The sequence below is a fragment of the Caenimonas aquaedulcis genome (assembly GCF_015831345.1).
In the GTDB taxonomy this organism is placed as follows: Bacteria; Pseudomonadota; Gammaproteobacteria; order Burkholderiales; family Burkholderiaceae_C; genus Ramlibacter; species Ramlibacter aquaedulcis.
The window spans coordinates 1-228,782 of record NZ_JADWYS010000001.1 but is presented as its reverse complement, the minus strand read 5'-3'; the positions used below and the strand labels follow the sequence as shown (position 1 = coordinate 228,782).

Genomic DNA, 228,782 nt, shown 5'->3' with positions numbered 1-228,782 from the left:
GGAAAAGCGCGGGTCCTCCAGCAGTTCCTTGCGGTCCATCAGCGTGCACAGCTGCGTCCAGAGCTTCTGGTTGTTCGCGCCCATCACGAAGTAGCCGTCGGACGAAGCCATCGCCTGGTAGGGCGCGGTCATCTTGTTGGAGGTGCCCAGCGGCGCGGGCGGCTTGCCGGTGCCCCAGTAGTCGCAGATGTCCCACACGGAAAACGCGAGCGCGGAGTCGAAGAGCGATGCATCGACGTACTGGCCCTCGCCGGAATTCTTCGCGCCGATGTACGCGGACAGCGTCGCGTAGACCGCGAACAGCGCGCAGCCGATGTCGGCCACCGGCACGCCGCACTTCACGGGCGGGCTGTCGGGATAGCCCGTCACGCTCATCACGCCCGACATCGCCTGTGCCATCAGGTCGAAGCCCGGGCGGTCGGCCCAGGGGCCGGTCTGGCCGAAGCCGGAGATGCTGGTGTAGACGAGGCGCGGGTTGACTTCCTTCAGGACTTCATAGCCCAGGCCCAGGCGCTTCATTGCGCCGGGGCGGTAGTTCTCCACCAGGATGTCCGCGTCCTTCGCCAGGCGCAGCAGCAATTCCTTGCCGGCCTTGCTCTTGAGGTTCAGCGTGACGCTGCGCTTGTTGCGGTTCATGTTGAGGAAGCCCATGGAATCGGGCCCCTTCATCTTGAACCCCATGGAGCCGCGCGTCTGGTCGCCCGAGCCCGGGGGCTCGATCTTCACGACATCCGCGCCCAGGTCGGCGAGCAGCATGCAGGCATACGGCCCGGCCATGACCTGGCTGATGTCGAGGACCTTCACGCCCTCGAGGGGAAGCTTTCTTGCGGTCAAGCCTCGCCTTTCACGCCGCCGTCCTTGATGATCTTGGCCCACTTGATCTGTTCGCTGTGCATGAAGTCGCCGAACTTCTCGACCGAGCCGCCGCCGTCCTGCGCGCCGGAAGCCGCGAGCTTCTCCTGCACGTCGGGCAGCAGCATGACCTTGTTGACGTCCTCGTTCATGCGCCTGGCCATCGCGATCGGCATCTTGGCCGGACCGGCGAGGCCGTACCAGGTCGTCGCCTCGAAACCGGGGAAGCCCGACTCGGCCATCGTCGGCACGTTCGGGTAGGCCGGCACGCGCTGCAGGCGCGTCTGCGCGATGGCGACGGCCTTGCCGCTGTTCACGTGGGGCGTGGCCGCCGTCATCGTGTCGAAGCTGTACTGGATCTGCCCGCCGATGAGGTCGGTGAGCATCGGGCCGGAGCCCTTGTAGGGCACGTGGATCGCCTTGACCTTGGCGGCGAGCATGAACATCTCCAGCGCCAGGTGCTGCGCGCTGCCGGTGCCGGCCGAGCCGAAGCTCACGCGGCCGGGGTTGGCGCGGCACAGCTCGACGAGATCCTTCACCGTCTTGGCGGGCTGGTTCTGGTTGCAGATGAGCAGGTTGGGCGTGACGCCGACCAGGACGATGGGCGCAAAGTCCTTCGCGGCGTCGTAGTTGACCTTCTGCAGCGCGGGCGTGATCGCCTGGCTGTTGATGTGCGCCATGAGCAGCGTGTTGCCGTCGCCGGGCTGCTTGGCCACGTAGTCGGCGGCGATGGTGCCCGAGGCGCCCGCGCGGTTCTCGATCAGCACCGTGGTCTTCCACATGTCCGCGAGCTTCTGGCCGATGACACGCGCCAGGATGTCGGTGCCACCGCCGGGCGCGAAGCCCACGATGATGCGCACGGGGCCGCCCGGCAGGGTCTGCGCGCGCAGCGTGGGGACGGCGAGGGTGGCGGCCGCTGCGGCGGTGCCGGTGACGAAGGTTCTGCGTTGCATGCTTGTCTCTCCTTGGGATACTGCTGTGGTGATTCTTACGCGGCTTTTTGCAACGCGACGGGCGCCGGATGCGAGCCGAAATAGTCCATGGCCGCCTGCACGCCCGAGCCCGCGAGCTTCACGCCCGCGATCTTCAGGCCCATCTCGCAGCCCGCGAGCGCGCCCATGAGCGTGAGGTCGTTGCAGTCGCCCAGGTGGCCGATGCGGAACATCCTGCCCTTGACCTTGCCCAGGCCCGTGCCGAGCGAGCAGTCGAAGCGTTCGTAGATGATGCGGCGCACGGCGTCCGCGTCGACACCGTCGACACCGTCGGGCATCATCACGCCCGTCAGCACCGGCGAATACACGGCCGGGTCCGCGCACTGGATCTGCAGGCCCCAGGCCTTGACCGCGGCGCGCACGCCCTCGCCCCAGCGGCGATGACGCGCGAAGGTGCCTTCCAGCCCGCCGTGTTCCGGCGCGAGCAGCATGTCGCAGGCCTCGGCCAGGCCATACAGCAGGTTGGTGTTGGGCGTGTAGGGCCAGTAGCCCGTCTTGTTCATCTCCACGATCTCGTCCCAGGCCCAGAAGGCCTTGGGCAGCTTCGCGGACTTGCTCGCTTCCATCGCCTTGGGCGACAGCGCGTTGAAGCTGATGCCGGGCGGCAGCATGAGGCCCTTCTGCGAGCCGCTGATGGTGACGTCCACGCCCCACTCGTCGTGCCTGTATTCGGCGGAGGCCAGGCCCGAGATGCTGTCGACCAGCAGCAGCGCCGGATGCTTCGCGGCATCGATCGCCTTGCGCACCGCGAGGATGTTGCTCGTGACGCCGGTCGAGGTTTCGTTGTGCACCACGCACACGGCCTTGATGGCGTGCTGCGTGTCGGCCTTCAGCCGCTCTTCGATCATGTCGGCGCGCACGCCGTGGCGCCAGCCTTCGGCGCCGGGCAAGCCGAGGAACTCGGGCTTGAGGCCCAGGCGCACCGCCATCTTGTTCCACAGGCTCGCGAAGTGGCCCGTCTCGTACATGAGCACGGAGTCGCCGGGGCTGAGCACATTGCTCAACGCGGCTTCCCATGCGCCGGTGCCGGACGCGGGATAGATCACCACGGGATGCTTCGTCTGGAAGATCTGCCCGATGCCCTTGAGCACGCGGTGGCCGAGCACGCCGAACTCGGGGCCGCGGTGATCGATGGTCGGCAGGCTCATCGCGCGCAGGATGCGGTCGGGCACCGGGGACGGTCCGGGGATCTGCAGGAAGTGCCGGCCGGTGGGATGGAAATCGAGAGTGAGCATGCGTGGGCCTCTTTGCAACAGGTCACGCATTTTTTGCATACAAAATCCATTTGTCAAGGCGGGTTACACCGGAGTGGGGATTTGACGGGGTAACATTTTGAATACAAAATGCCCCGAATGACAGCCGACATCATCGCCATTCCCCGCGCCAACCTGCACGAGCAGGTGGTGAACCGCCTGCGCCAGATGCTGGTGGAAGGCCGCATCGCCCCGGGCGCCAAGCTGAACGAGCGTGAGCTCGCCGAGGTGCTGGAGGTGTCCCGGACGCCCCTGCGCGAGGCGATCAAGATGCTCGCCTCCGAAGGGCTGGTCGAGCTTCTGCCCAACCGCGGCGCGATCGCGGTGGAGCTCACCGAAGAGGACGTGCGCAACACCTTCGAGGTGATGGCGGGGCTCGAATCGCAGTCGGGGCAGCTCGCCGCGGAGCGCATCACCGATGCCGAACTCGCGGAGATCCGCGCGATGCACTTCGAGATGATGGCGGCCTACACGCGGCGCGACCTGTCCAACTACTACCGGCTGAACGCGATGATCCACCGCGCGATCAACGCCGCCGCCAAGAACCCCGTGCTCAGCGCCACCTACGACCGCGTGAACGCGCGGCTGCAGGCGCTGCGCTTCCGCTCCAACCAGGTCGAGGAAAAGTGGAAGTCGGCCATGAAGGAACACGAACTGATGATCGACGCCCTCGCCGCGCACGACCCCGAAGCGATGAGCAAGGTGCTGGCCTCGCACCTGCGCAACAAGCTGGAGACCGTGCTCGAGCAGCTGCGCAGCGGCACGCTGGAGCAGCGCTCGGGAGCCAAGCGATGAACGCGCCGCTGCCCCTGAACGTGACGCGCGAGGACGAGCCGCGCGCCTACGACACGGTTTCGCGCGCGAGCAACGAAGTCGCCGGCCGCCTCGCGCAGCGCCTGGCCGCGGAGACGCAGGGCGAGGTGCGCTTCTCCCCCGCCGACCGCGGCCGCTATTCGACCGACGCGTCGATCTACCAGGTGATGCCGGTGGGCGTGTTCGTGCCGCGCACGAGCGCGGACGTGAAGCTCGCGCTGGACATCTGCCGCGACCTGAAGGTGCCGATGGTGCCGCGCGGCGGCGGCACGAGCCAGTGCGGCCAGACGGTGGGCGCGGGCCTCGTGATCGACCACTCGAAGCATGTGCGCAGCATCCTGAACTTCGACGCGCAGGCGCGCACCGCCGAGGTCGAGCCGGGCATGGTGCTCGACCACCTGAACCTCGGGCTCAAGAAGGCGGGCCTGTGGTACCCCGTGGACGTGTCCACCAGCGCGCAGGCGACGCTGGGCGGCATGGCAGGCAACAACTCCTGCGGCAGCCGCAGCATCGCCTACGGCAACATGGTGCACAACGTGCTGGCGGCGAAAGCCTGGACGCCCGACGGCGAGCTGCACACCTTCGAGCGTTTCGAGCATTGCACGGGACGCGCCCGCGAGATCGGGCAGCGCGTGCGCGCCCTCGCCGCGCAGCTCGCGCCCGAGATCGAGCGCCGATGGCCGAAGGTGATGCGACGCGTCGGCGGCTACAACCTGGACATCTTCGACAACCAGAACGAGCGCCCTTACACGCACGACGGCTCCGTCAACCTCGCGCACCTGCTGATCGGCAGCGAAGGCACGCTCGCCCTGACCCGGTCGCTCACGCTGCAACTGAGCGAACTGCCGAAGTTCAAGGTGTTGGGCGTCGTGAACTTCCCGACCTTCTACAAGGCCATGGACACGGCGCAGCACATCGTCAAGCTGGGCGCGAACGGCGGGCCCGAATGCATGCTGACGGCCGTCGAACTCGTCGACCGCACGATGATCGACTTGTCGCTGCAGAACCCCGCTTTCGCGCCGGTCGTGCGCACGGCCGTGATCGGCCAGCCCGACGCGGTGCTGCTGGTGGAGTTCGCCGGCAGCGACAAGGCGCAGCTCGTGCGCAAGCTGGACGAACTCGTGGAACTGATGGGCGACCTCGGCCTGCCCGGCTCGGTCGTGCGCATGGAGGACGAGGCGCCGCAGAAGAACCTCTGGGAGGTGCGCAAGGCGGGCCTGAACATCATGATGAGCCTCAAGGGCGACGGCAAGCCGGTGAGCTTCATCGAGGACTGCGCCGTGCCGCTCGCGCACCTGGCCGAATACACCGATGCGCTGACGCAGGTGTTCCGCAAGCACGGCAGCAAGGGCACCTGGTACGCGCACGCGTCGGTGGGCACGCTGCACGTGCGGCCGATCCTGGACATGCGCAGCGACGGCGCTCCCAAGATGCGCATGATCGCGCAGGAAGCCTCCGAGCTCGTGCGCAAGTACAAGGGCGCCTACAGCGGCGAGCACGGCGACGGCCTGTGCCGCGGCGAATGGATCCAGTGGCAGTTCGGACCGGCGATCAACGAGGCCTTTGCGCAGATCAAGACACTGTTCGACCCGACGAACCTCCTGTGCCCGCAGCGCATGATCGACCCGCCGAAGATGGACGACACGCGCCTCATGCGCTTTCCGCCCAGCTACCGCGTGATCCCCTTGAAGACCGCGCTCGACTGGAGCGCGTGGGATGTGCAGAACGACCCGGCCACCGAGCGCACCACGGCCCCCGGCACCGGCGGCGACCCGGCGCAGGGCTTCGCCAAGGCGGTGGAGATGTGCAACAACAACGGCCACTGCCGCAAGTTCGACGCGGGCACGATGTGCCCGAGCTACCGCGTGACGCGCGACGAGCAGCACCTCACGCGCGGACGCGCCAACACGCTGCGCCTCGCGCTCTCCGGCCAGCTCGGCGCGGACGGCCTGGCGAGCGACGAGGTGCGCGAAGCGATGGACCTGTGCGTGAGCTGCAAGGGCTGCAGGCGCGACTGCCCCACCGGCGTCGACATGGCGAAGATGAAGGTGGAATACCTGCACCATCACCATGCGAAACACGGCTGGTCGCTCAGGGACAGGCTGATCGCGAAGCTGCCGGACTATGCGCGCGCCGCGAGCGGCGTGGCCTGGCTGCTCAACCTGCGCAATCGCAGCCCGCTGCTGGCGCGCATGGGCGAGAAGCTGCTGGGCTTTTCCGCGAAGCGCAGCCTGCCCGAGTGGCAGGCGACGCATTTCTTCAACACGCCGCATGGCGCCGCCACCGCGCAGCAGGCGCTCGCGGCGGACAAGGCCGTCGTCCTCTTCGTCGATACCTTCAACGGCTATTTCGAATCGGCCAACGCGCGCGCCGCGCTGAAGGTGCTGCAGGCCGCCGGCTACACCGTGCACGTCGCGAGCAAGCAGGGTTCGGGCAAGCACCTGTGCTGCGGCCGCACCTACCTTGCGAGCGGCATGGTCGAGGAGGCGCGCGGCAAGGCGCGCGAGCTCATCGACACCCTGCTGCCCTTCGCGCAGAAGGGCATCGCGATCGTCGGGCTGGAGCCCTCGTGCCTGCTCACGCTGCGCGACGAAACGCTGGCGATGGGCCTGGGCGAGCCCGCGCAAACCGTGGCATCGCACGCCCTGCTGCTCGAGGAGTTCCTCGCGCGCGAGTTGAAGGCCGGCCGCCTGGACACGCTCAAGACGAAGCTGCGGCCGCTCGACAGGCGGGTGCTGCTGCACGGGCATTGCCACCAGAAGGCCTTCGCGGCGGTCGCACCGATCGTGGACGTGCTCAAGCTCATTCCCGGCGTCGAGCCGGAATTGATCGAGAGCAGCTGCTGCGGCATGGCGGGCAGCTTCGGCTACGAGGCCGGCCACCACGAGGTGTCGATGCAGATGGCGGAGCTCAGCCTGCTGCCGGCGATCCGCAAGTATCCCGGCGCGATCGTGGTGGCAGACGGCACGAGCTGCCGCCACCAGATCCACGACGGCGCGCAGCGCGAGGCGGTTCACGCGGCGGTGCTTCTCGCGGCGCAGCTCTGAGCCGCGCGCCGGCGCGGCTCGCGGCACAATGGAGCCGATGGACACACCGGCCATCCGCTCCGCCCTCCCGGGCGACGAAGCCGCCTGGCGGCAGTTGTGGCGCGGCTACTGCGACTTCTACAACGTCACGCTGCCCCCCCACGTGACCGACCGCACGTGGAAGCGCATCCTCGACCCCGATTCGCAGATCATGTGCGTCGTGGCCGAAGTCGATGGGCAGGTTTACGGCTTCGCGAATTGCGTGGTGCACGAAAACACCTTCGAGACCCAGGCGATCTGCTACCTGGAGGATCTGTTCGTGCTGCCGTCCGCGCGCGGCCATGGGTTGGGCAAGGCCCTGATCGAGTGGCTGCGCAACGCGATGCGCGCGGAGGGCTGGGCTCGCCTCTACTGGATGACGCGCGAGGACAACGCGGACGCACGCAAACTTTATGACCAGTTCGCGGAGGCGGATGGCTTCGTGCGCTACGTGCTCAAGCCGCGCTGAACCCGGGGGTCATTTGGCGGATTTTTTCGCCGCCTTCTTGGCGGGTGCGTAGCTCACGCCGTGCTCCACGAGAAAATCGCGGATCAGGCGGCGCATCACTTGCGAGGGGGTCATGTCCTGCGTATGGCAGAGCTTCTCGAACGCGAGCTTGCGCGCCGGATCGATTAGGACAGTGAGCCGAGCAGTCTTGTTCTCCATGAGCTGAGGGTCCCGATGTTAATCAAATTGTAATTGCTTTCGGGAATCCGGAAGCTCATCGGGGCCGTTTCGAAGGGCAACGCGGCGCAACGCCGCGTTGCTCTTCAGTAGGTTGCGCTATTTGGCGCGGGCGCGCCTCGGTGCGGTGCCATAGGCGACACCGTGTTTTTCCAGGTACTGGCGGATGAGCTGGCGCACCATCTGGGACGAAGTGACGTCCTGCGAGGCGCAAAGCTCTTCGAAGGCCTTCTTCTTGGCCGGGTCGATCAGTACGGTCAGTCGTGCTTTGTTGTCTTCCATCAAATGAAACCACAGGTGAATAACATGATAATACTCTGCGCCTGTCGTGAGCCGGAAATGGTAGTGCAATGGCGGAGGTCGCTTTAGGACGGGGAGCGTGAATTGGAGAGCTTTCGCCTGACGCGTGTCAGCCATTGCAGATGGGCAGGACGAGCCTGCGTTAGCATGCCCCCGTCACCCCCGCAGGAGCCCCCATGACCGCCGAATCCCTCCCCCTCGCCGATGCGCAGCTGCGCGCCCTGCGCGAGGTCTCCACCGGCACCCTCACCACCGTCCTGCTCAAGAAGGGCCTGCGCAACGTCTGGCTGCGCGGCACGCGTCCGCTCGCGCCCGGGCAGCAGCGCGCGGTCGGCCGCGCTTTCACCCTGCGCTTCGTGCCGGCCCGCGAGGACCTCGCGACGCCGGCGTCCTGGGGTTCGCCCATCTCCACCCGCGCCGCGATCGAGGCGATGCCCGCGGGCTGCATCGCGGTGGTCGGGGCCATGGGCGTGACCGACGCAGGCATCTTCGGCGACATCCTGTGCGCGCGGATGGTGCGGCGCGGCGTGTCGGCCCTGGTGACGGACGGCGTCGTGCGCGACGTCTCGGGCGTGCTGTCGACCGGGCTGCCGGTCTGGTGCCAGGGCAACGCCGCACCGCCTTCCGTCGCGGGCCTCACGTTCGTGGGCTGGCAGGAGCCGATCGACTGCGGCGGCGTCGCCGTGTTCCCGAACGACGTGATCGTCGTGGACCAGGACGGCGCCGTGCTGATTCCGGCCGCGCTGGTCGACGACGTGATCGCGGCATCCGTCGAGCAGGAGCACCTGGAGAACTGGATCATGGCGCGCGTCGGCGAAGGCGCGGCCCTGCCGGGCCTCTACCCGCCGAACGAGGAAAACAAGGCGCGCTACGACGCGTGGCGCAAGCAGCAGGGATAGCACCGCGGGCGCTAGGACTTTCCGGCCATCCTCGCTACCATTGGCCTGCCGGGTGCCCGGCAGTGCCGAAGGGGCCGCTTTCCTCCATGCCGTCGATCGACCCGAGCGGATCGTCCTCCGCCAAGCCCACCGCCATCGGCAAATACACTGTCGAGCGCGAGCTCGGGCGCGGCGCGAGCAGCACCGTCTACCTCGGCTTCGACCGCTTCAATTCCCGGCCCGTCGCCATCAAGCAGATCCACGCGCACCTGCTGCAGGACGCGCAGGAAGCCGCCCGCTACCGCCGGCGCCTGCGCAACGAGGCTGCCATGGCGGGCCAGCTCGACCACCCCTGCGTCGTGCGGCTGCTCGACGCCGACGAGGATGCGCAGCCGCCCTACCTCGTGCTCGAATACGTGGACGGCCAGCCGCTCTCCTCCTTCACCGAAGGCGGCAAGCTGCTGCCGATCGCGCAGGTGCTGGACATCGCCTTCAAGTGCTGCAGCGCGCTGGAGCATGCGCACCGCGCCGGGCTCGTGCACCGCGACATGAAGCCCGCCAACGTGATGCTGCAGGACAACGGCGAAGTGAAGGTCACCGACTTCGGCACGGCCCTGTCCACGCGCTCGGACATCACGCAGCTGTCGGGCCTGGTGGGCTCGCCCTCCTACATGTCGCCCGAGCAGGTGAAGGAGCAGGTCTGCACGCACCGCAGCGACATGTTCTCGCTGGGCATCGTGCTCTATGAGCTCCTCACCGGCCGCAATCCTTTCGCGGCCGGCTCCGACTTCACGACGATGTACCGCATCAGCACCGAGGCGATCGAGCCGCCGAGCGTGCTGCGTCCCGAACTGCCGCCGGCCGTGGACCGCGCGATCCTGCGCGCGCTCGCCAAGGAGCCGGCAGAGCGCTATGCGGAGTGGTCGGAATTCGCCGATGCCCTGCTGGACGTGAGCCGCGCCCTGCCGCAGCGGCGCGTGCAGGACAGCCAGGGCGAATATTTCACGCAGATGCGCGGCCTGCCCTTTTTCGGCGAGTTCAGCGATTCGAACCTGTGGGAGACCCTGCGCCTGGGCACGCTGCACCGCTTCGACCGCGGGCAGGAGCTGATGCACGAAGGCACGCAGGGCCACTCCTTCTGCGTGATCATCCAGGGCATGGTCGCGGTGAAGCGCAGCGGCGTCACGCTCAGCATGCTCGGGCCCGGGGTCACGCTCGGGGAGATGAGTTACCTGCAGCCGGAGAACCCGATCCGTACCGCCACCGCCGTTGCCGAACTCGGTGCGCTCGTGCTGGAGATCCAGAACGCTTCGTTGCGCAAGGCTTCCGAGGGATTGCAGTCCTGCTTCGACCGTGCGTTCATCAAGCTGCTGGTGAAGCGGCTGATTGCTACGAACGAGCAGGTGGGGCACTGAAGGTTTGTAGCGCGCGCGGGTCGCGTCAGGCGGTAGGCGCCAGGGGCTCATGCTGCGGCGGTTTTTGCTTCGCAAAAACACCGCTGTTTTCGCCGGTGCGACGACGGCACCGCAACCCTCGCTGCGCTGGCGCTCCGCTCAAACACTTGCGGTGAGTCAGTTCACGAAGCGCGCAAGCGCGCCCGTCGCCGCACCGGCGAAAACAGCTCGCCACAGAAATCGCCCCTGCCGCCCACCGCCTGCCACGACCCGAGCCGTGGCGTGCCTGAATGCTTTGAACTCCCGGGTGCCACTCTCCGGGTCGCGTCAGGCGGTGCCCGGTGGGGGCGATTTCTGCGGCGCCTGGGATTTGCGGGCTGGGGGCGGGCGCGCTTGCGCGCTTCGTGAACTGACTGGCCGCAAGTGTTTGAGCGAGAGCGCAGCGAAGCGAGTTTTTGCGGCCCCGCCCCCAGCCCGCAAATCCCGGGGAAGTTTTGCGAAGCAAAACCGCCGCAGTATGAGCCCCCACCGGGCACCGCCTGACGCGACCCAGCGCGCGATGAAGCCTCAACCGCGCGTCGAGATCACTGCGCAGGCCACGAAGACGGCCTGCCTTCCCCCGGATACACCGGCGCCACCACCACGGGTGCGCGCGGCTCGACCCACACCGGGGACTCCACCGGCGCGGTGGGACGCGGAGGGATGATGGTGTACTGCGGCGCGCTGTTCGAGTACTGCGGCTGCGGCTGATACGGCGGCTGGTATTGCGGCTGGTATTGCGGCTGGTATTGCGGTTGCGGCTGCTGCGGCGGGTACTGCTGGATGATGACCGCGGCCGCACGCGGCGGCGGCTCGATGGGTTGCGGACGAACCGCGACCGCGGGTGGCGGCGGCGAATCGCGCGGGGGCGACGGCGAGAACACGCTGTTCCACCACTCGTTGCCGGACGCGGGCTGTTCCGCCTGCGGCTCGGGCGCCACGGGTGCGACGGGCGGCGCCGGCGGCACGTGCGGCGCGGCGAACTTCGCCTTAGCATCCACGAGCTTCGCCTTCGTCGCCTGCTGGAAGAAATCGCCGACCACGAGCAGTGCGTTGTGCGCGCCCTGCCCCCAGGCATCGCCGGTCATCGTGACGCGGTTGTCGTTGAAGCCGACCCACGCGCCACCCACCAGCTGCGGATGCATCAGGATGAACCAGCCGTCGGTGTTCGATTGGGTGGTGCCCGTCTTGCCCGCGAGGTCGCCGCGCAAGCCGAAGCGGCCGCGCACGCCGGAGCCCGTGCCGCCGTCCACGACGCCGCGCATCACGTCCAGCAGCACCTGCGCGCCGGCTTCCTGCATCGCGCGCTGCGGCAGCTTCGCGGCGAATTCCTCGAGCGCGCGGCCCTCGCGGTCTTCCACGCGCGTCACGAGCACCGGCTCGATGTAGTTTCCGCCGTTGGCGATGCTGCAGAAGGCCGTGACCATCTCCTTGAGCGTCACGGGGCTCGTGCCCAGCGCCAGCGACGGCACCGGATCGAGTTTGCTCTGGCGCACGCCCATGTCGTAGGCGAGCTTCGCCACGCGGTCCGGTCCGATGCGCTGCATCAGCTGGCTGGTGATCGAATTCTTGGATTTGGCGAGGCCGTCGCGCAGCGACATGGGCTGGCCGCTGGAGGCCTCGACGTCGCCCGGCCGCCACACCGTCTTGTCGTCGATGCGGATCTCCGGCATCGCGTCGACGAAGGTCTCGTCGGGGCTGATGCCCTGCTCGAAGGCCGCGCCGTAGACGAAGGGCTTGAAGGTCGAGCCCGGCTGGCGGCGCGCCTGCTGCACGTGGTCGAACTTGTCCTGCTCGAAGCCGCGGCTGCCGACCCAGGCTTTCACATGGCCGTTGGTGGGGTCCATCGCGAGGAAGCCGCTTTGCAGCCGCGTCTTTTCGTCCCACAGGGCCTGCATCAGTTCCGGATCGGCTTCCAGCTTCTTCAGCGCGGCCGCGTCGTCGCTCCCGACACCGCGTTCGGCCTGGTACTGCGCCGTCTCGCGGACGAACGCCTCGGCGATGGCCTTGTGCGCCTTCCAGCCGCCGCGCTTCCACGCGCCGTCGGCCTGCGCCTGCAGCTTGTCGCCCTGCCGCTCGACCGCGTCGGCGGCCATCGCCTGCATCTTCGAGTCGAGCGTGGTGCGCACGACGAGGCCGTCCGCGTAGACGTTGTAGCCCTTGCGGTCGGCCCACTCGATCAGCCAGGAGCGCAGCTGTTGCGCCACGTGCGGCGCGGGCCCGAGGTCTTCGTTCTGGCGCTCGAAGTTCAGCGCGAGCGGCCTCGCCCGGAGCGCGGCGTACTTGGCGGCGTCGAGCTTGCCGGCCTTCACCATCTGCCCCAGAACGGTGTTGCGGCGCAGCGTGGCGCGCTCGGGGTTGAGCACCGGGTTGTAGTAGCTCGTGCCCTTGAGCATGCCGATGAGCGTGGCGCTCTCCAGCTCGTCGAGCTCGCCCGCCGTCTTGTCGAAATAGGTGCGCGCGGCCATCTCGATGCCGTAGGCGTTGTAGAGGAAGGGCACCGTGTTGAGGTAGGACTCGAGGATCTCGTTCTTGCTGTAGACCGACTCGATCTTGATCGCGGTGATCGCCTCCTTCACCTTGCGCGAGAGCGTCGGCGCGCGGCCGATGTCGTCGGGGTAGAGGTTGCGCGCGAGCTGCTGCGTGATGGTCGAGCCGCCCTGCAGGTCGCCGCGGAAGGTGCGCACAGCGGCGCCGAGCGTGCGCCGCACGTCGAAGCCATGGTGGTCGAAAAAGCGCCTGTCCTCGGTGGCGATGAGCGCGGTGAGGACATGCGGGGACACCTCGGAGAGCTTCACGCGCTCGCGATTCGCGCGCTTGAACGTGGCGAGCACCTGCCCGTCCGCGGACAGCACCACGGACGGCTGCGCGGTCTTCGCCTTGCGGATGTCCTCGATGCCGGGGGTGAGCGGGATCATCGCCATCACGTAGACGACGGCGGCGACCGGCGCGATCGACAGCAGGCCGAACGCCGTCCAGAACGGATGGCGCCGGACGCCGGCCCACGCACGGGATGCGCCGCGCGAAGCGGCCGCGAGAAATCGATTCGAACTCACGCGGGGATCATCGCCGCCGCCCTCATGGAAGGGCTGTAGGACGCAAGCGCGACCGTGGCCCATAGAATCGCCCGATGACGATTGCAGAGCTCGCTTCGCTGACCCATCAAGTGCTGTGGGCCGCATTTTTTGTTGCACTTGCGTTCGGCGCGCTGGTGCAGCGGACCGGTTTTTGCACCATGGGCGCGGTGGCCGATGTCGTGACGATGGGCGACTGGACGCGGATGCGGCAATGGGCCCTCGCGGCGGGCGTCGCGACGGTCGGCTTCGCCTTCCTGGCCTGGGCCGGCGCGATCGACCCGTCGAAAACGCTGTACGCCTCCACGCGTTGGATCTGGTTGTCGGCCCTCGTGGGCGGCGCGATCTTCGGCTTCGGCATGGTGCTGGCCTCGGGCTGCGCGAGCAAGGCGCTCGTGCGGGTCGGCGCGGGCAACCTCAAGTCCCTGGTGGTGCTCGTGGTGCTGGGCGTCGCGGCCTTCGCCACGCTCAAGGGCATCACCGCCGTACTGCGCACGCGGACGGTGGACCGGGTCGGCGTGGACTTCGACGTGCAGGCAAGCCTGGGCGCGATCGCCGCCCGGGCGGTGTCCATCGACGTCGCTTCCGCGTCGCTGGTCCTGGGCGTGGCGATCGGCGCGGGGCTGATCGCGTGGGCGCTGAGCGCGCGGGAATCGCGGCAGTTCCCGAATGTGCTCGCAGGCGCCGGCGTCGGCGCCTCGGTGCTGGCGATGTGGTGGGTCAGCGGCCACCTGGGCTTCGTCGCGGAGCATCCGGAAACGCTGCAGGAAACTTTCCTCGCCACCAACTCCACCCGCGCCGAGGCCCTGAGCTTCGTCTCGCCGGTGGCGTACACGCTGGACTGGCTGATGTTCTTCAGCGACAGGAACAAGTTCGTGTCCGTCGGCATCGTGACCGTGCTGGGCGTGATCGCGGGCTCCGCGGCGATGGCCATCACCCAACGCAGCTTCCGCTGGGAAGGCTTCGGCGGCCCGGACGACCTGGCGCACCACCTCGCGGGCGCGGTGCTGATGGGCGTGGGCGGCGTGACGGCGATGGGGTGCAGCATCGGGCAAGGTGTTTCGGGTATCTCGACGCTCAGCCTCACGAGCTTCGTGGCGGTCGCCGCGATGATTGCTGGCGCTGTGCTGGGGGTGAGGTATCAGGGGTGGCGGCTCGAGCGAGCCTCCTGATTTGGTGGCGGGCGGAGGTATTTCCGTGCCAATCCCCCCATATTCCCTTATATTTGCGCTGACTGATAAATAGCGCAGCACGGAGACATCCATGAAAGCATTTGCCCGATTCTTCGCCCTCCTCGCAGCGGCCTTCCTCCTCGCGGGACCCGCCTTGGCCCAGGACAAGGTCGTCTACCACATCGACAACTCCGAGGCGCAGGCCACCAAGGGGCTGCGCAACGTGCGCAACCACCTGGACGTCGCGCCGGACACGAAGATCATCGTCGTCACGCATGCGGAAGGCATCGACTTCCTCATGGAAGGCGCGAAGGACGCGAAGAACCCCAACATCGACTACGCCTCGCTCGTGAGCGCGCTCAAGGCGCGCGGCGTCCGCTTCGAGGTGTGCGAGATCACCCTGCGCAACCGCAACATCGCCAAGGACAAGTTCATCATGGACGCCGACTTCACGCCGTCCGGCGTGGTGCGCATCGGGCAGCTGCAGGTGCGCGAGCACTACGCCTACATCAAGCCCTGACGCGATGCCCAAGCGCTCCGCAGCCGTGCCCAAGGCGCCCGTCGAGACCGACGAGGTCTTCGAGCTCGCGGCCGAGGTCTTTCGCGTCATGTCGGCGCCGATGCGCCTGAAGATCATCTCCAGCCTGTGCAACGGCGAGAAGAATGTGAGCGAGCTGCTGGGGGAGATCGACACCACGCAGCCCAACATGTCGCAGCACCTCAACACGCTCTACCAGGCCGGCGTGCTCGGCAAGCGGCGCGACGGCGTGCAGATCTACTACCGCATCATCAACGATCGGGTCGTCACGCTCTGCCGCGCGGTGTGCACGCAGATCGCCATGGAAACCGACGACGCCCGTGCTTAAGTACCTGCTGGGCCTGTGGCTGGCCTGCATCGCGACCACCGGCGGCGCGCTCCCGGCGGCGGTGAACGTGATTCCCCGCCAGGTCTCCGCTTCGGCCTGGTACGTGCAGGGCGAGTCGGCGCTGGGCAGCACGGCCAACGGCAATTTCGTCTCCAACGCCGGCTTCGTCGTGACGCCCGCCGGCGTCGTCGTGATCGATGCGCTCGGCTCGCCGGCCCTCGCCCGGGAGCTGATCGCGCAGGTCCTTCGCCTCACCGGCAAGCCCGTCACGCACGTCGTCCTCACGCACTACCACGCGGACCACATCTACGGCCTGCAGGAATTCCAGCGCGCGGGCGCGAAGATCATCGCGCACCAGGCCGGGCGCGAATACCTCAACTCCGACACCGCGCAATCCCGCCTCGCCGCCTCGCGCACGGATCTCGCGCCGTGGATCGACGCGAACACGCGGCTCGTGCCCGCCGACGAATGGATCGCCGGGCCGCGCGACCTGGAGATCGGCGGCGTGAAGCTGCTGCTGCGTCCTGTCGGCCCGGCGCACACGCCGGAAGACCTCGTCGTCTTCCTGCCGTCCGAGAAGGTGCTCTTCGCGGGGGACATCGTGTTTCGCGGGCGCATTCCCTACGTCGGCCAGGCGGACAGCCGCAGCTGGATCGCCGCGCTGAACACGGTGCTCGCCTTCGATGCCGCCGTCGTCGTGCCGGGGCACGGCCCCGTGTCGACGTCCGCGCGCGAGGACATCGTGCTCACGCGCGACTACCTCACCTACCTGCGCGAGACCATGGCGCTCGCCGCGCGCAACCTCGACCCCTTCGAGGAGGCGTATGCGAAGGCGGACTGGTCGCGCTTCGAACACCTGCCGCTCTTTCGCGCGGCCAACCGCATGAACGCGTTCAACACCTACCTGCTGATGGAGCGCGAGGCGAAGTAGCGTTCAGGCGTCGAAGACGAATTCCACCGGGACGGCGATGGCGGCAAGCGCATCGCGCAGGCGCGAGTGCAGTGCGTCGTCGTGCCGGCAGGCGATGCGCGCCACGGCGGCAACGCCCGAGCCGCGTTCCTGCGCGGACACCGTCACGGCCGCCTCCGGGCACGCGGCGGCCAGCACCTCGCCCAGCTTCGCCTCGACCGCGCGCATGCGCAGGGCGGGCTTGTAGATCTTGCCGATGGCCGTCACGGGCATCGCCTCGATCACGGTCACGCGCTTGGGGGTCGCGGGCCGCTCGTACACCTGCGGCGCGACCGCGGCGAGGATCTCCCCGGCCGTCGCCTGCGCGCCCGGCCTGAGCGTGACGAAGGCGACCGGCAATTCGCCCGCGTACGCATCCGGCTCGCCCACGACCGCGCACAGCGCCACGGCGGGATGCGCGAGGAAGGCCTCTTCCACCAGCGACGGGTCGATGTTGTGCGAGCCGCGGATGATCACGTCCTTCGCGCGGCCCGTGACGTGGATGCAGCCCTGCGCGTCGATATGCCCCAGGTCGCCGCTCACGAGCCAGCCAGCCTCGAACATGCCGGCATTGCGCGCGGGGTCGCTGTAGCCGGGGCTCACGTGCGGGCCGCGCAGTGCGATCACGCCGGTGTCGCCGGCGGCGCAGGGTTCGTCCAGCAGCGTCCGGCCATCGCGCGACGCGAAGGCACGCACTTCGGTGAACGGCAGGCGCAGGCCCGCGGAGCCGGGAACGCGCGGAGCAGCGAAGGGCTCGATCGACACAAGACCGGCGCACTCCGTCATGCCCAGGATGTTGCGCACGGCGATGCCCGTCTTGCGTTCGAACTGCGCCGCGAGCTCCGGGGGCAAGGGCGACCCGCCCGTGTACGCCACGCGGATGCGCGAGATGTCCGCGTCGACCGGCAGGTTGGCCAGCGTGGCGAGGATCGTCGGCACGCAGGCCAGCGCCGTGACGCCCTCGCGTTCGCAGAACTTCCAGTACCCGCTCGCGAATTGCGCGTTGCGCATGCCCGTCAACGTCGGCAGCACCTGCGTGGCACCGATGGCCAGCAGCGCCAGGCCGTAGACGAAGGCGCCGGCGACGTGGAAGAGCGGAAAGCCGTTGATCTCCACCGTGTGTTCGTCGAAGCCGTAGTAGCGGTGCGCGAACCAGCTCGTGTGCGCCTCGTTGCCGTGCGTGTGCAGCGCGAGCTTGGGGGCGCCCGTGGTGCCGCCGGTGTGGAAGCAGGCGGCGACACGGCCCGGGCCGAGTTGCGGATCGAATTCCAGCGCGTCCTCCTGCGCCGCGAGCGCATCCTGGAAGGGGACCGTCGACAGCGGCATCGCGCCGCCCGCGCGAATCTGCAGCACGGGCAGCGGATGCAGCGCCAGCACCTCGCGCAGCATCGGCTGCAGGTCGAGCTCGTCGTTCGGCCCCAGCGCGACGATCACCCGCGCGTTCGCGGCCTTCAGCAGCGACGCAATGTGCGCGGGTTGCAGCAGGTAGTTGATGGGGCAGGCGCGCGCCGCCAACTGCGCGCCCCAGAGCGCGTAGTGCGTTTCGGGGATGTTGGGCGCGAGGATCGCCACCGCATCTTCGGGGCCCAGGCCCATCGAGTGGAACAGGTTGGCGGCGCGGTGAACCTGCGCCAGCAATTCCGAATACGTCACGCGCCGGGGCGCCGTCCCGAGCGCGCCGTTGGGCAGGTACACGAATGCGCTGCGCGCGCCGTGCAGGGCTGCGGCGCGTGCGATCAATCCGTAGGTGGTGCGCGCCGGAATGGCCGATTCGTAGCGCTCGCGCTCGAGCGCCTCGACATCCGCCAGCGAGCGGAACGGCGCGGCCAAGTCAGGCCCCCAGCCCCAGCAGGCGCATCGCGTTGCCCTTGAGGATGCCGGGCATCACCTCGGGCTTGAAGCCCGCGTCCTCGAAGTCCTTCATCCAGCGCTCCGGGGTGATGAGCGGGTAGTCGCTGCCGAAGAGGACGCGGTCCTTCAGCAGCGTGTTCGCGTACTGGACGAGCTGCTTCGGGAAGTATTTCGGGCTCCAGCCGGAAAGATCGATCCATACGTTGGGCTTGTGCGTCGCGACGGACAGCGCTTCGTCCTGCCACGGGAAGCTCGGGTGCGCCATCACGATCTGCATGTCGGGGAAGTCGATGGCAACGTCGTCCAGGTGCATGGGATTGCTGTATTCCAGCTTGAGCCCGCCGCCGCAGCGCATCCCCGAGCCGATGCCGCTGTGGCCGGTGTGGAAGATGGTGGGCATCTTGTACGCATTGATCACCTCGTAGATCGGCCAGGCCATCCTGTCGTACGGGTGGTAGCCCTGGACGGTCGGGTGGAACTTGAAGCCCTTCACCCCGTGCTCCTTGATGAGGCGTTCGGCTTCGCGCGCGCCCATCCTTCCCTTGTGCGGGTCGATGGAGGCGAAGCACATCATCATGTCGCTGTTCTCTTTCGCGGCCTGCGCGATCTCCTCGTTGGGGATGCGGCGCCGGCCCAGCTGCGATTCGCTGTCGACCGTGAACATGACGAGGCCGACCTTGATCTTGCGGTAATACTCGATGGTCTCCGCGATGGTCGGGCGGCGGCTGTTGCGGAAGTACTTGTCGGCGGCGCGGTCGTATTCCTCGCCGTAGTTGTCGAAGGGGTTCCAGCAGCTGACTTCGGCGTGCGTGTGCACGTCGATCGCGATGAGGTTTTCGTAGTCCATGGTGTCTCCTGCGGGGGCGGCCCACCTAGGGAAAGCCCTAGGCTATGCGGCTTGAATTGGTTATTATTTATAACAATAATCGACCCACTTGGCAAACCTCATGAGCGACAAAGACCTTCACATCGAGATCCAGGACGAGATCGCCATCGTCCGCCTCACCCGGCCCGCCAAGCGCAACGCGCTCTCCGACGGCCTGATCGTGGCCGTGCGCAACGCCTTCGAATCCCTGCCGGACACGGTGCGCGCCGCCGTGCTCGACGGCGAGGGCGAGCACTTCTGCTCCGGGCTGGACCTGTCCGAGCTGAAGGAGCGCGACGCCGGCCAGGGCCTGCACCACTCTCGCATGTGGCACGCCGCTTTGGAAGAGGTGCAATACGGACCCGTTCCCGTCATTGCCGCGCTGCACGGCGCCGTCGTGGGCGGCGGGCTGGAACTGGCCAGCGCCTGCCACATCCGTGTCGCGGACGAAACCACTTTTTACGCCCTGCCCGAAGGCTCGCGCGGCATTTTCGTGGGCGGCGGCGGCGCGGTGCGCATCCCCCGCCTCATCGGCGCCGCGCGCATGACGGACATGATGCTCACCGGCCGCGTCTACAACGCCCAGGACGGCGAGCGCATCGGCTTCGCGCAGTACCTCGTGCCGAAGGGCCAGGCGTTCGAGAAGGCCGTCGAGCTCGCGAAGCGCGTCGCGCAGAACGCGCCGCTCACCAACTACGCCCTCATGCACGCGCTGCCGCGCATCGCGGAACAGCCGGCCGACCAGGGCTTCCTCACCGAAGCGCTGATGGCCGCCATCGCCCAGAGCGCGCCGGAAGCGAAAGACCGCGTGCGCGCCTTCCTCGAGGGCCGCGCCAAGAAGGTGTCGAAAGAGTGACATGAGCACGGCCGCGCCGAAGTACCGACCGATGAAGTTCGGCGTCACGCGCGTGTCGCTGCGCGAGGGCGCGGGCGGCGTGCGCTACATGCGCGCCGAACAGGGCCTGGGCGAACATGCCCGCCGCATGACGGACCGGCTCGTGCACTGGGCGCAGACCGCGCCCGACCGGGTCTTCATGGCGCGCCGCGTCAAGAACCCCGACGGCACGCCGGGCGCATGGCGCGAAATCACCTACCGCGAAGCGCTGGCGAGTGCGCGCAGCATCGGGCAGGCCCTGCTCGATCGCGGCCTGGACGCCGAGCGGCCGGTCGCGATCCTCAGCGAGAACGACCTGGAGCACGCGCTGCTGGCCCTCGGTTGCGTGTACGCCGGCATTCCCCACTGCCCGGTCTCGCCCGCCTATTCCACCGTGAGCCAGGATTACGACAAGCTGCGGCACGTGCTGAAGACGCTCACGCCCGGCCTCGTCTACGCTGCGGACGCGAACCGCTACGGCAAGGCGATCGCGGCCACCGTGGGAAGCGACGTCGAAGTCGTGCTGGGCTCGGGCGCGATGCCCGGCCGGGACACCACGCCATTCGCCGACCTGCTCGCCACGGCGCCCACGCCGGCCGTCGATGCCGCGATGGAGCGCACGGGCCCGCACACCATCACCAAATTCCTCTTCACCTCCGGCTCGACCAAACTGCCCAAGGCCGTGGTCAACACGCACGGCATGTGGTGCGCCAACCAGCAGCAGATGCGCGAGTCCATGCCGGTGCTGGCCGAGGAGCCGCCGGTGCTGGTGGACTGGCTCCCGTGGAACCACACCTTCGGCGGCAACCACAACGTCGGGCTCGTCATCTACAACGGCGGCACGCTGTACATCGACGACGGCAAGCCCGTCCCCGCGCTGATCGGCGAGACCCTGCGCAACCTGCGCGAGATCGCCCCCACGGTCTACTTCAACGTGCCGACGGGTTTCGAAGCCATCGCCAACGCGATGAAGACGGACGACGCGCTGCGGCGCAACTTGCTCTCGCGCGTGAAGATGTTCTTCTACGCGGGTGCCGCGCTGGCCCAGCCCGTATGGGACGCCCTGCATGAAGCACAGGAGCGCGAGATCGGCGAGCGCATCGTGATGGGCACGGGCCTGGGCATGACGGAGTCCTCGCCCTTCGCGATCTTCATCACCAACCCGAACGTGAAGGCCGGCTACCTCGGCGTGCCCACGCCGGGGCTCGAGTTGAAGCTCGTCCCCGCGCAGGGCAAGACCGAGGTGCGCTATAAGGGCCCGAACATCACGCCCGGCTACTGGCGCAACGAGGAAGCGACGAAGGAGTGCTTCGACGAGGAGGGCTTCTTCTGCACCGGCGACGCCGTCCTGTGGATCGACGACGGCGACGTGCACCAGGGACTGAAGTTCGACGGCCGCATCGCGGAGGACTTCAAGCTCGCGACCGGCACTTTCGTGAGCGTCGGGCCGCTGCGCGCGAAGATCATCGCCGCCGGCGCGCCCTACGTGCAGGACGCGGTGATCACGGGCATCAACCTGAACGAGGTCGGCGCGCTGGTCTTCCCGACCCCCGCGGTGCGCAAGCTCGCGGGCCTGCCGGGCGACGCCCCGCTGAAGGACGTGCTGGAGAGCGCGCCGGTGCAGGCGCACTTCCAGAAGGTGCTGGACCAGCTCGCGGCGACCGCCACGGGCAGCGCGAGCCGCGTCGCCCGCCTGCACCTGATGCACGAGCCGCCCTCCATCGACAAGGGCGAAGTCACCGACAAGGGCTCCATCAACCAGCGCGCGGTGCTCGCGCATCGCGCCGCCCTGGTCCAGGCCCTGCACGGCGGCACCCTGCCCTTCACCCTCCAGCCGCAAGGAAAGACACCATGAACATCCAGGGCCAGGCCGCGCTCGTCACCGGCGGCGCATCGGGATTGGGCGAAGCCACGGCGCGCGAACTCGCGCGGCTGGGCGCCAAGGTCGCGGTGCTCGACGTGAACGTCGAGCTCGCGCAGAAGGTGGCGGCCGACATCGGCGGTGTCGCGTGCCAGTGCGACATCACCAACACCGAAAGCCTCACAGCGGCGCTCGCGAAAGCGACGGCCGCGCACGGCAGCGCCCGCATCCTCATGAACATCGCCGGCATCGGCAGCGCCAAACGCGTCGTGCAGAAGGATGGCTCGCCCGCCCCGCTGGAAGACTTCGCGCGCGTCGTCCACATCAACCTGATCGGCAGCTACAACGCCAGCCGCCTCTTCGCGGCCGAGTGCGCGAAGCTCGCGCCGCTGGAAGACGGCGAGCGCGGCGTGATGATGTTCACCGCGTCGGTGGCCGCCTTCGACGGGCAGGTCGGCCAGCAGGCCTACAGCGCGTCCAAGGGCGGCCTCGTCGGCATGACGCTGCCGATGGCGCGCGACCTCGCGCAGCACGGCATCCGGGTGTGCACCGTCGCGCCCGGCCTGTTCGCGACGCCGCTCATGAAGCAGCTGCCGGAGCCGGTGCAGGCGTCGCTCGCCGCCTCCATTCCTTTCCCGCCGCGCCTGGGCAAACCCGAAGAGTTCGCGCAGCTCGCATGCCATATCGTCACGAACACGCACCTGAACGGCGAAGTGATCCGCCTGGACGGCGCATTGCGCATGGCGCCGCGCTGAGCTGCGGCACACTTCCACCCCATCACCCCAACGGAGACAAAGCATGAAACTCGTACGCACCCTCATCGCCGCCGCCGCGACGCTCGCCTTCGCGGGCGCCGCGCTGGCCGACATCAACGTCGGCGTGTCGCTGTCGCTCACCGGACCCGGCTCGGGCCTGGGCATCCCGATGCAGAAGCAGCTCGCGCTCTTCCCCAAGGAGATCGCCGGCCAGAAGATCAACCTCATCATGCTGGACGACGCGAGCGACCCGGGCAAGGGCGTGAGCAACACCAAGCGCCTCGTCACGGAAGACAAGGTCGACGTGATCCTCGGCTCGTGCATCACGCCCGTGTCCGCCGCCATGGCGCCCGTCGCCGCCGAAGCGAAGACGCTGCAGATTTCCGGCGCGCCGGTCGGCGTGCCGCCCGGCCAGGACCACTGGCTCTTCCGCCTGCCGCAGGGCACGGAGGTGATGGCCCACGCGATGTTCGAGCACATGAAGAAGCAGGGCGTGAAGACCATCGGCTTCATCGGATACACCGACGCCTACGGCGAGCTGTGGCTCAAGGCCGCCTCCGACGAAGCCGCGAAGAACGGCATGAAGATCGTGGCCACGGAACGCTTCGCGCGCACCGACACCAGCGTGACGCCGCAGGCGCTCAAGCTCTCCTCCGCCAACCCGGACGCGATGATCATCGTGGCCTCGGGCTCGGGCGCTGCGATGCCGGAGAAGGCCATCGTCGAGCGCGGCTACAAGGGCAAGCTCTACCAGACGCACGCCGCCGCCACGCCGGACCTCGTGCGCATCGGCGGCAAGGACGTCGAAGGCACCTTCGTCGTCTCCGGCCCCGCCGTGGTCGCCGAGCAGCTGCCCGACAGCCATCCGTCCAAGAAGGCCGCGATCGATTTCGTGACCAACTTCGAGAAGGCCAACGGACCGGGTTCGCGCAACCAGTTCGCCGGCCACTCCTACGACTTCGCGATCGTGATGCAGAAAATCGTGCCGGTGGCGCTGAAGGCCGGCAAGCCGGGCACGCCGGAGTTCCGCTCCGCGATGCGCGACGCGATGGAGACGATGGGCCGCACCGTGTTCTCGCATGGCGTGATGAACTGGACCAAGGACGACCACTGGGGTTACACCAACGAAACGGGCGTGATGCTGCAGGTCAAGGACGGCAAGTTCGTCGTCGCCCAATAAGCATCCTGGACCAGGCACCTTGGACTTCTCGATCGCGGGCATCCTCGCGCTGGACGGCCTCACCAACGGCGCGATCTATGCCCTGCTGGCCCTCGCCACGGTGCTGCTCTTCGCCGTCACGCGCGTCATCTTCATCCCCCAGGGCGAATTCGTCGCCTTCGGGGCGCTGACGCTCGCCCTGCTGCAGACCGGCAAGGTGCCGGGCACCGTGTGGTTCCTGCTGGTGCTCGCCGGGCTCGCGGCCATCGCCGACGTCGTCGATGGCGTGCGGCACCGTCACGCACCTTTGCGCGTGGCAAGGCAATTGTTGCGCACGCTCGCGATTCCCGTGGTCGTCTCCGCGGTCGCGATCTGGGCCGCGCCGCGCGGCTGGCCGCTCTTCGCGCAGGCCCTGCTCACGCTCGCGCTCGTGACGCCCTTCGGCAACCTCATCTACCGCCTCGCGTACGAAAAACTCGCGGACGCGTCGGTGCTGGTGCTGCTGATCGTCTCCGTCGGGGTGCACTTCGCGCTGGTCGGGCTGGGCCTGTTCTTCTTCGGCGCGGAGGGCTTTCGCAACCCGAGTTTCTGGGATGAACGCTTCTCCGCCGGCGCGCTCGCGATCACCGGCCAGACGATCATCATCTTCGGCATTTCCGTCGCGCTCATCGTGATGCTGTACCTCTTCTTCGAGCGCACGCTCACCGGCAAGGCGCTGCGCGCCACCGCCGTCAATCGCGCCGGGGCGCGGCTCATGGGCATCTCCTCCAACGGCGCGGGCCGGCTCGCCTTCACCATGGCCGCCTTCATCGGCGCGCTGTCGGGCCTGCTGATCGGCCCGACCACCACCGTGTTCTACGACAGCGGCTTCCTGATCGGCCTCAAGGGCTTCGTCGCCGCGGTGTTCGCCGGGCTCGCGAGCTATCCGCTCGCGCTCGTGGGCGCGCTGGGCGTGGGACTGCTGGAGAGCTTCGGCTCCTTCTGGGCGAGCTCCTTCAAGGAAGTGATCGTGTTCTCCGCGATCCTGCCGGTGCTGCTGTGGCGCTCGCTGCGCGACCCCCACGGGGAGGAGCATTGAACGCGCTGCGCCGTTTCGGCTTTCCCCTTTTTGCCGCGTTCATGCTGGTGTTGCCGGCGCTGCCGGTGCCGGATTTCTGGATTACGCAGAGCGCCTACATCGGCATGTACGCCCTGGTCGCGCTCGGCCTGGTGCTGCTCACCGGCGTGGCCGGGCTCACGTCCTTCGGCCAGGCTGCATTCGTCGGCATCGGCGCTTACACCGCGGCCTTCCTCACCGTGAAGATGGCCGGCTCGCCCTGGGTCGCGCTGCTGCTCGGCGCGGGCATTGCCGTGATCGCGGCGCTGGTGCTGGGCGCAATCACGCTGCGCATGTCGGGGCATTACCTGCCGCTCGCGACCATCTGCTGGGGCCTCGCGCTCAACTACACGATGGCGAACATGGACTTCCTGGGCAAGTACGACGGCCTGTCCGGCGTGCCGACGCTCAAGATCTTCGGCACCGACCTCGGCACCGGCCGCGGGCTGCACGTGCTGATCTGGGTCATCGCGCTCGCGGCGGCGCTGGGTGTCACGCGCCTGCTCGATTCGCGCGCGGGCCGCGCCATCCGCTCCATCAAGTCGGGCGTGACCATGGCCGAGGCGATGGGTATCTCCACCTTCCGCTACAAGCTCGACATCTTCGTCATCGCCGCGGTGCTCGCCTCGGTCTCGGGCTGGCTCTTCGCTTTCTTCCAGCGCACCATCAACCCCACGCCCTTCTCGCTCGGCAAGGGCATCGAGTACCTGTTCATGGCCGTGCTGGGCGGCGTGTCGCACGTGTGGGGCGCGTTCCTGGGCGCAGCCGTCGTCAAGCTGACGGAGGACCAGCTGCAGGTGCTGCTGCCCCGCCTCATCGGCACGAGCGGCAACTTCGAGACCATCGTCTTCGGCATCGTGCTCGTCGTGGTGCTGAAGTACGCGCCCGACGGGTTGTGGACTTTCGCAGGGCGCTTCCTGCCGAAGACGACGCGCAAGCGCGACTGGCAGGATGCGCCCGCCCTGCCCGCCCGCGACAAGCCGGTGCATGGAGAGCCGCTGCTGCAGGTCGATGCGGTGCGCAAGGAATTCGGCGGGCTCGTGGCCGTCAACGACGTGAGCTTCGAGATTCGCGCCGGCGACATCGTGGGCCTCATCGGGCCCAACGGCGCGGGCAAGTCAACGACCTTCAATCTCGTCACCGGCGTGCTGTCGCTCACCTCCGGCGCGGTGCGCTTCCGCGGCGAGACGATCACCGGCCTGCCCTCACGCCAGATCGCGCGGCGCGGCATCTCGCGCACTTTCCAGCACGTGAAGATGATCCCGGACATGACGGTGCTGGAGAACGTCGCGCTCGGCGGCTACCTGCGCGGGCGCAGCGGCGCAGTGCGCGCGATGCTGCGCATGGACCGCGCGGAGGAGCGGCAGCTCTTCGCCGAGGCGGAGCGGCAACTCACGCGCATCGGCATGGCCGACCGCATGCACGAGCTCGCGGGCAACCTTGCGCTCGGCCCGCAGCGCCTCATGGAAATCGCGCGCGCTCTGTGCACCGACCCGTCGCTGCTGCTGCTCGACGAGCCCGCCGCAGGCCTGCGCCACAAGGAAAAGCAGGCGCTCGCCGAAGTGCTGCGCCAGCTCAAGTCCGAGGGCATGAGCCTGCTGCTCGTGGAGCACGACATGGAATTCGTCATGGGCCTCACCGACCGCATCGTCGTGATGGAGTTCGGCACGCGCCTGATGGAAGGCACGCCGGCCGAAGTCCAGGCGAGCCCTGCGGTGCGCGCCGCCTACCTCGGCACGGAGCATTGAGATGGGGAACCCCTTGCTCCACGTCGAAGCGCTGCACGCCGGCTACGGGCGTGCGGAAGTCCTCTCCGGCATCTCGCTCCACCTCGATGCGGGCCAGGTCGTCACCGTCATCGGCCCCAACGGCGCGGGCAAGTCGACCACGCTCAACGCCTTGATGGGCCTCCTGCCCAGCCGCGGTGCGATCCGCTTCGACGGGCAGGACATCGCCGAGCTCAGCCTCGAGGAACGCGTGATGCTCGGCCTCGCGCTGGTGCCCGAGCGACGCGAGCTCTTCGGCACCATGCCCGTGGAGGACAACCTGATCCTCGGCGGCTGGCGCGCCAAGCAGCTGCGCATGCCGAACTGGCGCGGCGAACTGGAGCGTGTGTACGAGCTCTTCCCGCGCTTGAAGGAACGGCGCGCGCAGCTCGCGGGCACCTTGTCCGGCGGCGAGCGGCAGATGCTTGCCGTGGGCCGCGCACTCATGTCCAAGCCCAAGCTCCTGATGCTCGACGAGCCGAGCCTGGGCCTCGCGCCGCTGGTGGTGAAGGAGATCTTCCGCATCATCGAGACGCTGCGCGCGCAGGGCGTGAGCATCCTGCTCGTGGAGCAGAACGCGCGCGCCGCGCTGGAGGTCGCCGACCACGCGTATGTGCTCGAGACGGGCGAGATCCGGCTCGAAGGCCCCGCGCGCGAACTGGCGGGCGATGCGCGCGTGATCGACACCTACCTGGGCGCCGCGCGGGGCGCAACGGCCGGACCCTGATGACGCGACTGCGCACCGCCGCCGCCATGCCGAAGTCCGCGTCCAGCGTGGAGAAGGTGGACACGAGCTACCTCGAGAGCCTGCTCGGCTACAACGCCCGGCGCGCGGCGCTCGCGGTGATCGAGGTGTTCCTGCAGCGCATGGCGCAGTACGACCTGCGGCCGGTCGATTTCTCGGTGCTGTCGCTCGTCACGCACAATCCGGGCATCACCTCGCGCCAGTTGTGCACCACGCTGGGCATCCTGCCGCCCAACCTCGTGGGCATGATCAACGCGCTGGAGAAGCGCGAATTGATCGAGCGCCGGCCGCACCCGCGCGACGGCCGCGCGATGGGCATCCACCTCACGCCGTCCGGCGAGAAGCTGATGCGCGACGCGGAGCGCACCGCGGCGGAACTGGAAGCCGAAGTTGCCTCCCGCCTGACGGCGGCGGAAGGCAGGATCCTAATCCGCCTGCTCAAGAAGGTATACCTCTAGCGCACTTTTCGATGCGGCTGCTATTGTTTGTATAGCGCAACCTGCGTACACTCCACTGCCCCGACAGGCAAAACAATAACGGGCCGAGGAGCCAGCTGCATGAGTTCGAAGGAAAACGCCGCCATCAGCCAGCTGCTGGGGCTGCTGGAGTCGCGCTATGCGATCCGTGTGCTGTGGGCACTGCGCGACGGCCATGCGCAAACCTTCCGCCTCCTGCAAGATAGCGTCGGCGGCATCACTCCCAACACCCTGAACACGCGCATCAAGGAGATGCGCGAGGCCGGCCTGCTCACGCACGGCGCGGACGGCTATGTCGTCACCCCCATGGGCGCGGACCTGCTCAAGCGCCTGAACGAATTGCCTGCGTTCGCGGCCAAGTGGGTTGCGGTCCAGGCGAAGAAGAAGTAATCCCATGAACACTCATCTCGATCCTTCGACGGCACTGCCCATCGATGCCGGCGACGCGCTGCTCGTCGGCCGCGTGCACGTGCCAGACACCGGCGCGGTGCTCGTGCAGGTGACGCCCGAGGGCGTCTTCGATATTTCGCGCGCCGCCGCGACCTGCACCGGCCTGCTCGAACTGCCGGATGCGGCCGCTGCCGTGCGCGGTGCGCGCGGCACCCGCATCGGCGCGACTGCCGACGTGCTCGCCAACAGTGCGACGGATTCGCGCGACGCCGCGAAGCCCTGGCTTCTCGCGCCGTGCGACCTGCAGGCGATCAAGGCGGCGGGCGTGACCTTCGTGTCGTCGATGCTCGAGCGCGTGATCGAGGAGCAGGCGCGCGGCGATGCGTCGCGCGCGGAAGTTGTGCGCAAGGCGGTCGTCGCGATCATCGGCGACGACCTCGCCGCTGTGAAGCCGGGCTCGCCGGAAGCGGCGAAGCTCAAGGAGGTGCTGGTCGCGCAGGGCGTGTGGTCGCAGTACCTCGAGGTCGGCATCGGGCCCGACGCCGAGATCTTCACCAAGTCGCAGCCGATGAGCGCGGTCGGCACCGGCGCCGAGATCGGCATCCATCCGGGCAGCGCGTGGAACAACCCGGAGCCGGAGATCGTGCTGGCCGTGAACAGCCGCGGCGAGACGGTGGGCGCGACGCTCGGCAACGACGTCAACCTCCGGGACTTCGAAGGCCGCAGCGCGCTGCTGCTGGGCAAGGCGAAGGACAACAACGCGAGCTGCGCGATCGGGCCTTTCATACGCCTGTTCGATGCGAAGTTCGGCATCGGCGACGTGCGCCGCTGCGATCTCGCGATGAAGGTCATGGGTCCGGAAGGCTTCACGATGGAAGGGTCGAGCTCGATCTCGAAGATCAGCCGCGACCCGCTCGACCTGGTCTCGCAGGCCATCGGCGCCAACCACCAGTACCCCGACGGTTTCATGCTCTTCCTCGGCACGATGTTCGCGCCCACGCAGGACCGCTTCGGGCCAGGGATGGGCTTCACGCACGCGGTCGGGGATGTCGTCACCATTTCCACGCCGCGTCTGGGTACACTCGTCAATCGTGTCAACACCAGCGACAGGATCGCGCCGTGGACCTACGGGGTCCGCGCCCTCATGCGCGACCTGGCCCGCCGCAACCTAGGAAATCCATGATCACCACCCCCTCCGGCCTCCAGTACGAAGACACCACCGTGGGCAGCGGCGCCGAGGCGACGCGCGGCCAGCACGTGCACGTGCACTACACCGGCTGGCTCTTCAACGACGGCCAGCAAGGCGCGAAGTTCGACTCCAGCCGCGACCGCAACGACCCCTTCGCCTTCTCGCTCGGCGCGGGCATGGTCATCAAGGGCTGGGACGAAGGCGTCGCCGGCATGAAGATCGGTGGCAAGCGCACCCTCGTCATCCCGCCGCAGCTCGGCTACGGCGCGCGCGGCGCGGGCGGCGTGATCCCCCCGAACGCGACGCTGAAGTTCGACGTCGAGCTGCTCGACGCGCACTGAGCCTACATCTGCTGGAACAAGTGCAGATAGCTGCGGCTCACCGTGAGTCGCTCGCTGCGCCCCTTCAGGTGCAGCTCTCCCGAATCGCCCGGCCCATGCGTGAAGTGGCTCACCCGATCCATGCACACGATCGCCGAGCGATGGACCTGCGTGAAGCGTGACGCGTCGAGCTCGTCGGCAAGTTCCCGGATCGTCTTGCGGATGAGCGCCTCGCCGCCGTCCCACACGACCAGCGTGTACTTGTTGTCGGACTTGAGGTAGATCACCTGCTCGACCGGGATCAGCTTCACGGTCGCGCCGACCGACGCCTTGATCCATTTGAGTCCCGGCTTCGGCGCCATACGCTCCCGCAACTGCGCCGCCATCTTCTCCAGCGTCGCTTCCCATTGCGGCGTGTCGCGCCCGGGCGAGGCCACGCGCTCGCGCAGGCGCTGCACCGTTTCGGCCAGCCGCTGCTCGCCGATGGGTTTGACCACGTAGTCGATGGCGCCCTGCTCGAAGGCCTGAACCGCGTACTTGTCGAACGCGGTGACGAACACGAGCTGCGCGCGCCGGCCGATGCAGCGCGCCACCTCGATCCCGTTCATGCCGGGCATGTGCACGTCCAGGAAGGCGACTTCGGGCTGCGCGTCCTCGAACAGCTCGACCGCCTCGCGGCCGTTGCGCGCCTGCGCGACGATCTCGAGTTCGGGCCAGAGGTTGCCGAGCAGCGCGGCCAGGCGCTCGCGCAGCAGAGGCTCGTCGTCGGCGATGAGGGCGGTGGCCATCGCGTCCTTCACGCCCGCATGTGCACGCGGATGTCCGCCCGCACGCCGTGCGGCGCGTGTTCGCTGAGCTCCACCCGCGCGCCCTCGCCGAAGAAGGCCGCCAGCCGCGCGTTGAGGTTGGCGAGGCCCGTGCCCTCCCCCGCCTCGTCGGACAGGCCCACGCCGGTGTCCGACACCCAAAGGTGGACGCTCCCATCGAGTTCACGGCGCGCCCCGACTTCCACGCTGCCGGCTTCGCAGCCCGGGTCGATCCCGTGCCGGATCGCGTTTTCCACGAGCGTGAGCAGGGCCATGGGCGGGAAGTGCATCAGCGCGACTTCGGGGTCGATGTCCACGCGATAGCTCAGGCGGTCGGGCATGCGCATCTGCATGAGGTCGAGGTAGGCGCGCACGAGGCGCTCCTCGTCAGCGAGCGTCGCGTCCTCCTGCGACAGGCGCGGCATCGCGGCGCACAGGTAGTCGATGAGGCTGCGAAAAACCGGCGCGGCGCGCGGCGAGCCGCTTTCCACCAGTTCCTGCACGTTGGCCAGGGTGTTGAAGAGGAAGTGCGGCTGGATCTGCGCCGTCATGAGGTGCAGGCGTGCGTCCGCCGCCTGGCGCTGCAGCGTTTCCTTCTCCAGCGCGAACTGCAGGGCCTGCGCGCGGGCCTGCGCGTCGCGCTCGCTGTAGAGCGCGCCCAGCGCGACCAGCGTGCCGATGATCACCGCGACCGTCATCACGAGTACGTAGCCGCGCACGTGGCCCCTGGAACCGAGGAAGGCGGAGAAGTCGCCGCCGAAGGTGAGCAGCTGCACGATCAGCGGGGAGAGCATCGCGGCGACGGCGATGGCGATGACCTGCACCAGCCAGCGCGGGACGGCGTCCTGGCGCCATTGCCCGGCGGCGTTGAAGGCGAAGAGCAGCATGAGCCCGACGAAGAGTGTCTCGCCGGCGAGCTCGATGTACGGGTTGTGGGCGAACGGCCGCAGCGCGCCCGCCACCAGCAGCGCGACGACCACGACCGTGAGGAGCTGCCGGCGCCGGGGCAGCAGCACGCGGCGCAGCGGCGGCCGCGCCGGCGTCCGGGAACCGGCGCCGAGGGTGGGGAGGGCGAAGGACATCCGGGCACGATACGTGCCCGCGTCGCCCCGGGTCAAGGCCGGGCCGGTCCGGGTGCGACGAAACGCGGTTTCGGAGGGATGGATGGGGCGCGCCCAGCGTGTGGAATCAGGCGTGGGCCCACCGCGCCGCCCACGGCTCCGGCGGCACGCGGGCGGCATTGCAGACGTAGCTGATCGCGCGGTACCAGCCCGCGAGCATCAGGAGTTCCACGAGCTGCGCCGGGGACCATTCGGCCGCGAGTTCTTCCCACAGCGCGTCGCCCACATGGGACGTGACGTGGAGCTCGTCGACGAGGCGCACGAGCAGCCTGTCGCGCGCGCCCAGCACGGCCGGGTCGGCGTGCGGGTCCGCGATCGCGGCGGTCTCCCGCGGCGAAAACCCCGCGGCTTCGGCGAAGGCGGCGACGTGCACCCCCCACTCGTACGCTGCGCCGCACAACGCGCAGACGCGGTCGATCACCACCTCGCGGTCGCGCAGCGTCAACGTGGCCTTGCGGCCGAGCAGGTAGCCGCCCCAGCCCGTGGCACGGGCGGCGAGTTCGGGGTTGTGCGCCATGACGCGGAACAGCGCGAGGATGGAAGGCGCGCCCGGCGGCGTCATGCGCGCGAGGAGCGCGTCGAGTTCCGGCGTGTAGGGCGGCGAGAGGGGTTCGATGCGGGGCGGGTTCATGGTCAAGGCTCGTCGATGCGCTACGCGTTCCGTAGCGAACTCACTGTACCGCTACGCTTTGCGTAGCGTCAGTCGCCCGTGGGACAGGACCGGCCGCTAGAATCGCGCGCCATGAAAGCCTCGCCGCCCCTGCCCGGAAAGCCCGTCCGCGGATCGCGCACGGGCCGCCCGGTGATGGCCCTCCTGGACCTGCTCGGCCGCCGCGGCAGCCTGCGCCTGCTCTGGGAGTTGCGTGACGGGCATCCGCAGAGCTTTCGCGTGCTGCGCGCCGGCGCGGACGACATGTCCCCCTCGGTGCTCAACTCGCGGCTCAAGGAATTGCGGGCCGCGCAGGTCGTTGCGTTGTCCGGGGCGGGATACGCCCTCACCTCCGAGGGCAAGGCGCTCATCCGCGTGCTCAAGCCGCTGCAGCGCTGGGCCGACGGATGGACGGCCCATGCGGCGCACGGGGACGCCGCGAAACTTTCTTAGCTGATCCTTATTTCCCTCCCTTGAAAAGGGCCAAGAGGACCCAAGCTGCTGCGCAGCATTGTTTATCCGCAACCCAGCCACCATGTCCGAACAGAACCCGAACGAGATGCCCGAGACAACTTCCACCCCCCCGACCGAGGGCGACCCGCTCGCCGACATGAGCCCTGAAGAGCGCGAGGCAGCGCAGGCCGCGGACGACGCGGACGCGCTGGCCGCGGCCCAGGCCCAGCTGGCGACGTTGCAAGCCAAGAACGCGGACCTCGCGGAGCAGGTGCTGCGTGCCCATGCGGAAGCCCAGAACACCCGCCGCCGCGCCGACGAGGAAATGGCCAAGGCCCGCAAGTTCGCGGTGGAAAGTTTCGCGGAGAGCCTGCTGGCCGTCGCCGACAGCCTGGAAGCCGGGCTCGCCCACAAGGACGCCACGCCCGAGCAGATCAAGGAAGGCGCGGAAGCCACGTTGCGACAATTGAAGAGCACGCTGGAGCGCAACAAGGTCGTCCAGATCGACCCGGCCGCGGGCACGAAGTTCGACCCGCACCAGCACCAGGCCATTTCCATGGTCCCGCCGCCCCCAGGATCCACACAGGAAGCGAACACCGTGGTGTCCGTCCTGCAGAAGGGCTACCTGATCGCGGACCGTGTGCTGCGCCCCGCGCTGGTGACCGTCACGGCGCCGAAATAGCAGCCCGTCGCGCGCTTGAAACGCCACAGCTTATCCACAAGTAACCCACATCGAATCTGAATTGGCCGCGAGGCCGCGAAAGCAAGGAGAACCACCATGGGAAGAATCATCGGCATCGACCTCGGGACCACGAATTCGTGCGTAGCCGTGATGGAGGGCAACACGCCCAAGGTCATCGAGAACAGCGAAGGCGCGCGCACCACGCCGTCCATCGTCGCCTACCAGGAGGACGGTGAGATCCTCGTCGGCGCCTCCGCCAAGCGCCAGGCCGTCACCAACGCCAAGAACACCCTGTACGCCGTCAAGCGCCTGATCGGCCGCAAGTTCGAGGAAAAGGAAGTCCAGAAGGACATCAACCTCATGCCCTACACCATCGCGAAGGCCGATAACGGCGACGCGTGGGTGGAAGTGCGCGGCAAGAAGATGGCGCCCCCGCAGATCTCCGCGGAAGTGCTGCGCAAGATGAAGAAGACCGCCGAGGACTACCTCGGCGAGCCGGTGACCGAGGCTGTGATCACGGTGCCCGCGTACTTCAACGACAGCCAGCGCCAGGCCACCAAGGACGCCGGCCGCATCGCGGGCCTGGACGTCAAGCGCATCATCAACGAGCCCACCGCCGCGGCCCTCGCCTTCGGCCTGGACAAGCAGGAAAAGGGCGACCGCAAGATCGCCGTGTACGACCTCGGCGGCGGCACCTTCGACGTGTCCATCATCGAGATCGCGGACGTCGACGGCGAGAAGCAGTTCGAAGTGCTCTCCACCAACGGCGACACCTTCCTGGGCGGCGAGGACTTCGACCAGCGCATCATCGACCACATCATCGGTGAGTTCAAGAAGGACCAGGGCGTGGACCTGTCCAAGGACGTCCTCGCGCTGCAGCGCCTGAAGGAAGCCGCGGAGAAGGCCAAGATCGAGCTGTCGAGCAACTCGCAGACCGACATCAACCTGCCCTATATCACGGCCGACGCCAACGGCCCGCGCCACCTGAACATCAAGCTCACGCGCGCCAAGCTGGAAAGCCTGGTCGAGGAGCTGATCGAGCGCACGGTCGCGCCCTGCCGCATGGCCATGAAGGACGCCGGCGTGTCCATTGGCGACATCCATGACGTGATCCTGGTCGGCGGCCAGACCCGCATGCCCAAGGTGCAGGAAAAGGTCAAGGAGCTGTTCGGCAAGGAAGCCCGCAAGGACGTGAATCCCGACGAGGCCGTGGCCGTCGGCGCCGCGATCCAGGGCCAGGTGCTGGGCGGCGACCGCAAGGACGTGCTGCTGCTGGACGTGACGCCCCTGTCGCTCGGCATCGAGACGCTGGGCGGGGTCATGACCAAGATGATCCAGAAGAACACGACCATCCCGACCAAGTTCGCGCAGACCTTCTCCACCGCCGACGACAACCAGCCGGCTGTAACGATCAAGGTCTACCAGGGCGAGCGCGAGATGGCCTCGGGCAACAAGAGCCTGGGCGAGTTCAACCTCGAAGGCATCCCGCCGTCCCCGCGCGGCATGCCGCAGATCGAGGTCACCTTCGACATCGACGCGAACGGCATCCTGCACGTGAGCGCCAAGGACAAGGCGACGGGCAAGGAAAACAAGATCACCATCAAGGCCAACTCGGGCATCTCCGAGGAGGAAATCCAGAAGATGGTGAAGGACGCCGAGCTTAACGCCGCCGAGGACAAGAAGAAGCTCGAGATCGTCCAGGCGAAGAACCAGGGCGAGGCGACGGTCCACTCGGTCAGGAAGAGCCTCACCGAATACGGCGACAAGCTCGAGGCCGGCGAGAAGGAAAAGATCGAGGCCGCGCTGAAGGAAACCGAGGAAGCGCTCAAGGGCGAGGACAAGTCCGCGATCGAGGAAAAGACCAACGCGCTGATGGCCGTGAGCCAGAAGCTCGGCGAGAAGATGTACGCCGACATGCAGGCGCAGCAGGCCGCGCAGGCGGCGGGCGGCGCGCCGGGCGCCGGGGCGGGCCCGGAGGCTTCGGCTTCCAAACCGGCCGACGACAATGTGGTCGACGCCGAAGTCAAGGAAGTGAAGAAAGGTTGATGGCGGACGCGTAGCGCCGCATTGACTCGCCGCGTTCGAGCGATTCCGTCCCGGAATCCTCAACGCGGCGTTTCTGCTTGAAGACACCGCTGTAGCAAACAACATTCATGGCCACCAAAAGAGACTACTACGAAGTCCTCGGCGTTCCCAAGAACGCCAGCGAGGAGGAAATCAAGAAGGCTTATCGCAAGATGGCGATGAAGTTCCACCCTGACCGCAACCAGGGCGAGGACAAGAACGCCGAGGCCAAGTTCAAGGAGGCCAAGGAAGCCTACGAGATGCTGTCCAGCGCCGAGAAGCGCGCCGCGTACGACCAGTACGGGCATGCCGGCGTCGACCCGAACATGCGCGGCGGGCCGGGCGCGGAAGGCTTCGGCGGCTTCGCGGAGGCCTTCGGCGACATCTTCGGGGATATCTTCGGGCAGGGCCGCGCGGGGCCGGGCGGCGCGCGCGGCGGCGGGCGCCAGGTCTACCGCGGCAGCGACCTCTCCTACGCGATGGAAGTGACGCTCGAGGAAGCGGCCAACGGCAAGGAAGCGCAGATCCGCATCCCGTCCTGGGAATCCTGCGAGACCTGCCATGGCAGCGGCGCCAAGCCCGGCACGCAGGCCAAGCAATGTTCCACCTGCCACGGCCAGGGCGTCGTGCAGATGCGCCAGGGCTTCTTCTCGGTACAGCAGACCTGCCCGCATTGCCGGGGCACGGGCAAGATCATTCCCGAGCCCTGCACCACCTGCCACGGGCAGGGCAAGGTGAAGAAGCAGAAGACGCTCGAGGTGAAGATCCCCGCCGGCATCGACGACGGCATGCGCATCCGCAGCGCCGGCAACGGCGAGCCGGGCACCAACGGCGGGCCGCCGGGGGACCTCTACATCGAGATCCGCCTGAAGAAGCACGACATCTTCGAGCGCGAAGGCGACGACCTGCACTGCGTCGTCCCGATCAGCTTCACGCGGGCTGCCCTCGGCGGCGAGATCGAGGTGCCGACGCTCGCGGGCAAGGCCGCGATCGACATCCCCGAAGGCACGCAGGCCGGCAAGCAGTTCCGGCTGCGCGGCAAGGGCATCAAGGGCGTGCGTTCCAGCTACCCCGGCGACCTGTACTGCCACGTGGCGGTGGAGACGCCCGTGAAGCTCACCGAGCACCAGCGCAAGCTGCTCAAGGAACTGGACGAGTCCCTGAAGAAGGGCGGCGCCAAGCACTCGCCCACCGAGGAGAGCTGGGCCGACCGCCTGAAGAACTTCTTCAGCGCGTGATTCGCCAGGGGGAGGATGCGGGCAGAATGCGCGCATGTCCCTCAAGCTGTTCCGGTCCACCGGCTACTCGTCGCTGCTGTCGCCGGGGCGATCGCGCGCCACCCTGCATCCGGGTTGGGTGGTGTTGGGTGCGAGCCTGTGGGCCGGCTTCGCCTGCAACGTCCCGTTGTGGCGCGCGGTCGCCGGGGCGCCCCTCGGCCTCGCGATGCTGCATGCCCTGCTGCTGGGCACGGTGGTCGCATCCGGCTGCGCAGTGGCCCTGAGCCTGTTCGGGTGGTACGCCACGCTCAAGCCCGCGGCAACCCTGATCCTCGTGGTCGCCGCGCTGGCCGCCGTGGCGCGCTGGAACGGCCCCCCATCGCTGGACGCATCGCTCATCGACAGCCATCTCACGCATGGGTTGCTGCCCTCATGGGCCAGCCTGCTGCGCTGGCAGGTGTCCGCGCTGCTCGCGCTGCTCGTGGTCGTGCCGCTGGTGTGGGTCTGGAACGCGCCGGTCAGGCGGCTGCCCGGGCCCCGGCAGCTTCGCTCGAACCTGGTCGGGATGGCGAGCGCGGCGGTGGTCTTCGCAGCCACCGCTTCCGCGCTCTATAACGGCCTCGGCTGAGGCCCCGGGACTTCGGGGCTCCGCCTTCCGTCAGGCGTACGCCAGGCCGTTCTGTTCGAGGCCTGTGAAATTGATGTTCGACAGGTTGTAGCTGATGTCCGCGGCCAGGATGCCGATGGTCGCCGGCGTGTACGTATGGTCGTCCAGCAGCGACACGAAGTGCGCCTTCGTGGCCGCATCCGGCGCCATGCCCGCCACGTTCGTATAGAGCAGGTCCACGATGTCGCCATTGCTCGCGCCGGGGCCCAGGCGGGCGTCGAGCGCGAGTTGCGCGAGCTGGTCGTAGGTCATGCCCTCGTCCGCGTAGTGCAGGCCGATGCCCACGTAGCCCTGGTTCGCCACGAAGGATGCGCCGAAGATCGCGCCGAGCAGCTTGGCCACCTGGCCCGCGTTGCCTTCGAGGTCGATGGCGAGCTTCGCGTCCGCGAATTCGAGGCGCTCCACGTTCTTGAGCGAGTCCGTGCCTTCGCCCGTCGCCGTGCCGTTGACGAGGAAGCCGCCATCCGTTTCCGACAGCGCGTACTGGGCGCGGGTGCCCGTGAAGCCCGCGACGTCCACGCCGGCCGCGCCGTCGATCACGTCGTTGCCGGCCAGGCCGCGCATCACGTTGCCGCCGGCATTGCCGGTCAGCACGTTGTCCAGTGAGTTGCCCGAGCCCGTCAGGTTGGTCGAGCCGGCGAGCTGCAGGTTCTCGACGAAATTGCCCAGCGTGTAGCTGATGCTCGCGATGACCTTGTCGATGCTCGAGCCGATGTCCTGCGTGTGGACCGCGGATTGCGATCCGTTCGCGCGGCTGAAGGAGTCGCCGGCTTCCACCACCACGTCGCCGTTGTCGTCGACGATGTAGGTGTCGTTGCCCGCACCGCCGACCATCGTGTCGGCGCCTTCGCCGCCGTCCAGCACGTCGTCGCCGCCGCCGCCGGCCAGGTCGTCCGAGCCGCCGCCGCCGTAGATCGCGTCGTCGCCGTCGCTACCGGTCAGCGTATCGGCATGTTCCGTACCGCGGACCAGCGTGTAGTCGATGTCGGCGAAGCGCAGGGTCTCGATGTTGCGCAGCGTGTCCGTGCCGTCCGGCCCGACCACCAGGAAGTCGGTGGTGGCCGTGTCGTAGGTGATGGTGTACTGGTCGAACGCCGCGGAGAAGACCGCGACGTCGTTGCCCGCGCCGCCGTCGATGACGTCGTTGCCCAGGCCGCCTTCCAGCGTGTCGTTGCCGCTACCGCCGGTGAGGGTGTCGTTGAAGGCCGAGCCGAGGACCTGCTCGACGGCCTGCAGCGTATCGGTGCCGCCCCAGCCGTCCGAGGCCGTGCCGGCACCGAGGTCGGCGTTCACGCCGGCCGTGGAGCTTGCATAGCTCGCGCGGTCGACACCGCCGAAGCCGTTGATGGTGTCGTTGCCGGCGAGGCCCTCGAAGGATTCGAAGGCGCCGGTGTCGCTGCCGCGCAGGGTGTCGGCAAACGCTGAGCCCTGCACTTCCTCGACGTTGTTCACGATGTCCGAGCCGCCCAAACCATCCTGGATCAGGCCGCTGCTGACGGTGCCGCCCAGGAGCACCTTGACCGCCGACGTGCTCGTCGCATAGCTGACACGGTCGAAGCCCGCGCCGCCGTCGATCGTGTCGGAGCCGCCGGCGCCGACGAAGATGTCGTTGCCCGCGCCGCCCGTCATCACGTCCGCGAAAGCCGATCCGCGGATTTCCTCGAAGCCCGAGATGTGGTCCGTGTTGCCCCACAGGTCCGTCACGATGCCGGTCGAGAGGTTCACCGTCACGCCGAGGCCGGTCTGCGCCGGGCCGCCCGTGACTGCCGCTTCATTGAGGTTCAGGATGTCGTAGCCCGCCCCGCCCGCGAGGGTGTCGTTGCCGCTGCCGCCCCACAGGAGGTCCTTGCCGTCGCCGCCGGTCAGGGAGTCGTTGCCGCCCCGGCCCTCGGCGGTGGCGCCATCGACGCCGTTCGGCAGGACGATCACGTCGTCCTGCGCCGTCCCGATGACGGCTTCGAAATCGAGCACCGTGTCGTTTCCGATGGAAGCGCCCGTCGCCGTCCCGGCGATCAGGTCCACCGTGACGCCCTGGGTCGCGCTGTCGTAGGAGAGCGTGTCCAATCCGCCGCCGGCGTCGACCGTGTCGTTGCCGAGCCCGGGAGCGATCACGTTGGGCCCGTCGTCGCCGGTGATGAGGTCGTTGTGCGGGCTGCCGACGACGTTCTCGATGTTCGAGAGCACGTCCAGGAAGCCCATGCCGTCGTTGGCCGCGCCGCCCGCGAGGTCGATCGTCGTGTCGTTGAAGGATCCCGTGTAGTCGGCGGTGTCGATGCCCGCGCCGCCGTCGATCTTGTCGGCGCCCTTGCCGCCGTACAGGATATCGTTGCCCGTGCCGCCGTCCAGGTCGTCGTCGCCGCCGCCGCCCTGCAGCGTGTCGTTGCCCGCATCGCCCGACAGCTTGTCGTTGTCCGCGCCGGCGTTGATCGAGTCGTTGCCCCCGGCACCGGACAGGACGTCGTTGCCGTCCAGCCCGTTGATGGTGTCGTCCGTCGCGCCGCCCGTCAGCGTGTCGTTGCCGTTAGTCCCCGTGAAGTCCATGATTTGCTCCTGCGTCCCCGGATGCTACCGCCAACAGGCAACAAGAGCCATCCGGCGAAAGCGGAAATACTTCCTTCGCCAGTTGATCCGATTTCGACTACGCTTGGGAAAATTTTTAGGCCACCCACGGCCGGAGGCGGGAATCAATCATGAGACTGTGTCAAATTCGCACCAGCCTGGGCGCCCGCGCGCCCGCGACGCCGCTTCTCGCGCTCGTCGTTGCGCTCTCCGCGGCATTCGGTGCCGCCCGCCCCGCGCAAGCGGCGACCGAGCGCACCGAAGTCGTGTACCTCGTAGGCAAGGGCGAGCGACGCGAGTCGCCCAACGCCGCCTGGGTGCCCGTCGCCGCGAGCGAAAAGCTCGCGCCCGGCGCGATCGTGCGCACTTTGGGCGACAGCCAGATGGCGCTCGTGATGCCCGATCGCTCGCAGGTGCGCCTGAACCAGAACAGCCAGCTCGAGGTCGGCTCGCAGCAGCAGCAATCGGGCCTCGTCGTCTCGGTCCTGCGGCTCGTGAGCGGGCGCATCTGGAGCCTGGCGCGCCCGCCTTCGGTGCGCGGCGAAACCGGCGAACGCATTCGCCTCACGACGCCCACCGCGACCATCGGTATCCGCGGCACCGACTGGGAAGTGGAGATCCAGCCGGACGGCAGCACGCAGCTCGTCGTGCTCTCGGGCGTGGTGGAGATGAGCAACCCGCAGGGCGCCGTCACCGTGGCCAGCGGCGAAGCGGCAGTGTCGCGCGAAGGCAGCGCGCCCGTGAAGTTTGTCCTGGTGAATCCATCCAGCCGCGTGCAGTGGGTCTCCTCGTGGCGTCCGCAGCCGCAGCGCTGGGCCGGCAACGACGCGCAGCGCCTCGCGCCCATCATCCGGCGCATCGACGCCGGGGAGTACTCGGGCGCAGAAGCCGCACTCGCCCCCGCGGCGGGCAGCGATGCGGGCTCCGCGGTCCTGCTGGCCGACCTGATGCTGCAGCGCGGCGATCTCGACGCCGCCCAGCGCGTGCTGACGCCCCACGCCCGCGACGGCAGCGGCGACCCGCGTGCGGTGGCCCTGCTCGCGCAGGTTCTTGCCCGCCAGGACCGCATCGACGCCGCCCAGGCCCTCGTGGCCTCCGGCCTTCGCCAGAACCCGCGCAACGTGGAACTCCAGCTGGCCGAAGGCGACCTCGCCATCCTGCAGGGCGACGCGGCGCGAGCCCGCGCCTCCTACCAGGCGATCCTGCGGGACCAGCCGGACAACGTCGACGCCTGGTATGGCGTCGGCCTCATCGCGTCCGAGCGCGAACAGGTCGGCGCCGCGCGCAGCGCGCTGGGCGAGGCCTTGCGCCGCAGCCCGCAGAACGGCCGCGTGCAGGCCGAACTCGCGGCGACGGAAACCTTCGCGGGCAACCTGCCGCAGGGCCGCCAGCTCCTCGAATCGGTGCTCGCGCGCGAACCCTCCAACTACCAGGCGCTCACGGCCCTGGGCATCAACAAGCTGAAGGCCGGCCAGACCAGCGAAGCGCTGGACGACTTCCTGCGTGCCGGCGCGATCGAGCCACGCTATTCGCGCGCCTGGCTGTATTCGGGCGTCGCGCTCTACCAGCTCGGCGAGCGCAAGCGCGCGATCGAGGCCTTCCACAAGGCCGCCGAGCTCGACGCGAAGGACCCTGTGCCGCACATGTACCTGGGCATGGTGGAGATCGACGCCCTCGACCCGGGCGCCGCGATCGCCGAATCGCGCGCCGCGCAGGAACGCATGCCGTACCTGAAGTCGCTGAACCAGGTCGCCAACAACCAGAAGGGCAGCGCGAACGTCGGCAGCTCGCTCACCGCGTTCGGCCTCGAGGAGTGGGCGGACTTCTACGCGTCGGAGGCCTATTCGCCCTACTGGGGCGGCAGCCACCTGTTCCGCGCTGACCGCTACACCGGCAAGTTCAACAAGAACTCCGAGCTGTTCAAGGGCTACCTCACCGAGCCGACCACCTTCGGCGCGTCCAACCGCGATGCGACGCTGATCCCCTCCCCCGGCCACTACGGGCGCCTGGAGGCGCTCTACGAGCGCACCGACTGGCAGCAAGGCGCGCTGATCGGCACCTTCAACGGCATGACGGCGACGCCGGTGCCGCTGGCCTATTTCATCAGCGGCGATTTCGCGAAGGCGGATGCGCGTCCCGACGACAGCACCGGCCGCTCGCGCAACTTCACGCTGGGCCTCGGCGCCCGACCGACCTACCAGCTGGGCCTCTTCGCGTTCGCCACCGACACGCAGCTGCGCGGCAAGCTGCGCTCCACGCAGCTCCCGAGCGACAACCTGGACCAGGACGAAAAGCGGGTCGACGTCGGCCTGAACTTCAAGATCGACCCTGAAAACCAGTTGTGGCTCAAGGGCGGCAAGGGGAGCCAGGACAACAGCGTGAACGGCAGCCTGTTCTCCCCCGAGATCTCGGCAACGCTGAACACGGCGTTCTCCACCAACATCTTCAAGCCCCTGGGCACGCTGGACAGCTTCTTTTCCACCGTCGACCAGGACGATGTGCAGTTCCGCCATTCGTTCAGCGCGATCGGGCTGCAGTGGAGCTGGGGCGTGGAGCGATCCAACCAGGACCAGAATGGGGGCCTGAGCACGACCTTCGCCCCCGCCCGCCTGGACAACACGCAGCACTTCACCATCCGCGCCACGGACGTCTGGGCTTCCGCCCTGTACAAGACCGCCGCCGGGCACCAGGCGCAAGTCGACGTCTTCGGGCAGAAGTCCGAGCAGCACCGCACCGACGTCGACCAGCTCACGCTCGCGATCCCGGGCATCCAGCCGGCGCTCGTCCCTACTTCCGGTGACCGTGACTACAACGAAGTCAATCCGCGCCTGGGCTTCAAGTGGCAGGTCGCGCCCTCGCAAGCCGTGCGCTTCGCCTGGCAGAAATGGCGCAGGCCCGCGTCGTCTTCGACGCTGAGCCCGGTGGACACGGTCGGCATCCCGGTGAACGACCGCCTCGTCTCGGCGGGCGGCAAATACGAGCGCGGCCGCGTGCAGTACGACGGCGAACTGGGTTCGGGCTTCGTGCGCGCCTATGCCGACCACGAGCGCGTGGACAACGGCCTGGGCGGCCGCCACACCGCGGTCAGCGACTTCCAGGTCACGCAGCTCGAATCGCTGCGCAACCGCCCGGACATCTTCGCGCCGAAGAGCGAGCTCGAAGACACGCCGCAGTTCCAGGAAGGACGCTCGGACTCCGCGGGCATCTCGTACAACCGGCTCTTCAGCCGCACGCACGCGATGGCCTTCCGCTATTCCTGGCACCGCACCGAGCAGACCGGCGCGAACAGCGGGCTGATGATCCCGTTCATCCCGCGTCACTTCGCGCAGATCGACAGCCAGTGGTCCATCCCCGGCCAGTGGCTGCTCGGTGCCAGTGCCACATGGCGCAGCATGCGGTACCGCGACGACCTCAACACGAAGCCGATCAAGGCGGGCTGGTCGCTGGGCGGAACCGCGTACTGGGAGAGCCTGGACAAGCACCACAGCGTTCACCTCGTGCTGGACAACGTGCTGAGCGACAAGGCCGCGGGCAACCGCCCCGACGCGCACTTCAGCGCGAGCTACGCCTACCGCTTCTGACCCTTCCCACAGGCGTCAGAACAGAGCGCCCTGCCCGCCCTGCGCGGGCGGGCGGAATTGCGATTCATCCAGCACCACCCGTTCGCGGTTGAAGCCGATGCGCGTCGCGGCTTTCTGGAAGCGCTGCGCGATCAGCTGCGCCCACGGCCCGACACCCTTCATGCGCGTCGCGAAGTCCGCGTCGTAGTCCTTGCCGCCGCGCATGTCCGCGATGCGCGCCATCACGCGATCGGCCCGCTGCGGGTAGTGCGCCTGCAGCCATTCGCGAAACAGCGGGCTCACCTCCCAGGGCAGGCGAATCACGTGGTAGAAGGCGCTGCGCGCCCCGGCGTCCCAGGCGGCCTCCAGCACCTGCTCCATGTCGTCGGTGAGGAAGGGAATCTGCGGCGCGAGGCTCACGCCGCACGGGATGCCGTTCTCCGCGAGGGTGCGCAGCGTCCGCAGCCGCCGATGCGGCGCCGCGGCGCGTGGTTCCAGCTTGCGCATCAAGTCCGTATCCAGCGTGGTGATCGTCACGTTGATCGCCGTGAGCCCCTTCGCGGCCATCGGCGCGATGAGGTCGATGTCGCGCTCCACGCCGCTCGACTTGGTGACCAGCGAAAACGCGTGGTTCGTTTCGTGCAGCAACTCGATCACCGACCGCGTGAGTTTCAGTTCGCGCTCCAGCGGCTGGTAGCAATCCGTCGAGGTGCCGATCGCGATGAGCTTCGGCTCGTAACGGCGTTTGCCGAGTTCATGCCGCAGCACCTGCGCGACGTTGCGCTTGGCGATGATCTTGGTTTCGAAGTCGAGCCCCGGCGACAGGTTCACGTAGGCATGGTTCGGCCGCGCGTAGCAATAGATGCAGCCGTGTTCGCATCCGCGGTAGGGATTGATCGACCGCTCGAAGTAGACGTCCGGCGATTCGTTGCTGCTGATGACGCTGCGCGCCTCTTCCCAGATCACCTCGGTGCGTACCGGCGCCCTGTCGGCCGCGAGGCCGTCGTCCAGCGTGGACCAGCCGTCGTCGAATGCGGCGCGCTCGTCGCGCTCGAAACGGTGTGCGATGCGGCTTGCCGCTCCGCGGCCCTTCACCGCTTCCACGGGAATGCGGACCTCGCCCAGCGCCCTTCGCTCCGTCATACTGTTCATTCGTACAGTATCGCCGATCCGGCGTGGCGCGGCAAGGCATCCCGCGATCACCGCAGGCGCATTAACACTTTAGGCACAGGCATTTTGCCTAACCCTGCCGAGGCTTTTCCGTAGCCAACGCGGGTGCGCGGATGGTCTCATTGCCCGGTGGCTGCGGCGCGATGCCGGCGGCGACTCCTGAAAGGCAGACGCAGATGGCAAACCGCAAAGCCCCGGCTCCGAAGGCCCGCATCCTGGTGGTGGACGACACGCCCGACAACCTGTTCCTGATGAGCGCGCTGCTGGACGACCGGTACGAAGTCCAGACCGCCGGGAGCGGCGCCGAAGCACTGGCCATCGCGCTTTCCGACGCGCCCCCCGCCCTCATCCTGCTGGACATCATGATGCCGGAGATGGACGGCTACGAGGTGCTGCGCCGCCTGCGCAAGGATGCGGCGACGGCTTCCATCCCCGTCATCTTCCTGACCGCGCTCACCAGCATCGAGGAGGAGCAGTTCGGGCTCGACCTGGGCGCGGTCGACTACATCACGAAGCCCGTCAGCCCGCCCATCGTGCTTGCCCGCGTGCAGTCGCACCTGGAGCGCAGCGCGAGCTCGCAGCGCCTCCAACTGCTCTCCGAGAAGCTGGGCCGCTACCTCGCGCCGCAGGTCTACCAGTCGCTTTTCGACGGATCGCGCGACGCGGAGATCCGCACGCAGCGCAAGCAGCTCACGGTGTTTTTCTCCGACATCAAGGACTTCACCGCGGCCACGGCCACCTGGCAGCCGGACGACGTCACCTACCTGCTCAACAGCTATTTCTCGGAGATGTCCAGGATCGCGCACGAATACGGCGGCACGCTCGACAAGTTCGTCGGCGATGCGATGGTGATCTTCTTCGGCGACCCGGACACGCGCGGCGTGAAGGAAGACGCCCTCCAGTGCGTGAAGATGGCCCTCGCCATGCAGCGGCGCATGGCCGAGCTCGAGGTGATGTGGCGCGAAATGGGTTCGGAAAACAGCTTCCAGGTGCGCATCGGCATCAATACCGGCCTGTGCGACGTGGGCAACTTCGGCAGCGACCTGCGCATGGACTACACCATCATCGGCGCCGAGGTGAACCTCGCCGCGCGGCTGGAGCAAGCGGCCCCGGCCGGCGGCATCCTGATCTCGAAGGAGACGTGGAACCAGGTGAAGGGCGAGATCGCGGCCGACGCGCTGGTGCCGATCCGCGTCAAGGGCTTCGCGCAGCCGGTCGAAGCCTTCGCGGTGCGCGACGACTCGGTGGGCGATCCGGCGGGCCGCAAGGTCTTCCAGTGGGAGCGCCTGGGCCTGCGCGTGCTGGTGGACCTCGACAGGCTGCCGGCCGCCGAGCGCCCCGGCGCGACGGCGCCAGTGCGCGGGATGGCCGACCGGGTGCATTGAGGATGCTGGACATGGACGTCGACATCGACCTGGACCTGCCGGTCCTGCCCGGGTTGCAGGAGGCGCCCGTGGCCGACAACGCGCCGGGAGCGCCGGAGGCGCTGCGCGAGGAACTGCGCATCGCGGGGCGGCAGCTGCAGCGCCTCACGGAGAAACTGGCCGAAGCGCAGGCCACGCAGTCCCTGCTCTTCGCGACGCTCGATGCGACGGACGACGGCGTGTGCGCCCACCTGTTCGGCGAAGGCCGCTTCATCTTCAACCGCTCCTTCGTCACGATGTGGAGCCTGCCGGAGGACAAGCTGTCGGACCTGAGCGCGCAGGAGCTGCTCGCCATGCAGTGCGCGCAGGTCAAGTACCCCGCCGAGCTCACCGAGGACAGCACGCACTTCGATGCCGACGCGGAAAGCTTCAGCGTGGTGGAACTGCACGACGGACGCATCTTCGAGCGCCATGGCCGTCCGCAGATGCTGCAGGGCAGGAGCGTGGGCCGCGTCGTCGCCTACCGCGACGTCACGCAGCGCGTGAACTTCGAGCAGAAGATGATGTTCAACCACATCGTCGTGGAAACCTCCGGGCCCATGGCCTGGGTGGACCGCGAGACGCGGCGCGTGACGTACGCGAACCGCGCCGCGTGCGAGATGCTGGGCCTCGCCGTCGACGAGCTCGTGGGCGAGACGCTATCCGATGTCGATCCCGCCTACGGCGACCATGCGCTCATCCCGCTGGACGCGGAACTGCGCCGCACCGGCAAGCCCGTCGCGTTCCGCACGCAATACCGCCGCAAGGACGGCAGGCTGATCCATGTCGACGCCGCGATCTCGCTGGCCGAGCAGTCGGACCGCGAAATCTACATCCTGAGCTTCAAGGACATCACCGAGCAGAAGCTCGCCTCGCGCGAGAAGCGCCGCCAGCAGGCGCTGCTGCACGCGCTGATCGACTCGATCCCCGACGCGATCTCCTACCGCGACCCGGAGGGTCATTACCTCGGCTGCAACCTGGCCTTCTCGGCGATTCGCGGCAAGACGATGGAAGAAGTCGCCGGCCGCACCTCCGAAGAACTCTTCGAGGAGCCGATGGCCCGCGACGTGCGCGCGCGCGACGAGGAGGCACTGCGAAGCCTCTCCATGGTGACGCTGGAGGAGACGATCGCACTTCCCGGCGGGCACGAGGCCGTCTTCGAGACGGTGCGCAATCCGCTGCGCGACATCGACGGCAGGCTGCTGGGCATCCTCGCCATCAGCCGGGACATCACCGACCGCAAGAAGGCCGAGGAGGAAGTGCGCCGGGCGAAGGAGCTCGCCGAGGACGCGACGCGCATGAAGAGCGACTTCCTCGCGAACATGAGCCACGAGATCCGCACGCCGATGAACGCGATCATCGGCATGTCCCACCTCGCGCTCAAGACGGACCTGAGCCCGCGCCAGCGCGACTACATCGGCAAGGTGCACGCCTCGGGCCAGCACCTGCTGGGGATCATCAACGACATCCTCGACTTCTCCAAGGTCGAGGCCGGCAAGCTCACGATCGAGCAGGCGCAGTTCGGGCTCGACGGGCTGCTCGAGAACGTCTCGAACGTCGTCGGGCACAAGAGCAGCGCCAAGGGCCTCGCGCTCGTGTTCGACGTGGCTGCCGACGTGCCGCGCCACCTGGTGGGCGACTCGCTGCGCATCGGCCAGATCCTCATCAACTACGTCAACAACGCCGTCAAGTACACCGACAAGGGGCAGGTGGTGATCTCGGCGCGCGTGCAGCAGCGCAGCGCCCGCGACGTGCTGCTGCGCTTCGCGGTCGAGGACACCGGCATCGGCCTCACGCCCGAGCAGCAGGGCCGCCTCTTCCAGAGCTTCCAGCAGGCGGACAGCTCCACCACGCGCAAGTACGGCGGCACGGGGCTGGGCCTCGCCATCTCCAAGGACCTCGCGCGGCTGATGGGCGGCGAGGTCGGCGTTCACAGCGCGCTCGGGCACGGCAGCACGTTCTGGTTCACGGTTCGCGTCGGCATCGACGCGCGGGCCGCGGCGCGACCGGCGGCGCCGCTGGAGGCCGCGGCGGCCACGGCGCCCGAAGGCGCGCGCATCCTTCTCGTGGAGGACAACGACATCAACCAGCACGTGGCCTGCGAGATCCTGCGCGACGCCGGTTTCGTGGTGGAAGTCGCGGACAACGGCGCCGTCGCGCTCGAACGCGTGCAGGAGCGCCCCTACGCCCTCGTGCTGATGGACATGCAGATGCCGGTGATGGACGGCGTCACGGCCACGCGCGAGATCCGCAAGCTCGCGCAGTTCGCCGAGATGCCGATCATCGCGATGACCGCCAATGCCATGGACCGCGACCGCCAGCGCTGCCTGGATGCCGGCATGAATGACTTCGTCTCCAAGCCGATCGACCCCGTCGGGCTGGCCGCCGTCGTAACGAGGTGGCTGGAGCGCGCGCGGGCCGCGCCGACGGTGCCTGCGCCACTGGCCGAGCTGCCCGCTCCGGCAACCGCGGACGCCGGCTGCGCCGCGCTCGCGCGCATCCCGGGGCTCAATGTGGCCTTGGGCCTGGGCCGGATGATGAACAAGAAGCCCCTCTACCTGGCGATGCTCAGGCGCTACATGCAAAGCCAGCGCGATTGCCCCATGCAGGTGTGGTCCGCCATCGAACGCGCCGACTGGCAGACGGCAGAGCGTATCGCCCACACCGCCAAGGGACTGGCCGGGAACATCGGCGCCGACGGCCTGGCCGCCTCGGCCCAGGCGCTGGAGACCGCCTTGCGGGAGCAGCGCGGCATCGCGGAGCTGGAGCCGCCGCACCGGGAATTCGCGGGACAGCTCACCGCCCTCACGGACGCGCTGGCACAGGCGCTCCCGGCCTGAAGCCGGGCAGCCATGACCCCGCCGCATTGTTGAGTTTTCAGTAATTCCTGAAAACTCAGGAAATTCCTGCCACAATGCCCGCATGTCCCTGCAAGACCACCTGCCGCCGCTCTCGCGCCAGTTCGTGTCTCACTTCGGCGAGATGGGCAGCCGCTGGGGCATCAACCGCACCGTCGGCCAGATCTACGCGCTGATCTTCATCTCCGCCCGCCCGCTCAACGCGGACGAGATCGCCGAAGCACTCGAGTTCTCCCGCTCCAACGTGAGCATGGGCCTGAAGGAACTGCAATCGTGGCGGCTCGTGCGGCTGCGGCACCAGCCCGGCGACCGGCGCGAGTACTTCGAGGCGCCGTCCGACGTGTGGGAGATCTTCCGCGTGCTCGCCGAGGAGCGCCGCCGCCGCGAGGTGGAGCCCACGCAGTCGATGCTGCGCATGGCCCTGCTCGAGGAACCGACGAACGATGCCGACCGCCACGCGCAGGAGCGCATGCGCGAGATGCACGAGCTCATCGACCGCCTGATGACCTGGTTCGACGACGTGCAGAAGCTCGCGCCGGAAACCGCGATGCAACTCATGGGCATGGGCGCGACCGTCACGCGCGTGCTCGAGCTCAAGGACCGCATGACGGGCAAGGCGCCCGCCAACAGGAAGAACTGACCATGGACACCCTCCTTCTCTCGCGCATCCAGTTCGCGGCGAACATCAGCTTCCACATCCTGTTTCCCACGATCAACATCGCGCTGTGCTGGTTCCTCGTGTACTTCCGCCTGCGGCGCGGCGCCGCGAAGGACAAGGCCGCCGCGCAGGACTGGGAGGAGGCGTACTACCTCTGGACGAAGATATTCGCCCTCACCTTCGCGCTCGGCGTGGTGTCGGGCATCACCATGAGCTTCCAGTTCGGCACCAACTGGCCGGGCTACATGGAAAAGGCCGGCAATATCGCGGGGCCCCTGCTCGGCTACGAGGTACTCACGGCCTTCTTCCTGGAGGCGACCTTCCTGGGCGTGATGCTCTTCGGCCGGGGCCGCGTGTCGGACCGCGTGCACATGGTGGCCACGCTCATGGTCGCCGCGGGCACGACGCTCTCGGCGTTCTGGATCCTGAGCCTCAACTCGTGGATGCAGACGCCGCAGGGCTTCGAGATCATCGACGGCAAGTTCCACGCGACGAGCTGGCTCGAAGTGATCTTCAACCCGTCCTTTCCCTATCGCCTCGCGCACAAGCTGCTCGCCTCCACGCTCACGGCCTCGTTCCTGATCGCTGGGCTGTCGGCCTGGCAGATCCTTCGCGGCGCCGCGAACGGCGGCACCCCGCGCGCGCTGCGAGCCGCGGTGATCGCCGCGGCCATCGCGATCCCGCTGCAGATCGTCGCGGGGGACATGCACGGGCTCAACACCCTGCAACACCAGCCGGCAAAGATCGCCGCGATCGAGGGCATCTGGCACACCGAGAAGAGCGCCCCGCTCACCCTGTTCGGCTGGCCGAACGAGAAGGAAGGCCGTACCGACTACGCGATCCAGGTGCCCAAGCTCGCGAGCCTGATCCTCGCGCACGACATCGACGCCGAACTGAAAGGCCTGGACCAGTTCCCGAATGCGCACCCACCGGTCGCGCCGGTGTTCTGGGCCTTCCGCGTCATGGTCGGCGTGGGCGTCCTGATGCTGCTTGTCTCGTGGTGGTCCGCGTGGCAGCTGCGCAAATCGCGCGCGTCGGGTGAAGTGCCGCGCCGCGTGTTGCACGTGTTGACCGCGATGACGTTCTCGGGCTGGGTTTCCACGCTCGCCGGCTGGTACGTGACGGAGATCGGCCGCCAGCCCTTCCTCGTCTACGGCATGCTGCGCACCTCCGACCTGGTCGCGGACCATCCCAGCGGCATGGTGCTGTCCACGCTCATCGCCTACCTCGCGACCTATGTCTTCCTGCTCGTCTCCTACATCCTGGTGCTGATGTACATGACGGGCCATCCCGCGCAACCCACGGCCCAGACGCCGCAAAGCCCCAAGGCCGCCACGCCCGTTCGCGGCCCGGCCTGAACCGGAAGGAGCACAGCATGAACCTCACTTGGGACAACACCCTGCCGCTCTTCTTCATGGCGGTGATGGGCCTCGCGCTGCTCGCCTATGTCGTGCTCGACGGCTACGACCTCGGGGTCGGCATCCTGCTGCCCTTCGCGAGCGACGAGGAAAAAGACGTGATGGTGTCGAGCATCGGCCCGTTCTGGGACGCCAACGAAACCTGGCTCGTGCTGGGCATCGGCGTGCTGCTCATCGCCTTCCCATTGGCGCACGGCATCGTGCTCTCGGCGCTCTACCTGCCCGTCGCGATCATGCTGCTCGGCCTGACGCTGCGCGGCGTGTCCTTCGACTTCCGCGTGAAGGCGCGCGCCGCGCGCAAGGACATGTGGAACCGCCTGTTCTCGCTCGGCTCGGTCGTCACCGCCATGGCGCAGGGCTGGATGCTTGGGAGCTACCTGACGGGTTTCGGCTTCGATGCGATCTCGCTGGCCTTCAGCGCCGGCATCGCGCTGACGCTGCCCACCGCCTACGCCATGCTCGGCGCGGGCTGGCTGATCATGAAGACGGGCGACACGCTGCAGCTGAAGGCCGTGCATTGGGCGCGGCGCGTGCTGTGGCCGATGGGCATCACGCTGGTGGGCATCTCGCTCGCGACGCCGCTCGTGAGCCACACGGTATTCGAGCGCTGGTTCGCGATGCCGCAGTTCCTGGGCCTGCTGCCGATCCCGGTGGCCTGCGCCGTGGCCTTCTTCGCGGCCTTCCAGGTGATCACCAAGCCGAAGATCGTGGCGGCGGGGTATGGATGGATCGTCTTCGCCAGCACGGTGCTGATCTTCGTGCTCGCCTTCATCGGCCTCGCGTACAGCCTCTATCCCTATATCGTGATCGACCGCCTGACGGTGTGGCAGGCCGCGAGCGCGACGAAGTCGCTGATCTTCATCTTCGTGGGCGTGGCGATCACGCTCCCGGCGATCATCGTCTACACGGTCTTCATGTACCGGGTGTTCTGGGGGCGGGCGAGTGCGTTGACTTATGGGCCGGGGGGATAGGCGTTCGAGGGATCTTTTTGGACGCAGAATTCGCAGAAGTTACGCAGAAGAAGCCCAGAAAAATTCAAGATTTCTTTGGTCTTTTTCTTGTCTTCATTCTGCGTAACTTCTGCGAATTCTGCGTCCAAAAAATGAAGCCCACAACGCAATCTCTACTCGTACACGATCTGCGCGAGCCCCTGGTCCGCCTGCGCCATCCAGCTCGCCAGTGCCGCATCGCTCGGGAAGAACTTCGCATCCTCCCCGAGTTGCAATTCCGCCGTCGCCGCATCGCGCCGCAATGAGAGGCGTACCGGCAGCCCGCGCACCAGCTCGCCCTGCTCCGACATCTCCCGCTTGGGCGGGAACTCCCGCACCAGGCGCTTGATGTCCGGCGCCTTGCCGTTCACGGCGACGCGCAGGAACTTGCCGAAGCGGCAGCGCGCCGTCGCCAAGTCCCACACCTGGTTCACGCTCAGGCGGTAACCGCCCGTGAAGCGGTCCGGCTGCAGCTTCGCCATCACGATGACCAGTTCGTCGTCCTTGAGCAGGTTGCGCGCGGCGTTGATCACGCCTTCGTCGGCCGTGGCTTCGATGACACCGGTCTTGTCGTCGAGCTTGAAGATCGCGAGCTTGCCGCGCTGGCCGTTGATCACGCGGAAGTCGCCCACGATGCCCGCGAGCAGCTGCGGCTCGCGGCTGTCGATCAGCTCCTCGATCTCCCGCTTGACGAAGCGGCGCACTTCGGTGGCCGTCTCATCGAACATGTGGCCCGAGAGGTAGAAGCCGATGGCGGCCTTCTCGTGCGTCAGGCGCTCCTTCACGCCCCAGGGCATAGCGTCCACCAGCGGCGGCTCCTGCGTGCTGGCCGCATGGGAATCGCCCATGTCGAACAGGCCGCCCTGGTTCGCGTTGGCCTCCGCCGCGCTGGCAAAGTCGAAGGCGCGGTCCACCGACGCCAGCAGGGACGCGCGATTGAGCTGCAGGTTGTCGAAGGCGCCGGCCTTGATCAGCGCTTCCACCGTGCGCTTGTTGATGCGCGTGCGGTCCACCCGAACGCAGAAGTCGTACAGGCTGGTGAAGGGGCCGGACACATCACCCGACGGACCGCCGCCCCGGCCTTCCCGCGCGGCGACGATGGCATCGATCGCTTGCTGCCCCGTGCCCTTCACGGCACCCAGGCCGTAGCGCACGACCTTGTCCGAAACGGGCTCGAAGCGGTACACGCCGCGATTGACGTCCGGCGGCTCGAAGGTGATGTTGAAGTGCTTCTTCGCGTCCTCGAACAAGGCCTTGAGCTTGTCCGTGTCGTCCATTTCCACCGTCATGTTGGCGCAGTAGAACTCCGCCGTGTAGTGGACCTTCAGCCAGCCCGTCTGGTAGGCGAGCAGCGAGTAGGCGGCGGCATGCGACTTGTTGAAGCCGTAGCCCGCGAACTTCTCCATCAGGTCGAAGATCTCGTCGGCCTTCTGTTCGCCGATGTTCTGCTTCGCGGCGCCGGCGCGGAAGATCTGCCGGTGCTCGGCCATCTCCTCGGCCTTCTTCTTGCCCATCGCGCGGCGCAGCAGGTCGGCGCCGCCGAGCGAATAGCCGCCCAGGAGCTGCGCGGCCTGCATCACCTGCTCCTGGTAGACCATGATGCCGTAGGTCTCCGACAGCACCTGCTCCAGCAGCGGGTGCGGATACAGCACCTCTTCCCGCCCGTTCTTGCGCGCGCAGAAGCTGGGGATGTTCTCCATCGGGCCCGGCCGGAACATCGCGTTCAGCGCGATCAGGTCTTCCAGGCGCGAGGGCTTGGCGTCGCGCAGCATGCCCTGCATGCCGCGGCTTTCGAACTGGAACACGGCCTCGGTCTTGCCGTCGGCGAACAGGCGATAGGTGTGCGGGTCGTTCAGCGGGATCGTCTCGAAGACGAAGTTTTCCTGGCCCTGGTGGCGCGCACGGATGAAGTCCTTCGCGATCTCCAGGATCGTGAGCGTGGCGAGGCCCAGGAAGTCGAACTTCACGAGGCCCGCGGCCTCCACGTCGTCCTTGTCGTACTGGCTTACCGCCGATTCGCTGCCCGGCTGCTGGTAGAGCGGCGTGAAGTCGGTAAGCTTGCCCGGCGCGATCAGCACGCCGCCGGCATGCATGCCGACGTTGCGCGTGAGGCCTTCGAGCTTCTGCGCGAGGCCCAGCAGCGTCCTGACTTCGTCCTCCCGCTCCAGCCGCTCGGCCAGCAGCGGCTCCTGCTTGATCGCGTCGTCGATGGTGACGTGCGTGCCGGGCTTGTTGGGGATGAGCTTGCTGATGCCGTCGCAGAACGTGTAGCTCATGTCGAGCACGCGGCCGACGTCGCGGATGGCGGCGCGCGCGGCCATCGTGCCGAAGGTCGCGATCTGGCTCACCGCGTTCTTGCCGTACTTGTCCTTGACGTAGTCGATGACGCGGTCGCGGTTGCTCTGGCAGAAGTCGATGTCGAAGTCGGGCATCGACACGCGCTCGGGATTCAGGAAACGCTCGAACAGCAGGTTGTATTCCAGCGGGTCGAGGTCGGTGATCTTGAGCGAATACGCGACGAGCGACCCGGCGCCCGAGCCGCGTCCCGGGCCCACCGGGCAGCCGTTGTTCTTCGCCCAGTTGATGAAGTCGCCCACGATGAGGAAGTAGCCGGGAAAGCCCATCTTGAGGATGGTCCCGATCTCGAATTCGAGGCGCTCCACGTAGCGCGGCATCTCCTGCTCGCGCCGCGCGGCATCGGGGTAGAGCTGCAGCATGCGCTCCTTCAGGCCCTCATGCGACAGGTAGCGGAAGTACTCCTCGATCGGCATGCCGTTGGGCGTGGGGTAGTCCGGCAGGCGCGGCTTGCCGAGCTCCAGCACGAGGTTGCAGCGCTTGGCGATCTCCAGCGTGTTGGCGACGGCGGACGGCAGGTCGGCGAAGAGCGCTTCCATCTGCGCCTGCGACTTGAAGTACTGCCCATGCGTGAACTTGCGCACACGGCGCTGGTTGCCCAGGATCTCGCCTTCGGAGATGCACACGCGCGCCTCGTGCGCTTCGTAGTCGTCCTCGCGCGTGAACTGCACCGGATGCGTCGCGACCACCGGCAGGTTCAGCCGCGCCGCGAGCTGCACCGCGGCGCCCACATGGGCCTCGTCGTCCGCGCGGCCCGCGCGCTGCACCTCGATGTAGAAGCGGTGCGGGAAGACGGACGCGAGCTCCAGCGCCACTTCGGCCGCGCGGCTCCCGTCGCCCTGCAGCAGCGCCTGGCCCACGGGGCCGGCCTGCGCGCCCGACAGCATGATGAGGCCCTCGCCCAGTTCGCGCAGCCACTCGAGCTTGAGCACGGCCTGCGCCTTGACGACGTTGCGTGTCCAGCCGCGCGCGAGCAACTCGCACAGGTTCAGGTAGCCCTGGCGGTTCTGCACGAGCACGATGGCGCGCGCGGGCGCGGTGCCGTCCTTGCCGAGACCCTGCAGCATGACTTCGGCGCCCACGATCGGCTTCACGCCGGACGAGCGTGCCTGCTTGTAGAACTTGATCGCGCCGAAGAGGTTGTTGAGGTCGGTGATGGCCAGCGCGGGTTGCGCATCGGCGGCCGCGGCCTTCACGATTTCGTCGATCCGGTTGGTGCCGTCGACGATGGAAAACTCGGTGTGCAGGCGCAGGTGAACGAACATGCGCCGATTCTACTTTCGCGCCCCGCGTCCGGCGCATGCGCACCGATGTGTTACGCGCTCAGGAGACTGGTTCCGGCGGCGTGAAGCGCGTGGGCGGCAGCGGGATGAATTCATCGTCGCCCGCGACCTTGCCCATCCGCTGCGCCTCCCAGTCGTCGGCAGCCTGCAGGATGCGCTCCTTGCGGCTGGAGACGAAGTTCCACCACAGGTGGCGCGGCGCATCCAGCGGCTCGCCGCCGATGACGACGAAGCGCGCGGGCTGCACGGCGCCGATGCGCACGCTCGCCCCCGGCGCCAGCACGGACATGACGCGCGCCGCCTGCGCATGCCCGTCCACCGCGATCGCGCCCTCCACGGGATAGATCGCCATCTCCGGCTGCAATGCCGGCAGGTCGAACGATCCGCCCACGGGCAAGGTGACATCCAGGTACAGCGTCGGCGACGACGGGGTCACGGGGGACGAGACGCCGAACGCCTGTCCCACCAGCACGCGCACGTGCGCGTCCTGCACGGTCGATTCAGGGATCGCCGAAGACGGCGTGTGGACGAACGAAGGCTCGTCTTCCTCGCGCGCCATCGGCAGCGCCGTCCACAACTGCAGGCCGTGCATCGTGTACGACGCATCCAGCAGATGCTGCGGCCGGCGCTCGGAGTGGACGATGCCGCGGCCCGAAGTCATCCAGTTGATGGCCCCCGGCTCGATCAGCTGTTCGTTGCCCAGGCTGTCGCGGTGCATCATCGCGCCTTCGAACAGGTAGCTCACCGTGGACAGGCCGATGTGCGGATGCGGCCGCACATCGTTGGTCACGCGGGGCGGGACGGGGACCGGGCCGAAGTGATCGAAGAAGATGAAGGGCCCGACGCTGCGCTGCTTCGCGGAAGGCAGCAGGCGCCGGACGACGAAGCCGCCGCCCAGGTCTTTCTCGTGCCCCGTGAGTTCAAGCGCGATGCCCATCGGCCCATCCTATCAGCGTTGCGGATTCCTGCCGTCCACGCTCAGGCGGCCGGCGCCCCAGGCGGCGAGCGCGAAGAGGCCGCCGGCGATCGCGAGGTTCTTGTCGAAGTTCATCTTCTGCATGCCTTGCTGCGCGGCTTCCACGGCCCAGTAGTTGTGGAAGATGAAGGTGATGACGACCGTGAAGAGCCCCAGGCCGAGCGCGGCCCAGCGCGTCTGCCAGCCGACGAGGATCAGCAGGCCCAGGCCCAGCTCGGCCGCGATCGCGATCGCGGCGCACACTTCGGGCAGCGGCACGCCCTTGGAGGCGATGTACCCCGCGGTGCCCGCGAAGCCCATGATCTTGCCGAAGCCGGAGGGGACGAACAGCCAGGCGATCAGCACGCGGCCGATGAGGGCAAGAGTGTCCTGGAAGGAGTTGTTGGAGTTCATGGAACAGCTTTCTCGTGGGTGAAGTCAGGGGTTGAAAAAAGGGTTCACGCTTCCAGGTCGAACACCAGCACCTCGGCCTGCTTGCCGTTGGAGATGGCGATCCGGGATTCGTTCTCGAGCATAGCCGCGTCGCCTGCGCGCAGGTGCTGGCCGTTCACCTCGACCTCGCCGCGCACGACGTGCACGTAGCCCTTGCGCGTCGGCGCGATGTCCAGCGACGCGCTTTCGCCGCTGTCGAACAGCCCGGCGTACAGGCGCGCACCGGCGTGGATGAGCACCGAGCCCTGCGCGCTGTCGGGCGAAGCGACCAGGCGCAGCTTGCCGCGCTTGTCGGCCTCGGCGAAGCTCTTCTGCTCGTAGCTCGCGGGAATGCCGGTGACGTTGGGCTCGATCCAGATCTGCAGGAAGTGCGTCGTCTGGTCGGGTGCATGGTTGAACTCGCTGTGCTGCACGCCCGTGCCCGCGCTCATGCGCTGCACGTCGCCGGGCGGGATGCCCTTCACGTTGCCGAGCGTGTCCTTGTGCGCGAGGTTGCCCTCCAGCACGTAGCTGATGATTTCCATGTCGCGGTGGCCGTGCGTGCCGAAGCCGCGCCCGGGGGCGATGCGGTCCTCGTTGATGACGCGCAGGTTGCCGAAGCCCATGTGCTCGGGGTCGTAGTAGTTCGCGAAGGAAAAACTGTGGAAGGACTTCAGCCAGCCGTGATCGGCGAAGCCGCGTTCAGAGGATTTGCGAAGTGTGAGCATCGTGGGCCTTTCTGCCGTGTGATGCATCCAATGTAGGGGCGGGAAGGTCCCCGGCCGAGCGCCCGGGTTTGATGGCATCATTCAAAAATTATGAATGCCCGGGAAGCCCTGACGCCCGATGCCCTTGCGCTGCTGCAGACGGTGGCCCTGACCGGCAGTTTCGCTTCCGCCGCGCGCGAGCTGGGGCTGGTTCCGAGCGCCGTCACCTACCGCATCCGGCAGATCGAGGACGCGATGGATGTGCTGCTGTTCGACCGCAGCTCGCGGCAGGCGCGCCTCACCGAGGCTGGCGCCGAGCTCCTGCGCGAGGGCGGGCGGCTGCTGCAGGAAATCGATGCCGTCGCGAACCGCGTGAAGCGCGTGGCGAGCGGGTGGGAGTCGCAATTGACCGTCGCCGTCGACACGGTGATCTCCTGCGGCACGGTGATGGAGCTGGCGCAGGCATTCCTGGAAGTGGCGCCGGCCACTCGGCTGCGGCTGCGCGACGAATCGCTCTCCGGGACGCTGGAAGCGCTCGTCACCGGGCAGGCCGACCTCGCGATCGGCGTGGCGGTGGAGCCGGGCAATTTCCCCGGCCTGCAGACGGCCAGCCTCGGCGAACTGAATTTCGTCTATGTCGTCGCGCCGCACCACCCGCTCGCGGCCGTTCCGGATCCCGTCCCGGACGACGTCCTGCTGCGGCACCGTGCGATCGCCGTCGCCGATTCCGTGCGGCAGGGCGTCGCCGTGACGCGCGGGCTGCTGGCGGGCCAGGACGTGCTCACGGTGCCTTCCATGGGCGCGAAGCTCGATGCGCAACTGCGCGGGCTGGGCGGCGGCTTCGTGCCCGAACCCATGGCGCGGCCCTACGTGGAGACGGGCAGGCTCGTGGTCAAGGTGATCGCGCGCAGCGTCGTGCGCGCGCCGCGCATGACGTATGCGTGGCGCAGCACGCCGGCGCCGGGGCGCGCGCTGCAGTGGTGGCTCGCGCAACTGGAGAGCAAGACCACGCGCCAGGCGCTGCTCCAGAGGCATGCCAGGGCCTGATGTCACAATGGCCGCAATGTCCAGCAAAACCAGAAACATCGCCGTGATCGGCGCAGGCATCGCGGGCCTGGCCTGCGCGCGAACCCTGGCGCAAGCCGGCCACCACGTCACCGTGCTGGACAAGAACGCCACCCCCGGCGGCCGCGTCGCGAGTTGCGACTCGCCCTTCGGCACCTTCGACCACGGCGCGCAGTACTTCACCATCCGCGACAGGCGCTTCGAACAGGCGCTCGCCACCGCGCCGGGCGCGTGCAAGCCGTGGAGCGCGAATGCGGTCCGCGTGCTCGACCCGCACGGGCGCGTCGCGGAAGCCGCACTGCCCGGGCACGAGGCGCACTGGGTGCCTGTGCCCTCGATGGACGCCCTGCCCCGCTACTGGGCCCAGCCGCTCGCGGCGGCGGGCCGGCTGGAGCTGGAGACGCGCGTGACCCGCATCGAACGCGACGCGCTCGATGCGAGCCGATGGCAGCTCGCGACCACCGGCCCCGGCGACTCGGTGCATGTCTACCCCGGCTTCGACACGGTGCTGCTGGCGATGCCCGCCGCGCTGGCGGGCGGGCTGCTCGCCACGACGGCACCGAAGCTCGCGGCGCACATCGAGCACGTGGAAGTCGCGCCCTGCTGGACGATGATGCTGGCCTTTCCGCAGGCCGTGCAGCCGACGCTCACGCACCTGGGCCCGCAATGGAATGCGGCGCTCAGCACGCACCACCGGATCGCCTGGCTCGCGCGCGAATCGTCCAAGCCGGGGCGCGGCGTGGTGGAGCGCTGGACGGTGCAGGCCAGCGCCGCGTGGTCGCAGGAACACCTCGGCGACGACGAAGACCGCGTGCAGGGCAAGCTGCTGAAGGCCTTCGCGGAAATCACCGGCATCCACGCCGAGCCCTCGCTGGTGCAGATGCACCGCTGGCGCTGGGCGAAGACGCAGCAGCCGCTCGGCCGCAGCCACCTGTGGGACGGCAAGAGCGGCATCGGCGTGTGCGGCGACTGGTGCCTGGGACACCGCGTGGAAGACGCGTTCGTGTCCGGGCTGGAGCTCGCGCTGGCGGTGCACGCCGCCTGAGGGGGAGGCGGTGAGCGCCGCCGGGCCGCCCCAAGGCGCGAAGGCCCCCTCGGGGGGCAGCGCAGCCCAAGAAGTGACAACCGTGCGGGCCGCATACGTCGGACGTTTTGCGCCTTCGCCGACGGGGCCGCTCCATTCGGGCTCCCTGGTGGCTGCACTCGCCAGTTGGCTCGATGCCCGCGCGCAGTCGGGGTGCTGGCTGGTGCGCATCGAAGACGTCGACACACCGCGCTGCGTCCCTGGCGCCGCGGAACACATCCTCCGGCAACTCGCCGATTGCGGCTTGCATGCGGATGAGCCGCCGCTATGGCAGTCCCGACGCGGCGCATCGTACGAGACAGCCTTGCAACAGCTCACGGCGCAGGGCCGCGCCTATCCCTGCGCCTGCTCGCGCAAGGACATCGAAGCCGCGCTCGCGGCCATGGGCCATCCCCACCAACGCCATGCGGAGCTCGTCTATCCCGGCACCTGCCGCGACGGCCTGCAAGGCAAGCCCGCACGCGCGTGGCGATTTCGCGTCGAGCCCGGGCTGCTCGCGTGGCGGGATCGGCGTCTGGGTGCACAGCATCAGGACGTCGAGCGCGAGGTGGGCGACTTCATCCTGAAGCGCGCGGACGGCTTGTGGGCCTACCAGCTCGCGGTGGTGGTCGACGACGCCGCGCAAGGCATCACGCACGTCGTGCGCGGCGAAGACCTTGCGGACAACACCGCGCGCCAGATCCAGCTGCAGCGGGCGCTGGGTTTCGCGACGCCTGCGTACCTGCACACGCCGCTCGTGCTCGGCGCGAACGGCGAGAAGCTCTCCAAGCAGAACGGCGCGCAGGCCGTGGACACGAGCGATCCCATGACGGTGCTGTCCGCCGCCGCAGCCGCGCTGGGCCTCGCCGCGCACGCAGGCCCGCGCGCCGATGCCCTCGCCGCGTGGGTGGCACAGTGGCGCCTTCTACAATCGGCACGGTGACAGACACCGATCCCAGCAGTCCTCCCGGACCAGGCGCCGCACCCGAGGGCGTGACGCATCCCCGCGCGATCCGCAGCTTCGTGCGGCGCGCGGGCCGCACCACCACCGGCCAGGCCAAGGCCTTCGAGACCCTCGGCCCGGCATTCATCATTCCTTACCGCGCGGCGCCGCTGGATTTCGCCGCCGCGTTCGGGCGCGACGCACCCGTCGTGCTGGAAATCGGCTTCGGGATGGGAGAAGCCACCGCGCACATCGCCGAATTGATGCCCGGGACGAACTTCCTGTGCTGCGAAGTGCACGAGCCCGGTGTCGGCGCGTTGCTCAAGCGCATCGGCGAGAAGGGGCTCACCAACATCCGCATCGTCGCGCACGACGCGGTGGAGGTGCTGGAACACATGCTGCCCGCGCAGTCGCTCGCGGGCGCGCACATCTTCTTTCCGGACCCGTGGCACAAGCTGCGGCACCACAAGCGCCGACTGATCCAGCCGCCGCTCGTCGCGAAGCTCGCGTCGCGCCTCGCCCCGGGCGGCTACCTGCACTGCGCGACCGACTGGCAGCCCTACGCGCAGCAGATGCTGGAGGTCATCGGCGCCGAGCCGCTCCTGCAGAACACGGCGGCCGGTTACGCGGAGCGTCCGCACTACCGCCCGCTCACGAAGTTCGAGAATCGCGGACTGAAGTTGGGGCACGGCGTGTGGGACCTGGTATTTCGCAGGCGTTGACCGCGCGGGCGGGGCGGGAGTAATGTCAGGCATCGAACTTGCAAATCGTTGGAGAGAGGGAAAACACAAATGAATACAAATCGACGTTTCGTGCTCGCGGGTTCTGCCGCCGCACTCGCCCTGGCGGCCCTGCGTCCCGCATTCGCGCAAGGCAAGGCACGCAAGATCGTGGTGGGCCAATCGGTGCCGCTCACGGGCGCCGCCGACCAGATCGGCACCACGTATTCGGCAGGCGCCAAGGTCTTCTTCGACGCGTTCAACGCGCGCAAGAACAACCCCGGCTACTCTTTCGACCTCAAGCAGATGGACGACGGCTACGTGCCCGCCAAGGCCGCCGCGAATGCGAAGAAGCTGCTCGACGACGGCGCGGACATCCTCTTCGGCTTCGTCGGCACGGGCAGCAGCCACGCGGCCGCCGAAGTCGCGGCCAAGGAAGGCGCGATCTTCTTCGCGCCCTTCGCGGCTTCCGATGAACTGCGCGACGCCTCGCACGCGCACGTGTTCCATGTGCGGCCCAGCATGGCCGACGAAGCCTTCAAGATGGTGCGCCACTGCGCCACGCTGGGCCAGACGCGCATCGCGGTGCTCGCGGAAGACGACGCGATGGGCAAGGCCGGTCTCGCGGCCGTCAACCAGGCGCTCGCCGAACAGAAGCTGCCGCCGCTGGTGGGCTCGGCCGTCGTGCCCGTCAACAGCGACAAGGTCGATGCGGCCGTCGCCGCGCTGTTCAAGCTGCAGCCGCATGCCATCATCCAGGTGTCCCTGTTCAACACCACGGCTGCCTTCATCCGCAAGATGCGCAAGGCCGGCTATGCGGGCGCGTTCATGAACTTCTCGGTGGTCGGCATCGACCCGCTGTTCGCGACGCTCGGCAAGGACATCGGCGGCGTGGTGATGTCGCAGGTGGTGCCCTCGCCGCGCAATTCCACGACACCCATCGTCAAGGAATACCTCGCCGCGATCGACAACACCGACCAGACGGCGTCGTACGAGAGCCTGGAAGGCTACATCGCCGCGAAGACACTGGCCGAAGCGGTGCGCCGCGCGGGCAAGGGCTTCGACAAGGCGAGCCTGCAAAAGGCGATGGGCACGATGAACGACTACGACGTCGGGGGGTTTCGCATCAACCTGCGCGCCGGCGTGCGCGATTCGGTGCGCGCGATCGACCTCGTGACGATCACGCCCGACGGGAAAATCGTCCGCTAGGCTGCCCCGATGCGGCCCGAACCCTCCATCCCCCTGGATGCATGGATCGGGCAATTGCTGGCGGCCGAGGGACTTGCCGCCATGGGCCACGCCCAGCGCCCGGACCAGGCCGACCTGGGACTGGGGTGGCTCTATTACGGCCTTGCACGGCTGATCAAGCCGGAGCTCGCCGTCGTCATCGGTTCGTGGCGGGGGTTTGCTCCCATGGTGATCGCCCGCGCGCTGGCGGACAACGGCCAGGGGCGCGTGCTGTTCATCGACCCATCGCTGGTCGACGACTTCTGGCGTGACCCCGCCGCCGTCCGCGCGTACTTTGCACGCTTCGGCCTGCACAACATCGACCACCACCGCCTCACCACGCAGGAGTTCGTGGCGTCGCCACGCTACAGCGCGCTCGGGGAGGTCGGCCTGCTGTTCATCGATGGCTATCACTCCGAAGAGCAGGCGCGCTTCGACTACGAGTCGTTCCGGCCGTCGGTGCCCGCGCATGGCGTGGCCCTGTTCCACGACAGCATCCGGGTGCGCCCCTCGCGCATCTACGGCGACGACAAGGTGTACGAGCACCGCGTGCGGCACCTCATCGACGAATTGCGCGGCCGACAGGGGTTGCAGGTCGTCGACCTGCCGTACGGCGACGGGCTCACGATGGTTCGCACGGCCGGCATGCCCGAGGTGTTGCGGGCGTGAAGACGCGACATGCCGAAATGAACGCCCCGCTGTGGGCGATCACGAGCTACTTCAACCCGCTGGGTTCGCGGCGGCGGCTGGACAACTACCGTCACTTCAGGCGCCATCTGCGCGCGCCCTTGCTCGCCGTCGAACTGTCCTTCGGGGAAGGTCCGCACCTCGCGCGCGGGGACGCGGACATCCTCGTCCAGTGCCGCGACGGCGACCTGCTCTGGCAGAAGGAACGCCTGCTCAATCGCGCGCTGCAATCCCTGCCCGCCTCCTGCCGGTTCGTGGCGTGGGTCGATTGCGACGTCGTCTTCGAAGACCCGCATTGGCCCCTGCAAGCCGGGGACCTGCTCGAGCGCAACACGCTGGTCCAGTTGTTCCGGACGGTGCGGCATGCGTTGCCGGATGCGGACGTCGATGCCTTGCAGGCGGACCGGCGCGGCTGGGAGCAACCTTCGCTGGCCAGCTGCATGCCGGTCGCGAGCGACGCAGGCGCGCCGCTGAGCGCCTGCATGCGCCGCGAGTCCGGGACCCCGACGCCGGGGATGGCGTGGGCCGCCCGGCGCGCCTGGCTCGAGACGCACGGGCTCTACGACCGCTGCATCGTGGGCGGCGGCGATACGGCCTTCGCCGGCGCCGCGCTCGGCTGTCCCGAGGTGGTGATGGAGCTGCACCGGATGAACACGGCGCAGCGCACCGCTTACCGCGAGTGGGCCCGTGGCGTCCGCGCGGTATCGGCCGGGAGGCTGCCTCACCTGGAAGGCCGCCTGCATCACTTGTGGCACGGGAACATCGCCGACCGCCACGCATCCGCGCGGCACGCGGGGTTGGCGCCCCACGACTACGACCCTCGTCGGGATCTCGCGCCCGGACGTGACGGTGCGTGGCGCTGGGCAGGCGCCGGCACCGGGCTGCGCCGCTACGTGCAAGGCTATTTCGCCGCGCGCCGGGAAGACGGCGGCGAGGAGCGGGCTCCGGTTCGGGACTAGGAAGGATGGAAGCCGCATCGAACACGCCGGACGATGCGCGCCGCACCCGCATCCTGCTCATCGTCCATCCGACCCGCGAGCGGAACTTCTACGACGAAGTGGTGGACTGGATCCGCGTCAACCTGCCATCCAGCGCGGACACCTTCGACCTGCGCCTGCTCGGGGAGATCGAGCAGCCCGCCGCCGAACATGCCGCGGTGGTCCTCTGGCTGCAGGACCCGGTGCAGGCGTGGTCGATGTCCAGCTACCGTCTCGCCTTGGCGCTCACTGCCGCCTGCGACGCCCGGGGCGTGCCCGTGATCAACCGGGTGGACCAACTGTCCAACGCCGGCAAGTCCAGGGGCGCCTTGCTCATGCGGCGCGCCGGGCTCCAGACGGCGCGGGTGCAACGCATCGTGGACCCGGCTGAATTCCGCAAGCACTTCATGGGCCTGCGCTTCCCGCTCTTCGTGCGCGAGGACTGGGGCCACGGCAGCCGCATGCTGCCCGCGCGGCGTCCCGCCGAGGCGCGCACATTGCCGGTCGAGACCTTCAGGCGCCCCATCGCCGTGGAACTGCTGGATGTGGCGAGCCCGGACGACGGGCTCTTCCGGAAATACCGCTACGTGGTGGCCGGTTCGCGGGGCGTTCCCCATCACGTGCAGGTCTCGGACGACTGGGTGACGCGCGGGCGCAAGCGCGTGACGACGCCGCGGACGCGGCAGGACGAGCTCGACTACATCGGGGCGCCTTCGCCACACCACGGCCTCTTCCACCGCGCATGCGAAGCGCTGGGCCTGGACTTCGCCGCGTTCGACTATGGCCTGGATGCCGACGGGGCGCCCGTGGTGTGGGAAGCGAACCCGTTCCCGCTGGTGCGGTTCTCGCGAGCGGACCTCACCTATCGCAACGAAGCCATCCACCGGACCATGGCGATCATGGTGGCGATGTACTTCGAACGGGCTTCATTGCCGCTGCCGCCCGCGCTGGCCGGCTACCTCGCGGGTGACCCGGCCATCCTGCCCCACGTGCCGGCAGCGGGCCCGCGACCGGCGATGCAGGTTCCCCCGCAGCGACCGAGTCCCTGAGTTCGCGCAGACGGCCTCAGAGCCGCTCGGTCACCCAGCCCTGCACGGACTGCAACGCGCCGGGCAGCTTGCTCGCATCGGTGCCGCCGGCCATCGCCATGTCCGGCTTGCCGCCGCCCTTGCCGCCCACCTGCTGCGCGACGAAGTTCACGAGGTCGCCGGCCTTCACCTGGCCCATGCGGTCGGCGGTGACGCCGGCGGCGATCTGTACCTTGTTGCCATCCACGGCCGCGAGCACGATGGCGGCGGACTTCAGCTTGTCCTTCAGCTTGTCCATCGTGTCGCGCAGGGTCTTCGCGTCCGCGCCTTCAAGCCGCGCCGCCAGCACCTTCATGCCCTTCACGTCCACGGCCTGCGCCACGAGTTCGTCGCCTTGCGAGGAAGCGAGCTTGCCCTTGAGCTGCGCGACTTCCTTTTCCAGCGAGCGCACGTGGTCCAGCACCTGCGCGATGCGGCCCTGCAGCTCCGTCGGTGCGGCCTTCAGCGTGCCCGCGGCACTGGACACCGTGGACTCCAGTTCCTGCAGGTAGGCCAGCGCGTTGGCGCCCGTCACCGCCTCGATGCGCCGAATGCCCGCGGCGACGCCGCTTTCGCCGGTGACCTTGAACAAGCCGATGTCGCCGGTGCGCTGCACGTGGGTGCCGCCGCACAGCTCACGGCTGGAGCCGATGTCCAGTACGCGCACGGTGTCGCCGTACTTCTCGCCGAACAGCATCATGGCGCCGGTGGCCTTGGCGGCCTCGATTTCCATCACGCGCGCCTGCGTCTGCTGGTTCGCGAGGATCTCCTCGTTCACGCGCTTTTCGATCTCGCGGATCTCCGCGTCGGTAACGGGATGGTTGTGCACGAAGTCGAAGCGCGTCTTGTCCGCATCGACCAGCGAACCCTTCTGCTGCACATGCTCGCCGAGCACCTCGCGCAGCGCCTTGTGCATCAGGTGCGTGACGCTGTGGTTGCGCATGGTCGCCTGGCGGCGCGCGATGTCGACGCTCGCCTTCACCGCGTCGCCGACCTTCAACGTGCCCTGCGTCATGGTGCCGTGGTGGCCGAAGACGTCGGCCTTGATCTTCTGCGTGTCGTCCACGCCGAACTGCACGCCCTCGGCCGACAGCGTGCCGCTGTCGCCGACCTGGCCGCCCGCCTCCGAGTAGAACGGCGTGGCATCCAGCACGACGACACCGGGCTGGCCTTCTTCCAGTTGCTGGACCGACGCGCCCTCCTTGTACAGTGCCACGACGCGCGCGGGCGCTTCCAGCTTCTCGTAGCCGGTGAAGACGTTGCCCGCGCCGCTGTATTCCAGCGCGCGGTCCATCTTGAACTTGCCGGCCGCGCGGCCCGCCGCCTTCTGCTTGTCCATCGCGGCGTGGAACCCGGCTTCGTCCACCGTCACGTCGCGTTCGCGGCAGACGTCGGCCGACAGGTCGAGCGGAAAGCCGTAGGTGTCGTGCAGCTTGAAGGCGACGTCGCCCGGCAGGACCTTCTGGCCGCCGGCGAGCGCCGCGTCCAGGATCTGCATGCCGTTTTCCAGCGTCTCGAAGAAGCGTTCTTCCTCGGCCTTCAGCGTCTCGGTGATCTTCTTCTCGTCGGCGCGCAGCTTGGGATAGGCCTCGCCCATGAGCTTCACGAGGTCGGGTACGAGCTTGTGGAAGAACGGCGACTTCTTGCCGAGCTTGTAGCCATGGCGGATCGCGCGGCGGATGATGCGGCGCTGCACGTAGCCGCGGCCCTCGTTCGAGGGAATCACGCCGTCGCTCACGAGGAAAGCCGTCGCGCGGATGTGGTCGGCGATCACGCGCAGCGACTTGTTCTCCAGGTCCTTCTCGCCCGTCTCGCGCGAGGCCGCCTTGATGAGCGCGTCGAAGATGTCGATCTCGTAGTTGCTATGCACGTGCTGCAGGATCGCGGCGAGGCGCTCCAGGCCCATGCCCGTGTCCACGCAGGGCGCGGGCAGGTTCTTCACGCTGCCGTCCGGCTGCATGTCGAACTGCATGAACACGTGGTTCCAGATCTCGATGTAGCGGTCGCCGTCGGCGTCCGGCGAGCCCGGCGGGCCCCCGGGGATCTCCGGGCCGTGGTCGTAGAAGATCTCCGAGCAGGGGCCGCAGGGGCCGGTGTCGGCCATCATCCAGAAGTTGTCCGAGGCGTACTTCGCGCCCTTGTTGTCGCCGATGCGCACCACGCGTTCCGGCGGCAGCCCGATCTCCTTCGTCCAGATGTCGTACGCCTCGTCGTCGTCGATGTAGACCGTGGCCCAGAGCTTGTCCGCCGGCAGCTTGTACACCTGCGTGAGCAGCTCCCAGCCCCACTTGAGCGAATCGCGCTTGAAGTAGTCGCCGAAGCTCCAGTTGCCCAGCATCTCGAAGAAGGTGTGGTGGCGCGCCGTGTAGCCCACGTTCTCCAGGTCGTTGTGCTTGCCGCCCGCCCGAAGGCAGGCCTGCACCGACGCCGCGCGCACATACGGCCGCTTGTCGGTGCCCAGGAACACATCCTTGAACTGCACCATGCCCGAGTTGGTGAACATCAGCGTCGGGTCGTTGCCCGGCACGAGCGGGCTCGAGGCCACCACGGTGTGCCCCTTGGACGCGAAGAAGTCCAGGAAGGTCTTGCGGATGTCTGCGACGGTGAATTGGGGCTGGGTCATCAGGGTGCTTGGAGGAGGTACTTCGGGCGGAACCTTCAATTATAAGTTTCGGGTGAATAATCCGTGCTTTTGACGGTCTGCCCATGACGAGCCTCCTCACGCGGCGCGGGTTCCTGTTCGCCGCCGCCGCGCTCGCGGTGTCGCCGGCGCTCGCGGCCGAACCCGCCTACCGCGTCATCAACCTGATGCCCGACTACTGGGCCTTCTTCGACCAGGCGATGGCCCAGGGCCTGAACGACGCGGGCCAGGCGGCCCTCTTCGAGAAGATGGTGATCGCGCGCCATCCGGCGGTCTACACGCCCCGCGTGCTCTCGATCGACGAATCGAAGCCCTTCAGCGAACAGGTCGCCACGCGCTACGCACGCATCCGCGCCATGAATTCGGGGCAGACGGAACTCATGCGCCGGCTGTCGGATTCCATCGGCAAGGACATGAGGCGGTACGAGACGCGCTTTCGCGAAGTGTTTCCCGACCTCGCCTACGACGGCGACATCTACTTCCTGTACTCGCTCGGCGCCTTCGACGGGGTCGTGCGCCCCGTCAACGGCAAGCCGGCGCTGCTCTTCGGGATCGACATGATCGCCTTCGTCTACGGCACCGACGCGGATCCGCAGCCCTTCTTCCACCACGAGCTCTTCCACCTCTACCACCGGCAATCGCGCGGCATGGGCCGCGGCGCGGGCGGCAAGCTCGTCTCGCCGCTGTGGGCCGAGGGCCTGGCCGTGTACGTGGCGCGCACCCTGAACCCGCAGGCCGGCGAGGTCTCGATCTTCGGGCTGCCGCGCGGGATGCCGGAGCGCGCGCACGGCCTCGCGCCCCAGCTCGCGCGCGACATCCTCGGCCGGCTCGATTCGACCTCGCGCGTCGACTACGAACGCTTCTTCGTGGCGGGACGCACCCGCATTCCCGACGTGCCGGTACGCAGCGGCTATTTCATCGGCTACCTCGTGGCCGCGAAACTCGCGAAGAAATATCCGCTGCTGGAACTTGCGCACATGCGCCTGCCGGACTTGCGGCCGGAAATCGAAGCGGCGCTGCGGGAGATCGCGGCGGGTTCGCGCTGAGCCCCCGGGACCGCCCCCGCTGCGCATAATCGGCCGGATGCGCGAAGCAGTTTCCGACGACGCCACCCTCGACGAAGCGCTCGCGCGCCGGCTGGTGCTCATGCAGGCGATCGAGCAGGCCGACACGCAGGACAAACTGCTGAGCCACGCCGAGCGAAGCGCGATCGACCACGAGGCGCTCATCGCCTCGCATGGGCAGGTGCCCGAAGCGGGGCCGGTGGATGTGATCCGTTTCCTGGACGAGCGGTCCCGCCGCATGATCGACGCCGTGCGGCGCCGGGGTGAGCCTTCTGCGAGCGTCGCCGCACTCGACGCGCCCGGCGCCGGCCGCGATCTCGTGAGGGTGGGGCTGCCCCTCGCCGTCCTCGTGCTGGGCGTGTTGGCGGACCGCGTGAGCAGCGCGGACCGCGTGAACATGCTCTCGCCGCCGCTGCTGGCGGTGGTGGCGTGGAACCTCTGCATGTACCTGGTGCTGCTGGTGGGCACGTTCTGGCATCCGGAATGGGCGTGGCCGCAACGCGCGGAGGCGGTGTATCGCGGCGCCGCCGGGTTCTGGCGCAGGCGCGGCCGCTTCGGCACCGTGCGCGCCGAGGTGGCGACGCGCTTTCGCAGCTTGTGGTTCGGCGCCACGCGCGGCCTGCAGATGCAGCGCGGCAAGGAGGTGCTCCACACCTGCGCCGCGGCCTGGGGACTGGGGCTCGCGCTGTCCATCGCGATCGGCGGGCTGGTGCAGCGCTACGACGTCGGCTGGAGCAGCACCCTGCTCGATCCGGTGGACGTGTACCGCGTGCTTCGATTCTTCTTCTCGCCCGTCGTCGCGTTGTTTCCCGTGCAGGGCTTCACGCTGGCGGACGTCGAGCGGATGATGTTCGCCCCCGGGCGCGAGGCCCGGCAGGCGGACGCGCGCCACTGGGTCTTTCTCTACCTGGAGTTGCTCGCCGTGGTCGTGGTGCTGCCGCGGCTCGTGCTGGCCGCATGGGCGCACTGGCGCGCACGGGTGGGCGCGCGCAGGGTGCGCGTCGACCTCGGCTCCGACTATTTCGCGCAGGTCCTGGCGCGTGTCCGGCCGGTGCGCGTCACCCTGGGACTGGCCGGCCAGCACGAGGAGGACCTCCAGGCGCTGGTCCACCACTTCCGCATGGGCGGAATCGAGGGGAGCGCGTCGAAAGGCGTGTGGGCTTCCACCGCGCAGGGCGACGAAATCCGATGGGAAAGCGCCGGCCTGCTGGACGACCTGCGCCCCCCCGAGGGCGCGCGCGCCCGCTTCGACGTGCTGCTGGTCGCGGCCCGCGACACGCAGGCGGTGAAGGAGCGCGGACCCCTGCTGGCCGCCCTGCGCGTGCCTTATGTGATGGTGCCGGACGGGGCGATGCGTCGCGGATGGCGCGGCGAGAAGCAGCTGCTCGACGATATCGAGCGCGTCCTCCCGGACTACTACCGGGGCGCGAGATTCCTGCGCCTGAAGGAGGCGCGCGAGGCCATCGAGGCCGGGCGGCTCACGCGCGCGATGCGCGAACTCGCCCGGCTTCTGCGCAATAGCGCGATCGAACTGAGGACGATTCCCGAGAAGGGCTGGCGCGACTGGTTCGGCGCGATGGGCGGCAAGGGCAGCGAGGGCGAAACCGCGCTGCAGCAAGCGCTCTCGCGCCTGCTCGTGCTGCAGCACGACACGCTGGCGTCGCTTCTCGACATCCACGGCGCCGACGCGGCCGACGCGGCGCACCTGCAGGAGCAGCTGCGAGAGGAATTCAGGCTGGACGCGCCCGTGTCCGCGAAGGATGCCGCCATTGCGGCCGCCGGCGGCGGCGCGGCCGCCGGGCTGGGCATCGACGTGATGGCGGGGGGCATGACGCTGGGCGCCGCGGCGGCGCTGGGGGCCGCGCTCGGCGGCGGGACGGCCTTCGTCCACGCGATCCTGCGCAGCCGCGGCGCGAGGGACGAACTGCTGGTGGCGCTCGTCGAAACCGCCCTGCTGCTCTATCTCGTGGCGGTGAGGCGCGCGGCGATTCCCCCGGGCATAGCGATGCCGCCGATAGAACCGGCGTCCCGTGCCGAGGTCATCGCGCAAGTGGCGGGCAAGCGCGCGCAGGTGCTCAAGCTGCTCGGCGCGATGGGAGGCACCGACACCGCGCCTCCCGCGGCACTCGAGTCCCTGCTGAAGGACATGGCCGTGACGGCACGCGAGGGTGGATGAGCCGGGACGCGATACACGGCCTCACCGTCCGACGTCGGGGTGCATTGACGCGCCCGTGACCTGTAATAAGGCTTTGGAAATCGTAACGATTCATGTAGAGTCGCGCGATTCGGGTTGGCATTTCCTCCGCTGCCATGTGGGACCGAGGTGTTTTCGCGGTAACCAACAGGGGCGGCCCCCATGTCAACGGCAATCGGTTCGGACGGTCTGGGCGCGTGGCTGCGCGAAATGGGTGTTTCGCTGGCCTGCTCGACCTATCGCGCCAACCGCCTGATCTTCCTCGGCCGGGGCGAAAACGATTCGCTCAAGCTGCACGAACGCCTGTTCGACCGGCCCATGGGCCTGTGCGTCGACGACTCTCCCGGCGGCCATCGCCTCTGGATGGCCAGCCGCTTCCAGGTCTGGCGCTTCGACAACTTCCTCGCGCCCGGCCAACTGCACGAAGGCGGCGACCGGCTGTACGTGCCGGCCGCAAGCTTCACCACGGGCGACGTCAACGCGCATGAGCTCGTGCTGCAGGCCGATGGCAGCCCCCTTTTCGTCAACACCGCCTTCAGCTGCCTCGCCACCCTCCAGCCGGGCAGCAGCTTCGCGCCCGTGTGGCAGCCGCCTTTCGTCGACAAGCTCGCGGCGGAGGACCGCTGCCACCTGAACGGTGTCGCGGCCGTGGACGGCGTGCCGACATGGGCGACCGCCTGCGGCTCCGACAACCGCGTGGCCGGCTGGCGCGACGAGCGCACGGGGGGCGGCGTGGTGCTGCACATTCCGTCCAACCGGATCGCCGCGACGGGCCTGTCGATGCCGCATTCGCCCCGCTGGCACGAGGGCAAGCTCTGGCTGCTCAATTCGGGCACCGGCGAATTGGGCTGGATCGAAGGCGAACGCTTCGTGCCCCTGTGCTTCCTGCCGGGCTTCGCACGCGGGCTGGCCTTCGTGGGACGCACGGCTGTCGTCGGTCTCTCGAAGCTGCGCTCGCCGCAATTCACCGGCCTGCCGCTGGAGCAGCGGCTGCACGACGCCGGCGTGCCTGAAGGCAGCTGCGGCCTGCGCGTCATCGACCTGGACACTGGGGCCGTGCTGCATCAGCTCGACCTGCCGGAGCCCATCGACGAACTGTTCGACGTGGTGGCCCTGCCCGGTTGCCGCCAGCCTCGTGCCCTGGGCCTGCAGGCCGAAGACATCCGCTGCCTGGTGAAGCTGCCGGGGCAGGACCCGCTGGTAACGGTGCGCCCCAAGGCGCCCAGCGGCAACCCCCATCAAGCGAAGCCCCCGCCCGTGGCCGGCCTGCCCATGCCCGGTGCGGCGCTGCGCTACCAGCGGGTGCTGCAGCTTTCTCCGCAGAATCTCGCGCCCTACGCCGGCCTCACCTTTCCTTCGCTGGCGCCCGGCAGCCGCGGGCTCGCGGCGCTCAAGGGCGAGCTGATGGGCATCTCCGCGATGGCGGACGGCACGATGGTGGGTCTCGCGCTGGCGGAACGCCTGGGCGATCGTGGTGCGCGTCTCTGCTCCCTCATGGTGGAGCCGGGCTTTCGCCGGCAAGGCGTGGCGACGCGCCTGCTGCTGAACCTGCAGCGCCTGCTCGCCGAGAATGGCGCGCAGGAGGCGGTGGTGCACTACGCGGGCAACGCCGGGCTGGCCGCTTCGTTCGAGCCCCTGCTCGCGCGCCTGGGCTGGTCGGCGCCGCAAACCGGATTCGTGCTGGTCCAGGGCAGCGCCGCACGGCTGGCCCGCACCGGCTGGGAAACACGTTATGCGCTCCAGCCTCCCTACGAGTGCTTCCCCTGGGTCGAAGCGACCGCGGGCGACCTGGCCGCCGCGAAGGGCCTGGCAGCGCCCCGCGACCTGCTGCCCCCCGCCACCTTCGAGGGCGTGGAGCCCTCCGCCAGCCTGGGCCTGCGCCACGAGGGCGCGCTGGCCGGCTGGCTCATCGCCCATCGGGTCGATGCGGGTACCGTGCGCTATTCCAGCCTGTACGTCGCACCCTCGCACCGTGGGCGCGGCCGCGGGCTGGCGTTGCTCGCCGAAGCCTTCATCCGCCAGGAGCGCGCCGGGATCCCGCTCGCCAAGGCGGCGGTCCAGGTCGGCAACGACGAATTCATGCGGGTGCTGCACAAGCACCTGAATCCCTACCTGGACAGCGCAGGCGAGTCGAGATCGGCTCGCATCGCGCTGGTCCGCCAGGAACCCACCCCGGAAATGCGTACGGCCGCCACGGTCCAGAAGTAGTAACGATCAGGAGCACATCGCCATGTCAGCAGCCCCAGACACCACCGCCCCCCACGGAACACTCGTTTTCGCGGCCCCCCTGACCAACCCCTTCGGCATCAGCGACACGGGACAGATCGCGAGCATCGCCTTCGCGGACATCGACCACGACGGCGACCTGGACGCCTACAGCGGCCGGTACTACCAGGGCAAGGTCCTGCTGTACCTCAACAACGGCACGGCGACCAGCCCGGCCTTCGGCCCCGAGATCATCGATCCCTACGGCCTGGGCCTGGCGTCATCGAACGCCAATGCCTATAGCAGCCCGGCCCTGGTGGACATCGACAACGACGGCGATCTCGATGCGTTCCTCGGCCTTGCGTTCGACAACATCCTGTACTTCCAGAACACGGGCACGGCGTCCGCGCCCGTGTTTCCCTTCGACGCCCCGGTGAGCAATCCCTTCGGCCTCGCCTACGTGGGTGACTACGCCACGCCGACCTTCGCCGACATCGACGGCGACGGCGACATGGATGCCTTCTTCGGCACCGGCGACGGCAACACGAAGATGTTCCTCAACACGGGAACCGCCGGCAGTCCCTCCTTCTCGGCGGCCCAGAACAATCCCTACGGGCTGGTCAACGTCGGGGGCGGTGGAAAGTCCAATCCCGCCTTCGCGGACTTCGACCACGACGGCGACCTGGACGCCTTCATCGGGCGCAGCGATGGCAACACGCAGGTGTTCGTCAACACCGGCACCGCCACGGCCCCGGTTTTCGCCGCGCCCGTGACGAACGGCTCCGGCCTGTCCGGCGTGGGCCAGCAGGCCAGCCCGAGCTTCGCGGACATCGACGGCGACGGCGACCTGGATGCCTTCATCGGCAATTTCAGCGGCGACACGGAGGTGTTTCTCAACACCGGCACCTTCGTCGCCCCCGTCACCACACCGACGGCCAACGGCACCTACCACGCAGGCAGCGTCATCACGCTGAGCATCGCCTTCTCCGAAACCGTGATCGTCAACGTCGCAGGCGGCACGCCCACGCTCGCGCTGGAGACCGGCACCATCGACCGCGTCGCCACCTACAGCAGCGGCTCCGGCACCGGGACGCTCAACTTCACCTACACGGTGATGCCCGGCGACAAGGCGGCGGACCTGGACTTCAGCAGCGCATCCGCACTGACGCTCAACGGCGGCACCATCAGGGACGGCGCCGGCAACAACGCCATCCTGACCCTGGCCGCGCCGGGTGCCTACGGCTCGCTCGGCGCCAACGCGGCGCTCGTGATCGACACGTCGGCGACGGCAACGGTCGCGACGGCCGCCCTGTCCAATACCGGATCGGTGAATGTGCAGAGCACCGACACCGGCACCGCCTACCTGGTCAAGACGTCCGTTCACGTGACCGACCTCGCGAGCATCACGGGCGCGGCCGATGGCGACTGGAACCAGGTGCCCATCGCCACCGCCAACAGCAACACGGCGCTGACGCTGGCGGGCCTGGCCGACGGCAGCTACAAGCTGTATGCGGTCAATTCGTTCGGCGACCTGTCGGCGCCGTCCTCCGGGACGGTGACCATCGACGGCACCGGGCCCCAGGGCCCCTTGCTGTTCGCCTCGCCGATCATCAATAACTACGGCTTGGGCGGGACGGGCAATGCGGTCAAGCTCACGTTCGTCGACATCGACCACGACGGGGACCTGGACGCGTTTGCGGGCAAGTACCCGGGCTACACCCAGTTCTATCTGAACGAAGGCACGGCCTCCGCCCCGTCCTTTCTCGCGACCAGCTTCAATCCTTTCGGCCTGACGACGACGGACTACCAGTCTGGCCCCAGCTTTGCGGACATCGACAACGATGGCGACCTGGACGCTTTCATCGGCGGCAGATACGGCGATACCCAATACTTCCTCAATTCCGGCACCGCCTCCGCCCCGGCGTTCGACGCGCCCACCGCCAACCCATTCGGCCTGGCGAATGTGGGCTATTACGCATCCCCGGCGTTCGCGGACATCGACGGCGATGGTGACCTCGATGCTTTCGTCGGCGACGGGGCAGGCGATACGCTGTTTTTCGAGAACACCGGCACCGCCAGTGCCCCTGTCTTCGCCGCACCTTCAACCAATCCGTTCGGCCTGGAAGATGTCGGCAGCTACGCCGCCCCGACCTTCGGGGACTTCGACGGCGACGGCGACCTCGATGCCCTGGTCGGCTACGGCGGCGGCGCCACGGAACTGTTCGTCAACACCGGCACGGCCAGCCACGCTGTGTTTGCCGCGCCGATCACCAACGCATACGGCCTGGGCAGCGTGGGCTACAACGCCTCTCCCGCGTTTGCGGACCTCGACGGCGACGGCGACCTGGACGTCTACGTCGGTTCCTTCAACGGCAACATCACGGAATTCCGCAGCACCGGCGGCTCGATCCTCCCGGTCGCCAGCAACACGCCCGACGGCAGCTACCGCGCCGGCAGCGTCATCTCGATCACGGTGACTTTTTCCGAGAACGTGATCGTCGACACCACCGGGGGCGCGCCGAGGCTGGAACTGGAGACCGGCGCCACGGATCGATTCGCCACCTACAGCGGCGGCTCGGGCACGAGCACGCTGACCTTCACCTACACCGTGCAGGCGGGCGACGCCTCGGGCGACCTGGACGTCACCAGCAGCACCGCGTTCCAGCTGAACGGCGCGACCATCCAGGACGCCGCCGGGAACAACGCGCTTCTCACGCTGGCCGAACCGGGCACCGACTTTTCGCTGGGCCACGAGGCATCGCTGGTGATCGACAACGTGGCCCCCGGCGCCACGCTGGAAGCGGGGACCTTGTCCGGCAACGACTACGCGCATGTGCAAAGCACGGAAGTCGGCACGGCCTACCTCGTCGCCAGCTCCGTCGTCGTGACCGACCTGGCCAGCATCACCAGCGCCGCCGACGCGGACTGGAACGAGACCTCCATCTACGCCGCGAACTACGACCTCTACCTCTCAACCAGCGGCCTCGGCGAAGGCAGCTACAAGCTCTATGCCACGGACGCCGCCGGCAACCTCTCGGCCGCTTCCGCGGCATCCGTCACCATCGACAACACGGGACCGGCCGCCACGCTGACCAGCGCGAGCATCAACAATTCCGCCTCGGTCACCGTCCAGAGCACCGATACCGGCACGGCCTACCTGGTGAGCGCGGACATCGCCGTGTCCGACCTGTCCAGCATCCTGGGCGCCGACGGTGCGAAGTGGAATGCGGTGGCCATCACCGCCGCGAACACGGACACCCACCTCGCCGCGACCGGCCTGGTGGACGGCACCTACCTGCTCTACACCGCCGACGCGGCGGGCAACCTGTCGGCCGTCGCCTCCGGTTCGGTCACGCTCGACAGCACGGCGCCGACGGCGGGCGTGCCGCGCGTGCCGGGGTTCTCCAGCCCGGTCGACAATGCCTTCGGCCTCGGCGACGTGCCATCCCTTGCCAGCCCGACGTTCGCGGACATCGACCATGACGGCGACCTCGACGCCTTCGTCAGCGACTTCTATGGCAACACGCACTTCTTCCTGAACGACGGCAGCACCACCAGCCCCCACTTCGCCGCGGACTGGACCAATCCCTTCGGCCTGACCGGCGTCGGCAACTACGGCTCGACGCCCAGCTTCGCGGACATCGACGGCGACGGCGACCTCGATGCCTTCGTCGGCGAAGCCTACGGCAACACGGTTTTCTTTCTCAATTCGGGCACCGCAGGCGCGCCGAATTTCGAGCCTGGTGTGGGAAATCCCTTCGGCCTGCAAGGCGTCTTCTACAACACCAGCGAAACATTTGCCGACATCGACAACGATGGCGACCTGGATGCCTTTCTCGGCGCCTACGGCGGCGGGATCAGCTTCTTCCTCAACCAGGGGACGACGTCGTTGCCGTCATTCCAGTATGTGGGGAACAACCCCTTCGGCATCAGCCTGGGCGCATACTACGAGGCGCCGACCTTCGCGGACATCGACGGTGACGGGGATCTCGACCTGTTCATCGGCATCGGGTACGGCGACACCTACCTGCTGCTCAACACCGGCACCGCGACCGACGCCGCGTTCGCGGCGCCCGTGTCGAGTCCCTACGGCCTCACCGGCGTCGGCTCGCATGCCAAGCCGGTCATCGTGGACATCAACGGCGACGGGCAGCTCGATGCCTTCGTCGGTGCGCAGAACGGGCACACGTATTTCTTCCTCAATGCCAGCACCTTCACCGCGCCGCTGGTTTCCGTGAGCGCCGACGGCGCTTACACGGCCGGCGACGTCATCACGCTGTCGGTCAATTTCTCGGAAAACGTGACTGTCGACATCTCCCACGGCGTGCCCACGCTGCGGCTGGAGACGGGCGCGATCGACCGCACCGCGGTCTACGTGAGCGGCTCCGGCACGAATACGCTGACCTTCGCCTACACGGTCGCGGCCAGCGACGACACCAACGACCTGGACGTGACCGGTACCTCGGCACTGGCGCTCAACGGCGCCACGATCCGGGACGCCGCGGGCAACAACGCGGTCCTCACGCTGCTCGCGCCCGGCGCCGACGGGTCGCTGGGCGACACCGCTTCGATCGTGGTGCACACGGCGCCGACCGCGACGCTGACGCCTGCCACGCTGTCCGCCACCGGCTTCGCGAATGTGCGCAGCACCGAGAAGGGCACCGCCTACCTCGTGAAGACGACCGTGGCCGTGACGGACCTGGCCAGCATCACGAGTGCCAACGGTTCCAGCTGGAACAAGGTCGCGATCGGCGCCGCCAATGCCGATACCCCGCTCGCCACCACGGGCCTCACCGCCGGCGAGTACAAGCTGTACACCGTCGACGGGGGCGGCAACCTGTCGTCGGCCTCCATCGATTCGGTCGTGATCGACAACCATGCACCGACCGCCACGCTGACCACCGCGACCCTGGGCGGCAGCGGCTCGGCCACGGCCAGGAGCAACGAGCCGGGCACCGCCTACCTGGTCGACAGCTCGGTGGTGGTCACCAACCTGGCCAGCATCACCGGCGCAGCCGACGCGAGCTGGAACTCGGTCGCCATCACCGCGGCCAACACCGGCACGGCGCTGCCCGTGGCGGGACTGGCCGACGGCAGCTACAAGCTCTACACCACCGATGCCGCGGGCAACCTGTCGGCCGCGTCGGCGGGGTCCGTCACCGTCGACGGCACCGAACCCACGGCGACACTGACGCCGGCTTCCATTGCGAGTACCGGGTCGGTCACCGTTCGCAGCACTGAACCCGGAACGGCCTACCTGGTCAAGACGTCCGTGGCCGTCACCAGCGTGGCCAGCATCACCGCGTCGCCCAATTCCAGCTGGAACAAGGTCGCCATCACCACGGCCGACAGCGATACGGTGTTGTCGGCCAGCGGTCTCGCCGACGGCAGCTACCAGCTCTTCACCGCGGATGCCGCCGGCAACCTGTCCGCGTCCTCGACGGACTTCGTCGTGATCGACAACCGTGCACCGTTGGCCATCCTGACTGCGGCCACGGTGTCCTCGAACGGCTCGGCGGCCGTGAGAAGCACCGAGGTCGGTAACGCGTATCTGGTGAACACCTCGGTCGCTGTCACCAGCCTCGCGAGCATCACGGCGGCTGCGGATTCGAACTGGAACACAGTCCCCATCACGGCAACCAACACCGGCACCGCGCTGTCCGCCGCCGGGCTCGTCGAAGGCACCTACAAACTCTATACGGCGGACGCCGCCGGCAACCTGTCCGCCGCTTCCGCGAACTCGGTGACCGTCGACAACACCGGGCCCACCGCCGTGCTGCTTGCAGCAACCATTGCGAACACGGGTTCCGTGACCGTGAAGAGCTCGGAAGCCGGCAGCGCTTATCTCGTCAACACCTCGGTGGTGGTCACCAGCCTGGCCAGCATCACCGGTGCCGCGAATGCCAGCTGGAACAAGGTGGCCATCGCCTCGGCCGACACCGACACGGCCCTCTCGGCCGCGGGCCTGGCCGGCGGAACCTACAAGCTCTACACCACGGACGTCGCCGGCAACCTGTCGGCCGCCTCCACGGGCTCCGTCGTCATCGACAGCACAGCCCCCGCTGCCACGCTCGCCTCCGCCGCGCTGGACAACACCGGATCGGCCGTCGTCAGGAGCAGCGAAACGGGTAACGCGTACCTGGTCGATGCGTCCGTGACGGTCACGAGCCTGGCCAGCATCACCGGCGCCGCCGATGCCAGCTGGAACACCACCCCGATCGCCTCGGCGGGGACGGACACCAGCCTGTCGCTGGCAGGTCTCGCGGACGGCAGCTACAAGCTCTACACCACCGATGCGGCAGGCAACCTCTCGCGCGCCTCCGGCGGCACCGTGGTCATCAACAACACGCCGGGTCTGAACCTCACGGGTACCACGGGCGCCGAGACCTTGACCGGAGGTGCCGGACCCGACTCCCTTGCGGGCCTGGGCGGCAACGACACGCTCGTGGGCCTGGGCGGCAACGACAGGCTCAACGGCGGCGGCGGCGCGGACACTTTCGTGTTCGGTTCGGCGAGCGGCAACGACACCGTGGTCGACTTCGCCGTGGCCCAGGGCGACCGCATCCAGGTCGCGGCGGACATCAACGGCCTCTCCCTCGCGAGCGGCGCCGACGTGTTGGCGCTCGCGACGGATACGTCCACCGGCGCGGTCGTCCAATTGGGCGCGGGCTACACAATCAAGCTCGTCGGCGTGTCGGTGAGCGAGCTGCATGCCACCGACTTCATCGTCGTGTGACATGGGGCCGGGAGCTACGGCGTCCCGGCCCCGGCATCGTGCATCCACGGCCGGACGTACCCGAACCGTTCACAGAGTCCATCCAGCGCCTCGACCAGGGCGGGTGACATCGAAAGCCAGTCGCCGCGGCCCGGTTTGGGTTTGGGCTGGCTGAAGCGTCGCGTGTTCTGGGTGGCGTTGTACCCGACGACACCCGCGGTTTGCCGCGTTGCCCCGGAAGTGTCTCGCGCATACCAGCCGGACAGGTAGCGGGGAACCGCCTCGGCGGCGTCTTCCACCCGGATGACGGCTTCGGGCTGCAGGTCCAGTGCCATGCGGTGCCAGTGGACGTAAGACGCCGTGGCGCGCTCCAGCGGCCTGTCGTACCGCGCAATGTCCTCCCCTGTCGCGCGAAGGATGTGCTGGCGACGGAATGCGAAAGAGCGCGCAATGCCGTTTTCCAGGACGATGGACGGGATCGCGTCGCGCGGATCGCGAACATGGAGCAGCGTGTGCTCGAAATCGATGCCATCGAGCGTACTCTCACCGAACGGATACTGGAGGTCGGCGACGACACTCATCCAGCTGGAGATGCCATCCTTGAGCAGCACTTCATGCCCGATCTCCAGCCCGTGTTCCGAGAACAGCGTGGCCATGAAGCCGGACGCACAGCGAGGATGGCCGACGATTCGCAACAGTCGCTGGTGTCGCGGCACACTGGCCGCCGCGTGCGCATCCTCTTCGGTGGCCATGTTGTACCGTCCGTCGAGCGTGGAGCGCACCGCGCCGGGGATGCCCAGGATCCGCTCGCGCGTATCGGTCCGGGGAAGATCGTGGCCGGTGACGAATGTGCTGGAAATCGCGACATCCGCTTCCTGGTCCAGGCGATAGTCCCGCGTGGCGAATCCCATCCAGTAGTCCGCGAGGCTGCCGATGTCGATCGCGATGCCACCCCGCCGGCAAACCAGGTCGCAGTACAACTTCCCGAGGAAGCCTGCGGCGACCAGGTAAACCTCGCCTTCGAGCGGGGAGATCGCCGCGCAGATGTCGTCATGCAGGTCCAGCAGCGTTTCCGGCCGGGAATCCCCCGGAGCCCGGGTCTTGAACAGGCCCGCCCACCGTTGCTCGGGCGGAATCAGGATTCGCTGGCGCGTCGCGACGCCGCGCGCCTTGCGCAGGTACTCCGACATGTCGTGGCACGAGATCCACGAGACGCTGCGCACCGCGCCGAAAATCTCGCCCCACAGGTTCCAGATATGCAGGTCATGATGGAAGTGCGCTGAAGTTGCCACCGGTATACGTTCGGCCGATCCGGCAAGATACGCCAGGCTGTTGAAGATCCCCCTGTGTTGCGGGATCAGTTCACCCTTCGTTGGCGTGTCGCGCACGTACCGCCATGGCGGGACGACGCCGATGATGTCGCACCGGCGCAGCGCCAGCCGGAAATCCTCCTCGATGCGTTCGGCCCGCCGATGCGTGAGCCGGCCCGCTCCCCACCAGATGTTCTGGATGAAGGCGCGATCCTCGTCCACCCTGTCGGCCACGAACGGATGCGCCGGCAGCATGTGTCCTTCGCCATCGCCGATCCGCAGGGCGGATGTGGGTTGCCGCAACCGGATGCGCTCGATCAACACACGCGCCAGCGCGACGCAGTCGGCAAAGGAGTCGGCGGTCTGCATGAGTGCGACGTCGGCGCCCGCCTCGATGCGGCGTCCGAAGCCGATGCAATCTTCCATCCAGCGCCGGCCGACCGGCGTCAACTCCCTCGCCGCATCCCCGGACACGCAACGCGCCAGCGACGCGGCGATCTGCGCGGCGGAGACACGACGGGACTCCTGGAAGGCAGAGAACGGAACGGGGGTCGTCACCGACGAGTCCCACAGCTGCCGGTCGCGCGAATAGCTCATGATGAACTGCAGGCGCGACGCATTGAGCGCGGAGCTGCGCGCCACGGTGGTCTCGATGGCGCCCGCGATCTGCCCGGGTTCGAACGTGAGCCGTCTCATCGAGACGAAGAACCGTTCCTGGAGGTTGGCGTTCGGCGAACTCAGCGCATGCTCGAGCAGCTCGGGCAGCTGGCCGACATCCCACGCGTTGGCACTGCCTCCCGCCATGATGTCGAGTGCGACGGTCGGCGGCATGCAGGCCTTCAATTGCGCGCGCGCGCTTGCCAGGGCCACCTGGTCGTCCATCAGGCCGAGCGCGGTCAGGAGCTTGGTCCACAAGCCCGGTATCGATGGAAACCGCGAAACCGCGGCCTGGAGAAACGCCTCGCAGCGCCTGTACTCGCCCTGCGCCAGCAGGATGCCCGCAATGTCGTTGCTGCCTGCGGGAGACAGCACTTCGGCTTCGAGCGCCTGCATGGACGGACGGATGGCGCCGGCGTTCAACAGGCAGGCGAAGTGCGCCCTCAGGATCTGGGGCCCCGCTTTGAGGTACAGGGCTCGGTGCGAGGCGCTGGCGGCCCACCCGACCAGCCTTTCGAGCAACGTATTGAGGACGTCGCTGCGCCGGCTGTCGCACGCCTGGCGTGCCAGTTCCTTCGCGTACTCCGCTTCGTCCAGGTGGGCCTCTAGGGCCAATGTGGCCTCGAACGCCGCATCGTGCTCGCCTTTGGCGCGATGAAGGGCGATGCGGGCCCGTCCAAGCGCCACCGGATCGGGGCACCGACCGCGGCCCTCCGCCGACGCGAGGAAGGCGTCACCGGCCTCGATGTCGCGAAGCGTCACGAAGCCCGCGATCACCGGAAGCAACATGGCGGCTTCACCGTCGTTCCACAAGCCCATGCGAAGCGTCATAGCTTCGGCATGGTTCCCCAACTGCGCAAGGGCATTGGCCACCTGGATGCGGGGCTGCACTTCCGCCGGGTTGGCATCCGCAACGCCGCGTGCCAGGTCCAGGCCTTCCCGCGAAAGACCCAGCGACAGCCGGGCGCGAATCCCGAGCATCGCCAGTCCGAGGGGAAGCCGCGATGGCGCGTCGAGCCCGAGTTCGCGCACCAGGTTCTGCTCGAGCCGGAGCGCCGCGGCCCAGCCATGCACCAGGCAATGGAGCCTGAACATCAGAGCCCGGGAGGACTCCGGTTGCTGTTCGCATGCGTGGACCAGGCGGAAAGCGTCCGTCCAATCGCCTGCCCCTATCGCGCTCCTGGCCTTCGCTAGGCTGGCATCCGCTTCCCTGGTGCCTGAGCGCTGTCGCTCCAGGACGGCGAGCAATTCATCCAGCAGCCCTTGCTCGGCGGCGGCTCGCTCCCTCGATCCCGCGCGCTTCAGGTTGACGATGAGCGCCTTCCTCAAGCCGGGAACCTGTGGCTTGATCGCGATGGCCAGCTCCAGCTGCCGGACCGATTCGGCGTAATTCCCCATGGCAGCAAGCGTCTCGGCGGTCTTGCGATAGGCGGAAATGTCGCGTGGATGGTCGCGGAGATATTGCTCCTCCAGTGCCCGGGCCGCCCTGAATCGCCCGGCGTCGACCAGCGTTGCGCGCCGTTTCTCGAAATCATCGGCAGATAGCATTTGCGGCTTCCAGATGGTGCACGTAGGGGACGCGGCGCAGGCGGTCGGTCGGCCGCGCCATCGCGAAGCCGTCCATTTATAGCTGATCCGCTTTGCAAGGAAGCGTGGGCGCAACCGGTTAAAATCCGGGCCAGTTCGCGGGTGTAGTTCAATGGTAGAACGGCAGCTTCCCAAGCTTTAGACGTGGGTTCGATTCCCATCACCCGCTCCAGTGACACGGCCAGGTCACGTGGAGGAAAATGCTTCCCATGAAGTCCTTCGCCTCCCCCCTGCGGACGGCCATCGCCGTCCTCGCATTCGCCCTCTCCTCCACCGTCTTCGCCGCCGACCTGCCGGCGAAGTTCGACCCGTCCCGCGACGCCGCCAAGGACGTCGCCGCCGCCACTGCGCAAGCCAAGGCGCAGGGCAAGCGCGTGATCGTCGACGTGGGCGGCGAGTGGTGCTCCTGGTGCCACATCCTCGACCGCTTCGTGAACGACAACGCCGATGTCAAGTCCATCGTCGAATCGGAGTACGTGTGGGTGAAGGTGAACTGGTCGCCCCAGAACAAGAACGAAGCCCTCCTCTCGCGCTGGCCCAGGATCACGGGCTATCCCCACCTGATGGTGCTGGATGCGGACGGCAAGCTGCTGCAATCGCAGAACACCGGCCTGCTGGAAGCCGACAAGACCTACGACAAGGAAAAGATGCTCGCCTTCCTGCGCCGGTACGCCGCGAAGTGAAGGCCGCGAAGATGAACTCCCGGTCCCCTCGCCTCCTGGGCGTCCTCCTGCTCGCCGCCACCACGGCCCACGCCGCGACCTCCATCGTCGAAGCCTCGGTCGACCAGCTGCAACGTGACATGGCGGCGGGCCGCGCCACCGCGCAATCGATCACCCAGGCCAGCCTCGCGCGCATCCGGCAGTTCGACGCGCACGGCCCCGCGCTCAACGCCGTCCTGCAAACCAATCCGGAAGCGATGTCCATCGCGCGCGAACGTGACCGGGAGCGCAAGGCCGGCAAGCTGCGCGGGCCGCTGCACGGCATCCCCGTGCTGCTCAAGGACAACATCGACACCGGCGACCGCATGCCGACCACCGCCGGGTCGCTCGCGCTGGCGGAGACGCGCGCGCAGCGCGACGCGTTCATCGTGCGCAAGCTGCGAGACGCGGGCGCGGTGATCCTCGGCAAGACGAATCTCTCCGAGTGGGCGAACATCCGCTCCAGCAAATCCAGCAGCGGCTGGAGCGCGGTGGGCGGCCAGACGAAGAACGCCTATGCGGGCGAGCGCAACCCGTGCGGATCGAGTTCCGGCACCGGGACCGCCGTCTCGGCAAGTTTCGCGGTCGTCGGGATCGGCACGGAAACCGACGGCTCCATCGTGTGCCCGTCCGGCGTCGCCGGGCTCGTGGGGATGAAGCCCACGGTGGGCCTCGTGAGCCGCTCGGGGATCATCCCGATCTCGCACTCGCAGGACACGGCCGGGCCGATGACGCGCAACGTCGCCGACGCGGCAGCCGTGCTCAGCGCGATCGCGGGCGTCGACGCGGCCGACGCGGCGACGAAGGCCGCGCAGGGCCACGTGGAGGCGGACTACCGCGCCTTCCTCAAGCTCGACGCGCTCAAGGGTGCGCGCATCGGGGTCGCGCGCAAGAAGGTCACCGGGTACAGCCCCCACACCGACCGCCTGTTCGAACAGGCGATCGCGGACCTGAAGCGCCTCGGAGCGGAGATCGTGGACCCCGCGGATTTCGGCTCGCTCGGCGATTACGACGACGACGAACTCGAGGTGCTGCTCTACGAGCTGAAAGCCGATCTCAACGCATACCTCGCGCAGCGGCAAGGTGCGCCGGTGAAGTCGCTGGCCGACGTGATCGCATTCAACGATCGCAATGCCGTCAAGGAAATGCGCTATTTCGGGCAGGACCTGTTCGAGAAGGCGCAGTCCAAGGGGCCGCTCACCGACGAGACCTATACGAAGGCCGCGGAGAAAGCGCGGCGCCTCGCGCGCGCGGGCATCGACGAGGTGCTGGCCGCGCACAAGCTCGACGCGATCATCGCCCCCACCGGCTCGCCCGCCTGGCTCACCGACCACGTCAACGGCGATTCGTTCCAGGGGTCGAGCTCGTCGCCCGCCGCGGTTGCGGGCTACCCGACGATCAGCGTGACGATGGGCGCCGCGATGGGCCTGCCGGTCGGCTTGAGCTTCGTGGGGACGGCGTGGAGCGAGGGGAAGTTGCTCGGGCTGGCCTATGCGTACGAGCAGGGAACGCGGCACCGGCGGGCGCCGAAGTTGAAGTAACGGTCTCAGTGAAAATCGCGGCTGCTGCTGCTCAGCTCCCCCAGCCTTCCGAGCAGCGGCGTCAGGTCCTCCATCCGCTCCGCGATCAGGTGGCGCACGTTGCCGCTCTCCTCGTCGCGCTGCCATTTGCCCCACACCGCGAGCAATCGTGAACGCAGCAAGGCGTCGCGCTGCTCCTCGCGGACGCTGCGCCACACGATCACGTTCACGGGGCCGGTCTCGTCCTCCAGCGTGACGAAGATCGTGCCGTTGGCGGTCTGCGGCTGCTGGCGCACGGTGACGATGCCGCAGGCGGCGACCCGCCGGCCGCTCGGCAGGTCGCGCAGCTCGTCGGCATTGAGCAGCTTCATCTTCGCCAGGCGCGGGCGCAGCAGCGCGAGCGGATGGCGGCGCAGCGTGAGGCCGAGCGATGCGTAGTCGAACACGATCTCCTCGCCTTCGCGCGCGGCGGGCAGCTCCAGCGCCTCTTCGTTGATCGGCGCGCCCTGCAGCAGCTCGGGCGCGCGGCGCTGCGCGGCCGCATCCCACACCTGCTGGCGGCGATGGCCCGCGAGCGACATCAGCGCGTCGCCGGCGGCCAGGGCGTTGAGGTCCTTCATGTCGAGCGCGGCGCGCAAGGTGAGGTCCTCGGTATTGCGGAACGGCCCGAGCCCCCTGCACTTCTCGATGCGGCGGCCCGCCGCTTCGCTCAAGCTGCCCACCATGCGCAGGCCCATGCGGACAGCGGGTTTCGAATCGGGGAAATTGGAATCCGACCCCCATTGAAGGGTGCAGTCCCAGTCGCTGTGGGAGACATCGGGGGGCAGCACCTGCACGCCGGCGCGCCTCGCGTCCTGGATCAGCTGCGAGGGCGAATAGAAACCCATGGGCTGCGAATTGAGCATGGCCGCGAGGAAGCACTCCGGCTCGTGGCACTTGAGCCAGCTGCTCTGGTAGGCGAGCAGCGCGAAGCTGTAGGCGTGGCTTTCGGGAAAGCCGTATTCGCCGAAGCCCTTGATCTGCTCGAAGATGCGCAGCGCGAATTCGCGCGTGTAGCCCTCCTTCAGCATGCCGCCGATGAGGCGCTCCTCGAAGCGCTCCACGCCGCCCTTGCGCTTCCATGCGGCCATCGCGCGGCGCAGCGAATCGGCCTCGGTCGCGCTGAAGCCGGCGGCGAGCATGGAGATCTCCATCACCTGCTCCTGGAAGATCGGCACGCCCAGCGTGCGCTCCAGCGCCTTCTTCAGGCGCGGCTCGGCGCCGTCCTTCGTGGAACGCTCGTATTCGATGACTTCGCCGTTGTCGCGCCGGTCGCGCGCCTTCAGGTACGGGTGCACCATGCCGCCGGAGATCGGGCCGGGCCGCACGATCGCGACCTCCACCACGAGGTCGTAGAAGACCTTGGGCTTCAGGCGCGGCAGCATCGACATCTGCGCGCGGCTCTCGATCTGGAACACGCCCACCGTGTCGGCGCGGCGGATCATCTCGTAGGTGGCCTCGTCGGCATGCGTGATGTCGTAGCGCGTGAAGGGCTTGCCGCGGCGCAGCGCCACGAAGTCGATGCAGCGGCGGATCGCGGTGAGCATGCCCAGCGCGAGCACGTCCACCTTCATGAGGCCCATGTCCTCCAGGTCGTCCTTGTCCCACTGGATGACGGAGCGGTCCTTCATCGACGCGTTCTCCACGGGCACGAGGCGCGTGAGCTTCGTCTTCGTCAGCACGAAGCCGCCCACGTGCTGGCTCAAGTGGCGCGGAAACCCCATCAGCTCCTCGGTGAGGTGCATCCACAGCGCGGCGTCGCGCGGCGCGATCGCGGCGCCCGCGGTGGCCGCCATCTCCTGCAGGCGCTGCGTCGCGAGCCGGTCGTCGAACCAGTGGTGGTCCTTCGCGAAGAGGTCGACGAGGCGCTCGTCGACGCCCAGCGCCTTGCCGACATCGCGGATCGCGCTGCGCGTGCGGTAGCTGATCACCACCGCGGCGATGGCGGAGCGCTCGCGGCCGTACTTGCCGTAGATGTACTGGATCACCTCCTCGCGGCGCTCGTGCTCGAAGTCCACGTCGATGTCCGGCGGCTCGTTCTTGCGGTCCACGCTGATGAAGCGCTCGAGCAGCGGGTGCGAATCCTCCGGGTCCGCCGCGGTGATGCCCAGGCAATAGCACACCACCGAATTCGCGGCCGAGCCGCGGCCCTGGCACAGGATGCCCTGGCTGCGCGCAAAGCGCACGATGTCGTGCACCGTGAGGAAGAACATCTCGTACTTGCACTCGGCGATGAGCTTGAGCTCCTTCTCGATCCACGTGACGATGCGCTCCGGGATGCGGCCCCGGTAGCGCTCGTTCGCCGATTCGTAGGTGAGCTGCCGCAGCGCCCCGGTGGGCGTCATGCCGGCGGGGACGGCTTCCTCCGGATAGTCGTACTTGATCTCCTCGAGGTCGAAGCGGCAGCGGCGCATCACCTCCTGCGTGGCGGCGAGCACTTCCGGCGGGTAACTGGACGCGATGCGCTTGCGCTGGCGCAGGTGGCGCTCCGCGTTGCCCTGCAGCGCCATGCCGCATTCGCGCACCGGACGGCCTTCGCGCACGGCGGTGATCACGTCGTGCAGGGGCTTGCGCGAGCGCACGTGCATGTGCACGTCGCCCGCGGCCACCAGCGGCACGTGCGCGCGTTCGCCGGCTTCCTGCAAGGTCGCCAGCCAGAGGTCGTCGTCGATGAGGTGCGGCAGCTCCACGGCGAGCCACAGCGCGCGGCCGAAGAGCGCCCGGCATTGCACGAGGCGGGCTTGCAGCGCATCCGCGTCCAGAGTGCTCTCCCGCAGCGGCGCGAGCAGGATCTCGCAGCCCTGCAGCAGCGTGAAGTCACTTTCCTCCCAGCTCACGTCGTACTCGCCCTTGGGCGCGGCCATGCGGGCGTGGGTGATGAACTGGCACAGGCCGCCCCAGCCTTCGAGGTCGCGCGCGATCGCGACGAGGCGGAACCCTTCCAGCAGGAATTCGCTGCCGTACAGCAGCGTGAATTCCCGTTTGCGCCTGTCGTCCGGCGATTCCTTTTCCAGGCGCTCGATCAGCTCCTGGTGCTGCCGCCAGCCGGACAGCCCGCGCACGACGCCGGCCACCGAGCATTCGTCGGTGATCGCGATGCCCGCGTAGCCGAGGTTGTAGGCGCGCTGCACGAGTTCCTGCGGATGCGACGCGCCGCGCTGGAAGCTGAAGTTGCTGATGCAGTGCAGCTCCGTGTACGCGGGCAGGCCGTCGGGACCACCCCGCAGGATGGGCGGCAGGCCGTCGTCTTCGCCCAAGCCCTGCGGCGATTGCTTGGGATGGCTTTCAGGCATAGAGCCCCTGCAGGTACCAGCGAAACGAAGTCGCGTGCTCCAGCGTGCGCGACAAGGGCCGCTCGCGGTAGATCCACACGAGGCCCGCCTTCTCGCTGCGCGCGATGAAGTAGTCGCGCAGTGCCGGCTCGCCGTCTTCCCACCAGCCCGTTTCGATGCGGTACAGGCGGGTGAGGCGGCGCAGGGGGCCGAAATAATGGGGGACGTCTCTTTTGACTTCCAATGCCAGGGGCTCGGGGAGGAGCCAGGGCGGATAGATCGCGTCCTGCATGCCGGAGGGAGGAAGTGACGTGCCTTGCTCCCTCGCAACGCGAGCCGCCACCCACCCCTGCATCCGCTCCGGCCGGTGATCCTCGGTCACGCACGGCACCACCACGTTCCCCTCCCCCAGCCGCACGCTCAATCGCTCGACCAGTTCATGCAGCCGCTCGCCCTTCACGTTGTCCTCCGGCAGGAGGCTCGTGTTGATGCCGCCCCAGGGCACGGTTTCCAGCGAGCGCAGCCGCAGGTAGTTCGCGGGTGCCGCCAGCGACGCGCGCGACAGGTGCTCGTTCATCAGGCGGCGCAAATGCGCGATGTCCTGCGTGGGCTGCGCGGTGCGGATCACGAGCTGTTCGTGCGAGGGCAGCCGTACGCCGTTCAGGCGGCGCAGGTCCAGCGTCCATTCCAGCTCCAGCGCGAGCACGCCGCGGTGCCGGCCCTGCAGCCACACCTGCAGTTGCGAGAGCAGGCGCTGCGCGCTCCACATCAGCTCGGGCGCGGTCGTCGCCAACGCCGCGAGTTCGTACTTCATGTCGAAGGCCTCGGGCAGTTGCAGCCACTCGTAGCGCTCGGGCTTGTCGCCGTACGCCGCGTCGAGCGCATCGAGCAAGGCCGCGCCGAAGCGCCGCGCCACGCCCGCGCGCGGCAGGGCGCGCAGGCCCCCCCAGGTGCGACAGCCCGTGCGGTCCAGCGTACGCACGTGCTCGCGCGCGGCGCTGAGCGCATCGAGCGGCAAGTCCTGCGGGAGGTGCTCGGGCGGCCCGTCGCCGCGCAGCTTCATGCGCAGCAGCGCGAGCGCGACCAGCGCCGTCTCGCCGGCGGCCCAGCGCGCACGCGCGAGCGGCTCGCATTCCTTCACGAGCGCGCGCAGCAGGCGCCCGCGCCCGCCCCACAGCCGCTCGGAGCCGGAGACTTCGAGGAGGATCGCCTCATCGACCTCGGCGACGCGCGGCGTGAACTGCAATGCGCGCCAGCCCCAGGCGATGCGCTCCTCGTCACGGGAGGGCAGCAGCGCGATCCAGTACATGCGGTCTCCGGGACAAGGCCGGCGCCGGTATGGCGATGGCGGGGGTGGGAGTGGATGGGGAGGTGGCGCGGCCCTGGCGTGCGGCGAGCAGCGCGGCCACGCGCGCCGAATGCGCGGGCAACTCGATCGGCGTGTCCAGCGGCGGGCCGCGGCGCTTCAGGATGCGCAGCTGCAGCGTGTCCGTGCCTTCGAGCAGCAGGCGGATGCGCGCAGGCGACGAGTCGTTTCGGACATCCAGCCCGCGCATCACGAAGAGCAGCTTGTCATGCTGCTGGGCGGCGAGGTGCAGGCGCCGCAGCTCGGCGCTCTTGCTGCGCGGCAGCCAGGCCATCACGGCGACCACGTCGGCGCAGCGCAGCGCCTGCTCGGCGGCCCACAGGCGGGACGACGGCTTGCCGGCCTTGACGCACAGCAGCCGCTCGCCGGGCAGGCCTTGCGCGGCCAGGCTGGGGATGAACGGCTCGAAGGGCGGCGCGACCAGGACCACCGGCCCTGCCTTCTGCCGCACGGCCTGGGCCAGGGCGGGCAGCAGCAGTTGCCAGACGTGCGGGCCGGCGGGTTCCTGCAGGAGTTCCACCAGGCTGCCCACGGGCCAGCCGCCGCCGGGCAGGTGGATGTCCAGCCTGGCGTGCCCGGTGGCGACGAGTTGCTCATGCACGTGCGCAAGCTCAGGCGTGCGCCAGACGTGGGGCACGGAGACCGGAGGAGCGAGGCACAAGGGTTGCACGGCGAACTGCTTAAAATACTGTTTCTTTATACAGTATTTTCGAGGCTCGCCATAGCAGTCTGAACGCCAAAACCACTGACCACCAAGTCCCAAATTGGGACTAAAATCCATGCGTGTGATTGCATTGAAATCGATTCGTGACTTCAGCCTCCAACACCCCCGTGCCGCACAAGCCCTGAGTGCATGGGCCGAAGAGGCACGCAAAAGCTCCTGGAAGACCCCGCAGGAGATCAAGCAGCGCTATAGCTCCGCGAGTTTCCTTCCGGGAAACCGTGTGGTCTTCAACATCAAGGGAAATGAATTCAGGCTGGTGGTTGCCGTGGCTTATCGGTTCGAAGCGGTCTACGTCAAATTCATCGGCACGCATGCGCAGTACGACGCCATCGACGCGCTCACCATCGACATGGAGTGAACATGGAAGTTCGACCGATACATACCGATGCTGACTACCGCGCCGCCTTGAAGGCCGCGTCGGCCTTTTTCGATAGGGAGCCCGAACCCGGCAGCGAAGAAGGAGACCGATTCGAAATCCTGGTCACGCTCATCCAAGCCTGGGAAGCCAGGCATTTCCCGCTTGACCTCCCCGACCCTATCGAAGCCATCAAATTCCGCATGGAGCAATCGGGCCTGGCCATCAAGGACCTCGAACCCATGATCGGCAAGTCCAACCGTGTCTATGAAGTCCTTAACCGCAAACGCCCCCTGACACTGGCCATGATCCGCCGGCTTCATCGCGGTCTCGGCATCCCCGCCGAAGTCCTCGTCGCCGAAACCTGAAGTACCCCCGGAGCCCCTTTGTTCCCCTTCTTCGAAAAACTTCTCCACCCCTACCCCGACGCCGAACCGGCGCTGCCGCCCAAGGGCTTCCTCCCCTTCGTCTGGGCCTGCACCTACGGCATCCGCGGCTACATCGCCGCGCTGGCCGTGCTGAGCGCGGGCATCTCGGCCTACGAGGCCTGGCTCTTCGCGCTGCTCGGCCACATCGTCGACTGGCTGGGCCACATCGAACCGGCGCGGCTGTGGGAGGAACAGGGGCACATGCTGCTCGTCGTCGGCGGCGTGCTCGCGGGCAGCACGCTGCTGGTCGCGCTGCACACCTTCGTGAAGCACCAGACGCTCGCCATCAACTTCCCGCTGCGCCTGCGCTGGAACTTCCACCGGCTGATGCTCGGCCAGAGCATGGCCTTCTACTCCGACGAGTTCGCGGGCCGCATCACGACCAAGGTGATGCAGACCGCGCTCGCCGTGCGCGAAATGGTGTTCACGACGACCGAGGTCGTGATCGGCATCGGCGTGTACTTCATCACCATCCTCGCGCTGGCCGGCGGCTTCGACGCGAAGCTGATGCTGCCCTTCGCCGGCTGGTTCGTGCTGTATGCGATCTCGGTCGTGTACTTCGTGCCCCGCCTGGGCAGGATCGGCAAGAAGCAGGCGGATGCGCGCGCGATGATGACGGGCCGCATCACCGACGCGTACACCAACATCTCCACCGTCAAGCTGTTCTCGCACTCGCAGCGCGAAGCGGGTTTCGCCCGCGCCGCCATGACGGAATTCATGACCACCGGCTACCGGCAGATGCGGCTCGTCACCGCGTTCGAGATCGTCAACCATTCGCTGGTCGTGCTGCTCATCATCGCGACCTGCGGCTATTCCATGTTCCTCTGGACGCACGGCGAGATCGGCGTCGGCGCCGTCGCCGCCGTGACGGCGATGGCGTTGCGCATCAGCGGCATGTCGCACTGGATCATGTGGGAGATGGCGTCGCTCTTCGAGAACATCGGCACGGTGCAGGACGGCATCGGCACGCTCACGCGGCCGCGCGTGGTGGTCGACAGCCCCGGCGCGCTGCCGCTCGAGGTGCCGCGCGGCGAGGTGAAGTTCGAGCACGTGAACTTCAACTACGGCAAGAAGACGCCGGTGATCCAGGACTTCTCCCTCACCGTGCGCCCGGGCGAGAAGATCGGCCTCATCGGCCGCTCCGGCGCGGGCAAGTCCACGCTGGTGAACCTGCTGCTGCGCTTCTACGACGTGGAGTCGGGCCGCATCCTCATCGACGGCCAGGACATCGCACACGTCACGCAGGACAGCCTGCGCAGCCACATCGGCATGGTGTCGCAGGACACCTCGCTGCTGCACCGCTCGGTGCGCGACAACATCGTCTACGGCCGCCCCGGCGCGAGCGAGGAAGAGATGCTGCTCGCCGCGCAGCGGGCAGAAGCGCACGCCTTCATCGGCGGGCTGTCGGACCTGCACGGGCGCACGGGCTACGACGCGCACGTGGGCGAGCGCGGCGTGAAGCTCTCGGGCGGCCAGCGCCAGCGCATCGCCATCGCGCGCGTGATGCTCAAGGACGCGCCCATCCTCCTGCTCGACGAGGCGACCAGCGCGCTCGACTCGGAAGTGGAAGTCGCGATCCAGTCCAGCCTCAACACGCTCATGCAGGGCAAGACGGTGATCGCGATCGCGCACCGGCTCTCCACCATCGCGGCGATGGACCGGCTCGTGGTGATGGACGGCGGGCGCATCGTCGAGGAAGGCGACCACCGCACCCTGCTCGCGCAAGGCGGCCTGTACGCGCGCCTGTGGGCGCACCAGAGCGGCGGTTTCCTCGGCGAGAACGAACCGGACGAGGAACCCGCCCTTGCCGCCTGACGCACTGCTGCGGCCGCGCGATTTCGCGGGACGGTCCGAGGTCGTGGCGCGCGCCTTGATCGGCGCGACGCTGCTGGTCGACGGTGTCGGCGGCCGCATCGTGGAGACCGAGGCCTACGACCACGAAGACCCCGCCTCGCACAGCTTCTCCGGGCCGACGGCGCGCAATGCCGTGATGTTCGGCCCGCCCGGCCGCGCTTACGTGTATCGCTCCTACGGCATCCACTGGTGCCTGAATTTCGTGTGCGGCGAGGAAGGGCACGGCGCGGGGGTGCTGATCCGCGCGGTGGAACCGCTGCAGGGCCTGGACATGATGCGCGCGCGCCGCGGCCTGGATGATCCGCGGCTGCTGTGCTCGGGCCCGGGGCGGCTCGGGCAGGCGCTGGAAATCACGCATGCGCTCAACGGGATGCGGCTCGACCGGAAGCCTTTCCAGGTGCTGGCCGCGCAGGGCCCGCATGAAGTCATCGAAGGCCCGCGCATCGGGATCACCAAGGCAATGGACGTCCCCTGGCGCTTCGGCCTGGCCGGCTCGCGCTTCCTGAGCCGGCCCTTTCGCTGAATCGGGTCAGCGCGGGGCGGCGCCCAGCCGCTTCATGCTGCCCGAGCCCACGACAGCCGTGCGCAGCTTCGGGTCGCCCCAGTAGCTCACGTCGCCCGAGCCCGCGACGGACACGTCGAGCTTCTCGCGCGCCCACACCGTGACGTCGCCCGAACCGCCGATGCTCACCTCCACCTTGTCCGCCTTCAGTTCGCCGGCCTGGACCCCGCCGGAGCCACCGATGGCGATTTCCAGCTTGCGCGTCGTGCCCCCGCCGACTTTCACGCTGCCGCTGCCGCCCATGGCGGCCGAGACGCTGTCGCTTTCGGCGCTCTTCACGTGGATCGAGCCGGAGCCGCCCACGTGCAGTTCCAGGTTCTTCGACTTCAGGGGGTCCGTGGTGATGGTGCCCGAGCCGCCGACGGCCAGCTCTTCGATCTGCCTGGCCGTGACGACGACCTTGAGCGTGCGCGGCTCGAGGCTGAGCCGCTCGCGCACCGGACGGATTTCCAGGGTGCCGTTGTCGACGCGGGTGGCCACCAGCGGCAGCAGGTTCTCGTCGGTCTCGATCGTCACGCTTTCGGCGTTGCCGATCCGGACCTCCACTTCCGCGGGCAGGGACACCGCGACGCCGGTGAAGCGCCCGAGCGCGCGGTCCTGCTTCTTCACGACGCCGTTGCCCTTGACGGTTTCGGAGCCGGTCAGCCACGCCGGACCGGCGGCCAGGGCGGAGGCGGCCGCCAGGACGGCGACCAGGATGAAAGCCAGGGTCGCGCCCCGGCGGGAGGAGTGGGAAATCGTCGTCATGTCGGGCCCTCGTTGGGTTGGAATGGCCCGATCCTATGCAGCGCCCGTGGCGGGCGCACGCGGCATGCGACACGTTGCAGGAAATCCGCGCCAGCCTGCAGGCCGGCGCGATGGATGGCAAGGGATCAGCGCGGCGAGAACTGGCTCACGGCCGTCGGCTGGTCGCGCAACTCGGTGATCATGGCCGAGCCGGGGGCGCGGATGATGGCCGGACCGGCGCCCATGGATTGCGTGGCCGACCGGGCCTGCGCGAAGGTCTGCGAGGGCAGGACCGTCACGCCGGGCTCCATCCGCGCATCGCGGGGCTCCACGAGGGCCAGGCCGCCCATCATGGGCTTGAAGGGCACGTTCATCGCCTGCGCCGTGCGCTGGTCGGTGATCAGCGTCGAGCCGACGCGCGCCGGCGCGAGGCGGGAGGCGGTGATCACGGACGGGCAGCTCGTCGACGCGTCGAACACCATGCTGCTGCCGGCTTCGAAGCGGGCGCCCAGCGCCTGGTGCAGCGGCAGGCTCATGTCCACCGGCGGCTGGTCGCCCTGCCAGGCGACGCGGCCAGCGCGGTCGTAGACGGTATAGCAGGCCATGGCCTGCATCGAGGCGCCTGCGAGCAGGCCGCACAGCAAGAGGGACTTCGTGAGGTTCACAGCGTTTCTCCGGTTCGCGCGCGGATTTGCGCGAGTTGATGGAGGGATATTCCACCGGGCGCCGCTGCGGATGTGCAGGCGCAGGGGCACAGCGCCTGTCGGCGCGCTTCCCCAGCAGCCGAACGCCAACCGCCCGCGCGCGTGGCGCGGGATCCCTACTGCTCAGTCCCAACGGGGCGGATGGCTCCCTGGCGGCATCGACGGGCGCACCCACGCCGCCGGGGTGCGCGACAGTTGCGCGCTGTGACGCACACCGGCCAATTCGCCCCACCCGGAACGCACGGTTTCGAGGTAAGGCTGCATCGAGGGCCGGGCTGCGGAAGGCCCGCCCTCGACACGGCCGAGTTCGCGAAGCCACTGCCCGGTTTGCGCCAGGGACAGCTGGACATGCCAGCTGCCACCCTCGCGCTGCTGGCGGTGCAGCGCAGCGGCCGCGGTCATCGCGATGAGGCAGCCCGTGGCCTCGTCAAGGATCTGCATCGGCAAGGGGCGCGGGGTGTCCGAGCCGAATGCCCGGGCTTCCGCCAGGTTGAACCCCATGGCGGTTTGCACCAGCGAATCGAAGCCGCGCCTGGTCGCCCAGGGTCCTTGCGTGCCATAGGCGCTGAGCGACACATACACGAGGCCGGGCCGCCTGCCCGCGGCTTCCCGCGGACCGTAGCCGAGGGCGGCCAGTCCCCCGGGGCGATACCCCTGGATGAACACATAAGCGCCCTCGAGCAGCAGGTCCATGTCCGCACGCCCTTGCGCCGTGCGCAAGTCCACATGCGCGGACCGCTTGCCGCGGCTGGTGTCGGCGATGGCCTCGATGTTGGGCAGGTGCGGCGAATTCACGAGCATCACGTCGGCGCCATAAGCCGCGAGCGCGCGGCCGCCGACGGGGCCCGCGAGGATGCGTGTGAGGTCGAGCACCCTGATCCCTTCCAGGGGGCGCTGTTCCGCCCGCAACGGGGGCAGCGCCAGCGGCGGCGCGTCGCCGATCCGGTCCATCGTGAACAAAGGCTGCGACGCAATCGCCGCGCCTTGCGGCGATGCGTCCCACGCCTCGAAGCTGCGCAGCGCGGTCGCCACCAGGCCCGATGCCGCAGCGGCACTTTCGAAATCGATGGCGTTCCACGACAGCATGGCCTGCTCCGCCATCGCGCGATCCGCGGCCGCGGGCTCGAGCCCGAGCAGCTTCAATGCGCCGTCCCGGTGATGCGGGAAGTTCGCATGCACACGCACCCACCCGTCGGCGCATCGATAGAGGCCGGAGAACTTGTCCCAGGGGTCGGGCACGCGGCCGTCGATGCTGAACCAGCCGATGCACTCGAGCGCGGCGTGCATCATGTCGACGCTGACCTGCTGGCGCGGTGCTCCCCGCAGGTGCCCGAGTTCGCAAGCCGCGAGGGCTGCGGCGGCGATGGTGGACTGCGCCGCCGCTCCCACCGCGAAGGACGAAGGCAGGACCGGATCGCTACCGGCCAACTCCGCGAAGTCCAGCGCCTCCCCCGGCAGCCCGGCAAGCTGCCAGAGGCCGGCGAGCGCGGAGGCGGAGCTCAATGCAGCTGGACGCCCGTCTTGGCCTGCAGCTGTTCGCGCGTCACGCCGGGCGCGAGCTCGACGACTTTCAGGCCCTGCGGCGTCACGTCCATCACGGCGAGGTCGGTGATGATGCGATCGACCACGCCGACACCCGTCAGCGGCAGCGTGCACTTCGGGAGGATCTTCATGTCCTCGGTGCCGTCCTTCTTCTTCGCGACGTGCTCCATGAGGACGATCACGCGCTTCACGCCCGCGACGAGGTCCATCGCGCCGCCCATGCCCTTGACCATCTTGCCGGGGATCATCCAGTTGGCGAGGTCGCCGTGCTCGCTTACCTGCATGGCGCCGAGAATGGACAGGTTGATCTTGCCGCCGCGGATCATCGCGAAGCTGTCGTGGCTGCCGAAGATCGACGAACCCTTGATGGTCGTCACGGTCTGCTTGCCGGCGTTGATGAGGTCGGCGTCGACCTTGTCGTCGGTCGGGAACGGGCCGATGCCGAGCATGCCGTTCTCCGACTGCAGCCACACTTCCTTGTCGCCGGTGAAGTTGGCGACGAGCGTGGGGATGCCGATGCCGAGGTTGACGTAGAAGCCGTCCTCGAGTTCCTGCGCCGCGCGCGCGGCCATCTGGTCCTGGGTCCAAGGCATGATTTACGCTCCCGCTTTCTCGGTAATAGTCCGCTTTTCAATTCGCTTCTCGGGTGTCGCATTGAGCACGATGCGGTGCACGTAGATGCCCGGCAGGTGGATGTCGTCGGGCGCGAGCTCGCCCACTTCCACGATCTTCTCGACCTCGACGATGCAGACCTTGCCGGCCATCGCGACGGCGGGGTTGAAGTTGCGCGCGGTAAGGTTGAAGCGCAGGTTGCCCGACTTGTCGGCGATCGCGGCCTTCACGAGCGAGACGTCCGGCACCAGCGACTTTTCCATCACGTAGGTTTCACCGTCGAACTCGCGCAGCTCCTTGCCTTCGGCCACGATGGTGCCCACGCCCGTCTTGGTGAAGAACGCGGGGATGCCCGCGCCGCCGGCGCGCAGCTTCTCCGCGAGCGTGCCCTGCGGCGTGAACTCCAGCTCGAGCTCGTTGGCGAGGTACTGGCGCTCGAACTCCTTGTTCTCGCCCACGTACGAGGAGATCATCTTCCTGATCTGCCGCGTCTCCAGCAGCTTGCCGAGGCCGAAGCCGTCGACGCCGGCGTTGTTGGAGATGACGGTGAGGTTCTTCGTGCCGCTGGCCTTGAGCGCCTCGATCAGCGCCTCGGGGATGCCGCACAGGCCGAAGCCGCCCACGGCCATCAGCTGGCCGTCGCGCACCACGCCATCGAGGGCGGCCGCGGCGGAGGGATAGAGCTTTTTCACGAGAGTGTCTCCTTGGAATTTCAGTGCGGCGGATTGCAGGCACGTAGCGGGAAACCCGCAGGCGAACCCCACCTGAATGCCGGTACGATACTACCTAATGAGTTACGTAGTTCCTCGTAAAGGTAAGCACCATGGACGTTGACTACAGCCTGGCTTTCAAGCTGGCCCCGGTCGGCCTGTGCATGTCCCGCAACCGCGCCATTGTGGACTGCAACCAGCAGTTGTGCGAGATGTTCGGCGCCTCGCGGGAGGTGCTGATCGGCCAGTCCTTCCAGGTGCTCTACCCGAGCGCGGATGAGTACGAACGCCTCGGCGCGCGGATGGCGCCCATCCTCAATGCGAAGGGGCACTACGCGGACGACCGCATCATGAAGCGCGCGAACGGCGAGGTCTTCTGGTGCCACGTCACGGGACGGGCGCTCAATCGCGAGGCGCCCCACGAGTCCGGCATCTGGGCCTTCGAGGACCTGAGCTCGCAGCGGCCGGTCAAGGCTGAGCTCACCGCACGCGAGCGCGAGGTCGCCGCGCGCCTGCTGGACGGCCTCACGTCCAAGGAAATCGGCAAGACGCTCGCGATCAGCCACCGCACGGTGGAGATCTACCGGGCGCGGCTGATGCGCAAGTACAAGGCGTCCACCACCGCCGACCTCGTGCACAAGCTGATGGCCGGCGCCTGACTTTCTTTCCCAGGATTTCCATGCCCCATTCGAAGCGATCCATCACCCTGCCCTGCATGACGCCGGGCACCTCGCGCAGCGTCACCTACTTCCGTTTCGGCAAGGTTGGCGCGCGCCCGAAGGCCTACCTGCAGGCCGCGATCCATGCGAACGAACTGCCCGGCGCGATGGCGCTGCACCATCTCATGCCGATGCTGGTCGAGGCCGACCGCAAGGGGCTGATCCAGGGCGAGATCGTCGTCGTGCCCACGGTCAACCCGATCGGACTCGCGCAGCTCGCGGGCAACAACCACCTGGGCCGCTACGACTTCCTCGGCCGCGAGAACTTCAACCGCAACTGGCTGGACCTGTCGGACGCGGTCGCCGTGCAGGTCGGCGCCAAGCTCGGTCGCGACGCGCAGGACAACGTCGCGATGATCCGCAAGGCCGCGCTCGCGACGCTCGCGGACATGAAACCGCAGAACGAATTGCAGGCGCTGCGCGTGGAGATCATGAAGCTCTCCATCGACGCCGACATCGTGCTGGACCTGCACTGCGACCTCGATGCGGTGCTGCACCTCTTCCTCTCGAAGCGGGATTACCCGGGCCCCGCGGAGACCCTCGCCGCGGATCTCGGCGCCGAGGCGACGCTCTACAACGATCCCTATCCGCAGACTTCCACCTTCTCCGGCGTCAACGGCGCGCTGTGGGCGAAGCTGGCGGACCGCTTTCCGTCGGCCGCGATCCCGCAGGCGTGCCTGAGCGCCACCGTCGAACTTCGCAGCCAGCACGACGTGAGCCATGCCATCGGCGAGTCGGACGCGCGCAACTTGTACCGCCACCTGGTGCGCCGCGGGATCATCGCGGGGCGTGCGGGCAAGCTGCCGGCGCTCAAGGCGCCCGTGACGCCGATCCCCGGGATGGACGTGGGCTATTGCACGTCGACCGGCATCCTGGTCTACCTGGTCGAAAAGGGCGCGCACGTGCGCAAGGGCACCGCCGTATGCGAGGTCATCGATCCGGCCGACGCGCGCGGGCCCAAGGCGAGAAAGCGATACCTCGCGAAGACCGATGGCGTGTTCTTCAGCGGCAAGCAGAACGGCGCGCTGGCCTGGCCCGGTGCCGTGCTGTTCCGCATCGCGGGGGCGAAGGTGCTGCCCCACCGCAAGGGCATGAGCGGTTTGGACGACTAGGCTATTGCACCGGGCCCTTGAGCGCCTTGGGAATCGGCAGGGGCATCACACCGATGCCCTCATCCAGCAAAGCCTCGGTCTCTTCACGCGAGGCCTGGCCGCGGATGCCGCGCGCTTCGGCCTCGCCGTAGTGGATGCGCCGTGCTTCCTCGGCAAAACGTTCGCCCACATCGTCCGTGTTGACCATCACCTGGTGAACCATCTTCAGCCACGCGGCCTGCAAGGATACGTCGGGCGTGGTCATCACTTCCCTGGATGTGGAGGGCTCGGCGGCACCCAGGTTCAGGCGTGGCGCGCTGAGCAGCTTGACGACCGCGGTATCGCCGCACATCGGGCACTCGATGAGACCGCGCGAGAGCTGCGACTGGAAGTCGTCTTCGGAGGCGAACCAGCCTTCGAAACCGTGGGCATGAGAGCACTGGAGATTCAGGACCTTCATGGCCGGATTATGTGCGCCAATCCAATTTCCATACGCCCGACAGGACGTTTTGCAGCCACAGCGCGCCCGTGAGGGACTTGGCGTCCGTCAACGCGCCCGTGCGGCACCAGTCGATGACTTCGGCAGGCGTCGCCGTGAACACCTCGAGGAACTCGCCCTCGTCCAGCGTGGCCTGCGTCAACGTCAAGCCGCGTGCGAACCAGACATCGATGAATTCGGTGGAATAGGAAATCACCGGGTGCAGCACGCCGGCGCGGGCCCACTCGCGCGCCACGTAGCCCGTCTCCTCCAGCAATTCGCGCTTCGCGCAGGTGAGGATGTCCTCGCCGGGGTCGAGCTTGCCGGCCGGGAACTCGATCATGACCCGTCCCATCGGATAGCGGAACTGGCGCTCCAGCACCAGCCGCCCGTCGTCGAGCATCGGGATGACCATCACCGCACCGGGGTGGATCACGAACTCGCGGGTCGTTTCGCTGCCGTCGGGCAGGCGCACGACGTCACGGAAGGCATGCAGGAAGCGGCCCTTCAGGATCTCCTGGCTGGAGACCTTTTCTTCGATCAGGTGTTTGTCGTCGGACATCGCTTCAACGCCGGTGCAGGTAACGCCACACGAAGCCCGGGAACGCCAGGGTGATGAAGAACGCGCCCGTCACGGCGTAGAACTCCCAACCCTGCGGCGCGATCTGGCCCGCGTGGTTTTCCAGCAGGAGGCCGATGCCGCCCACGACGAAGTACATGGCGACGAGTTCGCCGAATCGCACTGCCAGGGGCTTGTCCCCGGCGAGCGGAACGACCGCGAAGAGCCGCTCGTTCATGAACGGCAGGTTCGCCGCCATTGCCGCGAGCGCGATCACGATCCAGATGGAGGCGGTCTGGGACATCTTCGAGCCGGGGCTGCCGCGAAGGCGGCCGCCTTCAGGTGGCCAGCGTCTTGATGATGGCCTGCGCGCACAGGGTCATCAGTCCGCCGGGAACGATCCCCAGCACCAGCACCAGTGCGCCGTTGAGCGTGAGCACGACGCGCACGTCCATCGGGGCGGACACGGTGGACGCGGTGATGGGTTCGTCGAAGTACATCACCTTCACCACACGCAGGTAGTAGAAGGAGCCGATCAGCGACATCATCACCGCATAGATGGCGAGCGCGATGTACAAGGTCTGGCCCGAGGCGACCAGCGCCTGGAGCACGGCCAGCTTCGCGTAGAAGCCGACCAGCGGCGGCACGCCGGCCAGCGAGAACAGGCACACCGCCATGACGCCCGCATAGAGAGGGCTGCGCTGGTTCAGGCCCGCGAGGTCGGAGATCTCCTCGCTCTCGAAACCTTCACGCGCCAGCAGCAGGATGATGCCGAAGCTCGCGAGCGTGGTGAGCACGTAGGTGATGATGTAGAACATCGCCGAGCTGTACGCGTTGGCGGCGGACAAGGTGTTGCCGTTCACCACACCGGACAGCAGGCCCAGCAGCACGAAGCCCATCTGGCCGATGGTGGAGTACGCCAGCATGCGCTTGAGGTTGGTTTGCGCGATGGCGGCCAGGTTGCCGATGGCAAGCGACGCGATGGCGAGCAGCATCAGCATCTGCTGCCAGTCGAGCGCGAGCGGCAGCAGGCCTTCCACCAGCAGGCGGATGCAGATCGCGAAGGCGGCGAGCTCCGGCGCGCTGCCGATCATGATCGTGACCGATGTGGGCGCGCCCTGGTACACATCCGGGATCCACATGTGGAATGGTGCGGCGCCCAGCTTGAACGCGAGGCCGGACACGATGAACACGAGGCCGAACACGAGCACCTGGTGCTTCACCTGGCCCGAGTTGACGATCTTGAACACCGTGCCGATGTCCAGCGAACCGGTGGCGCCGTAGAGCATCGACAGGCCGTAGAGCAGGAAGCCGCTGGCCATTGCGCCGAGCACGAAGTACTTCATGGCCGCTTCGGTCGCGGTGGCGTTGTCCCGGCGCAGCGCGACGAGCGCGTAGCTGCACAGCGTGAGCAGTTCCAGGCCGAGGTAGATCACGAGGAAGTTGCTGCCCGAGATCATCACGAAGATGCCCAGCAGGGAGAACATCGCGAGGATGAACATCTCGCCGCCCCGCAGCATGTCGCGGTCCGCCGCGTACGGCCGACCGTAGACCAGGCAGACCATCATTGCGACGGTCGCGAAGAATTTCAGCCAGTTGCCCATGGGGTCGCTCACGACCATGCCACCGAAGGCGTAGAGCGTCTGGTCCTGCACGGCATAACCTGCGGTGAGCCACGCGACCGCGGCCAGCGTGGCCATGGTCAGGAGGTACGTGAGGTTGCGCAGGCGGGTCTTCACGCCCAGGTCGACCAGGGAGACGAGGCACGCGAGTGCCAGCAGCACGATTTCGGGCGCGAGGGTGATGAGGCTTGATTTGTCCAGCATGGATTTCAGCTCTTAGAGTTTGGACGCAGCCACATGCTTGAGGAATTCCGCCACGGAGACGTTCATCACGTCGGTGAACGGCTTCGGGTACACGCCCATCACGAGCACCGCGACGGCGAGCATGCCGAGCATCAGGAACTCGCGGGGGTTGATGTCGGTGAGTTCGCGGACGTGGTCGTTCGCGACAGGCCCGAGATACACGCGCTTGAACATCCAGAGCGTGTAGGCCGCGCCGAAGATCAGCGCCGTCGCCGCGCCCAGGCCGAGCCAGAAATTCGCCTTGACCGCGCCGAGGATCACCATCCACTCGCCCACGAACCCGGCGGTGGCCGGCAGGCCGCAATTGGCCATGGAAAACAGCAGCGCGAAGGCGGTGAAATTGGGCATGGTGTTGACCACGCCGCCATAGCTTGCGATCTCCCGCGAGTGCACGCGGTCGTACAGCACGCCGATGCACAGGAACATCGCGCCGGACACGAAGCCGTGCGCGATCATCTGCACAATGCCGCCAGCCACGCCGAGGTCGTTGAAGATGAAGAAGCCCAGCGTGACGAAGCCCATGTGCGCGACGGACGAATAGGCCACGAGCTTCTTCATGTCCTGCTGCACCATCGCGACCAGGCCCACGTAGATCACCGCGATCAGCGACAAGGCGATCATGAGCCAGGCCCATTCACGCGCGGCATCGGGGGCGATGGGCATCGAAAAGCGCAGGAAGCCATATGCGCCGAGCTTCAGCATGATCGCGGCCAGCACGGCCGAGCCGCCGGTGGGCGCCTCCACGTGCACGTCCGGCAGCCAGGTGTGCACCGGCCACATCGGCACCTTGACCGCGAATGCCGCGAAGAACGCAAAGAACAGCAGGGTCTGCGCGCTGGCCCCGAGCGGTAGCTTCTGCCACACGGCGATGTCGAAGCTGCCGCCGGACTTCGTGTAGAGGAATACCAGCGCGATCAGCATCAGCAGCGAGCCGAGCAGCGTGTAGAGGAAGAACTTGAACGCCGCGTAGATCTTGTTCGGGCCGCCCCAGATGCCGATGATCAGGTACATCGGGATCAGCGTGGCCTCGAAGAACACGTAGAAAAGGATGCCGTCGAGCGCACAGAACACGCCGATCATGAGGCCCGAGAGGATCAGGAACGCGCCCATGTACTGGTTGACGCGCTCGGTGATGACTTCCCAGGCCGAGATCACCACCACGAGGCTGATGAACGCGGTGAGCAGCACGAACCAGAACGAGATGCCGTCCAGGCCGAGGTGGTAGTTGACGGCGAAGCGGTCGATCCACGGCGCCTTCTCCACGAACTGCATCGCCGCGGTGGACGTGTCGAAGCGCGTGTACAGGGGGATCGTGACGAGGAAACTCACGACGGCGCCGACCAGCGCGAGCCAGCGCACGGAGCGCGCCTGGTCATCGCGTCCCAGCGCCAGCAGCACGGCGCCGAAGGCGATCGGCGTCCAGATGGCAAGGCTCAGCAAACCCATTCTTCTTGTCCTTATTGGAAGAGCTGCTTGATCTGGTCGTGCCAGACAAACCACGTCATCAGGATGAACACGCCCACGATCATCGCGAAGGCGTAGTGATAGATGTAGCCGGTCTGGAACCAGCGGACCACGCCCGCGAACCAGCCGACGGCCCGGGCGGACCCGTTGACGAAGGCGCCGTCGATCACGGCCTGGTCGCCGCCCTTCCACAGGCCCGTGCCGAGCAGGCGCGCGCCGCGGGCGAGGATGTTCTCGTTGATCCAGTCCATGTAGTACTTGTTGTCCAGCAGCGTGTACAGCGGCTGCACCGCCGACTTGATGCGCGCGGGCACCGCCGGGTTCACGAGGTACATGTACCAGGCCATCGCTACGCCCGCGAGCGCGAGCCAGAATGGCAGCGACAGGAAGCCGTGCATCGCCATCGCGAAGGCGCCGTGGAATTCCTCGGCCAGCACCGACATCGCCGGGTGCTTGTCGCTGTCCACGAGGATCGCGTCCTTGAGCAGGTCGCCGTAGAGCATCGGCTGGATCGTCAGGTAGCCGATGACCACCGACGGGATGGCCAGCAGGATCAGCGGGACGGTGACGACCCAAGGCGACTCATGCGGCTTGGCGTGGTCGTCGTGGTGGCCGTGGTCGGGCTCGTCGTGCGCGTCGTGGTGATGCGCGTCCGGATTCTGGTCGAAGCGCTCCTTGCCGTGGAAGACGAGGAAGTACATGCGGAAGGAATAGAACGCGGTGACGAACACACCGGCCAGCACGGCGAAGTACGCGAAGCCTGCGCCGAACACATGGCTTTCGTGCACGGCTTCGATGATGCTGTCCTTCGAGTAGAAGCCCGCGAAGAGCGGCGTGCCGATGAGGGCGAGCGACCCGAGCAGCGAGGTGATCCAGGTGATCGGCATGTACTTGCGCACGCCGCCCATCCAGCGGATGTCCTGGTTGTGGTGCATGCCGATGATCACGGAGCCGGCGGCGAGGAACAGCAGCGCCTTGAAGAATGCGTGGGTCATCAGGTGGAACACCGCGACGGAGTACGCCGAAGCGCCGAGCGCCACCGTCATGTAGCCCAGCTGCGACAGCGTGGAATACGCGACGACCCGCTTGATGTCGTTCTGGATGATGCCCAAAAAGCCCATGAACAGGGCCGTGATCGCGCCGATGATGATGACGAAGGAGAGCGCGGTCTCGGACAGCTCGAAGAGGGGCGACATGCGAGCCACCATGAAGATGCCGGCGGTCACCATGGTGGCAGCGTGGATCAGCGCGGAGATCGGCGTCGGACCTTCCATGGAATCGGGCAGCCACACGTGCAGGGGGAACTGCGCGCTCTTGCCCATCGCCCCGATGAACAGGCAGATGCAGATGACCGTGATCAGCTGCCATTCGGTGAACGGCAGGCCCAGCTTGGCGAGTTCGCCGGCCTTGGCAAAGGTCTCGGCATAGCTGAGCGTTCCCGCGAATGCGGCGATCAGGCCGATCCCCAGGATGAAGCCGAAGTCGCCCACGCGGTTCACGAGGAAGGCCTTCATGTTCGCGAAGATCGCCGTCGGCTTGTTGAACCAGAAGCCGATCAGGAGGTACGAGACGAGGCCCACCGCTTCCCAGCCGAAGAACAGCTGCAGGAAGTTGTTGCTCATGACGAGCATCAGCATGGAGAACGTGAAAAGCGAGATGTAGGCGAAGAAGCGGTTGTAGCCGTCGTCTTCCTCCATGTAGCCGATCGTGTAGATGTGCACCATCAGCGACACGAAGGTGACGACGCACATCATCATGGCGGTGAGGCCGTCGATCAGGAAGCCGACTTCCATCTTGAGGCTGCCGACTGTCATCCAGTTGTAGATCGTCTCGTTGAAGCGTGCACCGTCGATGGCCACGCTCTTGAGCGTCATCGCGGAGATGACGAAGGCGATGAAAACGCCCAGGATGCACAGCGTGTGCGCGAGGCGCCGGCCGATCCAGTTGCCGCCGAAGGTCGTTCCGAAGACGCCGGCGAGTGCCGCGCCCACCAGGGGCGCGAGCGGCACGACCAGCAGGGTCGATGCGTTGAGGGTTGTGCTCATTCTTCTTTTAACCCTTGAGCGTATTGAGTTCGTCGACGTTGATGTTCGACTTGTTGCGGAACAGCAGCACCAGGATGGCCAGGCCGATGGCCGACTCGGCCGCCGCGACCGTCAGGATGAAGAACACGAACACCTGCCCGTGCATGTCGTTCAGGTAGTAGGAGAACGCCACGAAATTCATGTTGACGGCCAGCAGCATGAGCTCGATGGCCATCAGCAGCACGATGAGGTTGCGGCGGTTCAGGAAGATGCCGATCACCGACAGCGCGAACAGCATCGCGCCAAGCGAGAGGAAATGTCCGAGCGTGAGGATCATGCCTTGGGCTCCACGGGTGCGGGCGCGGGGGCCGGCTCGGCCATGGTCGGCGCGAGCTTGACGATGCTCAGGCGGTCGCCGGCGCGCACGCGCACGGCGTCCGCGGGGTCGATGTGCTTGCTGTCCTTGCGCTCGCGCAACGTCAGCGCGATCGCGGCCACGATGGCCACCAGCAGGATCACCGCCGCGATCTCGAGCGGATAGAGATACTGGGTGTAGAGCAGCTTGCCCAGTTCCTTCGTGTTGGACAGCGGCACGGCGCCGGCCGCGGCCGCCGGCACGCCTCGCGTCTCCTCACCGAGCCGGAACCCGCCCAGCAGGACGGCCGCCATCTCGAGCGCAATCAGCGCGCCGACGGCCGCAGCCAGCGGAAAGTGTTTCCAGAAGCCCACGCGCAAGCTGTCGACGTTGATGTCCAGCATCATCACGACGAAGAGGAACAGCACCATCACCGCACCGACGTAGACGAGCACGAGGGAGATCGCCAGGAACTCTGCGCGCAGCAGCAGCCAGATCGCGGACGCCTGGAAAAACGCGAGCACGAGGTAGAGCGCCGCGTACACGGGATTGCGCGCGGTGATGACCCGGAACGCCGCGAACAGCAGGATCGCGGAGAAGAGGTAGAAGAAGCCGGTTCGGATGTCCATGTTCTTGTCTTTACCGGTACTTGGCGTCCGCGGCCTTGGCGGCGGCGATCTCGGTTTCGTAGCGGTCGCCCACGGCGAGCAGCATGTCCTTGGTGAAGTACAGGTCCCCGCGCTTCTCGCCGTGGTATTCGAGGATGTGCGTCTCGACGATGGAGTCCACCGGGCAGCTTTCCTCGCAGAAGCCGCAGAAGATGCACTTGGTCAGGTCGATGTCGTAGCGGGTGGTGCGGCGCGTGCCGTCCGCGCGCTGGTCCGATTCGATGGTGATCGCGAGCGCGGGGCACACGGCCTCGCACAGCTTGCAGGCGATGCAGCGCTCTTCCCCGTTCTCGTAGCGGCGCAGCGCGTGCAGGCCGCGAAAGCGCGGCGACAGTGGCGTCTTTTCCTCGGGGAACTGCACGGTGATCTTGCGGGCGAAGGCGTACTTGCCGGTGATGGCGAGGCCCTTGAACAGCTCCACCAGCATGAAGCTGGAGAGGAAGTCCTTGAGGGAAAACGCGGGACGGGGTTGGGCGACGGTAGACATGTCTACTTCCAGATGTTGTACGGGGTCTGCATCCAGAGGCCGACCACGACCAGCCACACGAGGGTGACGGGAATAAAAATCTTCCAGCCCAGGCGCATGATCTGGTCATAGCGGTAGCGCGGGAAGGTGGAGCGCACCCAGAGGAACATGGTGACGACGCAGAAGGTCTTGATGCCGAGCCAGATCCAGCCGGGGATGAAGGACAGGAACTCGAACGGCGCGATCCAGCCGCCGAGGAACATCACCACCGCAAGGATCGAGACCAGCCACATGTTGGCGTACTCGGCCAGGAAGAACATGGCGAAGCTCATGCCCGAGTACTCGATCATGTGGCCCGCGACGATTTCCGATTCGCCTTCCACCACGTCGAAGGGGTGGCGATTGGTCTCGGCGAGGCCGGAGATGAAGTAGACGAAGAAGATCGGCAGCAGCGGCAGCCAGTTCCAGGAGAGGAAGTTCAGGCCCATGTTGGCGCCCATCCCCCTGCCCTGCCCCATCACGATGTCGGTCATGTTCAGGCTGCCCGCCACCATGAGCACGACGACCAGGCAAAAGCCCATCGCGATCTCGTAGCTCACCATCTGCGCGGACGCGCGCAGCGCACCGAGGAAGGCGTATTTCGAGTTGGAGGCCCAGCCCGCGATGATCACCCCGTACACCTCGAGCGAGGTGATGGCCATCAGGAACAGCAGTCCGGCGTTGATGTTGGCCAGCGCGACGTCGGGGCCGAAGGGGATGACGGCCCACGCCGCGAGCGCGGGCATGATCGTCATGATCGGGCCCAGATAGAAAAGGCCCTTGTTCGCCGCCGACGGCAGGATGATTTCCTTGGTCAGCAGCTTGAAGGCGTCCGCAATCGGTTGCAAGAGGCCCAGCGGCCCGGTCCGGTTGGGACCCACGCGGATCTGCGTGAAGCCGATTGCCTTGCGCTCCCACAAGGTGAGGTACGCAACGGCGCCCATGAGCGGTGCGACCACCACGATGATCTTGATGAGCGTCCAGATGACCGGCCAGCCGGCGGCGGTCCACCAGCCCGCCCCGATCAGGCCGTTGCCGAATCCGTAGATCTGGTCGATCATGCCGCGGCTCCCTGGGCGGCCGCCTTCGCATCGGCAGTCAACTGCAGCGAGGGCGCGCGGCGGACGATCCCGTCGAGGCGATAGATCGCGGCCGACACGGGGCGGCCGTCGTGCGCGGCGGTATCGGCGGCGGCCGACGTCGTATTCGCGAGGCGGTTGCCCTGCACATGACCGGTGCCGTTGTCCGCGGCGCCGCGTGCGGCCGCCAGGACTTCCTGCGAAGACTCGAACGCGAAGTTCTGCACGCCGAGCATGTTGCCGAGTACACGCAGCACCTTCCAGGCCGGGCGCGTTTCGCCCAGCGGCTTGACCACGGCATGGAAGCCTTGCACGCGTCCTTCCGCGTTGACGAAGGTGCCGGGCGTCTCCGTCCAGGGCGAAATGGGCAGCAGCACGTCGCTGAATTCCATGTTGGCCTTGAAGGGGCTGAGGGTGATGACCATCTCGGCCTTCGCCAGGCCCGCCGCCGCCTTCGCGCCGGCGGCCGAATCGAACTCGGGCTCGGTATTCAGCAGGATCGCGGCCTTGAGGGAGCCGCCCAGCATCTGGGCCGCATTCAAGCCCCCCGCCCCGGGCAGTGCGTTCACGAGTTGCGCTCCGACCGTGTTGGCCGCTTCGGTGAGATAGCCCACCGACGCGCCGGTGTGTTCGCCGATCCAGTTCGCAAGTGCGAGCAACGACGAGGCGCCGGCATGATGCGCGGCGGCATTGCCCAGCAGGATGGCCTTGCGCTCGCCGGACAGCAGGGATTGCGCGATGGCCTTGGCCGTGTCGGTGGCGTTGCCCTTGGCAGGCGCGGACACGCCCTTTTCCGAGCCGATCGCCGCGGCGATGTCGGCGAGTGCCTGCGCCCACTGCGAAGCAGGAACGATCACCGAGGAAGCGATGGGGATCGCCCAGTCGTCTTGCGCGTCATGGATGACAGACACCTTCGCGCCTTTGCGGGCGGCGGCGCGCACGCGCATCGCGAACAGCGGATGGTCCTTGCGCAGGTTCGAACCCACGACGAGCACGCGCTGCAGGTTCGACAGCGACGCGATCGTGGTGCCCAGCCAGCGCACGCCTTCGGTCTTCGCGAATTCCGCGTGGCGCAGGCGATAGTCGATGTTCTCGCTGCCGAGGCCGCGCACGAGGGCGCCTGCCAGGAACAGCTCTTCCACCGTGCTGTGGGGGCTCACGAGGGCACCGATGCTCTTCGCGCCGTGGTCGGCCTTGACCTGCTTCAGGCCGTTGGCGACATATTCGAGCGCCGTCTGCCAGTCGACCGTCTTCCACTCGCCGCCCTGCTTGAGCATGGGCGAGGTGAGCCGGTCGCTTTCGTTGAGGGCTTCGTAGGAGAAGCGGTCCCGGTCGGCGAGCCAGCACTCGTTGACTTCCTCGTTCTCGAGCGGAAGCACGCGCAGCACGCGGTTGTTCTTGACCTGGACGATCAGGTTGGCGCCGGTGGAATCGTGCGGGCTCACCGACTTACGCCGCGACAGTTCCCACGGGCGGGCCTGGTAGCGGAATGGCTTGCTGGTGAGCGCGCCGACCGGGCACAGGTCGATCATGTTGCCCGACACTTCCGAATCGACCGTATCGTTCAGCACGGTCGTGATTTCCGAATGTTCGCCCCGATGGATCATGCCCAGTTCCATCACGCCGGCGAGTTCCTGGCCGAAGCGCACGCAGCGCGTGCAGTGGATGCAGCGGCTCATCTCCTCCATGGAGATCAGCGGGCCGACGTCCTTGTGCATGACGACGCGCTTTTCCTCTTCATAGCGCGAGGCGGAGCCGCCGTAGCCGACGGCGAGGTCCTGCAGCTGGCATTCGCCGCCCTGGTCGCAGATCGGGCAATCGAGCGGGTGGTTGATGAGGAGGAACTCCATCACCGACTGCTGCGCCTTGATCGCCTTGTCGCTCTTGGTGCGCACGATCATGCCGTTCGTCACGGGCGTGGCGCAGGCAGGCATCGGCTTGGGCGCCTTCTCCACGTCCACCAGGCACATGCGGCAATTGGCGGCGATGGAGAGCTTCTTGTGATAGCAGAAGTGCGGGATGTACGTGTTCGCGGCGTCCGCGGCATGCATCACCATGCTGCCCTCCGGAACGCTCACTTTCTGGCCGTCGAGTTCGATTTCAATCATGACGTCACGGTCGCTTTCTGGATCTTCGCCTCGAACTCATGGCGGAAGTGCTTGATCATCGCGCGCACCGGCATGGCCGCCGCGTCGCCGAGCGCACAGATCGTGCGGCCCTGGATGTTGTCGGCCACGGAATTGAGCAGGTCCATGTCGCTCGCCTTGCCGTGGCCGTTGTCGATGCGGTCCACCATGCGCCACAGCCAGCCGGTGCCTTCGCGGCAGGGGGTGCACTGGCCGCAGGATTCGTGCATGTAGAAGTACGAGAGGCGCTTGAGGGAGGTAACCATGTCGCGCGTCTCGTCCATGACTATGACCGCGCCGGAGCCGAGCATGGAGCCCGCCTTGGCAATGGAGTCGTAGTCCATCGTGCAGTTCATCATGACGTCCGCCGGCAGCACCGGCGCGGACGAGCCGCCGGGGATCACGGCCTTGAGCTTGCGCCCGCCGCGCACGCCGCCGCATAGCTCCAGCAACTTGCTGAAGGGCGTGCCGAGCGGGATCTCGTAGTTGCCGGGGAACTCGACGTCGCCCGAGACCGAGAAGATCTTCGTGCCGCCGTTGTTCGGCTTGCCGCATTCGAGGTAGGCCTGGCCGCCGTTGCGGATGATCCAGGGCACCGCCGCGAAGGTCTCCGTGTTGTTGATCGTCGTGGGCTTGCCGTACAGGCCGAAGCTCGCGGGGAACGGCGGCTTGAAGCGCGGCTGTCCCTTCTTGCCTTCCAGCGATTCGAGCAGCGCGGTTTCCTCGCCGCAGATGTACGCGCCGAAGCCGTGCGCCGCGTGCAGCTGGAAGCTGAAGTTCGAGCCGAGGATCTTGTCGCCGAGGTAGCCGGCCGCCCTCGCCTCTTCGAGAGCTTCCTCGAAGCGTTCGTAGGTCGCGAAGATCTCGCCGTGGATGTAGTTGTAGCCCACCGCGATGCCCATCGCGTAGGCCGCGATGATCATGCCCTCGATGACGATGTGCGGGTTGTACTGCAGCAGGTCGCGGTCCTTGCAGGTGCCCGGCTCGCCCTCGTCGGAATTGCACACCAGGTACTTCTGGCCGGGAAACTGGCGCGGCATGAAGCTCCACTTGAGCCCGGTGGGGAAGCCCGCGCCCCCGCGCCCGCGCAGCGCCGATTCCTTCATGGTCGCGATGACCTGGTCCTGCGTGAGGCCCTCGTCCAGGATCTTCTTCAGCGCGGCATAACCGTCGCGCGCTTCGTAGTCCTTCAGGCGCCAGTTGGTGCCGTCGAGGTCCTTGTAGATTTGAGGGTTGATGTGGCGGCCGTGAAAGCAGGTCTGCACGCCCGTGGCCTGGAACTGCGCCAGGACTTGTTCGGCGTTCATCCCTGCGCTCCCTTCAGGCCGTCGATCAGCTGGTCGAGCTTGTCGTTGCTCATGAAGCTGCACATCGTCGTGTCGTTGACCAGCATCACCGGCGAGTCCGCGCAGGCGCCCAGGCATTCGCTTTGCTGCAGTGTGAACATGCCATCCGCCGTCGTCTCGCCCATGGCGATGCCGAGCTTTTTCTCGAGGTGGTGCAGCGCCACGGCGCCGTCACGCAACTGGCACGGCAGGTTCGTGCAGACGTTCAACTTGAACTTGCCGACCGGCCGCTGGTTGTACATGTTGTAGAAGGTCGTCACTTCATGCACGGCGATGGGCGCCATGCCGAGGTAGTCGGCGATCTCGTTTTCGGCTTCCCGGCTCACGAAGCCGTAGTCCTTCTGCACGATGGCGAGGCACGCCATCACGGCGGACTGCTTCTGGTCCGGCGGGTACTTCGCGACTTCCCTGTCGAAGCGCGTGCGGATTGATTCAGTGATCATCGATCGATTTCTCCGAACACGATGTCCATCGTGCCGATCACGGCGACGGCGTCCGCGATCATGTGGCCGCGGGACATCTCGTCCATCGCGGCAAGGTGCGAGAAGCCCGGCGGGCGGATCTTCAGGCGGTACGGCTTGTTCGCGCCGTCGCTCACCATGTAGATGCCGAATTCGCCCTTCGGATGCTCGACGGCGGCATACGCCTCGCCCTCGGGCACGCGGAAGCCTTCGGTGAACAGCTTGAAATGGTGGATCAGCTCCTCCATGTTGCTCTTCATCGATTCGCGGTCCGGCGGCGCGACCTTGTGGTTGCTCGTGATCACCGGACCCGGATTGGCACGCAGCCAGTCGACGCACTGCCGGATGATCTTGTTGGCCTCGCGCATTTCCTGCACGCGCACCAGGTAGCGGTCGTAGCAGTCGCCCGTCTTGCCGAGGGGGATGTCGAAGTCCATCCGGTCGTACACGTCGTATGGCTGCTTCTTGCGCAGGTCCCAGGCAATGCCCGAGCCGCGGAGCATGGGGCCGGAGAAGCCGAGGTTCAGCGCCCGCTCGGGCGTGACAACGCCAATGCCCACCGTGCGCTGCTTCCAGATGCGGTTGTCGGTGAGCAGCGTCTCGTACTCGTCGACGTACCCCGGGAAGCGCCTGGTGAAGTCCTCGATGAAGTCGAGCAGCGAGCCCTGGCGGTTTTCGTTCAGCCGGTCGATGGCGCGCTGGTTCTTGACCTTGCTCACCTTGTACTGCGGCATGGAATCCGGCAGGTCGCGGTAGACGCCGCCGGGCCGGAAGTACGCCGCGTGCATGCGCGCGCCGGACACGGCCTCGTACATGTCGAAGAGGTCTTCGCGCTCGCGGAAGCAGTAGATGAGGATGTTCATCGCGCCGCAGTCGAGCCCGTGCGCGCCCAGCCACAGCAGGTGATTGAGCAGGCGCGTGATTTCCGAGAACATCACGCGGATGTATTGCGCCCGGATCGGGACGTCCAGGCCCATCATCTTTTCGATGGCCAGGCAGTACGCGTGTTCGTTGCACATCATCGACACGTAATCCAGCCGGTCCATGTAGGGCAGCGACTGGATGTAGGTGCGCGTTTCGGCGAGCTTTTCGGTGGCGCGGTGCAGGAGGCCGATGTGCGGGTCGGCGCGCTGGATCACTTCGCCGTCGAGCTCCAGCACCAGGCGCAGCACGCCGTGCGCGGCCGGGTGCTGCGGACCGAAGTTGAGGGTGTAGTTCTTGATCTCTGCCATTATTGAATTCCGCCGTAGTTCTCTTCGCGGATGATTCGCGGCGTGATTTCGCGCGGCTCGATCGTGACCGGCTGGTAGATCACGCGCTGGCGCTCGGCGTCGTAGCGCATCTCGACGTGGCCCGACACCGGGAAGTCCTTGCGGAACGGGTGGCCGATGAAGCCGTAGTCGGTGAGGATGCGGCGCAGGTCGTCATGGCCTTCGAACACGATGCCGTAAAGGTCGAACGCTTCGCGCTCGAACCAGTTCGCGCTGTTCCACAGGCCGTTGAGCGAATCGACCACAGGCAATTCGTCGTCGGGCGCGAACACCTTCAGGCGCACGCGCTGGTTGAGGCTGATCGACAGCAGGTGCGACGCGACGCAATAGCGCAGCCCGTCCCACTCCCCTGCGCGCCATTCCGAATAATCGATGCCGCACAGGTCGAGCAGTTGCTCGAACCGGCACTCGGGATTGTCGCGCAGCAGCCTTGCAGCGGCCAGGTAATTCGCCGCCGAGACGGTGACGGTAATCTCGTCCAGGCGCAAATCGATGCGCTTGGCGAGGTCGCCGAGCACGCGGGCGATGACTTCCTTGAGTTCAGCAGGTTTGACGGCGAACGGGATGGCGGTCATTCGTTCGTCCTCACGCGCGCGCGATGGTTTGCGTGCGGCGGATCTTCTGCTGCAGCTGGATGATCCCGTACAGGAGCGCCTCGGCCGTCGGCGGGCACCCGGGTACATACACGTCCACCGGCACGATGCGGTCGCAGCCGCGCACGACGGAATAGCTGTAGTGGTAGTAGCCGCCGCCATTGGCGCAGGAGCCCATGGAGATGACCCAGCGCGGCTCGGGCATCTGGTCGTAGACCTTGCGCAGCGCCGGCGCCATCTTGTTGCACAACGTGCCGGCGACGATCATCAGGTCGCTCTGGCGCGGGCTGGGGCGAAACAGCATGCCGAAGCGGTCGATGTCGTAGCGCGCCGCACCGGCGTGCATCATTTCCACCGCGCAGCAGGCGAGGCCGAACGTCATCGGCCACAGCGAGCCGGTCTTGGCCCAGTTGATGACGGAGTCCACGGTCGTCGTGACCATGCCCTTGTCGAGAATGCCTTCATTGGCCATAGATAGTCCCTTGGGAATCGCGCGGGGGTGGAAGCTTCACTCCCAGTCCAGCGCGCCCTTTTTCCATTCGTATACGAAGCCCACGACCAGGATGCCGAGAAAGACCATCATGGCCCAGAAGCCGACCGCGCCGATTTCCTTCAGCGAAACGGCCCAGGGGAAGAGGAAGGCGATTTCCAGGTCGAACAGGATGAAGAGGATGGCGACGAGGTAGTAGCGAACGTCGAATTTCATGCGCGCGTCCTCGAAGGCCTCGAAGCCGCATTCGTAAGGGGAGTTCTTGGCCGCGTCGGGCTTCTGGAAGCCCAGCAGGCTGGAGAAGACCCAGCCCAGTGCCTGGGGAGCGATGCCGACCCCTACGCCGACCAAAATGAACAAGAGGACGGGGAGGTACTGGTCGAGGTTCATCTTGAGGCTGTGATCCGCGCTTTGACCTGCCGATCACCCCCGGTAGGTCTTTATTCTGGTGCCGTCGGCGAGACTCGAACTCGCACAGCTTTCGCCACTACCCCCTCAAGATAGCGTGTCTACCAATTTCACCACGACGGCGGTTTTTTTCTGCCCGGGCTGGCATGAGGAACCGCATGACGAATCATGCGAATTGTTGGCTTCCCGGACAGCCTTGGAGTTTACCCTCAATTCGGTGCGCTTCTCCAGTAGCGCGACCTTAACTTGCAATCACTTCGTGGGGATCTGACCCATCCCTGACGCCGCAGGTGCAGCCGGCGCGGGCACGGCGGCGCTGGAAGCCGACGGCGCGCTCGTGCCGGGGATCAACGCGGCGCCGGACGCAGCGGGCGCGGGCGCGGAAACCGGCGCGCCGCGGTCGAGTGCGCCGCTCGTGGGCTCCGCGGTACGCAGGTTCCCGAAGTAGGCCAGCGCGAGCGTGCAGACGAAGAACACGGCGGCGAGCACGGCGGTGGTGCGCGAGAGGAAATTCGCGCTGCCGCTGGCGCCGAAGAGGCTGCCGGACGAGCCGCTGCCGAAGGCCGCGCCCATGTCCGCACCCTTGCCGTGCTGGATGAGGATGAGGCCGATCATCCCGAGCGCAGTCAGCATCTGCACGGCCAGGACGGCGGTAAGCAAAACGTTCATTGGAAATTCACTCCTGTATTTTTGTTGCTTGCCGCGGCGCTCAGCGCGCCGCAGCCACGATTTGAAGAAAGTCCGCCGGTTTGAGCGACGCGCCGCCGATGAGGCCGCCGTCGATGTCCGGCTGCGCCAGCAGCGCGGCCGCATTCGCCGCGTTCATGCTGCCGCCGTAGAGGATGCGGATGCGCTCGACGTGCTGCGTCGCCGCGTGCAGCTGCGTGCGTAGCAGGGCATGCACTTCCTGCGCCTGCTCGGGCGTTGCCGTGCGGCCGGTTCCGATCGCCCACACGGGCTCGTAGGCGACCACGATTTCGCTGATGCAATGGCCGTTGGTATGGATCACCGCGGCCATCTGGCGCTTCACCACGTCGGCGGTGCGCCCGGCCTCGCGATCCGCCAGTGTTTCGCCGACGCATACGATGGGCGTGATGCCGTGGGCCAGCGCGGCCTTCGCCTTGTCGGCGACCGCCGCATCGGTTTCGCCGTGGTACTGCCTTCGCTCGGAGTGGCCGACGATCGCATAGCGGACGCCGAATTCCTTGAGCATCGCCGCGGAGACTTCACCGGTGTAGGCGCCCTGCTCGTGCAGCGACACATCCTGTGCGCCGAGCGCAAGCGAGTTGCCCGACAGCAGCCCCTGCACCTGAGCGAGATACGGCGACGGCACGCAGACCGCGACGTCGCAACGTGCGCCCGCCAGCCCGGCCGCCACGGCACGCACGAGCGTGTCGTTCGCGGCGAGGCTGCCGTTCATCTTCCAGTTGCCTGCGATGAGTTGCCTGGACATGGAAGCGGTCACCACGTGAGGACGATCTTGCCGATGTGCTGATTCGATTCCATCAACTCATGGGCCTGGGCGGCGTCGGCGGCGGGGAACGTGCTGTGGATCACGGGCTTGATCGCGCCGGACTCGAGCAGGGGCCACACCTTGGCGCGCAGTGAAGCGGCGATATTCGCCTTGAAGGCGACAGGACGCGGACGCAACGTGGAGCCGGTGATCAGCAGCCGCCTGCGCAGCACGAGGCCCGCATTGAATTCGCTCTTCGTGCCGCCCTGCACGGCGATGATGACCAGCCGGCCATCCTCCGCCATGCACCCGACTTCACGCGTGACGTATTCGCCCGCGACCATGTCCAGGATCACGTCGACGCCCTTGCCACCGGTCAGCTTCTTCGCTTCCTCCGCGAAGTCCTGCGTCTTGTAGTTGATCGCGTGGTCGGCGCCGAGCTTCAGGCACGCCGCGCACTTGTCGTCGCTGCCCGCTGTCGCGATCACGGTCGCGCCCATGGCTTTGGCGAGCTGGATGGCGGTGACGCCGATGCCGCTCGTGCCGCCCTGGACCATGAAAACCTCGCCGGCCTGCAGCCGGCCCCGGTCGAACACGTTGCTCCACACGGTGAAGAAGGTTTCGGGCAGCGAAGCCGCCTCGATGTCGGTGAACCCCTCGGGCACGGGGAGGCACTGGCCCACAGGCGCGACGCAGAGTTCGGCGTAACCGCCACCCGCGACAAGCGCGCAGACGCGATCGCCCTTCCTGAGACCGGCGGCGGCCATCGCTTGCGCGTCCCCGTCGACGATTTCGCCCGCGACTTCGAGGCCGGGAATGTCGGACGCACCCGGCGGAACCGGGTAATTGCCCGTGCGCTGGAGCACGTCCGGACGGTTGATGCCGCTCGCCTTGACGCGGATCAGCAATTCGCCGGGGCGCGCAACGGGGTCCGGGCGCTCGCCCATGCGCAGCACATCCGGCTTGCCGGGCGTGGTGATTTCAACGGTTTTCATCGACGCTCCCCGGGGGACGTTGAAGGTCGGCGGGGCGCCCGCAAGTGACGCCCGCTGCCGGCCAGGTCAGCCGTTCTGGCCGGGCTCGACCGGCAGCTGTTGCTGGGCCTGATCGGCATCGACCGGAGGTTGCTGCTGCGGACGCTGGTCGCGGCTCTCGCGCGGCTCGCGATTTTCACGCGGCTCGCGGTTCTCGCGGGGCTGACGGTCCTCGCCGCGGGGTTCGCGGTTCTCGCGAGGCTGGCGGTCATCCCCACGGGGCTGGCGGAATTCGCGCTCACCGCGCGGTGCGCCGCCGCCTTCCATCGGCGGACGCTCGGTCAGCGCCTTCATGGAGAGCTTGACGCGGCCCTTCTCGTCGGTCTCGAGCACCTTGACCTTGACGATCTGGCCTTCCGACAGGTAGTCGGTGACCTTCTCGACGCGCTCGTGCGCGATCTGGCTGATGTGCAGCAGGCCGTCCTTGCCGGGCAGCAGGTTCACCAAGGCGCCGAAGTCGAGGATCTTGGTGACCGGACCTTCGTAGACCTTGCCGATTTCCACTTCCGCGGTGATCTGCGTGATGCGCTGCTTGGCGAACTCGGCCTTCTCCGGATCGGTGGAGGCGATGGTGATGGTGCCGTCTTCCTCGATGTTGATCTGGCAGCCGGTCTCCTCGGTCAGCGCGCGGATGACGGCGCCGCCCTTGCCGATCACGTCGCGGATCTTCTCGGGGTTGATCTTCATCGTGAACAGGCGCGGCGCGAAGTTGCTCACCTCGGTCTTGGCGACGGCCAGCGTCTCCTGCATCTTGCCCAGGATGTGCATACGCGCTTCCTTGGCCTGTGCGAGCGCGACCTGCATGATCTCGCGCGTGATGCCCTGGATCTTGATGTCCATCTGCAGCGCTGTGATGCCGTTGGTGGTGCCGGCGACCTTGAAGTCCATGTCGCCCAGGTGATCTTCATCGCCCAGGATGTCGGTGAGCACGGCGAAGCGGTTGCCTTCCTTGATCAGGCCCATCGCGATGCCGGCGACGTGCGCCTTCATCGGGACGCCCGCGTCCATCAGCGACAGGCAGCCGCCGCACACGGACGCCATCGACGAGGAGCCGTTGGACTCGGTGATTTCCGAGACGACACGCACGGTGTAGGGGAAGTCTTCCTTGCTCGGCAGGCAGGCGACGAGCGCACGCTTGGCGAGGCGGCCGTGGCCGATTTCGCGGCGCTTGGTGGAGCCCATGCGGCCGACTTCGCCGGTGGCGAAGGGAGGCATGTTGTAGTGGAACATGAAGCGGTCTTCGTACTCGCCCATCAGCGCGTCGATGCGCTGCGCATCGCGCTCGGTGCCGAGCGTGGTGACGACCAGCGCCTGCGTCTCGCCGCGCGTGAAGAGCGCCGAGCCGTGGGTGCGCGGCAGCACGCCGGTGCGAATCTCGATCGGGCGGACGGTGCGCGTGTCGCGGCCGTCGATGCGCGGCTCGCCGGCCAGGATCTGGTCGCGGACGATCTTGGCTTCGATGTCGAACAGCATGCCGTCGACGGCGCCGGCCTCGAACTCGACGCCTTCGGCCTTCAGGCCGGCGTGCGTCCAGGTCGTCACTTCACGCGTGGCGTGGGTGCGGGCCTGCTTGTTGCGCAGCTGGTAGGCGGCGCGCAGCTTCTCTTCGGCCAGGGCCTTCACCTTGGAGATCAGCACTTCGTCCTTGGGAGGAGCGCGCCAGTCCCACACCGGCTTGCCGGCTTCGCGCACGAGCTCGTGGATCGCGTTGATGGCGATCTTGCTCTGGTCGTGGCCGAACACCACGGCGCCGAGCATGACTTCCTCGGACAGCTGCTGCGCTTCCGATTCGACCATCAGCACGGCGGCTTCGGTGCCCGCCACGACGAGGTCCATCTGCGAGTCCTTGCGCTGCGTCTGGCCCGGGTTCAGCACGTATTCGCCGTTGATGTAGCCCACGCGCGCGGCGCCGATCGGGCCGGAGAACGGGATGCCGGAGATCGACAGCGCGGCGCTCACGCCGATCATGGCGGCGATGTCGGCGTCGACTTCGGGGTTAAGCGACATCGTGTGGATCACCACGTGCACGTCGTTCAGGAAGCCTTCGGGGAACAGGGGGCGGATCGGGCGGTCGATCAGGCGGGACGTGAGCGTCTCGTGCTCGCTCGGCTTGGCTTCGCGCTTGAAGAAGCTGCCGGGGATCTTGCCGGCGGCGTAGGTCTTCTCGATGTAGTCGACCGTCAGCGGGAAGAAGTCCTGGCCCGGCTTGGCGGACTTGGCGGCGACCACGGTCGCGAGGACCACGGTGCCTTCGATGTCGACGACGACGGCGCCGCCGGACTGGCGGGCGATCTCACCCGTCTCGAGCTTGACCGTATGGCTGCCCCAGGTGAACGTCTTGGTGACCTTGTTGAAAATGCTCATGGAATTCTCCTTGTTGTCATCGACGCATGTGGCTGCGCCATGGTGCCCGGAGAAAGCGGTGTCGAACACGATGCCATTCCATGAGGAGCCTGCGGGCGGGCTGCTGATGGAATGACACAGCGCGTATTCGTCTTGCCTGTCTCCGAAGTCAAAAGCGCCTGAGCTAGCGTGGTACTAACTCAGGCGCTCGTGTTTGTTGAAAGCCCGGCTTACTTGCGCAGGCCCAGCTTGCCGATCAGCGCGGTGTAGCGCTCGGCGTCCTTGTCCTTCAGGTACGACAGCAGGCTCTTGCGGCGGTTGACCATGCGCAGGAGGCCGCGGCGGCCATGGTGGTCCTTGGCGTGCGTCTTGAAGTGGGGGGTGAGTTCGTTGATGCGGGCGGTCAGCAGGGCAACCTGGACTTCGGGGCTGCCGGTGTCGCTCGCGCTGCGGGCGTTGGCCTTGACGACCTCGGCCTTGTTGATGGCGGTCATGGGATTTCCTTGTATTGGGTTTGACTTGCGTGGGCTGCTGGAATGGCTGCCCACGTGCGCTTCGCGGGATGCAAAGCCTTGGAATTATACAACGCGCAGCCAGGACTGCAGGCGCCGCGCGCCCTCCTCCAGCCTGGAGAGGTCTTTTGAAGCGAAACACCAGCGCAGCCACCCCTGCGCTTCGGGGGCGAAGGCATTGCCCGGCGCAAGGCCGATACCCGCTTCGGCCACCAGCCGCTTGGCCGTCGCCAGGGAGTCGCCGAACCCCTCGAGCTGGAAGAACGCGTACATGCCCCCGGGAGCCGCCTGGACTTTCACCTGCGGGAGTGCCTGCAACAGGGGTACCAGGGTGTCGCGGCACGCCTTCAGGTGCGCCACCACCCGTGGGGTCACCTCTTCCGTGCGCTCCATCGCCACGACGCCCGCGCGCTGGATGAAGACGCTGGTGCAGGACGTATTGAATTCGATGAGCTTGCCCATGTGGTGCGTGACGGAGGTCGGCATCACGAGCCAGCCCAAACGCCATCCGGTCATGAGGAAGCTCTTGGAGAAGCTGTGCGCGACGACCAGGCGGTCGTCCGGCAGGGCCACGTCCAGGAAACTCGGGGCGCACCGGTTGGCCGAGGGCTCGTAGTAGAGGCGCTCGTAGACCTCATCCGCCAGGATCCAGGTGCCCGTCTTGCGGCAATGTTCCAGGATCGCCTGCTGCTCGCCACGCGTGAGCGTCCAACCGGTGGGGTTGTTCGGCGCGTTGATGATGAGCAGCTTCGTCAACGGCGTCACGGCATCCAGCAGCGCCTGCACGTCCAGCGTCCAGCGCCCGCCCTCCGGCCGCAGCGAGACGCGCTTGAGCCGCGCCCCCAGGATCAGCGGCTGGGCCGTCAGATTCGGCCACACCGGCGTCACGCAGACGACTTCGTCCCCCCCGTCCACGAGCGCCTGCACGGCCAGCATCAGCGCATTCACGCCGCCCGAGGTGATGGCGATCCGGTCGACCCCGACGCGTGGATGCAGTGCGCTGGTATACCGGGCGACGGCCTCGCGCAGTTCGGGCAGCCCCAGGTTGTGCGAGTAGAACGTCTCGCCCTTCGCGAGCGATTCCATGGCCGCGTCGCGGATGAACTGGGGCGTGACTTCGTCGCTTTCGCCGAACCAGAAGGGCAGGACGTCCGCCCTCCCCATGCCGGCATTGGCGACTTCACGGATGCGGGATTCTTCGAGGTTCTGGACGGCTTGGCGCATCCGGCGAGTATCCGTGAGAAGGGAATTGCCTTCCCCGCCGCGGTGGTGATACATTTTGTGACATGAACCCGCAGTCCTCCGGCCCCTCCACCCGGCCCTCGTCCGTCCTGCCCTCCGAAGCCGAACAGGAACTCAAGCGCGAACTCCTTCGCGTGGTCCTCGCCAAGACGCTCAAGAAGAGCGGCATCCCGCCCCAGTGGATCAGCGTCGAGATGAACGCGATGACGCAGCCCTCGGGAGAGGTCTGGATCGAGATCAATTTCTCGCTGCAGATCGACGAACCCCGGTTCCTCACCTACATCTCGTCCTTCCAGGCGGAATTCGAGCGCCGGCTCCTGGAGATCGCCCCGGACGCCCGGCAATGGCTGTCGCGCATGGCGTGGACCGTCACGCCCGACCCGATCTACGAGGCCGCCCTGCCCTCCCCCGGCTACTGGGAGACCGTGATGGCGGATCGCGAACTGACGGCCCGGCAAAAGGGGGGCAAAGGGTGGGATCGCGAAAGCCTGGCTCGGCATTTCTCGGACACGAACCCCGGCGACATGGTCGTGGACTTCAAAAATACGCAGCCGCCGGACCGCAACATCGAGAACCTCGCGCCGCCCAAGCGCTGAGCCGCGCGATCAGTCGAAGCGCACCATCTTGCAGCTCGTGGGCAGCTCGGCTTGCGCCGGCCCCAGCTGGCGGATCACGCGAAAGCCGAAGCCCGAGCCTTCGACGTCGAACTTCACGCCCGGGCTGCCCTGACGGTCCATGACGCCCACGACCAGCGACTGCTGGAACTGGTGGTCGGCCGCGCGCATGGCGCCGCGCTGGCCGTGGAAATTCACGCTGGCTTTCTCCAGCGCCAGCACCACCGGCACGGCTTCGGTCGAACCGGCCTTCTCGATGGCCTGCGCGAGCGCCTCGATCATCAGGTGCATGCGCATGTGGACGTAGTCGTCCGCGGGATTCGGGAAGCGCTGGCGGAACGACTGGTAGAAGGCCTCGCTCTGCGGCGTGGGCACGTTCGGCAGCCAGTCCGCCACCGCGACGATGCGCCCGGTCCCGGCGTCCCCGATCGCCGCCGGCGCACCCAGCGCGTTGCCGTAGAACGTGTAGAACTTGCCTTCGAACCCGGCCTCCCGCGCGGCCTTCACGAGCAGCGTGAGGTCATTGCTGAAGTTGCCGGTGATCACCGCGTCGGCGCCGCTCGCCTTGATCTTCGCGGCATAGGGCGCGAAGTCCTTCACGCGCAGCAGCGGATGCAGCTCGTCGCCCACGATGTGCACGTCCGGCCGCTGCACGCCGAGCTGTCGCCGCGCCTCGCGCAGCACCGATTGGCCGAAACTGTAGTCCTGCCCGATCAGGTAGGCGCTTCTGACGGAACGATCATCCTTGAGCACCTGCATCAGCGCGGCCATGCGCATGTCCGAATGCGCGTCGAAGCGGAAGTGCCAGAAGCTGCAACGCTCGTTGGTGAGCGCGGGGTCCACCGCGGAATAGTTGAGGAACACGACGCGCCGCTGCGGCTCGCGCTCGTTGTGCTTGCTCACCGCGTCGATCAGCGCCGCCGCAACCGCCGACGAGTTGCCCTGCACGATGAACTGCGCGCCGTCGTCGATGGCCGAGCGCAGCGTGGAGAGCGCCTCCTCGATCTGGCCCTTGCTGTCGTATCGGGTGAGCACCAGCGGCCGCGCGCCGCCGGCCAGCTTCACGCCGCCGCGTGCATTCACGCGTTCCACCGCCCACGCCAGGTTGCGCAGCACCGCCTCGCCGCCGTTCGCGTTACCGCCCGACAGGCCTTCGATCATCGCGATCCTGACCGGCACCGCCGCGACCTGCGGCCACGCGAGGGCGGGAGCAAATAGCGTTGCCCCCAACGATTTCAAGACCTGCCGGCGCTGAATTTTCACTGACCCATCTCCCTTGAAAAGTGGTGCCGCGGCTGCAAGTGTGAGCCATGCGGCGGTCACGGTTGAACGCCGCGGAGTGTAGAGGACACGCGGTTGCAGATACCGACGCCCTCGCCCCCTTTTTCATTCAGCCCAGGAGATGACCATGTTTTTCGCACCCGTCGTTCGCACCCGCGCCTACACCCCGTCCCACCGCTCGTTCGACCGCAGCTTCGAGCGCTTCTTCAATGACGCCACCTTCGGCCTGAAGGTCGAGCAGGACGACAAGGCGTTCACCGTCACGCTCGACGTCCCCGGCGTCTCCCGCGAAGACCTCTCGATCAGCATCGAGGACAGCATCGTTCGCATCGAGACGAAGGCCGAAGCCAAGCGCCAGTACAAGGCCGCCTACGAACTGCCGGCGGAACTCGACGCCGAAACCTCAAGCGCCGAACTGAAGGACGGCGTCCTGACGCTCACGCTGGTCAAGAGCGTGCCGGTGAGCAAGGCCCGCACGATCGAAGTCAAGTAAGCAGGACTACAGCTCGGCCAGCGGCCACCGCGGTTTCACGTCGAAGGCGTAGACCGCGGTGGCCGCTTGCACGTTGGCCTGCAGCCGCATCGCCGCGGCCATCGCGATCATCGCGCCGTTGTCGGTGCAGAAATCCAGCTCAGGGTAATGCACGCGGACACCACGCTTCGCGCACGCCGCATTCAATTCGGACCGCAGCAGCCGGTTCGCACCCACCCCACCGGCCACGACGATGCGGCGCAGCCCGCTGCGATCCAGCGCCGCGAGCGACTTCTTCACCAAGACGTCGACGATCGCCGCCTGCGTGGACGCCGCGAGGTCCGCCTTGCGTGCTTCGAGCTCGTCTCCCAGCTTCTTCGCCTGCGTGAGCACAGCGGTCTTCAGTCCCGCGAAAGAAAAATCCAAGTCGCCGCTGTGCAGCAAGGGACGCGGCAGCTTGAACGCCGCCGGGTCCCCGCTTTCGGCCAGGCGCGAGAGCCCGGGCCCGCCCGGGTACGGCAGCCCCAGCAACTTGGCCGATTTATCGAAAGCTTCGCCCGCCGCGTCGTCGATCGTCTCCCCCAGCAATTCGTAGCGCCCCACGCCGTCCACGCGCATGAGCTGCGTGTGGCCGCCGGAGACGAGCAGCGCAATGAACGGAAACTCCGGCGGGTCCGCGCTGAGGAAGGGCGACAGCAGGTGGCCTTCGAGGTGGTGCACGCCAAGGACAGGCTTGCCCAGCGCCGCACCGAGCGCACAGGCGACCCCCGACCCGACGAGCAAGGCGCCGGCGAGCCCCGGGCCGCGCGTGTACGCAATGACGTCCAGCTCGGCCTTGGCGACTCCGGCCCGCTCCAGCACCTGCTCCGCCAGCGGCAGCACGCGGCGGATGTGGTCGCGGCTCGCCAGCTCCGGCACCACGCCGCCATAGGCCTGGTGCATGACGATCTGCGTGTGCAGCGCCTGCGCCAGCAGCACGGGCACGCCCGCAGCGCGCGTTTCCACCAGCGCCACGCCCGTCTCGTCGCACGACGATTCGATTCCCAGTACCTTCATGCCGACGAGTCTAATCGCCGCCCCTTTTTCCCTCGTGCGGCACGGTTGTTGCTGAATCACGGCCGATGAAGTCCGGACTCAGCTACCTGCTCGCCGCACGCCAGTGCGAAATCGACGAGCTCGAACGCCTCGCGCGGACGAGCGAACTCGTGGGTGTGATCGGGCGCTTCAACCACGCCCTGCAGCGCGAGCGCGGCATCTCCAACATCTACCTCGCCTCGCGCGGCGAGCGATTCGGCGACATGCGCGTGCAGCAGATGGCGCAGTGCGACGCGCTGCAGCGCGAGACCATCGAGAGCTTCGAGCGCCTGGGCGCCGACGGGCAGCGCGTGCAGAACGGCGCGCGCCTCTTTCACCGCGTGGCCGTCGTGCTGCAGGCGCTGGACGGCCTGCCGGAGCTGCGCTCGCGCGTCGCCACTCAGGCCATGACCCCGCGCGGGGCGACCGAGGCCTATGCGCGGCTCGTCGCCGGCCTGCTCGCCGTGGTGTTCGAAGCGGCCGACAGTGCCGGCGACCCGGAAATCTCCCGCGCGCTGGTGGCGATGTTCAACTACATGCAGGGTAAGGAATTCGCGGGGCAGGAGCGCGCGTTCGGCTCGGCGACCTTCGCCAGCGGCCGCATCGACGCGCCCGGGCAGCGCGAATGGCGCCACCTCATCGAGCAGCAGCAGCAGTGCTTCCAGGTCTTCGCGGACTTCGCCGACGCGCAGGCCGTCGCGGCCGAGCACGCCAGCCACGACGACCGCACGCTCGCGCAACTCGAGCGCCTGCGCCGGGTCGGGTGGGCGCTGGCCGACGGGCCCGCCGAAAGCGGGGCCGTGCTGGTCTGGTACGACTGCTGCACCCAGCGGCTCGACGCCATGCGCGCCATCGAGGACCTGCTGGCCGCCAACCTGCGGCGCTTGTGCGAGCGCAAGATCGCCGAAGCGCGCGACGCGCTGCGCAACCAGAAGGCCGTGATGGACGGCCTGCACCGGCAGGCCGGCGCGCAGGACGCGTCCGGACTGGCGCGCTTCGGCCCCCAATTGGAGCGCTCGGTCTTCGACCTGGTGCAGGAGCAGTCCCGTCGCCTGCAGGCGATGAGCGACGAGCTCGACACGGTGCGCGGCGCACTCAATGAGCGCAAGGTGGTCGAGCGGGCCAAGGGCCTGCTCATGGCGCACCGGCAACTGAGCGAGGAGGAGGCCTATAAGAGCCTGCGGCAGATGGCCATGAACCAGAAGCGCCGCCTCGTGGATGTCGCGGAGGCCGTCCTCGCGATGGCCGACATGCTGCCCGGCCGCCCGCGCTGACCCCTGCATCGATTCGCGCACGCAAAGCGTGCCCCGGAATCCACCGCGCACCCCAAATGCGTGCGCTACGATCTCGCGCCCGCAGGTAGGCGAAGCTGGCACGGTCCCTGCATGTCCTGCTCCATGGTTAGGCGCCAACGGCGGCGCCCGAGGACATTCCTCACAACCCGGACAACGGCGTCCATTCCCGAGTTGCACATGTGCGACTGCTGGGGTGGACGCCTTTTTGTTTTTTTGGCTACCGATGGAGCTCACGATGCAAGGCAATTCTTCAGGCAAGACCGCGCAACTCTCGCGCCGTACCGTGATCAAGGGCGCCGCGGCGCTCGGGGGCGCGAGCCTCGTGGCGGGCTTCGCGCCCCGGGTCCACGCGCAGGGGACCACGCTGGAAACCAAGGCCGCCAAGCTCGGTTTCATCGCGCTCACCGACGCCGCGCCCCTCTTCGTCGCCGACGAGAAGGGATTCTTCAAGAAGCACGGCATGACGGAAGTCGAGGTCGCCAAGCAATCATCCTGGGGCGCCACGCGCGACAACCTCGTGCTGGGATCCAAATCCGGCGGCATCGACGGCGCGCACATCCTCACGCCCATGCCCTACCTCATCAGCACGGGCGCCGTCACCGCGAACAACGTGCCGGTGCCGATGAACATCCTGGCGCGCCTGAACCTCGGCGGCCAGGGCATCTCGGTCGCCAACGAATACAAGGACCTGAAGGTCGGCCTGGACAACAAGGAGTTCGGCAAGGCCCTGCTCGCCAAGCGCCTGAAGACCGGCAAGCCGGTGAACGCCGCGATGACGTTCCCCGGCGGCACGCACGACCTGTGGATCCGCTACTGGATGGCCGCCGGCGCCGTCGATCCCAACCGTGACATCACGACCATCGTGGTGCCGCCGGCGCAGATGGTCGCCAACATGAAGGTGGGAAGCATGGACACCTTCTGCGTCTGCGAGCCCTGGAACCGGCAACTGATCAACCAGAAGATCGGCTATACCGCGCTCACGACCAGCGAACTCTGGATGAACCATCCGGAGAAGGCCTTCGCGATGCGCGCGGACTACGTCGCCGCCAATCCCAACGCGACCAAGGCACTGCTGAAGGCCATCATGGAAGCGCAGATGTTCTGCGAAGACCCGAAGAACCGCGCCGAAGTCGCCGAGATCTGCTCGCGCCGCCGCTGGATCAGCGCGCCGGTGGAGGACATCGTCGACCGCATCAAGGGCGACTTCGACTATGGCACGGGCCGCGTCGAATCCAACAGCAAGTACCAGATGCGCTACTGGAAGGACAACGCGTCCTACCCCTACCAGAGCCACGACCTGTGGTTCCTCACCGAGAACCAGCGCTGGGGCTACCTGCCGCCCAACCTGGACACCAAGTCGCTCATCGCCAAGGTGAACCGCGAGGACATCTGGCGCGCCGCGGCGAAGGAGCTGGGCGTCGCCGCGAAGGACATCCCCACGTCCACGTCGCGGGGTGTCGAGAAATTCTTCGACGGCAAGGTGTTCGACCCGGCCAACCCGAAGAAGTACCTCGACAGCCTGGCGATCAAGAACATCAAGTCGGCGTAAGGGGCAGGCATGAACGCGATCACCACCGCCCTGCCGCTCGCCGATGCACCCCGCGCCAAGCCCGGGATGGCGGCGCTGAAGAACACGGGCAAGTACCTGGCGACCCACGTCCTGCCGCCCATCATCGTGATCGGCCTGCTGCTGGTCATCTGGCAGCTGCTGGGCTCGCGCCCCGGCGCGTCGCTGCCGCCGCCCAGCAAGGTGGTGCAGGACACCTGGGAGCTGATCGTGCACCCCTTCTACGACCGCGGCGGCAACGACGTCGGCATCGCGTGGCAGCTCATCGCGAGCCTGAAGCGCGTGGCCTTCGGTTACTCCATCGCCGTCGTGGTGGGCGTGAGCCTGGGCGTGCTGGTGGGCCAGTCGACCTGGGCGCTGCGCGGGCTCGACCCCCTGTTCCAGGTACTGCGCACCGTGCCGCCGCTCGCGTGGCTGCCGATCTCGCTGGCCGGCTTTCGCGACGGGCACCCTTCCGCGATCTTCGTCATCTTCATCACGTCGATCTGGCCGATCATCATCAACACCTCGATCGGCATCCGCAACATCCCCGAGGACTACCGCAACGTCGCGAAGGTGATCCGCCTGAACGGCATCGAGTACTTCGTGAAGATCATGCTGCCCGCCGCGGCGCCCTTCATCTTCTCCGGGCTTCGCATCGGCGTGGGCCTGTCCTGGCTCGCGATCATCGCGGCGGAAATGCTGATCGGCGGCGTGGGCATCGGCTTCTTCATCTGGGACGCGTGGAACTCCTCGCGCATCAGCGACATCATCCTCGCGCTCGTCTACGTCGGGATCATCGGCTTCCTGCTCGACCGCATCGTCGCCTTCATCGGAAGAAAGATCACCCGCGGCACCTCCGCGAGCTGAAAGGAACCGCCATGAGCAACACCAACGCCTACCTCACCCTTTCGCAGGTCGACATGGTCTTCGGCAACGGGCCGTCCGCCAACCCCGTGCTGAGCGGCATCGACCTCGCGATCCAGCGCGGCGAATTCATCTCGCTCATCGGCCACTCGGGATGCGGCAAGTCGACGGTGCTCAACATCGTCGCCGGCCTGCTGCGCGCAACCTCGGGCGGCGTGATCCTCGACAACCGCGAGGTGAACGCCCCCGGGCCGGATCGCGCGGTGGTGTTCCAGAACCACTCGCTACTGCCCTGGCTCACGGTCTACCAGAACGTCGAGATCGCCGTCGACAAGATCTTCCGCGAAACGAAGACGGCAGCCGAGCGCAAGGAATGGATCCTGCGCAACCTGGAGATGGTGAGCATGTCGCACGCGCTCAACCGCCTGCCTTCGGAAATCTCCGGCGGCATGAAGCAGCGCGTGGGCATCGCCCGCGCGCTCGCGATGGAGCCCAAGGTGCTGCTGCTCGACGAGCCCTTCGGCGCGCTGGACGCGCTCACGCGCGCGCACCTGCAGGACGAGGTGATCCGCATCCAGTCGGAGCTGGGCAATACCGTGATGATGATCACGCACGACGTGGACGAAGCCGTGCTGCTCTCCGACCGCGTGGTGATGATGACGAACGGGCCGTCGGCCACCATCGGGCAGATCCTGCCGATCGACCTGCCGCGCCCGCGCAACCGCATCCAGCTCGCGGAGGACCGCACCTACAACCATTGCCGCCAGGAAATCCTCACCTTCCTGTACGAGAAGCAACGCAAGGTCGAGCCCATTGCCGCGGCGCGGGCCAGGCCCGCCGCGGCCGAAGTCGCCCTGCGGGCCTGAACGCAACCCAAGGGAGAGCGAAGTGAAGAAATCGAAACTCGTGATGATCGGCAACGGCATGGCCGGCGTGCGCACGCTCGAGGAGCTCCTGAAGGTCGCGCCCGAGCTCTACGACATCAGCGTGTTCGGCGCGGAGCCGCACCCGAACTACAACCGCATCCTGCTGTCGCCGGTACTTGCAGGCGAGCAGACCGTCGACGAGATCATCCTCAACTCCTGGGAGTGGTATGCGGAGAACCACATCCGCCTGCACGCCGGCAAGAAGGTGGTGGAAGTGGACCGCGTCCGCCGCATCGTGCGCGCGGAGGATGGCACCGAGGAGGAATACGACCGCCTGCTGATGTGCACAGGCTCCAACCCCTTCATCCTGCCGGTGCCGGGCAAGGACCTGCAGGGCGTCATCGCCTACCGCGACATCGCGGACACCAACGCGATGATCGAGGCGTCGACGAAGTACAAGAAGGCCGTGGTCATCGGCGGCGGCCTGCTCGGGCTGGAAGCGGCCAACGGGCTGATGCTGCGCGGCATGGACGTCACCGTGGTGCATGTCATGCCCTGGCTGATGGAGCGCCAGCTCGACGACGTGGCAGGCAAGCTGCTGCAGAAGTCGCTGGAAGACCGCGGCCTGAAATTCATGATCGGCGCGCAGACGCAGGAGCTGGAAGGCGGGCCCGACGGGCGCGTGACCGCCATCAGGTTCAAGGACGGGACCCGGGTGGAGACAGACCTGGTGGTGATGGCAGTGGGCATCAGGCCCAACACGCAGCTCGCCGAGAGCATGCGCCTGCATTGCAACCGCGGCATCGTGGTCAACGACACGATGCAGACCGTGACGGATGCGCGCATCTACTCGGTCGGCGAGTGCGCGGCGCACCGCGGCATCGCCTACGGGCTGGTGGCGCCCCTCTTCGAACAGGCGAAGGTGGCGGCGAACCACCTCGCCCGGTTCGGCATCGGCCGCTATACCGGCTCGCTCACCTCGACCAAGCTGAAGGTGACGGGCATCGATCTTTTCTCCGCCGGCGAGTTCATGGGCGGCGAAGGCACGGAAGAGATCGTGATGAGCGATCCCTTCGGCGGCGTCTACAAGAAGCTGGTGCTCAAGGACGACAAGCTGGTGGGTGCCTGCCTCTACGGCGACACGGTGGACGGCAGCTGGTACTTCAAGCTGCTGCGCGACGGCCGCAACGTGAGCGACATCCGCGACAAGCTGATGTTCGGCGAATCGAGCCTCGGCGACGCGGGCCATGAGGGCCACACCAAGGCGGCCTCCATGCCCGACGACGCGGAAGTGTGCGGCTGCAACGGCGTGAACAAGGGCACGATCTGCAAGGCGATCAAGGAGAAGGGCCTGTTTACCATCGACGAGGTGAAGAAGCACACCAAGGCGAGCGCGAGCTGCGGCTCGTGCACGGGGCTCGTGGAGCAGATCCTCATGTTCACCGCCGGCGGCGACTACTCCGCCGCGCCGAAGAGGAAGGCGATGTGCGGGTGCACCGACCACAGCCACCAGGAGGTGCGCGAAGCGATCAGGACGAACCACCTGCTCGCGATCGCGGACACGATGAAGTTCATGGAATGGCGCACGCCCAACGGCTGCGCAAGCTGCCGCCCCGCGATCAACTACTACCTGCTGTCCACCTGGCCCAAGGAGGCGAAGGACGATCCGCAGAGCCGCTACATCAACGAGCGCAGCCACGCCAACATCCAGAAGGACGGCACCTACTCGGTGATCCCGCGCATGTGGGGCGGCGAGACGACGGCCGACGAGCTGCGCCGCATCGCCGACGCGGTGGACAAGTACAAGATCCCGACGGTGAAGGTCACGGGCGGCCAGCGCATCGACCTGCTGGGCGTGAAGAAGGAAGACCTGCAGGATGTGTGGAAGGACATCGGCATGCCGTCCGGCCACGCCTATGCCAAGGCGCTGCGCACGGTGAAGACCTGCGTGGGCTCCGAGTGGTGCCGTTTCGGCACGCAGGACAGCACGCAGATGGGCAAGGACCTGGAGCGCGCGCTCTGGCGCATGTACGCGCCGCACAAGGTGAAGCTCGCCGTGTCGGGCTGCCCGCGCAACTGCGCGGAGTCGGGCATCAAGGACGTGGGCGTGATCGGCGTCGACTCCGGCTGGGAAATCTATGTCGGGGGCAACGGCGGCATCAAGACCGAGGTGGCCCACTTCTTCGTCAAGCTCAAGACCGCGCAGGAAGTGCTCGAGTACAGCGGCGCCTTCCTGCAGCTCTACCGCGAAGAGGGCTGGTACCTCGAGCGCACCGTGCACTACATCAACCGCGTCGGCCTGGACTACGTGAAGAAGAAGGTGCTGGATGACGCGGAAGGCCGCAAGGCCTTGTGGGAGCGCCTGCAGTTCAGTTTGGATGGCGAGCCCGACCCCTGGTTCGAGCACGACAAGGCGTCCGTGGACACGCGGCAGTTCATCAAGATCGCGCCGGTGGAGCAGACGGCATGAACATGAAGGACTGGACCGTGATCTGCCGCGTCGACGACATCCCCGTGCTGGGATCGCGGCGCGTCGCGCGCCCGCTCGGCACCGACGTGGCCGTGTTCCGCAACGACCAGGACCAGGTGTTCGCGCTGCTGGACCGGTGCCCGCACAAGGGCGGCCCGCTGTCGCAGGGCATCGTCTTCGGCACGAGCGTCGCCTGCCCGCTGCACAACTGGACCATCGGCCTGGACGACGGTTGCGCCAAGGCGCCCGACGAGGGATGCACCCAGAAATTCTCCTGCAAGGTCGAGGCGGGCCGGGTGCTGATGGACCCGGTGGAACTCGCGACGCTGGCGACCGACACCGCCACCGCCGGATGACGCAGGAGACCCGTTCCACCTGCCCGTACTGCGGGGTCGGCTGCGGGGTCATCATCGAGAGCGACGGCGCGCAGATCACCGGCGTGCGCGGCGACCCGGACCATCCCGCCAACTTCGGCAAGCTGTGCTCCAAGGGCTCCACGCTGCACCTCACGGCCGCGGCGGCGGTGACGCAGCAGGTGCGCCTCCTGCACCCGATGCGGCGCGAGCACCGCGGCGAACGTGCCACGCGCGTGTCCTGGGACCAGGCGCTGGGCTTCGCGACGGAAACCTTCGCGCAGGTGATCCGCGCGGACGGCCCGGACGCGGTGGGCTTCTACATCTCCGGCCAGCTGCTCACCGAGGACTATTACGTCTTCAACAAGCTGGCCAAGGGCCTCATCGGCACCAACAACATCGACACCAATTCGCGGCTGTGCATGAGCAGCGCGGTGGCGGGCTACAAGATGACGCTCGGCGCGGACGCGCCGCCGAGCTGCTACGACGACGTGAACCACGCGGGCTGCATCTTCATCGCCGGCAGCAACGCGGCGTGGGCGCACCCGGTGCTGTTCCGCCGCATCGAGGAGGCGCGCGCCGCCAACCCGGCGATGAAGATCGTCTGCTGCGACCCGCGCCGCACCGACACCGCGGATATCGCGGACCTGTTCCTCGCGATCCAGCCCGGCACCGACGTGATGCTCTTCCACGGCATGCTGCACGTCATGCTGTGGGAAGGCTGGGTGCGGCATGACTGGATCGGCCGGCACACCAGCGGCTTCGACGAGCTGAAGGCCACGGTGCGCGACTGCACGCCCGACAGCGTCGCGCAGGTGTGCGGCATCCGCAAGGAAGACCTGCTGGAGGCCGCACGCCTCTTCGCGACGTCGCCTGCCACGCTCAGCCTCTATTGCCAGGGCCTGAACCAGTCGACGAGCGGCACGGCGAAGAATGCGGCGCTCATCAACCTGCACCTCGCCACCGCGCAGATCGGCCGGCCGGGCGCAGGACCGTTCTCGCTCACGGGCCAGCCCAACGCGATGGGCGGGCGCGAAGTCGGCGGACTGGCCAACCTGCTGTCCGCGCATCGCGACCTCGCGAACCCGCAGCACCGCGCCGAAGTGGCGGCGCTGTGGGGCGTCCCGTCCGTGCCGGAGAAGCCGGGCAAGACGGCGGTGGAGATGTTCCAGGCCGCGGCCGACGGCGAGATCAAGGCGCTGTGGATCGCGTGCACGAACCCCGCGCAGTCCATGCCCGATCAGGCCACCGTGCGCCGTGCGCTCGAGCGCGCGGAATTCGTCGTGGTGCAGGAGGCCTTCCTCACGACGGCGACCTGCGACTATGCGGACCTGCTGCTGCCGGCCACCACCTGGGGAGAGAAGACCGGCACCGTCACCAACAGCGAGCGCCGGATCAGCCGCGTGCGGCCCGCAGTGCCGCCGCCGGGCAGCACGCGCCACGACTGGGCGATCGCCGTCGACTTCGCGCGCCGGCTGGAGCGCAAGCTGCGGCCCGGCATCGCCACCCTCTTCCCCTACTCGACGACCGCACCGGAAGCGGGCGTGGAAGCCGTGTGGAACGAGCACCGCGAGTCCACGCGCGGCCGCGACCTCGACATCACGGGCATGAGCTATGCGCTGCTGGAGAAGGCGCCGCTGCAGTGGCCGATGCGAAGCGGCGAAGCACAGGGCAAGCTGCGCCTGTACGAAGACGGCATCTTTCCCACGCCCGACGGCAAGGCGCGTTTCGCGAACGTGACCTACCGCCCCGTCGCGGAGCCGCGCGAATCGCGCTTCCCTTTCTCCCTCACGACCGGGCGCCTGCGCGACCAGTGGCACGGCATGAGCCGCACCGGCACGCTCGGACGCCTGTTCGGGCATGTCGCCGAGCCCTCGGTGCAGATGAATCCGCAGGACATGCAGCGCCGCGGCCTCGCCGAGGGCGACCTCGTGCACCTCACGAGCAAGCGCGGCTCCATCGTGGTGCCGGTGCAGGGTACGGAGCAGGTGGGATTGAGCCAGGCGTTCATGGCGATGCACTGGGGCGGTGAATACCTGGGGGGCCTCTCCAACACGGGCCAGCCGCTGGCGGGCGTGAATGCGCTCACCACCTCCGCGTTCTGCCCGACGTCGAAGCAGCCGGAACTCAAGCACGCCGCCGTGAAGATCCTCAAGGCGGAGCTGCCCTGGTCGCTGCTGGCGGTGGCCTGGCTGCCGGAAGGATCCGCCCTGCATGTGCGCGAAGAACTCCGGCAGGTCATGGCGCTGTTTCCGTTTTCGTCGTGCGTGCCGTTCGGCCGCGAGCGTGCCGGGGTGCTGCTGCGGGCCGCCGGCCACGAGGCCCCGCCCGATGCGGTGATGGACCGCATCGAGCACCTGTTCGGCGTGGCGGGCGCCGATGCGCTGCGCTATGCCGACCGCAGGAAGGGCCAGCGGCGCGCGATGCGCCTCGTGCGCCACGGCGATGAAGCGCGGCTGGAAGGTTTCGTCCTGGCGGGCGACACGAGCGCCCAGGCGTGGATCAAGACGCTGCTGCAGGACGAACTGCCCGCGCAGGCCTACGGCCGGCTGCTGCTCGTACCCGGCGCGAAGACACCGGTCGCCGTCCAGTCGCGCGGAAAGCAGGTCTGTACCTGCTTCAACGTGACCGACATGGCCATTTCGGCGCAACTGGCCGAGGGAACCGGCAGCGAGCAGGAGCGGCTTGATTCGCTTCAAGCTGCATTGCAGTGCGGCACCAATTGCGGCTCCTGCCTCCCCGAGTTGAAGCGAATGGTGCGCGCCTCCATGCCGCTGCCGCAGGCCGCCTAGGTGCGATTCACCTAATAGCTTCAGGTCATGAAGCTTGGCGGACAATGAACCCCATGGGCATCAGCCAGTACATCAAGGAGATCGGCCGCGGCAAGCAGGGCGCGCGCCCGCTCACGCGCGAACAGGCGGCAGACCTGTTCGGGCAGGTGCTGGATGGCACGGTGACCGACCTGGAGATCGGCGCGTTCTGCCTGTCCATGCGCATCAAGGGCGAGACGGCCCAGGAGATGGGCGGCTTCCTCGATGCCACCTACGCACGCATCCGGAAGATTCCCGCGGGCGCCAAGCCGCTGGTCGTGCTCCCCAGCTACAACGGCGCGCGCAAGTTGCCCGTGCTCACGCCGCTGCTCGCGCTGCTGGTCGCACGCGCGGGGCTGCCGGTGGCGATCCACGGCACCAGCACGGAGACCACGCGCGTGGCCGTGCCCAAGGTGATGCAGGAACTCGGGCTGCACCCGCTCGAAGCGGTGCGCGCCATCGAGCCCGGCGAGGCCGTGTTCATCCCGACCGAGCTGCTGTGCCCCGGCCTGAAGCGCCTGCTCGACGTGCGCCGCGTCGTGGGCCTGCGCAATTCCGCGCACAGCCTCGTCAAGCTCATGAATCCCTGCGCCGGCCCCGCGGTGGTCGTGAGCAGCTATACGCACCCCGAATACGCGATCTCCATGGCCGAAGTGTTCGAACTGATGGGCTCGACGGCCTTGCTGCTGCGGGGAACGGAGGGAGAGGTCGTCGCGGACGCCCGGCGCCTGCCGCAGATGGACGGGTTCATCGCCGGACGCCGTGTCGCGCTGCAGGAAGGCAGGAAAGGGACGCTCACCGACCTGCCCGACCTGCCGAAGGACACGGCACCTGAAACGACCGCCGCCTATATCCGCGACGTCCTCGCGGGAACCCGTCCCGTGCCCTCCTCCATGGCGCTCCAGGTGGAACATATCTTGCATCTCGCTGACGCAGCCACCACAACGATTCGAGACATATGAACACCGGTCAAGTCACCCTCGTCGGCGCCGGCCCCGGCGACCCCGAACTCCTCACCATCAAGGCGATGCGCGCCATCCAGGCTGCCACCGTGCTGCTGGTCGACGACCTCGTCAGCCCGGAGATCGTCGCCCTCGCTTCGCCGCACGCCCGCGTCGTCCACGTGGGCAAGCGCGGCGGCTGCAAGAGCACGCCGCAGGCCTTCATCGAGAAGCTGATGGTGATGGCCGCCAAGGAAGGCGAAACCGTCGTGCGGCTGAAGGGCGGCGACCCGTTCATCTTCGGCCGCGGCGGCGAGGAGGTCGAGCATCTTCGAGCCGCGGGCGTCGACGTGCATGTGGTGAACGGCATCACCTCCGGCCTCGCGGCGGTGACTTCGCTGGGCGTGCCCCTCACGCACCGCGAGCATGCCCATGGCGTCGTGTTCGTCACGGGCCACGCGCAACCGGGCACGCAGGGGCCGGACTGGCGCGCGCTGGCGGCGACGGCACGCGATGCGCGCCTGACGCTGGTGATCTACATGGGCGTGAGTGGCGCGGGCCGCATCCAGGAGGGCCTGCTCAGCGCCCTGCCCGCTTCCACCCCGGTCGCGATCGTGCAGCGCGCGAGCCTGCCCGATCAGCGGCATGCGGTGACGACCCTCGGCGAACTGCAATCGACGATCGCGCGCGAAGCACTCGCGAGTCCGTCCGTCATCGTCGTCGGCGACGTGATCCGCGGTGTGGCTGTGGCGGCCGAGCAGGTCCGGAACATTCGGGCGGCTTGAAAGCGAACGGCCGGACGCAGAATTCGCAGAAGTTGCGCAGAAGAAGCCCAAAAATAATTCAATTGATATTTTCTGAATTCAGTTCTGCGTAACTTCTGCGAATTCTGCGTCCGGTCTTCGGATCAAAAGCAAAACGCCCCACCCCCCGTTTCCGGAAGGTGGGGCGACGTGTGTGACAGCGTCTATTTCTTAAAGGTTCACAGGCTCATGCCGGCCAGGCTGCCGACATAGCGCTCCATCACCAGCAGCTCGGCGGCCGTCGGCGCGCCGCGCCCGGTGACGACGGCCTTGATGTAGCCGCCGAACCCGGTCTGCGGGTAGAAGTTGCTGAAGCCCCAGCCCAGGAGCATCTGGTCGAAAGAGGCGGTCGGCAGCGGCGTCGCCGAGGTGCCCACCACGTTCTTGTTCAGGCGCAGAGCCTGCGCACCGGAGGCGGACGTCATCGTGACCACGTTCGGCGTGTTGGGCGCGAGTGCCGTGGGGCTCGTGATCGTCACGGCCTGGCCGGCGGCGTTCGTCCACTTGGCCTGCGGGCGGCTGGCGTCGAAGTTGATCTCCGCCGCCTGCGATCCCTGCGCATAGGACGCCTGGAACATCGTGCCGCTGCAGGAAGGCGTGGGCACGCCCACGGCTGCGATCACGAAGTGCGCGTCCTGCAGGTCGTAAGGCACGCGGTTGCGCGGGTTCGGGTTGGAACCGGCGACCGGCGTCTGCTTGCGGCACCACAGGCCGTAGGTGTCCGGCTGCGTGTGGTCGGAGATCTTCAGGCCCGACACGTCGCGCAGGACGGGCGGGTGCTGCACGCCACCCGAACCCGGGCGGTCCGTGTTGGTCCAGTTGATCATCTCCATCGCGTTGCTCGCGCTGGACGCGTAGCCCGAATCGGACACCGCGCGCAGCGGCTGGCCGGTGCCCGCGGGCACGCCGCTCAGGTAGTCCGTGTAGCCGTCGCCCATGTCCCACTTGGCGGCGCTGTACTTGGCGATGAGCGCCATGCCGGCGTCGGCGAGGCTGGTGGACGCGTAGGCGACGGGGTCCGTCAGTGCATAGACCTTGCGCGACGGCGGCGTGTTGAGGCCGCCGGACACGGCGCTGTACGACAGCGTGGTGACGCTGTTGGGCGCGGGCGTGAAGGTGTAGCTGTCGGAGCCGTTGGCGCCCGCGGGGATCGTGAGCGTCGTTTTGCTGAAGCTGCCGCCATTGCTGGAGGCCACGTTCAGCGTGACCGGCGTCGCGAGGTTGCCGCGCGCGAACACCGTGATGGTGACCGAGCCGCCGGCTGCCGCGTAACCGGGACCGCCGTCGAACAGGACGGCCTGGCTGATGCCTGCCGACTTCTTGAGCGGGCCGGCGGCCTGGGGTTCCAGCGTCTTGTTCTGGTACCAGCTGGGCACGTGGTTGATGCCGTTCGAGTGCAGAAGCCAGTGGCTGCCGCCGAGCCAATTGAAGACTTCGACGTTGTTGGCGTGCGCGTAGTCGACCATGCGCTGGTAGGACTCCTGCCAGCGGGCGTCGTCGATGGGCATGCCCGTTTCCGTCACCGCGAGCTTCACGCCCTTGGCAATGGACCAGTTGACGGCGATGCGCAGGCGCTCGAGGCCGGTGTTCAGCGTGATCGGCGCGTTGGCGACGCCGGCCGTGTAGCCCTTGGCGACTTCGGCGTCCCAGTCGAAGGACTGGCCGTTGCTGTAGGCGTCGAGGTAGCCGTGCACTTCGTACACGATGTTGGCGCCGGAGAGCGGCCAGCCGGGGTTGTTGTCGGCGATGGTGAACATCGCGCTGTAGTCGTTGCCGCCGAGGTAGATCGGGTTGGTCGGGTCGACGGCGCGGATGGCGTTGATCGCCTGCTGCGCGACCGTCGGCCAGATCGTCAGGTCTTCGCCGAAGCCTTGATAGGCTTCCACGAGTTCGCCCGGACGCGGCATGAAGTACGGCTCGTTCATGAGGCCGTAGCCGCCGAAGCCGGGGTGGTTCTTCACGTAGCCGGCGACGCCCGTCCAGAAGTTGCTAAGGTGCGCGGCGGTGAGCGTGGCGCCCGGGGCGGTCGCGAAGATGCGCGTGCGCACCTGGGCGTTGTCGGTCGTGTAGGCGCGGACCGTCGGGTCCGAGGGCTTCACGAGGCCGATCACCGAGCCGTCGGGCTGGTAGACGAAGTCGCGGTAGCGGCAATAGTTGTGCAGGTCGATGATGCACTTGATGCCGGCCGCGGCGTGCGCGTCCAGGATGTCCAGGATCTGCAGGCCGTAGCCGAGGTCGAAGCCGCCGGGCTGGCCGATGGCCGCCTTGGAGGCCGCGTTGGCGACAGTGTCGAACAGCATGGGCTGCAGCATTTCCCACTTGATGACCAGGCGGGTCTTGGTGATGCCCTGCGAGGCCAGGTAGGCGACGTCCTGCTTGCGCGGGACGGTGTAGTGGATGTTGGGGGCGGTGCCGCCGCCGAAGCGCATGCCGGTTTCGGCCCACTCCATGCCGGAGAGGTTCACGCCGATCGCGGGCGAAGCCGGGGCGCGCAGCGGGGCTGCGAGCGGCTTGGCCGCGGCGAGCGCGGTGGAACCGGCGCCGGAATCGGCAACTACGGCGGAATCCGCGCCGCCGCCGCAACCGGTGGCCGTAACGGCGACGGTGGCAGCCGCGAGGGCGGTCTTGTTGAAATCACGTCTTTGCATCTGGAAACTCCTCAGGCCGGGACCGGGCCGAATGAAACGGTGTACTGCTGACTTCGGGTGTGAAGGTGAGCCGGAGTATGGGTCTGCCGTATCGACTGTTGGGCCACTTCCCGGGGTTGGCTCAGCAAAATGGATGGGTTCCTACCGCCACGTCAGCGAACTCCCACAAGATCAGCGTGCTCTACCGCACATTCGCGTTACGCTTGGACGCAAAGCCCCTTGGAGACCCCATGAAAACCCAGCGATATCCCGCCCCCGAACTGAAGGATTTGCCCGAGGACATCCGCCTGCGCGTGCTCGAAGTGCAGGAAAAAGCGGGCTTCGTGCCCAACGTGTTCCTCGCGCTCGCGCGCCGCCCCGCGGAGTGGCGCGCTTTCTTCGCCTATCACGACGCCTTGATGCTGAAGGAGGAAGGCTCGCTCACCAAGGGCGACCGCGAGATGATCGTCACGGCGACGAGCGCCGCGAACAGCTGCCTGTACTGCGTCGTCGCGCATGGGGCGATCCTGCGGATCTACGAGAAGAAGCCGCTGGTGGCCGACCAGGTGGCGGTGAACTACCGCAAGGCGGACATTACCGACAGGCAGCGCGCGATGCTGGACTTCGCGATAAAGGTGTGCCTGGCGTCGCACGAAATCGGCGAGGAGGACTTCGCGCCCCTGCATGCGCACGGCTTCTCGGACGAGGACATCTGGGACATCGCGGCGATCACGGCATTCTTCGGGCTGTCGAATCGCATGGCGAGCTTCTCGAACATGCAGCCGAATCCGGAGTTTTACTTGATGGGTCGGGTGCCGAAGGCCAAATGAACTTGGCCGGACGCAGAATTCACGGAAGTTACGCAGAATGAATTCAAGAAAAATTCAAATGCATTTTTTCTGGGCTTCTTCTGCGTGACTTCCGCGAATTCTGCGTCCGGTACCCGCTTTCAAAAAGCTAAACCCCGAACCCGTCATCCGCCGCGATCACGGCCCCATTGATGAAATGGCTCTGGCTGCTCGCGAGCAGCACGACCAGCGCGTCCAGGTCCTCGGGCGATCCCACGCGTTTGCGCGGCAGCATCTGCATGAGTTTCTGCCCCTGCTCGGTCTGCCAGTGGTGATGATTGATCTCGGTGTCGATGTAGCCGGGGCAGATCGCATTCACGTTGATCTCGAAGCGGCCCCACTCCAGCGCCATCGCCTTGGTCATCTGCACCACCGCCGCCTTGCTCATGCAGTACGCGCCGATCTGCGGCAGCACCTTCAGGCCCGCCATCGACGCGATGTTGATGATCCGCCCGCCCGTATAGGTGCCCGGCGCCGCGCCGCGTGCGCGCGCCAGCATGCGCTTGCCGACTTCCTGCGCGACGAAGAACGCGCCCTTCACGTTCGTGTCGAAGATGAAGTCGTAGTCCTCCTCCGTCACGTCCTGGATGCGCTGTGTCGTGGACACGCCGGAGTTGTTCACGAGGATGTCGATGGAGCCGACTTCCGTTTCCGCGTGCGCCACCGCCGACTTGATGCTGTCGATGTCGGTGACGTCGAGCTGCGTCACGTGGGCGTCGCCGCCTTCGGCCTCGATCTGCGCGCGCAGCTCCTTGAGCTTCTCGATGCGGCGGCTCGCCAGCACGACGGCCGCGCCGGCGCGCGACAGCGTGCGCGCGAATTGCGCGCCCAGGCCGCTGGACGCGCCCGTGACGAAGGCGACGCGGCCCGATAGATCGATGCTGTAGCTCACTGGAGTCTCCTGCCCAAAATGTCTTTTCCGCCCCCGGGACGGCGGCGGCGAGAGAGGTGCGGCGCATAGAATCCACCTCATCGGCGAGTCCGCCCGGCCGCTCCCCGTTCGTCCAAATCATTATCAACGCAAGCCCCATGACACACGAAGAAATACTCGCCCAGTTCGGACCGCGCGAAGCCATGGAATACGACGTCGTCGTCGTCGGAGGCGGGCCCGCGGGCCTGTCCACCGCGATCCGCCTGAAGCAGCTCGCGGCGGAGCACGGCAAGGAGGTGTCCGTCGTCGTGCTGGAGAAGGGCTCGGAGCCGGGGGCGCACATCCTGTCGGGCGCAATCATGGATCCGCGCGCGCTCACGGAGCTCATCCCCGACTGGAAGGCACTCGGCGCGCCGCTGAACCAGCCGGTCACCGAGGACGCCATGATGTTCTTCGGCGAGAAGTCCGCGATCCGCACGCCGGGCTTCCTCTTGCCGCCGAACTTCCAGAACCACGGCAACTACGTCATCAGCCTGGGCAACCTCACGCGCTGGCTCGCGCAGCAGGCGGAGGGCCTGGGCGTGGAAATCTTTCCTGGCTTTCCCGCCGCCGAGGTGCTCTACAACGAGAACGGCTCCGTCAAGGGCGTCGCCACCGGGAACATGGGCGTGGGCAAGGACGGCGAGCCGACCGACAGCTTCCAGCTCGGGATGGAGCTGCACGCGAAGTACACGATCTTCGCGGAGGGCTCGCGCGGGCACCTGGGCAAGCAGCTCATCGCGCGCTTCAAGCTCGACGAGGGCCGCGACCCGCAGGCCTACGGCCTGGGCATCAAGGAGCTGTGGGAGATCGATCCCAAGCGCCACCAGCCCGGCTTCGTCATGCACACCGCCGGCTGGCCGCTGGACAACGACACCTACGGCGGCTCCTTCCTGTACCACATGGAAAACAACCAGGTGGTGATGGGATTCATCACCGGCCTCGACTATTCGAACCCGTACCTGAGCCCCTTCGAGGAATTCCAGCGCTGGAAGACGCACCCCAATGTCCGCTGGTACCTGGAAGGCGACGAGGCGCAGGGCATCAAGCCCGCCAAACGCGTGTCGTACGGCGCGCGCGCCATCACCGCCGGCGGTTTGCTGAGCCTGCCCAAGACGGTGTTTCCCGGCGGCGCGCTGGTGGGCTGCGACGCCGGCTACCTCAACGTCTCGCGCATCAAGGGCAGCCACGCCGCGATCAAGACGGGCATGCTCGCCGCCAAGGCGGCCTACGACGCCGTGACGAACGGGCGCCAGCACGACGAGCTCAGCGCGTACCCGGAGGCTTTCGAGAAGTCGTGGCTGCACGAGGAGCTGAACAAGGCGCGCAATTTCAAGAGCTGGTTCAAGCTGGGCCTGCTGCCCGCGACCGTGATGACGGGTATCGAGCAATTTGTGCTGCGCGGCCGCATGCCGTGGACGCGCCACCGCGACACGCCCGACCATGCGGCGCTGAAGCCGGCCGCCCAGTGCAAGCCGATCGTCTATCCAAAGCCGGACGGCAAGCTCACCTTCGACCGGTTGTCGTCGGTGTTCATTTCCAACACCAACCACGCGGAAGACCAGCCCGCGCACCTGACGCTCAAGGACAACTCCGTGCCCGTCCAGGTGAACCTCGCGAAATACGCGGGTCCCGAGGCGCGCTACTGCCCGGCCGGCGTCTACGAGTTCGTGAAGAACCCCGACGACACCGACCGCCTGCAGATCAACGCGCAGAACTGCGTGCACTGCAAGACCTGCGACATCAAGGACCCGACGCAGAACATCGTGTGGGTCACGCCGGAGGGCGGCGGCGGGCCGAATTACACGAATATGTGAGGCTATACTCCAACCCGTCAGGAGAGAGCCCCCGCAAGGGAGCCGCCGAAGGCGCAGGCGCATAGCCGAACGCTCAGGCAAACAGGACTGACAAGGCGCTTCCATCGCGGGGCGTCACCTTGCTGGAGAGAGGTCGCCGCCCCGCGGGGAAGGCGATCCACCGAAGGAGCAAACCCGCCGCATCCCCACGGATGAGGCGGGCGAATCTCTCAGGTAAAAGGGACAGCAGGGGCCGCCCATCGTGTGTACGATGGTTCCGGCCCGCTCCGGCGGGCCTCGATCAGCCGCCCCTGGAGAGCCCCTTGGCCGACAGCGAAGAACAACACCTTCTCCATACGCCCCTGAACGCGCTGCACGTCGAGCTCGGCGCGCGCATGGTTCCCTTCGCCGGCTACGCCATGCCGGTCCAGTACCCCACCGGCCTGATGGCCGAACACCGGCACACGCGGGAGCATGCGGGCCTGTTCGACGTGTCGCACATGGGCCAGCTGAGCCTCTCCGGCCCGGACGCGGCGGCGGCCTTCGAAACGCTGATGCCCGTGGACGTGATGGGCCTGGCCGTCGGCAAGCAGCGCTACGGCCTGCTCCTCACCGACGAGGGCACGATCATCGACGACCTGATGTTCGTGAACCGCGGCGACGACAACCTCTTCGTCATCGTCAACGGCGCCTGCAAGCACGGCGACATCGCGCACATCCAGAATCGCATCGGCTCGCGCTGCGAGGTGACGCCCATGCCCGAGCGTGCCCTGCTCGCGCTTCAGGGACCGGAGGCCGTGACCGCGCTGCAGCGCGTGGTGCCGGGCGTCAAGCAGCTGGTCTTCATGACCGGCGGCGCGTTCGAGTGGAACGGCGGCGAGCTTTTCATCACGCGCAGCGGCTACACCGGCGAGGACGGCTTCGAAATCTCCGTGCAGGAGACGCAGGCCGTGGCCTTCGCGCGCGCATTGCTCGCTCAGCCCGAAGTGAAGCCCGTGGGCCTGGGGGCGCGCAACTCGCTGCGTCTCGAAGCGGGCCTGTGCCTCTACGGCAACGACATCGACACGACGACGACGCCCGTGGAGGCCGCGCTCAACTGGGCGATCCAGAAGGTGCGCCGCACCGGTGGCGAGCGCGCCGGCGGCTTCCCCGGCGCGGACCGCGTGCTCGGCCAGCTCGACGGCACGGTGCCGCTCGCGCGCAAACGCGTGGGCCTTGTCGCCCTCGAGCGCGTGCCGGTGCGCGAGCACACGCCCCTGCACGACGCGCAGGGCCAGGCCATCGGCGAGGTGACGAGCGGACTGCTCGGACCCAGCGTGGACAAGCCCGTGGCCATGGGCTACGTGCCGCCCGCCCTCGCCGCCAACGGCACGCGCGTCACGGCGATGGTTCGCGGCAAGCCCGTGGCCATGGAAGTCGCGCCCCTGCCCTTCGTTCCCAACCGCTATTACCGCGGCTGATCCTTTTCCCCACTCTGCCCATCCCAGGAGAACACCCATGACGATGAAGTACACCGAAGACCACGAATGGATCCAGCTCGAGGACCATGAAGCCGCCGTCGTGGGCATCACGCTGCACGCGCAGGACGCGCTGGGCGACGTCGTGTTCGTCGACCTGCCCGAGGTGGGCCGCGTCTACAACAAGGGCGAGGTCGCGGGCGTGGTCGAGTCCGTCAAGGCCGCCGCCGACGTCTTCATGCCCATCGCGGGGGAAGTGACGGAAGTCAACGAGGAACTGCGCGCCAACCCCGCGCTCGCAAATACCGACCCGATGGGCAACGGCTGGTTCTTCAAGATCCTCATCAAGGACATGGCGGAATTCGACGTCCTGATGGACGAGCCCGCCTACGCCAAATTCTCCAAGAACGACTGAGCCTGCCCATGCTGATGCAATCCGCCCGCCCGCTCGGCGAGCTCGAAAACTCCACCGAATTCATTCCCCGCCACATCGGCATCGAAGAGGCCGACGAGCAGCACATGCTCTCGGTCATCGGCGAGGCCTCGCGCCGCGCATTGATCGAAAGCATCGTGCCGCGGTCCATCGCGCGGGCCAGCGCGATGAAGCTGCCCGCGCCGGTGACGGAAGCGGCAGCCCTCGGCGAGCTGCGGGCGATCGCATCGCGCAACCAGGTCTTCAAGAGCTTCATCGGCCAGGGCTACCACGGCACGTATACGCCCGGCGTGATCCTGCGCAACGTGCTGGAAAACCCCGCCTGGTACACGGCGTACACGCCCTACCAGGCCGAGATCAGCCAGGGGCGCATGGAAGCGCTCGTCAACTTCCAGACCATGGTGTGCGACCTCACGGGCCTGCCCATCGCCAATGCGTCGATGCTGGACGAAGCCACCGCGGCCGCCGAGGCGATGACGCTCGCGAAGCGCAGCGTGCGCAGCAAGAGCAACGTCTTCGTCGTGGCGGGCGACTGCCATCCGCAAACGATCGAGGTGGTGCAGACCCGCGCGAAGCCGCTGGGCATCGAGGTCGTGCTCGCGAATTCCGCGGAGGAATGGGACGCGGCGCTGGCCGGCGAGTTCTTCGCCGCGCTCGCGCAGTACCCCGCGACCAGCGGACGCATCGACGACTTGCGCGCCGACGTGGACAAGGCCCACGCGAAGCAGGCGGCATTCATCGTCGCCGCGGACCTGCTCGCGATGACGCTGCTCGTGCCGCCCGGCGAATTCGGCGCCGACATCGCGGTCGGGACGACACAGCGCTTCGGCATGCCGATGGGCGCGGGCGGCCCGCACGCCGCGTACATGGCGTGCCGCGATGAATTCAAGCGATCGCTGCCGGGCCGCCTCGTGGGCGTCAGCATCGATTCGCACGGCAACCCGGCCTACCGCCTCGCGCTGCAGACGCGCGAGCAGCACATCCGCCGCGAGAAGGCGACGTCGAACATCTGCACGGCGCAGGTGTTGCCCGCCGTCGTCGCGAGCATGTACGCCGTCTACCACGGGCCGAAGGGATTGAAGCACATCGCGCAGCGCGTCGCGAGCTACACCGCGATCCTCGCGAAAGGGCTCGAGCAGTTGGGGCACCGCCCGCACCATCCCGGCGCCTTCGACACGATCACGCTGAAGACGGGCGAGGCGACCCAGGCCATCGCCGCCGCCGCCCGCGCACGGCAGGCCAACCTGCGCGTGTACTGGGGCGAGTTCCTGTGCATTACGCTCGACGAGACCACCACGCGAGCCGACATCGAGATGTTGTGGTCCCTCTTCGCGAAGCCCGGGCAGGCCGTGCCGGAAGTGGCGGCCTTCGAAAAGGGCATCGAGCCGATGATCCCGCCGGAGCTGCGCCGCACCAGCGACTTCCTCACGCACCCGGTGTTCAACACGCACCATTCCGAGACCGGCATGCTGCGCTACATCCGCGCGCTGTCCGACAAGGACCTCGCGCTGGACCGCAGCATGATCCCGCTGGGCAGCTGCACCATGAAGCTGAACGCGACCAGCGAGATGATCCCCATCACCTGGCCGGAGTTCGCGCACGTGCATCCGTTCGCGCCGCGCGAGCAGCTGCAGGGCTACGCCGAACTCGACGCGCAGCTGCGCGCCTGGCTGTGCCAGGCCACCGGCTACGCGGGCATCAGCCTGCAGCCCAACGCCGGCTCGCAAGGCGAGTACGCGGGCCTGCTCGCGATCAAGGCCTTCCATGAAAGCAAGGGCCAGGGGCACCGCAACATCTGCCTCATCCCGTCGTCGGCCCACGGCACGAACCCGGCGAGCGCGCAGATGGTCGGCATGCAAGTCGTCGTCACCGCCTGCGACACGAACGGCAACGTCGATCTCGCGGACCTGAAGGCCAAGTGCGAGCAGCACAGCGCCAACCTGGCCGCGGTGATGATCACCTACCCCAGCACGCACGGCGTGTTCGAGATGCAAGTGAAGGAGCTGTGCGCGCTCGTGCACCAGCATGGGGGCCGCGTGTATGTGGACGGCGCGAACATGAATGCGCTGGTCGGCGTCGCGGCGCCGGGCGAATTCGGCGGCGACGTGAGCCACCTCAACCTGCACAAGACCTTCTGCATCCCGCACGGCGGCGGCGGGCCGGGCGTCGGGCCCGTCTGCGTGGTGGAAGATCTTGTCCCCTTCCTGCCCGGCCACGAGGCCGGCGGCGTGCCCAGCCATGGCGTCGGCGCCGTTTCCGCCGCGCCGCTGGGCAACGCGGCCGTGCTGCCGATCAGCTGGATGTACTGCAGGATGATGGGCGCGCAGGGACTCACGCAGGCCACGGAAATCGCGATCCTGTCCGCCAACTACATCAGCGTGAAGCTGCGGGAGCACTACCCGACGCTCTACGCCAGCGCCAACGGACACGTCGCCCACGAGTGCATCCTGGACCTGCGTCCGCTCAAGGAAGCCAGCGGCGTGACGGCCGAGGACGTCGCCAAGCGCCTCATCGATTACGGCTTCCACGCGCCGACGCTGAGCTTCCCCGTCGCGGGAACGCTGATGGTCGAGCCGACGGAGAGCGAAACGCTCGACGAGCTCGACCGCTTCATCGGCGCGATGGTCGCGATCCGGGAGGAGATCCGCCGCGTCGAGCGCGGCGAATGGCCGCAGGACGACAACCCGCTCAAGCACGCGCCCCACACCGCCGCCGCGCTGATGAGGGGCGAGTGGAAGCACGCGTACACCCGCGAAGCCGGCGCGGCCGTGCTCGACGAGCGGCGCCACGCCAAGTACTGGCCTCCGGTCGGCCGGGTGGACAACGTCTACGGCGACCGCAACCTGTTCTGCGCCTGCGTGCCGATGTCCGCGTACGAGTGATGCCGCCGATGTGGAGCTGATCCTCATCGTCATCGCGGGCGCGGCGCTGGCCGGCTTCGTGCAGGGCCTGTCGGGCTTCGGCTTCAGCCTCACCAGCATGTCGCTATGGGCCTGGACGCTGGAGCCCCAGCTCGCGGCCTCGCTCGCCGTGTTCGGAGGCCTCACCGGGCAGGTCATCGCGGCCGTCACGGTGCGACGAGGATTCGACGCGAAGCTGCTGGCCCCCTTCGTGCTGGGCGGCCTGTGCGGCCTGCCGCTCGGCCTCTACCTGCTGCCGCGCCTGGACGTCGTGCTGTTCAAGGCCCTGCTCGGCCTGCTGCTCATCGTCATGTGCCCGGCCATGTTCTTTTCCGCGCGGCTGCCGCGCATCCGCGGCGGGCGTGCCGGCGACGCGGTCGCGGGCGCGGCCGGCGGTGTCATGGGCGGCCTCGGCGGCTTCTCGGGCGTGGTGCCCACCCTGTGGTGCACTATGGGCGGCCTGGACCGGGACACCACGCGCTCCGTGATCCAGAACTTCAACCTCGCGATGCTCGCGGTCAGCTTCGCAAGCTATGTCGCCACCGGCATCACCACGCGCGCGATGTTGCCGCTCCTGGCCATCGTCGCCCCCGCGATGCTGGTCCCCTCGCTGCTCGGTGCGAGGCTGTACCTCGGCATCAGCGAGGCCGCGTTCCGCAAGGTCGTGCTGGGCCTGCTCACCGCATCGGGCGCCGCCATGCTTGTGTCGGCCTTGCCTGTCCTGCTCGCGCGCTCCTGAACCTACCCGCGCGATGCGCGCCGGAGGTACAGTGTCGGCATGAGTACGGTGGGTGCGCGCATGCGCCAAGGAGACGAGCAGTGGGCCTGAGAGCGTTCGTGGTGGAGGACAACGTGGCCATCCGCGACAGCCTGTCCGAGGCGCTGGCCGAGCTGGCCGGCATCACGACCGCGGGCGTCGCGGGCAGCGAAAAGGCCGCCCTCGCCTGGCTGGCCGACCCTGGCAACCAGTGGGACGTCGCCATCGTCGACATCGTCCTGGAGCACGGCGGCAGCGGGTTCGGCGTGCTGCGCTCGCTGCAGGGCCGCGATCCGTCGCGCAAGGTGGTGGTGCTCACGGGCACCGCGAACCCCGACGTGCGCCGCCAGTGCCTGCAGCTCGGCAGCGACGGCGTCTTCGACAAGTCGATCGAGACCGATGCGCTGCTCGATTACTGCCTCCAGCTGGCGTCGTCTGTGCGAAAATAGCACTCATTGCGACTCGCGCTGGGCCCCAAATGAACGACGCCGCGATCTTCGTGGTGGATGACAATCCCGATCACCTCGAACTCACCGTCATGGCGCTCGCCGAGTGCTGCGACATGCAGGACGTCGCGACGGCCGGCGACGGGGTGGAAGCGCTCGACTACCTGTTCGGCCGCGGCGCCTACGCGGGCCGCGACACCAGCGTCCAGCCGCAACTCGTCATCCTCGATCTCAAGCTGGTCCGGCTGCACGGGCTCGACGTCCTCAAAGCCATGCGGCAGGACCCGCGCACCGCCACGGTCCCCGTCGTGATGCATTCGTCGTCCACCGAAAAGGCGGACATCGCGGCCTGCTACGCCAACGGCGCCAACAGCTATGTGCGCAAGGCGACCGACTACGACGAGCTGCGCCGCAAGATGCGGCAGATCCACGATTTCTGGATCACCGTCAACGAGCGCTCGCGCCGACCGGGCGCCTGAAACGCGCGGGGGCTCACGCCTGCGCGGCGAGGCGCCGCAGCGCTTCCTCGAACACTTCGGGTGGCTGCCCGCCCTGGATCAGGTGGCGGTCGTCGATGATCACCGCGGGCACCGCGTGGATGCCGTTGTCGGTGTAGAAACGCTCGCGCTCGCGCACCTCCGCGGCGTATTCGTCGCCCGAAAGAATTTCCCTGGCGCGTGCTTCGTCCAGACCCACGGACCGGACCGCGTCGAGCAGCACCTCATGGTCGCCCGGGCTGCGCCCGTCGGTGAAGTACGCCTTGAGGAACGCCTTCTTCAGCGCGTGCTGGCCCTCCCCCGGCAGCGTCCCGGCCCAATGTAGGAGGCGATGCGCGTCGAAGGTGTTGTAGATGCGGCCGCGCCCTTCCTTGCGGAATTCGAAGCCCACGCCGGCGCCGCGCTCGCGGATCGCCTCGCGCGCCTGCTGCTGTTGCTCGGGCGTGGTGCGGTACTTCTGCGTGAGGTGCTCCGTGATGTCCTGTCCCGCCGCGGGCATCTGCGGGTTGAGCTCGAAGGGCTGGAAGTGCAGCGTGGGCCGCTGGCCCGGCTCCAGCCGTTCGATGGCGCGCTCCAGGGACGCCAGGCCGATCGCGCACCACGGGCACGACACGTCGGAGACGAAATCGATCTTCATGCGGGCCATCGTAGTGAATTTCGCGCCGCCTTGCAGCGGCCGGGCTGCACGGCCTCAATGCCGGCGGATGAATTCCGCGACCAGACGCGCGAACTCGGCCGGTTTCTCCACCGCGCTTAGGTGCGCGGCGTGGATCGCGGCAAGTTCGGCACCCGCGATGGCCCCGCGGATGGCTTCGGACATCGCCATGGGCGTCGCTTCGTCGCGGGTGCCGCCGATCACGAGGACCGGGCACGCGATGCGCGCGTTCGACGCCGTGAAATCGATGCGGGACACGGCGTCGCAGGCGTCCGCGTAGGCCCCGGCGTCGCTGGCCTCCAGCACGGCACGCAGCGCCGCGACGCGCACGGCGCCGTCCCGGTCCTGCCGGAACTCCGGCGTGAACCAGCGCTGCATCGCGCCGTCGGAGATCGCCGTCATGCCGGAGGCTTTGACGGTGTCGATCCGCGCCTGCCACATCGCACGCGCCGCGTCGTCGTAGAGGCTGGACGAGTTGGCGACCACGATGCTCGCGACGCGCTGGGGGTGGCGCGCGGCCAGCGCCTGCGCCACCATCCCGCCCATCGACAGGCCGACGAAATGCACCGGGCCGTCCGCTTGCGCCGCGATGAGCGCCGCCGCGTCGTCGGCCATGTCCTCGATGGAGAACGGGCCGGGCACCATGGGCGACTGGCCGTGGCCGCGCTGGTCGTAGCGCAGCACGGTGAACGACGGCGCGAGTTGTGCGGCGACGCCGTCCCACATGGTGAGGTCGCAGCCGAGCGCATGGCCCAGTACGACCAGCGGGCCGCGGCCCTCCTTGACGAAATGAAGTGTGGGCATGGAATCGATCAGGCAGATTTGGGCGGCAACAGGCCGCGTTCGCGCAGGATGTCGGCGACCAGCCCGAAGGCATGGTTGGCCACCGGCACACCGCAATAGATGGCGGACATGAGGATCACCTCCTTGATGTCCTCCGGCGTGAGGCGGGACTCGGGCGGGCCGTCGAGCGCCGCGCGCACGTGCATCGCGAACTCCTCGTAGCTCCTGATGCCCAGCATCATCGACAGCACCATGTACCGGCGTGTCTTGTCGCCCAGCGCCTCGCGGCCCCAGATCTCGTTCCACGCGTAGCGCGTGATGAGGTCCTGGAACTCGCCGTTGAATTGGTTGCTGTTGCGCTGGGCCTTGTCCACCCATGCATCGCCCAGCACGCGGCGGCGGTTGGCCATGCCGCTGGCGTGATCGTCCTGGCGGTCGCTCATATGTCGTCCTTCATTTGTTGGCGCAGCGCCTCCACCTGCGCGCGCGCAAGGCATGCCGCGTGATCGGCGAGCGCCGGGTCGAACCATTCGGAGGCCGCCTGCGCAGGCAGCTCCGCACGCAGGCGGTCCAGGTTGGCCCGCATGCGCTGCGTATTCACCTGCAGGCCCGGCAGCGCCTGCGCCATCGCACGCACGCTGCCGTGCGCGGCCTGCAGCAGGCGCGGCCACGCGGCCAGCTCGGCTTGCCAGGCACCGAGGGCGCGTTCGTGCTCCTGCGGCATGGCGGCGAGCATCACGGCGAGGTGCTGCGGCGCGGCCTGCGCGGCGGCGAGCGCTACCATCGCGGCGACGGGATTGCGCTTGTGCGGCATCGCCGACGATCCCCCGCGGCCCTCTTCCGACGGCTCGCTCGCCTCCCCGACTTCCCATTGCGACAGCAGCGAAAGGTCTTTCGCGATCTTGCCGAGGCTGCCGGTCAGCAGCGCGAGCTCGCAGGCCAGCCCCACCCAGCGGTCGCGCTGCGTGTGCCACGGACCGGCAGGGGCGGACAGGCCGAGCAGCCGCGCCATCGCCGCCACCACCTCGGGCCCCTTGCCCTTCATCTGCGCCTGCGTCCCCACGGCGCCGCCGAGCTGGACGGCAAGTGCGTCGCGCATCGACGCGCGCAGCTTCGCGCGGGCGTGCACCAGCGGCGCGGCCCACTGCGCGGCCTTCCAGCCGAAGCTGGTCACGGATCCCGGCTGGCCGAGCGTGCGGGCCAGCATGGGGGCGTCGCCGTGCCGGTCCGCCAGGGACAGCAGCGCCTCGATGGAAATCCCGAGATCGGCGAGGACCGCATCGAGCACGGGCCGGCTCGCCAGGGCCGACGCGGTATCGATCACGTCCTGGCTCGTCGAGCCGAAGTGCGCGAACGCCACGGCCGATGCATCGCGCTCGCCGACGCGCTGCTTGAGCGCCTTCACCAGCGGGATCGCCACGCTCCCGGCGCGACCGCTCTCGTGCGCGATGGCCGCCGCATCGAATCCGGCGGTGTCGTTGCAGCACGCGGAGATGACCTTCGCGGCCGCGGCGGGGATGAGGCCGCATTCGGCCTGCGCGGTGGCCAATGCGGATTCGAAACGCAGCATCTGCGCGACGAAGGCCCGTTCGCCGAACGCCTCCAGCGCCTCGGCCGTGGAGAGAAAGCTCTCGAAGATGCTGCTCATGCGCCGGTTATACACCGGCGCCCGGCCCTCAACTGCCCACGCTGCCCGTGACCGGCAGCACGATGCCCGTGATGTAGCTCGAGCACACCGGCGAGGCGAGGAAGACGTACGCGGGAGACAGCTCCTCGGGCTGCGCGGGCCGCTTCATGTCGGTGTCCCCGCCGAACTTCGCGATCCGGTCGGGGGGCGAATCGGCTGGGTTCAGCGGCGTCCATACCGGGCCCGGGGCCACGGCGTTGACGCGGATGCCCTTGTCGATCAGGTTGCTGGCGAGCGACATCGTGAAGGCATGGATCGCGCCCTTGGTGGCCGAATAGTCGAGCAGCATCTTGCTGCCTTCCAGCCCCGTGACGGAGCCGGTGTTGATGATGCAGGAGCCGCGCTGCAGGTGCGGCACGGCGGCACGCGCCATGTAGAAGTAGCCGAAGATGTTGGTCTTCATCGTCTCTTCGAGCCGCTCGTCGGTCACGTCGGCGATGTCCTCCGCGTGCAGCTGGAAGGCCGCGTTGTTCACCAGCACGTCGAGCCGGTCGAACTGCTTCACGCATTTGTCCACCGCCTGCTTGCAGAACTTCGAATCCTTCACGTCGCCGGGGATCAGCAGGCACTCGCGCCCTTCCTTCTCGATGTAGCCCTTGGTCTCCTGCGCGTCCTCGTGCGAGTTGAGGTAGACGATGGCGACGTCCGCGCCTTCGCGCGCAAAGAGCACCGCCACCGCGCGGCCGATGCCCGAGTCGCCACCCGTGATGAGCGCGACCATGCCCTTGAGCTTGCCGCTGCCGCGGTAGTCCGGCGCGAGGAACTGCGGCTTGAGCTCCATCTCCGACTCGTGGCCGGGCTTCTTCAGGTGCTGCGCGGGCAGCGGCAGTTCCGGCTGGTCGCGAAGGCCGGCCTGCACCGCCTTGCCGGGCTTCTCGCCGGCGGGGGATTTCGTCTTTGCCTTGGCGGCATCCTTGCGGTCCTGCTGCGCCTGCAGCTCGCGCTGCTTGTCGCCGGTGTCTTTGGCACTGGGCTTGGCCATGCGTCGCTCCTTCGTGTGAAAGAGCCACTATGGGCAGCCGCGCCGCGCGCCGCTATGGAAGTCTGCGGCATCGGCTGTAGGACAAGGCCGACGCCGGGCCGGTGGCTAGAGGAACGAGGAGGGAATGGGATCCATCGGCGGCGCGACATCGCCGTTCTGCGCCCGCTGGCGCAGGGCATGCTCGATCACGACGAGCGCCAGCATGGCCTCCGCGATCGGCGTCGCGCGGATGCCCACGCAAGGGTCGTGGCGGCCCTTGGTGACGACCTCGGTGGATTCGCCCTTGAGGTTGATGGTCTCGCGCGGGCTGATGATGGAGCTGGTCGGCTTGATCGCGATCGACACTTCGAGGTCCTGCCCGGTGCTGATGCCGCCAAGCACGCCGCCTGCGTTGTTGGTGCGAAAGCCCTGGGGCGTGGGCGAATCGCCGTGCGTCGTGCCGCGCTGCGTGACGCTCGCGAAGCCCGCGCCGATCTCCACGCCCTTGACGGCATTGATGCCCATCATCGCGTAGGCGATGTCGGCGTCGAGGCGATCGAAGAGCGGCTCGCCGAGGCCGACGGGCACCTGCGATGCGACAGCGCGGATGCGCGCGCCGCAGGAGTCGCCGGCCTTGCGCAGCGTGTCCATGTACGCCTCGAGCGCGCTCACGTCGGCGACCGGTGCGAAGAACGGGTTGTGCGGCACGTGGTCCCAGCTTTCGAAGGGGATCGCGATGTCGCCGATCTGCTGCATGCAGCCGCGGAAGGTGGTGCCGTACTTTTCGAACAGCCATTTCTTCGCGACCGCGCCCGCCGCCACCATGGGCGCCGTGAGCCGCGCCGATGCGCGCCCACCGCCGCGCGGATCGCGCCGGCCGTACTTCTGCAGGTAGGTGTAGTCGGCGTGGCCGGGACGGAAGGTCTGCGCGATCTCCGAATAGTCCTTGCTGCGCTGGTCGGTGTTGCGGATCAGGAGCGCGATCGGCGTGCCTGTGGTCCGGCCCTCGTAGACGCCCGAGAGGATCTCGACCTTGTCCTCTTCCTGGCGCTGCGTGACGTGGCGGCTGGTGCCGGGACGGCGGCGGTCGAGGTCGGGCTGGATGTCGGACTCGGACAGCGCCATGCCCGGGGGGCAGCCGTCGATCACACAGCCGATCGCGGGGCCATGCGACTCGCCGAAATTGGTGACCGCGAAAAGGGTGCCGAATGTGTTGCCGCTCATGGGGAGGGATTATCCCCGAGCCGAGGCGGCGGCCCTACAGCTGCGCGCCCGGCTGCTGCTCCTCGCCGGCCGGCCAATCTCGGATGTACGCCTTGAGCATGCGGTTCTCGAAGTTCTGGCTGTCCACCACCGCCTTCGCGACGTCGTAGAAGCTGATCACGCCCATCAACATGCGGCGGTCCATCACGGGCATGTAACGCGCGTGGCGCTCCAGCATCATGCGGCGCACTTCGTCGAGCTCGGTCTCGGAGGTGCACGTGAGCGGATGGTCGTCCATCGCCGTGCGCACGAGCGTGGAGCCGACCACGCCGCCGTTCTTCACGATGCACAGGATCACCTCGCGGAAGGTGAGCATGCCGGTGAGCTCGCCGTGGTCCATCACGACCAGGGAGCCGATGTCTTTTTCCGCCATGGCGGAGATCGCATGGGAAAGCGGCTCGTCGGGCGTGACCGTGTACAGGGTGTTGCCCTTGACGCGCAGGATGTCGCTGACTTTCATGGCCTGTCTCCTCGGATGGCCCGCCATGGCGAGGCGGTGAGAACAATATAGCCCACAATCAGGGGCGCATCCATAGAGACAAGGAAGGAGACCCGCAATGCCCGGTTACTCGGACCCCGGCTTCGACACACTCGCGCTGCATGCCGGCGCCGCGCCCGACCCCGCCACGGGCGCCCGGGCCGTGCCCATCCACCTGACGACCTCCTTCGTGTTCGAATCCAGCGACCACGCCGCCGCGCTCTTCAACCTCGAGCGATCCGGCCACGTCTACTCGCGCATCAGCAACCCGACCAACGCGGTGTTCGAGCAGCGCATGGCCGCGCTCGAAGGCGGGATCGGCTCCATCGCCACCGCCAGCGGGCAGGCGGCGCTGCACCTGAGCATCGCGACCCTCATGGGCGCGGGCTCGCACATCGTGGCGAGCACCGCGCTCTACGGCGGCTCGCAGAACCTGCTGCACTACACGATGCGCCGCTTCGGTATCGACACCACCTTCGTGAAGCCCGGCGACATCGACGGATGGCGCGCCGCGGTGCGGCCCGACACGCGCCTGTTCTTCGGCGAAACCGTGGGCAACCCCGGGCTGGACGTGCTCGACATTCCCACCGTCTCGGCCATCGCGCACGAGAACGGCGTCCCGCTGCTCGTCGATTCGACGCTCACCTCGCCCTACCTCATCAAGCCCTTCGACCACGGCGCGGACCTCGTCTACCACTCGGCGACCAAGTTCCTCTCGGGCCACGGCACGGTGATCGGCGGCGTGGTGGTGGACGGCGGCAGCTTCGACTGGGAGCGCTCGGGCAAGTTCGCCGAGCTCTGCGCGCCCTACGATGGCTTCCACAACATGGTGTTCAGCGAGGAATCGACCGTGGGCGCGTTCCTGCTGCGCGCGCGTCGCGAGGGCCTGCGCGACTTCGGCGCCTGCATGAGCCCGCACACCGCCTGGCTCATCCTGCAGGGCATCGAGACGCTGCCGCTGCGCATGGACAGGCACATGGGCAACACGCGCAAGGTGGTGGACTTCCTCGCCGCGCATCCCTTCGTGGCGCGTGTCGGCCACCCGATGCTCGAATCGCACCCGAGCCATGCGCTTGCGCAGAAGCTGCTGCCGCGCGGCGCCGGCTCGGTGTTCAGCTTCGACATGAAGGGCAGCCGCGAGCAGGGCAAGAAGTTCATCGAGACCCTGAAGATCTTCAGCCACCTCGCCAACGTGGGCGACTGCCGCTCGCTCGTGATCCACCCGGCCAGCACCACGCACTTCCGGATGACGGACGAAGCGCTCGCGGCCGGGGGCATCACGCAGGGCACGATTCGCCTCTCCATCGGGCTCGAAGACCCCGACGACCTCATCGACGACTTGAAGCGCGCGCTCCGGGCCGCCGAGAAAGCGTGAGGGAGCCGCCATGGAACTGCAAGTCAACGGGCGCAAGGCCTACTGCTACACCGGCGGCAAGGCATTCGATGCCGCCAAGCCGACCATCGTCTTCATCCACGGCGTCCTGAACGACCACAGCATCTGGATCCTGCAGACGCGCTACATGGCCCACCACGGCTGGAACGTGCTGGCGGTGGACCTGCCGGGGCACTGCCGCAGCGAGGGCGAGGCGCCGTCCACGGTGGAGGAAGCCGCTTCCTTCATTTGCGACCTGCTGGATGCGGCGGGCGTGCAGCAGGCGGCGCTCGTGGGCCACAGCTGGGGCTCGCTCATCGCGCTGGAGGCAGCCTCGCGCCTGAAGCAGCGCGCGACGCATCTCGTGATGGTGGGCACCGCCTATCCGATGAAGGTCTCGGACGTGCTGCTGGACGCCTCGCGCGACGAGCCGATGAAGGCGCTGAAGATGATCAACGTCTTTTCGCGCAGCACGCTGGCGGCGCCGCCGTCCGCGCTCGGCCCGGGCACCTGGGTCTATGGCGCGGGCATGGCGCTCGGGCGGCGCGTGCTCGCGAGCAACACGCACACCAACGTCTTCCACCGCGGCTTCGTGGCCTGCAACAGCTACGCGAACGGCGAGGCGGCGATCGCCGCGATCACCTGCCCCGTGCTCTTCCTGCTCGGCTCGGTCGACCAGATGACGCAGGCGAAGGCCGCGCAACTGCTCATCGGCGTGGCGCGCGAAAGCGGCAAGACCGTGACGGTGAGGGCGCTCGACGTCGGACACCACCAGATGTGGGAGACCCCCGACTCCACGCTGTTCGCGATCCGCGATTTCCTGCAGACGTGAGCACGGCCGCCGTCATCACACCGCCGATGTCCCCGGCGCGTGCCGAGCAGGTCGCGGCTGGTTTCGACCTGCGCGCGCTGCCCGCCGACTTCTACGCGAACCCCTACCCCGTCTACGACCGGCTGCGCGCGAGCGAGCCCGTGCGCCGCATGCCCGACGGCTCCTGGTTCCTCACGCGCTACGCGGACCTCGTGGCGGTCTACCGCGACGCGCAGGGCTTCAGCTCCGACAAGAAGGTGGAGTTCACGCCCAAGTACGGCGCCGGCTCCGCGCTGCTGGAGCACCACACCACCAGCCTCGTCTTCAACGACCCGCCCCTGCACACGCGCGTGCGCAAGCTCATCATGGGCGCGCTCACGCGCCGCGCGATCGCGGACATGGAGCCGGGGCTCGTCACGCTGGTGGACGGCCTCCTCGACAGGATCGAAGACAGGCGCGGCGGCGACCTGATCGAGGACTTCGCCTGCGCGATTCCGGTGGAGATCATCGGCAACCTGCTCGGCGTGCCGCACGAGGACCGGGCGCCGCTGCGCGACTGGTCGCTCGCGATCCTCGGTGCGCTGGAGCCGAAGCTTACGCCGGCGCAGGAGGCGCTCGGCAACCGCAGCGTGAGCGAGTTCACGGCCTACCTCCGGACGCTGGTCGCCGATCGCCGGCGCTCGCCCGGCGATCCGGAGCACGACGTGCTGACACGGCTCATCCAGGGCGAGGAAGCGGGCGAGCGCCTGTCGGAGCCGGAGCTGCTGCAGAACTGCATCTTCATCCTCAACGCAGGCCACGAGACGACCACGAACCTCATCGGCAACGCGCTCGCCGCGCTGCAGGAATGGCCCGAGCAGAAGGCCGGGCTGATCGCGGGATTGCAAGCGGCCGCGCACGACCCCGCCGCGCAGGAAGCGCTGCTCACGACCGCCGTCGATGAATTCCTGCGTTTCGAATCCTCCAACCAGCTCGGCAACCGCCGCGCGCTGCGCGCCTGCGCAGTCGGCGGCGTGCAACTGGAGGCCGGAGCGCTCGTCACGCTGTGCATCGGCGCAGCGAATCGCGACCCGGCGCAGTTCGACCGCCCCGGCGAACTCGACCTGCGCCGCGCGAACAACCGGCACCTCGCGTTCGGCTTCGGCATCCACCAGTGCGCGGGCCTGAGCCTCGCGCGCCTGGAAGGCCGCATCGCGATCGGGCGCTTTCTCGCGCGCTTTCCCGGCTACCGCCTCACGGAATCGCCGACCCGGGGCGGGCGGGCCCGCTTTCGCGGGTTCTTGCACGCGCCCTTCTCCGTGGCCTAAACTGCCCGCAAACAGGAGACAGCCATGGCCTCAGCTGATACCGTTCACGCGGCGGGCGCGCCCGCCGACCCTCGCGCGATCAAGAGCTTCGCCGAGTTCTACCCGTTCTACCTCTCCGAGCACAGCGACCGCACCTGCAGGCGCCTGCACTTCGCCGGCTCCAGCCTCGCGCTCGCATGCCTCGTCGCCTTTGCCGCGACCGGCAACGTGTGGTGGGTACTGGCAGGCCTGCTCTGCGGCTACGGCTTCGCGTGGATCGGCCACTTCGGCTTCGAGAAGAACAAGCCCGCGAGCTTCAAGCGGCCGCTCTACAGCTTCATGGGCGACTGGGTGATGTACAAGGACATCTGGACGGGGAAGGTGAAGATCTAGCCTAGATCGCGTCGCGCAGCGTCATCTCCGACAGCCGCGCGCTCGTCCACAGCTTCTGCGTCACCTCGGCGGACGGCACCAGCAGTTGCCGCAGCAGGGGCGCGAGCTTCGTCGAAGCCGGGTCGGCCAGCAGCACGAAGCGCGTGTTCTCCTCCTCGCTCACTTCGTTGACGCGCCCCACCCAGTCCAGCGCGACGAGCGCCTCCAGCACCGGCTCCAGCTGCAAGGCGTCGACCTGCAGCGCCTGCGCGACCTGCGTCATGGACAGGCCGTGGCGCGGTGTGCCGCGCGCACGCTCCAGCTGCTGCAGCGATTCGAGCGCGAGCTGGAACTGCCACCCGGGCCCGCCGCCGCGCCTGTGCGTGCCCGCAATCAGGCTGGGCAGGTAGGCCGCGATCACCGCGCCGAGCAACGCGATCACCCAGACCACATAGATCCACACCAGCAGGATCGGGAAGGTGGCGAAGGCCCCGTACACCGCCGAATAGGTCGGCACCTTGCCCAGGTACAGCGCGAGCAGCTTGCGTGCGATCTCGATGCCGGTCGCCGCGAAAAGGCCCCCGGCCCAGGCATGGCCGCGGCGCACTGGTGCGTTCGGCACATAGCGGTACAGCGCCGCGAGGCCGGCGGCGAGCAGGAAGAATTCGACGATGGCGAGCAGCAACTGGACCGCGCCGGGCACCGCGGACACCAACCCCCGCGACGCCGAGAGCAGGTAGGAGCTGAAGCTGAGCGACGCGCCCAGCAACAGCGGGCCCAGCGTCATCACGGCCCAGTACACGAGCACGCGCTGGCCGAGCGGCCGCGCGCGCTTCACGCGCCAGATGCCGTTGAGCGTGCGGTCGATGGTGAGCACCAGGGCCAGGGCCGTGACGAACAGCGCCGCGAGGCCGACCGCCCCGAGCCGGCTCGCCTTGCCCGCGAACTGGTTGAGGTAACCCAGCACCTGCCGCGCGATCGCATCGGGGATCAGGCTTTGCAGCAGCCAGCCTTGCAGCGCGTCCTGCAGCTTGCTGAACATCGGGAAGGCGGTGAACACCGCGAGCGCCACGGTGAAGAACGGCACCAGCGCCATCGTGGTCGTGAAGGTGAGGCTGCTGGCGGTGAGGCCCAGCCGGTCTTCGCGAAAACGCTCGCGCAAGGTGAAGGCGGTCGACCGCCAGGGAAAGCGCGTGAGTTCGGCGAGCAGGGGCTTGAAGTCCATCGGCCGCTATGATGCCATCGGCCATGGACGTCCCCGCACCACCCCCCGCAGCACCTGTTGCAGCACCACCTCTCGTGGCCTTCGCGCGGGGGCTCGCCGTGGCGAGCCTGCTCGGGCTGATCGTGCTGGGCCTGGCGTGGGAACTGTGGCTCGCGCCGCTGCGGCCCGGCGGCTCCTGGCTGGTGCTGAAGGTGCTGCCGCTGTGCGTGCCGCTCGCGGGCCTGCTGCGCAACCGCATGTACACCTACCGGTGGGTGAGCCTGTTCGTCTGGCTGTACTTCATCGAAGGCGTGGTGCGCTCCACCGGCGACCGGCCGCCCAGTTCGTGGCTGGCCATGGCCGAAATCGCCTTGTGTCTCGCCCTCTTCGCCGCGTGCGTGCTGCACGTGCGCTCACGCCTGCGGAAGGCAGCAACATGAATTCCCTGATCGAGCAATTGAAGACCATCGCCGGCGCGCCGAACGTGCTCGTGGATGGCGACCTCACCGCCTACGAGCAGGACTGGCGCAAGCGATCGCGCGGCAAGGCGCTGGCTGTGGTGCGTCCCGCGAGCACGACGGAAGTCGCCGCCATCGTGAAGGCCTGCGCCGCCGCAGGCGCGAGCATCGTGCCGCAGGGCGGCAACACGGGTCTCGTCGTCGGCTCCACACCGGACGAAAGCGGCAGCCAGGTCGTGCTGAGCCTGCAGCGCACGAATGCCGTCCGCAGCATCGATGCCCATAACCTCACCATGACGCTCGAAGCGGGTTGCATCCTGCAGGCAGCGCAGGAAGCGGCCGAGCGCGAGGGCCTGCTGTTCCCGCTCAGCCTCGCGGCCGAAGGCAGCTGCACCATTGGCGGCAACCTGTCGACCAACGCGGGCGGCACGCAGGTCGTGCGCTACGGCAACGCGCGCGAACTGTGCCTGGGTGTCGAGGTGGTCACCGCGCAGGGCGAGATCTGGAACGGCCTGTCGGGCCTGCGCAAGGACAACACGGGCTACGACCTGCGCGACCTCTTCATCGGCAGCGAAGGCACGCTCGGCGTGATCACCGCCGCGACGATGAAGCTCTATCCCCTGCCGGTGGCGTCGCTCACCGCGTGGGCCGCCGTGCCGACGATGCAGGACGCGGTGGAGTTGCTCGCCCTCGCCCACCGCCACCTCGGCGCCGGTTTGACCGGGTTCGAAGTGATGGGGCAGTTCCCGCTCCAGCTCGTGGCGCGGCACTTCCCGCAGCAGCGCGTGCCGCTGTACGAGCAGAGCCCCTACTGCGTGCTGCTGGAAAACTCCGACAGCGAATCGGAAGACCACGCCCGCGCGCAGTTCGAGCGGCTGCTCGAGCTGGCGATGGACAAGGGCCTGGTGAGCGACGCGGTTGTCGCGGAGAACATCGCGCAGGCACGCCAGCTCTGGCACATCCGCGAGAGCATCCCGATGGCGCAGGTGGAAGAAGGCCTGAACATCAAGCACGACATCTCCGTGCCGGTGTCGGCGATCCCGAAGTTCTGCGAAGTGACGGACGCCTTGCTGGCGCGCGAAATCCCGAACGTGCGCCTCGTCAACTTCGGCCACCTCGGCGACGGCAACCTGCACTACAACGTGCAGGCGCCCCCGGGCGTGGATCCGGCGGCATTCCTGCGCGAATACGAACACCGCGTGACGACGCTCGTGTACGACTCGGTGCGCAATTTCGGCGGCTCGATCTCGGCGGAGCACGGCGTCGGCAGCCTTAAACTGGACAAGCTGGAAGACCATAAATCGCCGGTGGCGCTGGGGATGATGCGGGCGATCAAACGTGCGCTAGATCCGCAGAACCTGATGAATCCTGGCAGGGTGCTGAATCCCTGATCGTTTTTTGGACGCAGAATTCGCGGAAACTACGCAGAAGGAAGACAAGAAAAATACAAATTGCATTTTGGTTCTTTCTTGCCTTCCTTCTGCGTAACCTCCGCGAATTCTGCGTCCGGATATTTGGTTCAGGCCCTTGCATAATCTAGCCATGACAGCCGCCCGCTCCCAGTACGAGGACTTCATGCGCCATGTGTACACGCATGGCACGCCCAAGGCCGACCGCACCGGCACGGGCACGCGCAGTGTGTTCGGCTACCAGATGCGCTTCGACCTGAACGAAGGTTTTCCGCTCGTCACGACCAAGAAGGTCCACCTCAAGTCCATCATCCACGAGCTCCTGTGGTTCCTCCAGGGCTCCAGCGACAACAACTGGCTCAAGGCGCGCGGCGTCTCCATCTGGGACGAATGGGCGCGCGAGGACGGCGACCTCGGCCCCGTCTACGGGGTGCAGTGGCGCAGCTGGCCCACGCCGGATGGCGGGCACATCGACCAGATCGCGGAAGTCATCAAGACGCTCAGGACCAACCCCGACTCGCGCCGCATCATCGTGAGCGCATGGAACGTCGCCGACATCCCGAAGATGGCGCTCGCGCCCTGCCACGCGTTCTTCCAGTTCTACGTCGCGGACGGCAAGCTCTCGTGCCAGCTGTACCAGCGCAGCGCGGACATCTTCCTGGGCGTGCCCTTCAACATCGCAAGCTACGCCCTGCTCACGCACATGGTGGCGCAGCAATGCGACCTGGGCGTGGGCGACTTCATCTGGACGGGCGGCGACTGCCACATCTACAGCAACCACCACGAGCAGGTGGAGCTGCAGCTGTCGCGCGAGCCGCGCCCCTACCCCACGCTCCACATCAAGCGCAAGCCGCCTTCGATCTTCGACTACGAATTCGAGGATTTCGAAGTGACCGGCTATGACCCCCACGGGGCGATCAAGGCGCCGGTGGCGGTGTAACCGCATGACCCGCCTCGGACTCGTCTTCGCACGCGCGCGCAACGGCATCATCGGCAAGGACGGCGTGATGCCGTGGCACCTGCCCGCCGACATGGCGCACTTCAAGCAGGTGACGATGGGCGCGCCCGTCATCATGGGACGCAAGACCTGGGAATCCCTGCCGCCGCGCTTTCGTCCCCTGCCGGGTCGCAGCAACATCGTCGTCACGCGCCAGTCGGACTGGCAGGCACCGGGCGCGACGCGCGTGGCCTCGCTCGAGGAAGCCGTCGCCGCGTGCGCCGGCGAACCCCGCGCATGGATCATCGGCGGCGGGCAGATCTACGAACAGGCCGCCGCGATCGCGCACGACGCGGAGGTGACGGAGATCGACGCCGACTTCGATGGCGACACCTATGCGCCGCAGCTCGGCGCGCACTGGCAGGAACAGCACCGCGAAAGCCACTTGTCCACCGGGGGGCTGCGCTACAGTTTCGTGACACTGCACAACACACAACGAGGAGACTGACATGTCAGGAGCGGGATTTCACGTGCACGGGCCGCACGACCACGAGCTCGAACACGCCACGCAGCACGCCGCGCACGGCGAAGGCGCCGGCGGCATGATCAACCAGATCGCGATGTTCACCGCGGTGATCGCCACCATCGGCGCGATCTTCGCGTACATGGGCGGCGCGACGCAGGCCAATGCCGGCCTCTACAAGAACAACGCCGCGATCAAGAAGACGGCGGCGTCCAACCAGTGGAACTACTTCCAGTCCAAGAGCACCAAGCAGTCGCTCGCCGAAGTCTCGCGCGACCTCACGCCGCAGCAGGCCGACAAGGACAAGTACCAGGCCAAGATCGACCGCTACGAGAAGGAAAAGAAGGAGATCGAAACCGAGGCCCGCAAGCTCGAGGCCGAGTCCGACGACTGGGACAAGCAGAGCGACGCGCAGATGCACGTGCACCACCGCTGGGCCCAGGCCACGACCGCCTTGCAGGTCGCCATCGCCCTGGCGGCCATCGCCCTCCTCACCCGCAAGAAGTGGCTGGAGTGGGGCATGTTCGGCATGGGTGCGATCGGTGTGGCGATCGGGATCGCGGCGGCACTGCACATCTGAGCTTCCCGTGAAGATCACCACCTGGAACGTCAACTCCCTCACCGCGCGCCTGCAGCACGTGCTGGACTGGACGGCGGCCAACCCCGTCGACGTCCTGTGCCTGCAGGAGCTCAAGATGACGGACGACAAGTTCCCGCTCGACGTGCTGCGGGACGCCGGCTACGGGCACTGCGCGGTGTTCGGGCAGAAGACCTACAACGGCGTCGCGATCATGAGCCGAGCGCCGGTGCGCGACGTGGTGAAGAACATCACCGGCTTCGCCGACGAGCACTCGCGCGTGATCGCGGCGACGGTCGATTCGCCCGCCGGCGAGCTGCGCGTCGTCAACGGCTATTTCGTGAACGGGCAGGCCCCCGGCACCGACAAGTTCGCCTACAAGATGAGCTGGCTGAGCGGACTGCGCGCCTACCTGGAGGCCGAGATGCGGCAGCACGGGCGCCTCGTGCTCTTGGGCGATTTCAACATCGCGCCGGAAGACCGCGATTCCTTCGACCCCGAAGGCCTGCGCGAGACCATCCACCACACGAGCGAGGAGCGCGAGCACTTCCGCCAGATCGTCGGGCTGGGCCTGTGCGACAGCTTCCGCCTGTTCGAGCAGCCGGAGAAGAGCTTCAGCTGGTGGGACTACCGGATGCTGGGCTACCCGAAGAACCGCGGCCTGCGCATCGACCACATCCTCGTGAGCGACGCGGTGCGCCCGCACGTGAAGTCCTGCGGGATCGACCGCGTGCCGCGCAAATGGGACAAACCCAGCGACCACGCCCCGGTGACCGTCGAGCTCGGCTGACGCTCAGCCCAGGCCCAGTTCCTGGATCTTGCGCGTGATGGTGTTGCGGCCGATGCCGAGCTTCTGCGCGGCCTCGATGCGGCGGCCGCGCGTGTTGGCCAGCGCCGTGAGGATCAGCCGGGATTCGAAGCGCTTGGTGAGCGCATCCCATACGTCGTGGCGGCCGCTCGCGAGCAGCTCCATCGCTTCGGCTTCGAGGCCGGTCTCCCAGCTCTTCCCACCCACATCGAAGCCGGTGACGGCCGGCACGGCGGGCGCGGCATGCGAAGCGTCTTCGGACGCGACCCCGCGCGAAACTTCCGGCGCCGCCGCAGGTGTCCGCGCGGCGGATTCGGAGGTGCCGATCACTTCCGGCGGCAAGTCCTTCGGCTCGACCAGTTGCGCCGGCGCCATCACCGTGAGCCAGTGGCAGATGTTCTCCAGCTGCCGCACGTTGCCAGGGAACGCGAAGGTGCCGAGCTTCGCGAGCGCCGCATCGGAAATCCGCTTGGGCTCCACGCCGAGCTGCTTGGCGCTTTGCTGCAGGAAATGGCGCGCGAGCATCGGGATGTCTTCCAGCCGCTCGCGCAGCGCCGGCAGCCGCAGGCGGATCACGTTCAGCCGGTGGAACAGGTCTTCGCGGAACACGCCTTCCTTCACGCGCTGCTCGAGGTCCTGGTGGGTCGCCGCAATGACGCGCACGTTCGCCTTCACGGCGTTGTGCCCGCCCACGCGGTAGAAGTGGCCATCCGACAGCACGCGCAGCAGGCGCGTCTGCAGGTCGAAAGGCATGTCGCCGATCTCGTCGAGGAAGAGCGTGCCGCCTTCGGCCTGCTCGAAGCGGCCGCGCCGCATCGTCTGCGCGCCGGTGAAGGCGCCGCGCTCGTGGCCGAACAATTCGGATTCGAGCAGGTCCTTCGGGATCGCGGCCGTGTTGATCGCAACGAAGGGCCCGCCCGCGCGCGGCGAATGCTTGTGCAGCGCGCGCGCGACGAGTTCCTTGCCCGAGCCCGATTCGCCGGTGATCATCACCGTGACGTTGCTTTGCGACAGCCGCCCGATCGCGCGGAACACGTCCTGCATCGCGGGCGCCTGGCCGAGCATCTCCGGCGTCTCCGCCATGCGCTCCTCCGCGACTTCCTCGCGCTGGCTCTCTTCCACCGCGCGGCGGATCAGCTCGATCGCCTTGGGCAGGTCGAAAGGCTTGGGCAGGTACTCGAAGGCGCCGCCCTGGAACGCGGAGACCGCGCTGTCCAGGTCGGAGAACGCCGTCATGATGATGACGGGCAGGCCGGGGAGTTTTTCCTTGACCTTGGTGAGCAGGTCCAGGCCGGAGCCGCCCGGCATGCGGATGTCGCTCACCAGGATCTGCGGTCCGTTGTCGTCGTCGCCCGCCTCGAGGGCCTGCAGCACTTCGCGGGGGTTGGTGAAGCTGCGCGTGGGCAGGTCTTCCCGCAACAGCGCTTTTTCGAGCACGAAGCGGATGGATTGGTCATCGTCAACGATCCAGATCGGCTTCATCGGTTTTATCTTGTCGCCTCAGGTCAATCGCACATTTCTCATGGCAACGGAATCAACAATTTGAAATCCGTCCGTCCGGGGACACTGTCGCACTCGATCAGGCCATGGTGCTGCTGAACGAATGTTTGTGCAAGCGTCAGCCCCAGCCCCGAACCGCCTTCCCTCCCCGAGACGAGCGGATAGAAGATGCGATCCCTGATCGAGTCCGGCACGCCGGGCCCGTTGTCGATGACATGCAATTCCAGTGCCAGTCGGTAGCGCTGCTTGCCGAAAGTCACCTGCCGGGCGATCCGCGTGCGAAACACCAGCTGCGCATCGCCCGCGGAAATGCGGTCGGCCAGCGCCTGGCAGGCGTTGTGGGCGATGTTCAGCACCGCCTGGATCAACTGCTCCCGGTCGCCGCGGAACTCGGGGATGGAGGTGTCGTACTCACGCACGACGCGCAGGCCCTTGGGAAACTCCGCGAGGATGAGCGAGCGCACGCGCTCGCACACCTCGTGGATGTTCACGTCGCCCACCACGTGCGGCCGCCGGTGCGGGGCCAGCAGCCTGTCCACCAGCGTCTGCAGGCGGTCGGCCTCGTGGATGATGACGCGCGTGTACTCCTTCAGGTCCCTGGACTCGATCTCCATCTCGAGCAGCTGCGCCGCGCCGCGGATGCCGCCGAGCGGGTTCTTGATCTCGTGGGCGAGGTTGCGGATCAATTCCTTGTTCGCCTGCGCCTGGTCGATCAGGCGCTCCTCGCGGTCCTGGCGGGCCTGCGCCTCCAGCGGCAGCAGCTCCACGACGAACTCGCCGGGCTTGTCCGTCTGCGCCACGACGACGTGGACGGGCAGCGAATCGGCGCCGGCCTGGCGCACGAGCCGCGCGTCGTAGCGCAGCGCCGCGAATTCATTGCTGCTCGCGCCCTCGAGGGCGTTCTGCAGGATCACCGGCTCGGTGAAGCACTGCGGGAGGTTGGAGCCTTCGATGGTGCGGCGCGAGATGCCCAGCGCGTCTTCGAGCGCGGAGTTGGCGAAGAGCACCGATCCGTCTGCGGCCACCACGGCCACCAGCGTGGCCAGCAGGTCGAGCGACTGGAAGCGCTCCGGTTGCGCCGCCTTGGGGTTGCGGAACTCGTTCTTATTTGCGGCCGAGCTCGCGCTTGATGCCGGCGATGTCGTTTTCGTTGCGCGCAATGTTGGCCTTCAGTTCCGCGACGCGGTCCAGGTATTTCTGGTGGTTGCGGTGCTCGGGGCCCAGCTTTTCGGGCTCGCCGTTGTTGTATTCCTTCAGCAGCTCGGCCTGCCGCGCCTCGGCCTTCCTGAGTTCGGCTTCGAGGATGCCGCGCGCATCCGAATCGCGCGCACGCTGGTCGTCGGCGTCCACGCGCTGGCCGGGACCGGCCGCGGACTGCGGGGCCGTCGCCACGCGCACCGGTGCGTTGGTGGTCTTGACGCTCGTGCCCTCGACGACGGTGATGTTGCCGCCCTCCATGGGCCTGCAGTTGTTGGCCTTGGCCTCGGCGGCGTTGTTGGTGTAGACGTTACCGGTGCAGCGGAAGATCTGTGCGTGGCTGTTGGCCACCACAAAGAGGGCTGCAAGCGGAACCAGGAAGGCGGATTTCATTGCTATCTCCTCGCATCCGAAAATGCTCAGGACGGCCTGCCAGTATCGCGCAACTTCTCAGAAAAGCCAATTAAGCGCTTGATTCGAAAAGGAAAAGGGCGGCATGCGCCGCCCTTTTAAACCACAGACTGTGATTAATTACAGGCTGTAGTACATGTCGTACTCGACCGGGTGCGTCGCCATGCGGAAGCGCGTGACTTCCTGCATCTTCAGCTCGATGTACGCATCGATCATCGTGTCGGTGAACACGCCGCCCTTGGTCAGGAAGCCCCGGCCCTTGTCCAGGTAGTCCAGCGCCTGGTCCAGGCTGTGGCAGACGGTCGGGATCTTCGCGTCTTCTTCGGGCGGCAGGTGGTACAGGTCCTTCGTGGCGGCTTCGCCCGGATGGATCTTGTTTTCCACGCCGTCGAGGCCGGCCATCAGCAGGGCCGCGAAACCGAGGTACGGGTTGCACAGCGGATCCGGGAAGCGCGCCTCGATGCGGCGGCCCTTCGGGTTTGCCACGTACGGGATGCGGATGGAAGCGGAGCGGTTCTTCGCGGAGTACGCGAGCTTGACCGGCGCCTCGAAGCCGGGCACCAGGCGCTTGTAGCTGTTGGTGCCGGGGTTGGTGATGGCGTTGAGTGCACGGGCGTGCTTGATGATGCCGCCGATGTAGTACAGCGCGTAGTCCGACAGGCCCGCGTAGCCGTCGCCGGCGAACAGGTTCTTGCCGTCCTTCCACACGGACTGGTGCACGTGCATGCCCGAGCCGTTGTCGCCGACGATGGGCTTGGGCATGAAGGTCGCGGTCTTGCCGTAGGCATTGGCGACGTTCTGCACGACGTACTTGAGCAGGATGGTCCAGTCGGCGCGCTGCACCAGCGTGCTGAACTTGGTGCCGATCTCGTTCTGGCCCGCGCCCGCCACTTCGTGGTGGAACACTTCGACCGGGATGCCCAGGGATTCGAGGATCAGCGAGATCTCGGCGCGCAGGTCCTGCGTGCTGTCGACCGGGGGCACGGGGAAATAGCCGCCCTTGACGGTCGGGCGGTGGCCCTTGTTGCCGCCTTCGAGCTTGCTGCCCGTGTTCCACGGCGCCTCGTATTCGTCGATCTTGAAGAACGAGCCGGACATGTCGTTGCCCCAGCGCACGTCGTCGAAGATGAAGAATTCGGGTTCCGGTCCGAAGAAGGCCTGGTCGCCCAGGCCCGACGCCTTGAGGTAAGCCTCGGCGCGGCGCGCGATGGAGCGCGGGTCGCGGTCGTAGGCCTTGCCGTCGCCCGGCTCCAGCACGTCGCAGGACAGGAACAGCGTGGTCTCTTCGAAGAAGGGGTCGATGTTGGCCGTGTTCGGGTCCGGCATGAGCAGCATGTCGGAGGCTTCGATCCCCTTCCAGCCCGCGATGGACGAGCCGTCGAACGCGTGGCCGGCGCTGAACTTGTCTTCATCGAAATGCGACACCGGCACAGTGACGTGTTGTTCTTTTCCGCGGGTGTCGGTGAAACGGAAGTCGACGAACTTGACTTCGTTTTCCTTCACCATCTTCATGACGTCTGCGACGTTCTTGGCTGCCATCGAATTCTCCTGTGGATGGGTGTGTTGAAAGGGGTACGGGTTCTGGAATGCAGTTTCTGTGCCAAAGCTGGTGCATGGCTGCCCACCCGAAGCTGGGCGATTGTCCCCGATCCTGAGCGCTTTTCCCTACGGGAGCCTTGCGCATTCGGATGAGTTCCGCACCATCATGGTGCAACTCCGAGGTGGCACCTGAACAGTGCGCAGGGGCTCAGCGCACCAATTCGGGGCCTAGTTTGGCGCCGAAAGCGTTCAGGCCGGCCAGCAGGGTGGCATAGGCCGCATCGACCAGCGCCGGGTCGCCCTTCACGCCGAGGTCGATGTGGCGGCCGTATTGCGGATGGTCCACGCTCGGCAGGCTGAACACCTTCACGCCCGGATGCTCGCGCTCGACCTGCTCCATGAGCGGCGTCAGGCTCGCCTCCATCGCGCCGAACACGATGACCGACTTCTCCACATAGGCCTTCTCGCGGAACAGGTGCTTGTAGTGCGTGTCCAGCACCCATTCCATCATCGGCCAGGCCATCACCGGGAAGCCCGGGACGAAGTGCACGTGGCCGACGGTGAAGCCCGGGATCTTGTTGTACGGGTTGGGGATGATCGCCGCGCCCCTGGGAAACACGCCCATGTTCAGGCGGTGGATGTTGTCCGGGCGGTCGGGCACGTAAGGGATGCCCTGCTCGCGCGCGGTGTCCTGCATGCGCTCGCGGATCAGCGCTTCGGCCTGCGGATGCAGTTCGAGCTCCACCCCCAGCGCCTTGCCGGCGCATTGGCGCGTGTGGTCGTCCGGCGTCGCGCCGATACCGCCGCAGGAAAAGACGAGGTCCCCGGAGTCGAAGGCGCGTTTCAGCGTCGCGGTGATTCGCTCGGGCGCGTCGCCCACATACTCGGCCCAGCCGAGCTGCAGCCCGCGCGCGGCGAGCAGTTCGATGAGCTTGGGCATGTGCTTGTCGGCGCGCTTGCCCGAGAGGATCTCGTCGCCGACGATGACGAGGCCGACCGTTTGCGGGTCAGAGGTCGATGATGTGGGGTTCATTTCGGGGTGCCGGCGGTGCCGGGGGTGCCACGTTGGGAAGAGGAATCTGGCTGGCGCGCAGCTGCTCCAGCGCCGCCAGGGCGTAGTGCGCGAACCATAGCGAAGAGAAGGCGAAAACCAGCGTGTAGATCCAGATCGCGACCGGTACGAGGATCACGAACGCCGCCGCGAAGAGCGCGCCCGACGCCCACAGAACGCTCGGCGCCGCGCCGAGGTAGCCCGTCAGCACGCCGATGCCCAGCAGCCAGCCGCGATGCCGGCGGAAGATCTCGCGGCGCTCCTCGCGGCTCGCGTGGTCCGCCAGCACGTCGAAGGCCATCACGCGGTAGGTGAGCCAGCCCCAGATCAGGGGCGGCAGGATGAGGATGAGCGGCGGCACCACCCACAGCGGCAGGGATACGATGAGCGCGACGGCCGCGAGCAGGGTCGAGCCGAGCGACCACAGCACGCTGCCCGCGAGCGACGCGCCCTTCTTGCGTTCCAGCGCCGGGAAACGGCGCTCGGCCACCAGGGACGCGAGCGCCGGCGTCATGAAGGCGGCGACCATCAGCAGGGAGATGAGCACGAGCACCGGCGTCACCGCGAAGATCACGATGAGCGGCGCCGCGACGGTCTTGAGCCCGCCCGCGCCCACGCCCTGCAGCCAGTTCCACACCGCGCGCAGCAGGTCCGACGCCTCCAGCATCGCGCGCACGCCCTCCACGGCCGGCGCCCAGAAGAAATAGCCCAGCACCAGCGACAGCACCACCATCACCGCCAGCGGCAGGAACGACAGCGCGATCACGCGGGGATGCAGGCAGTAGGCGACGGCGCGCCAGAAGGAATCGAGGAGCAGGCTCATGGAGCCGACATCATGCCTTGCCGAAGAGGCGCTTCACGCCCAGCCATTGCTGCGACCAGAAACCGCGCCCGTAGTCGCGGCCCTTCTCCACCTGGTCCCGCACGCCGGTAGGGTCGTAGCGCTGCTCGAAATTCGCGGTGCGAAACAGCATGTCCCACCACGGCAGCAGCACGCCGAAGTTGTGCCCGCCGAGCGCGGGGCTGCGCCCCTGCGGCATCACGGGCCGGGCGTCGCCGCTTTCATGGCCGATGCCGATGCTGTGGTGCAGGCGATGGAAGCGCGGGCTGATCCACAGCCGTTCGCCCACGCGGCCGAACCAGAGCTTCAGGTTGGCGTGCTGCAGGCTTTCGCTCAATTGCGTGATGGCCACGATGGCGACGAACTGCCCCGGCGCCACGCCGATCACCTGCGCGAGCAGCACCAGCAGGCTGTCGCGCAGCAGGTCGTCCAGCAAATGATTGCGGTTGTCGCTCCACATCGTCATCTGGCGCTGGGAGTGGTGCAGCGAATGCAGGCCCCACCACCACTCCAGGCTGTGCTGCGCCCGGTGGATCCAGTAGTCCGCGAAGTCGAACACGACGAGGTAGAGCGCGAAGGCGAGCCAGGGCGCGTCGGTGAAGCCCGGCCAGAGCTGGTCGAGCTGGAACGGCGTGTAGCCCGCCACGTGCAGCACGCCGAACAGCGCGTCGAACCACGGCTCCACCAGGAAGAAGAGCGCCACGCGGAACACGCCCAGGCGGTGGATCAGCGTGTAGAGGATGTCCGTGCGCACCGCCACGCGGTCCGTCACCGGCTCCACCGGCTTCCACTTCTGCAGTGGGCCGATCACCGCGACCAGCACGAGGATCTGCACGAGCCCGACCAGCAGCCAGCCCGCCGCGGCGTAGCCGTCTTCCAGCAGGTGGCCGAGGCCGAGCGCGAACATCGCCGGCTGCATCAGCGTCTCGAACAGCCATTGCTGCGCGGTGGCGAAAAGGTCCTCGAGTCCGTCCATGGTCAGGGGTGGCTGGCGATCCAGTCACGATATGCCGGATGGTCGCGCAGCGTCCTGAAGCAGAAGCCGCGGTCCTTGAGCCCGGTGATGAGCGGTTCGAACACGGCGGGCGCCCAAGGTTCCTTGCGCGACCAGATGCCCAGGTGCGCGACGAGGATGTCGCCCGGCCGGATGCCATTCAGCGCATTCTTGAGCAGCGTGGCGTTGCTCACGCGCTCGCTGGGCAGCTCGTCGCCGAGGAAACCCGCCGGCGCCCACGCCACGTGCGCGTAGCCGCAGGACTTCGCGGCGGCCAGCAGCTGGGGCGAAGTCTTGCCGCCGGGGGCGCGGAACAGCGGCAGCGGCTTCTTGCCGGTGATCTGCTCCAGGCGCTTGGCCGACTTGCCGACCTCGGCGCAGTACTGCGTCGTATCCCAGGTGAAATCGCGCCCTTCGTCCGGGCCCGCCGAAGGCCGCACGCGAAACCGCTGCGGCGAACCCGCGGCGTCCCCGCGCCAATAGACGTGGTCGAAGGTATGCGATGCGAATTCGTGGCCCTCGGCCGCGCGGGCCTTCCACCAGGGCGCCCAGTGCTCGCCCAGGCTGCCGTCGCCGGTCTTCGTCTTCTCGTTGGCCGCGAAAAAGGTGACGAGCACGTGCTGGCGCGCGAGCACCTCCGCCATCAGCGGGGCCACTTCCATGTGGCCGGTGTCGAGGGTGAGGTAGACGGGCTTCGCGCAGTCGGGCGCGCGCGGCTGGCTGCCCACCGGCGCGGCGATCGCCACCAGCGCGAGCGCGGCGGCGACCCGCTTCGCGCTAGCGAGGCGCGTGGTCCAGCGTCCAGACGCCATGGGGAGACTTGCCCACTTTGACCTGATGCACGACCTTTTTCGTGACCGTGTCGAGCACGCTCAGCCGCTTGGCCCAGCGCGAGCTGACCAGCAGCGTCTTGCCGTCGGCCATCACGTCCACGCAGTCGGGGCCGCCGGGCACCGAGTAGCTGTCGACGACTTCGAGGGTCTGCAGGTCGAGCTTGCCGATGGTGTTGGCCACGCGGTTGCTGACGTAGACGTGACGCTTGTCGCCGGCCGCGCGGAAGGCGTGGGCGCCCTGCCCGGTCTTGATCTTCTTGGCCAGGCGCGGCTGCGGGCCTGTCACGTCGTAGACCTCGACGTTCTCCCCGCCCGTCATCCCGACCAGCAGGAACCTGTCGTCCCCGGTGCCGAAGACGTCGGCGGGCATCGGGCCCGTCTTGATGCGCCACTTCACGGCCTGCGTCGCGAGGTCGATCGCGACCAGCTCGTCGCTGTCCTGCATGCTGGAGTAGACGGTCGTGCTCTTCGTGTCGATCCAGAGGTGGCTGGGTGTCTTGCCGGTGGCGATGCGCTTGGCGAGCGTCGGGTTGGCGCCGTCCCAGCGGTAGATGTCCACGTGGTTCAGCCGGTTGCCCGCCGTCACGAACCACTTCATGTCGGGGGAGAAACGAAGGTGGTACGGATCGGGGATGCCCTTGACCGTGCGCTGGATCTCGGCCGTGCGGGGGTCGATGAAGGTCAGCGAATCGCCGAAGGCATTGGCGACGATGACGGACTTCTCGTCCGGCGTCATATAGAGGTGGTGCGGCTCCTTGCCGGTGGGCAGGCGCTTGGTCTCGACCCATGTGACGGGGTCGACCACGCTGACGCTGGCATCGAGCGAATTGAGGACGAATACCGGGGCCGGGGCGGCCGAAGCATTCAGGGAAAAGGCGGAGGACCAGAGGACCGCCGCCACAAGCACAGGGCTACGCCAAAAAAAGTTCACAACAACCGCTTCAAGGGCAACAGGGGAGTGTATCCCGCGCACGGGGGCAGACCTGCGTAACATTCTGCGATGGCACTGATGCAGATCAACGGCGCGCGACTGGAAGTTCAACGCATCGCGGCGCCCGGTGGCCGACCGGCCGCACCCCTCGTTTTCCTGCATGAGGGGCTCGGCTCCGTCGCAATGTGGCGCGACTGGCCCGCGGCCGTCTGCGCCGCGACCGGCCGTGAAGGCATCGTCTACTCGCGGCGCGGCTACGGCGGCTCCGACGCGGTGCCCGACGTGCGCGGCGCGGGGCGGCTCGCGCCCGACTACATGCATCGCGAAGCCTTCGACGTGCTGCCGGCGCTGCTGCAGGAATTGAACCTGGAAGCGCCCGTCCTGCTCGGCCATTCCGACGGCGGCAGCATTGCCCTGCTCCACGCGAGCCGGCATCCGGTGCAGGCCTGCATCGTGATGGCGCCGCACGTGATCGTGGAGGATGTCTCGGTGCGGTCGATCCAGGAAGCGCGGACGGCCTTCGAAACCGGCGAGCTGCGCGAGCGGCTGAAGAGGTATCACCCGGACGTCGACGGCGCCTTCTGGCAATGGAACGACATCTGGCTGGACCCGGCCTTCCGCGCCTTCGACATCCGCCCGGACTGCCGCCGCATCACGGCCCCGGTGCTGGCGATCCAGGGCGTGAATGACCCCTACGGCACGCTGCGGCAGATCGACGAGATCGCACCGACACAGGGACCGTTCCGGCGCGAGGTGCTGGCGAACTGCGGGCACTCGCCGCATCGGGACCAGCCGGAGGAGACGACACGGCTGGTCGCCGAGTTCCTCGCCTCACTGCGGTCGTAGCAGCGCCAGGTCCTCTTCCGTCAGCCACTTCCACTGCCCCGGCGCTAGGTCCGCAGGCAATGCAAGCCCGCCGATGCGCGAGCGATGCAAGCCCTCCACCCGGTTGCCGACCGCCGCGATCATCCGCTTGACCTGGTGGTATTTGCCCTCCGTCAGCGTAAGCCGCAACGCGTGCTCGCCAGAAGCCTCGCACGCAGCAGCGCGCACCGGCTTCGGGTCGTCGTCCAGCACCACGCCGTCCAGCAGGCGCTGAACCTGCTTCTCCTCCACGGGATGCTTGGTGACCACCTCGTACACCTTGGGCACGTGATGCTTGGGCGAGCTCATGCGGTGGATGAATTTTCCGTCGTCGGTGAGCAGCAGCAGGCCCGTAGTGTCCTGGTCCAGCCGCCCCACCGCCTGCACGCCCTGCACCGGCCCCTTCTGCGGCCGCTGGCGCAAGGGGCCGGGCAGCAGGGTGTAGATGCTCGGGTAGGTCGAGGGCTTTTGCGAACACTCGGTGCCCGCGGGCTTGTGCAGCATGACGTACGCGCGCTCCGCGTAGGGCCACGAGACGCCGTCGACCTCGAAGCGCAGGCCCTCGGGCTCCACGTCGAGCGCCGAATCCGTGACGAGTTCGTTGCCGATCTTCACGTGGCCCTGCTGCACGAGGCCCGCGCAGACGCGCCGCGTGCCGAACCCCTGGGAATAAAGGATGTCCTGCAGCTGCATCGCGCCTCAGCGCGACGATGCGATGGTGGAGAGCTCGCGCTCCAGAGGCGACAGCCGCGCGCCGATGCGGTGCAGCTCGCCGTAGAGCGCGAGCCGGCTCCAGGTGTCGGGGGCCGCCGCGATGCGCGCGCGCACGTCGTTGCGCTGGATCTGCAACTGCGCCACGCGATCGTTCAGCGCGACTACCTGGTCCATCGGCACCGTGCGCTTGGCCTGGGGCTGCGTCGGGTCGAACCTGTAAGCCGACGCAGGGGCGACGGCGCAGCCGGACAGTACGGCCGATGCCAGCAGGAGAACGGTGGAGAGAAGCAATCGCATGGCGGACCTCGCTAACAGGGATGCCGCCAATGGTAGCCGCGTCAAGCGCGTTGCAGGCGCCGGCGCAGCGTCGACAGCGCCCCGCCCGTCTTCACGCTCCCCGGCAGCGGATGCCCGACGATGTCCTCGGCCAGGCGCGCCGACTCCAGCAGCGCCTCGAGGTCCACGCCGGTCTCGATCCCCAGCTCCTCGCACAGGAACACGAAGTCCTCGGTGCACACATTCCCTGCAGCCCCCTTGTGCGACGCGAACGGACAGCCGCCCAGGCCGCCCACGGCGGAATCGAAGTGCGCCACGCCCATCTCGAGGCCCGCCATCGCATTGGCGATGCCCATGCCGCGCGTGTCGTGCAGGTGCAGCGCCACCGTCTTGTCCGGCCAGCGGTCGCGCACGTCGCCCACCATGCGCTTGATCGTCACGGGCGTCGCCCAGGCCATCGTGTCTGCCAGGAAGATCGTGCCCACGTCCAGGCCGCGCTCCCGCGCGATGTCGAAAAGCTGCGCGATCATCCCCAGCACTTTCTCGCGCGGGATGTCGCCCTCGAAGTTGCAGCCGAACGCCGCCGCGATGGAGACCCGGTGCACCGGCACCTGGTGCTCCACGTACACGTCCGCCATGCGCCGCACGCCCTCGAGGTTCTCCTCCAGCGTGCGGTTCTGGTTGCGCCTGAGGAACGTCTCCGATGCGGTGAGCACGAGGCCCGCCTGGATCTCCAGCTTCGTGCTGGCGAGCGCGCGCATCAGCCCCTTCTCGTTGAGCCACATGCCGCGATAGCTCACGCCCGGCTCGGCATGCAGGCCCGCGACCACCTCATCCGCATCGGCCATGCCGGGCACGTTCTTGCCTGGCACGAAGCTCACGACCTGGATTTCCTTCAGCCCGGTCTTCGACAGGCTGTCGATGAGCTCGATCTTGCGCGCGGTCGGGATCGGTCCCTTCTCGAACTGGAAACCTTCGCGCGGGCCCTCTTCCTTGATGGAAACGGCCTTCGGCAGATCGGACATGGGCGGCACCTTTCAAACTTGGCCGGACGCAGAATTCGCAGAAGTTACGCAGAAGAAATTCAAGAAAAAATCAATTGAATTGTTCTTGTCTTCATTCTGCGTAACTTCTGCGAATTCTGCGTCCGGAAGTCCTGCATTGAATCCCCCTGTGTTCACCTATCCCGAATTCTCAATTCACCGCCATGCCTTGCCGCTGGCTGATGCGCGCGGTCAGATGCAAGCCTCAGGAGACAAGCCCATGACGACTCGCCACGACCAGGCCCGGGCCGATGCAGCCCTCGGCCGGCGCGAATGCCTCGCCTTCCTCGCCGCCTGCGGCCTGGCGGGACCGGCAGCCGCGCAAAGCAGCTTCCCTGACCAGCCGATCCGGCTCGTGATCCCGTTCCCCAGCGGCGGCATCCTCGACGTGATGGCGCGCATGCTCGGGCGGCGGCTCGCCACAGCCCTCGGCCAGCCCGTGATCGTCGACAACAAGCCCGGCGCGGGCGGCAACATCGGCACGGAATTCGTGGTGCGCTCCAAACCGGACGGCTCCAACCTCGTCATCAGCGGCGCGAGTCTCGTGAGCACCGTGCTGCTCCAGCCCAACCTCTCCTTCAACCCGATGAAGGACCTCGCGCCCGTCGCCATGCTTGCGACCACGCCGGGCAGCATCGTGGCCTACCCCGGCGCGCCGTTCAAGACCATCCAGGAAATGGTCGCGTACGCCAAGGCCAACCCGGGCAAGCTCTCCTTCGCCACCGCCGGCAACGGATCGCTCGGCCACATGCTGGGCGCGTGGCTCAATGCCGTCGCGGGCATCGACCTGCTGCACGTCCCCTACCGCGGCGGCGCGGCGGCGTCGATCGACGTGATCGCCGGGCGCGTGCCGCTCTGGTTCGACGTCGCGGCCAATCGCGAGATGACGCTCGCGGGCAAGGTGCGCGCCCTCGCCGTGACGAGCAAGCAACGCACACCGGTGCTGCCCAACGTGCCGACGCTGATCGAGTCCGGCTACAACGTCGATGGCTACACCTGGTGGGCGCTGATGGCGCCCGCGGAAACACCGCGCACGATCGTGGACCGCATCAGCTCGGAGATGGCGAAGATCATCGCCGCCCCTGCAGCGCGTGAGGAGCTGGTCCGCCTGGGCGTGGACCCGGAGTACCGCCCGCCCGCCGAACTCACCGCCTTCATGCGCACCGAGTACGACAAGTGGGGCAAGGTGATCCGCGACGCCGGGATCAAGTCCAACGAATAACCGTAGAGTGCGACCATGACGATGTTGACCCCCGAGATCCTCGCGTACGTCGGCGTGAGCGCGGCCACCGAGTTCGCCTGCGACCCCGTCGAGCAGGGCGCCGTGCGCCGCTACGCCCAGGCGATCATGGACGAGGACCCGAACTACGGGCCCGATGCGCCGACCGACACGCCGTGGGGCGGCCCCATCGCGCCGCCGCTCTTCGTGAACCACGCGATACGACGCCCGCTGGGCGCGCCGGACATCGTGCAGGAGCGCGCGAAGGACCCGCACTTCGACGGCACCGGCGCGCCGTCCGGCGGCCTGCCGCCCATCGAGCCGCTCAAGGGCTTCGCCGTGCTCAACGGCGGCGCGGAATTCGAGCTCTACCGCTACGCCCGCCACGGCGAGCGCGTGCAGGTGACCCAGCGCTACGCCGACATCACCGAGAAGACCTCGTCCAAGGGATCCATGATTCTCGTGACGGTAGAGGCAGAGATTCGCACTGCGGAGAACGAACTGCTGCTGCGCGCGCGCCGCACCCTGATCCGGAGGCCCGCATGATGCGCGCGACTCCCCGCTTCGAGGACGTCGAAGTCGGCCTCGAGTTGCCGCCGCTCGTGAAGGGCCCGCTCACCACCGCGCACCTGATGCGCTGGTCCGCCTCGATGGAGAACTGGCACAAGATCCATTACGACCGCACTTTCGCGCAGGAGCATGACCACCTGCCCGACCTGCTGATCAACGGCTCCTTCAAGCAGCAGTTCGTGCTGCAGTTCCTCAAGGACTGGGCCGGCCCCAAAGGCTGGCCCTGGAAAAGCTCGTTCCAGTTCCGCGCGATGAACAAGGTGGGCGAGACGCTGACTGTGTGGGGACGGGTGACGGGCAAGCGGGAGATGAAGGGCTATGGGCTGGTGGACATCGACACGGGTGTGACCAACGAGCATGGCGTGGAGTCGACGCCGGGCAAGGCGGTCGTGGTGCTGCCGTATCGCGATGGGCCGGCGTTGCCTTATCCGTTCGTGGCTGAGGCTGGCGCATGAAATTTTGACCTCTGTATTTCCTCTGCGTTCTCTGCGCAACCTCTGCGCCCTCTGCGTTCAAAAGACCTTGGCCACTCACAAAATCCGCAGCTTCTCCCGATAGTCCGCATCCACATCGCAGATCGCCCGCAGCTGGCGCAATTGGGCGATGCCCATCGCCTCCGACGGCTTCATGATGTTCGGCTCGTCGCACACGACGCGTGCGGCAATCAGCGATTCGATGCGTTCATCCGTATAGCCCGCCACCTCCCGCAGTACCGCACGGTTGTCTTCCGCATAGGCCGGCGCGCGCTTGTGCACATGCGGCGCCCGGAATGCCCATCGGTACGGCCGGCTCATCATCGGACGCAGGCCCATCGGCTGCGGATGCATCACGCGCTCGTAGAAGCCGCGCGCGGCGAGATGCTCGTTCGTCAGCAGGTCGCGGCTGTTGAGCACCGGGCCGCAGGCGATGCCCAGCGACTGCACGATGCGCATCGCGTCGAAGGCATCCTGGCCGCGCAGCCACTCGCCCATCGCCGCATCGATCTCTTCCCGATGGGCGATGCGCGACGCCGCCGTCCCGAACGTCGCCGCGAGGTCCGCGCGGTGCATCGCACCGCACAGCGCCCGCCACTGCGCATCCGTCTCCACCGTCAGCGCCACCCATCGGTCGTCGCCCTTCACCGGATACGCATTGCTCGGCACGAAGCGCTCATGTTCATTGCCGATGCGCTGCGGCTGCGTGCCGTCCACCTGGTATTGCAGCAAGGGCTCGGGCACCAGCGCCGCGCCGACCTGGTACATGCTGAGGTCGATCCACTGGCCCTGGCCCGTGGCGCGCAAGGCATGCAGCGCGGCGAAGATCGCCGTCAAACCCATCCAGCACGCGATGAAGTCCGGGTAGGACTGCCCCACCTTCCACGGCCTCTCGCCGCGATAGCCGCTGAAAGCGGAAATGCCCATGGTCGCCTCGAGCGTCGTGCCCTGGCTTGGGAAGGGCGACCAGGGGCCGGTGGCGCCATAGCCCGTGTTCGACAGCATCACGAGCGCCGGATTGATCTTCTTCAACTCGTCGTAGTGCAGGCCCCATCCGCGCATGACGCGCGGCGTGAAGTTCTCGACCACGATGTCGGCCGTGGCGACGAGATCGCGGAACACCTCGCGGCCCGCCTCGGTCGACATGTCCAGCGAAATGCCGCGCTTGTTGCGGTTCAAGAGCTGGAAGATGCCCGAGCGGTTGATCGCGCCCTCGCCCGAATCCCCATCGAGGTAGGTCGTGAACACGCCGCGCCGCGTCTGGTCCAGGCGCACCGGCGACTCGATCTTGATCACCTCCGCGCCGAGGTCGCCCAGCAGCGCGGCCATGTAGGGCACCGCGACCACGGTCGAGAGGTCGAGGACTCGCAGGCCTTCCAGCGGCAGGCGAGGCTTGCCCGGTTTCGCGCCGGCGACGGCGCGTGAGGGCAGGTGCGAGAGTTCATCGAACACCTCGCGCTGGTGCTCCCCGCGCATCGGGGAGCGGCGGCGCACGCTCGTGGGCGTGCCCGACAGGCGCGCCATCTGCGTGGGAAAGCGATGCTCGCCCGTCGCAGGGTGATCGATCTTCCCGAAGAACTCGCGCGCGGCGAGCTGCTCGCACGCCAGCAACTCGGGCGCGCCCTGCACCATGCCCATCAGCATGCGGCGTCGCGATCCTTCGAGGAACAATTCCTTGGCCGAGCGGTCGCGCGCGGATCGCTCCACCAGTTCGCGAAACGCTTCCACGTTCGCCGCGCGCTGCGCGCTGTTCGTGAATCGCGGGCTGCGGAAGGCCTCGTCGCCGAAGACGTCCGCATAGCCTTCCAGCGGGGTGGGCCCGCCCGACTGGATGGAGATGAAGCCGTCGCGCGTGGGCACCGGCCCGCCCGCGAAGGGGTCCTGCACGGGCAGGCGGCGGCTCTGTACGGCGCCCATGTAGGTGTAGTAGGTCTCGCACATCAGCAGCTCGGAGGCGAGGCACTCGTGGATCGACAGGTCCACGTGCTCGCCCACGCCATCGGCGAGCGCGCAGTGCAGCGCCGCGAGCGACACGTACGCGGTGTTGAGGCCCGCGCACAGGCCTGCCTGGTTCAAGCCGTGCTTGAGCGGCGGCTTGTCCGCGCTGCCGCTGATCTGCATGATCCCGGCCATCGCCTGGTGCACGAGGTCGCTGCCCTTGAAGCCGGCGTACGGCCCGGACTGGCCGAAGTCCGTCACCGAGGTGACGACCAGCCGCGGGTTCCACTGCATCAGCGTCTCGACGGCAATGCCCCAGGTGGCAAGGGTCCCGGGAGCGAAGCTTTCGATCACGATGTCGCTGCGCTCCACGAGCTGGCGCAGCTGCGCGTGGGAGGACTGGTGGGCGAGGTCCAGCACGATGCCACGCTTGTTCCAGTTCAGGTACTGGAACATCAGGCTCGCTTCACCCTGCGTTGCGCCCGGCACCAGCGGCGCCATCTGTCGCGACGGGTCGCCCGCAGGCGGCTCCACCTTGATCACGTCCGCGCCGAAATCGCCGAGCAGGCGCGCTCCGAACGGACCCGCGATGCCGCTGGACAAATCCAGCACCCGCACGCCCGACAGCGCGCCCGGCGCCGCGGGCTTCGCAGCGGTCTCCGTCATGCGCCCGCCTGCTCCAGGAAGCGCTGCGCGTCCAGCGCAGCCATGCAGCCCGTGCCCGCGCTGGTGATCGCCTGGCGGTACACGTGGTCCTGCACGTCGCCGGCCGCGAACACGCCCGGCACGCTCGTCATCGTCGCGAAGCCCTGCAGCCCCGCCTTCGTGATCACGTAGCCGTCCTTCATCTCCAGCTGGCCCTTGAAGATGTCCGTGTTGGGCTGGTGGCCGATCGCGATGAAGCAGCCCTGCAGCATCAGGTCTTCCGTCTCGCCCGACTTCGTGTCCTTCAAACGCACACCCGTCACGCCCGTGTTGTCGCCCAGCACCTCGTCCAGCGTCTTGAAGGTCTTCAGCTCGATCTTGCCGGCCGCCACCTTCTCCATCAGCTTGTCCACCAGGACCGGCTCGGCCTTGAACTTGTCGCGCCGGTGCACCAGGTACACCTTGCTCGCGATGTTCGACAAATACAGCGCCTCTTCGACCGCGGTGTTGCCGCCGCCCACCACGCAGGTGACCTGCCCGCGATAGAAGAAGCCGTCGCAGGTCGCGCAGCCGGACACGCCCTTGCCCATGAACGCTTGTTCCGAAGGCAGGCCGAGATACTTCGCGGACGCGCCTGTGGCCACGATCAGCGAATCGCAGGTGTAGGTACCGCTGTCGCCGGTCAAGGTGAAAGGCCGCTTGCTGAAGTCCACGGCGCTGATGTGATCGAAGACGATCTCGGTCTTGAAGCGCTCGGCGTGTTCGAGGAAGCGCTGCATCAGGTCAGGCCCCTGCACGCCCTGCGCATCGGCGGGCCAGTTGTCCACGTCGGTGGTGGTCATGAGCTGGCCGCCCTGCGCGATGCCGGTGACCAGCACCGGGTTCAGGTTGGCGCGGGCCGCGTAGACGGCGGCGGTGTAGCCGGCGGGGCCGGAGCCGAGGATCAGGACTTTGGCGTGCATGGGGAGGACGAGTGGGGAGTCCGGTGGATTGTGGGCGGCGCCGACCGGCAGCTCCAGCGTAAAAATGCGAAGTCAGTTTTCGCCCGCTGTGCGTTGGCTTGCAGGGCCGCCGCAGGCAAAGTCCTTCCATGGATATTGCCGTGCTCATCAGCGGCGTCGCCGACCCGAAGTGGCCCCTGCCCGCCCAGCCTTCCGTCGCCGCGCTGCACACCCATGCCACCCAGTACGCGGCGCTCAGCCCCTTCGACGAGGCCGCGCTGGAGATCGCGCTCGCCCTGCGCGATGCCGACCCGGCGGTGCGCATCACCGCGCTCGTGGCCGCCGACGAAGGCCTCACGCGCAAGGTCGCCGGATGGCGGCCCGACACGATCCACCGCCTCGACCTGCAGGCAATACCGCGCTGGGACAGCGTGGCCGTGGCGCGCGCACTCTCGCAGGCCCTGCATGAGCTCGCGCCCTCCGCCGGGCTCGTGCTGGTGGGACGCGAGTTCGGCGATTACGACGACGGGTCGGTGCCCGCCGCGCTTTCCCATTCGCTCGATTCGCCGTTCATGGCGCTGGTGCTGGGAATCAAGCGCACGGACTCCGGATTGAACGCCACGCGCCAGGGCCCGGGCGGACTGGAACGTCTCCAGATCCCCGGGCGCGCATTGATCTGCGCCACGAACGACCCCGGCAACCGCCTGCGACATCCGCTGATGAAGAACGTGATGATGGCCAAGAAGGCGGTGCTGCCGGCGTGGACCGCGCTCGCACCGGCCGATGCCACGGCACCCACGCTGCAATCCGTGAGCCACGCGCAGGCCCCGGTGCGCAGCATCGCCTGCGAGTGGCTGCAGGGTTCCGCACAGCAGAAGGCGGATGCATTGGCGCAGGTGCTGAGGGCGGCGGCATGAGCGTTCGAATCACTGTCGTCCAGCATCCCTGGCAAACCGGGCAGGAAGAGCGTGCCGCACTCGTGCACGCGGCCGCGCGCCTGGGCGAAGGCGCTGAACCGAGCCTCGTCACCTTCACCGGCGAAGCGCACCCCGCGGCGATCGCCGCGCGGCTCGCGGAACTGGTCGCCAACACCGCCGGCCACCAGCTCGTGCTGTTTCCCACCGGTACCGAAAGCGAAGCGATCGCCGCCCTGCTGGCAGCGCGCACCGATGGCGTGAGCTTCGGGCGCTGCAGCGGGCTCAGCGTCGAAGGGAACAGCGTCTCGGCCACCAAGACCGCCTTCGGCGGCCGCGCGGAGCTTGCGCTGCGCAGCGACGCACGCATGACTTGCGCCACGTTGCGGCCGCCCCCGGAAGGTGCGCCTGCACAAGCCGATCTGCGCGAAACGAAGATCGAGTTGCAGGCACCGCCGCCCTACCCCGTCGAGCCCCTGCCCGCCGCCGGCGGCAAGCCCCGCGTCGAAGGCGCGGCCATGGTGGTTTCCGGCGGACGCGGCATCGGCGGGCCCGAGGGCTTCGAATGGCTCGCGAAGATTGCAGACGTCCTGGGCGCGGGCCTGGGCGGCAGCCTGCCTGCGGTGGACGCCGGCTGGGTGCCCGTCGCGCACCAGGTCGGCATCTCCGGCAAGTTCGTGACGCCCAAGGTGTACTTCGCCGTCGGCATCTCCGGCACGCCGCAGCACCTGGCCGGCATTTCCCCGAACACCCGCGTTGTCGCATTGAACAAGGACCGCGATGCACCGATCTTCGCGCGCAGCGACATTGGCGTGGAAGGCGACTGGCACGAGATCCTGCCGCTGCTCGCGCAGGCACTCGCCACGACTCCGCCGCACAGCTGAGCCATAAGTTTGACAACGACCCTGCGGCCTACAATGAACCTCCCCCGCTCACTGCAGGAGTTGAAAATCGATCGTCTCTGGGCCATGGAAGTTTTCGTGCGCGTCGCCGAGTGCGGCAGTTTTTCGCGCGCCGCCGAATCGCTGGACCTCGCCAACGCGACCGTGACGACCTGCGTGCGCAACCTGGAGCGCCACCTCGACGTGACGCTCATCAACCGCGACACGCGCCGCCTGCGCCTCACCGAAGAGGGCCAGACCTTCCTGCTGCGCGCGCGCGAGCTGCTGGAAGCCGTCGCGCGCACCGAGGACGAAATCCGAAGCCAGGTCGGCGAGCTGCGCGGCCGCCTGCACGTGGAAGTGCCGATCTCGCTGGGCCATGCGCTGCTGTGCCCTGCCCTGCCCGAATTCGCGAAGCGCTATCCCGACATCTCGACCGCCGTGACGCTGAGCAACCAGCCGCACCACGTGATCGAGCGCGCGATCGACGTCGCGATCCGAATGGACGAGGTCGAAGACGCGGACCTCGTCGCCCGCCCGATCTACGAGAGCCGCTACATCGTGTGCTGCTCCCCGCAGGTCGCGGCGAAGCTGCCCAAGCATCCCGGCGAGCTGGACCGCCGCCATTGCATCGGCATCCTCCCGGAAGAGCGGCGCTTCGTGAACCCGTGGTCCCTGAAGAAGGACGAGGAGGAACTGGAGATCCGCCCGGACGGCCCGCTGCACTTCAACAGCAGCGATGCCTTGCTGATGGCCGCGCAGCGCGGCGCCGGCGTGACCTGCGTGCTGGACGTCTTCGTCAACACGCACCTGGTGGACGGCACGCTGGTGCAGGTCTACCCGGAGTGGACGACCGCGGTGAAAACCTTCTACGTGGTGATGGCGAAGTCGCGCGTGGGCTCGGCGAAGGTGAAGGCCTTCACGGACTTCCTGTTCGAGGTGTTCGATTCGCAACGCCGCCCGAGTGGGCGGGGTGTCGTGGGGGTTCGGGCTTTGGGGGCTCGGTAAGGTCTTTTGAATACCGGACGCAGAATTCGCAGAAACTACGCAGAAGGAAGACAAGAAAATACCAAATGCATTTTGGTTTTTTCTTGTCTTCCTTCTGCGTAACCTCTGCGAATTCTGCGTCCAAAAAAAACCAGCCGCACTAAGACGCCATAGCCGTCCGCGCAGCCACCCGCCCGAACACAACAGCCTTCCCCAGCGCCGACCCCGTCATGTACGCCCCGCCGTGGAAACCGCCCACCACTTCACCGGCGGCGTACAAGCCTTCGATCGCATCGCCGAAGACATCGATCACCTTCATGTCGGCATCGATCCGCAACCCGCAATACGTGCCGAACACCGCCGCCGTCGACGGGTACGCATAGAACGGTCCCTGCTCGATGCGCACCAGCGCGCCGTGCTGGTGGACCAGCGCCGCGCGGCCGAATTCTTCGTCCTCGCCTGCATCGACGAACGCGTTGTACCGATCGACCGTCGCCTTCAGGGTCTCGTACGGCACCTCGATCTGGCGCGCCAGCGCTTCCAGCGTGTCCGCCTTGAAGATCAATCCCTCTTCCATGCGGCGGCCGAAGTCGAGGATGCGCACGCGGTCGTCGCCGCTCTGGAAGATCGGCTCGTCGAAGATCTGGTAGCCCGTGTGGTACGGCTGGCTCATGACGGCGTCGCCCAGCAGCTTGTACGAGATCGACTCGTCGACGAAGCGCTTGCCGTCCTGGTTCACCGCAATCGCGCCCTTGTACACCGCGAGGCAGCTGTGGTTGTTGTGCGTGTCGGTCGGGTGCTTGCCGAAAGTGCCCTTGATGTACGCCATGTCGCGCATGTCGGCCCCCAGCTTCCACGCCATCAGCAAGCCGTCGCCGACGTTGCCTTCGCCACCGACGAACACCGCTTCCGCGTAGTGCGGCGCGAAGCGATGGACGAGCTCGGCGTTGCGGCAGAAGCCGCCGCTCGCGAGCAGCACGCCATGTTCGGATTCGATGGTGAATTCGCCCTCGGGTCCCTGCGCGATCACGCCGGTGACGGGAGACGTCTCATCCTTGCGCACGAGCCGCAGCGCGCGCGTGTTCATGTGCACCTGCACGCGATCCGTGGCGGTGGCCTTGGCGGCCAGCAGGCGCACCATGTCCGCCGGGTCGACGGTGTGCACGCGCGGCACCGACTGGCCGGACGATGCTTCCAGCGACGGGCTGAACTGCAAGCCCAGGCCCCGCAGCCAGTGGTAAGTATCCAGCTGGTGGCGCACATAGGTGTCCACGACGGCAGGGTCGTTGTCTTCCTTGCCGACTTCGATCAGGTCGCGGCGCAGCAACTCGCCGGAGTCCTCCACGCCCTCCTTTTTCTGCAAGTCCGTACCCGCGAAGGCGAGGCAGCCGCCGCTCATCGCCGACGATCCGCCGATGGCGCCCGTCTTCTCCAGCACGAGCACCGAGACGCCCGCCGTCGCCGCTTCCAGCGCGGCCGCGAAGCCCGCGGCGCCGCCACCGATCACCAGCAAGCCGCATCGCACCGTCTTCATGCGGCGCTCCCCCGGCCGTAGAACGCCATCAGCTCGTCGATGCGTTCACGCGGCGGCGGCTCGTTGAAGTAGCCCCGCTGGCAGCGCTCGACGCCGCTCTGGCGCTTCAGGTCCACCAGCATCTCGGCATGCTTGACCCAGCACGACAGCGAATCGAGCACCGGCACGCCGTCCACGCTGGAGACGCCCTGGCTCATGAGCAGCACGCACAGCGGCGCCTCGCCGGGGATCAGCACCTCGGCGCCCGCGGCGATGCGCTTGCGCGCGGCTTCGCGGAAGCGGTCGATCAGCGGGCCGGGAGACGAGAACGCCTCCAGCACGTCGTTGAAACGGAAGCCCACGTCGGTCACGCCCGCGAAGCGGCCCGCCAGTCCGTACTTCTCGGCATTGGCTGCGATGAGGTCGGTGAGCTCGCTGATGAACACCATCACCGCGAACTTCGATCCGAGCAGGCAGGAAGAGAGCATCGCCGACTCGCCGTAGCCCACCACCGGGATGCGCAACATGCTGCGCGTCTCGCGCAGCGCCGGATCGGGCAGTGTGCTGATGGCGTACGCGTCGAAGCCCTCGCGCTCCGCGTCCAGGCCGGCCTGGATGAACTGCGTCGCATGCAGGTGCTGCAAACCGGCGTACCGGATGTCGATGCCGGGATAGTTCGTGCGATAGGTGCCCGGCTTCATGCCGTGCATCACGATCTCCGTGTCGGGCCGCGCGACCCGCTTGAAGTGCGCCTTCAGCGCGTCGTCGTACGCGCCGAGGTCCGACAGCACCGTGAAGCTCTGGTGCCAGATTTTCATCGCCATGTTGCGCTCCCTCGCAGCCGCCATCAGGCGGCGAAGTCGACGGCCGCGCTGGTCGTCACCTTGCAGAAACGCGCGAGGCTGCCCATGGAGTTGGCGTGCTCCTGCTCGCTGTGCGCGGCGCAGCAATCCTCCAGCACCACCATCTCGAAATCGCGGTCATGGCCGTCGCGCACCGTGGCCTGCACCACCGCCTGCGTGGAGACGCCCGAGCAGTAGATGCGCTCGATGCCCTGCGCGCTCAATTGCGCCATGAGGGTCGTCGAGTAGAACGGGCTCACGCGGTGCTTGGTCACCTGCACGTCTCCCGTGCGCTGCTCGAGCGAGGGATGGATTTCGGTGCCGAACTTGCCGAGCTGGAACATGCCCGCCTTGGGCGCGCCGGAGAACACCGGCGAATTTTTCGGGCACTCCGGGTAGCCTTGCGAGAAGCCGACGCGCACGAAGCCCACCGCGATGCCGGCGTCGCGGGCCTTCTTCAGCGCCACCGCGGTGTTCTCGAGGATGCGGCGCGCGCGCACCTGTTCGCCCATGGGCGATTTACCGTTGGGGCCGTCCGCGTGCACCAGGTCGTTTTGCATGTCGAGGATGAGATAGATGGATTTCACGGTGGGGTCCAGGTCAGGGAGTGGGAAAAGGGGAAAGGAAAGCGCTCAGTCGCACAGCATGCCGCCGTTGACGTCGAGAATCTCGCCGGTGATGAAGGAGGCTTCGCGCGAGCCGAGGAAAAGCGCCGCGTGCACGATGTCCGCCGCCGCGCCCATGCGCCCGGCGGGGATCAGCGCCTTGAGCTGCGCGGGAAAGCTGGTGGTCATCGGCGTGGCGATCGGGCCCGGCGCGATGGCGTTGACGGTGATGCCGTGGGACGCGAGTTCCTTGGCGAGGAACCCCGTCATGGCATGGATGCCCGCCTTGGAAACGCCATAGGCCACGTTGCCCGCGCGCAGCTGCTCGGCGCTGTCGATCCAGGGCCGCGCGTTGCCGGCGTTCTTGCCGACCACCGAGCCGATGTTGATGATGCGGCCGAACCCCGCGCGCTTCATGCCCGCCATCACGGCCTGGCAGGCGAGGAAGCTGCCCTTGAGGTTGATGTCGATCACGCGGTCCCATTCGGCTTCCGCGAGATCCTGCGCGCTGCCGAACGAGACGACGCCCGCGACGTTCACGAGCAGGTCGATCGGGCCGAGGACTTTCTCGATGCGCGCGACGAGCGCGAGGACCGCATCGCGGTTCGTCACGTCCAGGCGCAGCGTGCCGGTGGAGAGCGCGGATTTGTCCGCGCCGCCGGCGTCGAGTTCACCGCCCGCGTCCGCGCACACGGCGATCGCGCCGCGCGCACGCAGTGCCTCGATGATCGCGCTGCCGATGACGCCGCGCCCGCCGGTGACGAGTGCGATGCGTCCGGCCCAGTCGTTCGCGCCCGCGCTCATGCGGCCGCTTCCTGCCGCGTGGACGAGGCGTGCGTTCCCGCGATGCGCCCGAACACGAGGCCCTTGAGCACGGAGGTCGCGCCGGTGTAGTTGCGGTAGTAGATGCCCGCCGTCTCCCCCGCGGCATACAGGCCGGGGATCGGCACGCCGTCCGCGTCGACCACGCGCGCGGACTCGTCGATCTTCAGGCCGCCGAAGGTGAACACGTTGGACGAGATGATCGGGTAGGCGTGGTACGGCCCTTCCGTGAGCGGCATGGCCCAGTTCGATTTGGGCGGGACGAGCCCCCGCGTGGCGACGCCGTCGAGCTCCAGCGGCTTCCACTCGCCGGGCCCGCAGGCCGCGTTGTACTCGCGCACCGTCGCTTCGAGCGCATCCGCCGGTACGCCGATGCGCTGTGCGAGCTGCGCCAGCGAATCGCCCGCAACCGGCGGCTTGTCCGTGCGGATGCCGAGCTTGTAGTTGGGGATGCGGGTGTGCCGCGCGTCGAGCACCACCCACGCCGTGCCGTCGCGCTGTTCGTAGATGCGGCGCGTCACGCGTTCGTAGTACGCGTCCACCGTGCCCGGCGCCTCGTCGGTGAAGCGCTTGCCGTCGAGGTTGACCAGGATGCCGTAGGGGAAGATGAAGATCGACGGCTCGGCGACGCCCGAACGCGGGTCGACCGGCTCGGCGTGGTAGCTGCCGAAATCGCCGCAGCCCGCCGCACCGGCGGCCAGGCCCATCGCGATGCCTTCGCCGCGGTTGTAGTAGCCGCCCTTGCACACGGGCCGCAGGTACACCGCGCGCGGACCGATGTAGCGCGTCATCATCTCCATGTTGCCTTCGAAGCCGCCGCAGGCGAGTACGACGTCGCCGCCGAGCACCATGGTGCCGGCGCTGCGCGTGCGCACCTTCAAGCCCGACACGCGACCGCTGTCGTCCTGCTGCAGGGCCGTTGCGGTCGTTTCGTAGAAGAAGGTGACGCCGAGTTGTTCGGCGCGTGCCGCGAGCCCTTCCACCAGCGCGGCGCCACCGCCCACGGGCAGCAGGCGCGGCTGCGACTTGGTGAGGAACTGCGTGGGCAGGAAGTCGAAGCGCACGCCCATGCCCTGCAGCCACGCGATCGTGGGGCCGGCGTTCGTCGCGAGCCGCTCGATCACGGTCGGGTCGGCAATGCTCAGCGCTTTCGCGAGCGCCCCGCGTTGGGAATGCACGGCCTCCTCCACAAGCTCCGGGTCGATCGCGCCCGAGCCGTTCTCGGCCAGGTGCGTCTCGAAATCGTCGGTGACTTCGGTGAGGCTCTTCATGCGCAGGTAGGCCTCGGTGTAACGGCTCTGCCCGCCGCGCTCCTCGCGCGTGGAACGCTCGATCACGGCGACCTTCGCGCCGCCCTCCGCCGCCGCCACGGCCGCGGAGAGGCCCGCGACGCCGCAGCCCGCCACCACCAGATCGAAATTGCGCTGCTCCATGCCTAGCCTCGAAATGCCCAAGATGCAGCGATCATGCCCCCGCCGCGCCGGCGGGGCGACGCGCAAAAAGCGAAAACTGACTTCGATGAAGGGCGCTTTCGCCGCGCCCGCGCGAAACCTACAGTTGCCTGACTTTCATCGAGGAGACAAGCATGCGCATGGCCGACAGGTTCGGGATCGTCACCGCCGGGGCTTCCGGCATGGGCCGGGCGGGCGCCATCCGCTTCGCTGCCGAGGGCGCGGCCGTCGCGGTGGTGGACCTCGACGAGGCGAAGGCGAAGGAAGTCGCCGACACGATCAAGGCCGCGGGCGGCCAGGCCTTTGCGCTGGCCGGCAACCTCATGGAAGAGGACTTCGCGCGCGGCCTGGTGCACGAGACGCACAAGCGCTTCGGCAGGCTCGACTTCCTCTGGGCGCATGCCGGCCACCCCTCGGTCTCGCGCGTCGAAGGGCTGGACCTGAAGGAATTCGACGTCGCGATGAACCTGAACGTTCGCGCGGCATTGGCGAGCGCGATCGAGGCCATTCCCCTCATGCGCGACGGCGGCGGCGGCAGCATGCTCTTCACCTCATCCACGTCGGGCGTGATCGGCTCGCCCTTCAGCCCGCTCTATTCGGTCGCCAAGTGGGGCGTGATCGGCCTGGCGCGGTCCCTGGCCAAGCGCTACGGCCCCGACAACATCCGCGTGAACGTGGTCTGCCCCGGCACGACCGACACGCCCATGCTCGACACATTGGTGTCCCGTCCCGACGAAACCGAGACGCACGGCAAGGACCTGAACGAGCTCAAGCGCATCCGCTCATCGGGCAACCCGATGGGCCGCGCGGCCCGCCCGGAAGAAGTCGCCAACGTCGCGCTGTTCCTGCTGTCGCACGAAGCCTCGTACGTGAACGGCGCGTCACTGCTGGTCGACGGTGGCAAGACCGCCTGAGCGCCTCATGCAGCTCGAGGGCTACAACACCGTCGTGACGGGCGCCGCGCGCGGCCTGGGCGCGGCGGCGGCGAAACGCTTCGTGGCGGAAGGCGCTCGGGTGGTCGTGGCCGATATCGACGGCGACGCCGCCAATGCCTGCGCGCGCGAGATCGACCCGACGGGCCAACGCGCGATCGGCGTGACCTGCGACATCGCCGAGCCCGCGGCATGCGACGCCCTCGTCGCCCGCGCGGAGGCCTTCTTCGGCGCACCCATCGACGTGTTCTGCGCCCACGCGGGCCTGGGTTTCGCGGGCGTGTTCCACGAGTCGGACCCGGCCTTCATCAAGCGCATCGTGGACGTGAACGTGCTGGGCACGATCTATTCGGCGCAGGCCGCGTTGCGCAGCCTGGTGAAGAGCAGGCAGGCGAGCCTGATCTTCACCAGTTCCCTGCAGAGCGTCACGGCCCGCGCGCAGCGGAGCATCTACACGACGACCAAGCATGCGATCGTCGGCCTCACGAAGGCCCTGGCGCTGGAGTACGCGCCGCTGGGCGTGCGTGTGAACGCGATCGCACCGGCCTCGACGGACACGCCCTTCCTGCGCGGGCAGTTCGAGTTCCTGGGATCGAAAGATGTCGACCAGGCGGTGCGCGATGCGGCGGCGTCGATGCCATTGGGCTGGCTGCCGACGCCGGAAGACTTCGCGAACACCGCGGTGTTCCTGGCATCGCCTGCCGCCCGATCGATCACGGGAATCAACCTGCTGCTGGACAGTGGGGCGGCTGCGGGGATATTCAGGCGCTGATGCGGGACTGGGACGCGCTTGGGGATCTTCGAACGTAGAGAGCGCAAAGGGTACGCAGAGGGCGCAGAGGAATACCGAATCCAATTGAGAATTTTTCTTTGTCTTCCTTCTGGAATTTCCTCTGCGTCCTCTGCGTAACCTTTGCGTCCTCTGCGTTCAAAAATTCAAGGCAAGTCACTGCTCCACCTTAGCCCCGCTCTTCTCGATGATCCCCTTCCACCGCTGCGACTCTTCCGCGAAGAACTTGCCCGCATCGTCCGGCGATCCACCCACGGCAATCCCCTGCAGCGGCTTCAGCTTCTCCTGCACGTCCGGCGAATCCAGCGCAGCCTGCGCCGCCGCATTGACGCGCTGAACAATGGAAGCCGGCGTGCCCTTGGGCGCGGCCATCGCATACCAGACGGACGACTCGTAGCCCTTCACGCCCACCTCATCCAGCGTCGGCACATCCGGATAAGTCGAAAGGCGTGTCTTCGTCCCGACGGCCAGCATCTTCACGCTGCCACCCTGCAACTCGCTCAGGTACCCCGGCACGTTGTCCAGCACGACCTGGATGCGCCCCGCCGCGAGGTCGAGCTTGGTCGGCGCCGCGCCCTTGTAGAAAACGTTCTGGATCTGCACGCCCGTCATCGACTTGAACATCTCCAGCGACAGATGGCCCGAGCTGCCCGCGCCCGACGAACCGCCGTTCAGCGTGGTCGGGTGCTTCTTCGCGTACTCGATGAACTCCTGCGCGGTCTTCACCGGCAGGTCCTTGTTCACGATCAGCGCGTTCGGGAACTTCGCGAGCACGATGATGGGCGCGAAGTCCGACGGCTTGTAGCGCATGTCGTTGTACAGGTACTGGTTCGTCGCGAACGCGCCGGGGTTGGTGAGCAGCAGCGTGTAGCCGTCGGGCGCGGCCTTCGCGACCATCTCGGCCCCGATGTTGCCGCCCGCCCCCGCCTTGTTGTCGATGATGAATTGCTGGCCGAACTTGTCGGACAGCTTCTGCGCCACCAGCCTCGCCAGGATGTCGGTGATGCCGCCCGGCGCCCAGGGCACGATGACGCGCACGGGTTTGTCGGGCCAGGCCGCTTGCGCGGTCGCCAGCTGCGGCAGCAGCGCCGCGCACGAGGCGGCTGCCAGCAGGATCTTGCGGCGGGAAGTTTTCATCTCTTGTCTCCAACGTATGGCGTTTGCAGGGCTCAGCTCTTCGGCAGGTCCGCCCAGTTCTTCGGCAGCTTGATCTCCTTCGTGGTCACACGCGTGTAGCCGGAGTCGAGCGTCTTGATCCGGTTTCGTCCGGGGTCGCCCGCCACGAGGATCTCGATGTACTCGGGCCCGGGCATCACGCGGATCGGGTCGTCCGGGCCCACGTCGAATTCCGGCGGGTAGGTGCCCAGCTTGATCTTCTCCTCGATCGTGTGCACCTCGGCCATCGTGTACGCGAGCTCGAACTCCAGGTACTTGCGCGGCACCGTGGTGTTCTCGCAGATGTACTTGCGGATGTCGTCCTTCGAGTAGCCCGCGTCGGCCAGCACCTTGGCAACCGGCGGCGACAGCACGAAGGTGATGTCGTTCACGAAGCTCACCGGGCCGCGCTCGGCGAAGAGCGCGAAGGCGGGCTTGCGCAGCGCATCGCGGCACAGCTGCTTGAGCGCCACTTCCGCGCCGCTCATGTCGTCGCGCGTGTACGGCGAGGGCTGGAAGCCCCAGTTCATCGTCGTGCTCACGGACACCGTGCTCGCGTTGCGGTCGAAGCCCTTCTCCACGTGGTAGGGCTCCCAGGGGTTCAGCTCGTCGTTCTCTGCGAAGCAGAAGTTGATGGGGTACCCGAAGGTGCCCATCTGGTTCTTGCCCGGCCGGTAGCCGCCGATGTTGCGGATGATGAGCCCGAGCGCGCGCCCGAAGGACGGATTCGCACCGCGCGAGATCAGGCCCTGGCCGTTGTTGAAGCCCAGCTCCCGGGCGATCGGACCGTTCAGGAACACGTAGGGCACGATGCCCCAGGTGGTGCCGATGTTGTCGAGGTTGTACTTGTCCTCGGCCAGCGCCTCCACCATCGCAATGAGGATGGGCATGGTCTGCGGCTTGCAGCCCGCCATCACCCCATTGGCCGCGATGTTCCATGCGGTCGCGCGCAGGTTCATCTGCGGCAGCACGGCGATCACCTCGTCGGGGTTGCGGTCCGTGTACTTCAGGAACTCCTGCACCCGCTCGAGCGTGGGCGGCACGACGGGCAGGCCGTCGCTCCAGTCCATCTCGTGGAAATGCGCGTTGACCTGCTCGAAGGTGCCTTCGAAGACGATCTTCTTCGAATCCCAGTCCGTCGCCTTGCCGAGCACGCGCGGCTTGACCGGCTTGGTGAGCGCATTGACGATGCGCTCGAACAGCACGTTCTTGATCTTGTCGCGGATCTCCGCGTGGTCCACGCCGACGGCGCCCGGGTACTCGACCACGGGCGTGTCCGGCACGCCCGCGGCCTTCGCCGCCAGCTGGCCCACCATGTTGAACCCGGGCAGGGACACCACCGCGGAGGGGATGCCCAGGATCTTTTCTGCTTCTGCTGCCGGCCGCACCGCGGCCGGTGTGCAGGTGCCTCAGCCCCCGTTGCCGGTGATGACTGCGTCGGCACCCTTGGCGCGCAGCGCCTCGATGATGCTGCCGAGCACTTCCTTCTGGTAGGAGGGCGTGCCCTTGAGGGAGGCGAAGGGGATGTCCGTGTACGGGACGATCTTCACGTCGGGGAAGCGCTCCTTGAGCAGTTCCCGGTAGATGGGAAACATGATGTCGCCCTTGAAGTCCTCGTTCCAGACTTCGGCGACGACCTTGCCGTTGAGGGTGTCCAGGCGCTTGGCCAGGTTCTTCTGCTCGACGGCTTCGGCGCCGATCGGGCTGATGACGGAGAGTTTGTCCATGGAGGGTCCTTTGGGTGGTGTGCCGGGTGATATTAGGAGCCGCGGAAGGTTGCGTACAGGGCTGCGGGGGAAAACACCATTCGCTTTTTCGGGGGGTCTTCTTGAACGCAGAGAACGCAAAGGTTACGCAGAGGGCGCAAAGAAAAGTCACAACGACTTTTGTATTCCCTTGGCTGTTCCTTCTGCGTCCTCTGCGTAACCTCTGCGCCCTCTGCGTTCAAAAATACCTGACGCGCCCCGGCACCCCTACTTGTTCGCCTGCGGCTTCAACCCCGCCTGCGCCGCCACGCCGTTCCACTTCACGATTTGCGCGCGAACATAGGCCGTGGCTTCCTGCGGGGTGCTCACGGAGGGCGCCGTCTTGGCCGGGCCTTCCATGCGCTCTACCGTTGCCGGCTTGGCGATCGCCTGGCGGAAAGCCGCATTCAGTTTGTCGATCACATCCTTCGGCGTGCCCGCCGGTGCGAGCACCACATACCAGACGGAATCGCTCAGGCTGGGCAGGCCCGATTCCGCGAGGGTCGGCACTTCAGGCAAGCCCGCATAGCGCTTCGTTCCCGTCACGGCCAGCGCCTTGACCTTGCCCGCCTTGATTTGCGCCTCGGCCGCCGGCATGGCGATGAGGCCCATCTGCACTTCGCCCATCATGATCGCCGTCAGCGCCTCGGGCGTGCCCTTGAACGGCACGTGCACGATGTTCAGGGAGCGCTCGTTCTTGAAGAGCTCGCCCGCGAGGTGGCCGATGCTGCCGCTGCCGGCCGACGCATAGTTGAGCTTGCCGGGCTGCGACTTCGCGAGCGCCGCCAGTTCAGCCATCGAGTTGACGGGCAAGCTGGTCGGCACGACGAAGGCCATGCCCTGCTGCCCCATCAGGATCACCGCTTCGAAATCCTTCGCGGGATCGAAGTTCAACTCCATCAGGCTCGGCAGCACGGAGAAGCTCAGGCTGGCGAGGAACAGCGTGTAGCCGTCCGGCTTCGCCTTCGCGACGTACTGCGCGCCGATGGCGCCGCCCGCGCCGGGGCGGTTTTCCACCACCACGGGCTGGCCGAGGACTTCGGCCAGGCCCGGGGTGACGGCACGCGCCGTGAGGTCGCTGCCGCTCCCCGCAGGGAACGGCGACACGAGCGTGACGGGGCGGCTGGGGAAGCTCTGCGCGTGCGCGGCCGTGACGAGGCAGCAGGCGGCCGCGGCGAGCGCGGCGAGGAAGGCTTTGCGATGCATGGGTCAATCCGAAGTGATGTTCTTTTCCTTCACCAGTTTGCCCCAGCGATTGAACTCCTCGGCAACGAACTTGGTGAATGCATCCGGTGAAGCCATGACGGACGGCACGAGCGCGGCCTTGAGCAGCTGCGCCTTCACGTCTTCGCGCGCGACGATCTTCACGATCGCGGCGTTGATCTGGTCGACGACGTCCTTCGGCGTCTTCGCGGGCGCGAACACCCCCATCCAGTTCGTCACCGTGAAGCCGGGCAGCTCTTCGCGCGCGGTGGGGACGTTCGGCAGCATGTCGAAACGCTTGTCGCTCGTCATCGCGAGCGCGGTGAGCTTGCCGTCCTGGATGAAGGGAAAGAGCGGCGGCAGGTCCATCACGATGCCGTCGACGTGGCCGGCGACGGTGTCCGTCATCGCGGGCGCCGCGCCCTTGTACGGCACGTGCACGATGCGGCCCTTCGACGCCTGCGTGAGCAGCTCGATGGTGAGGTGCGGCAGGCCGCCGTTGCCCGAGGACGCGAGCGTCACGTCCTGCTTGCGGGCAGTCTCCAGCAGCTGCTTGAGCGTCGTCACCTTCAGGCGCGGGCCGACCGCGATCGCCTCGGGCGTGAGGCCGATGGTGTTGATGGGCGAGAAGTCCGTCAGCGTGTTGAACGGGATCTTGGCGAGCGTGTGCGGCGTGATGACGACCGGGCTCGCGCTCGCGACCAGCAGCGTGTAGCCGTCGGGCGGCGACTTGGCCACATAGTCCGAACCGAGCGCGCCGCTCGCGCCGGGCTTGTTCTCCACGAGCACGGTCGTGTTCAGCGCCTCGGCCAGGCGCGGCGCGAGGATGCGCGCCGCAATGTCGTTGGAGCCGCCGGGCGTGTAGCCCACGATGAGGCGGATCGGCTTAGCGGGGAAACCCTGAGCGCCCGCCGTGCCCGGGGCGACCAGCGAGGCCGCCGCGGCGAGCGACATGGCGACGAGGGAGAAGATGCGGCCGATAGCGAGGCCGCCGCGCGAGGAATGCGTGGACATGCGCGCCAGTGTAGGAAGCGCGCACCGGACGCACCACAACGGGTCCTCAAAGGGTGTTTTCGCAATATGCGAACGGGCACCGCGTGGGCGCGCGCCTAGGATGGCGGCATGCGCATCTGGCACCAGAGCTTCACGGACCTCGACGCGTTCCCGCTGTATCGCGACACCCTCGCTGCGCACGGCGCGAAGGTGATGCAGGGCCGCGCGGAAGTCACCGTGCATGGCCTGCGGCCCGGCACCTATCCGCCGGGCTTCGCACCGATGGACATGAACAGCATCGCAGGCTTGCGATTGCTGGGAGATACGCAGGTGTGCGAGGCCGCGATGGCCGCGCAGCAGGCGGGCTACGACGCGTTCGCGCTCGGTTGTTTCTTCGACCCTGCGCTTACCGCGGCCCGCTCGCTCGTGGACATCCCGGTGCTGAGCCTCACCGAATCGTGCATGCTCACCGCGTGCTCGCTGGGCCGCAAGTTCGCGATGATCTCGCTCACGCCCTTCCAGAAGATGCTCACGGAAGACCTCGCCGCCGCGTACGGCCTCACCTCGCGCATGGCGGGCGTGGTCGCGATGACGCCCGCCGTCAAGCTCTTCGACCTGGAGCGGCCCGAAGCGGTGGACGGCTTGCGCGCGAGCTTCACCGCGGCGTGCGAACAGGCACTCGCACTCGGCGCGGAAGTCATCATCCCCGGCGACGGCGTGCTCAACGAATTCCTCGTGCGACAGGGCATGCTGAAGGTGGCAGGCGCCGTGGTGCTGGACTCACTGGGCGTGCTCTTCCACCACGCCGAGTTCATCGCCCGCGGCCGCGCGGCGGGGGTGCTGGATGTGAGCCGAAGCCTGATGTATGCACAGCCGAAGGGCGGCATGCTGGAGCATGTGCGGAGGTTCTACGGGGTGTATGACCGGCGCGAGGGCGATTTCTCGGGGACCTGAGCCCGCTCTCAAACCTCATTGCGGGCCCGGCCCGCAATCCACCTCACGCGCCCTGCAACGCCCCCAGCTTCGCCGCCACCGCACGCGCCGCCGCCTGCCCATCGGCCACCGCATCCTCCAACGTGCCGCCGCAGCCCGAGCGCACGATGCCCGCCGCGAACACGCCGGGCATCGAGGTCTCCATGGCGTCCGACGCCTTCACCGCGCCGAACGCATCCCGCTCGATCTCCGCGGGCAGGAACTCGCTCGATGGCTTCAAGCCCACGAAGGCGAAGAAGCCGCTGCAGGGGATCACCTCGCCGTTGACGCGCGCGCCCTCCACGCCGTCGGTGCCGACCACTTCGCTCACCTCGCTGTGCCAGTGGACCTTCACGTTCCCTGCGCCCTTCACGGCCTCCACCCAGTGCGGTTGCGCGCGAAAGGTGTCGCCCCGGTGCACGAGGTGCACGTTGCCGCAGAACTTCGACAGCACCATGGCGGACTGCAGGGCCGAATCGCCGCCGCCGACCACCACGACATCCTGCCCCTCGAACATCGGCCCGTCGCAATCCGCGCAATGCGAGACGCCCTTGTATTCCAGCTCCGCTTCACCCGGTACGCCGAGCTTCTTCAAGGCGGCGCCCGACGCGACGATGACGGCCCGCGCACGATGCCGGCCCGCGTCGCTCACGACGACCAGTGCATCCCCGTCGCGCTCGATCGCGGAGGCGACGGCTTCCAGGTTCTCGCCGCCGGCCTCCATCGCATCCGTCATCCACGTCGACGACAGTTCCGCGCCGCTGCCGGCGATCGCACCGTCCAGCTCGTTCACGTTGAGCACGAGGCCGCCGAACATCTGCGCCTCCAGCCAGGCGGCGCTGAGCCCCGCGTTCAATGCCTCGCGCACGGCGCTGAGGCCGGCCGCGCCGGCGCCGATCACGACGACGTCGTGGGATGTGGTGTCGCTCATGGGGTTCTGGCTCCTTGGAGAGGGGATTCGGAAGAAGGGGAACGGGCTGGCGAGCGCATCACGCGGACGTCCGCGACACGCTGCGTCGCGCCGATGCGGTCCAGCGCTTCCAGCACCTGCACGGCGAGCGCGCGGCCGATGCCCGCGTCGTCGCGAAACTTGCCCGCGGTGAAGCGGCCGTCCGGCGCGTGCTGCGCGACGGTGCGCGCGACGCGGATGAATTCATCGATGGTGGCGCGCGCGTAGAAGCGGTCGTCGTTCACGCGTACCGTGTCGCCCGCCTGCGCCTTGCGATGCAGCATATCGCGCAGCACGAATTCCTTCGCGCGCAAGGCCTCGGACAGTTGCGCGACCGTCACCCCGGCGAAGCCCGCGCGGCGGAGCACCGGCTCGGCGAGCTGCCACAGCCGCACGTGTTCCGGGTTCTCCGGCAGCGCCTGCACGGGTTTACGCAGCAGCTTCGCGTCCGCGGCCGCGGGCGTCAGCACGAGGGTCTGCGCGCCGGTGCCCACGGCGGCCAGCCCGGCTTCTTTCAGGAGCTGCGTGAAGGCTTCGGGTGCGAGGTTGAAGTTGCGCGTCAAGGCTGTCGCGTCGACGCCGCCGGGGGAGCAGGCGACGAGGGCCCGCAGCGCGTCCACGGGGGTAGGCTGCGCCAGCGCCTGCATCTGCCGCACACGCATCTCCTGCGGCAGGCGCCGCTGCGATGGCGAGGCGTCCAGCACCCAGCCGCCGCCCAGCGTGCGCTGCGCGGACTGGTCGCGCAGGATGAAGCGGTCCCCGCGCGCCGCCGCGATGGGCTGGTCCACGATCAACCGCGCGAACGCACGCCTGCCGGGTTCCACCGAGCTGCCGTGGCTGAGCGTCACGCGCGCCGTGACGTCGCGCGTACCCAGGTGCAGGTGCACGGGGGTGCGATGCGCAAGCGCGTGCGCTTCGCCGGGGAGCACCTGCAGTTCCACGTCGAGCCGGCTCGTGGGCGCATGCAAATCCGCATGCAGCACCCAGTCGCCGCGCTGCACCTGCGACAGCTCCACGCCCGCGAGATTGAGCGCGCAGCGCTCGCCGGCCTGCGCACGCTCGGCCTTCACACCGTCTTTCTGGATCCCGCGCACGCGGACCTCGCGGCCGCCGGGCGAGAGGAGCAGACGGTCCCCCAGCCGCACCGCGCCGTCGAACACCGTGCCCGTGACGACCGTGCCGCTGCCCGCGACGGTGAATGCACGGTCCACGGCGAATCGCATGCGGCGGCCTTCGGACGCGTTGCGCGTGAAGCCGGCGGCCGCCTGCGCGAGTGCGTCGCGCAGCGCATCGACGCCCGCGCCCGTCACGGACGACACCGGAAGCACGCGGACATCCTGCAACGAGGTGCCCTGCAACAACCCGCGCGTCTCGTCGGCGACCTCCCGCAGCCGCGCGCTGTCCACGCGGTCGGCCTTGGTGATGACGGCCACGCCGAACCGGATGCCCAGCAGGTCGAGGATGTTCAGGTGCTCGCGCGTCTGCGGCATCACGCCGTCGTCGGCGGCGACGACCACCATCGCGTAGTCGATGCCGCACACCCCGGCGAGCATGTTGCGCACGAAGCGCTCGTGGCCCGGCACATCGACGAAGCCCACCACCGCACCGCCGGGCGTCTGCCAGTAGGCGAAGCCGATGTCGATGGAGATGCCGCGCGCCTTTTCCTGCGGCAGGCGGTCCGTGTCCACGCCGGTGAGCGCCTTCACCAGCGTCGTCTTGCCGTGGTCGATGTGACCGGCGGTCGCGACGATCAACTCAGTCCCCGGGCAGCTGCAGCTCGTGGAGCTGCGATGTGAATTCCGACTCCTGCGATTCGTCGAGGCAGCGAAAGTCCAGCCACAGCGCCCCGTCGCGGATGCGGCCGATCACCGGGACCGGGAGGCGGCGGAACGAGTCGGCCAGCGCATCCACGGCGCCGCCGCGCTGGTTCAGGGGCGACAGGCGCAGCCCCGAGCTCGGCAAGGTGTCCACGGGAAGCGCACCGCTGCCGATCTGGCTCGCGCATTCCGCGACGTCGACGGCAACGCCCTCGCCCACCGCCTGCTGCATCGCCGAACGCACACGGTTCGCCTGCGCCGCGATCTCATCGGCCTTGCGCGTGAGCAGGCGGATGGTGGGCAGCCGCGTGCGCAGCCGCTGCGGGTCGTCGTAGAGCGCCAGCACGGCTTCGAGCGCCGCGAGCCGCACCTTGTCCAGGCGCAGGGCGCGCTTCATCGGGTTCTTGCGGATGCGCGCAACCAGGTCCTTGCGGCCGACGATGATCCCGCATTGCGGCCCACCGAGCAGCTTGTCGCCGCTGAAAGTGACGAGGTCGGCGCCGGCGGCGATCGATTCGCGCGGCGTCGGCTCGTGCGGCAGGCCGAAATCCTCCAGGTCCACCAGCATGCCGCAGCCCAGGTCCTCGATCATCGGCACGCCGCCCGCGTGGGCGATGCGCGCCAGCTCGGCGGCCGGCACTTCCGCGGTGAAGCCGCGGATCTCGTAGTTGCTGGCGTGCACCTTCATCAGCGCCGCCGTCCGTTCGCCGAGGGCCGACTCGAAGTCGCGCGGATGCGTGCGGTTGGTCGTGCCCACCTCGCGCAGCACGCAGCCGGCGCTCGCCATGATCTCCGGCACGCGGAACGCGCCGCCGATCTCCACGAGTTCGCCGCGCGACACGACGACCTCGCGTCCGCCGCCCGCGACCGTGTTGAGCGTGAGGTAGACCGCCGCGGCGTTGTTGTTCACCACCACGGCCGCTTCGGCGCCGGTGAGGCGCAGCAGGCGCTCCTCGACGTGGCTGTCACGCTCGCCTCGGCCCGCGCCGTCGATGTCGTACTCGAGGTTGACCGGGCGCGCCATCGCCTGCGAGGCCGCGGCGACGGCTTCCGCCGGATAGAGCGCGCGTCCCAGGTTCGTGTGCAGCACGGTGCCCGTGAGGTTGAACACGGGCCGCAGCGAGGGCCGCGCCGCCACGGACAGCCGCTCGCGGCATTCGGCCGCCAGCGTGTCGTCGTCCGGCACCGCGGCGGAGCGCTCCCCTGCCAGGCGCTTGCGCTGGTCGGCGAGCAGCTTGCGCAAACAGTCGAGCACCAGCGGCCGGCCGAAGTCGTGGATCAGCACGCCGAAAGCGGGCGCCTTGAGCAGGGTATCGACGGCGGGGATGGCGCGGCGCGCCTGGCTGCTGGAGGTCAGCATGATGGAAGGATGGCCGCGTCTCTCTGGAAAAAGGTGGCGGAAGAGAGTGGGAGTCGAACCCACACAAGATCGTTAGCGACCCACTCCGGGTTTGAAGTCCGGCCACTCCACCGGGAGTGTTTCCCTTCCGTGTGACGCCATCGTAGGTGCAGGCGCCGCCGCCGCCAACGCGGCAATTCCAAAAACACCGTTTGGTTTTTCGGTGTGAAGGTGGGGACGGCTTCAATTAACTTGGCCGGACGCAGAATTCGCAGAAGTTACGCAGAAGGAATTCAGAAAAGACCAGAATTCATTTTGAATTTTCTTGCCTTCTTCCGCGTAACTTCTGCGAATTCTGCGTCCGGTCAGTTCGAATTGGCGCTGGACCATTCGCATTCCCCGAATGCTCTCTTCAATCCCGCCGATTGACGATGGAGGGCTCCAAACCCACCATGCAAGACCCGCCGGCAGTCGCCGACATCTCCGGGAAACACACCATGAACAAGCCTTGCGACGACGGCCACTTCGAAGCCTACTGGCCCCGCGGCGAGCGGCGTGCGACGACGAAGGCGCTGGCCCCGCGCCTCGCGAACCTCGAAGGCAAGCACGTCGCGCTGCTGTGGGACTACCTCTTCCGTGGCGACGAGATTTTCGCCACGGTCGAGCAGCGGCTCAAGGAGCGCTTCGCCGGCATCCGCTTCATGGACTGGCGCGAAATCGGCAACATCCACGGCAGCGACGAGCGGGCCGTCGTCGCCGCACTGCCCGCGCGCCTGAGGGCCGCGGGCGTCGACGCCGTCATCACGGCCGTCGCCGCCTGAGGCAGCTGCACGCCTGCCGTGTTGCGGGCGAGTGCGGCGTGCGAGGCGGCGGGGATCCCGTCGTCATCGCTCGTATCCACCGGCTTCGTCGAACAGGCGAAGGCCACGCGCATGGGGCTGGGCTTTCCCGACCTTCCCTGGGCGACGCTCGTTGGGCACCCGGCGGTGCAGGCGGTGGACGAGTTGCGTGACAACGTCTCGCGCGTGACGGTGCCGGGGATCATCGAGAACCTCACCGGCTGCATCGCGCGAGGCGACGCGGCAGCGGACGAGCCGCGGCCACGCGAGATCGTCTTTCGCGGCGGCTGGTCGGCGCTGAACCAGCATTTCATCGACAAGGAATGGAGCGACGGCCTGCCCATCGTGCCACCCACGCACGATCGCATTGCCGCATTCCTCGCGCACACGGTCCACCATGCCGATGAGGTCATCGGCGTCCTTCTCCCCGACAGCCGCGCCGCCACCGTCTGGAACGTCGCCGTCAACGGCGTGATGGCGGGCTGCCGCCCCGAATACATGCCCGTGCTCGTCGCCCTGGCGCAGGCGATGGCCGATCCGCGCTACGGCGTCGAGCACAGCGGCAATACGCCGGGCGGCGAGACGCTCATCATCCTCAACGGCCCCGCCATCCCGAAGCTCGGCTTCAACTGCACGCAAGGCGTGATGCGCGACGGCTTCCAGGCCAACACCACCGTCGGCCGCTTCTGGCGGCTTTACCTGCGCAACGTCGCCGGCTTCCTGCCGCACAAGACGGACAAGGCGACCTTCGGCAACACCTGGCGGGTCGCCATCGCGGAGAACGAGGAGGCCGTGCGGGCCATCGGCTGGCGCACCTTGGGCGAGGACCAGGGCTTCGCGAGCGGCGACAACACCGTGACGATCGCACGCTACACCGGCGGCGGCATGGCGTCGTCGATGTCCGGCAGCACGCCGCAGGAGCTGCTCGCCTACCTGGCCGACGGCCTGGTCAAGCAGACCTTCTGGCAGGTCATGTTCAGCGTGGGCACCGGCTACGGCATGCTGCGCCCGCTCGCGCTCATCACGCCGATCATCGCGCAGACGATCGCCGCCGCGGGGTGGTCGAAGGAAGACGTGAAGCGCTTCCTCTTCGAGCATGCACGCCTTCCCGCGTGGGAGTTCGAACGCCTGCTGCGCGACTGGACGCACAAGCCCATCTGGAACCTCGCCGGAGAGGTGCGGGCGGGAAACATCCCGGCCGTCTACGCGGAGTCGGACGACCCGGACCGGCTCGTGCCCATCGTCTGGGCGCCGGAACACTTCATGATCGTGGTCACGGGCGATCCGCTGCGCACGAGCGGCTACATGTTCGGCCACAACGGCCAGCTCGGCTTCCCGGTGACGAAGAAGGTGGCGCTGTGAGCGCCCGCGAAACGTCAGGTCAGCTGGACCTTGGTCGCCTTCATCACGCCCTGCCAGCGCACGAGTTCGTCGCGTACGAACTTGTCGAACTTCTCGGCGGGGCCCGGGTCCGGCTCGGCGCCCTGCGCGAGCATGGCCGCCTTGGTGTCCGGATGCTCCAGCGTCTTGTTCAGCGCGTCGTTGAGGATGTTGACGATGGCCGTCGGCGTGGACGACGGCACCTCGAGCCCGAACCAGTTCGAGCCGGTGATCTGCGGATAGCCCGACTCCGCGACGGTGGGCACGTTCGGCAGCAGCGCGAGCCGGTTCTTCGTGCTCACGGCCAATGCCTTGATCTTGCCCTCGCGGATGTGCTCGATCAGCACCGGCACCTCCGTGTAGAGCATGTGGATGTGCCCCGCGATCAGGTCGATGGTGGCCGGCCCCGTTCCCTTGTACGGCACGTGCGTCATCTCGATGCCCGAGATGAGCTTCATCCACTCGCCCGTGAGGTGCGGCGTGCCGCCGGGGCCGGAGGAGCCGTAGCTCAGCTTGCCCGGGTTCGCCTTCGCGTACGCCGTGAATTCCGCGAGGTTCTTCACCGGGATGTTGTTGCTGCCGGCGCAGATCTGCGGAAGGATCGCCATGTTGCCCACCGCGCGGAAGTCCTTCAGGAGGTCGTAGGGCATGGTCGCGCGGCCCGCGGTGTTCAGCACGGAGCCGCCCTGCGAGAACATCACGAGGGTGTAGCCGTCGCCGGGCTGGTGCGCGACGTACTCCATGCCGATGAGCGCGTTGGCGCCGGCCTTGTTGTCCACGACCACGGGCACGTTCAGGAAGGTGGACATGCGCTGCGCAACGATGCGCGTGACCATGTCGCTCGGGCCGCCCGCGGCGTACGGGCAGACGATCTTGATCGGCTTGTTCGGGAAGCCTTGCGCGGACGCCGCGGCCTGCGCGCGCGCGCGCAGCGGGGCGCCGGCGGCGAGCGCGGCCAGGGCGGACATCGATCCTACGAAGCGGCGGCGGGTGTTCATGCTGGGGCCCTTTCCTGCGGGGTGGTGGGGGCGGCGGTGCCGTCGATCACGCGGCTGATCACCGGCCAGTACCTGTCGCCCTGCCCGGCGTCGATGGCGCTGCGGAAGGTTTCATCCACCGCGTCGCAGCCGCGCACGGTGATGCCCATGTCCCTGGCCATCGAGATCGCGTACGACAGGTCCTTGCGCGCGTACTGCACCGAGAACGCGCGCATCGGGAATTCGCCGGGCAGGATGGCCTTCATGCCGTGGTTGCGCAGCGCGAAGCTGTCGCCCGAGCCCTGGCTGAGCGTGCCGAAGATGGTGTTCGCATCGAAGCCCGCGCGCTGCGCGATCGCATACGCCTCCGAGAGCGCGAGGCCGGTCTGGAACATCACCATGTTGTTCAGGATCTTCGTCATCTGCCCCGCGCCGATGGGGCCGCAGTGGGTGATGTCGGTCGCGACGCATTGCAGCAGGGGCCGCACCTCGTCGATCGTGGCCGCGTCGCCCCCCGCCATGATGAGCAGCGTGCCGTTCTCCGCCGCCTGGCGGGTGCGCGCAATCGGCGTGTCGATGAAGCGCGCGCCTTTCGCGCGCAGCAGCGCTTCCGAGTGCCGCGCGACGTCGACGCCGGAGGTGCTCAGGTCCACGAAGACCTGTCCCTGGCGCACGTGCGGCAGCAGCCGCGCGATGAGCTCCGTCACCGCCTTGCCGGAGGGCAGGCAGATCATCACGACGTCGCTCGCCTGCATCAGCTCCGCCACGTCCGCGCAGGGCTGCGCGCCGTACTCGGAAAGGCGCTGCATGGGCGCGGGCGACAGGTCGTGGCACAGCACGCGCTGCCCGCTCTTTGTCGCGAGGTTGCGGCACATGGGCTCGCCCATGACGCCCAGGCCGATGAATCCGATGGTTCGTTGTGTGCTCATTCGTGTCCTTGGCGGTCGGGGCTCACAGGCCCCAATACAGGCTTTTTTGCTGCTGGTACAGGCGCATGCCGGAGATACCTTTCTCGCGGCCGAGCCCGCTGTCCTTGTAGCCGCCGAAGGGCGTCGCGATGGACAGCTGCTTGTAGGTGTTGATCCAGACCGTGCCCGCCTCCAGCCGCTGCGCGACGCGCCAGGCCTTCTGGTAGCTGCCCGTCCAGATGCCCGAGGCCAGGCCGAAGGCCGAGTCGTTCGCCTGCGCCACGAGGTCGTCCTCGTCGTCGAAGGGCAGCACGACGAGCACCGGGCCGAAGATTTCCTGCTGGCACACGGTGGCGGTGTTCGGCAGGCCGGCGATCACGGTCGCTTCGTAATACGCGCCGGCTTGCAGCGACGCACCACCCGGGCGCGCGCCGCCGGTGAGGATCTCGCCGCCCTCCTCGCGCGCCGAGGCCACGAACTTCTCGATGCGCTCGCGATGCACGAAGGACGCGAGCGGGCCCATCTGCGTGCCCGGCGCATCGGGCAGGCCGAGCGCGAGGGCGCGCGCGTGCTGCACGACCTTGCCGACGAGCGCGTCGTAGCAGGCGCGTTGCACGAAGAGGCGCGAACCCGCGACGCAGGACTGGCCCGTCCCCTCGAAGATGCCGCCCGCCACCGCCGCCGCGGCCGCGTCGAGGTCCGCATCGGCGAAGACGATGTGCGGAGACTTGCCGCCCAGCTCCAGCGCCACGGGCATGAGCTTTTCCGCGGCGGCGCGCGCGATGCGTCGGCCGCTTTCCGTGCCGCCGGTGAAGGACACCATGCGCACGTCGGGGTGCTTGACCAGCGCGTCGCCGGCTTGCGCGCCGGTGCCGGGCAGCACGTTGAGGATGCCGGGCGGAAAACCCGCGTCCAGCGCCGCGCGGCCGAGCTCCAGCGCGCAGGACGGCGTGACTTCGGAGGGCTTGAGGATCACGGCGTTGCCCGCGGCGAGCGCGGCCGCGACTTTCTGCGCCTCCATCGTGAGCGGCGAGTTCCAGGGCGTGATCGCGGCGACGACGCCATAGGGCTCGTAGCTCGTCATGGAGATGTAGTTGCCGCGCGACGGCGTCACCTCGGAGCCCACCGTCTCGCACACGGCCGCGTAGTAGCGGTAAATGCCCTCGGCGGCGGTGGCCTGGGCCTTGCACTCGGATTGCGGCTTGCCGTTTTCCACCATCTGCGCCCGCGCGAAGTCCGCGTTGCGCGCGGCGACGATGTCGGCGAGCTTCGTCAGCAGCCGCGCGCGCTGGTGCGGCAGCATCCTGCGCCACGCCGGGTCGGCCGCGGCCTTGCGCGAGGAGCGCACGGCTTCGGCCACGACCTCGGGCGTTGCCGCCGCCAGCGCTTCGTTCTGCGCGCCCGTCGCGGGGTTCTGGGAGCTCAGCGTCGCTCCCGTGTCGCGCACCCACTCGCCGTGGATCAACAGCGGCCGGATCTCACTCATCCCGTATCCTTGGTTCAAGATGTTCTGCTACGCAGAACTATCGGTCTGTTATTAAAAAGGAGTGTCCGCCCCCGCTCCAGCGCTTGTCAAGGGCGGCAACCACTTATCCGAGTAAACCCCGATGGCCGCCAAAAGCGATTGACAAAAGATAGCGCTAACCCGGATGATAGCTCCAGTTCAGAATCTAAGTTCTATGCAGCAGAACGATAACGCCAGAAATGGTGTCCTCACCCCCGAAAGCTCGGCGCCGGCGCGGTTGCGCGCCCTGCTGTCGGCGGGAAGCTGCCGGGCGGTGCCCGAGACCGCCGACGGCCTCATGGGCCGGATGGTGGCGATCGCCGGCTTCGAGGTCGCTTTCGTGAGCCTCGCGGGTTCCGCGCTGAACCGCCTCGGGACGGCGGACGCCGGCCTGCTGACCGCAACCGAACTGGTGGACAACGCATCGCGCTGCATCGCGTCATCCGGTCTCGCGACGGTGGTCGATGCGGGCACCGGCTTCGGCAACCCGATCAACGTGCGCCGCACGGTTTCCGAACTGCAGCGCGCGGGCGCCGCGGGCGTCATGCTCTGCGACGCCCAGGAGCCGCGGGCGCATCGCCACGCCACGGCGTCCATCTCCGTCGCCGACATGGCCGCCAAGCTGCGCGCGGCGGTCGACGTGCGGGCAGGCGCCCCACTCGTGCTGATCGCGGCCGTCGAAGGCGCGGCGCAGGCCTCCTCGCTCGCCACCGTCGCCGGCCGCGCGGCGCGCTATCGCGAAGCCGGCGCGGACATGATCCACGTCGGCATGCTGCGCGACCCGGCACGCGCCGTCGCGATCGCGAGCGAACTCGCGGGCATGCCGCTCTCCTGCAGCCTCGCGCCCGACAGCGGCATCGACACGGCCGAGCTCGGCGCGCTGGGTTTCCAGCTCGCCTTCTTCCCCCATTGCGGCTTGATGGCGGCCGTGCCCGCCATCGAACACACCTTCGCCGAACTCGCGCGCACCGGCACCGTGGGCCACCTGCGCCCGCACATCGCCGACTTCCGCCAGTTCACCGACATCGCGGGGCTGCCGCAGGTGCAGCAGCTCGAGGAGCGCTACGGCGTGCCCGACGAGCAGCGCACCACGCTGTAGCCCACCCCAACCGACTTACAGGAGCAGCAGAGCATGAAGGAATACGACGTCATCGTGGTGGGCAAGGGCAACGCCGCGTTGTGCGCGGCGCTGTCCGCCCGGGACGAAGGCGCCCGCGTCGTGGTGCTGGAAGCGGCGCCGCAGTACGAGGCCGGCGGCAACAGCCGCTTCGCGGGCGGCGCGATGCGCATCGCCTACAACGACGTCAACGACCTGCGCCGCCTCATCGACATCAGCGACGAGGAAGCGGAGAACACCGACTGGGACACCAACACCGTCGACGAATTCTTCGACGACATGTTCCGCGTCACCGCGTTCCGCTGCGACCCGGACCTCACCGAGACCCTCATCAAGCAGAGCCTGGAATGCATGGTGTGGCTCAAATCCAAGGGCGTTCGCTTCACGCCCTTCTACGGCTCGACCTCGCAGGTGGTCAACGGCCGGCGCAAGTTCTTCGGGCGCAACCCGGTGGCCGTGTCCGGCGGCGGCGAAGGCCTGGTGCAGGTGCTCGACGAGGCGGCGCTCAAGGCCGATATCGAGGTGATCTACGAAACCCGCGCGACCTCCCTGCTCTACGACGGCGCGCGCGTCTCCGGCGTGCGCACGCTGCAGAACGGCGAAGTGGTGGAGTTCCGCGCGAAGTCGGTGATCCTCGCGTGCGGCGGCTTCGAGGCCAACCCCGAGATGCGCACCAAGTACCTGGGCAAGGGCTGGGAGCTCGCCAAGGTGCGCGGCACGCGCTTCAACATGGGCGAGGGCCTGAAGATGGCGCTGGACATCGGCGCCTGCCCGCACGGCAACTGGTCGGGCCGGCACACGACGCCCTGGGACCGCAACGCCCCCGAGTTCGGCGACGTGACGCTCATGAACAGCTGGTACCGCCACAGCTATCCGCTGTCGGTGATGGTCAATGCGGACGGCAAGCGCTTCGTCGACGAAGGCGCGGACTTCTACAACTACACCTACGCCGTCTACGGCGAGGAGATCCTCAACCAGCCCGGCCAGTTCGCCTGGCAGGTCTTCGACGCGAAGTCCAAGAAGTACGCGCGCTCGGAATACCAGGACAAGCGCGCGACCAAGGTCAGCGCGGATACGCTGGAAGAACTCGCCACCAAGCTCGAAGGCGTGAACCCCGAGCAGTTCCTCAAGACCATGCGCGAGTACAACGCCGCCGTGGTGCAGGGCGTGCCCTACAACCCCGCCGTCAAGGACGGCTGCCGCACCGAGGGACTGGCGCTGCCCAAATCCAACTGGGCGCTGCCCGTGGACACCGCGCCCTTCGAGGCCTACAACACCACCTGCGGCATCACCTTCACCTTCGGCGGGCTGCGCGTGGACCCGCAGAGCAGCCAGGTGCTGGACCTGACGATGAAGCCCATCCCCGGCCTGTACACCGCGGGCGAGATGCTCGGTGGCCTCTACTACTTCAACTACGGTTCGGGAACGGGGCTGGTGTCGGGCTCGGTGTTCGGCCGGCTGGCCGGCACGTCCGCCGCCAAGGCCGCCGGGGCGGCGCGTCACTGACGCGGGCGCATCATGCAGGAACGCCCGACCACCCGCCTTCGCCGCCTGATCGCGCAGCCCGGCTGCGTGATGGCGCCGGGCGCGGCCGACGCGCTCACCGCGCGCATGATCGCGCGCGCCGGCTTCGATGCGATCCACATGACGGGGTTCGGCACCAGCATCGGCCGCCTGGGCATGCCGGACATCGGGCTGCTCACCGCCAGCGAGATGGTCGACAACGCGAGCCGCATCGCCGACGCCTCGGGCCTGTGCATCGTGGCCGACGCGGACACGGGCTACGGCAACGCGATGAACGTGCGGCGCACCGTGCGCGATTACGAGAAGGCCGGCGTCGCCGCGCTGCACCTGGAAGACCAGGTCGCGCCCAAGCGCTGCGGCCACCTCGCGGGCAAGCGCGTGATCCCGGCGCGGGAGATGGTCGGCAAGATCAAGGCGGCCTGCGACGCGCGGCAGGACGCCGACCTCGTCATCATCGCGCGCACCGACGTGCTCGCGATCGACGGCATGGACGCCGTGTTCGAGCGCGGCCGGCAATACCGCGAAGCCGGCGCCGACATGATCTTCGTCGATGCGCCGGTGGGCCTCGACCAGATGCATGCGGTGGCGCGCGGCCTCGCCGGCATCCCGCTCTTCGCGAACATCGCCGCGAGCGGCAAGACGCCCGACATCCCGGCGGCCGAACTCGGCGAGATGGGCTTCAAGCTCGCGATCTACGCGAACTTCGCGATCCTCTCCGCGATCCCCGCCATCCAGAAGATGCTGGCCGAGCTGAAGGGCCGCGGCAGCCTCTCGCGCATCGCGGGCACGCTCGCGAGCTTCGGGCACATCGAGGAGATCGCCGGCATGGCCGAACACGACGCCCTCGAAGGCCGCTACGGATTGACCCCATGAACGCACCCGCCACCCTCTTCGAGAAAGTCTGGAGCCGCCACGCGATCGTCACGCGCGGCGCCAGCGAAGCGCTGCTGTCGGTGGACACGTACTTCGTGCACGAAGGCTCCTTCCACGCCTTCGGCGCGCTGGCGAAGGAAGGCCGCCAGGTGCGCAAGCCGAAACAGGTGTTCGGCTCGCCCGACCACTTCGTGCCGACGGTCAACCGCGACAAGGGGCTGGCGGGCATCGCCGACGCCGAGTCGCGCGGGCTGGTGGAATACCTCGCAGGCAACGCCGCGAGGTACGGCTTCGACCACTTCGGCGTGGACGACCCGCGCCAGGGCGTGATCCACGTGGTGGGCCCGGAGCTGGGCATCACGCAACCCGGCCTCGTCATCTGCTGCGGCGACTCGCACACCTCCACCCACGGCGCGTTCGGCTGCTATGCCCTCGGCATCGGCGCATCGCAAGGCAAGCAGATCCTCGCCACGCAATGCGTCTGGCAGAAAAAGCCCAGGACCATGCGCATCACCATCGACGGCGCACTGGGCTTCGGCGTCACGGCCAAGGACATCATCCTGTCTGTCATCGCGAAGATCGGGGTCGCGGGCGCCGTGGGCCACGTCGTCGAGTTCGCCGGCTCCACCGTGCGCGGCATGACCATGGACCAGCGCATGACCCTGTGCAACATGGTGACCGAGGCCGGTGCGCGCACCGGCATGGTCGCCCCCGACGAGACCACCATCGCGTTCCTGGAGGGCCGGCCGTACGCGCCCTCGGGGGAGATGTGGGACCAGGCCGTCGCCTACTGGAGGACCCTGCCGAGCGACGAGGGCGCGGTGTACGACCGCGAGGTCCATCTCGACGCCGGCGCCGTCGGGCCGTCCATCACCTGGGGCACGCTGCCCGAGCAGGTGCTGCCGATTGACGCCGCCGTGCCGAGCGCGGAAGGCGCGGAAGCGGAGAAGAAGGCAGACATCGAATCCGCGCTGCGCTACATGGGCCTCGCGCCCGGCACGCCGCTGGAAGGCATCAAGGTGGACCGCGTCTTCATCGGCAGCTGCACCAACGGCCGGCTCGACGACCTGCGCGCAGCCGCGGACGTGTTCAAGGGCCGCAAGGCGAAGGTGCCGACCTGGGTGTCGCCCGGCTCCAGCGGCGTCAAGCGCGCGGCCGAAGCCGAGGGGCTCGACCGCATCTTCATCGACGCGGGCGTGGAGTGGCGCGGCTCGGGCTGCTCCAGCTGCGCCGCGATGAACGGCGACACGCTGGCGCCGGGCGAGCGCTGCGCCTCCACCTCCAACCGAAACTTCGAGGGCCGGCAGGGCAAGGGCTCGCGCACGCACCTCATGAGCCCCGCGATGGCGGCGGCGGCTTCGGTGAGCGGCCACCTCATGGACGTGCGGAAGCTGGACTGACATGGAAGCCTTCACCCGATTCACCGGCCTGGCCGCCCCGCTCGACATGAGCAACGTCGACACCGACAAGCTGCTGCCCAACCGCTTCTTCCGCAAGGCGCGCGGCAACGGCCTGCAGCAGTACATGCTGCACGACATCCGCTTCAACGGCGACGGATCGGAAAAACCCGACTTCATCCTCAACCGCCCCGCCTACCGCGAGGCGCGCATCCTGGTGGCCGGCCCCAACTTCGGCTCCGGCTCGGCGCGCGAAGGCGCGGTGTATGCGGTGGCCGACTACGGCATCCGCGCCATCATCGCCCCGAGTTTCAGCGACATCTACGCGGGCAACATGCTGCAGAACGGCCTGCTGCCCGTGGTGCTGCCGCAGGAGACCTGCGACGACCTGCGCGCGCAGCTGCACGCGAAGCCCGGCGCAGAGATCACGATCGACCTCGAAGCGAAGACGGTGACCGGCCCCGACGGCAAGGTGCACGCCTTCGACATCGACGCCAGCCCGCGCGAGCGGCTGCTCAAGGGCCAGGACGACATCGACCTGATCCTCGTGCACCAGGCCGCGATCGAAGCCTTCGAACAACGCTATCTCGAACAACATCCCTGGCGGCGCGCAGCCGTGCAGGGCACTCCCGCATGACCACCACCCTGCCCCCCTCCCGCGGCCGCCTCGTCATCGACGAGGTGGAAATCATCCCGCTCGACATCGTCCCGCGCATGAAGCGCAAGATCTCCACCGGTCCGCTGCTGTACGGCGACACCGGCAGCTGGATCGGCCGGCCGGTGCTGCTGCGCATCAGCGCGGGCGGCATCAGCGGCTGGGGCGAGGTGCGGCCGGTGAACCCGTGGATCGGCGAGACGGCGGCGAGCGTCTTCGCCTGCCTGCGCGACTTCTACGCGCCGGTGCTGCTGGGCCGCGATGCGATGGACATCGAGCGCGTGCTGCGCGCGTGCAGCGCGAAGCTGCCGGGCAACCTTGCCGCGCTGGAGGTCACCGACTTCGCGCTGCACGACCTCGTGGGCAAGGCACTGGGCGTGTCGGCCCACACGCTGCTGGGCGGCGCGCAGCGCGACAGCATCCCGCTCGAATGGTCGGTCGGCCTCGCGGACGACAAGACCATGATCGACGAGTCGGTGATGGCCGCGGAAAAGCACGGCATCCGCTACATCTGCATCAAGGTCGGCCCGGAAGAAAAGATCGAGGCGGACGCGAACGTCGTCAAGCAGATCCGCAAGGCCCTGGGCCCCGACGTGTACCTCGGCATCGACGCCAACATGGGCTACACGCCGGTGGGCGCGGTGCAGCTTGCCAAGCGGATCGAGGAAGTGAACCTCACCTACTTCGAACAACCGGTGCCGCCCACGCATATCGACAACCTCAAGTGGGTGTACGACCGTTGCAACGTCTCCATCATCGCGGACGAGTCCTGCTACAGCCCCGCCGACGCGGCGCGCCTGTGCGCCAACGGCGCGGCGGATGTGATGGCCGTGAAGTTCTACAAGTGCGGGGGATTGCGCCGGGGCCGCGACATCGCGACCATCGCCGATTCCTTCGGCCTGCGCGCCAACGTCGCGGGCACGGCGAACGGCAGCTACCTGGAAGCCATCGCCGGCGCGACGCTCGCGGCGGCGATCCCGAACCATGCCTTCGGCGCGGAATTCGTGATGGGCCTGCCCGCCATCGACGTGGACCCGATCGTCGCCAACCGACCCATCGACGTGAAGAACGGCCACTGCAACCTGCCCCTCGGCCCGGGCTTCGGCGTCGAGCTGGACATGGCGCAGGTCGGCAAGCTCGCCCTCGACCGCGCCGTGGTGCGCAAGTCCTGAAAGCCCCCGCGCCATGACGGTCTCGCAAACGCTGGCGGATTTCGCGGCGGGGCTGCGCCTCGAGGAAGTGCCGGCCGCGGTGAGCGAGCGCGCGCGTTATCTCGCGCTCGACGCGCTGGGTGTCGCGCTCGCGTCCAGCCGCAAGGACTTCGCGCGCATCGCCTTGAACGGCGTGCAGGCGATGGGCGACACGGGCACGAATGAAGTCGTGGGCATGGGCGCCGGCCTCACGCTGCGCGATGCGATCCTCATGAACGGCCTGCTGGTGCACGGCCTCGACTACGACGACACCTACCTTCCCGGCTCCATCCACCTGTGCGCGACGAACGTGCCCGCCGCTTTCGGCGTGGCGGCGCAGCGCCATGCGAGCGGCCGCGAGCTGCTGGCCGCGCTGGTCGTGGGGCTGGAGGCCGGCGCGCGCATCGCGCAGGCGGGCCTGGGCAACATCCACAAGGCGGGCTTTCATCCGACCTCCGTGTGCGGGGCTTTCTCGTCGTCCCTCGTCGCGGGGCGGCTGATGGGGCTGAACACGAAGCAGCTCACGCTCGCGCAGGGCATCGCATTGGCCACCGCGTCCGGCACGGTGCAGCCCATGCAGGACGGCACCTGGACCAAGCGCTTCCATCCGGGCTGGGCCGCTGCCAGCGGCGTGGTCGCGGCCCACATGGCGCAGGCGGGTTACACCGGGCCCTCGCTGGCTTACGAAGGCCCCATGGGTTTCTACAACGCCTTCCTCGGCGCGCTGGCCAAGGAAGCGCGGCCGGCCATGGTCGGCGCGCAGCTCGGCGAGCGCTGGGAATTCCCCACGGCGTCGATCAAGCTGTATCCCGCGTGCCACCACATGCACGCGTTCGTGAATGCGGCGCGCGACATCCGCGAGCAGATGGTCGGATCGCTCCGTGCGGAAGACATCGAGTCGGTGCATGCGCTCGTCGCCAGCGTCGCCGTGCCGCTGGTGTGCGAGCCCGCGGCGGAGAAATACGCCCCGGCCACCGACTACATCGCGCAGTTCAGCCTGCAGTTCTCCATCGCCTGCGGGCTGCTGCGCGGCGCCTTCGGGCTCGGCGAGCTGGAACCCGCGGTACGCACGGATCCTTCACTCGTTGCACTCGCGCGCAAGGTCACCTACGAGGTCGACCCGGCCTCCGGCTTCCCGAAGAGCCGCACCGGCGAAGTGATCGTGCGCCTGCGCGACGGCCGGGTGCTGCGTGCGCGCAACGAGATCCTGCCGCAGGAGCCCGCAAGCAACGAGGAGATCGTCGCCAAGTTCATGGAGAACGCGCGCACCGCCGTCGCTCCCGCGAAGGCCGCCGAACTCTGCGAGCTCCTGATCGGCCTCGAACAACAGAAGGACGCCGCCGTGCTGATGCAAGCGCTGGGCCGCGCGACGCCCGCACCAGGACATTCCGCATGAGCACCCCCACCCGGCCCGCGATCCGCGAGCGCTACGAACACTTCATCGGCGGCGAATGGGTCACGCCCGCCGGCGGCGACTACTTCGAAGGCATCAATCCGTCCACGGGCGAAAAGCTCGGCCGCTATGCACGCGGCAACGCGGCGGACGTGGACCGCGCGGTGCGCGCCGCGCAATCCGCGCAAGTGCAGTGGGCGGCCGTGGACGCCTTCAAGCGCGGACAGATCCTGCAGAAAGTCGCGCAGCTGCTGCGCCAGAACCGCGACCGCCTCGCGATGCTCGACTCGCTGGACGTCGGCAAGCCGCTCGCCTCGGCCCTGAACGACGTGGAAGTCTGCGCGCGCTACTTCGAGTTCTATGCCGGCCTCGCGGACAAGATCCACGGCGAAACGATTCCCGCGCCGGGCAAGCACCTCGTCTACACCGTGCGCGAGCCCTACGGCGTGATCGGGCAGATCACCGCCTGGAACGCGCCCATGGGCCAGACGGGCCGCAGCGCCGCGCCCGCTTTCGCGGCGGGCAACACCATCGTCATCAAGCCGGCGGAGCAGACCAACCTGTCGATCTTCGAATTCGTCGCGATCTGCATCGAGGCGGGCATGCCGCCCGGCGCCTTCAACGTCGTCACCGGCTTCGGCGGCGAAGCGGGCAACGCGCTCGTCTCGCACCCGCTCGTGCGCAAGATCAACTTCACCGGGTCCGCGGACACGGGCAAGCTCGTGATGGCCGCCGCCGCGAAGCGCATCGTGCCGGTGAGCCTGGAGCTGGGCGGCAAGTCGCCCTTCATCGTCTTCGAGGATGCCGACATCGAGGCCGCGGCCAAGTCGGCCGCATTCACCCTGTCGCGCAACGCGGGGCAGGTTTGTTCTGCCGGGACGCGGCATTTGGTGCATCGGAGCATCGCGGACAAGTTCGTCGCACGTTTCGCGTCGCACCTGAAGGAGGTGACGATCGGCCCCGGCCCGGACAACCTCGAGATGGGCCCCGTCGTCTCCGGCGAGCAGCTCGACCGCATCCTCGGCTACATCGAGCTCGGCCGGAAGGAAGGCGCGACGCTCGCGTGCGGGGGGCGGCGCCTCACCGAAGGCAGGCTCGCGCAGGGCTTCTTCGTCGAACCCACGATCTTCACCAACGTCGACAACGGGATGCGCATCGCGCGCGAGGAGATCTTCGGCCCGGTGTCCTGCGTGATCCCCTTCGACACGGAGGCCCAGGCGCTGGAGATCGCGAACGACACGGACTTCGGCCTCGCGTCGGCCGTGTGGACGCGCGACGTCTCTCGCGCGCACCGCGTCGCGGGCAAGCTGCAGGCCGGCCAGGTCTACATCAACAACTACCACGGGGTCGGCGTCGAAGCCCCGTTCGGCGGCTTCAAGCAAAGCGGCATCGGGCGCGAAAAAGGCGTCGAGGCCATGCACTACTACACCCAGGTCAAGACCGTGATCCTCCCCCTGGAGGGCTGAGTCCCAATTTCAGGAGACAAACCCGTGAAACGCCAGTTCCTCCAGCAGATGGCCGCGCTCGCGGCCGCGGCCGCCGCCTCGCCCTTTTCCTTCGCGCAGGCGGCCTGGCCGGACCGGCCGATCCGCATGCTCGTGCCCTACCCGCCGGGCGGCTCGACCGACCCGATCGCGCGCGTGCTCGGGCAAAAGCTCAACGAGCTCCTGGGCCAGCCCATCGTCGTGGAGAACCGCCCGGGCGGCAACACGTCGATCGCCTCGGCCTTCATCGCGAAGGCGGCGCCCGACGGCTACAACCTCCTCTTCAGCTCGGTCAGCACGCACGTGATCCACACGATGCAGTCCAACCTGCCCTACGACAGCATCCGGGACTTCGCGCCGATCTCCACCGTCTCGCGCTCGGGCTACATGCTCGCGGTGCATCCGTCCGTGCCCGCGAAGACCTTGCCGGAACTCATCGCCTACGCCAAGGCCAACCCGGGCAAGCTCAATTACGGCAGCGCGGGCATCGGCAACGCCAATCACCTGGCGGGCGAGCTGTTCAACATGAGCGCGGGCGTGAAGATCACGCACGTGCCGTACAAGGGCACGGGCGCCGCGATGATCGACCTGCTGGCCGGCCGCGTGCAGATGTACCTGAGCACGATCTCCTCCCTGCAGGGCCACATCGACTCGGGCGCGCTGCGCGCCATCGCCTACACCTCGCAGCCGCCGGGCAAGCCGCCCGTCGCCACCTTCGAGCAGTTCGGCCTGAAGGACTTCGAGAAGATCGAGCTCGTCACCATGCTGCTCGCCCCGCGCGACACGCCCGCGGCCATCGTCAACAGGATCGCAGACGCGGTGCAGAAGTCGCTCGACATGCCCGACGTGCGCAAGGCGATCGAGACACAGAACCAGGCGCCCTTCTTCATGCCGCCCGCCGCGCTGGCCGAGCGGCTGAAGAGTGACCGCGCGAAATTCGCGGAGATCGTCGAGAAGGCCAACATCAAGCTCACCGATGTCTGAACCCGCCGGCGCGCTTCAGGGCGTGCGTGTGCTCGACCTCGGGGACGGCATCGCGTCCTCCTTCGCCGCACGCCTGCTCGGCGATTTCGGCGCGGACGTCGTCAAGCTGGAGCCGCCGGGCGCGGGCGATGCGACGCGCCGGCTGCCGCCGCTGCATCCCACCGCGCCCGAGCCCGAGCGCAGCCTGCTCTTCCAGTACCTGAACTGGAACAAGCGCAGCGTGGCGCTGGACATCGCCGATGCGCGGTCGCACGAGGCGCTGCGGCGCTGGGTCGAAGGCGGCGACATCCTCTTCGAGAGCTTCGCTCCCGGCACGCTGGCGCGCTGGGGCCTGGGCGTGGACACGCTGCTCGCATGGAACCCGCGCCTCGTTGTCGTGTCGGTGACGAACTTCGGCAGCACCGGGCCGTATGCGGGCTACGCCGCGAGCGACCTCGTGCTGCAGGCGATGGGCGGGATCATGCACATCAGCGGGCGCGTGGACCTGCCGCCGCTCAAGCACGGCCTCAACCAGAGCGCGTATTGCGCCGGCCTGAACGCCGCGTATGCGGGCATGGCGGCGCTGGTGGCGGCGCAAGCCGACGGCGTCGGGGAGCACGTGGACGTGTCGATGCAGGAATGCCTCGCGTCCGAGCTCGTGATGAACCAGCCGTACTACTCGTTCATGGGCGCGGTGCAGGGGCGCCGCAGCGCGACGCAGGACCCGTTCCAGGGCGAGCCCATCGCCACGCGCAAGGGCTACCTCACCGTGCAGTCCGGGCCGACGCGCTTCGAGAGTTTCGCCGACCTGTTCGGCCGCGAGGAATTCCGCACGCCGGAATACGCGCAGCGCGTGAAGCGCAACACGCGCACGGCGGAAGTGCGCGCGGTGCTCGAATCCTGCGTCGCGAACCGCGATGCGAAGGACCTCTTCGAGCAGGGCGCGCGCATGCGCCTGCTGCTGGGCGTCGTGCAGGGTGCGCCGGAGCTGCTGCAGTGCGACCATCTCGCCGCGCGCGGCGCGTTCCGGACGGTGGCGCATCCCGTGGGCGGCACCTGGAAATTTCCCGCGGAACTGGCGCGCATGTCGGCCACACCGATGTCGGTGCGCAGCGCAGCGCCCCGCCTGGGCGAACACGGCGGGCGGGATGCAGGGTGGGCGCCCAGGAACGAAACACGTGGGCGGCCGTCGCCCGGCCCCGCCCGCCTGCCGCTTGCGGGCCTGCGCGTGCTCGATCTTTCCTACGTGTTTGCCGTGCCCTACATGGGCGCGCTCATGAGCGACCTGGGCGCGGAGGTGATCAAGATAGAAGGCACGCACCGCCTCGACCAGACGCGCAGCGGCGCCTTCGGCCCGCACCTGGACAACGACCCGGGCGACGAACCCTGGAACCGCTCCGGCGCCTTCCACATGCTCAATCGCGGCAAGCAATCCATGCTGCTGGACCTGGCGAGCGAAGAGGGACGCGCGGTCTTTCGCAAGATGGTGGAGAGCGCCGACTTCGTGCTGGAGAACTACACGCCACGCGTCATGCGCGGCTGGGGCCTGCACTACGAGGAGCTGCGCAGGATCAACCCGGCGCTCATCATGCTGTCCAACACCGGCTACGGATCGACCGGGCCGTGGTCGGAATTCCCGAGCCAGGGCACGACGCTCGAAGCGACGATGGGCATCACGCAGTACACCGGTTACCGCGGCGACAAGCCGTGGAAGGTCGGCCAGTCCTATCCCGACTTCCTCGCATGCTGGAGCGGGCTCACGGCGCTCTTCGCCGCGCTGCACCACCGGCGGCGCACGGGGCAAGGCCAATGGATCGACCTGGGCATGTACCAGCTCGGCGTCGCCGCGATGCCCGAGGCGCTGCTGCAGTGGCAGCTTACCGGCACGGAGCCGAAGCGCATCGGCAACGAGGACGAGCTGCACGTGCCGAGCAATCTCTACCCGGCGCGCGGGGACGACCGGTGGGTGGCGATCAGCGTCACCAGCGATATGCAATGGCGCGTGCTCGCGCGGCATGTCGGGCTTGACGGCGACGCCCGCCTCGCGACGGAGGCGGGCCGCCGCGAGCATCGCGAGCTGGTCGATGCGGCGGTCGCGCGCTGGACGGCCGCGCATGACGCATGGGAGACCACCCGCCTGCTGCAGTCGGGGGGTATCGCCGCCGGCCCCGTGCTGAACAACCGCGACCTGCTGCTCGATCCGCATTTGCGCGCGCGCGGCTTCTACGAATACGTGGAGCATCCGCAGCCGGTCGGCCTGCGCCCCGTCATCGGCCGCCCCTACCGCATGCGCCACCGCACACCGCGCATCCAGGGCCCCGCGCCGCGCCTCGGAGAACACGGCCCCAGCGCGAAGGCCCGGCCCGGCGCCACCACGATCCCCGGCGCGCTGGACATGCAGGAGGCGCTGCAGTCGCGCACCGTCACCGCGCTGGACGCCGACTACCGCGAGCGCCTGGGCATCGCCACCCACCGCAAGGAAACCGCATGACCCCGCAAGCCGCCACGGCGATGCACAACAAGCGCGTCGGCTACTTCGTCACCGGCGGCATCGGCCTGCTGCTGTCGGCGGTGTACCTCCTGCTGTCGCGGGAATACCCGTTCGGCACGCTCGACGAACCCGGCGCGCGCGTGTGGCCCACCGTGGTCGGCTGCATGGTCATCGCCGCCAGCCTCGCCGTGCTGTGGGAGGCGTGGTGGATGCCGCCGACCGAGCAGTTCGAGATGCCCGCGGGCGGCGGCGCGAAGCGCGTGGTCATCATGATCGTGCTGCTGGTCCTGTACTTCGGGACGATGGAGTATCTCGGCCAGCTCGTCTCCAGCGCCATCTTCTGCCTCCTGTTCATGCGCCTCGTGAGCCCGCTCTCGTGGCCGCGCATGGTCGTCGCCTCGCTGTGCATCGCCATCGGCCTGCAGCTCGTCTTCGTGGTGCTGCTGAAGATCCCCATGCCCAAGGGCCTGCTCGGCATCTGAACACCATGAGCTCCTTCGACGGATTGATGCACGGGTTCACCATCGCCCTCACGATGCAGAACCTGCTCGCCGCCTTTCTCGGCGCGCTCGCGGGAACGCTCGTGGGCGTGCTGCCGGGGCTCGGGCCTCTGGGCGGCATCGCGCTCATCCTGCCCATCACCTACTCGTTCGACCCGACCACCGGACTCATCGCGATGGCGGGCATCTTCTACGGGGCCATGTACGGCGGCTCCACCACCGCCATCCTCATCAACGTGCCCGGGGAGGTGGCGTCGGCCATCACCTGCCTGGACGGCTACCAGCTCACGCGCAAGGGCCGCGCCGGCGCGGCGCTCACCATCGTCGCGGTCGGCTCCTTCGTCGGCGGCACGGTCTCCGTATTGGGCATCATGCTGCTGTCTCCCGCCGTGTCGCGCGCGGCGCTGCTGTTCGGCCCGCCGGAGTACTTCGCGATGCTGCTGGGCGGCCTGCTGATCTTCTCGCGCATCTCCGGCGGCACGCTGGCCGCCGGCCTGTTCCCGATGACCATCGGCCTGCTGCTCGCCACCGTGGGCCAGGAAGCGGTCACGGGCCAGCAGCGCTTCATCTTCGGCATCAACGAGCTGAGCCCGGGCTTCACGCTGGTCGCCGTCGTCATCGGCCTCTTCGCGGTCGCGGAGATGATGCATCTCGTGGCGACGAAGGAAGACCACATCCCGCCCGTGTCGATCAGGATGCGCGACCTGATGCCCACGAAGGAGGAATGGAAGCGCAGCTTCTGGCCCATGGGCCGCGGCACGGTCGTCGGCTTCATCATGGGCGCCCTGCCCGGCCCGCCCTCGTCGATGTCGAGCTTCGCGTCGTACCGGCTGGAGCAGGCCGTCTCGAAGTACCGCCACGAGCTCGGCACCGGCGCGATCGAAGGTGTGGCCGGCCCCGAGACGGCGAACAACGCCGCCGCCACCGCCACGCTGATCCCGCTGCTCGCGATGGGCATTCCCTTCGGCGCGATCACGGCGCTCATGATGTCCTCGCTGATGATCCACGGCATCAACCCCGGGCCGCTGCTCATCCGCAACTACCCCGACCTCTTCTGGGGCCTCATCGCCTCGATGTACATCGGCAACGTGATGCTGGTGATCCTGAACGTGCCGCTCGTCGGCGTGTGGGTGAGCCTGTTGCGCGTGCCGCAGTACATCTTCCTGCCGATGATCGTGCTGCTCACCATCATCGGCGCGTACAGCGTGAACAACAGCATGCTGGATGTGTGGCTGCTCCCGCTGGTCGGCTGCATCGGCTACGTGCTGAACAAGCTGGGCTTCCGCCTCGCCCCGATGGTCATCGGCCTGGTGCTCGGCCCGCTCGTGGAAAAGCACCTGCGCGAGGCGCTGATCCTGTCCAACGGCCAGGTCAGCACCTTCTGGAGCTCGCCCGTGGCCGTGGTCACCTGGATCGTGGTGATCGGCGTGCTGCTGTTCGGATTCCTGCTGCGGCCGAAGGAAGTGGCCGCGGACGATTGACCTGCACGACAACTTCGATGGAGACGACCATGACCCCCTTCACCCGACGCCAGTTCGCCTTCGGCGGCGCCGCGCTCGCCGCCGGCATCGCGCTGCCCGCGCGCGCCGCGGGCTACCCGGAGCGCGACATCACCTTCGTGAACCCCTGGTCCCCTGGCGGCTCCACCGATGCGATCGTGCGGCAGTACAGCAAGCAGATGGAGAAGGTGCTGGGCGGCAACATCGTCGTCACCAACCTCACCGGGGGCTCGGGCACGATCGGCGTGGGCTCCGTCATCCGCGCCAAGCCCGACGGCTACACGATCGGCTACGCGGGCAACGGCACCCTCGTCTACCAGCCGATGGTGATGAAGGGGCTGGCCTGGGCCAAGCCCGACGACTTCCAGCCGCTCGTCAAGCTCAACTCCATGCCCACCCTGCTCGCGGTGCGCGCCGATTCGCCGGTGAAGAACTGGGCCGACTTCATCAAGGACGTGCAGGCGCGGCCCAACCAGGTGCGCGTCGGCGTCGCCGGCCTGCGCACGTCCGCGGACCTGGAGATGCAGCAGGTCAACATGGCCGCGAAAACGAAGATGCGCATCGTCCCTTTCACGGGCGGCAGCGGGGAATCGGTTCTGGCCTTGCTCGGCGGCCGCGTCGAGGCCATGGCCGGCTACACCGACGGCCTGCGCGGGCACGTGGAGGCCGGCGCGATGCGCGTCATCGCCGTCTTCCAGAAGGGCCGCTACGAGCCCTTCCCCGAGGCCGCGCCCGTTGGCGACCAGCCGGGCTTCACCAACGCCACCCTGCTGCCCGCGTGCAACTACGTGATCGCACCCAAGGGCCTGCCCAAGGACGTGCTGGACAAGCTCGCGTCGGCTTCGAAGCAGGTGGTGACGAGCGACGAGTTCAAGGCTTTCGCCGCGCGCGGCGGCCTGGTGCTCGACCCCATGGGCCCGAAGGAAGTGCGCGCCGAACTGCAGCGCGTGGTCGGCACCTACGACACACTGCTCAAGTTCCTCAACGCCGCCAAGGTTTGACCGTTTTCAATCAAGGAGATCGCCATGTCCGATACCGCCACCGCCACCGCGCAGCAGGCCGCGCCCATCGCCCAGCCCTTCAGGTTCGACTCGCCGGAGATGCCCGAGGGCAAGCACGTCGGCAAGTTCGTCGTGCGCCTCGCACGCACCGACCGCATGATCGCCAACGTGCAGGTGCTCAAGAACGGCGGGGAGACCAACCTGCACACGCACCACCACCTCGACGGCTTCTGGATGGTGCTCAAGGGCCACGCGCGGTTCTACGGCGAGGGCGACGTCGTCGTCGCGGACCTCAAGGAGCGGGAGGGCGTGCTGATCCCGCGCCACTTCAAGTACTGGTTCGAATCCGTCGGCGACGACGTGCTGGAGATCCTGCAGGTGGAATGCGCGGACTTCTCGATGCCGGCGGGCAAGCCGCTGGAGCGCGAGGACTTCACGCCGCTCACCAACGCGACGCGCAACATCACGATCATCGAAGGCCGGGTGAACGAGCCGGCCTACGGCCAGCGGCACAAATTGAACATGGGTTGAACATGAAGCGAATTTTCCTCAAGCAGCTGGCCGTGCTCGCGGCCACGGCCATCGCCGGCCCCGGCGCCTTCGCGCAGGCCAACTACCCCGACCACCCCATCAAGCTGGTGATCCCCTTCCCGCCCGGCGGCTCGGTGGACCCGATCGCGCGCGTGCTGATGACGAAGGTCGGCGAGATCCTCGGCCAGCCCATCGTCATCGACAACCGCGCCGGCGGCAACACCGCCATCGGCGCGCAGCTCGTGGCCAAGGCGCCGCCCGACGGCTACACGCTGATGTTCACCGCGCTCACCACGCACGTGATCCACACGCTCCAGTCGAGCCTGCCCTACGACAGCATCAAGGACTTCGCGCCGGTGGCCTCGGCCTCGCGCTCGAGCTACATGCTCGCGGTGCACAACTCCGTGCCCGCGAAGACCCTGCCCGAATTCATCGCCTACGCCAAGGCCAACCCGGGCAAGCTCAACTACGGCAGCTCCGGCACCGGCAACTCGAACCACCTTGCGGGCGAGCTCTTCAACCTGCGCACCGGCACGAAGATCGTGCACGTGCCCTACAAGGGCGGCGCGCCGGCCCTGCAGGACCTCGTGGGCGGCCGTGTGCAGATGATGATCACCAACGTGCCGCTGCTGCAGCCGCAGGTGGATGCGGGCACGCTGCGCGCGCTGGCCTACACCTCGCCGCAGCCGGGCTCCGCCGTGCAGACCTTCACGCAATACGGGCTGCCGGATTTCGAGGGCATCGAATCGCTGAACGTGCTGCTGGCGCCTGCGGGCACGCCGGCGCCCATCATCGCCAAGGTCGCCGCCGCCGTGGAGAAGGCGCTGGCCTCGCCCGAGGTCAAGGCCGGGATCGAGAACCAGAAGCAGTCGCCCTATTTCCTCGCGCCGGCGGTGCTCGGCGAGAAGATGAAGTCCGACCGCGCGAAGTTCATCGAAGTCATCGAGAAGGGCCACATTACACTGACGCAGTGACTTCCCTCCTCGACTCGCTCGACAGCCGCAGCCGGCGCGCCACGACACAGGCAACACCCCAGGGCCAGGTGGTGTGGCGCAGCTGGGGCGAAGGCCCGCCGCTCGTCATGCTGCACGGCGGCGCGGGCTCCTGGATGCACTGGGTGCGCAACATCGAGGCCCTCTCGCGCGAGCGCGAGCTGTGGCTGCCGGACCTGCCGGGCATGGGCGACTCCGACCTGCCGCGCGACGGCCTCGACGCGGACAGCATCGCGCCCATCGTGCTCGACGGCATCGTCGAACTGCTCGGGGGGCGCGGCTTCGACCTCCTCGGTTTTTCATTCGGCAGCCTGGTGTCGGGCTACATGGCGCACCTGGCGCCGGAGAAGGTGCAGCGCCTGGTGCTCACGGGCGCGACGGGGCTTGGCATCCACCCGGGGCCGCGCCACGACCTGCTGCCGCTGCGCGGGGTGACGGACCCCGATGCGCGCAAGGAGGTGCTGCGGCACAACCTCGGCGCGATCATGATCTACGACCGCACGCACATCGACGACCTCGCCATCGAGGTGCAGGACCGCAGCGCCCAGCGCGACCGCGTGCGCGACCGCAAGCTGGCGCGCAGCGACGGCATGCTGCGCATCGCGCACACCTGGCAGTGCCCGGTGTCGGGCATCTGGGGCGAAGACGATGTCGTGCGCCGCCGCGACCCGGCGGCGTTCGATGCGGCGGTCTCGCGGCTCGGCCTGCGCGAGAAGCACGTGGTGCGCGACGCGGGGCATTGGGTGCAGTTCGAGCAGGCCGATGCGTTCAATGCGCTCGCGATGCGGCTGCTGGTTGGGACCTGAGCTCATTTGGCAGCCTCGCCTTTGCATTGTTTTGCGTCGCGACCCCGAGGTGTGATGCTTGGGAGTTCAAAGCAGCAGGCACGCCATTCCCCGGGTCGCGTCAGGCGGTAGGCGGCAGGGGCGATTTCTGTGGCGGCTGCTTTCGCTGCTCCGGCGGCGGAGCGCGCTTGCGCGCCTTGTGAACTGACTCACCGCAAGTGTTTGAGCGAGAGCG

At 67.8% G+C, this 228,782-nt stretch carries 198 protein-coding genes, 3 tRNA genes, 1 pseudogene and 2 riboswitches (1 of these 204 running past the window's edge); of the genes and pseudogenes, 108 read left to right on the top strand and 94 right to left on the bottom strand.

All coding sequences use genetic code 11. From position 1 onward, the window contains the following. The 3 genes in view from I5803_RS01015 to I5803_RS01005 are tightly spaced (at most 35 nt apart) and all read right to left on the bottom strand, a layout consistent with a single transcriptional unit that may run on beyond the window. Positions 1–834, bottom strand: partial view of a CaiB/BaiF CoA transferase family protein gene (locus I5803_RS01015; protein ID WP_255553360.1) — the 5' portion only. Its footprint begins 372 nt before the window's first position; only the first 834 of its 1,206 coding nucleotides appear in the window; it begins with the start codon at positions 832–834; its stop codon lies off the left edge, out of view. Continuing rightward, positions 831–1,805, bottom strand: a complete 975-nt coding sequence (locus tag I5803_RS01010) for a tripartite tricarboxylate transporter substrate binding protein (RefSeq protein ID WP_196984565.1) — start codon at positions 1,803–1,805, stop codon at positions 831–833. Before I5803_RS01010 ends, I5803_RS01015 begins: the two co-directional genes overlap by 4 nt. Before the next feature lie 35 nt (positions 1,806–1,840). Further along, a complete protein-coding gene (locus tag I5803_RS01005) occupies positions 1,841–3,079 on the bottom strand; it encodes a pyridoxal-phosphate-dependent aminotransferase family protein (protein ID WP_196984564.1) in 1,239 nt (412 codons plus the stop codon). A gap of 117 nt (positions 3,080–3,196) precedes the next feature. Here I5803_RS01005 and I5803_RS01000 point away from each other — a divergent pair, with 117 nt between their 5' ends. Genes I5803_RS01000 through I5803_RS00990 form a run of 3 tightly spaced genes read left to right on the top strand, consistent with a single transcriptional unit; the run spans position 3,197 to position 7,444 of the window. Then, a complete protein-coding gene (locus I5803_RS01000; protein WP_196984563.1) occupies positions 3,197–3,892 on the top strand; it encodes a GntR family transcriptional regulator in 696 nt (231 codons plus the stop codon). Then, entirely contained in the window at positions 3,889–6,957 is a 3,069-nt protein-coding gene (locus I5803_RS00995; protein ID WP_196984562.1) for an FAD-binding and (Fe-S)-binding domain-containing protein, read from the top strand. The genes I5803_RS01000 and I5803_RS00995 overlap by 4 nt, the downstream gene beginning before the upstream one ends. Positions 6,958–6,994: 37 nt before the next feature. Continuing rightward, positions 6,995–7,444 (top strand): GNAT family N-acetyltransferase, encoded by a 450-nt coding sequence (locus I5803_RS00990; RefSeq protein WP_196984561.1) that lies wholly within the window; start codon positions 6,995–6,997, stop codon positions 7,442–7,444. Positions 7,445–7,453: 9 nt separating this feature from the next. Here I5803_RS00990 and I5803_RS00985 read toward each other — a convergent pair whose 3' ends face one another. After that, entirely contained in the window at positions 7,454–7,642 is a 189-nt protein-coding gene (locus I5803_RS00985; protein ID WP_196984560.1) for a CopG family transcriptional regulator, read from the bottom strand. A 117-nt stretch (positions 7,643–7,759) separates the two neighbouring features. Then, positions 7,760–7,942 (bottom strand): ribbon-helix-helix protein, CopG family, encoded by a 183-nt coding sequence (locus tag I5803_RS00980; protein ID WP_196984559.1) that lies wholly within the window; start codon positions 7,940–7,942, stop codon positions 7,760–7,762. 194 nt (positions 7,943–8,136) lie between these two features. Here I5803_RS00980 and I5803_RS00975 point away from each other — a divergent pair, with 194 nt between their 5' ends. Both I5803_RS00975 and I5803_RS00970 read left to right on the top strand, forming a co-directional pair. After that, positions 8,137–8,859 carry a ribonuclease activity regulator RraA gene (locus tag I5803_RS00975; protein WP_196984558.1) on the top strand — a complete coding sequence of 241 codons (723 nt, stop codon included), beginning with the start codon at positions 8,137–8,139 and terminating at the stop codon, positions 8,857–8,859. Between the two features lie 86 nt (positions 8,860–8,945). Then, positions 8,946–10,253, top strand: coding sequence for a protein kinase domain-containing protein (locus I5803_RS00970; protein WP_196984557.1), 1,308 nt, complete (start codon positions 8,946–8,948; stop codon positions 10,251–10,253). Positions 10,254–10,816: 563 nt separating this feature from the next. Here I5803_RS00970 and I5803_RS00965 read toward each other — a convergent pair. Continuing rightward, positions 10,817–13,327 (bottom strand): penicillin-binding protein 1A, encoded by a 2,511-nt coding sequence (locus I5803_RS00965; protein WP_435520834.1) that lies wholly within the window; start codon positions 13,325–13,327, stop codon positions 10,817–10,819. Positions 13,328–13,401: 74 nt separating this feature from the next. On the opposite strand from I5803_RS00965, the gene I5803_RS00960 reads away from it, so the two are divergent. The 4 genes from I5803_RS00960 (at position 13,402) to I5803_RS00945 (ending at position 16,314) form a co-directional block, all read left to right on the top strand. Continuing rightward, entirely contained in the window at positions 13,402–14,517 is a 1,116-nt protein-coding gene (locus I5803_RS00960; protein WP_196984555.1) for a YeeE/YedE family protein, read from the top strand. A 91-nt stretch (positions 14,518–14,608) separates the two neighbouring features. Beyond that, the gene (locus tag I5803_RS00955) at positions 14,609–15,037 is read left to right on the top strand and encodes a DsrE family protein (RefSeq protein ID WP_196984554.1); all 429 of its coding nucleotides are present in this window, start codon (positions 14,609–14,611) and stop codon (positions 15,035–15,037) included. Between the two features lie 4 nt (positions 15,038–15,041). Beyond that, entirely contained in the window at positions 15,042–15,383 is a 342-nt protein-coding gene (locus I5803_RS00950) for an ArsR/SmtB family transcription factor (protein ID WP_196984553.1), read from the top strand. A gap of 67 nt (positions 15,384–15,450) precedes the next feature. Then, entirely contained in the window at positions 15,451–16,314 is an 864-nt protein-coding gene (locus I5803_RS00945) for an MBL fold metallo-hydrolase (protein WP_196988419.1), read from the top strand. A gap of 3 nt (positions 16,315–16,317) precedes the next feature. Here the strand turns inward: I5803_RS00945 and I5803_RS00940 are convergent, their stop codons facing one another. Beyond that, a complete protein-coding gene (locus I5803_RS00940; RefSeq protein ID WP_196984552.1) occupies positions 16,318–18,162 on the bottom strand; it encodes an AMP-binding protein in 1,845 nt (614 codons plus the stop codon). A 1-nt stretch (position 18,163) separates the two neighbouring features. After that, on the bottom strand, positions 18,164–19,030 hold the full coding sequence (locus I5803_RS00935) for an amidohydrolase family protein (RefSeq protein WP_196984551.1): 867 nt from the start codon (positions 19,028–19,030) through the stop codon (positions 18,164–18,166). Between the two features lie 100 nt (positions 19,031–19,130). Between I5803_RS00935 and I5803_RS00930 the strand changes: the two genes are divergently transcribed. The 11 genes from I5803_RS00930 to I5803_RS00880 all read left to right on the top strand — a co-directional run bounded on the left by I5803_RS00930 (position 19,131) and on the right by I5803_RS00880 (position 29,700). After that, positions 19,131–19,904, top strand: coding sequence for a crotonase/enoyl-CoA hydratase family protein (locus I5803_RS00930; RefSeq protein ID WP_196984550.1), 774 nt, complete (start codon positions 19,131–19,133; stop codon positions 19,902–19,904). Between the two features lies 1 nt (position 19,905). Then, positions 19,906–21,777, top strand: coding sequence for a feruloyl-CoA synthase (locus I5803_RS00925; RefSeq protein WP_196984549.1), 1,872 nt, complete (start codon positions 19,906–19,908; stop codon positions 21,775–21,777). Then, on the top strand, positions 21,774–22,538 hold the full coding sequence (locus I5803_RS00920) for an SDR family NAD(P)-dependent oxidoreductase (RefSeq protein ID WP_196984548.1): 765 nt from the start codon (positions 21,774–21,776) through the stop codon (positions 22,536–22,538). Before I5803_RS00925 ends, I5803_RS00920 begins: the two co-directional genes overlap by 4 nt. Positions 22,539–22,581: 43 nt before the next feature. Further along, positions 22,582–23,718, top strand: coding sequence for an ABC transporter substrate-binding protein (locus tag I5803_RS00915; RefSeq protein WP_196984547.1), 1,137 nt, complete (start codon positions 22,582–22,584; stop codon positions 23,716–23,718). A 19-nt stretch (positions 23,719–23,737) separates the two neighbouring features. After that, on the top strand, positions 23,738–24,775 hold the full coding sequence (locus I5803_RS00910) for a branched-chain amino acid ABC transporter permease (RefSeq protein WP_196984546.1): 1,038 nt from the start codon (positions 23,738–23,740) through the stop codon (positions 24,773–24,775). Positions 24,776–24,816: 41 nt separating this feature from the next. After that, a complete protein-coding gene (locus I5803_RS00905; protein ID WP_196988418.1) occupies positions 24,817–26,541 on the top strand; it encodes a branched-chain amino acid ABC transporter ATP-binding protein/permease in 1,725 nt (574 codons plus the stop codon). Position 26,542: 1 nt separating this feature from the next. Continuing rightward, positions 26,543–27,286, top strand: coding sequence for an ABC transporter ATP-binding protein (locus tag I5803_RS00900; protein WP_196984545.1), 744 nt, complete (start codon positions 26,543–26,545; stop codon positions 27,284–27,286). Then, a complete protein-coding gene (locus I5803_RS00895; RefSeq protein WP_231402314.1) occupies positions 27,286–27,762 on the top strand; it encodes a MarR family winged helix-turn-helix transcriptional regulator in 477 nt (158 codons plus the stop codon). The genes I5803_RS00900 and I5803_RS00895 overlap by 1 nt, the downstream gene beginning before the upstream one ends. Before the next feature lie 99 nt (positions 27,763–27,861). Continuing rightward, entirely contained in the window at positions 27,862–28,170 is a 309-nt protein-coding gene (locus tag I5803_RS00890; RefSeq protein WP_196984544.1) for a winged helix-turn-helix transcriptional regulator, read from the top strand. A gap of 4 nt (positions 28,171–28,174) precedes the next feature. Continuing rightward, on the top strand, positions 28,175–29,353 hold the full coding sequence (locus tag I5803_RS00885) for a fumarylacetoacetate hydrolase family protein (protein WP_196984543.1): 1,179 nt from the start codon (positions 28,175–28,177) through the stop codon (positions 29,351–29,353). Beyond that, positions 29,350–29,700: an FKBP-type peptidyl-prolyl cis-trans isomerase gene (locus I5803_RS00880; protein WP_196984542.1), complete on the top strand. Its 351-nt coding sequence runs from the start codon at positions 29,350–29,352 to the stop codon at positions 29,698–29,700. The genes I5803_RS00885 and I5803_RS00880 overlap by 4 nt, the downstream gene beginning before the upstream one ends. Positions 29,701–29,702: 2 nt before the next feature. Here I5803_RS00880 and I5803_RS00875 read toward each other — a convergent pair whose 3' ends face one another. From I5803_RS00875 to I5803_RS00865, 3 genes are all read right to left on the bottom strand, one after another. Further along, a complete protein-coding gene (locus I5803_RS00875) occupies positions 29,703–30,467 on the bottom strand; it encodes a LytR/AlgR family response regulator transcription factor (RefSeq protein ID WP_196984541.1) in 765 nt (254 codons plus the stop codon). Positions 30,468–30,475: 8 nt separating this feature from the next. Then, positions 30,476–31,567, bottom strand: a complete 1,092-nt coding sequence (locus I5803_RS00870; RefSeq protein ID WP_196984540.1) for a sensor histidine kinase — start codon at positions 31,565–31,567, stop codon at positions 30,476–30,478. Between the two features lie 106 nt (positions 31,568–31,673). Continuing rightward, positions 31,674–32,237, bottom strand: a complete 564-nt coding sequence (locus tag I5803_RS00865) for a carboxymuconolactone decarboxylase family protein (RefSeq protein WP_196984539.1) — start codon at positions 32,235–32,237, stop codon at positions 31,674–31,676. 111 nt (positions 32,238–32,348) lie between these two features. Between I5803_RS00865 and I5803_RS00860 the strand changes: the two genes are divergently transcribed. The 5 genes from I5803_RS00860 (at position 32,349) to I5803_RS00840 (ending at position 37,299) form a co-directional block, all read left to right on the top strand. After that, a complete protein-coding gene (locus I5803_RS00860) occupies positions 32,349–32,708 on the top strand; it encodes a winged helix-turn-helix transcriptional regulator (RefSeq protein WP_196984538.1) in 360 nt (119 codons plus the stop codon). An 82-nt stretch (positions 32,709–32,790) separates the two neighbouring features. Beyond that, positions 32,791–33,390 carry a nucleotide exchange factor GrpE gene (gene grpE, locus I5803_RS00855; protein ID WP_196984537.1) on the top strand — a complete coding sequence of 200 codons (600 nt, stop codon included), beginning with the start codon at positions 32,791–32,793 and terminating at the stop codon, positions 33,388–33,390. 96 nt (positions 33,391–33,486) lie between these two features. Beyond that, on the top strand, positions 33,487–35,436 hold the full coding sequence (gene dnaK, locus I5803_RS00850) for a molecular chaperone DnaK (RefSeq protein WP_196984536.1): 1,950 nt from the start codon (positions 33,487–33,489) through the stop codon (positions 35,434–35,436). 107 nt (positions 35,437–35,543) lie between these two features. After that, positions 35,544–36,692 (top strand): molecular chaperone DnaJ, encoded by a 1,149-nt coding sequence (gene dnaJ, locus I5803_RS00845; protein WP_196984535.1) that lies wholly within the window; start codon positions 35,544–35,546, stop codon positions 36,690–36,692. Positions 36,693–36,726: 34 nt separating this feature from the next. Beyond that, positions 36,727–37,299, top strand: coding sequence for a phosphoethanolamine transferase domain-containing protein (locus tag I5803_RS00840; RefSeq protein WP_196984534.1), 573 nt, complete (start codon positions 36,727–36,729; stop codon positions 37,297–37,299). Positions 37,300–37,329: 30 nt separating this feature from the next. On the opposite strand, the gene I5803_RS00835 is transcribed toward I5803_RS00840, so the two are convergent. After that, positions 37,330–39,879 (bottom strand): calcium-binding protein, encoded by a 2,550-nt coding sequence (locus tag I5803_RS00835; protein WP_196984533.1) that lies wholly within the window; start codon positions 39,877–39,879, stop codon positions 37,330–37,332. 149 nt (positions 39,880–40,028) lie between these two features. Between I5803_RS00835 and I5803_RS00830 the strand changes: the two genes are divergently transcribed. Beyond that, a complete protein-coding gene (locus I5803_RS00830) occupies positions 40,029–43,478 on the top strand; it encodes a tetratricopeptide repeat protein (RefSeq protein ID WP_196984532.1) in 3,450 nt (1,149 codons plus the stop codon). A 15-nt stretch (positions 43,479–43,493) separates the two neighbouring features. Here the strand turns inward: I5803_RS00830 and I5803_RS00825 are convergent, their stop codons facing one another. After that, complete coding sequence (locus I5803_RS00825; RefSeq protein ID WP_196988416.1) at positions 43,494–44,582, bottom strand: PA0069 family radical SAM protein; 1,089 nt, start codon at positions 44,580–44,582, stop codon at positions 43,494–43,496. 221 nt (positions 44,583–44,803) lie between these two features. Here I5803_RS00825 and I5803_RS00820 point away from each other — a divergent pair, with 221 nt between their 5' ends. The 5 genes from I5803_RS00820 (at position 44,804) to I5803_RS00800 (ending at position 51,935) form a co-directional block, all read left to right on the top strand. Beyond that, entirely contained in the window at positions 44,804–46,012 is a 1,209-nt protein-coding gene (locus tag I5803_RS00820) for an adenylate/guanylate cyclase domain-containing protein (RefSeq protein WP_196984531.1), read from the top strand. Positions 46,013–46,023: 11 nt separating this feature from the next. Next, positions 46,024–48,870 carry a PAS domain-containing hybrid sensor histidine kinase/response regulator gene (locus tag I5803_RS00815; protein ID WP_196984530.1) on the top strand — a complete coding sequence of 949 codons (2,847 nt, stop codon included), beginning with the start codon at positions 46,024–46,026 and terminating at the stop codon, positions 48,868–48,870. Between the two features lie 82 nt (positions 48,871–48,952). Beyond that, a complete protein-coding gene (locus I5803_RS00810; protein WP_196984529.1) occupies positions 48,953–49,528 on the top strand; it encodes a GbsR/MarR family transcriptional regulator in 576 nt (191 codons plus the stop codon). 2 nt (positions 49,529–49,530) lie between these two features. After that, the gene (locus tag I5803_RS00805) at positions 49,531–50,904 is read left to right on the top strand and encodes a cytochrome ubiquinol oxidase subunit I (protein WP_196984528.1); all 1,374 of its coding nucleotides are present in this window, start codon (positions 49,531–49,533) and stop codon (positions 50,902–50,904) included. Between the two features lie 17 nt (positions 50,905–50,921). Continuing rightward, on the top strand, positions 50,922–51,935 hold the full coding sequence (locus I5803_RS00800; RefSeq protein ID WP_196984527.1) for a cytochrome d ubiquinol oxidase subunit II: 1,014 nt from the start codon (positions 50,922–50,924) through the stop codon (positions 51,933–51,935). A 152-nt stretch (positions 51,936–52,087) separates the two neighbouring features. On the opposite strand, the gene dnaE is transcribed toward I5803_RS00800, so the two are convergent. The 4 genes from dnaE to I5803_RS00780 are packed head-to-tail and all read right to left on the bottom strand — an operon-like array spanning position 52,088 to position 57,706. After that, positions 52,088–55,573 (bottom strand): DNA polymerase III subunit alpha, encoded by a 3,486-nt coding sequence (gene dnaE, locus I5803_RS00795; RefSeq protein WP_196984526.1) that lies wholly within the window; start codon positions 55,571–55,573, stop codon positions 52,088–52,090. Positions 55,574–55,631: 58 nt separating this feature from the next. Continuing rightward, complete coding sequence (locus I5803_RS00790; protein ID WP_196984525.1) at positions 55,632–56,528, bottom strand: pirin family protein; 897 nt, start codon at positions 56,526–56,528, stop codon at positions 55,632–55,634. A 12-nt stretch (positions 56,529–56,540) separates the two neighbouring features. Continuing rightward, the gene (locus tag I5803_RS00785) at positions 56,541–56,960 is read right to left on the bottom strand and encodes a DoxX family protein (protein WP_196984524.1); all 420 of its coding nucleotides are present in this window, start codon (positions 56,958–56,960) and stop codon (positions 56,541–56,543) included. Positions 56,961–57,004: 44 nt separating this feature from the next. Further along, positions 57,005–57,706: a pirin family protein gene (locus I5803_RS00780; protein ID WP_196984523.1), complete on the bottom strand. Its 702-nt coding sequence runs from the start codon at positions 57,704–57,706 to the stop codon at positions 57,005–57,007. A gap of 87 nt (positions 57,707–57,793) precedes the next feature. On the opposite strand from I5803_RS00780, the gene I5803_RS00775 reads away from it, so the two are divergent. The 8 genes from I5803_RS00775 to I5803_RS00740 all read left to right on the top strand — a co-directional run bounded on the left by I5803_RS00775 (position 57,794) and on the right by I5803_RS00740 (position 65,415). Then, the gene (locus tag I5803_RS00775; protein WP_196988415.1) at positions 57,794–58,732 is read left to right on the top strand and encodes a LysR family transcriptional regulator; all 939 of its coding nucleotides are present in this window, start codon (positions 57,794–57,796) and stop codon (positions 58,730–58,732) included. A 7-nt stretch (positions 58,733–58,739) separates the two neighbouring features. After that, a complete protein-coding gene (locus I5803_RS00770) occupies positions 58,740–59,795 on the top strand; it encodes an NAD(P)/FAD-dependent oxidoreductase (protein WP_231402312.1) in 1,056 nt (351 codons plus the stop codon). Between the two features lie 82 nt (positions 59,796–59,877). After that, the gene (gluQRS, locus tag I5803_RS00765; protein ID WP_196984521.1) at positions 59,878–60,756 is read left to right on the top strand and encodes a tRNA glutamyl-Q(34) synthetase GluQRS; all 879 of its coding nucleotides are present in this window, start codon (positions 59,878–59,880) and stop codon (positions 60,754–60,756) included. Beyond that, on the top strand, positions 60,753–61,478 hold the full coding sequence (gene trmB / locus I5803_RS00760; RefSeq protein ID WP_354001607.1) for a tRNA (guanosine(46)-N7)-methyltransferase TrmB: 726 nt from the start codon (positions 60,753–60,755) through the stop codon (positions 61,476–61,478). Before gluQRS ends, trmB begins: the two co-directional genes overlap by 4 nt. Before the next feature lie 69 nt (positions 61,479–61,547). Further along, on the top strand, positions 61,548–62,684 hold the full coding sequence (locus tag I5803_RS00755) for an ABC transporter substrate-binding protein (protein ID WP_196984519.1): 1,137 nt from the start codon (positions 61,548–61,550) through the stop codon (positions 62,682–62,684). A gap of 9 nt (positions 62,685–62,693) precedes the next feature. Beyond that, positions 62,694–63,371: a class I SAM-dependent methyltransferase gene (locus I5803_RS00750; protein ID WP_196984518.1), complete on the top strand. Its 678-nt coding sequence runs from the start codon at positions 62,694–62,696 to the stop codon at positions 63,369–63,371. A gap of 17 nt (positions 63,372–63,388) precedes the next feature. Further along, positions 63,389–64,348, top strand: a complete 960-nt coding sequence (locus I5803_RS00745) for a hypothetical protein (RefSeq protein ID WP_196984517.1) — start codon at positions 63,389–63,391, stop codon at positions 64,346–64,348. A 5-nt stretch (positions 64,349–64,353) separates the two neighbouring features. Further along, a complete protein-coding gene (locus I5803_RS00740; protein WP_196984516.1) occupies positions 64,354–65,415 on the top strand; it encodes an ATP-grasp domain-containing protein in 1,062 nt (353 codons plus the stop codon). A 16-nt stretch (positions 65,416–65,431) separates the two neighbouring features. On the opposite strand, the gene alaS is transcribed toward I5803_RS00740, so the two are convergent. Beyond that, positions 65,432–68,056 carry an alanine--tRNA ligase gene (gene alaS, locus I5803_RS00735; protein WP_196984515.1) on the bottom strand — a complete coding sequence of 875 codons (2,625 nt, stop codon included), beginning with the start codon at positions 68,054–68,056 and terminating at the stop codon, positions 65,432–65,434. A gap of 83 nt (positions 68,057–68,139) precedes the next feature. On the opposite strand from alaS, the gene I5803_RS00730 reads away from it, so the two are divergent. The 4 genes from I5803_RS00730 to I5803_RS00715 all read left to right on the top strand — a co-directional run bounded on the left by I5803_RS00730 (position 68,140) and on the right by I5803_RS00715 (position 80,273). Continuing rightward, positions 68,140–69,120 (top strand): hypothetical protein, encoded by a 981-nt coding sequence (locus tag I5803_RS00730; RefSeq protein ID WP_196984514.1) that lies wholly within the window; start codon positions 68,140–68,142, stop codon positions 69,118–69,120. 37 nt (positions 69,121–69,157) lie between these two features. Then, positions 69,158–71,314, top strand: coding sequence for a DUF3482 domain-containing protein (locus I5803_RS00725; RefSeq protein ID WP_196984513.1), 2,157 nt, complete (start codon positions 69,158–69,160; stop codon positions 71,312–71,314). 180 nt (positions 71,315–71,494) lie between these two features. Beyond that, positions 71,495–73,540, top strand: a complete 2,046-nt coding sequence (locus tag I5803_RS00720; RefSeq protein ID WP_196984512.1) for a TIGR03032 family protein — start codon at positions 71,495–71,497, stop codon at positions 73,538–73,540. Positions 73,541–73,562: 22 nt separating this feature from the next. Then, on the top strand, positions 73,563–80,273 hold the full coding sequence (locus I5803_RS00715; RefSeq protein ID WP_196984511.1) for an FG-GAP-like repeat-containing protein: 6,711 nt from the start codon (positions 73,563–73,565) through the stop codon (positions 80,271–80,273). 14 nt (positions 80,274–80,287) lie between these two features. Here the strand turns inward: I5803_RS00715 and I5803_RS00710 are convergent, their stop codons facing one another. Continuing rightward, positions 80,288–83,767, bottom strand: a complete 3,480-nt coding sequence (locus I5803_RS00710; protein WP_196984510.1) for a hypothetical protein — start codon at positions 83,765–83,767, stop codon at positions 80,288–80,290. Between the two features lie 137 nt (positions 83,768–83,904). On the opposite strand from I5803_RS00710, the gene I5803_RS00705 reads away from it, so the two are divergent. The 3 genes from I5803_RS00705 to I5803_RS00695 all read left to right on the top strand — a co-directional run bounded on the left by I5803_RS00705 (position 83,905) and on the right by I5803_RS00695 (position 86,048). Continuing rightward, positions 83,905–83,978: transfer RNA gene (locus I5803_RS00705), tRNA-Gly, on the top strand. A gap of 37 nt (positions 83,979–84,015) precedes the next feature. Next, positions 84,016–84,489: a thioredoxin family protein gene (locus I5803_RS00700; protein ID WP_196984509.1), complete on the top strand. Its 474-nt coding sequence runs from the start codon at positions 84,016–84,018 to the stop codon at positions 84,487–84,489. Positions 84,490–84,500: 11 nt separating this feature from the next. Then, positions 84,501–86,048 carry an amidase gene (locus tag I5803_RS00695; protein WP_196984508.1) on the top strand — a complete coding sequence of 516 codons (1,548 nt, stop codon included), beginning with the start codon at positions 84,501–84,503 and terminating at the stop codon, positions 86,046–86,048. 5 nt (positions 86,049–86,053) lie between these two features. On the opposite strand, the gene I5803_RS00690 is transcribed toward I5803_RS00695, so the two are convergent. The 3 genes from I5803_RS00690 to imuA are packed head-to-tail and all read right to left on the bottom strand — an operon-like array spanning position 86,054 to position 91,341. Beyond that, positions 86,054–89,359, bottom strand: a complete 3,306-nt coding sequence (locus I5803_RS00690) for an error-prone DNA polymerase (RefSeq protein WP_196984507.1) — start codon at positions 89,357–89,359, stop codon at positions 86,054–86,056. Continuing rightward, on the bottom strand, positions 89,352–90,647 hold the full coding sequence (locus I5803_RS00685) for a DNA polymerase Y subunit UmuC family protein (protein WP_196984506.1): 1,296 nt from the start codon (positions 90,645–90,647) through the stop codon (positions 89,352–89,354). Before I5803_RS00685 ends, I5803_RS00690 begins: the two co-directional genes overlap by 8 nt. After that, positions 90,616–91,341 carry a translesion DNA synthesis-associated protein ImuA gene (imuA, locus tag I5803_RS00680; RefSeq protein ID WP_354001606.1) on the bottom strand — a complete coding sequence of 242 codons (726 nt, stop codon included), beginning with the start codon at positions 91,339–91,341 and terminating at the stop codon, positions 90,616–90,618. Before imuA ends, I5803_RS00685 begins: the two co-directional genes overlap by 32 nt. 142 nt (positions 91,342–91,483) lie before the next feature. Between imuA and I5803_RS00675 the strand changes: the two genes are divergently transcribed. From I5803_RS00675 to I5803_RS00660, 4 genes are read left to right on the top strand one after another with little or no spacing between them, the layout of a single operon-like run. Then, positions 91,484–91,786 carry a type II toxin-antitoxin system HigB family toxin gene (locus I5803_RS00675; RefSeq protein ID WP_196984504.1) on the top strand — a complete coding sequence of 101 codons (303 nt, stop codon included), beginning with the start codon at positions 91,484–91,486 and terminating at the stop codon, positions 91,784–91,786. 2 nt (positions 91,787–91,788) lie between these two features. Further along, on the top strand, positions 91,789–92,151 hold the full coding sequence (locus I5803_RS00670) for a helix-turn-helix domain-containing protein (RefSeq protein ID WP_196984503.1): 363 nt from the start codon (positions 91,789–91,791) through the stop codon (positions 92,149–92,151). An 18-nt stretch (positions 92,152–92,169) separates the two neighbouring features. Next, positions 92,170–94,026 carry an ABC transporter ATP-binding protein gene (locus tag I5803_RS00665; RefSeq protein WP_196984502.1) on the top strand — a complete coding sequence of 619 codons (1,857 nt, stop codon included), beginning with the start codon at positions 92,170–92,172 and terminating at the stop codon, positions 94,024–94,026. Then, positions 94,016–94,588, top strand: coding sequence for a DNA-3-methyladenine glycosylase (locus tag I5803_RS00660; RefSeq protein WP_231402311.1), 573 nt, complete (start codon positions 94,016–94,018; stop codon positions 94,586–94,588). The genes I5803_RS00665 and I5803_RS00660 overlap by 11 nt, the downstream gene beginning before the upstream one ends. 6 nt (positions 94,589–94,594) lie before the next feature. Here I5803_RS00660 and I5803_RS00655 read toward each other — a convergent pair whose 3' ends face one another. From I5803_RS00655 to I5803_RS00635, 5 genes are all read right to left on the bottom strand, one after another. Further along, positions 94,595–95,374, bottom strand: coding sequence for a head GIN domain-containing protein (locus I5803_RS00655; protein WP_196984501.1), 780 nt, complete (start codon positions 95,372–95,374; stop codon positions 94,595–94,597). Positions 95,375–95,499: 125 nt separating this feature from the next. After that, entirely contained in the window at positions 95,500–96,018 is a 519-nt protein-coding gene (locus I5803_RS00650; RefSeq protein WP_196984500.1) for a hypothetical protein, read from the bottom strand. A 162-nt stretch (positions 96,019–96,180) separates the two neighbouring features. Continuing rightward, complete coding sequence (locus I5803_RS00645; RefSeq protein WP_196984499.1) at positions 96,181–97,560, bottom strand: CoA transferase; 1,380 nt, start codon at positions 97,558–97,560, stop codon at positions 96,181–96,183. Next, complete coding sequence (locus I5803_RS00640; RefSeq protein ID WP_196984498.1) at positions 97,557–98,192, bottom strand: 3-oxoacid CoA-transferase subunit B; 636 nt, start codon at positions 98,190–98,192, stop codon at positions 97,557–97,559. The genes I5803_RS00645 and I5803_RS00640 overlap by 4 nt, the downstream gene beginning before the upstream one ends. Positions 98,193–98,195: 3 nt before the next feature. Beyond that, entirely contained in the window at positions 98,196–98,903 is a 708-nt protein-coding gene (locus tag I5803_RS00635) for a CoA transferase subunit A (RefSeq protein ID WP_196984497.1), read from the bottom strand. A 131-nt stretch (positions 98,904–99,034) separates the two neighbouring features. Between I5803_RS00635 and I5803_RS00630 the strand changes: the two genes are divergently transcribed. Then, positions 99,035–99,580: a PAS and helix-turn-helix domain-containing protein gene (locus I5803_RS00630; protein WP_196984496.1), complete on the top strand. Its 546-nt coding sequence runs from the start codon at positions 99,035–99,037 to the stop codon at positions 99,578–99,580. Positions 99,581–99,600: 20 nt separating this feature from the next. Beyond that, a complete protein-coding gene (locus tag I5803_RS00625; RefSeq protein ID WP_196984495.1) occupies positions 99,601–100,752 on the top strand; it encodes a succinylglutamate desuccinylase/aspartoacylase family protein in 1,152 nt (383 codons plus the stop codon). Position 100,753: 1 nt separating this feature from the next. On the opposite strand, the gene I5803_RS00620 is transcribed toward I5803_RS00625, so the two are convergent. The 24 genes from I5803_RS00620 to I5803_RS00505 form a co-directional block, all read right to left on the bottom strand. After that, on the bottom strand, positions 100,754–101,191 hold the full coding sequence (locus I5803_RS00620; protein ID WP_196984494.1) for a DUF1178 family protein: 438 nt from the start codon (positions 101,189–101,191) through the stop codon (positions 100,754–100,756). 7 nt (positions 101,192–101,198) lie between these two features. After that, complete coding sequence (locus tag I5803_RS00615; RefSeq protein WP_196984493.1) at positions 101,199–101,771, bottom strand: NUDIX domain-containing protein; 573 nt, start codon at positions 101,769–101,771, stop codon at positions 101,199–101,201. A gap of 4 nt (positions 101,772–101,775) precedes the next feature. Continuing rightward, positions 101,776–102,072: a DUF2818 family protein gene (locus I5803_RS00610; RefSeq protein WP_196984492.1), complete on the bottom strand. Its 297-nt coding sequence runs from the start codon at positions 102,070–102,072 to the stop codon at positions 101,776–101,778. Positions 102,073–102,106: 34 nt separating this feature from the next. After that, positions 102,107–103,594, bottom strand: coding sequence for an NADH-quinone oxidoreductase subunit NuoN (gene nuoN, locus I5803_RS00605; RefSeq protein ID WP_196984491.1), 1,488 nt, complete (start codon positions 103,592–103,594; stop codon positions 102,107–102,109). Positions 103,595–103,606: 12 nt separating this feature from the next. Then, positions 103,607–105,079, bottom strand: coding sequence for an NADH-quinone oxidoreductase subunit M (locus tag I5803_RS00600; protein WP_196984490.1), 1,473 nt, complete (start codon positions 105,077–105,079; stop codon positions 103,607–103,609). Positions 105,080–105,090: 11 nt separating this feature from the next. Beyond that, on the bottom strand, positions 105,091–107,142 hold the full coding sequence (nuoL, locus tag I5803_RS00595) for an NADH-quinone oxidoreductase subunit L (RefSeq protein WP_196984489.1): 2,052 nt from the start codon (positions 107,140–107,142) through the stop codon (positions 105,091–105,093). 7 nt (positions 107,143–107,149) lie between these two features. Further along, positions 107,150–107,458 carry an NADH-quinone oxidoreductase subunit NuoK gene (gene nuoK / locus I5803_RS00590; protein WP_196984488.1) on the bottom strand — a complete coding sequence of 103 codons (309 nt, stop codon included), beginning with the start codon at positions 107,456–107,458 and terminating at the stop codon, positions 107,150–107,152. After that, positions 107,455–108,105 carry an NADH-quinone oxidoreductase subunit J gene (locus I5803_RS00585; protein ID WP_196984487.1) on the bottom strand — a complete coding sequence of 217 codons (651 nt, stop codon included), beginning with the start codon at positions 108,103–108,105 and terminating at the stop codon, positions 107,455–107,457. Before I5803_RS00585 ends, nuoK begins: the two co-directional genes overlap by 4 nt. A 10-nt stretch (positions 108,106–108,115) precedes the next feature. Then, on the bottom strand, positions 108,116–108,631 hold the full coding sequence (gene nuoI / locus I5803_RS00580) for an NADH-quinone oxidoreductase subunit NuoI (protein ID WP_196984486.1): 516 nt from the start codon (positions 108,629–108,631) through the stop codon (positions 108,116–108,118). 2 nt (positions 108,632–108,633) lie between these two features. Beyond that, a complete protein-coding gene (gene nuoH / locus I5803_RS00575; protein ID WP_196984485.1) occupies positions 108,634–109,710 on the bottom strand; it encodes an NADH-quinone oxidoreductase subunit NuoH in 1,077 nt (358 codons plus the stop codon). After that, positions 109,707–111,836 carry an NADH-quinone oxidoreductase subunit NuoG gene (nuoG, locus tag I5803_RS00570; protein ID WP_196984484.1) on the bottom strand — a complete coding sequence of 710 codons (2,130 nt, stop codon included), beginning with the start codon at positions 111,834–111,836 and terminating at the stop codon, positions 109,707–109,709. The genes nuoH and nuoG overlap by 4 nt, the downstream gene beginning before the upstream one ends. Next, on the bottom strand, positions 111,833–113,161 hold the full coding sequence (gene nuoF, locus I5803_RS00565) for an NADH-quinone oxidoreductase subunit NuoF (protein WP_196984483.1): 1,329 nt from the start codon (positions 113,159–113,161) through the stop codon (positions 111,833–111,835). The genes nuoG and nuoF overlap by 4 nt, the downstream gene beginning before the upstream one ends. Further along, positions 113,158–113,643: an NADH-quinone oxidoreductase subunit NuoE gene (gene nuoE, locus I5803_RS00560; RefSeq protein ID WP_196984482.1), complete on the bottom strand. Its 486-nt coding sequence runs from the start codon at positions 113,641–113,643 to the stop codon at positions 113,158–113,160. Before nuoE ends, nuoF begins: the two co-directional genes overlap by 4 nt. Next, positions 113,640–114,893, bottom strand: coding sequence for an NADH-quinone oxidoreductase subunit D (locus tag I5803_RS00555; RefSeq protein ID WP_196984481.1), 1,254 nt, complete (start codon positions 114,891–114,893; stop codon positions 113,640–113,642). The genes nuoE and I5803_RS00555 overlap by 4 nt, the downstream gene beginning before the upstream one ends. Next, the gene (locus tag I5803_RS00550; protein WP_196984480.1) at positions 114,893–115,507 is read right to left on the bottom strand and encodes an NADH-quinone oxidoreductase subunit C; all 615 of its coding nucleotides are present in this window, start codon (positions 115,505–115,507) and stop codon (positions 114,893–114,895) included. Before I5803_RS00550 ends, I5803_RS00555 begins: the two co-directional genes overlap by 1 nt. A gap of 10 nt (positions 115,508–115,517) precedes the next feature. Continuing rightward, positions 115,518–115,997 carry a NuoB/complex I 20 kDa subunit family protein gene (locus I5803_RS00545; protein WP_196984479.1) on the bottom strand — a complete coding sequence of 160 codons (480 nt, stop codon included), beginning with the start codon at positions 115,995–115,997 and terminating at the stop codon, positions 115,518–115,520. A gap of 36 nt (positions 115,998–116,033) precedes the next feature. Beyond that, the gene (locus tag I5803_RS00540) at positions 116,034–116,405 is read right to left on the bottom strand and encodes an NADH-quinone oxidoreductase subunit A (RefSeq protein ID WP_196984478.1); all 372 of its coding nucleotides are present in this window, start codon (positions 116,403–116,405) and stop codon (positions 116,034–116,036) included. Between the two features lie 56 nt (positions 116,406–116,461). Beyond that, positions 116,462–116,546: transfer RNA gene (locus tag I5803_RS00535), tRNA-Leu, on the bottom strand. 129 nt (positions 116,547–116,675) lie between these two features. Then, on the bottom strand, positions 116,676–117,092 hold the full coding sequence (secG, locus tag I5803_RS00530) for a preprotein translocase subunit SecG (RefSeq protein WP_196984477.1): 417 nt from the start codon (positions 117,090–117,092) through the stop codon (positions 116,676–116,678). A 40-nt stretch (positions 117,093–117,132) separates the two neighbouring features. Next, positions 117,133–117,876 carry a triose-phosphate isomerase gene (gene tpiA / locus I5803_RS00525; protein WP_196984476.1) on the bottom strand — a complete coding sequence of 248 codons (744 nt, stop codon included), beginning with the start codon at positions 117,874–117,876 and terminating at the stop codon, positions 117,133–117,135. A gap of 8 nt (positions 117,877–117,884) precedes the next feature. Beyond that, positions 117,885–118,871 (bottom strand): NAD(P)H-quinone oxidoreductase, encoded by a 987-nt coding sequence (locus I5803_RS00520; protein ID WP_196984475.1) that lies wholly within the window; start codon positions 118,869–118,871, stop codon positions 117,885–117,887. 66 nt (positions 118,872–118,937) lie between these two features. Beyond that, positions 118,938–121,274: a polyribonucleotide nucleotidyltransferase gene (gene pnp, locus I5803_RS00515; protein WP_196984474.1), complete on the bottom strand. Its 2,337-nt coding sequence runs from the start codon at positions 121,272–121,274 to the stop codon at positions 118,938–118,940. A gap of 209 nt (positions 121,275–121,483) precedes the next feature. Beyond that, the gene (gene rpsO / locus I5803_RS00510) at positions 121,484–121,747 is read right to left on the bottom strand and encodes a 30S ribosomal protein S15 (RefSeq protein ID WP_196984473.1); all 264 of its coding nucleotides are present in this window, start codon (positions 121,745–121,747) and stop codon (positions 121,484–121,486) included. An 84-nt stretch (positions 121,748–121,831) separates the two neighbouring features. Further along, positions 121,832–122,989, bottom strand: coding sequence for a pyridoxal phosphate-dependent aminotransferase (locus I5803_RS00505; protein WP_196984472.1), 1,158 nt, complete (start codon positions 122,987–122,989; stop codon positions 121,832–121,834). A 62-nt stretch (positions 122,990–123,051) separates the two neighbouring features. On the opposite strand from I5803_RS00505, the gene I5803_RS00500 reads away from it, so the two are divergent. Further along, a complete protein-coding gene (locus tag I5803_RS00500; RefSeq protein WP_196984471.1) occupies positions 123,052–123,603 on the top strand; it encodes a hypothetical protein in 552 nt (183 codons plus the stop codon). A 9-nt stretch (positions 123,604–123,612) separates the two neighbouring features. Here I5803_RS00500 and I5803_RS00495 read toward each other — a convergent pair whose 3' ends face one another. Continuing rightward, positions 123,613–124,884, bottom strand: a complete 1,272-nt coding sequence (locus I5803_RS00495) for a branched-chain amino acid ABC transporter substrate-binding protein (protein WP_435520833.1) — start codon at positions 124,882–124,884, stop codon at positions 123,613–123,615. A 145-nt stretch (positions 124,885–125,029) separates the two neighbouring features. Here I5803_RS00495 and I5803_RS00490 point away from each other — a divergent pair, with 145 nt between their 5' ends. Then, positions 125,030–125,395, top strand: a complete 366-nt coding sequence (locus tag I5803_RS00490) for an Hsp20/alpha crystallin family protein (protein ID WP_196984469.1) — start codon at positions 125,030–125,032, stop codon at positions 125,393–125,395. Positions 125,396–125,401: 6 nt separating this feature from the next. On the opposite strand, the gene tsaD is transcribed toward I5803_RS00490, so the two are convergent. Beyond that, positions 125,402–126,430 (bottom strand): tRNA (adenosine(37)-N6)-threonylcarbamoyltransferase complex transferase subunit TsaD, encoded by a 1,029-nt coding sequence (gene tsaD / locus I5803_RS00485; RefSeq protein ID WP_196984468.1) that lies wholly within the window; start codon positions 126,428–126,430, stop codon positions 125,402–125,404. 65 nt (positions 126,431–126,495) lie between these two features. Here tsaD and I5803_RS00480 point away from each other — a divergent pair, with 65 nt between their 5' ends. The 9 genes from I5803_RS00480 to cobA all read left to right on the top strand — a co-directional run bounded on the left by I5803_RS00480 (position 126,496) and on the right by cobA (position 138,381). Beyond that, positions 126,496–127,722, top strand: a complete 1,227-nt coding sequence (locus tag I5803_RS00480) for a nitrate regulatory protein (RefSeq protein WP_196984467.1) — start codon at positions 126,496–126,498, stop codon at positions 127,720–127,722. 256 nt (positions 127,723–127,978) lie between these two features. Then, positions 127,979–129,292: an ABC transporter substrate-binding protein gene (locus I5803_RS00475; protein WP_196984466.1), complete on the top strand. Its 1,314-nt coding sequence runs from the start codon at positions 127,979–127,981 to the stop codon at positions 129,290–129,292. Positions 129,293–129,301: 9 nt separating this feature from the next. Then, positions 129,302–130,159: a nitrate ABC transporter permease gene (gene ntrB / locus I5803_RS00470; protein WP_196984465.1), complete on the top strand. Its 858-nt coding sequence runs from the start codon at positions 129,302–129,304 to the stop codon at positions 130,157–130,159. Positions 130,160–130,170: 11 nt separating this feature from the next. Then, positions 130,171–131,022, top strand: coding sequence for an ABC transporter ATP-binding protein (locus tag I5803_RS00465; RefSeq protein ID WP_435520832.1), 852 nt, complete (start codon positions 130,171–130,173; stop codon positions 131,020–131,022). A gap of 22 nt (positions 131,023–131,044) precedes the next feature. Then, positions 131,045–133,492: a nitrite reductase large subunit NirB gene (gene nirB / locus I5803_RS00460; RefSeq protein WP_354001605.1), complete on the top strand. Its 2,448-nt coding sequence runs from the start codon at positions 131,045–131,047 to the stop codon at positions 133,490–133,492. A 2-nt stretch (positions 133,493–133,494) separates the two neighbouring features. After that, positions 133,495–133,848, top strand: a complete 354-nt coding sequence (nirD, locus tag I5803_RS00455) for a nitrite reductase small subunit NirD (RefSeq protein ID WP_196988411.1) — start codon at positions 133,495–133,497, stop codon at positions 133,846–133,848. After that, the gene (locus I5803_RS00450; protein WP_196984464.1) at positions 133,845–136,637 is read left to right on the top strand and encodes a nitrate reductase; all 2,793 of its coding nucleotides are present in this window, start codon (positions 133,845–133,847) and stop codon (positions 136,635–136,637) included. Before nirD ends, I5803_RS00450 begins: the two co-directional genes overlap by 4 nt. A gap of 53 nt (positions 136,638–136,690) precedes the next feature. Beyond that, positions 136,691–137,617: a DNA-binding protein YbiB gene (gene ybiB / locus I5803_RS00445; RefSeq protein WP_196984463.1), complete on the top strand. Its 927-nt coding sequence runs from the start codon at positions 136,691–136,693 to the stop codon at positions 137,615–137,617. Further along, positions 137,614–138,381, top strand: a complete 768-nt coding sequence (cobA, locus tag I5803_RS00440) for a uroporphyrinogen-III C-methyltransferase (protein ID WP_196984462.1) — start codon at positions 137,614–137,616, stop codon at positions 138,379–138,381. The genes ybiB and cobA overlap by 4 nt, the downstream gene beginning before the upstream one ends. A 197-nt stretch (positions 138,382–138,578) precedes the next feature. Here the strand turns inward: cobA and I5803_RS00435 are convergent, their stop codons facing one another. Continuing rightward, positions 138,579–141,047, bottom strand: a complete 2,469-nt coding sequence (locus I5803_RS00435) for a glycoside hydrolase family 5 protein (RefSeq protein ID WP_196984461.1) — start codon at positions 141,045–141,047, stop codon at positions 138,579–138,581. Positions 141,048–141,277: 230 nt separating this feature from the next. On the opposite strand from I5803_RS00435, the gene I5803_RS00430 reads away from it, so the two are divergent. Beyond that, positions 141,278–141,856, top strand: a complete 579-nt coding sequence (locus I5803_RS00430; RefSeq protein ID WP_196984460.1) for a peroxidase-related enzyme — start codon at positions 141,278–141,280, stop codon at positions 141,854–141,856. Between the two features lie 127 nt (positions 141,857–141,983). Here I5803_RS00430 and I5803_RS00425 read toward each other — a convergent pair whose 3' ends face one another. After that, the gene (locus I5803_RS00425) at positions 141,984–142,766 is read right to left on the bottom strand and encodes an SDR family oxidoreductase (protein ID WP_196984459.1); all 783 of its coding nucleotides are present in this window, start codon (positions 142,764–142,766) and stop codon (positions 141,984–141,986) included. Between the two features lie 137 nt (positions 142,767–142,903). On the opposite strand from I5803_RS00425, the gene I5803_RS00420 reads away from it, so the two are divergent. The 7 genes from I5803_RS00420 to I5803_RS00390 all read left to right on the top strand — a co-directional run bounded on the left by I5803_RS00420 (position 142,904) and on the right by I5803_RS00390 (position 151,052). Next, on the top strand, positions 142,904–144,601 hold the full coding sequence (locus I5803_RS00420) for an electron transfer flavoprotein-ubiquinone oxidoreductase (protein WP_196984458.1): 1,698 nt from the start codon (positions 142,904–142,906) through the stop codon (positions 144,599–144,601). A gap of 8 nt (positions 144,602–144,609) precedes the next feature. After that, positions 144,610–144,701: riboswitch (glycine riboswitch) on the top strand. 12 nt (positions 144,702–144,713) lie between these two features. Further along, a riboswitch (glycine riboswitch) is annotated at positions 144,714–144,837 on the top strand. A gap of 66 nt (positions 144,838–144,903) precedes the next feature. Continuing rightward, complete coding sequence (gene gcvT, locus I5803_RS00415; RefSeq protein WP_231402310.1) at positions 144,904–146,040, top strand: glycine cleavage system aminomethyltransferase GcvT; 1,137 nt, start codon at positions 144,904–144,906, stop codon at positions 146,038–146,040. Between the two features lie 37 nt (positions 146,041–146,077). Then, positions 146,078–146,452, top strand: coding sequence for a glycine cleavage system protein GcvH (gcvH, locus tag I5803_RS00410; protein WP_196984456.1), 375 nt, complete (start codon positions 146,078–146,080; stop codon positions 146,450–146,452). An 8-nt stretch (positions 146,453–146,460) separates the two neighbouring features. Continuing rightward, positions 146,461–149,352 carry an aminomethyl-transferring glycine dehydrogenase gene (gcvP, locus tag I5803_RS00405; protein ID WP_196984455.1) on the top strand — a complete coding sequence of 964 codons (2,892 nt, stop codon included), beginning with the start codon at positions 146,461–146,463 and terminating at the stop codon, positions 149,350–149,352. 10 nt (positions 149,353–149,362) lie between these two features. Then, a complete protein-coding gene (locus tag I5803_RS00400; RefSeq protein WP_196984454.1) occupies positions 149,363–150,109 on the top strand; it encodes a sulfite exporter TauE/SafE family protein in 747 nt (248 codons plus the stop codon). An 80-nt stretch (positions 150,110–150,189) separates the two neighbouring features. Continuing rightward, positions 150,190–150,576, top strand: coding sequence for a response regulator (locus I5803_RS00395; RefSeq protein WP_196984453.1), 387 nt, complete (start codon positions 150,190–150,192; stop codon positions 150,574–150,576). Positions 150,577–150,605: 29 nt separating this feature from the next. Further along, positions 150,606–151,052 (top strand): response regulator, encoded by a 447-nt coding sequence (locus I5803_RS00390; protein WP_196984452.1) that lies wholly within the window; start codon positions 150,606–150,608, stop codon positions 151,050–151,052. Between the two features lie 13 nt (positions 151,053–151,065). Here the strand turns inward: I5803_RS00390 and I5803_RS00385 are convergent, their stop codons facing one another. The 7 genes from I5803_RS00385 to I5803_RS00355 form a co-directional block, all read right to left on the bottom strand. Continuing rightward, positions 151,066–151,716, bottom strand: coding sequence for a DsbA family oxidoreductase (locus I5803_RS00385; protein ID WP_196984451.1), 651 nt, complete (start codon positions 151,714–151,716; stop codon positions 151,066–151,068). A 45-nt stretch (positions 151,717–151,761) separates the two neighbouring features. Further along, the gene (locus I5803_RS00380) at positions 151,762–152,529 is read right to left on the bottom strand and encodes an alpha/beta fold hydrolase (protein ID WP_196984450.1); all 768 of its coding nucleotides are present in this window, start codon (positions 152,527–152,529) and stop codon (positions 151,762–151,764) included. Between the two features lie 8 nt (positions 152,530–152,537). Further along, positions 152,538–152,951: a carboxymuconolactone decarboxylase family protein gene (locus I5803_RS00375; RefSeq protein ID WP_196984449.1), complete on the bottom strand. Its 414-nt coding sequence runs from the start codon at positions 152,949–152,951 to the stop codon at positions 152,538–152,540. Beyond that, complete coding sequence (locus I5803_RS00370; protein WP_196984448.1) at positions 152,948–154,156, bottom strand: lyase family protein; 1,209 nt, start codon at positions 154,154–154,156, stop codon at positions 152,948–152,950. Before I5803_RS00370 ends, I5803_RS00375 begins: the two co-directional genes overlap by 4 nt. Positions 154,157–154,184: 28 nt before the next feature. Further along, on the bottom strand, positions 154,185–155,177 hold the full coding sequence (locus I5803_RS00365) for an SDR family oxidoreductase (protein ID WP_196984447.1): 993 nt from the start codon (positions 155,175–155,177) through the stop codon (positions 154,185–154,187). A 105-nt stretch (positions 155,178–155,282) separates the two neighbouring features. Continuing rightward, positions 155,283–156,380: a chorismate synthase gene (gene aroC, locus I5803_RS00360; protein ID WP_196984446.1), complete on the bottom strand. Its 1,098-nt coding sequence runs from the start codon at positions 156,378–156,380 to the stop codon at positions 155,283–155,285. Between the two features lie 34 nt (positions 156,381–156,414). Continuing rightward, positions 156,415–156,879, bottom strand: coding sequence for a CBS domain-containing protein (locus I5803_RS00355; RefSeq protein ID WP_196984445.1), 465 nt, complete (start codon positions 156,877–156,879; stop codon positions 156,415–156,417). A 97-nt stretch (positions 156,880–156,976) separates the two neighbouring features. Here I5803_RS00355 and I5803_RS00350 point away from each other — a divergent pair, with 97 nt between their 5' ends. From I5803_RS00350 to I5803_RS00335, 4 genes are read left to right on the top strand one after another with little or no spacing between them, the layout of a single operon-like run. After that, the gene (locus tag I5803_RS00350) at positions 156,977–158,272 is read left to right on the top strand and encodes an O-acetylhomoserine aminocarboxypropyltransferase (protein ID WP_196984444.1); all 1,296 of its coding nucleotides are present in this window, start codon (positions 156,977–156,979) and stop codon (positions 158,270–158,272) included. Between the two features lie 10 nt (positions 158,273–158,282). After that, complete coding sequence (locus I5803_RS00345; RefSeq protein WP_196984443.1) at positions 158,283–159,101, top strand: alpha/beta fold hydrolase; 819 nt, start codon at positions 158,283–158,285, stop codon at positions 159,099–159,101. A 26-nt stretch (positions 159,102–159,127) separates the two neighbouring features. After that, positions 159,128–160,387 (top strand): cytochrome P450, encoded by a 1,260-nt coding sequence (locus I5803_RS00340; protein ID WP_196988410.1) that lies wholly within the window; start codon positions 159,128–159,130, stop codon positions 160,385–160,387. 24 nt (positions 160,388–160,411) lie between these two features. Then, positions 160,412–160,759: an Mpo1-like protein gene (locus I5803_RS00335; protein ID WP_196984442.1), complete on the top strand. Its 348-nt coding sequence runs from the start codon at positions 160,412–160,414 to the stop codon at positions 160,757–160,759. 1 nt (position 160,760) lies between these two features. On the opposite strand, the gene I5803_RS00330 is transcribed toward I5803_RS00335, so the two are convergent. Further along, on the bottom strand, positions 160,761–161,963 hold the full coding sequence (locus I5803_RS00330) for a YihY family inner membrane protein (protein ID WP_196984441.1): 1,203 nt from the start codon (positions 161,961–161,963) through the stop codon (positions 160,761–160,763). A gap of 23 nt (positions 161,964–161,986) precedes the next feature. On the opposite strand from I5803_RS00330, the gene I5803_RS00325 reads away from it, so the two are divergent. From I5803_RS00325 to xth, 6 genes are all read left to right on the top strand, one after another. After that, the gene (locus I5803_RS00325) at positions 161,987–162,382 is read left to right on the top strand and encodes a DUF2069 domain-containing protein (protein ID WP_231402309.1); all 396 of its coding nucleotides are present in this window, start codon (positions 161,987–161,989) and stop codon (positions 162,380–162,382) included. Continuing rightward, positions 162,379–163,791, top strand: coding sequence for an FAD-binding oxidoreductase (locus tag I5803_RS00320; RefSeq protein ID WP_196984440.1), 1,413 nt, complete (start codon positions 162,379–162,381; stop codon positions 163,789–163,791). The genes I5803_RS00325 and I5803_RS00320 overlap by 4 nt, the downstream gene beginning before the upstream one ends. A 151-nt stretch (positions 163,792–163,942) precedes the next feature. Beyond that, positions 163,943–164,749 carry a thymidylate synthase gene (locus tag I5803_RS00315; protein ID WP_196984439.1) on the top strand — a complete coding sequence of 269 codons (807 nt, stop codon included), beginning with the start codon at positions 163,943–163,945 and terminating at the stop codon, positions 164,747–164,749. Positions 164,750–164,753: 4 nt separating this feature from the next. Further along, complete coding sequence (locus I5803_RS00310; RefSeq protein WP_196984438.1) at positions 164,754–165,254, top strand: dihydrofolate reductase; 501 nt, start codon at positions 164,754–164,756, stop codon at positions 165,252–165,254. A 1-nt stretch (position 165,255) separates the two neighbouring features. Then, entirely contained in the window at positions 165,256–165,849 is a 594-nt protein-coding gene (locus I5803_RS00305; protein WP_196984437.1) for a DUF4337 domain-containing protein, read from the top strand. Positions 165,850–165,856: 7 nt separating this feature from the next. Further along, positions 165,857–166,636 (top strand): exodeoxyribonuclease III, encoded by a 780-nt coding sequence (xth, locus tag I5803_RS00300; protein ID WP_196984436.1) that lies wholly within the window; start codon positions 165,857–165,859, stop codon positions 166,634–166,636. A gap of 3 nt (positions 166,637–166,639) precedes the next feature. On the opposite strand, the gene ntrC is transcribed toward xth, so the two are convergent. The 9 genes from ntrC to I5803_RS00255 all read right to left on the bottom strand — a co-directional run bounded on the left by ntrC (position 166,640) and on the right by I5803_RS00255 (position 176,014). Continuing rightward, positions 166,640–168,136, bottom strand: coding sequence for a nitrogen regulation protein NR(I) (gene ntrC, locus I5803_RS00295; RefSeq protein ID WP_231402308.1), 1,497 nt, complete (start codon positions 168,134–168,136; stop codon positions 166,640–166,642). 38 nt (positions 168,137–168,174) lie between these two features. Continuing rightward, positions 168,175–169,314: a nitrogen regulation protein NR(II) gene (gene glnL, locus I5803_RS00290; protein ID WP_196984435.1), complete on the bottom strand. Its 1,140-nt coding sequence runs from the start codon at positions 169,312–169,314 to the stop codon at positions 168,175–168,177. Then, complete coding sequence (locus tag I5803_RS00285) at positions 169,259–169,744, bottom strand: hypothetical protein (RefSeq protein ID WP_196984434.1); 486 nt, start codon at positions 169,742–169,744, stop codon at positions 169,259–169,261. The genes glnL and I5803_RS00285 overlap by 56 nt, the downstream gene beginning before the upstream one ends. Before the next feature lie 138 nt (positions 169,745–169,882). Continuing rightward, complete coding sequence (gene glnA, locus I5803_RS00280; RefSeq protein WP_196984433.1) at positions 169,883–171,301, bottom strand: type I glutamate--ammonia ligase; 1,419 nt, start codon at positions 171,299–171,301, stop codon at positions 169,883–169,885. Between the two features lie 208 nt (positions 171,302–171,509). Then, on the bottom strand, positions 171,510–172,334 hold the full coding sequence (locus I5803_RS00275) for a competence/damage-inducible protein A (RefSeq protein ID WP_196984432.1): 825 nt from the start codon (positions 172,332–172,334) through the stop codon (positions 171,510–171,512). Next, on the bottom strand, positions 172,309–173,175 hold the full coding sequence (locus tag I5803_RS00270) for an EI24 domain-containing protein (RefSeq protein ID WP_196984431.1): 867 nt from the start codon (positions 173,173–173,175) through the stop codon (positions 172,309–172,311). Before I5803_RS00270 ends, I5803_RS00275 begins: the two co-directional genes overlap by 26 nt. A gap of 10 nt (positions 173,176–173,185) precedes the next feature. Then, positions 173,186–174,169: a sterol desaturase family protein gene (locus I5803_RS00265; protein ID WP_196984430.1), complete on the bottom strand. Its 984-nt coding sequence runs from the start codon at positions 174,167–174,169 to the stop codon at positions 173,186–173,188. 2 nt (positions 174,170–174,171) lie between these two features. Continuing rightward, on the bottom strand, positions 174,172–174,999 hold the full coding sequence (locus I5803_RS00260) for a polysaccharide deacetylase family protein (RefSeq protein WP_196984429.1): 828 nt from the start codon (positions 174,997–174,999) through the stop codon (positions 174,172–174,174). Continuing rightward, the gene (locus I5803_RS00255; RefSeq protein ID WP_196984428.1) at positions 174,965–176,014 is read right to left on the bottom strand and encodes a YVTN family beta-propeller repeat protein; all 1,050 of its coding nucleotides are present in this window, start codon (positions 176,012–176,014) and stop codon (positions 174,965–174,967) included. Before I5803_RS00255 ends, I5803_RS00260 begins: the two co-directional genes overlap by 35 nt. A gap of 6 nt (positions 176,015–176,020) precedes the next feature. Between I5803_RS00255 and I5803_RS00250 the strand changes: the two genes are divergently transcribed. After that, positions 176,021–176,797: an alpha/beta fold hydrolase gene (locus tag I5803_RS00250; protein WP_196984427.1), complete on the top strand. Its 777-nt coding sequence runs from the start codon at positions 176,021–176,023 to the stop codon at positions 176,795–176,797. Here I5803_RS00250 and I5803_RS00245 read toward each other — a convergent pair. Genes I5803_RS00245 through I5803_RS00235 form a run of 3 tightly spaced genes read right to left on the bottom strand, consistent with a single transcriptional unit; the run spans position 176,783 to position 178,830 of the window. Continuing rightward, entirely contained in the window at positions 176,783–177,508 is a 726-nt protein-coding gene (locus I5803_RS00245) for a pseudouridine synthase (RefSeq protein WP_196984426.1), read from the bottom strand. The two genes, I5803_RS00250 and I5803_RS00245, sit on opposite strands and share 15 nt — an antisense overlap. A 6-nt stretch (positions 177,509–177,514) precedes the next feature. After that, positions 177,515–177,826, bottom strand: coding sequence for a hypothetical protein (locus I5803_RS00240; protein ID WP_196984425.1), 312 nt, complete (start codon positions 177,824–177,826; stop codon positions 177,515–177,517). A gap of 41 nt (positions 177,827–177,867) precedes the next feature. After that, a complete protein-coding gene (locus I5803_RS00235) occupies positions 177,868–178,830 on the bottom strand; it encodes a hydroxymethylglutaryl-CoA lyase (protein ID WP_196984424.1) in 963 nt (320 codons plus the stop codon). 238 nt (positions 178,831–179,068) lie between these two features. Here I5803_RS00235 and I5803_RS00230 point away from each other — a divergent pair, with 238 nt between their 5' ends. The 3 genes from I5803_RS00230 to I5803_RS00220 are packed head-to-tail and all read left to right on the top strand — an operon-like array spanning position 179,069 to position 181,092. After that, positions 179,069–180,070 carry a Bug family tripartite tricarboxylate transporter substrate binding protein gene (locus I5803_RS00230; RefSeq protein WP_196984423.1) on the top strand — a complete coding sequence of 334 codons (1,002 nt, stop codon included), beginning with the start codon at positions 179,069–179,071 and terminating at the stop codon, positions 180,068–180,070. 15 nt (positions 180,071–180,085) lie between these two features. After that, complete coding sequence (locus I5803_RS00225) at positions 180,086–180,613, top strand: FAS1-like dehydratase domain-containing protein (protein ID WP_196984422.1); 528 nt, start codon at positions 180,086–180,088, stop codon at positions 180,611–180,613. Further along, complete coding sequence (locus I5803_RS00220; RefSeq protein ID WP_231402307.1) at positions 180,610–181,092, top strand: hotdog family protein; 483 nt, start codon at positions 180,610–180,612, stop codon at positions 181,090–181,092. The genes I5803_RS00225 and I5803_RS00220 overlap by 4 nt, the downstream gene beginning before the upstream one ends. A gap of 75 nt (positions 181,093–181,167) precedes the next feature. On the opposite strand, the gene I5803_RS00215 is transcribed toward I5803_RS00220, so the two are convergent. Both I5803_RS00215 and trxB read right to left on the bottom strand, forming a co-directional pair. Continuing rightward, positions 181,168–183,714, bottom strand: a complete 2,547-nt coding sequence (locus I5803_RS00215; RefSeq protein ID WP_196984421.1) for a CaiB/BaiF CoA transferase family protein — start codon at positions 183,712–183,714, stop codon at positions 181,168–181,170. After that, positions 183,711–184,655 carry a thioredoxin-disulfide reductase gene (gene trxB / locus I5803_RS00210; protein ID WP_196984420.1) on the bottom strand — a complete coding sequence of 315 codons (945 nt, stop codon included), beginning with the start codon at positions 184,653–184,655 and terminating at the stop codon, positions 183,711–183,713. Before trxB ends, I5803_RS00215 begins: the two co-directional genes overlap by 4 nt. 128 nt (positions 184,656–184,783) lie before the next feature. On the opposite strand from trxB, the gene I5803_RS00205 reads away from it, so the two are divergent. From I5803_RS00205 to I5803_RS00195, 3 genes are all read left to right on the top strand, one after another. After that, on the top strand, positions 184,784–185,551 hold the full coding sequence (locus I5803_RS00205) for an electron transfer flavoprotein subunit beta/FixA family protein (RefSeq protein WP_196984419.1): 768 nt from the start codon (positions 184,784–184,786) through the stop codon (positions 185,549–185,551). Continuing rightward, positions 185,548–186,432 carry an electron transfer flavoprotein subunit alpha/FixB family protein gene (locus tag I5803_RS00200; protein ID WP_196984418.1) on the top strand — a complete coding sequence of 295 codons (885 nt, stop codon included), beginning with the start codon at positions 185,548–185,550 and terminating at the stop codon, positions 186,430–186,432. The genes I5803_RS00205 and I5803_RS00200 overlap by 4 nt, the downstream gene beginning before the upstream one ends. Before the next feature lie 84 nt (positions 186,433–186,516). After that, on the top strand, positions 186,517–187,437 hold the full coding sequence (locus tag I5803_RS00195) for a LysR family transcriptional regulator (protein WP_196984417.1): 921 nt from the start codon (positions 186,517–186,519) through the stop codon (positions 187,435–187,437). A gap of 139 nt (positions 187,438–187,576) precedes the next feature. Here I5803_RS00195 and I5803_RS00190 read toward each other — a convergent pair whose 3' ends face one another. The 5 genes from I5803_RS00190 to I5803_RS00170 are packed head-to-tail and all read right to left on the bottom strand — an operon-like array spanning position 187,577 to position 192,631. Further along, positions 187,577–188,950, bottom strand: a complete 1,374-nt coding sequence (locus tag I5803_RS00190) for an FAD-dependent oxidoreductase (protein ID WP_196984416.1) — start codon at positions 188,948–188,950, stop codon at positions 187,577–187,579. Beyond that, positions 188,947–189,753, bottom strand: a complete 807-nt coding sequence (locus tag I5803_RS00185) for an aspartate/glutamate racemase family protein (protein ID WP_196984415.1) — start codon at positions 189,751–189,753, stop codon at positions 188,947–188,949. Before I5803_RS00185 ends, I5803_RS00190 begins: the two co-directional genes overlap by 4 nt. A 23-nt stretch (positions 189,754–189,776) precedes the next feature. Beyond that, positions 189,777–190,358, bottom strand: a complete 582-nt coding sequence (locus tag I5803_RS00180; RefSeq protein WP_354001603.1) for a cysteine hydrolase family protein — start codon at positions 190,356–190,358, stop codon at positions 189,777–189,779. 45 nt (positions 190,359–190,403) lie between these two features. Beyond that, positions 190,404–191,180 carry an SDR family oxidoreductase gene (locus tag I5803_RS00175; RefSeq protein ID WP_196984414.1) on the bottom strand — a complete coding sequence of 259 codons (777 nt, stop codon included), beginning with the start codon at positions 191,178–191,180 and terminating at the stop codon, positions 190,404–190,406. Then, positions 191,177–192,631 (bottom strand): FAD-dependent oxidoreductase, encoded by a 1,455-nt coding sequence (locus I5803_RS00170; RefSeq protein ID WP_196984413.1) that lies wholly within the window; start codon positions 192,629–192,631, stop codon positions 191,177–191,179. The genes I5803_RS00175 and I5803_RS00170 overlap by 4 nt, the downstream gene beginning before the upstream one ends. Positions 192,632–192,783: 152 nt before the next feature. On the opposite strand from I5803_RS00170, the gene I5803_RS00165 reads away from it, so the two are divergent. Both I5803_RS00165 and I5803_RS00160 read left to right on the top strand, forming a co-directional pair. After that, entirely contained in the window at positions 192,784–193,563 is a 780-nt protein-coding gene (locus I5803_RS00165; protein WP_196984412.1) for an SDR family NAD(P)-dependent oxidoreductase, read from the top strand. A gap of 7 nt (positions 193,564–193,570) precedes the next feature. Further along, positions 193,571–194,353 carry an SDR family NAD(P)-dependent oxidoreductase gene (locus I5803_RS00160; RefSeq protein ID WP_231402306.1) on the top strand — a complete coding sequence of 261 codons (783 nt, stop codon included), beginning with the start codon at positions 193,571–193,573 and terminating at the stop codon, positions 194,351–194,353. A 174-nt stretch (positions 194,354–194,527) separates the two neighbouring features. Here the strand turns inward: I5803_RS00160 and I5803_RS00155 are convergent, their stop codons facing one another. From I5803_RS00155 to I5803_RS00135, 5 genes and pseudogenes are all read right to left on the bottom strand, one after another. Continuing rightward, positions 194,528–195,508, bottom strand: a complete 981-nt coding sequence (locus I5803_RS00155) for a Bug family tripartite tricarboxylate transporter substrate binding protein (RefSeq protein WP_196984410.1) — start codon at positions 195,506–195,508, stop codon at positions 194,528–194,530. Positions 195,509–195,540: 32 nt separating this feature from the next. After that, positions 195,541–196,923: pseudogene (locus tag I5803_RS00150) on the bottom strand (hypothetical protein); the annotation flags it as partial. Between the two features lie 12 nt (positions 196,924–196,935). After that, the gene (locus tag I5803_RS00145; protein WP_196984408.1) at positions 196,936–197,253 is read right to left on the bottom strand and encodes a hypothetical protein; all 318 of its coding nucleotides are present in this window, start codon (positions 197,251–197,253) and stop codon (positions 196,936–196,938) included. Between the two features lie 246 nt (positions 197,254–197,499). Beyond that, entirely contained in the window at positions 197,500–198,477 is a 978-nt protein-coding gene (locus tag I5803_RS00140) for a Bug family tripartite tricarboxylate transporter substrate binding protein (RefSeq protein WP_196984407.1), read from the bottom strand. A gap of 3 nt (positions 198,478–198,480) precedes the next feature. Then, a complete protein-coding gene (locus tag I5803_RS00135) occupies positions 198,481–199,488 on the bottom strand; it encodes a Bug family tripartite tricarboxylate transporter substrate binding protein (RefSeq protein WP_196984406.1) in 1,008 nt (335 codons plus the stop codon). Between the two features lie 108 nt (positions 199,489–199,596). Between I5803_RS00135 and I5803_RS00130 the strand changes: the two genes are divergently transcribed. After that, positions 199,597–200,421, top strand: coding sequence for an aspartate/glutamate racemase family protein (locus I5803_RS00130; protein ID WP_196984405.1), 825 nt, complete (start codon positions 199,597–199,599; stop codon positions 200,419–200,421). Between the two features lie 43 nt (positions 200,422–200,464). On the opposite strand, the gene I5803_RS00125 is transcribed toward I5803_RS00130, so the two are convergent. From I5803_RS00125 to I5803_RS00110, 4 genes are all read right to left on the bottom strand, one after another. Continuing rightward, positions 200,465–201,370 carry an NAD(P)/FAD-dependent oxidoreductase gene (locus I5803_RS00125; protein ID WP_196984404.1) on the bottom strand — a complete coding sequence of 302 codons (906 nt, stop codon included), beginning with the start codon at positions 201,368–201,370 and terminating at the stop codon, positions 200,465–200,467. Continuing rightward, entirely contained in the window at positions 201,367–203,142 is a 1,776-nt protein-coding gene (gene selB / locus I5803_RS00120; protein ID WP_196984403.1) for a selenocysteine-specific translation elongation factor, read from the bottom strand. Before selB ends, I5803_RS00125 begins: the two co-directional genes overlap by 4 nt. Before the next feature lies 1 nt (position 203,143). Further along, entirely contained in the window at positions 203,144–204,565 is a 1,422-nt protein-coding gene (gene selA, locus I5803_RS00115; protein WP_196984402.1) for an L-seryl-tRNA(Sec) selenium transferase, read from the bottom strand. Positions 204,566–204,599: 34 nt separating this feature from the next. Then, positions 204,600–204,694, bottom strand: a tRNA-Sec gene (locus I5803_RS00110). Positions 204,695–204,975: 281 nt separating this feature from the next. On the opposite strand from I5803_RS00110, the gene I5803_RS00100 reads away from it, so the two are divergent. Next, complete coding sequence (locus I5803_RS00100; protein WP_435520831.1) at positions 204,976–206,745, top strand: UGSC family (seleno)protein; 1,770 nt, start codon at positions 204,976–204,978, stop codon at positions 206,743–206,745. Positions 206,746–206,759: 14 nt separating this feature from the next. Here the strand turns inward: I5803_RS00100 and I5803_RS00095 are convergent, their stop codons facing one another. Genes I5803_RS00095 through I5803_RS00085 form a run of 3 tightly spaced genes read right to left on the bottom strand, consistent with a single transcriptional unit; the run spans position 206,760 to position 210,134 of the window. Beyond that, positions 206,760–207,761, bottom strand: coding sequence for a Bug family tripartite tricarboxylate transporter substrate binding protein (locus I5803_RS00095; protein WP_196984399.1), 1,002 nt, complete (start codon positions 207,759–207,761; stop codon positions 206,760–206,762). Continuing rightward, positions 207,758–208,705 carry an NAD(P)-dependent oxidoreductase gene (locus I5803_RS22355; protein WP_435520868.1) on the bottom strand — a complete coding sequence of 316 codons (948 nt, stop codon included), beginning with the start codon at positions 208,703–208,705 and terminating at the stop codon, positions 207,758–207,760. The genes I5803_RS00095 and I5803_RS22355 overlap by 4 nt, the downstream gene beginning before the upstream one ends. Next, a complete protein-coding gene (locus I5803_RS00085; protein ID WP_196984397.1) occupies positions 208,692–210,134 on the bottom strand; it encodes an aldehyde dehydrogenase in 1,443 nt (480 codons plus the stop codon). The genes I5803_RS22355 and I5803_RS00085 overlap by 14 nt, the downstream gene beginning before the upstream one ends. Before the next feature lie 193 nt (positions 210,135–210,327). Here I5803_RS00085 and I5803_RS00080 point away from each other — a divergent pair, with 193 nt between their 5' ends. Genes I5803_RS00080 through I5803_RS00005 form a run of 16 tightly spaced genes read left to right on the top strand, consistent with a single transcriptional unit; the run spans position 210,328 to position 228,568 of the window. Next, positions 210,328–211,251 (top strand): isocitrate lyase/PEP mutase family protein, encoded by a 924-nt coding sequence (locus I5803_RS00080; RefSeq protein WP_196984396.1) that lies wholly within the window; start codon positions 210,328–210,330, stop codon positions 211,249–211,251. 33 nt (positions 211,252–211,284) lie between these two features. Next, a complete protein-coding gene (tcuA, locus tag I5803_RS00075; RefSeq protein ID WP_196984395.1) occupies positions 211,285–212,775 on the top strand; it encodes an FAD-dependent tricarballylate dehydrogenase TcuA in 1,491 nt (496 codons plus the stop codon). 12 nt (positions 212,776–212,787) lie between these two features. Beyond that, a complete protein-coding gene (locus I5803_RS00070) occupies positions 212,788–213,666 on the top strand; it encodes an isocitrate lyase/PEP mutase family protein (RefSeq protein WP_196984394.1) in 879 nt (292 codons plus the stop codon). After that, the gene (gene leuC, locus I5803_RS00065; protein WP_196984393.1) at positions 213,663–215,066 is read left to right on the top strand and encodes a 3-isopropylmalate dehydratase large subunit; all 1,404 of its coding nucleotides are present in this window, start codon (positions 213,663–213,665) and stop codon (positions 215,064–215,066) included. The genes I5803_RS00070 and leuC overlap by 4 nt, the downstream gene beginning before the upstream one ends. Before the next feature lies 1 nt (position 215,067). Next, complete coding sequence (leuD, locus tag I5803_RS00060) at positions 215,068–215,700, top strand: 3-isopropylmalate dehydratase small subunit (RefSeq protein WP_196984392.1); 633 nt, start codon at positions 215,068–215,070, stop codon at positions 215,698–215,700. Then, complete coding sequence (locus I5803_RS00055; protein WP_196984391.1) at positions 215,697–216,890, top strand: mandelate racemase/muconate lactonizing enzyme family protein; 1,194 nt, start codon at positions 215,697–215,699, stop codon at positions 216,888–216,890. The genes leuD and I5803_RS00055 overlap by 4 nt, the downstream gene beginning before the upstream one ends. 13 nt (positions 216,891–216,903) lie before the next feature. Then, positions 216,904–218,304 (top strand): MmgE/PrpD family protein, encoded by a 1,401-nt coding sequence (locus tag I5803_RS00050; protein WP_196984390.1) that lies wholly within the window; start codon positions 216,904–216,906, stop codon positions 218,302–218,304. Next, positions 218,301–219,767, top strand: coding sequence for an aldehyde dehydrogenase family protein (locus tag I5803_RS00045; protein WP_196984389.1), 1,467 nt, complete (start codon positions 218,301–218,303; stop codon positions 219,765–219,767). The genes I5803_RS00050 and I5803_RS00045 overlap by 4 nt, the downstream gene beginning before the upstream one ends. Before the next feature lie 24 nt (positions 219,768–219,791). After that, the gene (locus tag I5803_RS00040) at positions 219,792–220,769 is read left to right on the top strand and encodes a Bug family tripartite tricarboxylate transporter substrate binding protein (protein WP_196984388.1); all 978 of its coding nucleotides are present in this window, start codon (positions 219,792–219,794) and stop codon (positions 220,767–220,769) included. Further along, positions 220,762–223,239 carry a CaiB/BaiF CoA transferase family protein gene (locus I5803_RS00035; RefSeq protein ID WP_196984387.1) on the top strand — a complete coding sequence of 826 codons (2,478 nt, stop codon included), beginning with the start codon at positions 220,762–220,764 and terminating at the stop codon, positions 223,237–223,239. The genes I5803_RS00040 and I5803_RS00035 overlap by 8 nt, the downstream gene beginning before the upstream one ends. Continuing rightward, a complete protein-coding gene (locus I5803_RS00030; protein ID WP_196984386.1) occupies positions 223,236–223,721 on the top strand; it encodes a tripartite tricarboxylate transporter TctB family protein in 486 nt (161 codons plus the stop codon). The genes I5803_RS00035 and I5803_RS00030 overlap by 4 nt, the downstream gene beginning before the upstream one ends. A gap of 5 nt (positions 223,722–223,726) precedes the next feature. Further along, positions 223,727–225,220: a tripartite tricarboxylate transporter permease gene (locus tag I5803_RS00025; RefSeq protein WP_196984385.1), complete on the top strand. Its 1,494-nt coding sequence runs from the start codon at positions 223,727–223,729 to the stop codon at positions 225,218–225,220. A gap of 29 nt (positions 225,221–225,249) precedes the next feature. After that, the gene (locus I5803_RS00020) at positions 225,250–226,239 is read left to right on the top strand and encodes a Bug family tripartite tricarboxylate transporter substrate binding protein (protein WP_196984384.1); all 990 of its coding nucleotides are present in this window, start codon (positions 225,250–225,252) and stop codon (positions 226,237–226,239) included. Between the two features lie 24 nt (positions 226,240–226,263). Further along, complete coding sequence (locus I5803_RS00015; RefSeq protein WP_196984383.1) at positions 226,264–226,770, top strand: cupin domain-containing protein; 507 nt, start codon at positions 226,264–226,266, stop codon at positions 226,768–226,770. Between the two features lie 2 nt (positions 226,771–226,772). Next, entirely contained in the window at positions 226,773–227,744 is a 972-nt protein-coding gene (locus tag I5803_RS00010; RefSeq protein WP_196984382.1) for a Bug family tripartite tricarboxylate transporter substrate binding protein, read from the top strand. After that, a complete protein-coding gene (locus tag I5803_RS00005; protein WP_196984381.1) occupies positions 227,741–228,568 on the top strand; it encodes an alpha/beta fold hydrolase in 828 nt (275 codons plus the stop codon). The genes I5803_RS00010 and I5803_RS00005 overlap by 4 nt, the downstream gene beginning before the upstream one ends. Positions 228,569–228,782: the final 214 nt, after the last annotated feature.

What these genes read in the sequence shown, in the direction of transcription:
- I5803_RS00975 (WP_196984558.1), top strand. Translation starts at nt 8,137, where the DNA reads ATGACCGCCGAATCCCTCCCCCTCGCCGATGCGCAGCTGCGCGCCCTG.
- I5803_RS00380 (WP_196984450.1), bottom strand. Translation starts at nt 152,529, where the DNA reads ATGCCCACACTTCATTTCGTCAAGGAGGGCCGCGGCCCGCTGGTCGTA.
- I5803_RS00960 (WP_196984555.1), top strand. Translation starts at nt 13,402, where the DNA reads ATGACGATTGCAGAGCTCGCTTCGCTGACCCATCAAGTGCTGTGGGCC.
- I5803_RS00810 (WP_196984529.1), top strand. Translation starts at nt 48,953, where the DNA reads ATGTCCCTGCAAGACCACCTGCCGCCGCTCTCGCGCCAGTTCGTGTCT.
- trxB (WP_196984420.1), bottom strand. Translation starts at nt 184,655, where the DNA reads ATGCACGCCAAAGTCCTGATCCTCGGCTCCGGCCCCGCCGGCTACACC.
- I5803_RS00710 (WP_196984510.1), bottom strand. Translation starts at nt 83,767, where the DNA reads ATGCTATCTGCCGATGATTTCGAGAAACGGCGCGCAACGCTGGTCGAC.
- I5803_RS00325 (WP_231402309.1), top strand. Translation starts at nt 161,987, where the DNA reads ATGGACGTCCCCGCACCACCCCCCGCAGCACCTGTTGCAGCACCACCT.
- I5803_RS00125 (WP_196984404.1), bottom strand. Translation starts at nt 201,370, where the DNA reads ATGAGCGACACCACATCCCACGACGTCGTCGTGATCGGCGCCGGCGCG.
- I5803_RS00095 (WP_196984399.1), bottom strand. Translation starts at nt 207,761, where the DNA reads ATGAACACCCGCCGCCGCTTCGTAGGATCGATGTCCGCCCTGGCCGCG.
- I5803_RS00255 (WP_196984428.1), bottom strand. Translation starts at nt 176,014, where the DNA reads ATGTTACGCAGGTCTGCCCCCGTGCGCGGGATACACTCCCCTGTTGCC.
- leuC (WP_196984393.1), top strand. Translation starts at nt 213,663, where the DNA reads ATGAACGCACCCGCCACCCTCTTCGAGAAAGTCTGGAGCCGCCACGCG.
- I5803_RS00265 (WP_196984430.1), bottom strand. Translation starts at nt 174,169, where the DNA reads ATGGACGGACTCGAGGACCTTTTCGCCACCGCGCAGCAATGGCTGTTC.
- dnaJ (WP_196984535.1), top strand. Translation starts at nt 35,544, where the DNA reads ATGGCCACCAAAAGAGACTACTACGAAGTCCTCGGCGTTCCCAAGAAC.
- I5803_RS00370 (WP_196984448.1), bottom strand. Translation starts at nt 154,156, where the DNA reads ATGAGCAGCATCTTCGAGAGCTTTCTCTCCACGGCCGAGGCGCTGGAG.
- I5803_RS00350 (WP_196984444.1), top strand. Translation starts at nt 156,977, where the DNA reads ATGCCCGGTTACTCGGACCCCGGCTTCGACACACTCGCGCTGCATGCC.
- I5803_RS00305 (WP_196984437.1), top strand. Translation starts at nt 165,256, where the DNA reads ATGTCAGGAGCGGGATTTCACGTGCACGGGCCGCACGACCACGAGCTC.
- I5803_RS00155 (WP_196984410.1), bottom strand. Translation starts at nt 195,508, where the DNA reads ATGAAAACTTCCCGCCGCAAGATCCTGCTGGCAGCCGCCTCGTGCGCG.
- I5803_RS00640 (WP_196984498.1), bottom strand. Translation starts at nt 98,192, where the DNA reads ATGCCTTGGACCCAGGACCAGATGGCCGCGCGCGCGGCGCAGGAACTC.
- I5803_RS00140 (WP_196984407.1), bottom strand. Translation starts at nt 198,477, where the DNA reads ATGCATCGCAAAGCCTTCCTCGCCGCGCTCGCCGCGGCCGCCTGCTGC.
- I5803_RS00385 (WP_196984451.1), bottom strand. Translation starts at nt 151,716, where the DNA reads ATGGCCCGCATGAAGATCGATTTCGTCTCCGACGTGTCGTGCCCGTGG.
- nuoI (WP_196984486.1), bottom strand. Translation starts at nt 108,631, where the DNA reads ATGTCTACCGTCGCCCAACCCCGTCCCGCGTTTTCCCTCAAGGACTTC.
- I5803_RS00465 (WP_435520832.1), top strand. Translation starts at nt 130,171, where the DNA reads ATGAGCAACACCAACGCCTACCTCACCCTTTCGCAGGTCGACATGGTC.
- dnaK (WP_196984536.1), top strand. Translation starts at nt 33,487, where the DNA reads ATGGGAAGAATCATCGGCATCGACCTCGGGACCACGAATTCGTGCGTA.
- dnaE (WP_196984526.1), bottom strand. Translation starts at nt 55,573, where the DNA reads ATGTTCGTTCACCTGCGCCTGCACACCGAGTTTTCCATCGTCGACGGC.
- I5803_RS00345 (WP_196984443.1), top strand. Translation starts at nt 158,283, where the DNA reads ATGGAACTGCAAGTCAACGGGCGCAAGGCCTACTGCTACACCGGCGGC.
- I5803_RS00730 (WP_196984514.1), top strand. Translation starts at nt 68,140, where the DNA reads ATGACGAGCCTCCTCACGCGGCGCGGGTTCCTGTTCGCCGCCGCCGCG.
- I5803_RS00170 (WP_196984413.1), bottom strand. Translation starts at nt 192,631, where the DNA reads ATGGAGCAGCGCAATTTCGATCTGGTGGTGGCGGGCTGCGGCGTCGCG.
- I5803_RS00285 (WP_196984434.1), bottom strand. Translation starts at nt 169,744, where the DNA reads ATGAAATCCGCCTTCCTGGTTCCGCTTGCAGCCCTCTTTGTGGTGGCC.
- I5803_RS00785 (WP_196984524.1), bottom strand. Translation starts at nt 56,960, where the DNA reads ATGAACTCCAACAACTCCTTCCAGGACACTCTTGCCCTCATCGGCCGC.
- grpE (WP_196984537.1), top strand. Translation starts at nt 32,791, where the DNA reads ATGTCCGAACAGAACCCGAACGAGATGCCCGAGACAACTTCCACCCCC.
- I5803_RS00165 (WP_196984412.1), top strand. Translation starts at nt 192,784, where the DNA reads ATGCGCATGGCCGACAGGTTCGGGATCGTCACCGCCGGGGCTTCCGGC.
- glnA (WP_196984433.1), bottom strand. Translation starts at nt 171,301, where the DNA reads ATGGCAGCCAAGAACGTCGCAGACGTCATGAAGATGGTGAAGGAAAAC.
- I5803_RS00820 (WP_196984531.1), top strand. Translation starts at nt 44,804, where the DNA reads ATGGCAAACCGCAAAGCCCCGGCTCCGAAGGCCCGCATCCTGGTGGTG.
- I5803_RS00375 (WP_196984449.1), bottom strand. Translation starts at nt 152,951, where the DNA reads ATGAGCGACCGCCAGGACGATCACGCCAGCGGCATGGCCAACCGCCGC.
- ntrB (WP_196984465.1), top strand. Translation starts at nt 129,302, where the DNA reads ATGAACGCGATCACCACCGCCCTGCCGCTCGCCGATGCACCCCGCGCC.
- I5803_RS00045 (WP_196984389.1), top strand. Translation starts at nt 218,301, where the DNA reads ATGAGCACCCCCACCCGGCCCGCGATCCGCGAGCGCTACGAACACTTC.
- tpiA (WP_196984476.1), bottom strand. Translation starts at nt 117,876, where the DNA reads ATGTCCAGGCAACTCATCGCAGGCAACTGGAAGATGAACGGCAGCCTC.
- I5803_RS00780 (WP_196984523.1), bottom strand. Translation starts at nt 57,706, where the DNA reads ATGCTCACACTTCGCAAATCCTCTGAACGCGGCTTCGCCGATCACGGC.
- I5803_RS00875 (WP_196984541.1), bottom strand. Translation starts at nt 30,467, where the DNA reads ATGGCCACCGCCCTCATCGCCGACGACGAGCCTCTGCTGCGCGAGCGC.
- I5803_RS00135 (WP_196984406.1), bottom strand. Translation starts at nt 199,488, where the DNA reads ATGTCCACGCATTCCTCGCGCGGCGGCCTCGCTATCGGCCGCATCTTC.
- pnp (WP_196984474.1), bottom strand. Translation starts at nt 121,274, where the DNA reads ATGAGCATTTTCAACAAGGTCACCAAGACGTTCACCTGGGGCAGCCAT.
- I5803_RS00920 (WP_196984548.1), top strand. Translation starts at nt 21,774, where the DNA reads ATGAACATCCAGGGCCAGGCCGCGCTCGTCACCGGCGGCGCATCGGGA.
- gcvH (WP_196984456.1), top strand. Translation starts at nt 146,078, where the DNA reads ATGACGATGAAGTACACCGAAGACCACGAATGGATCCAGCTCGAGGAC.
- I5803_RS00995 (WP_196984562.1), top strand. Translation starts at nt 3,889, where the DNA reads ATGAACGCGCCGCTGCCCCTGAACGTGACGCGCGAGGACGAGCCGCGC.
- I5803_RS00500 (WP_196984471.1), top strand. Translation starts at nt 123,052, where the DNA reads ATGAACCCGCAGTCCTCCGGCCCCTCCACCCGGCCCTCGTCCGTCCTG.
- I5803_RS00475 (WP_196984466.1), top strand. Translation starts at nt 127,979, where the DNA reads ATGCAAGGCAATTCTTCAGGCAAGACCGCGCAACTCTCGCGCCGTACC.
- I5803_RS00790 (WP_196984525.1), bottom strand. Translation starts at nt 56,528, where the DNA reads ATGGGCATCGCGCTTGAACTCACGGGGCACGAGAAAGACCTGGGCGGC.
- I5803_RS00355 (WP_196984445.1), bottom strand. Translation starts at nt 156,879, where the DNA reads ATGAAAGTCAGCGACATCCTGCGCGTCAAGGGCAACACCCTGTACACG.
- I5803_RS00670 (WP_196984503.1), top strand. Translation starts at nt 91,789, where the DNA reads ATGGAAGTTCGACCGATACATACCGATGCTGACTACCGCGCCGCCTTG.
- I5803_RS00310 (WP_196984438.1), top strand. Translation starts at nt 164,754, where the DNA reads ATGACCCGCCTCGGACTCGTCTTCGCACGCGCGCGCAACGGCATCATC.
- I5803_RS00390 (WP_196984452.1), top strand. Translation starts at nt 150,606, where the DNA reads ATGAACGACGCCGCGATCTTCGTGGTGGATGACAATCCCGATCACCTC.
- I5803_RS00750 (WP_196984518.1), top strand. Translation starts at nt 62,694, where the DNA reads ATGCGGCCCGAACCCTCCATCCCCCTGGATGCATGGATCGGGCAATTG.
- I5803_RS00240 (WP_196984425.1), bottom strand. Translation starts at nt 177,826, where the DNA reads ATGCGATTGCTTCTCTCCACCGTTCTCCTGCTGGCATCGGCCGTACTG.
- I5803_RS00270 (WP_196984431.1), bottom strand. Translation starts at nt 173,175, where the DNA reads ATGAGCCTGCTCCTCGATTCCTTCTGGCGCGCCGTCGCCTACTGCCTG.
- I5803_RS00895 (WP_231402314.1), top strand. Translation starts at nt 27,286, where the DNA reads ATGACGCGACTGCGCACCGCCGCCGCCATGCCGAAGTCCGCGTCCAGC.
- I5803_RS00030 (WP_196984386.1), top strand. Translation starts at nt 223,236, where the DNA reads ATGACCCCGCAAGCCGCCACGGCGATGCACAACAAGCGCGTCGGCTAC.
- I5803_RS00675 (WP_196984504.1), top strand. Translation starts at nt 91,484, where the DNA reads ATGCGTGTGATTGCATTGAAATCGATTCGTGACTTCAGCCTCCAACAC.
- I5803_RS00770 (WP_231402312.1), top strand. Translation starts at nt 58,740, where the DNA reads ATGGCCGCAATGTCCAGCAAAACCAGAAACATCGCCGTGATCGGCGCA.
- I5803_RS00260 (WP_196984429.1), bottom strand. Translation starts at nt 174,999, where the DNA reads ATGGCGTCTGGACGCTGGACCACGCGCCTCGCTAGCGCGAAGCGGGTC.
- I5803_RS00480 (WP_196984467.1), top strand. Translation starts at nt 126,496, where the DNA reads ATGAAGTCCGGACTCAGCTACCTGCTCGCCGCACGCCAGTGCGAAATC.
- I5803_RS00865 (WP_196984539.1), bottom strand. Translation starts at nt 32,237, where the DNA reads ATGAACCCGCCCCGCATCGAACCCCTCTCGCCGCCCTACACGCCGGAA.
- I5803_RS00720 (WP_196984512.1), top strand. Translation starts at nt 71,495, where the DNA reads ATGTCAACGGCAATCGGTTCGGACGGTCTGGGCGCGTGGCTGCGCGAA.
- I5803_RS00970 (WP_196984557.1), top strand. Translation starts at nt 8,946, where the DNA reads ATGCCGTCGATCGACCCGAGCGGATCGTCCTCCGCCAAGCCCACCGCC.
- I5803_RS00805 (WP_196984528.1), top strand. Translation starts at nt 49,531, where the DNA reads ATGGACACCCTCCTTCTCTCGCGCATCCAGTTCGCGGCGAACATCAGC.
- I5803_RS00695 (WP_196984508.1), top strand. Translation starts at nt 84,501, where the DNA reads ATGAACTCCCGGTCCCCTCGCCTCCTGGGCGTCCTCCTGCTCGCCGCC.
- I5803_RS00830 (WP_196984532.1), top strand. Translation starts at nt 40,029, where the DNA reads ATGAGACTGTGTCAAATTCGCACCAGCCTGGGCGCCCGCGCGCCCGCG.
- I5803_RS00915 (WP_196984547.1), top strand. Translation starts at nt 22,582, where the DNA reads ATGAAACTCGTACGCACCCTCATCGCCGCCGCCGCGACGCTCGCCTTC.
- I5803_RS00490 (WP_196984469.1), top strand. Translation starts at nt 125,030, where the DNA reads ATGTTTTTCGCACCCGTCGTTCGCACCCGCGCCTACACCCCGTCCCAC.
- I5803_RS00925 (WP_196984549.1), top strand. Translation starts at nt 19,906, where the DNA reads ATGAGCACGGCCGCGCCGAAGTACCGACCGATGAAGTTCGGCGTCACG.
- I5803_RS01000 (WP_196984563.1), top strand. Translation starts at nt 3,197, where the DNA reads ATGACAGCCGACATCATCGCCATTCCCCGCGCCAACCTGCACGAGCAG.
- leuD (WP_196984392.1), top strand. Translation starts at nt 215,068, where the DNA reads ATGGAAGCCTTCACCCGATTCACCGGCCTGGCCGCCCCGCTCGACATG.
- I5803_RS00835 (WP_196984533.1), bottom strand. Translation starts at nt 39,879, where the DNA reads ATGGACTTCACGGGGACTAACGGCAACGACACGCTGACGGGCGGCGCG.
- I5803_RS00320 (WP_196984440.1), top strand. Translation starts at nt 162,379, where the DNA reads ATGAATTCCCTGATCGAGCAATTGAAGACCATCGCCGGCGCGCCGAAC.
- I5803_RS00550 (WP_196984480.1), bottom strand. Translation starts at nt 115,507, where the DNA reads ATGACCGCCATCCCGTTCGCCGTCAAACCTGCTGAACTCAAGGAAGTC.
- I5803_RS00540 (WP_196984478.1), bottom strand. Translation starts at nt 116,405, where the DNA reads ATGAACCTCGACCAGTACCTCCCCGTCCTCTTGTTCATTTTGGTCGGC.
- selA (WP_196984402.1), bottom strand. Translation starts at nt 204,565, where the DNA reads ATGCTGACCTCCAGCAGCCAGGCGCGCCGCGCCATCCCCGCCGTCGAT.
- I5803_RS00335 (WP_196984442.1), top strand. Translation starts at nt 160,412, where the DNA reads ATGGCCTCAGCTGATACCGTTCACGCGGCGGGCGCGCCCGCCGACCCT.
- I5803_RS00615 (WP_196984493.1), bottom strand. Translation starts at nt 101,771, where the DNA reads ATGTCCGACGACAAACACCTGATCGAAGAAAAGGTCTCCAGCCAGGAG.
- I5803_RS00930 (WP_196984550.1), top strand. Translation starts at nt 19,131, where the DNA reads ATGAGCGACAAAGACCTTCACATCGAGATCCAGGACGAGATCGCCATC.
- I5803_RS00205 (WP_196984419.1), top strand. Translation starts at nt 184,784, where the DNA reads ATGGATATTGCCGTGCTCATCAGCGGCGTCGCCGACCCGAAGTGGCCC.
- I5803_RS00715 (WP_196984511.1), top strand. Translation starts at nt 73,563, where the DNA reads ATGTCAGCAGCCCCAGACACCACCGCCCCCCACGGAACACTCGTTTTC.
- secG (WP_196984477.1), bottom strand. Translation starts at nt 117,092, where the DNA reads ATGAACGTTTTGCTTACCGCCGTCCTGGCCGTGCAGATGCTGACTGCG.
- I5803_RS00980 (WP_196984559.1), bottom strand. Translation starts at nt 7,942, where the DNA reads ATGGAAGACAACAAAGCACGACTGACCGTACTGATCGACCCGGCCAAG.
- I5803_RS00015 (WP_196984383.1), top strand. Translation starts at nt 226,264, where the DNA reads ATGTCCGATACCGCCACCGCCACCGCGCAGCAGGCCGCGCCCATCGCC.
- I5803_RS00745 (WP_196984517.1), top strand. Translation starts at nt 63,389, where the DNA reads ATGAACGCCCCGCTGTGGGCGATCACGAGCTACTTCAACCCGCTGGGT.
- I5803_RS00860 (WP_196984538.1), top strand. Translation starts at nt 32,349, where the DNA reads ATGAAAGCCTCGCCGCCCCTGCCCGGAAAGCCCGTCCGCGGATCGCGC.
- rpsO (WP_196984473.1), bottom strand. Translation starts at nt 121,747, where the DNA reads ATGACCGCCATCAACAAGGCCGAGGTCGTCAAGGCCAACGCCCGCAGC.
- I5803_RS00435 (WP_196984461.1), bottom strand. Translation starts at nt 141,047, where the DNA reads ATGCAAAGACGTGATTTCAACAAGACCGCCCTCGCGGCTGCCACCGTC.
- I5803_RS00900 (WP_196984545.1), top strand. Translation starts at nt 26,543, where the DNA reads ATGGGGAACCCCTTGCTCCACGTCGAAGCGCTGCACGCCGGCTACGGG.
- I5803_RS00430 (WP_196984460.1), top strand. Translation starts at nt 141,278, where the DNA reads ATGAAAACCCAGCGATATCCCGCCCCCGAACTGAAGGATTTGCCCGAG.
- I5803_RS00890 (WP_196984544.1), top strand. Translation starts at nt 27,862, where the DNA reads ATGAGTTCGAAGGAAAACGCCGCCATCAGCCAGCTGCTGGGGCTGCTG.
- I5803_RS00740 (WP_196984516.1), top strand. Translation starts at nt 64,354, where the DNA reads ATGGAAGCCGCATCGAACACGCCGGACGATGCGCGCCGCACCCGCATC.
- cobA (WP_196984462.1), top strand. Translation starts at nt 137,614, where the DNA reads ATGAACACCGGTCAAGTCACCCTCGTCGGCGCCGGCCCCGGCGACCCC.
- alaS (WP_196984515.1), bottom strand. Translation starts at nt 68,056, where the DNA reads ATGACCCAGCCCCAATTCACCGTCGCAGACATCCGCAAGACCTTCCTG.
- I5803_RS00055 (WP_196984391.1), top strand. Translation starts at nt 215,697, where the DNA reads ATGACCACCACCCTGCCCCCCTCCCGCGGCCGCCTCGTCATCGACGAG.
- I5803_RS00505 (WP_196984472.1), bottom strand. Translation starts at nt 122,989, where the DNA reads ATGCGCCAAGCCGTCCAGAACCTCGAAGAATCCCGCATCCGTGAAGTC.
- I5803_RS00420 (WP_196984458.1), top strand. Translation starts at nt 142,904, where the DNA reads ATGACACACGAAGAAATACTCGCCCAGTTCGGACCGCGCGAAGCCATG.
- I5803_RS00880 (WP_196984542.1), top strand. Translation starts at nt 29,350, where the DNA reads ATGATCACCACCCCCTCCGGCCTCCAGTACGAAGACACCACCGTGGGC.
- aroC (WP_196984446.1), bottom strand. Translation starts at nt 156,380, where the DNA reads ATGAGCGGCAACACATTCGGCACCCTTTTCGCGGTCACCAATTTCGGC.
- I5803_RS00365 (WP_196984447.1), bottom strand. Translation starts at nt 155,177, where the DNA reads ATGGCCAAGCCCAGTGCCAAAGACACCGGCGACAAGCAGCGCGAGCTG.
- I5803_RS00020 (WP_196984384.1), top strand. Translation starts at nt 225,250, where the DNA reads ATGACCCCCTTCACCCGACGCCAGTTCGCCTTCGGCGGCGCCGCGCTC.
- I5803_RS00195 (WP_196984417.1), top strand. Translation starts at nt 186,517, where the DNA reads ATGGAAGTTTTCGTGCGCGTCGCCGAGTGCGGCAGTTTTTCGCGCGCC.
- I5803_RS00870 (WP_196984540.1), bottom strand. Translation starts at nt 31,567, where the DNA reads ATGTCCTTCGCCCTCCCCACCCTCGGCGCCGGTTCCCGGACGCCGGCG.
- I5803_RS00225 (WP_196984422.1), top strand. Translation starts at nt 180,086, where the DNA reads ATGACGATGTTGACCCCCGAGATCCTCGCGTACGTCGGCGTGAGCGCG.
- I5803_RS00330 (WP_196984441.1), bottom strand. Translation starts at nt 161,963, where the DNA reads ATGGACTTCAAGCCCCTGCTCGCCGAACTCACGCGCTTTCCCTGGCGG.
- nuoK (WP_196984488.1), bottom strand. Translation starts at nt 107,458, where the DNA reads ATGATCCTCACGCTCGGACATTTCCTCTCGCTTGGCGCGATGCTGTTC.
- I5803_RS00610 (WP_196984492.1), bottom strand. Translation starts at nt 102,072, where the DNA reads ATGTCCCAGACCGCCTCCATCTGGATCGTGATCGCGCTCGCGGCAATG.
- I5803_RS00520 (WP_196984475.1), bottom strand. Translation starts at nt 118,871, where the DNA reads ATGAAAACCGTTGAAATCACCACGCCCGGCAAGCCGGATGTGCTGCGC.
- I5803_RS00905 (WP_196988418.1), top strand. Translation starts at nt 24,817, where the DNA reads ATGCTGGTGTTGCCGGCGCTGCCGGTGCCGGATTTCTGGATTACGCAG.
- I5803_RS00840 (WP_196984534.1), top strand. Translation starts at nt 36,727, where the DNA reads ATGTCCCTCAAGCTGTTCCGGTCCACCGGCTACTCGTCGCTGCTGTCG.
- I5803_RS00035 (WP_196984387.1), top strand. Translation starts at nt 220,762, where the DNA reads ATGTCTGAACCCGCCGGCGCGCTTCAGGGCGTGCGTGTGCTCGACCTC.
- nuoN (WP_196984491.1), bottom strand. Translation starts at nt 103,594, where the DNA reads ATGCTGGACAAATCAAGCCTCATCACCCTCGCGCCCGAAATCGTGCTG.
- I5803_RS00700 (WP_196984509.1), top strand. Translation starts at nt 84,016, where the DNA reads ATGAAGTCCTTCGCCTCCCCCCTGCGGACGGCCATCGCCGTCCTCGCA.
- I5803_RS00130 (WP_196984405.1), top strand. Translation starts at nt 199,597, where the DNA reads ATGCGCATCTGGCACCAGAGCTTCACGGACCTCGACGCGTTCCCGCTG.
- I5803_RS00025 (WP_196984385.1), top strand. Translation starts at nt 223,727, where the DNA reads ATGAGCTCCTTCGACGGATTGATGCACGGGTTCACCATCGCCCTCACG.
- I5803_RS00725 (WP_196984513.1), top strand. Translation starts at nt 69,158, where the DNA reads ATGCGCGAAGCAGTTTCCGACGACGCCACCCTCGACGAAGCGCTCGCG.
- nuoF (WP_196984483.1), bottom strand. Translation starts at nt 113,161, where the DNA reads ATGAACGCCGAACAAGTCCTGGCGCAGTTCCAGGCCACGGGCGTGCAG.
- I5803_RS00340 (WP_196988410.1), top strand. Translation starts at nt 159,128, where the DNA reads ATGTCCCCGGCGCGTGCCGAGCAGGTCGCGGCTGGTTTCGACCTGCGC.
- I5803_RS00545 (WP_196984479.1), bottom strand. Translation starts at nt 115,997, where the DNA reads ATGGCCAATGAAGGCATTCTCGACAAGGGCATGGTCACGACGACCGTG.
- I5803_RS00555 (WP_196984481.1), bottom strand. Translation starts at nt 114,893, where the DNA reads ATGGCAGAGATCAAGAACTACACCCTCAACTTCGGTCCGCAGCACCCG.
- I5803_RS00070 (WP_196984394.1), top strand. Translation starts at nt 212,788, where the DNA reads ATGCAGGAACGCCCGACCACCCGCCTTCGCCGCCTGATCGCGCAGCCC.
- nuoE (WP_196984482.1), bottom strand. Translation starts at nt 113,643, where the DNA reads ATGATCACTGAATCAATCCGCACGCGCTTCGACAGGGAAGTCGCGAAG.
- I5803_RS00185 (WP_196984415.1), bottom strand. Translation starts at nt 189,753, where the DNA reads ATGGCGATGAAAATCTGGCACCAGAGCTTCACGGTGCTGTCGGACCTC.
- I5803_RS00690 (WP_196984507.1), bottom strand. Translation starts at nt 89,359, where the DNA reads ATGCCTGAAAGCCATCCCAAGCAATCGCCGCAGGGCTTGGGCGAAGAC.
- I5803_RS00220 (WP_231402307.1), top strand. Translation starts at nt 180,610, where the DNA reads ATGATGCGCGCGACTCCCCGCTTCGAGGACGTCGAAGTCGGCCTCGAG.
- I5803_RS00315 (WP_196984439.1), top strand. Translation starts at nt 163,943, where the DNA reads ATGACAGCCGCCCGCTCCCAGTACGAGGACTTCATGCGCCATGTGTAC.
- I5803_RS00685 (WP_196984506.1), bottom strand. Translation starts at nt 90,647, where the DNA reads ATGTACTGGATCGCGCTGCTGCCCTCCCGTGACGAGGAGCGCATCGCC.
- I5803_RS00625 (WP_196984495.1), top strand. Translation starts at nt 99,601, where the DNA reads ATGCCCCATTCGAAGCGATCCATCACCCTGCCCTGCATGACGCCGGGC.
- I5803_RS00600 (WP_196984490.1), bottom strand. Translation starts at nt 105,079, where the DNA reads ATGGGTTTGCTGAGCCTTGCCATCTGGACGCCGATCGCCTTCGGCGCC.
- I5803_RS00755 (WP_196984519.1), top strand. Translation starts at nt 61,548, where the DNA reads ATGAATACAAATCGACGTTTCGTGCTCGCGGGTTCTGCCGCCGCACTC.
- I5803_RS00800 (WP_196984527.1), top strand. Translation starts at nt 50,922, where the DNA reads ATGAACCTCACTTGGGACAACACCCTGCCGCTCTTCTTCATGGCGGTG.
- I5803_RS00950 (WP_196984553.1), top strand. Translation starts at nt 15,042, where the DNA reads ATGCCCAAGCGCTCCGCAGCCGTGCCCAAGGCGCCCGTCGAGACCGAC.
- I5803_RS00585 (WP_196984487.1), bottom strand. Translation starts at nt 108,105, where the DNA reads ATGGACATCCGAACCGGCTTCTTCTACCTCTTCTCCGCGATCCTGCTG.
- I5803_RS00815 (WP_196984530.1), top strand. Translation starts at nt 46,024, where the DNA reads ATGGACGTCGACATCGACCTGGACCTGCCGGTCCTGCCCGGGTTGCAG.
- I5803_RS00275 (WP_196984432.1), bottom strand. Translation starts at nt 172,334, where the DNA reads ATGAACCCCACATCATCGACCTCTGACCCGCAAACGGTCGGCCTCGTC.
- I5803_RS00990 (WP_196984561.1), top strand. Translation starts at nt 6,995, where the DNA reads ATGGACACACCGGCCATCCGCTCCGCCCTCCCGGGCGACGAAGCCGCC.
- I5803_RS00080 (WP_196984396.1), top strand. Translation starts at nt 210,328, where the DNA reads ATGCAGCAGAACGATAACGCCAGAAATGGTGTCCTCACCCCCGAAAGC.
- ntrC (WP_231402308.1), bottom strand. Translation starts at nt 168,136, where the DNA reads ATGAAGCCGATCTGGATCGTTGACGATGACCAATCCATCCGCTTCGTG.
- I5803_RS00010 (WP_196984382.1), top strand. Translation starts at nt 226,773, where the DNA reads ATGAAGCGAATTTTCCTCAAGCAGCTGGCCGTGCTCGCGGCCACGGCC.
- I5803_RS01010 (WP_196984565.1), bottom strand. Translation starts at nt 1,805, where the DNA reads ATGCAACGCAGAACCTTCGTCACCGGCACCGCCGCAGCGGCCGCCACC.
- I5803_RS00215 (WP_196984421.1), bottom strand. Translation starts at nt 183,714, where the DNA reads ATGACGGAGACCGCTGCGAAGCCCGCGGCGCCGGGCGCGCTGTCGGGC.
- nirD (WP_196988411.1), top strand. Translation starts at nt 133,495, where the DNA reads ATGAAGGACTGGACCGTGATCTGCCGCGTCGACGACATCCCCGTGCTG.
- nuoH (WP_196984485.1), bottom strand. Translation starts at nt 109,710, where the DNA reads ATGATCGACCAGATCTACGGATTCGGCAACGGCCTGATCGGGGCGGGC.
- I5803_RS00955 (WP_196984554.1), top strand. Translation starts at nt 14,609, where the DNA reads ATGAAAGCATTTGCCCGATTCTTCGCCCTCCTCGCAGCGGCCTTCCTC.
- I5803_RS00175 (WP_196984414.1), bottom strand. Translation starts at nt 191,180, where the DNA reads ATGAGCGCGGGCGCGAACGACTGGGCCGGACGCATCGCACTCGTCACC.
- gcvP (WP_196984455.1), top strand. Translation starts at nt 146,461, where the DNA reads ATGCTGATGCAATCCGCCCGCCCGCTCGGCGAGCTCGAAAACTCCACC.
- I5803_RS00620 (WP_196984494.1), bottom strand. Translation starts at nt 101,191, where the DNA reads ATGAAGGTCCTGAATCTCCAGTGCTCTCATGCCCACGGTTTCGAAGGC.
- I5803_RS00450 (WP_196984464.1), top strand. Translation starts at nt 133,845, where the DNA reads ATGACGCAGGAGACCCGTTCCACCTGCCCGTACTGCGGGGTCGGCTGC.
- I5803_RS00230 (WP_196984423.1), top strand. Translation starts at nt 179,069, where the DNA reads ATGACGACTCGCCACGACCAGGCCCGGGCCGATGCAGCCCTCGGCCGG.
- I5803_RS00190 (WP_196984416.1), bottom strand. Translation starts at nt 188,950, where the DNA reads ATGAAGACGGTGCGATGCGGCTTGCTGGTGATCGGTGGCGGCGCCGCG.
- I5803_RS00145 (WP_196984408.1), bottom strand. Translation starts at nt 197,253, where the DNA reads ATGGACAAACTCTCCGTCATCAGCCCGATCGGCGCCGAAGCCGTCGAG.
- ybiB (WP_196984463.1), top strand. Translation starts at nt 136,691, where the DNA reads ATGGGCATCAGCCAGTACATCAAGGAGATCGGCCGCGGCAAGCAGGGC.
- tcuA (WP_196984395.1), top strand. Translation starts at nt 211,285, where the DNA reads ATGAAGGAATACGACGTCATCGTGGTGGGCAAGGGCAACGCCGCGTTG.
- nuoG (WP_196984484.1), bottom strand. Translation starts at nt 111,836, where the DNA reads ATGATTGAAATCGAACTCGACGGCCAGAAAGTGAGCGTTCCGGAGGGC.
- I5803_RS00885 (WP_196984543.1), top strand. Translation starts at nt 28,175, where the DNA reads ATGAACACTCATCTCGATCCTTCGACGGCACTGCCCATCGATGCCGGC.
- I5803_RS00200 (WP_196984418.1), top strand. Translation starts at nt 185,548, where the DNA reads ATGAGCGTTCGAATCACTGTCGTCCAGCATCCCTGGCAAACCGGGCAG.
- I5803_RS00235 (WP_196984424.1), bottom strand. Translation starts at nt 178,830, where the DNA reads ATGTCCGATCTGCCGAAGGCCGTTTCCATCAAGGAAGAGGGCCCGCGC.
- I5803_RS00160 (WP_231402306.1), top strand. Translation starts at nt 193,571, where the DNA reads ATGCAGCTCGAGGGCTACAACACCGTCGTGACGGGCGCCGCGCGCGGC.
- I5803_RS00245 (WP_196984426.1), bottom strand. Translation starts at nt 177,508, where the DNA reads ATGCAGCTGCAGGACATCCTTTATTCCCAGGGGTTCGGCACGCGGCGC.
- I5803_RS00985 (WP_196984560.1), bottom strand. Translation starts at nt 7,642, where the DNA reads ATGGAGAACAAGACTGCTCGGCTCACTGTCCTAATCGATCCGGCGCGC.
- I5803_RS00935 (WP_196984551.1), bottom strand. Translation starts at nt 19,030, where the DNA reads ATGGACTACGAAAACCTCATCGCGATCGACGTGCACACGCACGCCGAA.
- I5803_RS00655 (WP_196984501.1), bottom strand. Translation starts at nt 95,374, where the DNA reads ATGACGACGATTTCCCACTCCTCCCGCCGGGGCGCGACCCTGGCTTTC.
- tsaD (WP_196984468.1), bottom strand. Translation starts at nt 126,430, where the DNA reads ATGAAGGTACTGGGAATCGAATCGTCGTGCGACGAGACGGGCGTGGCG.
- nuoL (WP_196984489.1), bottom strand. Translation starts at nt 107,142, where the DNA reads ATGAGCACAACCCTCAACGCATCGACCCTGCTGGTCGTGCCGCTCGCG.
- I5803_RS00050 (WP_196984390.1), top strand. Translation starts at nt 216,904, where the DNA reads ATGACGGTCTCGCAAACGCTGGCGGATTTCGCGGCGGGGCTGCGCCTC.
- I5803_RS00085 (WP_196984397.1), bottom strand. Translation starts at nt 210,134, where the DNA reads ATGAGTGAGATCCGGCCGCTGTTGATCCACGGCGAGTGGGTGCGCGAC.
- I5803_RS00630 (WP_196984496.1), top strand. Translation starts at nt 99,035, where the DNA reads ATGGACGTTGACTACAGCCTGGCTTTCAAGCTGGCCCCGGTCGGCCTG.
- I5803_RS00250 (WP_196984427.1), top strand. Translation starts at nt 176,021, where the DNA reads ATGGCACTGATGCAGATCAACGGCGCGCGACTGGAAGTTCAACGCATC.
- I5803_RS01005 (WP_196984564.1), bottom strand. Translation starts at nt 3,079, where the DNA reads ATGCTCACTCTCGATTTCCATCCCACCGGCCGGCACTTCCTGCAGATC.